185 protein-coding genes, 3 tRNA genes and 1 pseudogene (1 of these 189 cut by a window edge) are annotated in these 230,686 nt (G+C 59.5%); 90 read left to right on the forward strand and 99 right to left on the reverse strand.

Features of this window, described 5'->3' with window-relative positions; translation table 11 throughout:
- Positions 1-191 precede the first annotated feature (191 nt).
- The 3 genes from EA797_RS14255 to fabF all read left to right on the forward strand — a co-directional run bounded on the left by EA797_RS14255 (position 192) and on the right by fabF (position 3,161).
- Positions 192-758, forward strand: coding sequence for a TetR/AcrR family transcriptional regulator (locus EA797_RS14255; RefSeq protein ID WP_122166349.1), 567 nt, complete (start codon positions 192-194; stop codon positions 756-758).
- 442 nt (positions 759-1,200) lie between these two features.
- Positions 1,201-1,740, forward strand: coding sequence for a PaaI family thioesterase (locus tag EA797_RS14260; RefSeq protein WP_122166351.1), 540 nt, complete (start codon positions 1,201-1,203; stop codon positions 1,738-1,740).
- A 116-nt stretch (positions 1,741-1,856) separates the two neighbouring features.
- Positions 1,857-3,161, forward strand: a complete 1,305-nt coding sequence (gene fabF, locus EA797_RS14265) for a beta-ketoacyl-ACP synthase II (protein ID WP_122166353.1) — start codon at positions 1,857-1,859, stop codon at positions 3,159-3,161.
- A gap of 399 nt (positions 3,162-3,560) precedes the next feature.
- On the opposite strand, the gene EA797_RS14270 is transcribed toward fabF, so the two are convergent.
- A complete protein-coding gene (locus EA797_RS14270) occupies positions 3,561-4,475 on the reverse strand; it encodes a LysR family transcriptional regulator (RefSeq protein WP_122166355.1) in 915 nt (304 codons plus the stop codon).
- Positions 4,476-4,673: 198 nt separating this feature from the next.
- On the opposite strand from EA797_RS14270, the gene EA797_RS14275 reads away from it, so the two are divergent.
- The 3 genes from EA797_RS14275 to EA797_RS14285 all read left to right on the forward strand — a co-directional run bounded on the left by EA797_RS14275 (position 4,674) and on the right by EA797_RS14285 (position 7,497).
- The gene (locus EA797_RS14275) at positions 4,674-4,934 is read left to right on the forward strand and encodes a DUF2790 domain-containing protein (RefSeq protein ID WP_122166357.1); all 261 of its coding nucleotides are present in this window, start codon (positions 4,674-4,676) and stop codon (positions 4,932-4,934) included.
- A gap of 128 nt (positions 4,935-5,062) precedes the next feature.
- Entirely contained in the window at positions 5,063-6,115 is a 1,053-nt protein-coding gene (locus tag EA797_RS14280) for an SDR family oxidoreductase (RefSeq protein WP_122166359.1), read from the forward strand.
- A gap of 65 nt (positions 6,116-6,180) precedes the next feature.
- Positions 6,181-7,497, forward strand: coding sequence for an NTP/NDP exchange transporter (locus EA797_RS14285; protein ID WP_122166361.1), 1,317 nt, complete (start codon positions 6,181-6,183; stop codon positions 7,495-7,497).
- 877 nt (positions 7,498-8,374) lie between these two features.
- On the opposite strand, the gene EA797_RS14295 is transcribed toward EA797_RS14285, so the two are convergent.
- From EA797_RS14295 to EA797_RS14315, 5 genes are all read right to left on the reverse strand, one after another.
- The gene (locus EA797_RS14295; protein ID WP_122166363.1) at positions 8,375-8,803 is read right to left on the reverse strand and encodes an organic hydroperoxide resistance protein; all 429 of its coding nucleotides are present in this window, start codon (positions 8,801-8,803) and stop codon (positions 8,375-8,377) included.
- Between the two features lie 128 nt (positions 8,804-8,931).
- Positions 8,932-9,858 carry an alpha/beta fold hydrolase gene (locus tag EA797_RS14300; protein WP_122166365.1) on the reverse strand — a complete coding sequence of 309 codons (927 nt, stop codon included), beginning with the start codon at positions 9,856-9,858 and terminating at the stop codon, positions 8,932-8,934.
- Positions 9,859-9,983: 125 nt separating this feature from the next.
- The gene (locus EA797_RS14305; RefSeq protein WP_122166367.1) at positions 9,984-10,631 is read right to left on the reverse strand and encodes a ferric reductase-like transmembrane domain-containing protein; all 648 of its coding nucleotides are present in this window, start codon (positions 10,629-10,631) and stop codon (positions 9,984-9,986) included.
- Positions 10,632-10,837: 206 nt separating this feature from the next.
- Positions 10,838-12,151 (reverse strand): ATP-binding protein, encoded by a 1,314-nt coding sequence (locus EA797_RS14310; RefSeq protein WP_122166369.1) that lies wholly within the window; start codon positions 12,149-12,151, stop codon positions 10,838-10,840.
- Positions 12,148-12,888 carry a response regulator gene (locus EA797_RS14315; RefSeq protein ID WP_122166371.1) on the reverse strand — a complete coding sequence of 247 codons (741 nt, stop codon included), beginning with the start codon at positions 12,886-12,888 and terminating at the stop codon, positions 12,148-12,150. Before EA797_RS14315 ends, EA797_RS14310 begins: the two co-directional genes overlap by 4 nt.
- Before the next feature lie 282 nt (positions 12,889-13,170).
- Between EA797_RS14315 and EA797_RS14320 the strand changes: the two genes are divergently transcribed.
- The 5 genes from EA797_RS14320 (at position 13,171) to EA797_RS22035 (ending at position 16,258) form a co-directional block, all read left to right on the forward strand.
- Positions 13,171-13,431 carry a DUF2790 domain-containing protein gene (locus tag EA797_RS14320; RefSeq protein WP_122166844.1) on the forward strand — a complete coding sequence of 87 codons (261 nt, stop codon included), beginning with the start codon at positions 13,171-13,173 and terminating at the stop codon, positions 13,429-13,431.
- 70 nt (positions 13,432-13,501) lie between these two features.
- Positions 13,502-13,765, forward strand: a complete 264-nt coding sequence (locus EA797_RS14325; RefSeq protein ID WP_122166373.1) for a DUF2790 domain-containing protein — start codon at positions 13,502-13,504, stop codon at positions 13,763-13,765.
- A gap of 50 nt (positions 13,766-13,815) precedes the next feature.
- A complete protein-coding gene (locus EA797_RS14330) occupies positions 13,816-14,193 on the forward strand; it encodes a hypothetical protein (protein WP_208644453.1) in 378 nt (125 codons plus the stop codon).
- A 107-nt stretch (positions 14,194-14,300) separates the two neighbouring features.
- The gene (locus EA797_RS14335) at positions 14,301-15,575 is read left to right on the forward strand and encodes a cytochrome c biogenesis protein DipZ (RefSeq protein WP_122166375.1); all 1,275 of its coding nucleotides are present in this window, start codon (positions 14,301-14,303) and stop codon (positions 15,573-15,575) included.
- 362 nt (positions 15,576-15,937) lie between these two features.
- Positions 15,938-16,258, forward strand: a complete 321-nt coding sequence (locus tag EA797_RS22035; RefSeq protein ID WP_122166377.1) for a hypothetical protein — start codon at positions 15,938-15,940, stop codon at positions 16,256-16,258.
- Positions 16,259-16,498: 240 nt separating this feature from the next.
- Here EA797_RS22035 and EA797_RS14345 read toward each other — a convergent pair whose 3' ends face one another.
- From EA797_RS14345 to EA797_RS14365, 5 genes are all read right to left on the reverse strand, one after another.
- A complete protein-coding gene (locus EA797_RS14345) occupies positions 16,499-17,002 on the reverse strand; it encodes a hypothetical protein (RefSeq protein WP_122166379.1) in 504 nt (167 codons plus the stop codon).
- 177 nt (positions 17,003-17,179) lie between these two features.
- Entirely contained in the window at positions 17,180-18,220 is a 1,041-nt protein-coding gene (locus EA797_RS14350; RefSeq protein ID WP_147456819.1) for a hypothetical protein, read from the reverse strand.
- A gap of 607 nt (positions 18,221-18,827) precedes the next feature.
- Complete coding sequence (locus EA797_RS22040; RefSeq protein WP_244214123.1) at positions 18,828-19,106, reverse strand: hypothetical protein; 279 nt, start codon at positions 19,104-19,106, stop codon at positions 18,828-18,830.
- Between the two features lie 205 nt (positions 19,107-19,311).
- Positions 19,312-19,788 (reverse strand): DUF6152 family protein, encoded by a 477-nt coding sequence (locus EA797_RS14360; RefSeq protein WP_244214124.1) that lies wholly within the window; start codon positions 19,786-19,788, stop codon positions 19,312-19,314.
- A gap of 157 nt (positions 19,789-19,945) precedes the next feature.
- A complete protein-coding gene (locus EA797_RS14365) occupies positions 19,946-20,821 on the reverse strand; it encodes a LysR family transcriptional regulator (RefSeq protein ID WP_122166846.1) in 876 nt (291 codons plus the stop codon).
- A 104-nt stretch (positions 20,822-20,925) separates the two neighbouring features.
- Between EA797_RS14365 and EA797_RS14370 the strand changes: the two genes are divergently transcribed.
- Together EA797_RS14370 and EA797_RS14375 are read left to right on the forward strand one after the other, a co-directional pair.
- Entirely contained in the window at positions 20,926-21,861 is a 936-nt protein-coding gene (locus tag EA797_RS14370) for an NADP-dependent oxidoreductase (protein WP_122166387.1), read from the forward strand.
- 52 nt (positions 21,862-21,913) lie between these two features.
- On the forward strand, positions 21,914-22,783 hold the full coding sequence (locus tag EA797_RS14375) for an NmrA family NAD(P)-binding protein (RefSeq protein ID WP_122166389.1): 870 nt from the start codon (positions 21,914-21,916) through the stop codon (positions 22,781-22,783).
- A gap of 242 nt (positions 22,784-23,025) precedes the next feature.
- Here the strand turns inward: EA797_RS14375 and EA797_RS14380 are convergent, their stop codons facing one another.
- Positions 23,026-23,859, reverse strand: coding sequence for a bifunctional allantoicase/(S)-ureidoglycine aminohydrolase (locus EA797_RS14380; protein WP_122166391.1), 834 nt, complete (start codon positions 23,857-23,859; stop codon positions 23,026-23,028).
- 322 nt (positions 23,860-24,181) lie between these two features.
- Between EA797_RS14380 and EA797_RS14385 the strand changes: the two genes are divergently transcribed.
- Positions 24,182-26,122 carry a methyl-accepting chemotaxis protein gene (locus EA797_RS14385; RefSeq protein WP_122166393.1) on the forward strand — a complete coding sequence of 647 codons (1,941 nt, stop codon included), beginning with the start codon at positions 24,182-24,184 and terminating at the stop codon, positions 26,120-26,122.
- 248 nt (positions 26,123-26,370) lie between these two features.
- Here the strand turns inward: EA797_RS14385 and EA797_RS14390 are convergent, their stop codons facing one another.
- Positions 26,371-26,763 carry a winged helix-turn-helix transcriptional regulator gene (locus tag EA797_RS14390; RefSeq protein ID WP_122166395.1) on the reverse strand — a complete coding sequence of 131 codons (393 nt, stop codon included), beginning with the start codon at positions 26,761-26,763 and terminating at the stop codon, positions 26,371-26,373.
- A gap of 151 nt (positions 26,764-26,914) precedes the next feature.
- Between EA797_RS14390 and EA797_RS14395 the strand changes: the two genes are divergently transcribed.
- Positions 26,915-27,526, forward strand: a complete 612-nt coding sequence (locus EA797_RS14395; RefSeq protein WP_122166397.1) for an NAD(P)-dependent oxidoreductase — start codon at positions 26,915-26,917, stop codon at positions 27,524-27,526.
- 14 nt (positions 27,527-27,540) lie between these two features.
- Positions 27,541-28,002, forward strand: a complete 462-nt coding sequence (locus EA797_RS14400) for a nuclear transport factor 2 family protein (protein ID WP_122166399.1) — start codon at positions 27,541-27,543, stop codon at positions 28,000-28,002.
- A gap of 144 nt (positions 28,003-28,146) precedes the next feature.
- On the opposite strand, the gene EA797_RS14405 is transcribed toward EA797_RS14400, so the two are convergent.
- A complete protein-coding gene (locus tag EA797_RS14405; RefSeq protein ID WP_122166401.1) occupies positions 28,147-29,112 on the reverse strand; it encodes an XdhC family protein in 966 nt (321 codons plus the stop codon).
- A 261-nt stretch (positions 29,113-29,373) separates the two neighbouring features.
- Positions 29,374-30,840 (reverse strand): murein biosynthesis integral membrane protein MurJ, encoded by a 1,467-nt coding sequence (murJ, locus tag EA797_RS14410; RefSeq protein WP_122166403.1) that lies wholly within the window; start codon positions 30,838-30,840, stop codon positions 29,374-29,376.
- A gap of 279 nt (positions 30,841-31,119) precedes the next feature.
- Between murJ and EA797_RS14415 the strand changes: the two genes are divergently transcribed.
- Genes EA797_RS14415 through EA797_RS14430 form a run of 4 tightly spaced genes read left to right on the forward strand, consistent with a single transcriptional unit; the run spans position 31,120 to position 40,052 of the window.
- Entirely contained in the window at positions 31,120-32,355 is a 1,236-nt protein-coding gene (locus EA797_RS14415; RefSeq protein WP_122166404.1) for an MdtA/MuxA family multidrug efflux RND transporter periplasmic adaptor subunit, read from the forward strand.
- Positions 32,352-35,432: an MdtB/MuxB family multidrug efflux RND transporter permease subunit gene (locus EA797_RS14420; protein ID WP_122166406.1), complete on the forward strand. Its 3,081-nt coding sequence runs from the start codon at positions 32,352-32,354 to the stop codon at positions 35,430-35,432. The genes EA797_RS14415 and EA797_RS14420 overlap by 4 nt, the downstream gene beginning before the upstream one ends.
- Before the next feature lie 52 nt (positions 35,433-35,484).
- The gene (locus EA797_RS14425; RefSeq protein ID WP_122166408.1) at positions 35,485-38,589 is read left to right on the forward strand and encodes an efflux RND transporter permease subunit; all 3,105 of its coding nucleotides are present in this window, start codon (positions 35,485-35,487) and stop codon (positions 38,587-38,589) included.
- Complete coding sequence (locus EA797_RS14430) at positions 38,586-40,052, forward strand: efflux transporter outer membrane subunit (RefSeq protein WP_122166410.1); 1,467 nt, start codon at positions 38,586-38,588, stop codon at positions 40,050-40,052. The genes EA797_RS14425 and EA797_RS14430 overlap by 4 nt, the downstream gene beginning before the upstream one ends.
- Before the next feature lie 77 nt (positions 40,053-40,129).
- Here EA797_RS14430 and EA797_RS14435 read toward each other — a convergent pair whose 3' ends face one another.
- The 5 genes from EA797_RS14435 to EA797_RS14455 all read right to left on the reverse strand — a co-directional run bounded on the left by EA797_RS14435 (position 40,130) and on the right by EA797_RS14455 (position 48,467).
- Positions 40,130-41,122 carry a TRAP transporter substrate-binding protein gene (locus EA797_RS14435; protein WP_122166848.1) on the reverse strand — a complete coding sequence of 331 codons (993 nt, stop codon included), beginning with the start codon at positions 41,120-41,122 and terminating at the stop codon, positions 40,130-40,132.
- Positions 41,123-41,314: 192 nt separating this feature from the next.
- The gene (locus EA797_RS14440) at positions 41,315-42,718 is read right to left on the reverse strand and encodes an efflux transporter outer membrane subunit (protein ID WP_122166412.1); all 1,404 of its coding nucleotides are present in this window, start codon (positions 42,716-42,718) and stop codon (positions 41,315-41,317) included.
- Positions 42,715-45,885 (reverse strand): efflux RND transporter permease subunit, encoded by a 3,171-nt coding sequence (locus EA797_RS14445; RefSeq protein ID WP_122166414.1) that lies wholly within the window; start codon positions 45,883-45,885, stop codon positions 42,715-42,717. Before EA797_RS14445 ends, EA797_RS14440 begins: the two co-directional genes overlap by 4 nt.
- A gap of 97 nt (positions 45,886-45,982) precedes the next feature.
- Positions 45,983-47,212: an efflux RND transporter periplasmic adaptor subunit gene (locus EA797_RS14450; protein WP_122166416.1), complete on the reverse strand. Its 1,230-nt coding sequence runs from the start codon at positions 47,210-47,212 to the stop codon at positions 45,983-45,985.
- Between the two features lie 337 nt (positions 47,213-47,549).
- Entirely contained in the window at positions 47,550-48,467 is a 918-nt protein-coding gene (locus tag EA797_RS14455) for a LysR family transcriptional regulator (RefSeq protein WP_122166418.1), read from the reverse strand.
- 267 nt (positions 48,468-48,734) lie between these two features.
- Here EA797_RS14455 and EA797_RS14460 point away from each other — a divergent pair, with 267 nt between their 5' ends.
- The 11 genes from EA797_RS14460 to glgB all read left to right on the forward strand — a co-directional run bounded on the left by EA797_RS14460 (position 48,735) and on the right by glgB (position 66,616).
- The gene (locus tag EA797_RS14460; protein WP_122166420.1) at positions 48,735-49,751 is read left to right on the forward strand and encodes a zinc-dependent alcohol dehydrogenase family protein; all 1,017 of its coding nucleotides are present in this window, start codon (positions 48,735-48,737) and stop codon (positions 49,749-49,751) included.
- A 119-nt stretch (positions 49,752-49,870) separates the two neighbouring features.
- The gene (locus tag EA797_RS14465) at positions 49,871-50,728 is read left to right on the forward strand and encodes an SDR family oxidoreductase (protein WP_122166422.1); all 858 of its coding nucleotides are present in this window, start codon (positions 49,871-49,873) and stop codon (positions 50,726-50,728) included.
- Between the two features lie 25 nt (positions 50,729-50,753).
- Complete coding sequence (ku, locus tag EA797_RS14470; RefSeq protein WP_122166424.1) at positions 50,754-51,785, forward strand: non-homologous end joining protein Ku; 1,032 nt, start codon at positions 50,754-50,756, stop codon at positions 51,783-51,785.
- A gap of 14 nt (positions 51,786-51,799) precedes the next feature.
- A complete protein-coding gene (ligD, locus tag EA797_RS14475) occupies positions 51,800-52,720 on the forward strand; it encodes a non-homologous end-joining DNA ligase (protein WP_122166426.1) in 921 nt (306 codons plus the stop codon).
- 163 nt (positions 52,721-52,883) lie between these two features.
- Positions 52,884-55,958: a formate dehydrogenase-N subunit alpha gene (gene fdnG / locus EA797_RS14485; protein ID WP_167468825.1), complete on the forward strand. Its 3,075-nt coding sequence runs from the start codon at positions 52,884-52,886 to the stop codon at positions 55,956-55,958.
- Positions 55,958-56,893 carry a formate dehydrogenase subunit beta gene (gene fdxH / locus EA797_RS14490; protein WP_122166432.1) on the forward strand — a complete coding sequence of 312 codons (936 nt, stop codon included), beginning with the start codon at positions 55,958-55,960 and terminating at the stop codon, positions 56,891-56,893. The genes fdnG and fdxH overlap by 1 nt, the downstream gene beginning before the upstream one ends.
- Positions 56,890-57,582, forward strand: coding sequence for a formate dehydrogenase subunit gamma (locus tag EA797_RS14495; RefSeq protein WP_122166434.1), 693 nt, complete (start codon positions 56,890-56,892; stop codon positions 57,580-57,582). The genes fdxH and EA797_RS14495 overlap by 4 nt, the downstream gene beginning before the upstream one ends.
- A gap of 45 nt (positions 57,583-57,627) precedes the next feature.
- Positions 57,628-58,518: a formate dehydrogenase accessory protein FdhE gene (fdhE, locus tag EA797_RS14500; RefSeq protein WP_122166850.1), complete on the forward strand. Its 891-nt coding sequence runs from the start codon at positions 57,628-57,630 to the stop codon at positions 58,516-58,518.
- Between the two features lie 402 nt (positions 58,519-58,920).
- A complete protein-coding gene (locus EA797_RS14505; RefSeq protein WP_122166436.1) occupies positions 58,921-60,933 on the forward strand; it encodes an alpha-1,4-glucan--maltose-1-phosphate maltosyltransferase in 2,013 nt (670 codons plus the stop codon).
- 146 nt (positions 60,934-61,079) lie between these two features.
- Positions 61,080-64,403 (forward strand): maltose alpha-D-glucosyltransferase, encoded by a 3,324-nt coding sequence (gene treS, locus EA797_RS14510; RefSeq protein WP_122166438.1) that lies wholly within the window; start codon positions 61,080-61,082, stop codon positions 64,401-64,403.
- The gene (gene glgB, locus EA797_RS14515; RefSeq protein ID WP_122166440.1) at positions 64,400-66,616 is read left to right on the forward strand and encodes a 1,4-alpha-glucan branching protein GlgB; all 2,217 of its coding nucleotides are present in this window, start codon (positions 64,400-64,402) and stop codon (positions 66,614-66,616) included. Before treS ends, glgB begins: the two co-directional genes overlap by 4 nt.
- A gap of 164 nt (positions 66,617-66,780) precedes the next feature.
- Here the strand turns inward: glgB and EA797_RS14520 are convergent, their stop codons facing one another.
- The 6 genes from EA797_RS14520 to EA797_RS14540 all read right to left on the reverse strand — a co-directional run bounded on the left by EA797_RS14520 (position 66,781) and on the right by EA797_RS14540 (position 72,147).
- A complete protein-coding gene (locus EA797_RS14520) occupies positions 66,781-67,806 on the reverse strand; it encodes a lysylphosphatidylglycerol synthase domain-containing protein (RefSeq protein ID WP_122166442.1) in 1,026 nt (341 codons plus the stop codon).
- A complete protein-coding gene (clsB, locus tag EA797_RS14525; protein ID WP_122166444.1) occupies positions 67,803-69,038 on the reverse strand; it encodes a cardiolipin synthase ClsB in 1,236 nt (411 codons plus the stop codon). Before clsB ends, EA797_RS14520 begins: the two co-directional genes overlap by 4 nt.
- Positions 69,035-69,838, reverse strand: coding sequence for an endonuclease/exonuclease/phosphatase family protein (locus tag EA797_RS14530; protein WP_122166446.1), 804 nt, complete (start codon positions 69,836-69,838; stop codon positions 69,035-69,037). The genes clsB and EA797_RS14530 overlap by 4 nt, the downstream gene beginning before the upstream one ends.
- Positions 69,835-70,752: a DUF72 domain-containing protein gene (locus EA797_RS14535; protein WP_122166448.1), complete on the reverse strand. Its 918-nt coding sequence runs from the start codon at positions 70,750-70,752 to the stop codon at positions 69,835-69,837. The genes EA797_RS14530 and EA797_RS14535 overlap by 4 nt, the downstream gene beginning before the upstream one ends.
- A 9-nt stretch (positions 70,753-70,761) precedes the next feature.
- The gene (locus EA797_RS21850; protein ID WP_167468822.1) at positions 70,762-70,926 is read right to left on the reverse strand and encodes a hypothetical protein; all 165 of its coding nucleotides are present in this window, start codon (positions 70,924-70,926) and stop codon (positions 70,762-70,764) included.
- A 300-nt stretch (positions 70,927-71,226) separates the two neighbouring features.
- Positions 71,227-72,147, reverse strand: coding sequence for a LysR family transcriptional regulator (locus tag EA797_RS14540; RefSeq protein WP_122166450.1), 921 nt, complete (start codon positions 72,145-72,147; stop codon positions 71,227-71,229).
- A gap of 102 nt (positions 72,148-72,249) precedes the next feature.
- Between EA797_RS14540 and EA797_RS14545 the strand changes: the two genes are divergently transcribed.
- Together EA797_RS14545 and EA797_RS14550 are read left to right on the forward strand one after the other, a co-directional pair.
- Positions 72,250-73,077, forward strand: coding sequence for a DODA-type extradiol aromatic ring-opening family dioxygenase (locus EA797_RS14545; protein ID WP_244214125.1), 828 nt, complete (start codon positions 72,250-72,252; stop codon positions 73,075-73,077).
- Positions 73,078-73,116: 39 nt separating this feature from the next.
- Positions 73,117-73,395, forward strand: a complete 279-nt coding sequence (locus EA797_RS14550) for a DUF2218 domain-containing protein (protein WP_122166452.1) — start codon at positions 73,117-73,119, stop codon at positions 73,393-73,395.
- Positions 73,396-73,547: 152 nt separating this feature from the next.
- On the opposite strand, the gene EA797_RS14555 is transcribed toward EA797_RS14550, so the two are convergent.
- The 7 genes from EA797_RS14555 to glgA form a co-directional block, all read right to left on the reverse strand.
- A complete protein-coding gene (locus EA797_RS14555; protein WP_122166454.1) occupies positions 73,548-74,399 on the reverse strand; it encodes a M23 family metallopeptidase in 852 nt (283 codons plus the stop codon).
- Between the two features lie 241 nt (positions 74,400-74,640).
- Positions 74,641-76,794 carry a glycogen debranching protein GlgX gene (gene glgX / locus EA797_RS14560; RefSeq protein ID WP_122166456.1) on the reverse strand — a complete coding sequence of 718 codons (2,154 nt, stop codon included), beginning with the start codon at positions 76,792-76,794 and terminating at the stop codon, positions 74,641-74,643.
- 98 nt (positions 76,795-76,892) lie between these two features.
- A complete protein-coding gene (locus EA797_RS14565; protein ID WP_122166458.1) occupies positions 76,893-77,276 on the reverse strand; it encodes a DUF2934 domain-containing protein in 384 nt (127 codons plus the stop codon).
- A complete protein-coding gene (locus EA797_RS14570; protein ID WP_122166460.1) occupies positions 77,273-80,086 on the reverse strand; it encodes a malto-oligosyltrehalose synthase in 2,814 nt (937 codons plus the stop codon). The genes EA797_RS14565 and EA797_RS14570 overlap by 4 nt, the downstream gene beginning before the upstream one ends.
- Positions 80,083-82,161 carry a 4-alpha-glucanotransferase gene (malQ, locus tag EA797_RS14575; RefSeq protein WP_122166462.1) on the reverse strand — a complete coding sequence of 693 codons (2,079 nt, stop codon included), beginning with the start codon at positions 82,159-82,161 and terminating at the stop codon, positions 80,083-80,085. Before malQ ends, EA797_RS14570 begins: the two co-directional genes overlap by 4 nt.
- Complete coding sequence (gene treZ / locus EA797_RS14580) at positions 82,158-83,927, reverse strand: malto-oligosyltrehalose trehalohydrolase (protein ID WP_122166464.1); 1,770 nt, start codon at positions 83,925-83,927, stop codon at positions 82,158-82,160. The genes malQ and treZ overlap by 4 nt, the downstream gene beginning before the upstream one ends.
- A gap of 12 nt (positions 83,928-83,939) precedes the next feature.
- Entirely contained in the window at positions 83,940-85,490 is a 1,551-nt protein-coding gene (glgA, locus tag EA797_RS14585; RefSeq protein ID WP_122166466.1) for a glycogen synthase GlgA, read from the reverse strand.
- 296 nt (positions 85,491-85,786) lie between these two features.
- Between glgA and EA797_RS14590 the strand changes: the two genes are divergently transcribed.
- Complete coding sequence (locus EA797_RS14590; RefSeq protein WP_122166468.1) at positions 85,787-86,287, forward strand: CinA family protein; 501 nt, start codon at positions 85,787-85,789, stop codon at positions 86,285-86,287.
- A gap of 91 nt (positions 86,288-86,378) precedes the next feature.
- On the opposite strand, the gene EA797_RS14595 is transcribed toward EA797_RS14590, so the two are convergent.
- Positions 86,379-87,569: a mechanosensitive ion channel family protein gene (locus EA797_RS14595; RefSeq protein ID WP_122166470.1), complete on the reverse strand. Its 1,191-nt coding sequence runs from the start codon at positions 87,567-87,569 to the stop codon at positions 86,379-86,381.
- A gap of 120 nt (positions 87,570-87,689) precedes the next feature.
- Between EA797_RS14595 and EA797_RS14600 the strand changes: the two genes are divergently transcribed.
- Positions 87,690-88,220 (forward strand): ferritin-like domain-containing protein, encoded by a 531-nt coding sequence (locus tag EA797_RS14600; RefSeq protein ID WP_122166472.1) that lies wholly within the window; start codon positions 87,690-87,692, stop codon positions 88,218-88,220.
- A 31-nt stretch (positions 88,221-88,251) separates the two neighbouring features.
- Here EA797_RS14600 and EA797_RS14605 read toward each other — a convergent pair whose 3' ends face one another.
- A complete protein-coding gene (locus EA797_RS14605; RefSeq protein WP_122166474.1) occupies positions 88,252-88,533 on the reverse strand; it encodes a DUF1652 domain-containing protein in 282 nt (93 codons plus the stop codon).
- 246 nt (positions 88,534-88,779) lie between these two features.
- Between EA797_RS14605 and EA797_RS14610 the strand changes: the two genes are divergently transcribed.
- Both EA797_RS14610 and ligD (EA797_RS14615) read left to right on the forward strand, forming a co-directional pair.
- On the forward strand, positions 88,780-89,097 hold the full coding sequence (locus tag EA797_RS14610) for a hypothetical protein (protein ID WP_122166476.1): 318 nt from the start codon (positions 88,780-88,782) through the stop codon (positions 89,095-89,097).
- 31 nt (positions 89,098-89,128) lie between these two features.
- Complete coding sequence (gene ligD / locus EA797_RS14615; RefSeq protein WP_122166478.1) at positions 89,129-91,687, forward strand: DNA ligase D; 2,559 nt, start codon at positions 89,129-89,131, stop codon at positions 91,685-91,687.
- A 152-nt stretch (positions 91,688-91,839) separates the two neighbouring features.
- Here the strand turns inward: ligD (EA797_RS14615) and EA797_RS14620 are convergent, their stop codons facing one another.
- Complete coding sequence (locus EA797_RS14620; protein ID WP_122166480.1) at positions 91,840-92,853, reverse strand: SDR family oxidoreductase; 1,014 nt, start codon at positions 92,851-92,853, stop codon at positions 91,840-91,842.
- A 360-nt stretch (positions 92,854-93,213) separates the two neighbouring features.
- Between EA797_RS14620 and EA797_RS14625 the strand changes: the two genes are divergently transcribed.
- Positions 93,214-95,400, forward strand: coding sequence for an FAD-dependent oxidoreductase (locus tag EA797_RS14625; RefSeq protein ID WP_122166482.1), 2,187 nt, complete (start codon positions 93,214-93,216; stop codon positions 95,398-95,400).
- 303 nt (positions 95,401-95,703) lie between these two features.
- Here the strand turns inward: EA797_RS14625 and EA797_RS14630 are convergent, their stop codons facing one another.
- Genes EA797_RS14630 through EA797_RS14640 form a run of 3 tightly spaced genes read right to left on the reverse strand, consistent with a single transcriptional unit; the run spans position 95,704 to position 97,520 of the window.
- Positions 95,704-96,750 carry a threonine aldolase family protein gene (locus tag EA797_RS14630; protein ID WP_122166484.1) on the reverse strand — a complete coding sequence of 349 codons (1,047 nt, stop codon included), beginning with the start codon at positions 96,748-96,750 and terminating at the stop codon, positions 95,704-95,706.
- Between the two features lie 24 nt (positions 96,751-96,774).
- A complete protein-coding gene (locus tag EA797_RS14635; RefSeq protein ID WP_122166486.1) occupies positions 96,775-97,149 on the reverse strand; it encodes a DUF202 domain-containing protein in 375 nt (124 codons plus the stop codon).
- Between the two features lie 2 nt (positions 97,150-97,151).
- Positions 97,152-97,520, reverse strand: coding sequence for a YidH family protein (locus tag EA797_RS14640; RefSeq protein ID WP_122166488.1), 369 nt, complete (start codon positions 97,518-97,520; stop codon positions 97,152-97,154).
- 177 nt (positions 97,521-97,697) lie between these two features.
- On the opposite strand from EA797_RS14640, the gene EA797_RS14645 reads away from it, so the two are divergent.
- Positions 97,698-98,183: a copper chaperone PCu(A)C gene (locus EA797_RS14645; RefSeq protein WP_122166490.1), complete on the forward strand. Its 486-nt coding sequence runs from the start codon at positions 97,698-97,700 to the stop codon at positions 98,181-98,183.
- A gap of 108 nt (positions 98,184-98,291) precedes the next feature.
- On the opposite strand, the gene gorA is transcribed toward EA797_RS14645, so the two are convergent.
- A complete protein-coding gene (gene gorA, locus EA797_RS14650) occupies positions 98,292-99,650 on the reverse strand; it encodes a glutathione-disulfide reductase (RefSeq protein WP_122166492.1) in 1,359 nt (452 codons plus the stop codon).
- Positions 99,651-99,721: 71 nt separating this feature from the next.
- Between gorA and EA797_RS14655 the strand changes: the two genes are divergently transcribed.
- Complete coding sequence (locus EA797_RS14655; RefSeq protein ID WP_122166494.1) at positions 99,722-100,144, forward strand: VOC family protein; 423 nt, start codon at positions 99,722-99,724, stop codon at positions 100,142-100,144.
- A gap of 47 nt (positions 100,145-100,191) precedes the next feature.
- Here EA797_RS14655 and galU read toward each other — a convergent pair whose 3' ends face one another.
- A complete protein-coding gene (galU, locus tag EA797_RS14660; protein ID WP_122166496.1) occupies positions 100,192-101,031 on the reverse strand; it encodes a UTP--glucose-1-phosphate uridylyltransferase GalU in 840 nt (279 codons plus the stop codon).
- A gap of 680 nt (positions 101,032-101,711) precedes the next feature.
- Between galU and hemN the strand changes: the two genes are divergently transcribed.
- The 4 genes from hemN (at position 101,712) to EA797_RS14680 (ending at position 108,809) form a co-directional block, all read left to right on the forward strand.
- Positions 101,712-103,100, forward strand: coding sequence for an oxygen-independent coproporphyrinogen III oxidase (gene hemN, locus EA797_RS14665; RefSeq protein ID WP_122166498.1), 1,389 nt, complete (start codon positions 101,712-101,714; stop codon positions 103,098-103,100).
- A gap of 246 nt (positions 103,101-103,346) precedes the next feature.
- Positions 103,347-104,987 carry a VRR-NUC domain-containing protein gene (locus EA797_RS14670; protein WP_122166500.1) on the forward strand — a complete coding sequence of 547 codons (1,641 nt, stop codon included), beginning with the start codon at positions 103,347-103,349 and terminating at the stop codon, positions 104,985-104,987.
- Positions 104,984-107,242 carry an ATP-dependent DNA helicase gene (locus EA797_RS14675; protein ID WP_122166854.1) on the forward strand — a complete coding sequence of 753 codons (2,259 nt, stop codon included), beginning with the start codon at positions 104,984-104,986 and terminating at the stop codon, positions 107,240-107,242. Before EA797_RS14670 ends, EA797_RS14675 begins: the two co-directional genes overlap by 4 nt.
- Before the next feature lie 298 nt (positions 107,243-107,540).
- A complete protein-coding gene (locus EA797_RS14680) occupies positions 107,541-108,809 on the forward strand; it encodes an OprD family porin (protein ID WP_122166502.1) in 1,269 nt (422 codons plus the stop codon).
- A gap of 251 nt (positions 108,810-109,060) precedes the next feature.
- Here EA797_RS14680 and EA797_RS14685 read toward each other — a convergent pair whose 3' ends face one another.
- The 7 genes from EA797_RS14685 to kdgD all read right to left on the reverse strand — a co-directional run bounded on the left by EA797_RS14685 (position 109,061) and on the right by kdgD (position 118,242).
- Entirely contained in the window at positions 109,061-109,978 is a 918-nt protein-coding gene (locus EA797_RS14685) for an aldose 1-epimerase (RefSeq protein ID WP_341866924.1), read from the reverse strand.
- A 186-nt stretch (positions 109,979-110,164) separates the two neighbouring features.
- Complete coding sequence (locus EA797_RS14690) at positions 110,165-111,094, reverse strand: 2-hydroxyacid dehydrogenase (protein WP_122166504.1); 930 nt, start codon at positions 111,092-111,094, stop codon at positions 110,165-110,167.
- Positions 111,095-111,138: 44 nt separating this feature from the next.
- Positions 111,139-112,557 (reverse strand): FAD-binding oxidoreductase, encoded by a 1,419-nt coding sequence (locus EA797_RS14695; RefSeq protein ID WP_122166506.1) that lies wholly within the window; start codon positions 112,555-112,557, stop codon positions 111,139-111,141.
- A gap of 111 nt (positions 112,558-112,668) precedes the next feature.
- Positions 112,669-114,222 carry a galactarate dehydratase gene (garD, locus tag EA797_RS14700; protein ID WP_122166857.1) on the reverse strand — a complete coding sequence of 518 codons (1,554 nt, stop codon included), beginning with the start codon at positions 114,220-114,222 and terminating at the stop codon, positions 112,669-112,671.
- Positions 114,223-114,344: 122 nt separating this feature from the next.
- Entirely contained in the window at positions 114,345-115,688 is a 1,344-nt protein-coding gene (gene gudD, locus EA797_RS14705) for a glucarate dehydratase (RefSeq protein WP_122166508.1), read from the reverse strand.
- Positions 115,689-115,794: 106 nt separating this feature from the next.
- Positions 115,795-117,237 (reverse strand): aldehyde dehydrogenase family protein, encoded by a 1,443-nt coding sequence (locus tag EA797_RS14710; protein WP_122166510.1) that lies wholly within the window; start codon positions 117,235-117,237, stop codon positions 115,795-115,797.
- A 93-nt stretch (positions 117,238-117,330) separates the two neighbouring features.
- Positions 117,331-118,242: a 5-dehydro-4-deoxyglucarate dehydratase gene (kdgD, locus tag EA797_RS14715; RefSeq protein WP_122166512.1), complete on the reverse strand. Its 912-nt coding sequence runs from the start codon at positions 118,240-118,242 to the stop codon at positions 117,331-117,333.
- A 741-nt stretch (positions 118,243-118,983) separates the two neighbouring features.
- On the opposite strand from kdgD, the gene EA797_RS14720 reads away from it, so the two are divergent.
- From EA797_RS14720 to EA797_RS14735, 4 genes are all read left to right on the forward strand, one after another.
- A complete protein-coding gene (locus EA797_RS14720; RefSeq protein ID WP_122166514.1) occupies positions 118,984-120,372 on the forward strand; it encodes an enolase C-terminal domain-like protein in 1,389 nt (462 codons plus the stop codon).
- A gap of 60 nt (positions 120,373-120,432) precedes the next feature.
- Entirely contained in the window at positions 120,433-121,401 is a 969-nt protein-coding gene (locus tag EA797_RS14725) for a tripartite tricarboxylate transporter substrate binding protein (protein ID WP_122166516.1), read from the forward strand.
- Between the two features lie 69 nt (positions 121,402-121,470).
- Positions 121,471-121,950 carry a tripartite tricarboxylate transporter TctB family protein gene (locus EA797_RS14730; RefSeq protein WP_122166518.1) on the forward strand — a complete coding sequence of 160 codons (480 nt, stop codon included), beginning with the start codon at positions 121,471-121,473 and terminating at the stop codon, positions 121,948-121,950.
- A gap of 9 nt (positions 121,951-121,959) precedes the next feature.
- Complete coding sequence (locus tag EA797_RS14735) at positions 121,960-123,480, forward strand: tripartite tricarboxylate transporter permease (RefSeq protein WP_122166520.1); 1,521 nt, start codon at positions 121,960-121,962, stop codon at positions 123,478-123,480.
- A gap of 78 nt (positions 123,481-123,558) precedes the next feature.
- Here the strand turns inward: EA797_RS14735 and EA797_RS14740 are convergent, their stop codons facing one another.
- Positions 123,559-124,713 carry an L-talarate/galactarate dehydratase gene (locus EA797_RS14740; RefSeq protein WP_122166522.1) on the reverse strand — a complete coding sequence of 385 codons (1,155 nt, stop codon included), beginning with the start codon at positions 124,711-124,713 and terminating at the stop codon, positions 123,559-123,561.
- A gap of 361 nt (positions 124,714-125,074) precedes the next feature.
- On the opposite strand from EA797_RS14740, the gene EA797_RS14745 reads away from it, so the two are divergent.
- From EA797_RS14745 to EA797_RS14770, 6 genes are all read left to right on the forward strand, one after another.
- Complete coding sequence (locus EA797_RS14745) at positions 125,075-125,899, forward strand: NAD-dependent epimerase/dehydratase family protein (protein ID WP_122166524.1); 825 nt, start codon at positions 125,075-125,077, stop codon at positions 125,897-125,899.
- 39 nt (positions 125,900-125,938) lie between these two features.
- Complete coding sequence (locus EA797_RS14750) at positions 125,939-126,838, forward strand: SMP-30/gluconolactonase/LRE family protein (RefSeq protein ID WP_122166526.1); 900 nt, start codon at positions 125,939-125,941, stop codon at positions 126,836-126,838.
- An 83-nt stretch (positions 126,839-126,921) separates the two neighbouring features.
- On the forward strand, positions 126,922-127,896 hold the full coding sequence (locus tag EA797_RS14755) for a TRAP transporter substrate-binding protein (RefSeq protein ID WP_122166859.1): 975 nt from the start codon (positions 126,922-126,924) through the stop codon (positions 127,894-127,896).
- A gap of 65 nt (positions 127,897-127,961) precedes the next feature.
- Positions 127,962-128,489: a TRAP transporter small permease gene (locus EA797_RS14760; RefSeq protein ID WP_122166528.1), complete on the forward strand. Its 528-nt coding sequence runs from the start codon at positions 127,962-127,964 to the stop codon at positions 128,487-128,489.
- On the forward strand, positions 128,489-129,769 hold the full coding sequence (locus EA797_RS14765) for a TRAP transporter large permease (protein WP_122166530.1): 1,281 nt from the start codon (positions 128,489-128,491) through the stop codon (positions 129,767-129,769). Before EA797_RS14760 ends, EA797_RS14765 begins: the two co-directional genes overlap by 1 nt.
- 101 nt (positions 129,770-129,870) lie before the next feature.
- Positions 129,871-130,800, forward strand: coding sequence for an EamA family transporter (locus EA797_RS14770; protein WP_122166532.1), 930 nt, complete (start codon positions 129,871-129,873; stop codon positions 130,798-130,800).
- A gap of 59 nt (positions 130,801-130,859) precedes the next feature.
- On the opposite strand, the gene EA797_RS14775 is transcribed toward EA797_RS14770, so the two are convergent.
- The gene (locus EA797_RS14775) at positions 130,860-131,609 is read right to left on the reverse strand and encodes a FadR/GntR family transcriptional regulator (RefSeq protein ID WP_122166534.1); all 750 of its coding nucleotides are present in this window, start codon (positions 131,607-131,609) and stop codon (positions 130,860-130,862) included.
- A gap of 170 nt (positions 131,610-131,779) precedes the next feature.
- On the opposite strand from EA797_RS14775, the gene EA797_RS14780 reads away from it, so the two are divergent.
- Positions 131,780-132,019 carry a hypothetical protein gene (locus EA797_RS14780; RefSeq protein ID WP_122166536.1) on the forward strand — a complete coding sequence of 80 codons (240 nt, stop codon included), beginning with the start codon at positions 131,780-131,782 and terminating at the stop codon, positions 132,017-132,019.
- Between the two features lie 516 nt (positions 132,020-132,535).
- On the opposite strand, the gene EA797_RS14790 is transcribed toward EA797_RS14780, so the two are convergent.
- Positions 132,536-132,811, reverse strand: a complete 276-nt coding sequence (locus EA797_RS14790; protein ID WP_244214126.1) for a hypothetical protein — start codon at positions 132,809-132,811, stop codon at positions 132,536-132,538.
- A gap of 204 nt (positions 132,812-133,015) precedes the next feature.
- On the opposite strand from EA797_RS14790, the gene EA797_RS14795 reads away from it, so the two are divergent.
- Positions 133,016-133,102 (forward strand) — tRNA-Leu (locus EA797_RS14795).
- 180 nt (positions 133,103-133,282) lie between these two features.
- Here EA797_RS14795 and EA797_RS14800 read toward each other — a convergent pair.
- The 3 genes from EA797_RS14800 to EA797_RS14810 are packed head-to-tail and all read right to left on the reverse strand — an operon-like array spanning position 133,283 to position 136,814.
- Positions 133,283-134,521 carry a nucleoside permease gene (locus EA797_RS14800; RefSeq protein ID WP_122166540.1) on the reverse strand — a complete coding sequence of 413 codons (1,239 nt, stop codon included), beginning with the start codon at positions 134,519-134,521 and terminating at the stop codon, positions 133,283-133,285.
- 44 nt (positions 134,522-134,565) lie between these two features.
- A complete protein-coding gene (locus EA797_RS14805) occupies positions 134,566-135,639 on the reverse strand; it encodes a sugar phosphate isomerase/epimerase family protein (RefSeq protein WP_122166542.1) in 1,074 nt (357 codons plus the stop codon).
- A gap of 8 nt (positions 135,640-135,647) precedes the next feature.
- A complete protein-coding gene (locus EA797_RS14810; RefSeq protein WP_244214127.1) occupies positions 135,648-136,814 on the reverse strand; it encodes a Gfo/Idh/MocA family protein in 1,167 nt (388 codons plus the stop codon).
- 198 nt (positions 136,815-137,012) lie between these two features.
- Between EA797_RS14810 and EA797_RS14815 the strand changes: the two genes are divergently transcribed.
- On the forward strand, positions 137,013-138,017 hold the full coding sequence (locus EA797_RS14815) for a LacI family DNA-binding transcriptional regulator (RefSeq protein WP_122166544.1): 1,005 nt from the start codon (positions 137,013-137,015) through the stop codon (positions 138,015-138,017).
- 26 nt (positions 138,018-138,043) lie between these two features.
- Here EA797_RS14815 and EA797_RS14820 read toward each other — a convergent pair whose 3' ends face one another.
- From EA797_RS14820 to gacA, 6 genes are all read right to left on the reverse strand, one after another.
- Entirely contained in the window at positions 138,044-138,226 is a 183-nt protein-coding gene (locus tag EA797_RS14820; RefSeq protein WP_425275581.1) for a PLDc N-terminal domain-containing protein, read from the reverse strand.
- A gap of 172 nt (positions 138,227-138,398) precedes the next feature.
- A tRNA-Cys gene (locus EA797_RS14825) sits at positions 138,399-138,472 on the reverse strand.
- A gap of 44 nt (positions 138,473-138,516) precedes the next feature.
- Positions 138,517-138,592 (reverse strand) — tRNA-Gly (locus EA797_RS14830).
- Positions 138,593-138,662: 70 nt separating this feature from the next.
- Entirely contained in the window at positions 138,663-139,220 is a 558-nt protein-coding gene (gene pgsA, locus EA797_RS14835) for a CDP-diacylglycerol--glycerol-3-phosphate 3-phosphatidyltransferase (RefSeq protein ID WP_122166546.1), read from the reverse strand.
- 33 nt (positions 139,221-139,253) lie between these two features.
- Positions 139,254-141,074, reverse strand: a complete 1,821-nt coding sequence (gene uvrC / locus EA797_RS14840; protein ID WP_425275578.1) for an excinuclease ABC subunit UvrC — start codon at positions 141,072-141,074, stop codon at positions 139,254-139,256.
- A complete protein-coding gene (gacA, locus tag EA797_RS14845) occupies positions 141,074-141,718 on the reverse strand; it encodes a response regulator transcription factor GacA (protein ID WP_122166549.1) in 645 nt (214 codons plus the stop codon). Before gacA ends, uvrC begins: the two co-directional genes overlap by 1 nt.
- A gap of 208 nt (positions 141,719-141,926) precedes the next feature.
- Here gacA and EA797_RS14850 point away from each other — a divergent pair, with 208 nt between their 5' ends.
- Complete coding sequence (locus EA797_RS14850) at positions 141,927-142,667, forward strand: hypothetical protein (RefSeq protein WP_122166551.1); 741 nt, start codon at positions 141,927-141,929, stop codon at positions 142,665-142,667.
- On the opposite strand, the gene EA797_RS14855 is transcribed toward EA797_RS14850, so the two are convergent.
- The 11 genes from EA797_RS14855 to EA797_RS14905 form a co-directional block, all read right to left on the reverse strand.
- On the reverse strand, positions 142,631-144,352 hold the full coding sequence (locus tag EA797_RS14855) for a PAS domain-containing hybrid sensor histidine kinase/response regulator (protein WP_122166553.1): 1,722 nt from the start codon (positions 144,350-144,352) through the stop codon (positions 142,631-142,633). The genes EA797_RS14850 and EA797_RS14855 overlap by 37 nt on opposite strands.
- Positions 144,336-145,499, reverse strand: a complete 1,164-nt coding sequence (gene ercA / locus EA797_RS14860) for an alcohol dehydrogenase-like regulatory protein ErcA (RefSeq protein WP_122166555.1) — start codon at positions 145,497-145,499, stop codon at positions 144,336-144,338. The genes EA797_RS14855 and ercA overlap by 17 nt, the downstream gene beginning before the upstream one ends.
- Positions 145,500-145,635: 136 nt before the next feature.
- Complete coding sequence (locus EA797_RS14865) at positions 145,636-147,525, reverse strand: alpha/beta hydrolase family protein (RefSeq protein WP_122166557.1); 1,890 nt, start codon at positions 147,523-147,525, stop codon at positions 145,636-145,638.
- A gap of 43 nt (positions 147,526-147,568) precedes the next feature.
- Positions 147,569-148,723 (reverse strand): pyrroloquinoline quinone biosynthesis protein PqqE, encoded by a 1,155-nt coding sequence (gene pqqE / locus EA797_RS14870; RefSeq protein WP_122166558.1) that lies wholly within the window; start codon positions 148,721-148,723, stop codon positions 147,569-147,571.
- Positions 148,695-148,973, reverse strand: a complete 279-nt coding sequence (gene pqqD, locus EA797_RS14875; protein WP_122166560.1) for a pyrroloquinoline quinone biosynthesis peptide chaperone PqqD — start codon at positions 148,971-148,973, stop codon at positions 148,695-148,697. Before pqqD ends, pqqE begins: the two co-directional genes overlap by 29 nt.
- 112 nt (positions 148,974-149,085) lie before the next feature.
- On the reverse strand, positions 149,086-149,838 hold the full coding sequence (pqqC, locus tag EA797_RS14880) for a pyrroloquinoline-quinone synthase PqqC (protein ID WP_122166562.1): 753 nt from the start codon (positions 149,836-149,838) through the stop codon (positions 149,086-149,088).
- Between the two features lie 84 nt (positions 149,839-149,922).
- A complete protein-coding gene (gene pqqB, locus EA797_RS14885) occupies positions 149,923-150,834 on the reverse strand; it encodes a pyrroloquinoline quinone biosynthesis protein PqqB (RefSeq protein WP_122166564.1) in 912 nt (303 codons plus the stop codon).
- Positions 150,835-150,883: 49 nt separating this feature from the next.
- Positions 150,884-150,955 (reverse strand): pyrroloquinoline quinone precursor peptide PqqA, encoded by a 72-nt coding sequence (gene pqqA, locus EA797_RS14890; protein WP_003253598.1) that lies wholly within the window; start codon positions 150,953-150,955, stop codon positions 150,884-150,886.
- A gap of 169 nt (positions 150,956-151,124) precedes the next feature.
- Positions 151,125-152,246 carry an oxidoreductase gene (locus tag EA797_RS14895; protein WP_122166566.1) on the reverse strand — a complete coding sequence of 374 codons (1,122 nt, stop codon included), beginning with the start codon at positions 152,244-152,246 and terminating at the stop codon, positions 151,125-151,127.
- Positions 152,247-152,485: 239 nt separating this feature from the next.
- Entirely contained in the window at positions 152,486-154,006 is a 1,521-nt protein-coding gene (exaC, locus tag EA797_RS14900; protein WP_122166568.1) for an acetaldehyde dehydrogenase ExaC, read from the reverse strand.
- 261 nt (positions 154,007-154,267) lie between these two features.
- On the reverse strand, positions 154,268-156,046 hold the full coding sequence (locus EA797_RS14905; protein WP_122166570.1) for a PQQ-dependent methanol/ethanol family dehydrogenase: 1,779 nt from the start codon (positions 156,044-156,046) through the stop codon (positions 154,268-154,270).
- A gap of 357 nt (positions 156,047-156,403) precedes the next feature.
- On the opposite strand from EA797_RS14905, the gene EA797_RS14910 reads away from it, so the two are divergent.
- Positions 156,404-157,603, forward strand: a complete 1,200-nt coding sequence (locus tag EA797_RS14910) for an MFS transporter (RefSeq protein WP_122166572.1) — start codon at positions 156,404-156,406, stop codon at positions 157,601-157,603.
- Between the two features lie 57 nt (positions 157,604-157,660).
- On the opposite strand, the gene EA797_RS14915 is transcribed toward EA797_RS14910, so the two are convergent.
- The 9 genes from EA797_RS14915 to EA797_RS14955 form a co-directional block, all read right to left on the reverse strand.
- Complete coding sequence (locus EA797_RS14915) at positions 157,661-158,353, reverse strand: response regulator (RefSeq protein WP_122166574.1); 693 nt, start codon at positions 158,351-158,353, stop codon at positions 157,661-157,663.
- Positions 158,350-161,025: a sensor histidine kinase gene (locus EA797_RS14920; protein WP_122166576.1), complete on the reverse strand. Its 2,676-nt coding sequence runs from the start codon at positions 161,023-161,025 to the stop codon at positions 158,350-158,352. The genes EA797_RS14915 and EA797_RS14920 overlap by 4 nt, the downstream gene beginning before the upstream one ends.
- A gap of 5 nt (positions 161,026-161,030) precedes the next feature.
- A complete protein-coding gene (kdpC, locus tag EA797_RS14925; RefSeq protein ID WP_122166578.1) occupies positions 161,031-161,597 on the reverse strand; it encodes a potassium-transporting ATPase subunit KdpC in 567 nt (188 codons plus the stop codon).
- A 43-nt stretch (positions 161,598-161,640) separates the two neighbouring features.
- Complete coding sequence (kdpB, locus tag EA797_RS14930; RefSeq protein ID WP_122166579.1) at positions 161,641-163,692, reverse strand: potassium-transporting ATPase subunit KdpB; 2,052 nt, start codon at positions 163,690-163,692, stop codon at positions 161,641-161,643.
- A gap of 11 nt (positions 163,693-163,703) precedes the next feature.
- Positions 163,704-165,404, reverse strand: coding sequence for a potassium-transporting ATPase subunit KdpA (kdpA, locus tag EA797_RS14935; RefSeq protein WP_122166581.1), 1,701 nt, complete (start codon positions 165,402-165,404; stop codon positions 163,704-163,706).
- An 8-nt stretch (positions 165,405-165,412) separates the two neighbouring features.
- Positions 165,413-165,502: a K(+)-transporting ATPase subunit F gene (gene kdpF, locus EA797_RS14940; RefSeq protein WP_122166583.1), complete on the reverse strand. Its 90-nt coding sequence runs from the start codon at positions 165,500-165,502 to the stop codon at positions 165,413-165,415.
- 255 nt (positions 165,503-165,757) lie between these two features.
- The gene (locus EA797_RS14945; RefSeq protein ID WP_122166585.1) at positions 165,758-166,657 is read right to left on the reverse strand and encodes a substrate-binding periplasmic protein; all 900 of its coding nucleotides are present in this window, start codon (positions 166,655-166,657) and stop codon (positions 165,758-165,760) included.
- A 5-nt stretch (positions 166,658-166,662) separates the two neighbouring features.
- Complete coding sequence (gene pedF, locus EA797_RS14950; RefSeq protein WP_122166866.1) at positions 166,663-167,100, reverse strand: cytochrome c-550 PedF; 438 nt, start codon at positions 167,098-167,100, stop codon at positions 166,663-166,665.
- 296 nt (positions 167,101-167,396) lie between these two features.
- Complete coding sequence (locus tag EA797_RS14955; RefSeq protein WP_208644455.1) at positions 167,397-168,725, reverse strand: pectate lyase family protein; 1,329 nt, start codon at positions 168,723-168,725, stop codon at positions 167,397-167,399.
- A 281-nt stretch (positions 168,726-169,006) separates the two neighbouring features.
- On the opposite strand from EA797_RS14955, the gene EA797_RS14960 reads away from it, so the two are divergent.
- The 4 genes from EA797_RS14960 (at position 169,007) to EA797_RS22135 (ending at position 172,218) form a co-directional block, all read left to right on the forward strand.
- Entirely contained in the window at positions 169,007-169,651 is a 645-nt protein-coding gene (locus tag EA797_RS14960) for a 3'-5' exonuclease (protein WP_122166589.1), read from the forward strand.
- Between the two features lie 110 nt (positions 169,652-169,761).
- Positions 169,762-170,301, forward strand: coding sequence for a DUF421 domain-containing protein (locus EA797_RS14965; RefSeq protein WP_122166591.1), 540 nt, complete (start codon positions 169,762-169,764; stop codon positions 170,299-170,301).
- A 46-nt stretch (positions 170,302-170,347) separates the two neighbouring features.
- The gene (locus EA797_RS14970; RefSeq protein ID WP_122166593.1) at positions 170,348-170,779 is read left to right on the forward strand and encodes a VOC family protein; all 432 of its coding nucleotides are present in this window, start codon (positions 170,348-170,350) and stop codon (positions 170,777-170,779) included.
- Between the two features lie 122 nt (positions 170,780-170,901).
- Complete coding sequence (locus EA797_RS22135) at positions 170,902-172,218, forward strand: methyl-accepting chemotaxis protein (RefSeq protein WP_122166595.1); 1,317 nt, start codon at positions 170,902-170,904, stop codon at positions 172,216-172,218.
- A 70-nt stretch (positions 172,219-172,288) separates the two neighbouring features.
- Here the strand turns inward: EA797_RS22135 and EA797_RS14980 are convergent, their stop codons facing one another.
- The gene (locus EA797_RS14980) at positions 172,289-173,299 is read right to left on the reverse strand and encodes a potassium channel family protein (RefSeq protein ID WP_122166597.1); all 1,011 of its coding nucleotides are present in this window, start codon (positions 173,297-173,299) and stop codon (positions 172,289-172,291) included.
- A 177-nt stretch (positions 173,300-173,476) separates the two neighbouring features.
- On the opposite strand from EA797_RS14980, the gene EA797_RS14985 reads away from it, so the two are divergent.
- On the forward strand, positions 173,477-175,138 hold the full coding sequence (locus tag EA797_RS14985; RefSeq protein ID WP_122166599.1) for a histidine kinase N-terminal 7TM domain-containing diguanylate cyclase: 1,662 nt from the start codon (positions 173,477-173,479) through the stop codon (positions 175,136-175,138).
- Here the strand turns inward: EA797_RS14985 and EA797_RS14990 are convergent.
- Positions 175,132-175,449, reverse strand: coding sequence for an EthD family reductase (locus tag EA797_RS14990; protein ID WP_122166601.1), 318 nt, complete (start codon positions 175,447-175,449; stop codon positions 175,132-175,134). The two genes, EA797_RS14985 and EA797_RS14990, sit on opposite strands and share 7 nt — an antisense overlap.
- A 98-nt stretch (positions 175,450-175,547) precedes the next feature.
- A complete protein-coding gene (locus tag EA797_RS14995; protein WP_122166603.1) occupies positions 175,548-175,985 on the reverse strand; it encodes a cupredoxin domain-containing protein in 438 nt (145 codons plus the stop codon).
- 154 nt (positions 175,986-176,139) lie between these two features.
- Between EA797_RS14995 and EA797_RS15000 the strand changes: the two genes are divergently transcribed.
- The 6 genes from EA797_RS15000 to EA797_RS15025 all read left to right on the forward strand — a co-directional run bounded on the left by EA797_RS15000 (position 176,140) and on the right by EA797_RS15025 (position 181,370).
- Positions 176,140-177,327: an ABC transporter substrate-binding protein gene (locus EA797_RS15000; RefSeq protein WP_122166605.1), complete on the forward strand. Its 1,188-nt coding sequence runs from the start codon at positions 176,140-176,142 to the stop codon at positions 177,325-177,327.
- The gene (locus tag EA797_RS15005) at positions 177,327-177,845 is read left to right on the forward strand and encodes a tetratricopeptide repeat protein (protein ID WP_122166607.1); all 519 of its coding nucleotides are present in this window, start codon (positions 177,327-177,329) and stop codon (positions 177,843-177,845) included. The genes EA797_RS15000 and EA797_RS15005 overlap by 1 nt, the downstream gene beginning before the upstream one ends.
- Positions 177,845-178,816, forward strand: coding sequence for a YVTN family beta-propeller repeat protein (locus EA797_RS15010; RefSeq protein ID WP_122166609.1), 972 nt, complete (start codon positions 177,845-177,847; stop codon positions 178,814-178,816). The genes EA797_RS15005 and EA797_RS15010 overlap by 1 nt, the downstream gene beginning before the upstream one ends.
- On the forward strand, positions 178,813-179,541 hold the full coding sequence (locus EA797_RS15015; RefSeq protein WP_122166611.1) for an ABC transporter ATP-binding protein: 729 nt from the start codon (positions 178,813-178,815) through the stop codon (positions 179,539-179,541). Before EA797_RS15010 ends, EA797_RS15015 begins: the two co-directional genes overlap by 4 nt.
- Before the next feature lie 61 nt (positions 179,542-179,602).
- Positions 179,603-180,394: an ABC transporter permease gene (locus tag EA797_RS15020; RefSeq protein ID WP_122166613.1), complete on the forward strand. Its 792-nt coding sequence runs from the start codon at positions 179,603-179,605 to the stop codon at positions 180,392-180,394.
- A 310-nt stretch (positions 180,395-180,704) separates the two neighbouring features.
- Positions 180,705-181,370, forward strand: a complete 666-nt coding sequence (locus EA797_RS15025) for a response regulator transcription factor (protein WP_122166615.1) — start codon at positions 180,705-180,707, stop codon at positions 181,368-181,370.
- Positions 181,371-182,322: 952 nt separating this feature from the next.
- Here the strand turns inward: EA797_RS15025 and nahK are convergent.
- From nahK to EA797_RS15050, 5 genes are all read right to left on the reverse strand, one after another.
- On the reverse strand, positions 182,323-184,971 hold the full coding sequence (gene nahK / locus EA797_RS15030) for a hybrid sensor histidine kinase/response regulator NahK/ErcS' (protein ID WP_244214128.1): 2,649 nt from the start codon (positions 184,969-184,971) through the stop codon (positions 182,323-182,325).
- Positions 184,889-186,091 carry a nitric oxide-sensing protein NosP gene (gene nosP / locus EA797_RS15035; RefSeq protein ID WP_122166617.1) on the reverse strand — a complete coding sequence of 401 codons (1,203 nt, stop codon included), beginning with the start codon at positions 186,089-186,091 and terminating at the stop codon, positions 184,889-184,891. Before nosP ends, nahK begins: the two co-directional genes overlap by 83 nt.
- Before the next feature lie 145 nt (positions 186,092-186,236).
- Positions 186,237-187,424, reverse strand: coding sequence for a porin (locus EA797_RS15040; RefSeq protein ID WP_122166619.1), 1,188 nt, complete (start codon positions 187,422-187,424; stop codon positions 186,237-186,239).
- A 287-nt stretch (positions 187,425-187,711) separates the two neighbouring features.
- Entirely contained in the window at positions 187,712-190,237 is a 2,526-nt protein-coding gene (pqqF, locus tag EA797_RS15045; RefSeq protein WP_122166620.1) for a pyrroloquinoline quinone biosynthesis protein PqqF, read from the reverse strand.
- 101 nt (positions 190,238-190,338) lie between these two features.
- Positions 190,339-191,298 (reverse strand): MerR family transcriptional regulator, encoded by a 960-nt coding sequence (locus EA797_RS15050; protein WP_122166622.1) that lies wholly within the window; start codon positions 191,296-191,298, stop codon positions 190,339-190,341.
- A gap of 93 nt (positions 191,299-191,391) precedes the next feature.
- On the opposite strand from EA797_RS15050, the gene EA797_RS15055 reads away from it, so the two are divergent.
- The 4 genes from EA797_RS15055 (at position 191,392) to EA797_RS15070 (ending at position 193,646) form a co-directional block, all read left to right on the forward strand.
- Complete coding sequence (locus EA797_RS15055; RefSeq protein ID WP_122166624.1) at positions 191,392-191,793, forward strand: thiol-disulfide oxidoreductase DCC family protein; 402 nt, start codon at positions 191,392-191,394, stop codon at positions 191,791-191,793.
- Between the two features lie 239 nt (positions 191,794-192,032).
- Positions 192,033-192,590 carry a GTP cyclohydrolase I FolE gene (gene folE, locus EA797_RS15060; protein WP_122166626.1) on the forward strand — a complete coding sequence of 186 codons (558 nt, stop codon included), beginning with the start codon at positions 192,033-192,035 and terminating at the stop codon, positions 192,588-192,590.
- Positions 192,590-192,961, forward strand: coding sequence for a dihydroneopterin triphosphate 2'-epimerase (gene folX / locus EA797_RS15065; protein WP_122166627.1), 372 nt, complete (start codon positions 192,590-192,592; stop codon positions 192,959-192,961). Before folE ends, folX begins: the two co-directional genes overlap by 1 nt.
- 238 nt (positions 192,962-193,199) lie before the next feature.
- Positions 193,200-193,646 carry a PAS domain-containing protein gene (locus tag EA797_RS15070; RefSeq protein ID WP_122166629.1) on the forward strand — a complete coding sequence of 149 codons (447 nt, stop codon included), beginning with the start codon at positions 193,200-193,202 and terminating at the stop codon, positions 193,644-193,646.
- A 125-nt stretch (positions 193,647-193,771) separates the two neighbouring features.
- Here the strand turns inward: EA797_RS15070 and hemH are convergent, their stop codons facing one another.
- Together hemH and EA797_RS15080 are read right to left on the reverse strand one after the other, a co-directional pair.
- A complete protein-coding gene (gene hemH, locus EA797_RS15075) occupies positions 193,772-194,797 on the reverse strand; it encodes a ferrochelatase (protein ID WP_122166630.1) in 1,026 nt (341 codons plus the stop codon).
- A gap of 72 nt (positions 194,798-194,869) precedes the next feature.
- Positions 194,870-195,769 carry a TIGR01777 family oxidoreductase gene (locus EA797_RS15080; RefSeq protein WP_122166632.1) on the reverse strand — a complete coding sequence of 300 codons (900 nt, stop codon included), beginning with the start codon at positions 195,767-195,769 and terminating at the stop codon, positions 194,870-194,872.
- Positions 195,770-195,954: 185 nt separating this feature from the next.
- Here EA797_RS15080 and EA797_RS15085 point away from each other — a divergent pair, with 185 nt between their 5' ends.
- From EA797_RS15085 to EA797_RS15110, 6 genes are all read left to right on the forward strand, one after another.
- Complete coding sequence (locus EA797_RS15085; protein WP_122166634.1) at positions 195,955-196,170, forward strand: TIGR02450 family Trp-rich protein; 216 nt, start codon at positions 195,955-195,957, stop codon at positions 196,168-196,170.
- A gap of 134 nt (positions 196,171-196,304) precedes the next feature.
- Complete coding sequence (locus EA797_RS15090) at positions 196,305-197,267, forward strand: YbgA family protein (protein WP_122166636.1); 963 nt, start codon at positions 196,305-196,307, stop codon at positions 197,265-197,267.
- A 2-nt stretch (positions 197,268-197,269) separates the two neighbouring features.
- On the forward strand, positions 197,270-198,211 hold the full coding sequence (locus tag EA797_RS15095; protein ID WP_122166638.1) for a MerR family transcriptional regulator: 942 nt from the start codon (positions 197,270-197,272) through the stop codon (positions 198,209-198,211).
- Positions 198,208-199,635: a deoxyribodipyrimidine photo-lyase gene (gene phrB, locus EA797_RS15100; RefSeq protein WP_122166640.1), complete on the forward strand. Its 1,428-nt coding sequence runs from the start codon at positions 198,208-198,210 to the stop codon at positions 199,633-199,635. The genes EA797_RS15095 and phrB overlap by 4 nt, the downstream gene beginning before the upstream one ends.
- A 286-nt stretch (positions 199,636-199,921) precedes the next feature.
- Positions 199,922-201,433, forward strand: coding sequence for a methyl-accepting chemotaxis protein (locus EA797_RS15105; RefSeq protein ID WP_122166642.1), 1,512 nt, complete (start codon positions 199,922-199,924; stop codon positions 201,431-201,433).
- 196 nt (positions 201,434-201,629) lie between these two features.
- Positions 201,630-202,433, forward strand: coding sequence for an SIR2 family NAD-dependent protein deacylase (locus EA797_RS15110; RefSeq protein WP_122166644.1), 804 nt, complete (start codon positions 201,630-201,632; stop codon positions 202,431-202,433).
- On the opposite strand, the gene EA797_RS15115 is transcribed toward EA797_RS15110, so the two are convergent.
- Together EA797_RS15115 and EA797_RS15120 are read right to left on the reverse strand one after the other, a co-directional pair.
- Positions 202,426-203,046: a glutathione S-transferase family protein gene (locus EA797_RS15115; protein WP_122166645.1), complete on the reverse strand. Its 621-nt coding sequence runs from the start codon at positions 203,044-203,046 to the stop codon at positions 202,426-202,428. The two genes, EA797_RS15110 and EA797_RS15115, sit on opposite strands and share 8 nt — an antisense overlap.
- A gap of 75 nt (positions 203,047-203,121) precedes the next feature.
- Positions 203,122-205,143, reverse strand: a complete 2,022-nt coding sequence (locus tag EA797_RS15120) for a DEAD/DEAH box helicase (RefSeq protein ID WP_122166647.1) — start codon at positions 205,141-205,143, stop codon at positions 203,122-203,124.
- Positions 205,144-205,469: 326 nt separating this feature from the next.
- Between EA797_RS15120 and EA797_RS15125 the strand changes: the two genes are divergently transcribed.
- Positions 205,470-206,492, forward strand: coding sequence for an apurinic/apyrimidinic endonuclease family protein (locus EA797_RS15125; protein ID WP_122166649.1), 1,023 nt, complete (start codon positions 205,470-205,472; stop codon positions 206,490-206,492).
- Between the two features lie 46 nt (positions 206,493-206,538).
- On the opposite strand, the gene EA797_RS15130 is transcribed toward EA797_RS15125, so the two are convergent.
- Positions 206,539-207,063 (reverse strand): YqaA family protein, encoded by a 525-nt coding sequence (locus EA797_RS15130; protein ID WP_208644457.1) that lies wholly within the window; start codon positions 207,061-207,063, stop codon positions 206,539-206,541.
- A gap of 313 nt (positions 207,064-207,376) precedes the next feature.
- Between EA797_RS15130 and EA797_RS15135 the strand changes: the two genes are divergently transcribed.
- Positions 207,377-209,053: a putative bifunctional diguanylate cyclase/phosphodiesterase gene (locus EA797_RS15135; RefSeq protein WP_122166653.1), complete on the forward strand. Its 1,677-nt coding sequence runs from the start codon at positions 207,377-207,379 to the stop codon at positions 209,051-209,053.
- A gap of 98 nt (positions 209,054-209,151) precedes the next feature.
- On the opposite strand, the gene EA797_RS15140 is transcribed toward EA797_RS15135, so the two are convergent.
- A complete protein-coding gene (locus EA797_RS15140; RefSeq protein ID WP_208644458.1) occupies positions 209,152-209,370 on the reverse strand; it encodes a hypothetical protein in 219 nt (72 codons plus the stop codon).
- A gap of 257 nt (positions 209,371-209,627) precedes the next feature.
- Positions 209,628-210,761, reverse strand: a complete 1,134-nt coding sequence (locus tag EA797_RS15145) for an aminotransferase class V-fold PLP-dependent enzyme (protein WP_122166655.1) — start codon at positions 210,759-210,761, stop codon at positions 209,628-209,630.
- Between the two features lie 656 nt (positions 210,762-211,417).
- Between EA797_RS15145 and EA797_RS15150 the strand changes: the two are divergent.
- The 8 genes and pseudogenes from EA797_RS15150 to EA797_RS15185 all read left to right on the forward strand — a co-directional run.
- A pseudogene (locus EA797_RS15150) lies at positions 211,418-212,443 on the forward strand (glycoside hydrolase family 5 protein); the annotation flags it as partial.
- Between the two features lie 209 nt (positions 212,444-212,652).
- Positions 212,653-213,741, forward strand: coding sequence for an endonuclease/exonuclease/phosphatase family protein (locus EA797_RS15155; RefSeq protein WP_122166657.1), 1,089 nt, complete (start codon positions 212,653-212,655; stop codon positions 213,739-213,741).
- Between the two features lie 254 nt (positions 213,742-213,995).
- Entirely contained in the window at positions 213,996-215,210 is a 1,215-nt protein-coding gene (locus EA797_RS15160; protein WP_167468823.1) for an MFS transporter, read from the forward strand.
- A 57-nt stretch (positions 215,211-215,267) separates the two neighbouring features.
- Positions 215,268-217,271, forward strand: a complete 2,004-nt coding sequence (locus EA797_RS15165; RefSeq protein WP_122166659.1) for a TonB-dependent receptor plug domain-containing protein — start codon at positions 215,268-215,270, stop codon at positions 217,269-217,271.
- A 53-nt stretch (positions 217,272-217,324) separates the two neighbouring features.
- The gene (locus EA797_RS15170; RefSeq protein WP_122166661.1) at positions 217,325-218,362 is read left to right on the forward strand and encodes a FecCD family ABC transporter permease; all 1,038 of its coding nucleotides are present in this window, start codon (positions 217,325-217,327) and stop codon (positions 218,360-218,362) included.
- A 2-nt stretch (positions 218,363-218,364) separates the two neighbouring features.
- Positions 218,365-219,408: a FecCD family ABC transporter permease gene (locus EA797_RS15175; RefSeq protein ID WP_122166663.1), complete on the forward strand. Its 1,044-nt coding sequence runs from the start codon at positions 218,365-218,367 to the stop codon at positions 219,406-219,408.
- On the forward strand, positions 219,408-220,259 hold the full coding sequence (locus EA797_RS15180; protein WP_122166665.1) for an ABC transporter ATP-binding protein: 852 nt from the start codon (positions 219,408-219,410) through the stop codon (positions 220,257-220,259). The genes EA797_RS15175 and EA797_RS15180 overlap by 1 nt, the downstream gene beginning before the upstream one ends.
- Positions 220,256-221,200: an ABC transporter substrate-binding protein gene (locus EA797_RS15185; RefSeq protein ID WP_122166667.1), complete on the forward strand. Its 945-nt coding sequence runs from the start codon at positions 220,256-220,258 to the stop codon at positions 221,198-221,200. Before EA797_RS15180 ends, EA797_RS15185 begins: the two co-directional genes overlap by 4 nt.
- Positions 221,201-221,246: 46 nt before the next feature.
- Here EA797_RS15185 and EA797_RS15190 read toward each other — a convergent pair whose 3' ends face one another.
- The 4 genes in view from EA797_RS15190 to EA797_RS15205 are tightly spaced (at most 11 nt apart) and all read right to left on the reverse strand, a layout consistent with a single transcriptional unit that may run on beyond the window.
- Complete coding sequence (locus EA797_RS15190) at positions 221,247-222,695, reverse strand: amino acid adenylation domain-containing protein (protein ID WP_122166669.1); 1,449 nt, start codon at positions 222,693-222,695, stop codon at positions 221,247-221,249.
- Positions 222,692-227,254: a non-ribosomal peptide synthetase gene (locus EA797_RS15195; RefSeq protein ID WP_122166671.1), complete on the reverse strand. Its 4,563-nt coding sequence runs from the start codon at positions 227,252-227,254 to the stop codon at positions 222,692-222,694. Before EA797_RS15195 ends, EA797_RS15190 begins: the two co-directional genes overlap by 4 nt.
- A 10-nt stretch (positions 227,255-227,264) precedes the next feature.
- Positions 227,265-228,023, reverse strand: a complete 759-nt coding sequence (dhbA, locus tag EA797_RS15200) for a 2,3-dihydro-2,3-dihydroxybenzoate dehydrogenase (RefSeq protein WP_122166673.1) — start codon at positions 228,021-228,023, stop codon at positions 227,265-227,267.
- A gap of 11 nt (positions 228,024-228,034) precedes the next feature.
- Positions 228,035-230,686 carry the 3' portion of a non-ribosomal peptide synthetase gene (locus EA797_RS15205; protein ID WP_122166675.1) on the reverse strand. Its footprint extends 444 nt past the window's final position, so 2,652 of the gene's 3,096 nt are visible here — the last part of the coding sequence; the start codon falls outside the window, past its right edge; its stop codon occupies positions 228,035-228,037.

Genomic DNA, 230,686 nt, shown 5'->3' on the forward strand with positions numbered 1-230,686 from the left:
GCTTGCTGGGACTGGAGCCTGCTGAGCGAAAGCGTGCGCGATACCGGGTTGTAGCGGAGCTGAAAAAAGGTGGAGATCGGGTAAGCATCCCAGCAGACACGCCACTTGGCCAGCCACTAGAACGCTGCATTTTGCCGAATCGGGTCAGAGGCGTAGCATGACGCCCAGCATATAAATTTTTGAGGCCGACCATGCGGTATTCCGAAGACCACAAGGCTCAAACTCGCCAGCGCATCGTCGAAGAGGCCGCGCGCCGCTTTCGTCGCGATGGTGTGAGCGCGACCAGCGTGCCGACACTGATGAAGGCGTTGAACCTCACGCATGGTGGGTTTTATGCCCATTTCACATCCAAGGACGAGCTGGTTGACGAGGCGTTGCGTCATTGCGCGACCGAGCTCGATGCGGTCACGCCGACCCGCCTGGGCGGCGACCAGCCTTTGGAGACATTCATTCGCCGCTATCTGTCCAAGACCCATCGAGCCGATCCTGCGAAGGGGTGCGTATTCCCGACCATCTCGGCTGAGTTGGGCCGACGCGGGCAGGCCAGTCCAGTTACCGACGAGACGGTGAGCCAACGGCTCGATCAGATCAGTGATCACATCGATGGCGACCGGGATGCGGCCCTGGTACTCAGTGCCATGGTTGGCGCGCTGCTGCTGTCGCGCAGCGTAGTTGATCCGCAATTGTCCGATCGCCTGCTTGATGAAACCCGCGCCAGCCTGCTCAGGCTCATCGGCGCCGAGCGGCCCGAGACCTAGCACTCGCTTCAATAGCGGGCGACCGGTTGGGTATCCGACAGGTGCGGTCCGAGCACTGTGCGGGCTGGCAACATCCAGTTCCTCTCTTTGGCATCCAGCAATGATTGAGGGTAGCGGCCTTGCCTAGATTGCAACCGCGCAAGGCGGCGCTCTCCGCTTCGAGGTCCATCACCTGTAGCTAGACAAGTTCTCGAGTCGGGCCACGCTGCGCTTCCATATCTCGCAGCGCGCGATGCCGGGTAGCACGGCTCGCACCCACTCCCTACCGGGCGTGAGTTCTCCCTGCGCTGCTTCAAACAGGCTGAGCCCATAATTTTTTTGCCGTTGCGGCGGTAAAGCCAATCGAACTACACCGACCGACGCTTTACATGATGGTCGTCATATGCTTTATATGTTGGGCGTCATTCAATTTGCTCAAACCGCCGATAGTCGAGGACTCCCTATGAACTACGCAGATCGTGAAGCCCGGTTAGCCGCTTGGCTGGATGCGGAAGAGGTTATGCGTGCCCGGATGGGGCCGGTCGGTACCGTGCCACCGAGCAAGGCGCTGGGGATGGCCCCGCTGGACTTCTTCGAGGCGATCGGCCGAGGTGAGCTGCCGCGCCCGGCCATGGGCGACCTGATGGATTTCGTACCGGTGGAGTGGGCGCCAGGCTATTTCGTCTTTCAGGGCACACCTGATGAGCGCCACTACAACCCGTTGGGAAGCGTACACGGCGGGTATGCCGCGACGTTGCTCGACTCTTGCATGGGATGCGCCGTGCATACCCGATTGGAAGCGGGGCAGGGCTATACGACGACTGATCTGCGCACGACCTACATCCGCGCGCTGCGTGCCGGCGTTGGACCGGTGCGTGCAGAGGGGCGGGTGGTGCATATCGGACGCTCGACTGCGGTTGCCGAAGGGCGGCTGTACGACGTGAACGATCGCCTCTGTGCCACCGGCTCGACCAGCTGCTTGATTCTTGGGGCCGGCGCGTGAGGTTAGCCGCTCGCGACGCAGATTCAACGTCGGTGCGCACGAACACGTAAGCACCGCCAAGGCCGAGAAGGGGTCTCTGGTCCCATCGCGGTCATCAAAGTAAAACGAGGTTTGATATGAGTCGTGGAAATGCCGTCCGTGTAGTTGTCACGGGAACCGGGCTCGTGGGCCCGTTGGGCTGTGGGACGCAGGTAGTGTGGTCCCGTCTGCTGGCTGGGCAGTCGGGCATTCGTGCACTGCCTGTGGATCTGGCAGAGGGGACCGGGTGCAGCATCGCGGGGCGCGTGCCAAGCGTGGCGGAGGATAGCGAGGCGGGCTATGACCCGGATCGCTACATAGCAGCAAAGGACCGCAAGAAGATGGATCGTTTCATCGAGTTCGCACTGGTTGCGGCGCAGGAGGCGCTTGGGCAAGCAGGCTGGCATCCGGCCGATGAGACGGGGCAGCAGCGAACCGCGACCATCATCGCTTCAGGGGTCGGCGGGTTCGATGCCATCGCTGAGGCAGTGCGCACCACCGACAGTCGGGGCCCTCGCAGGCTCTCACCGTTCACGGCACCGTCGTTTCTCGCCAACATGGCGGCCGGGCACATCTCCATACAGCATGGTTTCAAGGGGCCGCTCGGCGCACCTGTCACGGCCTGTGCTGCCGGGGTGCAAGCGATTGGCGACGCGGCGCGGCTGATCCGCAGCGGTGAAGCGGACATTGCCATCTGTGGCGGAACCGAGGCGGCCATTCATCGCGTCACCCTTGGAAGCTTCGCGGCGGCACGTGCACTTTCAACCGGATTCAATGACCGGCCGCAGCAGGCGTCTCGACCGTTCGACCGCGACCGGGAGGGCTTCGTCATGGCCGAGGGCGCGGGCCTGCTGGTCATCGAATCGCTAGACCACGCGCTAGCGCGCGGCGCACAGCCTTTGGCCGAGCTGGTCGGTTACGGTACGAGTGCCGATGCCTATCACCTGACAGCCGGCCCTGCCGATGGAAACGGTGCGCGACGAGCAATGGAACAGGCCCTCAAGCAGGGAGGCGTATCCCCCCATGAGGTTCAGCACATCAACGCCCATGCGACCTCCACTCAGGTGGGCGACCGGGGCGAACTGGCAGCCATCCAGTCGGTTTTCGGGTCGGGATCGGGTGTCGCATTAACTTCGACCAAGTCCAGTACCGGGCACCTTCTGGGAGCGGCCGGTGGTATCGAAGCCATCTTTACCGTCCTGGCGTTACGCGACCAGGTCGTGCCGCCTACGCTCAACCTGGAGAACCCCGACGAGGCAGCCGAAGGACTCAATCTGGTTGGCCTGATCGCGCGAAAAATGCCGATCGAATACGCCCTGTCGAACGGCTTCGGATTCGGCGGCGTCAATGCCAGCGTGTTGTTCAAGCGTTGGGATCCCGCCGTCGATAGCGCTTGCTCATAAGCGGGAAGGCCGCTTATGCAAGAGGCAGCCAGGGCGGCGCTATTGAGCTGTGCCAAGGCGCAGCATCGCCGCCACTTCGAAAAAAGCACGGCTTCGCGTGCACCGCCCAGGTCGAGCTTCTTGAGGGCCACGACTCCGATCGACAACTCCATACCAGCGATACCTTTCAATGGCATCTGGACAGGACTGGCGACACCAAGCGCGCTTTCGGCAACTCTCCACGCGTGACAGAACAGCAGGGCGCTCTGGGCGACCAACAAGGATCGTCAGCCCGGCTGCTCCAACGGTGAAGGGGTGACGGGGCCCCAGCCGATATAGGGCCAGGGCGTCGAAAATGCCCCGAGATAACACGCACGCCTTTAAAGCGGATCATGGGCGCAGCTGGATGTTTCCGCATGACTATTGAATCCCAGGGCTCATGTCCGTTTCCGCCTTGAGAAAGTCGATGAATGCCCTGAGTGGCGATGGCATGTGACGGCGCCCGTGATAGTAGAGATACGGGCCGTCGAATGCTTGCCACCAGTCCTCGAGAATCGGCACGAGCCGCCCATCCGAAAGGGGCTCACGCACAAAGTCCTCAAAGGTATAAACGATGCCGAGCCCGTTGATAGCCGAGCGAATCTTCAAATCGTGCGACGACGTCAGCATTTGCCCCTGGGGCGGCACGCGCACAACGCGCCCATCCTTTTCGAATTCGAACACGCCCACTTTTCCGCTCTCGAACCGATGGCCCAGCAGCTCGTGGCCTAGCAATTCTGCCGGCTCATTGGGCGTTCCGCGTTCGGCCAGATAACGCGGGGCTGCTGCCGCGACGAAGCGCTGTCTGCGTGGGCCAATCGGCACCGCGATCATGTCCTTGGCCAGGCTCTCTTCGTAACGAACACCGGCGTCATACCCACCGGCGGTAACGTCGATAAAGGTGTTCTCCATGACCACTTCGACATTGACCCCGGGATAGAGACGGAGAAAACGCGCCAGCAGATCAGGCAACATAAAGCGTGCCACAGGCACAGGTACATTGAGCTTCAGCGTGCCGACCGGCCGCTGGGCTTCGTCGTCCAAATCATTGAAGGCGGCGTCGATCTCCAGCAAGGCTGGGCGCAGTCGTTCGAGTAATCGCTCGCCTGCGGCCGTGGGCGTGACGCTGCGTGTGGTGCGATTGAGCAGGCGCAAGCCAAGGTCGCTTTCCAGCCGACGTATGCAATCGCTCAGCGACGAGGCTGAAAGGCCGCGCTTTTGCGCGGCGGCGCGAAATCCCCCGGCTTCAACCACTGCAGCAAATATCGACACATCGGTAAGGTTTGGTTTGCGCATGAGTGCATCCTCCACGTAAGCGCACTGTACGCCTTGCCGTACGGGCCATCCACAATGCCTAGGCTTATCGCCGTGCGCTCGTACGCCGATACTCCCCTCTCGCCCCCTTCAGCCGGGATCACACAACGAGAAATGAATGCTCCGGAGCGCTCAAGGCTCTCCCGCCAAGGCGGCCGGCATCAATAGAGAGGAATTCAAATGTCTATTCGTAACCTGTCGATCATAAGCACGATGACAGTCATAGCTCTGAGCGCTTCCCCGCTGCTCGCAAACGAGCGGGCGGAAGTCTCCTCCTACCAATACGGTACTCGGCTGGATATCGCCAAGGTCATCCGTATCGACGAGCCGGCCCCACCGACTTGCGAGATCGTGCAAGCAACGATGACCTTTGTGAATACGCAAGGCGAAACCGAGCAGGTCAGCTTCCTGAAGCAGGCGCAGGCGTGCCTGCGCGAATGACTCCAACACCGATCTCCGTATGCCTAACCAAGTGCCGGAACCCAGCTGCGTATGCCTCCAGGCATTTTCACTGATTCGGGTTCCAATCCGGCCGTGCCGGTTCCCACCCAAAGAGAGAGAACATAACCATGTGGCATAGCAATGCAGCGTCCGCGATTGACGTCGCCAGTGGCACAACTCCAATTTTTAAGCTGGTTCGCACCCTGGTTGCTGGCGTCGCGTTGCTAGGCGCGGCGAGTGTCAACGCCGCCGACCGCGTCGCGCCCAAACCCGATTGGACCACCAATGACATGCCATCGCAGCACGGCCGCATCGCGCTGGTAACCGGCGGCACCAGTGGCATGGGCTACGAAGATGCACTGGCGCTTGCGCGCGCCGGCGCCGAGGTGATCATCGCGGCACGCAACCCAGAGCGTGGTGCAGAGGCCGTCGCACGTATCAAGACAGATGTGCCAGATGCCAAGGTACAGTTCGAGGCGGTCGATCTGGCCGATATCTCGTCCGTACGCGCCCTGGCTGAGCGGCTCCAGCGACTGTCGCGTCTGGACGTGCTGATCAACAATGCCGCGGTCATGTCGCCTCCTGAGCGAGGTAGCTCCGCTGAGGGCTTCGAGCTTCAATTGGCAACCAACTATCTGGGTCATTTCGCGTTGACTGGCTTGCTGGTGCCGTTGTTGCGGGAGAGCGAGGATGCTCGGGTGGTGAGCGTCTCGAGCATTGCTGCGGCGCGCGGGGCCATGAACTTCGACGACCTGCAGAGCGAGCAGGCATACAACCCCTTTGGCGCATACGCCCAATCAAAGCTTGCCATCCTGCATTGGGCATTTGCTTTGCAACGACGTAGCGATGCGGCAGGTTGGGGGATCCGCAGCATCGCCGCACATCCCGGCGTAGCCGTAACCGAGCTGATCGCACGCGGTCCCGGTCTTGATAGCGAGTTCGGAAAGCAATGGGCAGTGGATCGGGACAAATATCACTCGGCTGCGCAAGGGGCCTTATCCACGCTCTACGCGGCTACTGCTCCAGAGGCTGTCGGCGGTGCCTATTACGGCCCGACCGGTGAGGAGCATAAGCGCGGCCCGTTGGGCTTTGCCAATACGCCGCCTGCCGCGACCAACGAGGCAGATGCCGAACGGCTTTGGACCCTTTCCGAACAGCTCACCGGTGTGAGCTACCCCTGATGCCCCTGGGCGCGGGAGCCGTCTCGCGCCTGTCCTGTGGCATGTTGCTGTCTTCCGGAGCTTCCATGAGCACTCCTTCGTACCTGCGTCGGTTGAGTAAAGCGATCAACGCCCGAGATGATGAACTGCGCCCGGCGCTGTTCGGATTCCTGCTGTTCCTCTGTCTCTTTGCTGGCTACTTCATGCTGCGCCCTATACGCGAGTCAATGGGTATCGCGGCGGGCGTCGAGAATCTGCAATGGCTGTTCACCCTGACCTTCCTGGTCATGCTGGTGGCCGTCCCGCTGTTCGCCTGGCTTAGCTCGCGGGTGCCACGCTTGCGGTTCATCGATTGGGTGTACGGTTTCTTTGGCATCAATCTGCTGGTATTCGTTGAGCTGTTCCAGTTTGTCCCAGATAGCACGTGGCTTGCCCGCGCTTTCTACGTTTGGATATCGGTTTACAACCTGTTCGTGGTGTCCGTTGCGTGGAGCTTGATGGCGGATGTTTTCGACAGCGAGCAAGCTAAACGGCTATTTGCCTTTATTGCCGCTGGCGCCAGCGTGGGCGGCTTGCTCGGGCCGGCACTGAGTACGGTGTTGATCGGCTCGGTCGGCGCGTCGGGGCTGATGTTGCTAGCGGCCCTGTTGCTAGGTATCACGCTGGTATTGAAACAGGCGTTGATGCGTTGGCGTCAGGTAGGCGGGGCGGGGCGCCCAGGATCGGTTCCGACGGAAAATCCTCGGCAACCACTGCCAGGCAATCCCTTTAGTGGGATAACTGCGGTGCTCAGATCACCTTATTTGCTAGGAATTGCCGGGTTTGTAGTGCTATTGGCGACAGTCACCACCTTCCTCTACTTCGAACAGGCGCGTCTGGTGGCCGAGCAGTTTCCCGACCGTGATTCTCAGGTCCGGGTTTTCGGCATCATTGATTTCGTTGTGCAGGCGGGTGCTCTGGTCTCGCAGCTTTTCATCACCGGACGAATCGCACAAAAGCTCGGGGTGCGGGTATTGCTGGCGGTAGTTCCTGTGCTCATGTGCGCTGGTTTTGTCGGCCTTGCGCTTGCGCCTGGATTCGCTCTGCTTGCGACATTGATGGTAGTGCGGCGCATTGGAGAGTACGCCTTCGTCCGACCGGGAAGAGAAATGCTGTTTGCCCCGTTGGACGCTGAGAGTAAATACAAGGCCAAGAACTTCATCGACACGGTGGTCTATCGCGGCGGTGACGCCGTAAGCGCCTGGGCTAAAAGCCTGCTCGACATGCTAGGGCAGGGTGCTGGGCTGGTCGCACTTATCGGGGCGGGTTGTGCGCTGGTGTGGGCATATCTGGGATGGCACCTCGGGCTGCGAGTCGATCATCAGCAGAAGCAATTAAGCATCGCCGACTCCGCCGAAATATAAGCAAACTCCAGAAACGCCTAAATTGCCGCACCAGTGAGTGCAGTTTGCTTGATGGTTATGCGGACCGAAGTACAGTTACCGGTCGATAACCGTTTCTATCTTGGAGCCAGAGCCGGCAAATTGAGTGCGTGGCTCCATCGGCCACAGGTCAACATATGCGGATCCCATCTGAATCAATTCGTCGTGAGTATGAAGCTCTTTTACTCACGGACTATTCCGGCGGCCTAGTAAAAGATTGTCTCGCGTTAACTCGCTAATCACATGAGGTGCGATAAGTGAGCCGTTTCGAGTTGATGTGACATCGCTCAGTGGCCGCGCTTGGCTCGCGCCCCTGCAACCATGCGCAACCGACTGCCTCGCAAGTTCGACTTTGCCGCGCAACCGCAAGCTGGGCCAGGCTGGAGAGCAGTGGGTCATTGAGTTCGAGCAGCAGCGCCTGATCGACCTTGGTTGTGCTGAGCTTTTTCAGAGATTGGACTGAGTGTCTGACACTCACGGGGGCGGCGCTGGTTTCGACATCCTCTCGTTCGACCACCAACCGTGGCGAGGGCTCATCCTTCCTGGTAAGCCACAACGAACTGGCGTTTTCGAAGGAGGCGGGGCGACCAGTTCTACCTGTACCGGGTGTTTCAGTTCAGGGATTGGCCGCGGCTGTTCACGCTCAGTGGCGACCTGGCGCAGCACGTGCACTTAAACCCACCGACTACCGCGCGAGCTTTCGGGGTGTGGTGGGGTCAGTCGGGAATACATTCACTATTGAGCGGCACGCAGCGGGAAACTACGCAGTTGTCAGCACTTGCGTATCGGAGCATCAGATTGAAAACGAAAATGGGCCGGCCTCTCAGAGAGCCGACCCAGACGAAAACCAGCCGATTTATCAGTCGACGCGTGTCAGCGTGACGTCAATGTTGCCGCGCGTGGCGTTGGAGTAAGGGCAGACGATGTGCGCGCGCTCGATCAAGGTCTGCGCTTGCTCCTGGTCCATGCCTGGCAGGCTGATACGCAGTTCAACTTCGATACCAAAGCCGTTTGGAATGGCACCGATACCGACCACACCCTCGATCGATGAGTCTTGCGGCATTTTCAGCTTGTCGCGCCCGGCAACGAACTTCATGGCACCCAGGAAGCAGGCTGAGTAACCGGCAGCGAACAACTGCTCGGGATTGGTGCCCTGGCCACCGGCCCCACCGAGTTCCTTCGGAGTGGTCAGGGCCACGTCAAGCACCCCATCAGATGAGATGGCCCGGCCGTCGCGGCCGCCGGTGGCTTCTGCGTAAGCACGGTAAGCAATGGTTTGAATCGACATGGTGGTAATCCTCTAAAGGGTTTGAATTGAGTAGAGCATCTGGATGTTGCGGCAGGGTGTCAGGGTATTCGCCGATCGACGGTCCTGGGCCAGCACATGAGCCGGCCCAGTAGGTGATGCGATCGGCTTTACTTTTGAAGGAAGTCGAGCAGATCCTGATTGAGGCGATCCTTGTGGGTATCAGCCAACCCATGTGGTGCGCCCGGATAAACGATCAGCTTGGCGTCTTTCACGAGTTTGGCTGCGGCATGGGCGGAGGCATCAATCGGCACGATCTGGTCGTCGTCGCCATGCACGATCAGTGTCGGCACGTCGAACTTGGCCAAGTCGCTGCGGAAATCAGTGGCTGAGAACGCGGCGATCGAGTCATAGGTGTTCTTGTGACCTGCCTGCATGCCCTGAACCCAGAACGAGTCGATCAGCCCCTGAGACGGTTTCGCTCCTTCGCGGTTGAAGCCGAAGAACGGTCCGGATGCGATGTCGCGATACAGCTGCGAGCGGTTTTCCAGGGACGCTTTACGCAGGCCGTCGAACACCTCGATGGGCAGGCCATCTGGGTAGTCCTCGGTTTTGAGCATCATCGGCGGGACGGCGCTGATCAGTGCTGCTTTCTTCACGCGGTCGGTACCGTGGCGGCCGATGTAGCGGGTGATCTCGCCACCACCGGTCGAGAAGCCAACCAGGGTCACATCATTAAGGTCCAGCGTCTCGATCACCGTGGCCAGATCATCAGCATAGTGATCCATGTCGTTGCCTTCCCACGGCTGACTGGAGCGACCATGGCCGCGGCGGTCGTGGGCAATCACGCGATACCCCTTGTCGGCCAGGAACAGCATCTGTGACTCCCAGCTATCGGAGTTCAGGGGCCAGCCGTGGCTGAAGGTTACGACTTGTCCGTCTTTCGGACCCCAGTCCTTGTAGTACAGCTGTACGCCGTCTTGGGTGGTGATGTAACTAGTGGCCTGTGGCTGAATGGTTTCAGCGAGGCTGACGTCTGCTGCCAAGGTTGCGAACGCTGCGCTGGCTGCCAGAAGGGTCTTGGTGATCTTGCTCATTTTTGCTTCCTCGGTTATAGGCAATCGGAATGATCGCGTTTCAATTAGTGTTTGGTGATTGATGGCGTGCCTGAGGGCACCGTTTCGCTAACCCGACCGCAACATCTGGCCGTGTGTCGGGTGCATCAGGAGGCCATTGCCGCCCGGCGGATCGATGGCTGTCTGGCGTGGCTGCGCTTGTTGGCGATGGCCAGCTTGCCGACCAGGCGAACGGCTACGGCTGCACAGATGAGGCCGAAGGGCAGCACGTACCAGTCGCTCATCGCGATGCGTTTGAAGTTGGAGAAGGCGAATACCGCGACGATGATCCACATGCCGGTTACATGCAGCGCCTTCCAGGCTTTTGGCCCCAACAAGCGAGCCGGCCCTTTGAATGACGTCAGTGCCATAAGCAGGATGAAGGCATAGGCCGTGCCGCCCGGAATGTTGTTCGCAACGGTTCGTGCCGGCCAGAATTCCGTGTTGAGCTGACCGTAGGCGTAGATCAGTACGGCATGGACCAGATGAGAGAAGGCGAAGGCAAGCCCGATGAAGCGCCGTTCACGCACCAGCGCTTTGGAAATAGGCGAGGGCACCAGTACAGCGAAGGCCGATGCGGTAAACGCAATGAGGAACAATACGAAGGAGGAGCGGGCGGTGAAGCGTATGGCGCTGCGCAGCCCTTCGATGAGATCGGGTTGTACGGCGATCGCGGTCGCGCTCATCACAGCAACCAGTGCCGCGATCAGGCCGAAAAGTTGCCAGCTTCTGAAGCTGTTGGATTGAATATTCATCGCAAGGTCTCCTGTGGGAAGGGCTCTGCCATTCGGGTATCCGGTGGCGAGTCGACAGGGAGAATTCTTGCAAGGACGTGTATACCGGCTGTGTCATGAACCGGCGGTTTTGCATATTTGTGCGTATAGGGCTGCGCTGGATACAGTAGCTTACAAACCCGTACCCTGTCCTGGGTACGGGCTGCATGTGGTCCGCGGTGCCGCGTCTACCGATCGGGACCGAGCGAGAGGGTGACGCACAGCCCACCACCTTCGCGGTTTCGTAGGCTCAGCGATCCGCCAATCGCCGTGGCCAGCTGCTGAGCGATGGCCAGACCCAGGCCGGTGCCGCCGGTACTGCGGTTGCGTGAGTTCTCCACGCGATAGAACGGCTTGATGACCTCACCCAGAACGTCCTCGGAGATGCCGGGCCCCCGGTCGAGCACGTTGATCGCAACGCCCGTCTCGGCATTGCCGAGGATCTCCACTTCAGCTGTGCCGGCGTATTTAAGGGCGTTATCCACCAGGTTCACCATGATGCGGCGCAGGGCATGTGGTCGAGTCTCGATGATCGCCCCATTTTTACCGGAAAGGCTGACCTCATGACCTGTGTCCTGATAGTCCAACACCAGGCTGTCGAGAAAGGAGTCCAGGTTGATGCGGCAACTGGCTTCAGTCGCGCCATGAACGCTGCGGGCATAAGCGACGCCTTCACGGACCAGATGCTCGATCTCGTTGAGGTCATTGCCCAATTTGTCTTTCTCTACCGAGTCGTCCATGAATTCGGCGCGCAGTTTCATGCGCGTGATGGGCGTCTGCAGGTCATGAGAAATCGCAGCCAGCAGTTGCATGCGCTCCTTCAGGTACTCGGCGATACGCGCCTGCATGGTATTGAAGGCCCGGGCGGCATACGCCACCTCGCGGGGGCCGTTTTCATCCAGCTGCACCGGGTGCGCGTTCGGGTCCAGGTTCTCGACCGCTTCGGCCAAGCGGCTGAGTGGGCGTATTGCAATCCGTACAGCAAGCCAGGTGCAGCCGATCATCAGCACAAGCTGACCGAACAGGACAAAGGGTAGCCAGGGCGACAGTGGCTTGACCGAAGGACGCACATCGATGGTGACCGGACTGCCGTCTGCCAGCCGCACTTGGGCCTGGAAGTGCTGACGTGGACCGGGAATCTCGACAAAGGTCAGGTCATATTCACGGCCCAGTGACGCCTGGAGTGATTGCGCCGCTGTCGCGGCTAGATCGTTCGAGGCGAGCGGAATGCCTGGGTCGTGCTCGCGCAGCAGATAGTCGTAATTGCGACGCTGCAGGCGCTTGGTCCACTCAGGGCGCTCGGCAGGCGGCAGGCGATCGAGGATAGCGATGGAGGTGGCTGTGTCGTGTTCGAAGTTGCCCAGCATGGCGGTCTTGGTGCTTTGGTACCGCTCGTAATATTGCGCCGCAAAGGTCAGCGCCTGGGCGAGGATGAGCCCGATCAGAAAAACCAGCCACAGCCGTGAGGCCAACGTGCGCGGCCAGTGCAGCACCGACTTCATGTCTGCTCCTCGAGCATCTCGACCGGGAAGGTGAAGACGTAGCCTTCACTGCGCACCGTCTTTATATAGGCGGGCTCTCGGGCGTCATCCAGCAATCGCTGGCGTAGGCGGCTGACGAGCAGGTCGATGGAGCGATCGAACAGGTCGGCCTCGCGACCCTGAGTCAGGTTGAGCAACTGATCGCGGCTGAGCACGCGTTGCGGATGATCGACGAACACGCGAAGCAGCCGGTATTCGGCCCCGCTAAGGGCGACCAGGGTTTCGTCTTCATCCAACAGGTGGCGGGCAGTGGTATCCAGACGCCACCGGCCGAACTTGAGCAGGCGACCACTCTCGGTGACGACCATGTTGGGCGGCAGCATGCGAGTGCGCCGAAGCACGGCATTGATACGCGCGAGCAGCTCGCGGGCGGCAAAAGGTTTGGCCAGGTAGTCATCGGCGCCCATCTCCAGGCCAATGATTCGGTCGGTCTCGTCGGTGCGTGCGGTCAACATCAGTACGGGGGTGGCCTTGTGCTTGCCGGCACGCAGTTCGCGACACAAGAGCAGGCCGTCGTCACCGGGCATCATGATATCGAGCACGATCAGGTCAACCTGATTGGCCTCCAAAAAGGCCCGCATCTGGCGCCCGTCCGCGACCACCGTGGTGCGCAGCCCATTCTTCTGCAGGTAGTTGCCAACCAGCTCCCTGATTTCCCGATCATCATCAACGATCAATACATGATCGACATGTTCCATTCCCTGCTCTCCGAAGTGCGCGCATCGGTTGCGCTGTGTGGCGATGCCAGGCGCCTGCCTTGGCTTCAATTTCAGTCTTTCTGCCGTGCCGAGGATACAGCCGCATGTGAAAACAGCGGCGAATGTATCGCTCTGTATCTGAGCCCCTTCCAGACACGTAACGAATCCAACCGGGGGGCTTCTCGACACAGTCGAGATACCTCACGGGCATTAAATGAGCTCCATCGAGACAACGCGACCCGCCTCGATCACACCCAACTCATTGAATGCAAGGAAACGACCATGACTTTCAGAACCATCTCCGCCGCATGCCTGCTCACCGTTTTGAGCGCCGCTGCATTACCCGCAATGGCCCAGGGCAACGCGGCTAACCAAACCTATTCGTACGGCACCCAGCTGGATATCAGCCAGGTGATTTCGCTGACCGAAGACAGCGGCCAGAACTGCGGCCTGGTAGATGCCCAGATGACGTACCTCGATTCCCAGGGCGAGCCCCGCGTCCTGACGTACCGCAAGGTGTCAGCGAATTGCAGCGAAGGCTGATTCTGCCAGCTCATTGTTACTTCTACCGCCTCGAAACGATTTTTCTTCATTGAACCAAAGGGATACGACCATGACTTTCAAAACTTTCACTGCTGCTTGCCTGCTTACCGTTCTGAGCGTGGGCGCATTACCCGCAATGGCCCAGGGCAACGCAAAAAGCGAAACCTATTCCTACGGCACCCAGCTGGACATCAGTCAGGTGATCTCGCTGACCGAAGACGCTGGCCAGGTCTGCGGCTTGGTCAATGCCCATCTCAGCTATCTCGACTCGATGGGTGAGCAGCGCAGCCTGACGTACCTCAAGCAGGCTGCCAACTGCAACGACGGCGGCTGACATTCGCCGACCGTCACGCCCCCTTCAATCGTCGCGCAACAGGATCCGATATGAAAAACCTCAAGTTCTACCTGACCGCTTTAGCCATTTCGCTCGGGAGTGTGGCTGTCCACGCGAACGCCGGCAGCGAACCCCATAGCGTCGACAGTGGGCCCTGCTTTCAGCTCGCGCCTTTGGAAGGCAAAGGCGCTTTGCGGACTCAGTCGGAGAACGGATTTAGCCGTACAACGCTTGCGTCACAACTAGAGCGTCTGGCAGAGAACGGCTTTTCCAGAACGCCCCTTGGCCCTCATGTGGAACGCTTGGCCGAAGGTGGCTTCAGTCGTACCCGGCTAGGTATGCAGGCCGAAGCGCTGGCCCACACCACTGTGGCCGGGACGCCCATCGGCGACCGGCTCGGAGCGTTTGCACAAGTCATCTCGGCTTGAGGGGTGAACACGGACGTGGCAAGCCGCTACGTCGACTTGAACAACACCTGCCGGTCCTGCCTGCTCACGGAAGGTGGGCCTGATCCGCGAACCTCATAGGTAGCATCATGCTTCTCATTGCCTTTCTGGGTGGGATCCTCACGGTCCTCAGCCCATGCATACTTCCAGTCGTGCCTTTCATCTTCGCGGGTGTAAACAGGTCGCGACTCTCCATTTTTCTAGTGCTTAGTGGCATGGCTCTGACCTTTGCTCTGGTCTCGAGTCTGGCGGTGGTCGGCAGTGAATGGGTGGTGCGAGCCAACATTGCTGGCCGTCAGGTCGCGCTGGTGATTCTGGGGTTGTTTACCCTGTCGCTGATTTCAGCGAGATTCGGCACATTGATGGCCAGGCCTTTTGTCGCGTTGGCAAATCGAATCGATCCCTCCACCCGAGGCGCTAGCGGCCCGCTTGCATCAGTCACCATTGGGCTCGCCACGGGGCTGCTGTGGGCACCCTGTGCCGGGCCCATTCTAGGCGCGATTCTCTCCAGCGCGATGCTGCAAGGTGCCGGTACCTGGACCAGTTTGTTGTTGCTTGCCTATGGCCTGGGCAGTGCCAGTGCGTTGTGTGTGCTGATCGTCGCGGGGCAGGGCTTGGTTTCACGTTTGAAGGCCTGGCTGCCAGCAACCGCTTGGCTTCGGCGTGCCACTGGCTTCGCCGCATTGCTGGCAGCAGTTCTGATCGGCACCGGGGCGGACCGGCAACTGTTTGAACAGGCATCATCCGAGGGCAGCGCCGCTGCCGAGCACAGCCTCATCACAAACGTGCCGAAGATTGTCGACTACGTAATAAGCAAGGCTACGGCCGTCTCGCCCGTGGATACACAGGGAGGCAAGCGCATGCCGTCGCTGGAGGGGGCGGTCGACTGGCTGAACTCGAAACCGCTGAGTACCGAGTCCCTTCGCGGCAAAGTGGTGCTAGTGGATTTCTGGACTTATGACTGCATCAACTGCCAACGCAGCCTTCCCTACGTCAACCGATGGGCGAAAAAGTACGAGGAGGACGGTCTCGTGGTTATTGGCGTGCACACGCCCGAGTATGCGTACGAGAAACTGGTCAGCAACGTACGACGGGAGGTGAAGGATCTGGACATTGCCTACCCGGTGGCTATCGACAACAACTATGCGATATGGCGTGCATTCGATAACAGGTACTGGCCCGCGCATTACCTTATCGATGCCAAGGGACAGCTGCGTTTCAGCCACTTTGGTGAAGGGCGCTACGAGGAGCAAGAGCAGATCATTCGACAGCTGCTGGAGGAGGCGCGCGCCGACAAAGCCTCTGCTTCGCAACTCGCACCTTCTGCTGAGGCGACCCCAATGACACCATCGGTATCCAGTTGAGCGAAGGCTGGTCAGAGGTCGGATGAAGTGTCCGATACCCAGGGAGACGGCGCCGGCCTCAGCATTCTGCCATTCGAGGACGAGAATCAGCGCCGCTCCACCGAGGTAGACGCTACCAAGGCGGAGTGGGCACATCCCTCTGGTCAAACACAGATTCAGGTTTTCCAAGCAGGTCGGCTGTCAGTTCTGCCTGTACCGGGTGTTCCTATTCAGGCAGTTGCCGCGGTTAATCACGCTCATTGACGACCTAGCGCAGCCTACGCACAGGAAAAGCCAGTAGTTCAGTTCATTGCTACCGACGGACTTTCGGTCATGGCACAACCGTGTAGAATCCCGCGCCCGAAAATGCAGGAGACAATACGATGGCCATCCACTTTTCTGCGTCCGAGGCAAGCGTTGCATGCGGGCGTACTGGCACAAGCCTGAATAACACGCGGGAAATCGCCGAGGTCACATGCAAGCTCTGCCTTCGCTCTGTCGAAAAGATCGCGAGCGAACCGGTACGCAAGGCGCCAAGCCTTGCTGAGCTGCGGGCGGCTGCCAAGGCAGAAAAAGCCCTGACAGCTGCGGCTGCAAAAGCTAGCGTGGGCCCGTCACCCCGCGAGCAATGGCTACAACGTCTGGCGCAACTGCCGGGCCGAAACCGCCTGCCGCGCGGCAGATCTGGGCAGGTTTTCATATAGGCTTGTAGGGGCTTGCCGGCATAGGGAGTTTGGGTAGTGACCTGGATCCGGCACTTATGCCCCGGCGACGCGCTGATGGGGTCAGCCGCACAATCCGCATCAATGTCTATTTAGATAACGGCTTTTGATGTGTTCAAACACATCTGAAGTTGAGCGGATTACTCGGCTGGCCGGATCGGTTGCCATGAGCCCTGCCGTCTGTTCGCCAGGGCTGGCGATAGCGCTACCAGGGTTCGATTGCTAATCGCGAGTAGGGGAGGCGCTGCGATTGTATTTGCTCTGCAGCAGCATCGACGCTTCGTTATAGGCGCGTTGGAAAGTGTCGCTGCCTACCCATCCAACCGCAGCTTCTTCGTCTTCGCCGTGAAACATTCCACGATAAACAATCAGCAAGCCCATCATAAAATCGATGGCGGCGTCTTCGGACTCTTCCGCGACCACGAGTTCCAGCACCGGGTATTGGAGGAAGATCAGGCACATCGCCAGCAAGCTGATGCCTTCACCGACTCTCATCGCCTGGAACAGATCGTCGAAGTGCGCCGGGTCGAAACCATTCTCCTCGATGTCCTTGAAGTCGAACGTGCTGAGGTCGATCTCGACATCATCGAAAGGTTCGTTGACCAGCGGATTGGCCAGCAGGGGATGCAAAGCATTGACCCCACCCTTTTTTCGGCCCGAACGGTTCTGCTGCGCTTTGGCTTTAGCCCGCTGGGCACGCTTTTGCTGTTTGTCCGGCGACGCCATGACGCTGAGTTTCCTTGTTCTATGAAGCCAACTCTGTGGCCCAGGGGTGAGCTACGAAGTGTACCTGGCCTGGGCTATCTTCGTCGGTCAAGGGCGCACTGAGGCGCAGAAAAGGGGGATGCTTCACGACAACATCAGCTGCCCGGCCGAGAGTCCCCATAGGGCAGCTGGAGGTCTTTATTGCTGCAGTAGGGTGGCTACGTTGCCGGTGCCGCTTTGAACGATGCTCGCCGAATGGCCGGCCAGCGCTTCAGCTTGCAGCAAGACAGCCTGATTGCTGTTACCGGTTTGACTGATGAGCGCTTCATGGGCGTTAAAGCCTTGGGAGACTTCGATCCCGTTGTAGGAGCCCGCCTGAAAGATGGCCAGGCTGTTGTCATCTCCAATCTGCGAGCTAACCACGGTGTTGTAATCGCCTTCCGAATAGCCGGTTAGGATGCTGTTATGCCCGGCGATGTAGGCGTCAAGCGTGTTCCCTGTGCCCCGCTGGGCATAAGTCAGGGTGCTGTAGCCGTCTCGTCCTTCGATTTCCGCGATGTTGGCGGCGCCGGTCTGCCGCAGGTGTACATCGGCAGCTGGATAGCGTCCGGAACGTTGCTGGACGTCTGCCTGATTCGCCGTGCCGTCCTGTTCGATTACAGCCGAACCTCCGCCCAATCCGCTACTGAGCTGTTCCATCTGCAAAATGTTAGCGCTGCCGATCTGCCGAACCTCTGCGGTGCTGAAGCCGGTCTGGTTAGCTTCAACCACATTATCTTGGCCGACCGACACGACGTTGAGCGCGTTTGCCACCCATGTTTGCCGGGCGGCGATCCGATTGCCCGTACCTTCTTGGTAAAGGGCTGCAGACGACGCCAGTTCGCCAAGGTATTCATGCTGTTCAAGCATCGCGCTATTGGAGGTCCCGGCTTGGTAAATATCGGCGCTTGCCACCCCAGACCGGCTTCCGTTGACCTGATAGATTGCGGCCGTATTGAGGCTACCTATTTGTTCGATACTCAACTGGCCAGCTTCGCTACCTAAGCCCGATTGTTCAGTGATTGCATTGTTCTCGGTGCCGTCCTGCACGATGACGGATCGAAGCAAGACACCACGCTGCGTCAGCTGAGCGCTGTTATTAGTGCCGGTCTGTTCGATCTCAGCCTGATGATCGTTGGCCATGGCGCTACCGCTTGCCAGTAGTAAAAGCGCAGCGGCTAGAGGAGTAATTGTAGACATTGAAGTCTCCCTGTTCGCGTTGGATGGGCTCCGTACATCACAGGCGAAGCTGATTGGAGTCTTGTCGGTCGGATGGGGTTGGGCTATAGATCAAACGATTTAAAAGATGGCGTTAACGGCCTGTTAGTTCGCATGCATTGGCGACGCGACCGGCTGGACGGAACGGTCCCATGAGGATCAGCTCAAGCAATACCGTCAACGAAGGACGCAAACGGGACCGTGCCCGAGCTTCGATGAGCTAGATGCGCTTGTATCGGCTTCCATCGCATGGACCTTGTCGTCGCGCTTTCAACCTTGCTCACCATTGCGAGGACAATGCGGGCCGCAGCGTCGACAACAAGCCTGGATGAAACTGCAGTTTTGGTTAGATATGAGTGATGTGCGGTATCGCTGCGCTTTGAGCCACAGACTCTGCCGTGGAGCCCAAATGATCCGTACGAGATGCGCACAAGTCAGGGTAGGCATCAGATGATGCCCACATGGCTCTCACCGATACGACCGCTCGCTAAGTAAAGCCCCGTAAGAGGCATACGCAATTCGCCCAGTTTTATGGACTGACTCAGCAGCCTGAGTGAGCGGCCCCTTCCACTTCCAGGCTGACTTCCGTTCAGACAAAACCAATCCACCGGCCAGCGAGGAGTATCGAAAGCCAAAGAGAAGCTGATGCCGCGGCCAGGATGCGGATTTGCAGTTTTGGCTGACCGGTTGACAGGGCATCTTCAAACTGTCCACCGCGATGCTGAACAGCGATGTTGATGATTGCCAGCGACAGCAATGCCGCCTTGTAGCGAAAGGCCGGATTTTCCACATACTCTGCCGGTTTGACTGAAAACAACCAAAGCCCGGTCATGACCGCAAGCGTGACCCCCGTTGCTGCAGTGCGCACAAGAAAGGGTCCCAGGATCGGTAGATCCCGACCACGCGTTGAGCGCAAAAGAAGCCAATCGAGCGGCAGAATCGAGCCTAGCAGCAGGCATATGCCAAGGATATGAGCCGCATTGACGATGAGATAAGCAATCCAGTATTCCTGCAGGAAGACGGCTCCGGGCCAGCCGGCAATGGACTGCAGAAAAGCTGTCATCTACGTGTTGTCATTGCTTGATGCGCTCCGGATACATGTCGTACTGCTTGCCGCCAACCGTGATGCGCACCGCTTTCATATGCGCCTCGTTTGGCTCTTTGGTGCGGTTGCCGAGAACGGTGATGCCGTCTCCGACCTGGGCTGCATCGCCGGTGAAACCGGAACGTTGCGTCTGGTTCGGATTGCCCAGATCCACTCGCCATACGCGCCCGTCCTGAGCCTTTACGCGCAAGGCCGGATGAGGTGGAGCCATCGAAATTTCTGCAATCGTGCCCTCCAATTCTGAAAGTTCTTCTTCGGCCCATGCCCAACCGTGATGAGCGACGGCCTGCGTTGTAGGCAGCAGCATTGCCAAGACACAGAGCAAAATTGGTAAACGATGAAACCCCTCGCACGCGGTGCTGAAAAATGATCGTGAGACGGTTCGGCATTCGTTTGTTATCGACATGATCATTCTCCGTGGATAGGTAAATTCAGCGTTAGGCATCTCGAACTCAGTTTCCGGAACTCCGTTCCGGAATTAACACCACAGGGGCGGCGTGCGCCTTACCGTTCTAAAGTGATAGCAGCTTCTTCGAGTTTTCGCTTTTGGCGGCGTGCTGCGTTGTATCTCGGCAGAAGCAGAGTTCAACGGCTTCCGCTTCCTATCCCTGCAGTGCAAGAACTTGTTCGGGGTATCGCTTGCACATGAAGTCCACGAACGCACGTACCTTTGGCGCGGGCAAGCGCCTCGAAGTGTGCAAGACCCAAAGTGCAACCTCTACATTCGAGATCGTGCCCCACTGAACCAATTCACCGCGGGCAAGCTGTTCTCCGGCAATCGACTGCGGAATCAGGGCAGCGCCAGCGCCAGCAACCGCCGCATCACGGATCATCAGGAACGAGGAAAGCGTTATCCGGGGAATGGGTTCCAGGACTAAGCGACCTCCGTCAAGAGTCCAGTGCGTAGGTTTGAAGGTCGAGAACACGACGCTGGGTACCGCTTTAGCCACGCCGGGCGGCGGCACGGGGATGGCAGGCGCAGCCACCACCACGAGTCGATCCTTGGCGAAGCATCGCCCAACTAGCCCACTGACTGGACTCGGGTTGACCCGAATGGCGACGTCGATCTGCTCCTCGACTAGGTCGACCATGCGATCCTCTGCCATGACCTCAAGGGTAACCTCCGGGTGGGCTGCACAGAATTCGGCAGCGATGCGCCCCATTGCCAGTTGCGAGAAAAGTACGGGGGAGGCGACGCGAAGGCGCCCACGGGGCTTTGACAGCCCATCACGAGTGGCAGTCATTGCTTCTGCCACTTCGTTTATCGGGCCTTCGGTACGAGCCATCAATAATTCGCCAGCCTCGGTGAGCTTGAGCCCGCGGGCGCTGCGCTCGATCAACCGCACACCTAGCTGCTCTTCAAGATCGGAGATGCGGCGTGACAATGTCGCTTTGGACCGGCCGCTCGCTCGGCTGGCCTTACCGAGGCCGCCGTTCGTAGCGACAAGCGCAAAGTCCAGCAAAGCATTGATATCCAAGATGTGTTCCATATATGAAACGAGGAGTTCCTATATTGGTATCTGCGTTTTACTGATGCAACGGTTTAACGTCTCTTCATCGCTAGTCAACAAGAGGAACTGTGATGAAGATGACTCAACGCGCTGTACTTCTAAGAACCTATGGTGGAGCGAGCTCGGTCGAGCTTGCCGAGGTTGCTAAGCCAGACCCGGCGCAAGGCCAAGTGTTGATTCGGGTTCAGGCTGCTGGCATGAACGCCATCGATTGGAAGGTTAGGGAGGGCTATGTACGAGATGCTTTTCCACTTCAACTGCCGGCCATTCTTGGGATAGAGATGGCGGGTGTTGTCGAGGCCATCGGTCCTGGCGTCACGCGCTTCGTCGTAGGTGACCGTGTGATGGGGCCGGTAGGCGGACTTGGCGCATATGCCGAGTTTGTGGCCGCCGATGAAGCTAACCTGTGTCTCACGCCCGGAAGTCTCGACGACGTCCAGGCTGCGGCTATTCCGGTTGCGGCCGTGTCGGCTTGGCAAAGCTTGCACCTTGCGGGGCCGATCCATCCGGGTCAGCGAATCCTGATCCATGGGGCAGCTGGAGGGTTAGGCAGCTATGCCGTCCAGTTCGCCAAGCGTGCCGGAGCAGAGGTTTTCGCGACGATGGCCAGCGATCACCTTGAATACGTGCGCGGTCTCGGTGCCGACCAAGTCATCGACTCGAAAACACAACGCTTTGACCACATGGTCCAAGATATCGACCTCGTGCTCGACTACGTCGGCGGCGAAGTGCTTGAGCGCTCATGGCAGGTTTTGGCGGCGACAGGTGCGATCGTAGGCACAACGTCACCGGACATTCTGGCCCGCACACCGCCAGGCCGTCGCGGCCTTTGGTTCATGAATCAGCCGGATGCCGCACTTCTCGAAATGCTGGCCAGCGATATCGCACATGGCCGACTCACGTCCAAGGTCACCCAGGTGGTTGGCTTCGTCGACATCCCTGTGGCTATCGAACGCAATCGCACCGAGTCCCGATTCGGCAAGGTGGTGGCGGACTTCACACGCTGATCTGCCTCATCGCTACGCCCGATGGTCATTCCCCCTGATTGGAGATTCACACATGAGCATTCTCGTCACTGGTGCCACAGGCACTGTCGGTTCCCTTATCTCTCAGCGCCTCGCCGATGCAGGTGCTGAGGTCAAGGCGTTGGTGCGCCAACCCGGCAAGCGAGCCCTGCCGGAAGGCGTTGAGGAAGTGGTCGGAGACCAGACAGACGTGCCCTCGATGCGCGCCGCATTGTCATCAGTGCGAACGCTGTTCCTGCTGAACGCCGTTACACCAGACGAAGTAACGCAAGCACTGATCACGCTGAATCTTGCACTTGAAGCTGGAATCGAGCGGGTGGTCTATCTGTCCGTGATACATGCCGAACGCTTTACCAACGTTCCACATTTCACTGGCAAGCAAACGGTGGAACGAATGATCGAGAGTTTCGGTATTTCGGCGACAGTGCTGCGTCCGGCCTACTTCATGCAAAACGAACATAGTGTTCAGCAGGTCATAGAGGACTACGGCGTTTATCCGATGCCAATAGGTTCGTCGGGCGTATCGATGATTGATACACGAGACATCGCAGACATTGCCGTTGCAGAGCTACTGCGGCGAGATCGCGCCTCTGTCGCTCTTGAGTCTCTGACGCTTGACCTGGTCGGGCCGACGGCATGGACCGGTACATCCGCGGCAAAGGTCTGGAGTGCAGCGCTTGGGCGCGAGATTGCATACGGTGGTGACAGCGTCGCCGCGTTCGAGGAGCAGATGGCCTCTTTTGGGCCCAGCTGGCTTGCATACGATATGGGTCTGATGATGGCCGGCATCCAGCAATATGGTATGCAGGGCTGCGACGGAGCAGTTGAGCGCCTGGAGAACATCCTTCGGCGGCCACTCCGTACATACGAAGCGTTCGTCCAGGAGGCAACAGGCACTGTCTGACGCCTTACGTGGGATATGTAACGCCCAGGCACCGGAGCGCTCCGGTGCCGAGCGGCACGATTTCACACGCATTCATGCAACCACTGACACACCCAAGCACCAGGCAACATCCAGACAGCGCTAGACCCACCTTGGGTCCCGATGCCATCGAGGGCCACGCGAGCAACAAGCGTCTCGCCTAGGGTGCTTCGTGGTGCACAGCATCTTGCGCAGTGCTCAAAGGCGCGGAAGCAACATCAAGGTCACCGTTGAAAGCTTCCAAGATTCATATGTCGGTTTACGTCCTTGTAAAGCAGGTATCGAAACTTGCCCGGGCCGCCGGAATAACACGCTTGCGGGCAGAAGGCCCGTAGCCACATGTAGTCACCAGCTTCTACTTCCACCCAGTCCTGATTCAGGCGATAGACAGCCTTGCCTTCCAGTACATACAAGCCATGCTCCATGACGTGAGTCTCTGCAAAAGGTATGACGGCGCCCGGCTCGAAGGTAACGATGTTCACGTGCATGTCATGGCGCATGTCGCTAGTGTCCACGAAGCGGGTAGTCACCCACTTTCCGTCAGTTCCGGGCATCGGCGTCGGCTGTATGTCATTTTCGTTGGTGACGAAGGCTTGCGGGAGTTCCAAGCCCTCGACTGCCTGATAGCGTTTGCGAATCCAGTGAAAGCGAGCAAGCGTCCCGCTTTTGTTGCGCAGGCGCCACTCGGAACCTGGGGGTATGAATGCATAGCCACCGCGGTGCATGTCATAGGTAACTCCCGCAATGGAGAGAGAGAGTTCCCCGTCCACAACAAACAACACCGCTTCGGCGTCAGGATCCTGCTCGGGCCGATCACTACCGCCGCCTTCACCAAGCTCCACGATGTACTGGGAGAAGGTCTCAGCGAATCCCGACAACGGACGGGATAGCACCCACATACGCATGTTGTCCCAGAACGGGAGATGGCTGGTGACAATATCGCGAAGCACCCCCTTCGGAACGACAGCGTAAGCCTGGGTGAACATTGCGCGGTCGGTCAGGAGCTGAGTCTGATCGGGGTGGCCGCCAGTTGGAAAGTAGTAGGTCGTGCTTGCCATAAGTCTCCTCGTAGATGACGGCTTGTGAGAATCGGACGCAAGCCAGATGAGATGAAGTCATTAATGTATACAAACAGATGCTATACATCCACTTTATTGTATACACAAATACCGGTTTAGTTGGCCATGCTTGCTGTCGAATAATGCTTGGTTTCAAGGACGACAAGCGGAGCCGGGACCAGGGATGACCCATAAGTAAGTGGGGTGGCGCAGCTAAAGATGCCCAATTGCGCGTCGATAACCTAGGTATCCGCACTCTCCGATGCCGCCAGCATTCCCATGATTGGCGCTCGAAAGCCTCTCTCCATGAAGGTTCGCAGCCATGAATATCAAACAAAAACTTACATGGGCGTTTCTAACCATCGCGTCGGTGCCGGTCCTGGCTGTCGCCATTGTTGTCATCCTCAACGTACGAACTGACGCGCAAGAGCAATTCATCGACAGCAGCAGCCGGGAAATCAGGCAGGTCGAGAACGCGATGACGTTGTTCTTCGAAGGAATAGAACAGAACGTAGCCTATCTTGCGGGCCTGCCCGAAATCACTGAGGCGCGAGATCTGAAGGATTTCACTACCGCGAATGCAGGTTCGATTCCGTTACCTGAGAGCAATCGAAACCTCCTCAAGATCTTCGACCACTTCGCTAAGACCCATCCAACAACTGCATACCTTTCCCTCGGGCATGCTGACGGCACCTATGCCGGTTGGCCGGAAGATACGCGCATGAGCAATTACGATCCGCGCGTGCGCCCCTGGTACAAAGAAGCGATGGCGCAACCCGGGAAAATCGTCCAAAGCAGCGTCTATTACTGGGCGCAGGACGACGTCGTCCTGATAAACAGCGGCCGGACTGTAACCAATGCGCAGGGAAACATCGTTGGGGTATTCGGCCTGGATGTGTCACTAAACCAGCTGACCGACCTGATCAAGCAGATCAAACTGGGCGACAGCGGCTATCTTATGTTGGTCGAGAAGGGCGGTAACGTTCTGGCAGACCCCGCTAACCCCGCTCACAACTTCAAATCGCTGTCGGAACTTGGTGGTGCTTACGCTGAGCTGGCCAATGCAAAAGGTCTGGTTGAAGTCGAAATCGACGGCACCACTTACATGGCCAATGTGTGGTCATCGGACAAGCTTGGTTGGCAGTTCATCGGTCTGATCGAGCGCAACGAGGTCATGTCTCGCGCCAACAGCCTGACGTTGCAGATCGCTATGGTTGCCGTCGTTCTGGCCATTATATTTGCTGTGATCGGTGCCGGTTTCGCGGGGCTGATCGTGCGGCCCATTCGCAGCGTGGCAGGTGGGTTGGAGGGCATCGCGCAGGGTGAAGGGGACCTCACTCGCAGCCTTGAAGTACGAGGCAAGGATGAAACTGCGATGCTTGCGCGCTGGTTTAACCAGTTCCTTGGTGCGATTCGCGATCTGGTGCAACGCATCGGCAGTGCATCCACCGCGCTGAGTGATGCATCCGACAGCGCGACCCGTGTTGCCTCGGACATGAACGACGCAGCTGGCCGCCAACGCGAAGCGGTGGAACTCGTTTCGACAGCCTTTAACGAAATGGTCGCAACGGCCAACGAGGTAGCACGCTCCTGCAGTGAAGCGGCCACTTCTGCCGATGCAGGCCAGCGCCAGGTACATGATGGCCAACTTCAGATCGATGAAGCGACCGGCAGCGTATCCCAGCTAAGTCAAAATCTACTTCAGTCAACTCATGCTATGCAGGAGCTCGAACAGGACAGCCGCAACATCAACACCATCCTCGACACCATCCGCTCGATCGCCGAACAGACGAACCTGCTCGCGCTGAACGCCGCAATCGAGGCGGCAAGGGCAGGGGAGCAGGGGCGTGGCTTCGCCGTGGTGGCTGACGAGGTTCGGGCTCTGGCCAAGCGGACAGCCGAATCGACAGGAGAAATTGACGGCCTGCTAGGCGGGCTGGCCAGGCGTACAAAGGATGTCACCAATCAGATGCAAAGCAGCCTGGAGATGTCGAAGACCAGTGTCGAGCGCATTCAGCAGGCGAGGGCCAGTTTCGAGCATATCCGCGGCTCGGTTGACCATATCCGTGACCAGAATGCTCAGATCGCAACTGCCGCTGAAGAGCAGCATCATGTGGCCGAAGACATCAACCGACACATCACCCAGATTCATGAAGACGCGCTTCTGGTAGATGAGCTGGCAAGCTCGGCTCAGACCGATTCACAGCGTTTGTCTGCTCTTTCCGGCGAGCTGCGCGGCCTGGTTGGTCGCTTTCGTACCTGACGCGGATGGTCGGTGCGGCGTTGCAGCAGCGGCGTCCGCGCCGACATTGAGGTGAGCGCGCGGCCACATCAGGAAAGCTGAGCTGATCTGCTTTGCCACCCACCAAACGGTGGCGAAGCAGGCTCATTCTCGCCTTATGCCGCCCGCATCAGCCCCGGCTGCGCTGTGCGGGGTGAGCATAGCCATACATCACAGCTTGCTCTGCTACAAGAAGCCGGCTTTGCCAAAGGCTGGCCGCTTTCAGGTATCTAAACGGATTTCCGAGTGACGTCCTCGCTTGATCGAAAGGCGCGACGGGAACTGCATACCTGTCCATGGTAGGCGTCGGCCCATTTGATAAGCGCCTGCATGGGTACGAGGAAACTCCGCCCCATGTCCGTGAGGTTGTATTCGACGCGTGGTGGCACCTCGGGAAATACAGTCCGCTCCACAAAGCCATCCATTTCCAGGCGCTTCAAGGTGCGCGAGAGCATCTGCTTGGATATATCCCCAATTTCCCTGCTCAGCTCGTTGAAGCGCAGGGTGCGCTCGGCAAGCGCCTCCAGCACCAGAAAGCTCCATTGATCACCGATGCGATCAAGCACGTCGCGAATCGGGCAAGGTTGATCGAACGGTGCGTTCTGGCTGTGATCCTGTGTCATATCTGTCTCTTGGTAGAAGAGGGTGGTCAGTTGAAGGTGACCAGGTCCCGCGAAGGTGACTTCTTGTTTAGCTCCGGAGCAAACCGTAGCATGTTCATGGTGAAGGTCTACAAGTTAGACCTGGTCTAACATTATGATCAATGAGGCTCATATGTCACAAATCGCACTAGTAGGCGCGTCAGGAGCGGCTGGGTCACGCATTCTGAAAGAGCTGACTGATCGAGGTCATCGGGTTACCGCCATAGCTCGCAACCCGGAAAGGATTGCCGACTTGCCCGGCGTAACAAAGATTAAGGCTGACGTACTGGATGGTCAGGGCCTGAAGACCGTGTTGCGTGGCCATGACGTGGTCGTCAGTGCAGTGACATTTACATCGACCGAACCCAGAACGCTCATCGATGCAGTGCGGAAATCGGGCGTCAGGCGCTATCTGATCGTCGGAGGTGCCGGCAGTCTGGAAGTCGCACCCGGCCAACGAGTCCTCGACCTTCCGGATTTTCCTGAGGCCTATCGAGCCGAGGCATCTCAGGGCGCTGCATTTCTTGATCTGCTCAAGCAGGAGACCGAACTGGACTGGACGTTCCTGTCGCCTTCCGCTGAGTTCGTACCTGGGGAACGCACGGGGCAGTTCAGGCTTGGTCATGATGCTCTGCTGAGCAACGAGGACGGCAGTCGCATCTCCTTCGAGGATTTCGCCGTAGCGCTGGTGGATGAGATCGAGCGTCCTGCGCATTCCCGTCAGCGGTTCACAGTTGGATATTGAAAGGAAGGTCTCGAATGTTGCGCACCATCGTAATGAGCCTATTGCTATCGGCCGCTTCGCTGAACGCTCTTGCAGCCGATGCCGATCCACGTGACCTGCAGACCGAGGAAGCTAATCGGGCGCTTGTCATCGAGTTCTATGACCAGTTTTTCAACCAGCATCAGGTCGAGCAGGCGGGCCGCGTTGTCGCTGAGCACTACAAGCAGCACAACCCTGAAGTACCTGATGGCAAGGCTCCGTTCGTAGGCTTCTTTGCCGAATTTTTCGATCAGCATCCAGAATCCCAGGCGCGCATCGTACGAAGCGCCGCGGACGGAGATCTGGTTTATCTGCATGTGCATTCGACCTCCGGCCCAGCCGATCTCGGGCAAGCCGTCGTCGATATCTTCCGGGTACACAACGGCATGATCGTCGAGCATTGGGATGTCATTCAGGACGTACCCGCGAACGCGGCAAACGACAACAGCATGTTCTAAGTACTGGGTCTTCAGTCTTGCCTAGCCCGCTGCGCTGGCGCCCAGTGATATCAACAGTACCGGCCTGCGGGCGTTGCGGGTCCGGTTGCTGATGGCAAGTACAGCTTTCTGGCTACTGGCAGGTTTGATCGTTTGGGGAAACTCTCAAAGTGCATCACGCGACTTGCCGCGGTAGACACGCAGTACGTCGGCCATGACCGACAGGGCAATTTCAGCCGGCGTTTTACTGCCGAGGTCGAGCCCGATGGGCATGTGAATTCGCTCGATCTGCTCTGCGCTCAAGCCCCCCACGCGTTGCAGCCGTTCGGCACGTTTAGCCGATGTCTGGCGAGAGCCCATGGCGCCGATGTAGAACGCCGGCGTACGAACCGCCTCCATCAGCGCCAGATCATCAATGCGTGGATCGTGCGTGAGCGCAACCACGGCGGTAGACTCGTGACAACCTCCTGCCTCGATAAACACGGACGGAAGCACGGGCTGCACTTCAATTCCCTCGATCAACATCCCATGCATTTCTTCACGGGGATCGCATGCAATCACTTCGCAGCCAAGCGCGCGGGCGAAACTGGCGCAGGCTTGCGCCACCGGGGAAACGCCAGCGAGCAGCAGTCGCAACGCCGGGCCTATACGGATTTCCGCTTGCTCGCCACAGATGCGAGTCTGCTCGCCACCTTGGTCAGGCAGCAGTTCGGCTTCGCCAGTCGTTAGGTCAACCCGTCGTAGCAAACGGCGCTGGCCCTGAAGCGCAGCCTGCAGAGTGAGCAGATGGTCGTGCCAGGCCTCGCTGGGGCGGTGATGCTCGACGAGAACTTGCAGAACGCCACCGCAGGGTAGGCGTAGCCGCCGTCGGTCATCGTCGGTTTCACCGTAGCGGATGATCTGCGCAGGTGCTTGCAGATCCCCCTGCGCAAGGCTCGCGAGAAACTCCTCTTCAACACAGCCGCCAGACAAGGAGCCAACGTGCGCGCCGTCCGCACGTGCGACGAGCAGCGCCCCCGGCGCCCGAGGCGCCGATCCATACGTGGACAGAACGGTGCATAACCACACGTCATGCCCATCAGCGACCCATTGCAAGGCCTTGTCGATCACCTGCAGATCGAGTTGTTGCATGTTTGATCTTTCCCCTGGCTGCGGGCCGCATCGGGCTTCCGCGAAATCGGAACTGTCCGGATCAGAACGAAGTTTCTGACAACTGAGCCGTGCTGACCGGCACGGCTGGTGCGCCGCGTCATTGATCCGACCTGCTTTAAGGGCTTTCTGCTGCAAGGGGCGCGAAAGTTGGCGATCGGCTGACAAGCCAGCCGAATCCAAAGCCAGCTAGGCAGAAACGGAGCGAGTGTATTTCGGCTGAGTCATTCGCCTTCACATCGCTCAGGCGTTCTTCATGGACCAGTACGCCGGCTTGAACAGGTCTCGCTCGCCAAGCGCGGCTACGCCCACGGCGAAGGCAACGAGCACCATTAACATGTACAGGCACAACTGCAGCAGCCCGTGAGGTGCTGGAACCCAATGCAGCACTGCGGCAACCGCAACAGCCGTGCCCAGCCAGCGCAGCAAAACGCGAGGAGCAAGACCTGCTGGTGAGGTGCGGTAGACGTAGAGACCCATGAAGAGCGCCTGCACTGCCGCCCCGGCAGAGAATGCAAATGCCAGCCCCTCGGCGCCGTAGGTGCCATACAGCGCTGCGTCCAGGCTTACGGTCAATGCCGAGCTGATAAGCGTGATAGCGAGAAACAGCCGGGATTGATGTTGTGAGAGCAAGACCCGCCCCCATAGCAATGCCATCCCCATGGCTGGGAGCCCGAGCGCGTATAGGACTACCAGTGACGCTGTTGCCCCGGATTGCGCGGCGCCGAATTCACCGCGCTCCAGAAGCACGGAGACGACCGACTGCGGGAATGAGCAGAGCACGACGGCGGCCGGTACCAGAAACAGAAGGGTTGCCAGCAGCCCTTTGCGAATCACGACGGCGTGAGCGGTCAGGTCATTGTCGCCCCAACTGGAGACGAAGCGCGGAAAGAGCACCCCAAGGACCGACATCGCGTAGAGCGTCAGAGGAATGGTGACGATGCGGAACGCAAAGGACAGCATCGAGATGCTGCCTTCATCCAGGAAGGACGCAAACATCCGTTCGGCAAGGATGCAACTCTGTTGTGCGCCGGCTGCGAGCAACACTGGGGCCAAAGCCATGCCGAAATCGCCACCTCGTCCTTTGCCAGCTGCTTTGCTGGAACCGCCCAGATAACCGAGGCGGCGATGATGAACGACGATGAGAGCCAGTTGGGGCACGAGCATGCCAGCGAAGATCACCATTCCATTAGGACCGAAAATGAGAATGCCGATGATCGCGCCGGCGTTCAGCAGCACCGTACGCGACATCGGCAATATGAACACGTTGTCCATGTTCAGCAGCGCGCTTTGGCAGTAGAGCACGGCCTGGACCGCGATCAACAGGGCGCCAACGCAGAAGACCAATTGTCCCGCGTCGAGCTGCTCAACCGTCCAGCCTGGCGCCAGCGCGCCCAGAATCCAGTAGCTGCATAGGATGATCAGCAGGGCTACGGCTGCACCGGCCAGGCTGATGCGCCAATAAAGCCAGCCCGCGACCGCTCGGAACAATTCCTCCGACTCTCTGCGAAGTCGCTGAAGGTAAGGGATCATTGCGTCGCGCAGTGCCAGGCCGAGAAAGTTCTCGAAGAAAAGGGGAAGGATCAGCGAGACGAAAATAAGGTCTGCCTGCCAGCTCAGGCCGAACTCCCTGGCGATGAAAATATCCCGCAGAAAACCGAGAAGGAAGCTGGCAACAGTGATTGCCAGAATTACCAACGATGTATTCATTCCTTGATCCTTGAACGGCCATCCAGAGAGTGGCCCATTACGACTCGATGACTATGTTGAACGGGATATAGGCGAATGCCTGGTGATCAGCATTGGGCTTACGGCAGAAGGCCAGCAAGTCGAACGCGAAATAGACTGGGCGGGCATTCTATTGGTTCCGGGACAAATTGCCTCATCGAGACGATGAAACCGGCCGATACGTAAAAATGCCGTAAATCCCCTTTGCGAGCGGAGCGCGACTGCTTATGGTTCACGCTCATTTTCAGGCGAACTCAGTTCATGTCCGAGGCGAACACTTCTTCTGCCGGCTCCGTGCGACGCTGGTTGGTCATAGGCGGCTTGATTATCGCTGCCGTGGTGCTTATCTGGTGGCTATGGCCAACCGCAGCCGAGAAACCTCAGCAACCACAAGGCCGCCGGGGGGCATTTGGCGGACCGACGCCGGTGCGCGTCGCGACGGTCGAACAGGGCTCGTTCGAGGTTTACGCCAAGGCGCTCGGCACTGTCACGCCACTCAATACTGTCAATGTTCGCAGCCGTGTGGCAGGCGAGTTGATGGAGGTGCGCTTCGACGAAGGTCAGCGGGTCAAAGCTGGTGATCTGCTTGCGGTGATCGATCCGCGGCCGTACAAGGTGGCGCTGGAACAGGCTGAAGGAACACTCCAGCAGAACCGCGCCCTGTTGCAAAACGCACAGGTCGATCTCAAGCGCTATCAAGGGCTGTTCGCCGACGACAGCATCGCCAAGCAAACGCTCGATACTCAGCAAGCGCTGGTAAATCAGTACCAGGGCACGCTTGCTGCCAATCAGGCAGCCGTCAACGAGGCCAAGCTGAATCTGCAATTCACTGAAATCCGCGCTCCGATCGATGGCCGCGTGGGCCTGCGGCAGTTGGATCAAGGCAACCTTGTAGCAGCCAACGACACCACACCTCTTGTCGTCATCACTCAGACGCAGCCAATGGCAATCAGCTTCACTCTGCCTGAGAGCGAGCTGCCGCCAGTCATCGCACGCTTCCGTCAGGGCGATGAGCTGGCGGCGCAAGCCTGGGATCGCGGCGAGCGCACACTCTTCGGCGAAGGCGTGCTTGAAAGCTTCGACAATCTGATCGATGCCACTACCGGCACGCTGAAGATGAAGGCACGTTTCGATAACGAAGCGGAATTGCTCATCCCCAATCAGTTCGTCAACGTTCGCCTGCGTGTCGAAACACTTCAGGACGCCATGCTGATTCCATCTGCTGCCCTGCAATATGGCTCACGCGGCAACTATGCGTATGTGGTTGGTGACGACTCCAAAGTCCAGTTGCGGGTACTGGAAGTCGGACCAAGCAATGGAGAGCAGACGGTCGTCATCAACGGCCTGAACGTGGGCGAGCGCATCGTGATGGAAGGCACCGATCGTCTGCGTGACGGTAGCGAAGTGGAGGTGGTGGACCCGCAGAAGCTTGCCGAGGAGGCAGCTGAATCTCCCAAGGTCGAGACACAAGGCCGCGGCGGGCGACCCGCGCAATGAACATGTCGCGGCTGTTCATCCTTCGGCCGGTGGCAACCACCTTGACGATGATCGCGATCTTGCTTGCCGGCCTGATTGCCTATCGAATGCTGCCCGTCTCGGCGCTGCCGCAGGTGGATTACCCGACCATTCGTGTCATGACGCTTTACCCAGGCGCCAGCCCTGAGGTCATGACCAGCGCGGTCACCGCACCGCTCGAAAGGCAATTCGGCCAGATGCCCGGCCTGACCCAGATGTCGTCGACGAGCTCGGGTGGCGCCTCGGTGATTACCTTGCGCTTTTCGCTCGACGTCGAGCTGGACGTCGCCGAGCAGGAAGTGCAGGCCGCGATCAATGCGGGCAGCAACCTGCTACCCAACGACCTTCCGGCGCCGCCGGTGTACAACAAGGTCAACCCCGCCGATACGCCCGTAATGACGCTCGCCGTGACATCGGAAAGCCTGGCGCTGCCCGAATTGCATGATCTGGTCGACACGCGGATGGCGCAGAAGCTGGCGCAGATCAGCGGTGTCGGCATGGTCAGCATCGCCGGCGGACAACGGCCGGCCGTGCGCATTCGCGTGAACCCCGAAGCGCTCGCATCGTACGGCTTGTCACTTGCAGATGTGCGCACGCTGGTCACCAGCTCCAACGTCAATCAGCCCAAAGGCAACTTCGATGGGCCAACCCGGGTGTCGATGCTCGACGCCAACGATCAGCTGAAAACACCCGAGGAATACGCCGAACTCATCCTGGCTTACAACGAAGGCGCAACGCTGCGCTTGAAACACGTGGCTGATATTGTCGGCGGGGCAGAAAACGAACGACTCGCCGCATGGGCCAATGAAAGCCAGGCCGTGCTGCTGAATATCCAGCGCCAGCCGGGCGCCAACGTCATCGAAGTGGTCGAACGAATCCAGGCGCTGCTGCCGGAGGTGACCGCCAGCATGCCGAGCGGCCTCGATGTGGTGGTGCTGACAGATCGCACCCAGACCATTCGCGCGGCCATCACCGATGTGCAGCATGAGCTGTTGCTGGCGACCTTCCTCGTCGTAATGGTCACGTTCGTGTTCCTCAAGCGGTTGTCGGCAACGATTATCCCTTCGATCGCGGTTCCGCTGTCGCTGATCGGGACCTTCGCGGTGATGCATCTCGCCGGGTTCTCGCTGAACAACCTGACGCTGATGGCGCTGACCATAGCAACGGGGTTCGTGGTCGATGATGCCATCGTCATGCTCGAGAACATCGCGCGCCATGTAGAGGAGGGCGAAACGCCGCTACAGGCGGCGCTGAAAGGCGCCAAGCAGATCGGCTTCACGCTGATTTCCCTGACGCTATCGCTCATCGCCGTGCTGATTCCGCTGCTGTTCATGCAGGACGTAGTGGGCCGTTTGTTTCGCGAATTCGCCATCACGCTGGCCGTTGCGATTCTCCTCTCGCTGGTGGTGTCCCTGACCTTGACGCCGATGATGTGTGCCAAATTGCTCAAACCCGCCTCGGTGGAAAAATCCAAACCGGATTGGGTCGAGCGTCTGATAGGCGGATATGCGCGTTGGCTGACCTGGGTGCTTGGTCACCAGACGCTGACCCTGCTGGTTGCCGTGGCAACGTTGGGCCTGACAGTCGTTTTGTACCTGGCCGTGCCCAAGGGGTTCTTCCCGGTGCAGGACACGGGTGTGATACAGGGCATCAGCGAGGCGCCTCAGGCAATTTCATTCCGCGCGATGAGCGAGCGTCAGCAGTCCTTGTCTCGCGTCATCCTCGCCGATCCGGCGGTTGAAAGCCTGTCCTCCTATATAGGCGTGGACGGGGACAACGTGACGCTCAACAGCGGACGTCTACTGATCAATCTGAAATCTCATGCCGAGCGCGACGTCACTGCCAGCCAGGTCATCGACCGGTTGCGGCCGGAGCTGGCCAAACTGCCCGGTATCGAATTGTTCCTGCAGCCGGTGCAGGACCTCTCGATTGAAGATCGGGTCAGCCGCACGCAGTTCCAGTTCAGTCTCGAATCGCCAGATGGCGCGCTGCTTCAGGAGTGGTCGCCGCGCCTTGTGGCGGCTCTACGCGAACGCCCGGAGCTGACCGACGTGGCCAGCGACCTGCAGAGTGACGGACTTCAGATCTATCTGAACATCGATCGCGATGCAGCTGCGCGGCTAGGCATCCAGATATCTGCCATCACCGATGCGCTGTATGACGCCTTCGGCCAACGCCAGATTTCGACCATCTTTACTCAGGCCAGCCAGTATCGAGTGGTGATCGAGGCAGAGGCCGGCAACCGTCTCGGCCCGCAGGCGCTCGAACAATTGTTCGTCCAGAGCGAGGGGGGCACACCGGTCCGACTGTCCAGCCTGGCGACGCTCGAACAACGCAACGCACCTTTGCTCATCAATCACATCGGCCAGTTTCCGGCGGTTACACTGTCCTTCAACCTGGCCGAGGGCGTCTCGTTAGGCGAGGCGGTAGAGGTCATTGAAGGCGTTGAGGCCGAAATTGGCTTGCCTGCGGGCATCCAGAGCCGATTCCAGGGCGCAGCCGAAGCATTTCGTGCGTCGCTGTCGAGCACCCTGCTACTGATTCTGGCGGCGGTGGTGACGATGTACATCGTGCTCGGGGTGCTCTACGAGAGCTACATTCACCCGATCACGATCCTTTCAACGCTTCCGTCGGCCGCGGTTGGTGCTTTGCTGGCGCTGTTGCTGACAGGTAACGATCTGGGCCTGATCGCCATCATCGGCATCATTCTGCTGATCGGTATCGTCAAGAAGAACGCGATCATGATGATCGACTTCGCTCTGGAGGCGGAACGGCATCAAGGCATGAGCCCCCAGGACGCGATCTACCGGGCCGCGCTGTTGCGTTTTCGTCCGATCCTGATGACAACGCTCGCCGCGCTGTTCGGTGCGGTGCCGCTCATGCTGGCGTCAGGTTCCGGCGCCGAGCTGCGCCAGCCGCTGGGCTTGGTGCTGGTCGGCGGGCTGTTGCTGAGCCAGTTGCTGACCCTGTTCACCACACCGGTGATCTATCTGTTCTTCGATCGGTTGAGCAATCGATTCTCGAAAAGGCAGATGAAGACGCAGGAAGCGCCTACATGATCCGGGTCAGGCCGTACGCCGAAACGCTGGAACCCATGACTGGCGCGCGTCCATGAACCTTTCAGCACCCTTCATCGCACGCCCAGTGGCAACCATGCTGCTGAGCCTGGCGATCCTGATTCTGGGGGGCGTCAGCTTTGGAATGCTGCCGGTCTCGCCTTTGCCGAACATGGACTTCCCAGTCATCACGGTGCAGGCCAGCCTGCCCGGCGCAAGCCCGGAGATCATGGCGTCCAGCGTCGCGACTCCGCTGGAACGGTCGCTAGGTAGCATCGCAGGTGTCAGTCAGATGAGCAGCCGCAGCAGCCAGGGTTCGACGCGAATCATCATCCAGTTCGATCTCGAGCGAGATATCAACGGCGCTGCTCGAGATGTGCAGGCGGCGATCAATGCCTCGCGCAACCTGTTGCCCAGCGGTATGCGCAGCATGCCGACCTACCGCAAGATCAACCCCGCGCAGGCACCCATCATGGTGCTTTCGCTGACCTCCGAAGTGCTGAACAAAGGTCAGCTTTACGATATCGCTTCCACCGTCCTGGCCCAGAAGCTCTCCCAGGTGCCCGGTGTCGGCGAGGTGCAAGTCGGTGGTAGTTCATTGCCAGCGGTTCGGGTCGAACTGCAACCGCAGCAGTTGGAACAGTACGGCGTATCGCTGGATGAGGTCCGCCAGACGATCGCGGCGGCCAATGTTCGGCGGCCGAAAGGGATGGTTGAAGACGACAATCGCCATTGGCAGGTGCAAGCCAATGACCAACTGCACCAAGCTGCAGACTACTTGCCGTTGATCATTCGCTATCAGGATGGCGCTGCACTGCGGCTGAGCGACGTCGCCAAGGTCAGGGATGGCGTGGAGGATCGCTACAACGACGGTTTTTTCAACAACGAGCGAGCCGTGCTGCTGGTGATCAACCGCCAGGCGGGCGCCAACATCATCGAAACCATCGAAGGCATTCGCAACGAGCTTCCGGCGCTGCAGGCAATAGTGCCGGGCAGCGTCAACATGGCGGTGGCGATGGACCGCTCACCCGTGATCCGCGCCACCTTGCACGAGGCTGAGCGAACCTTGCTGATCGCCGTGGGGCTGGTGATCGTTCTGGTGTTTCTCTTCCTCGGCAAACTGCGAACCGCGCTGATACCTGCGCTGGCGGTACCGGTCTCGCTGGTCGGAACCTTCGCCGTCATGTATCTGTTCGGCTTTTCGCTCAACGTGTTGTCCCTGATGGCGTTGATCCTGGCCGCAGGGCTTGTGGTGGATGACGCCATCGTGGTGCTGGAGAACATCGCGCGGCATATCGACGACGGCGTGCCGCCGATGCGCGCTGCATACATCGGCACGCGGGAGGTTGGTTTCACACTCCTGTCGATGAACCTCTCGTTGGTGGTGGTATTCGTCTCGATCCTGTTCATGGGCGGCATCGTCGAACGGCTGTTCCGCGAGTTTTCCATAACGCTGGCAGCGGCCATTCTGGTCTCGCTTCTGGTTTCGCTGACGCTGACGCCCATGCTCTGCGCGCGCTGGCTCAAGCCCCATCAGCCCGAGCACGATGGCCGTTTGCACCGCTGGAGCCACGATGCACATCAATGGTTGCTGCGTCACTATGATCGTTCACTGGGATGGGCCCTGCGTCACCACCGCATCACGTTGTTCACGCTGCTCGCGACTATCGGCCTGAACGTATTTCTCTACATCGAAGTGCCCAAGACATTCCTGCCACAGCAGGACACCGGTCAGCTCACCGGCTTCATCCGCGGAGATGACGGCATGTCGTTCCAGGTCATGCAGCCGAAAATGGAAACCTTCCGCAAGGCGGTGCTGGCAGACCCAGCGGTGGAAAGCGTGGCGGGCTTCATCGGTGGGCAGGGCGGTATCAACAACGCCTTCATGATCGTTCGACTCAAGCCGCTGTCCGAGCGAAACATATCGGCTCAGAAGGTGATCGAGCGGATTCGCGCGAACCAGCCGAAGGTGCCTGGTGGTCGCATGTTCCTTATGGCCGATCAGGATCTGCAGTTCGGAGGGGGCCGGCAGAGCAGCTCGGCGTATTCCTACAATCTGCTGGCCAGTGATCTGGCCGACCTGCGTGCGTGGGTACCCCAAGTCACCCGCGCGCTGATGGCGCTGCCGGAGCTGACCAGTATCGATGCCAACGAAGGTGAGGGCGCTCAGCAGATCAGCCTCAAGGTTGATCGCGATGCTGCAAAGCGATTGGGCATCGACATGAGCACAGTCACCACACTGCTCAATAACGCCTTCAGCCAGCGCCAAATCTCGACCATTTACGAATCGCTCAATCAGTACCGCGTGGTCATGGAGGTCGATCCTAGCTACGCCCAGCATCCGGAAGTACTGGAGCAGATTCAGGTGATAACCAGTGACGGGCGGCGAGTTCCCCTGTCGGCTTTCGCGCGTTACGAGCGCAGTCTGGAAGAGGACCGGGTAAGCCATGACGGACAGTTCGCTGCCGAGAGCATCGACTTCGATCTGGCTCCCGATGTCAGTCTGGATGAGGCGACGCGGGCCATTGAACGTGCCGTTGCGGCCATCGGGCTGCCAAGCGCGGTACAGGGGCGGCTTGGCGGTACTGGCGACATCTTCAAGTCGACGCAGGAAGGCCAGCCATTGATGATCCTGGGCGCACTGCTGCTCGTGTACATCGTGCTGGGCATTCTTTATGAAAGTTACATCCATCCGCTGACCATCCTTTCGACTCTGCCGTCTGCCGGTGTCGGCGCGCTGTTGGCGATCATCCTGATGCGCGAGCAATTCAGTCTGATTTCGCTGCTGGGACTGTTCCTGCTCATTGGGGTGGTGAAAAAGAACGCGATCCTGATGATCGACCTGGCGTTGCAGTTCGAGCGGAACGAAGGGTTGTCGCCGGCGGAGTCGATTCGCCGGGCCTGCCTGCTGCGTTTCCGGCCGATTCTGATGACGACCATGGCCGCCATCCTCGGTGCATTGCCGTTGTTGATGGGTGGTGCGGAGGGCGCTGAAATGCGTCAGCCGCTTGGCCTGACGATCATAGGCGGCCTGGTTCTGAGTCAGATCCTCACGCTCTACACCACGCCCGTGGTCTACCTGTATCTGGACCGCGCGCGCCATCGTTTCAACCGCTGGCGCGGTGTACGCACCGACGCCGCACTGGAAAATCCGCTATGAGTTCGTTGACCTTCAATCAATCGCTGCGCCCGCTGGCACTTGTGGCCATGGCGCTCTCATTGAGCGCCTGTACTTTGGGCCCTGATTATCAGCGCCCGGATGTGCCAATGGCCGCTGAGTTCAAACAGGCCGAAGGCTGGAAAGTGGCCGCCCCAGCCGATGCTCTCCAGCGCGGCGAGTGGTGGACGCTTTACGGCGATGCCGAGCTGAACAGCCTGGTCGGGAGGCTGAACGTTTCCAACCAGAACCTGGCCGCAGCCGAAGCGCAGTACCGGCAGGCTCGTGCTCTTGTGAGGGGCGCGCGTTCGCAGCTATTTCCTACCATCGGCGGCAGCGGCGGCGTGACCCGCGGTGGACAGGGCAGTACAAGCAATTCGACTATTCAGAATCAGGCCCGCGGCATCAGCGAAAGCTACAGCCTAGGTCTTGATGCATCATGGGAACTCGATATATGGGGTCGTCTACGCCGTAATCTCGAAGCAAACCAGGCCAGCATGCAGGCCAGCGCTGCTGACCTCGCCGCCGTGCGGCTCAGCCTGCAATCCGAACTGGTACAAACTTACCTGCGACTGCGAGTGATGGACGAGCAGCAGCGTCTGCTGGACCAGACGGTCGAAGCGTTCGCCCGCTCGCTCCGGTTGACGGAGAACCAGTATCGCGCCGGCATCGTGCCCAAATCGGACGCAACCCAAGCGCTGACTCAGCTCAGGAGTACCGAGGCGCAGGCCATCGATCTGCGATGGCAGCGCGCGCAAATGGAGCACGCCATCGCAGTGCTGATAGGTGTTCCTCCATCGGAACTGAGTATCACCGAGCGTGACCAAATTCCTGCGCTCCCCGTAGTGCCCCTGGCTTTGCCATCGCAGTTGCTCGAACGGCGCCCTGACGTCGCATCAGCCGAGCGCCAGGTCATTGCTGCCAATGCACAGATCGGCGTGGCCGAAGCGGCTTGGTACCCAGACCTGACCCTGAGTGCCAGCGGTGGGTATCGCAATAGCAGTTTCAGCAACCTGGTCAGCGTCCCCAATCGCTTCTGGTCGCTCGGCCCACAGCTGGCGATGACCTTGTTCGATTTTGGAGGCAGGCGGGCAGGACTCGAACAAGCGGAAGCCAGCTACGATCAGACGGTCGCGAATTACCGCCAGACAGTGCTCAACAGCTTCCGTGAGGTCGAAGACAATCTGGTGCAGCTGCGGGTGCTTGGCGAGGAGGCAGTGGTCCAGCAGCAGGCGCTGGAAGCGGCACAGGAGTCGCTGCGGCTGATCGAAAACCAGTATCGCGCCGGAACGGTCGACTTCCTTAGCGTGGCTACGGTGCAGACGACAGCACTCAATAACGAGCGCACCAATCTCACATTGTTAGGCGACCGTCTGGCGGCCAGTGTTCAGCTGATCGCGGCATTGGGCGGCGGCTGGGATGAGGAAGTGCTGCAGCCCGAGCCTGTGATGTCCACCGAGCGCTGAGCTCTCGCTTTATCGAAATGAAAAAAACCGCGGTGCATGCTGAGCACGGACCGCGGCGTGTTGCTCGCTGGTAGCGATTATTGACGCTGTTTACGGTTGACCGTTTGTGCCGCCTTGATGATGTCGGCACCAATCACTGGTTCGAACTCCTGCCACACCGGACGCATGGCTTCACGCCAGGCTTCGCGCTGCTCTGCAGTGAGTTCGATGATCTCTGAGGTGCCTGCCTTGCGGATGCGGTCCCGGTCGGCCTGGTTTGCCGCTTCGGCTGCGCGGTTAACTTCGTACGTCACTTCTTCGATGATGCCTTCGAGCTGGGTGCGTATCTGGTGGGGGATGGCGAACCAGAACGTCGTGTTGCTCACCAGCATGTAGTCGAGCACGCCGTGGTTCGACTCGGTGATGTAAGGCTGAACACTGTGCATCTTCTTGCTGTAGATGTTCGACCAGGGATTTTCCGCGCCCTGTACCGTTCCGGTCTGCAGGGCATCGAAGGTCTCCGCGAATGCGATTTTCTTCGTGGAGGCTCCAAGCTGTGCGAACTGGGATTCAAGCACGCCGGAAGGCTGAATGCGGAAGCTGAGGCCGTTTGCGTCGCTCGGCATGCGCAATGGTTTTGTTGCCGAGAGTTGCTTCATGCCGTTGTGCCAATACGCCAGGCCGGTGATGCCTTGCTTTTCCATCGAAAGCAGCAGCTGTCGACCTTTCGCACGCTTCTGGAAGCGATCGACGGAGGCGAGGTCGTCGAACAGAAATGGCAGGTCAAATACCTGGAGCTGCTTGGTGTATTGCTCGAATTTTGCCAGTGACGGCGCCAGCATCTGCACTTCGTTCTTGGCCAGTGCCTCCAGCTCGTTGGCATCGCCGAACAGCGTGGAGTTGGGGTAGACCTCGACGGTCACTTGGCCGGGTAGGCGCTGCTCGACCAATTGCTTGAACAGCAGTGCGCCTTTGCCTTTGGGCGTGTCTTCAGCAACCACGTGGGAAAACTTGATGACAATCGGCTCCGCTTGGACAGCGGTTGCAGCCATTGCCAGCACGAGGCCGGCAAGGGTGATGATCGGCTTGATCATTGAAGGGCTCTTTATTCTTTGTTGGTTGGCTTGATATCCGGCGGCCGGATGCGAATGAGCTTCCGAAGCGTTATGCCAAATAAGCCGAACCACAAAAAGCGCTTTCTCGCAAAATTCACAATGGAAAGAGCGAGAGCGGGCATGCGTCACAAAACGCATGCCCTAGCTGTCCCAACGATTTGTAAAGGATCATCCCGTCGTGAGCTGCCAGCCTCCACCCAGCGCTTTGTAGAGTGCAACGATGCCTCGATACAACTCGACCTCGGCCTGGGCTTGCGCATCCTCAGCCGCAAGTCGCTCGCGCTCGGCATCCAGCAGCACGAGGAAATCCACGCTGCCCTCACGGTAGCGAATCTCCGCCTGCTCTGCTGCAGCGCGGCTGGCGTTCGACTGCCGCAACAGCGATAGCAATCGTTCCTGGGCGCGAGCGTAGTCGCTGAAGGCGTTTTCGGACTCTTCGAGCGCCAGCAGCACCTGTTGCTCATAACTCGCGAGTGCGCCTTCTGCGTCGGCTTCGGCGCCGCGCAAGCGCGCCCGAACACTGCCCATGTCGAAGGCGGCCCAGGTGATGCTCGGCGCCACGCCCCAGGCCCGGGCGGCACTGGAGCCGATCTGCGAACCGCGTCCGGCGATAAAGCCAAGGAAACCCGACAGGTTTACCCGCGGGAAAAGATCGGCCGTGGCGACCCCGACATTCGCAGTTGCCGCTGCCAGTTGCCGCTCCGCCGCCAGAATATCCGGGCGGCGACGCAGCAGTTCTGCCGGGTCCCCGATCGGCAGTGCCTTGGCGATCGCTGGCAGATCACGCGGCGAGAGATCGACACTGAGCTGGTCGGCGCGCTGGCCGAGCAGGGTAGCAATGCGGTTTCGTGCGCGGGTCTGCTGTGCCCGAAGCAGCGGCAGGCTAGCCTCGGTGGACGCTAGACGTGCGTCGGCGCGCAGCACATCCAGCTCGCTGCCGACTCCTGCATCGCGAAGCTGCTCGGTCAATTGCCGGGAATCGAGTTGATTCTCCAGATTTTCCCGGGCGATACGCTCTCGCAGCTGAGCGCCACGTAGCTGGCCGTATGCATCCACCAGCTCAGCGATGATGCTCACCTGCAGCTGATAGAGCTCGGCTTCAGCGGCTTCAGTTTGCGCTTCGCTGGCTTCTATTCGACGCTGGATACGGCCGAACAGATCAAGTTCCCAGGCCATGTCGAGGCCCAGGTCGTAGCGCTCGCTATTGACGCGTTCATCACCGAAGCCAGGTTGCTGCGACTTGCCGATATCTGCACTGGCTCCCGCGGTGACGGTGGGAAAGCGATCATTGGCATCATCATCGCGGATCGAGCGAGCGGCACGCAGTCGGGCGAACGCGATGCGCAACTCGCGGTTCTCTGCCAACGCTTCGCCAACCAGTGAGTCCAGCGTTGAGTCCTCGAACTGCCGCCACCATGCAGCCTCGAAACGCGAATGGTCGAAAGGTGCCGACGCGGCCCGTTCGATTTCGGCCGGGGCCGTCTCGGGCCTCTGGTAATCCGGCCCTACAGCACAGGCGCTCAGCGCGAGAAATGCAGCGAGCAACAGCGGAGTGGTGATCAAGTCCTTCATGCATGTGCCTCCTTGAGTACAGCCTTCTTCTGCTCGCGCTTCTCGACGTAGGCGCGAATGACCAGATAGAACACCGGTGTCAGCAGCAGCCCGAAGAAGGTCACGCCGAGCATCCCGCTAAACACCGCAACACCCATGGCATGACGCATCTCGGCACCGGCGCCGGATGAGATGACCAATGGCACTACGCCCATGATGAAGGCGAAGCTGGTCATCAGGATCGGGCGCAAGCGCAACCGGCAAGCCTCCAGAACGGCGGATAGCCTGTCCATGCCTTCCTCCTGTTTATCCTTGGCGAACTCGACGATGAGAATGGCGTTCTTGCACGCCAGGCCGACCAGCACGATGAGGCCGATCTGGGTGAAGACGTTGTTGTCGCCACCCGACAGGATCACGCCAATGATTGCCGAGAGCAGTGTCATCGGAACGATCAGGATGACCGCCAGCGGCAGGCTCCAGCTCTCGTATTGCGCCGCAAGCACCAGGAAGGCCAGCAGCACGCAGAGCGGGAATACGAACATCGCCGTGTTGCCCGCCAGGATCTGCTGATAGGTCAGCTCGGTCCACTCGTAGGTCATGCCGTTGGGCAACTCGGCCTTGAGCAGGCGCTCCATGGCATCTTCCGCTTCGCCCGAGCTGTAGCCCGGTGCCGCTGCGCCATTGATCTCGGCAGTCAGGAAGCCGTTGTAGTGCATCACCCGGTCCGGGCCGGCACTGTCACTGACCTTGACGAAGGTCGACAGCGGCACCATTTCGCCACGATCGTTGCGCACCTTCAGCTGACCGATCTGGTCCGGCGTCAGGCGAAACCTCTGTTCGGCCTGGACGTTGACCTGATAGGTGCGGCCGAAGCGGTTGAAGTCGTTGGCATACAGCGAGCCTAGGTAGACCTGCATGGTGTCGAAGATCTGATCAATGGCGACGCCGTGGGTCTTGGCTTTTTCCCGGTCGATATCGGCGTCGATCTGCGGCACGTTGACCTGATAGCTGGTGAACAGCCCGGCAAGCTCGGGATAGTCGGCGCTCTTGGCGATGACGTTCTGCACCTGCTTGTACAACTCCTCATAGCCCAGGCTGCCACGGTCCTGCACCTGCACACGGAAACCACCGATGGTGCCCAGACCCTGAACCGGCGGCGGCGGGAAGATGGCCAGGTAGGCTTCCTGAATACCCGCGAACTGCCCGTTGAGCTCTCCGGCGATGGCACCCGCGGATAGATTCGCGTCCTTGCGCTCGGCGAAGTCCTTCAGGGTGACGAAGACGATCCCGCTGTTCGGACTGTTGGTGAAACCGTTGATTGACAGCCCCGGAAAAGCGACGGTATTTGCGACGCCTGGGTGCTTGCCGGCTATCTCGGACATCTGCTTGATGACGCCTTCGGTACGGTCCAGCGTGGCGGCATCAGGCAATTGCGCGAACGCCACCAGATACTGCTTGTCCTGCGCCGGTACGAATCCGGTTGGGGTGCTGGCAAAGCCCATGTAACCGAGCCCGACCAAACCGACGTAGACCACCAGCGCGATGCCGCTGCCGCGCAGGATGCGTTTGACCGCACCGACGTAGCCGTGACTGGCGCGCTCGAAAACGCGGTTGAAAGGGGCGAACAGCCAGCCGCCGAACAGCTTGTCCAGCAGAAGGGAGAAGCCGTCTTTCGGCGCGTCGTGAGCACGTAGCAGCACGGCTGCCAGGGCTGGCGAAAGGGTCAGCGAGTTGAACGCCGAGATCACCGTGGAAATGGCGATGGTCAGGGCAAACTGTTGATAGAACTGCCCGGTGAGGCCGGAGATGAACGCGGTTGGGATAAATACAGCGCACAGCACCAGCGCCGTCGCAATGATCGGGCCGGTTACTTCCTTCATCGCCTGCTTGGTGGCCTCGACCGGGGATTTGCCGAGACCTATGTTGCGCTCGACGTTCTCCACCACGACGATGGCGTCGTCCACCACGATGCCGATCGCCAATACCAGCCCGAACAGCGATAGCGCGTTGAGCGAGAAGCCGAGCATATGCATCACGGCGAAGGTGCCGATCAGTGAAACCGGTACGGCAGCCAGCGGGATTATCGAAGCACGCCAGGTTTGCAGGAACAGGATCACCACCAGCACCACCAGTACGATGGCTTCGAGCAGTGTGTGCACCACGGCTTCGATAGAGCCGCGCACGAATATGGTTGGGTCGTAGACGATTTCGTAGTCCACACCTTCCGGGAAGTCGCGCTTGAGTTCGGCCATGCGGGCCCGCACCGAATCGGAAATCTCGATCGCGTTCGAGCCAGGGCGCTGGAACACTGGAATGGCCACTGCAGGTTGATTGTTCAGCAGCGAGCGCAGGGCGTACTGACTGGAACCCAGTTCGACTCGGGCGATGTCGCGCAATCGGGTGATCGAACCATCGTCGCCGGCGCGGACGATGATGTTCTCGAATTCCTCCTCGGTGACCAGCCGGCCCTGGGTGTTGATCGATAGTTGGAAATCGGTCGCGCCCGGTGCTGGCGGCGCACCCAGCGAACCGGCAGCGACCTGACGGTTCTGCTCGCGGATCGCGTTCACCACGTCGGACGCCGTCAGGTTGCGTGAAGCGACCTTGTTCGGATCGAGCCAAACGCGCAGCGAGTAATTGCCCATGCCGAACAGCTGGACGTCGCCGATACCATCCAGCCGCGCCAGCTCGTCCTTGACGTTGAGCGCTGCATAGTTGGACAGGTAGAGCATGTCATAGCGCTCGTCCGGCGAGGTCAGGTGGACCACCATGGTCAGGTCGGGCGATGCCTTGTCCACCGTCACACCAAGACGCTGCACTTCGGTGGGCAGCGTCGGTTGGGTGCGTGTCACGCGGTTCTGCACCTGGACCTGAGCGTTGTCCAGATCAGTGCCGAGGGCGAAGGTGATGGTCAGGGTCAGCTTGCCGTCGGCGGTCGCCTGTGACGACATGTAGAGCATGCCTTCGACGCCAGTGATGGCCTGCTCCAGAGGCGAAGCCACCGTTTCACCGATCACCTTGGGGTTGGCGCCTGGGAAGTTGGCGCGCACCACGACGGTCGGCGGCACCACTTCCGGATATTCACTGATGGGCAGCTGGAACAGCGAGATCGCGCCGCCTATGAGGATCACCAGAGAAAGTACCGCTGCAAAGATCGGTCGCTGGATGAAGAATTGAGAGAAATTCATGACGCACTCCGGGGGAGAGGGCGCGCATGACGCGCCCTGACGGAATCGGTTTTATGGTTATGCGCCAGGGGCGCAGGTCAGCTGGCTTTTGCGGCCATCAGCTGCTTGGGCGACGTGTCACGCTGCGGTCGACGACTTCGGTCTTGAACGCAGCGGTGACGGCGCGCTGCTTCTCTTTGAGAGCGGCGAGGGTGTCGGCGTCTGCCATCGGCACCTGTTGAGGCTCGACTGCGGTGCCAGGTCGAACCCGTTGCAGGCCGTTGACCACGATGGTTTCGCCTTGCTCAAGCCCCTTGCGGACGATGCGCATGCCCTCCAGCTTCGGCCCAAGTTCGATGGAGCGGTAGTTGACTTTGCCGTCGTCGCCCAGCACCAGAACGAACTTCTTACCGAGGTCTGTCCCGACCGCCACGTCCTTGATGAGCACCGCGTCGTAGGTCGCACTGCCGACCAGCTTCAGCCGAGCGTAGAGACCAGGGGTAAAGCTGCCGTCACGGTTGTCGAACACAGCGCGACCGCGGATGGTGCCGGTGCGGGGATCGACGTGATTGTCGATGAAGTTCATGTGACCCAGATGCGGATGGCCATCCTCGCTGGAAAGCCCCAGGTAGACGGGCGTCTCGGCACCACGAGTGCCATTGCGCGCCAGCTCGCGGTACTTGAGGTAGGTGCGTTCGTCCGCTTCGAAGTAGGCGTAGACCTTGTCGGTGGATACCAGCGTGGTCAGCAGTGCTTCACCGGCGTTGACCAGGTTGCCTGCCGTGATCAGGGCGCTTCCGACGCGACCGTCTATCGGGGCGGTAACGCGGGTAAAGGCCAGGTCCAGCTTGGCGGCGTCGAGCTGCGCCTGGATGGCGGCGACAGCCGATTTCGCCTCGCTGGCTGCGCTGACCCGCGCGTCGGCCAGCTCAGCGGAGATCGCATTGTTGGCACGTAGTCGCTCACCGCGCTCGGCTTCGCTGGCGGTGCGCCGCTCTGTCGCGCGGGCCTGCTGCAGTTCGGCCTGCAAGCGCTTGACCTGTGCTTCGAACGGGCGGGGGTCGATCTGGAATAACAGATCGCCTTTTTTCACCAGCGCGCCCTCATCGAACGCGACCTTGTCGATGAAGCCGGACACGCGTGGGCGAATCTCTACAGATTCAGGCGCTTCCAGCCGCCCGGTGAGTTCATCCCACTCCGTGACCCGCTGCTCGATGACTTCGGCAACACTGACGGTGGGGGCGGGCATGGCCGCTTCGGTGGCCTCCGGTGCCTGTCCGCACGCACCGATAAGGGCTGCGGTCACAGCAACCAGAGGGTAACGCAGGGCTTTGAGTGGTCTTTCCATGCTTGACTCCGAGAAATCATATTTTTATCGATGGCGGGAGTGTGGGGGCGATGGACATTCCGGTAGAAATCGAACGGGGCGAATGTAAATATCATTCGCGCTGATGTTGCAGGGTGTTTCATCGATGGAGCGCACGGGATTGCATGGGCATTGTTGCCCATTCGACTGACGTGGTTTCGGCCGGGCGGGTGGGCTATAGCCCACCCTGCGGTTGGTTGTGCAGCGCTAACCAGGGGGAGATTCAACCCACCAAAGGTAGGTTGAAAGCAGGACTCGGCAGGTAGGGCGGGCTTGAGCCCACCACCGAAAACGCTGTGCTTACGCTAAAAACGGCGGTTTAGAGACTATCCGGATCGCCGACGAACATCTGAATGCGCGAACGCAGCCAGCGCTCGGCGGGGTCGTTGTCCTGAGCGCCACGCCAGGCCATGGATAGCTCGAAATCCTGGCTGGTTTCGAACGGCAGCGGCTCGGCGCGCACGCCGCCATTGGCGGCAAGCGCGGAGGCGGCGTAGTCGGGCAAGGTCGCTACCAGATCCGTCCCCGCGAGCAGGCTGGCAAGGCCATTGAACTGCGGAACGGCCAGCACCACCTTGCGCTTGCACCCATGCAAGGCCAGCTCATCATCGATATAGCCGTTCAGGTCCCCGGCGAATGACACCATCGCGTGGGGCCGCGAACAGTAGTCCTCCATGGTCATGCGGCCGGGAATGCTGTCGGCGCGCAACAGCATGGGTTTGGGTCTGCGCAGTACCTTGCGTTTGGCGTTGGCTGGAAGTTCTTCGGTGTAGCACACACCTACCGAAATTTCCCCGGACGCCAACAGGCCTGGCATCAACAGATAATTGGCACGGCGCACCACCAGCACCACGCCTGGTGCTTCCGCCCTTATGCGCCTGAGCATCTGCGGCAGCAGGGCGAACTCCACTTCATCGGTCAGGCCGATCCGAAATACCAGTTCGCTGGTAGCAGGATCGAAAGTCGAGGCACGGCTCACGGCGGTGGAAATGGAATCCAGCGCAGGCGACAGCAGGCCGGCGATCTCCTGCGCGCGCGCGGTCGGCTCCATGCTGCGGCCGGTACGCACGAACAGCGGATCGTCGAACAGCGTCCGCAGCCGTGCGAGCGCAGCGCTGATCGCCGGTTGGCCGAGAAAGAGCTTTTCAGCCGCGCGGGTCACGCTGCGTTCGTGCATCAGCGTTTCGAAAACGATGAGCAGGTTGAGGTCTACGCGGCGAAGGTCGTTGCGATTCATGCCGTTCACTTCAAGCTGTGGTCAGACTATGGAAGCGGCTGACCTGATGAGGGTGCGTCTGCATTCTAGACAGATCGGGGTGACGTCGACATGTCCATTTCCGCTTTGCAATTACACAAACCTGCTTCATCGGGTGCGGCCTTACATACAGCACATCATCATTCCGGCGCATGGCAACTATCGAGCGGAATGCAGGGATCGCGGCTGGAGTTGTACTGATAGTGCAGATAGAGTCACCAACACAGTAGTAATCGAGGGGTCTTTAACATGTCCCGCATCATCCGTTTCCACCAGTTCGGCCCAGCCGATGTGTTGCGCTATGAGCAGCGTGACGTGCCACAGCCTGGCATAGGCGAGGTTCTGATTGGCGTCAAAGCGATCGGCATCAGCTGGAACGACGTGCTCTGGCGTCAGGACCTGGCGCCGCGTCACGCCCAACTTCCGGCCGGGCTAGGCAGCGAGATCGCTGGCGAAGTGCTTGCGGTTGGCGAAGCGGTGGATGGTTTTTCGGTCGGTGATCGTGTGGCCAGCTTTCCCGGTCATGACCTCAATCGATACCCGTTGTACGGCGAGCAGGTGCTGCTGCCGCATACGTCCCTTGTCCATCACCCGGAAATGCTCAGTGCTGTAGAGGCCTGTATTCACTACACGCCAGCGCTGGTGTCGTATTTTGCGCTGGTTGAGTTGGCCAAGCTGGAAACAGGGCAGTTCGTGCTGGTAACACAGGCCCGGCACTGCACCGGACCATCGGCCGTGCAGATGGCCAAGGCCTTGGGTGCTCGCGTGATCGCCACCTGCGACACAGCTGAAGACCGCGCCTTTTTGCGTGAGCTCGGCGCCGAGACAGTTATCGTCACCGAGGAAGAGGATCTGGTAGGCCGCCTGCAAAAGGTTACCGATGGGGCCGGCGTCGAGGTGGTGCTCGATAGTTGTGGCGGCTCGCAGATGAAGCTGTTGGGCGACGTCATCGCACCCCGTGGCAAGTTGATTCTCTATGGCCTCATCGGTGGCAACGAAACGGCGTTTCCCGCTTGTGCGGCGTTCAAGAAGAACTTCAAGTTCTTCCTTCATTGTCTGTGTGATTTCACCGGGCAGCCTGAGCTGGGCATCGAGCAGAATCGCGAGGCAGTGCAGCGCGCGCTGCTCCATATCAATCAGCTCACGGCCGATCGACTTCTCACGCCGCAGGTCGACAAGGTGTTCGGCTTCGATGAGGTGATTGCAGCACATGAGTATGTCGAGAGCGGTATCCCTCGCGGCCGCGTCGCGCTGAGCCTCGACTGAACAGAATCGATTGAAGAAAGAGGCCTTGATAGCGGGCCTCTCATCGCTTCACAGAAACTTTTCCATCCGGCGCCAAGTCCTCCGAATATAGGCTTTCAACCTTTGACGGAGAATTTGGCATGCCCGACGAAAACCAGACGCTACCCCCACAGCAGCAACCGGAGCCTGGCAAAGAGGGCGAAATGAACCCGCGTCCCGAGTATCGAGGGGAGGATTACAAGGCTGCCGGCAAGCTTCAAGGTAAGGTCGCCATCATCACCGGAGGCGACAGCGGGATCGGCCGCTCGGTTGCCGTACTGTTCGCGCGCGAAGGCGCCGATGTGGCGATCCTCTATCTTGACCAGCATCAGGACGCCGAGCAGACCCGCAAGGTTGTCGAAGAACACGGCCGCACCTGCCTTACCTTTGCCGGTGATGTGGCCGACCGTGAGGTATGTCGCAAGGTGATCGACGAGACGCTGGCGAAGCTCGGCAAACTCGACATTCTGGTTAACAACGCCGCTGAGCAGCATCCGCAGGAAAAGCTCGAGGACATAAGTGAAGAACAGTGGGAGAAGACCTTCCGCACCAATATCTTTGGGATGTTCCAGATGACCAAGGCCGCGCTGCCGCATCTGAAGAAAGGCGCCTCGATCATCAACACCACCTCGGTTACGGCTTACAAGGGCAGCCCGCAATTGCTGGATTATTCCGCAACCAAGGGGGCAATCACCGCGTTCACCCGTTCGCTGTCGATGAACCTGGCCGAGCGCGGCATACGCGTTAACGGCGTAGCCCCTGGCCCGATCTGGACGCCCCTGATCCCCTCGACCTTCGATGAAGAGAAGGTCGCAAAATTCGGTGCGAACGTGCCGATGGAACGCCCAGGGCAGCCCGATGAAGTCGCACCTGCTTACGTCTACCTGGCGAGCAGCGATGCGTCCTACGTCAGCGGGCAGGTCATGCATGTGAACGGCGGTACGGTAGTCAACGGCTGACCGTCGACCCATAAGGAGAAAGGCTATGCCTCGCACGATCTGGAAGGGTGCCGTGAGTTTCGGTCTGGTCCACATCCCCGTCGCGCTGGTCCCGGCGACGACACGGTCGGGTATCGATTTCGACTGGCTGGACAAGCGCAGCATGGACCGGGTGGGCTACAAGCGCATCAACAAGACCACAGGGGAGGACATCGACAGCGAGAACATCGTCAAAGGTGTTGAGTACGAGAAGGGCAACTACGTCGTCATCAGCGACGATGAAATCAAGTCTGCCCATCCTAAAGCCACGCAGACCGTGGACATCGTCGCCTTCGTCGACGCCAAGGACATTTCCTTTCTCTTCATCGATACGCCCTATTACCTGACACCGGACCGGCGCGGCGAAAAGGTCTATGCGCTCCTGCGTGAAACACTGATCCAGACCGGGAAAGTGGGCATCGCCAATGTGGTGCTGCGCAACAAGCAGCATCTCGCAGTGGTGATGCCGCTCGGCAAGGCGCTGGTGATGAACACGCTGCGATGGGCAGAAGAGGTGCGGGGCGTCGAGTACCTGGAGATGAAGGACGAGGCCCTGAACGCCGATCTCAACCCCCGTGAGCTGGACATGGCCAAGCGTCTGGTCGAGGACATGAGCGAGGAGTGGAACCCCGAGCAGTACAAGGACACCTTTCAGGACCAGATCATGGACCTGGTGGAAACCAAGGCTCGCGAAGGCAAGATCGAAACGGTGGGTGGGCCAGAGGAAACGGTGGATCGCCGCAGTGCCGATGTCATCGATCTGACCGAACTGCTAAAGCGCAGCCTGGCTGGCAAGTCCGGGGCCAAGAAGCCGGCCCCTGTCGAGGAAGTCGACGACGAAGACGACACCGAAGAAGAAGCAGCGCCGGCCAAACGAGCCGCGAGCAAGCCGGCAGCCAGTAAAGCCAAGGCACCGGCAAAATCTACGGCAACCAAGGCGGCGGCCAGTAAGCCGGCGGCGAGCAAAACATCAACTGCGCGCAAAACCAGCACCAGCAAGGCCACAGCCAGTAAATCCACCAGCAAGAAAGCCAGCTGACCCGAGGAACCCGCATGGCCGATAAGTCACCCAAAAGCCGCCCTGACGTGGGCGGCATCGGTATCAGCAATCCTCAACGGGTAATAGATGAGCACAGCGGTGCGACGAAGCTACAGCTCGCTCAGTATTACCTCGCAGTCGGGCAATGGCTGACGCCGCATCTGGCCAAGCGCCCGCTCTCGATCGTTCGAGCCCCGGATGGCGTGGGCGGCGACAGCTTCTTTCAGCGCCACTGCGGACGGCTGAAGATGCCCCATATGCGCGTGCTGGATAAGTCGCTCGACCCTGAACACGCACGCCTGATACAGGCAGATAACGTGACCGCAGTGGTCGAGGCTGCGCAGATGGGCACCATCGAATTCCACACCTGGAACGCCCGCAGCGACCGAATCGACAAACCGGATCGGGTGGTTTTCGATCTGGATCCGGACCCCGAGCTGCCCTGGTCCAGCATGGTCGAGGCCACCAACATGACGCTCGACCTTCTGGACGAGCTGGACCTTCGCGCGTTTCTCAAAACCAGCGGTGGCCGCGGCATGCACGTCGTCGTACCTATTGAACGTCGTCATAGCTGGGATAGCGTCAACGAGTTTGCCCGTGGCGTTACCGTGCGGTTGGCCAAGGAAGCGCCGGAGGAGATCGCGGCAAAGATGGGACCTAAGAATCGGGTTGGCAAAATCTTCGTCGATTATCTTCGCAACCAGCGCGGCGCCAGTACGGTCGCGGCTTATTCCGCACGCGCGCGACCCGGTCTCGCGGTTTCCGTGCCCATCATCCGCGACGAACTTGAGCAGATCGCTGGCGCGGATCAATGGAACATTCTCAACTTGCATGAACGTCTCGATGCCCAGCAGGGCGATCCCTGGGCGGACTACTCCTCGGTCCGGCAATCGCTATCGGCGCAACTGTTGCGAGATCTCGCCGCGCGCCAGTGACGCGACCGGTGACCTGTCCTTTGCCTGCCCTGACAGCTAGTCTCCCACTGGCGTGGTGAGGTGCGCCGCCCCATCCGTCCCGCTGAAGGAACCATTCCAGAGCGGTCGGAGTCGATTTCACCGATGGGGTAGACATAATAAGTAACAGGAGATACCGATGACCGTGCGAGTATCCCGGCGACAGTTCCTGAAGTTCGGTGCGGCTGGTGTAGGCGCATCGAGCATGGCAATGATGGGATTTGCGCCTGATGAAGCTGTAGCGTCGATTCGTCACTTCAAACTAACCGGCGCAAAAATGACCCGCAATATCTGCACCTACTGCTCAGTGGGCTGCGGCATGCTCCTGTACTCCCGAGGGGATGGTGCGATCAATGTGGTGGATGAGATCTATCACGTAGAAGGCGACCCGGATCACCCGGTAAGCCGCGGCTCGCTGTGCCCCCGTGGCGCAGGCGTGCTGGACTTCATCAAGAGTCCATCCAGGGTCAAGTACCCCGAGGTCCGCGAGCCCTTCACCAATGAGTGGAAGCGAATCAGCTGGGAAGAAGCCTTCTCACGCATCGCCCGCCGGATGAAGGACGATCGCGACAAGAATTTCGAAACTCATGACGAGCAGGGCAGGTTGGTCAACCGCTGGATGACGACATCGATGGTGGCGGCCTCGGCCTGCACCAACGAGACGGCTTATCTGACGCAGAAGATCACCCGAGCGCTCGGCATCCTCAAACTCGACAACCAGGCGCGCGTTTGACACGGACCAACGGTGGCAGGTCTTGCCCCAACATTTGGTCGCGGTGCCATGACGAACCACTGGACAGACATTGCCAATGCCAATGTCATCTTGTCGATGGGCGGCAATTCGGCTGAAGCACATCCCGTAGGCTTCCGCTGGGTCATGAAAGCCAAGCAGCGCAGCAAGGCGATCCTGATTTCGATCGACCCGCGCTTCAACCGCACCACTGCGGTTGCGGACTATCACGCTTCGATAAGAACCGGGACGGATATCGTGTTCCTGGGTGGTTTCATCAAATTCCTGATCGAAACCGACCGGTATGCGCATGAGTATGTGCGTGAGTACACGGACGCCGGCCTGATCGTAGCGGAGGGCTTTGGCTTCGAAGAAGGCCTGTTCACCGGCTACAACTCGGCTGACCGTACCTACGATCGTCAAACCTGGAACTTCGAACTGGACGAGAACGGCTTCGCTCGTCGCGATCCGACGTTGCAGCACCCGCGTTGCGTCCTGCAGCTGATGCGTCAGCATTACAGCCGCTACACCGTGGAGCAGGTCGAGAACATCTGCGGCATACCGACGGAAAAGGTGCTGGAATTATGGGACTTGATGGCGGCCACTTCAGCGCCCGACAAGACCATGACGATCCTCTATGCCCTTGGCTGGACTCAGCACACCATCGGCTCGCAGATCATCCGTTGTGGCGCCATGGTGCAGCTCTTGCTGGGCAACATGGGCATGCCGGGCGGCGGCGTCAACGCGTTGCGTGGGCACTCCAACATCCAGGGTTTGACGGATATCGGCCTGCTCTCGAACCTGTTGCCGGGCTATATGAACCTGCCTTCGGCGGATCTGCAGGATTACGACGAGTACATGAAGACCCGCATCAAGCAGCCGCTGCTCGAGGGCGAGGTGTCGTACTGGAAGTTCTATGAGCGGTTCTTCGTCAGCCTGATGAAGGATTGGTATGGCGACGTGGCAACCAAGGAGAACAACTGGTGCTACGACTGGCTGCCCAAGCTTTCCGAACCGATCTACGACGTGCTCTACGCCATCAATGACATGACGCTTGGGAAGATGACCGGGGCCTTCTGCCAGGGATTCAACATCCTGGCGGCCTTTCCGAACAAGGCGAAGGTCATGGACGGCCTGTCTAAGCTCAAGTTTCTGGTGATCATGGATCCGCTCACCGTGGAAACCGGCGAGTTCTGGAAGAACTTCGGCGAGTACCACGACGTCGATCCCTCCAAGATCGGCACCGAGGTCTTCCGCCTGCCAACCACTTGCTTCGCTGAGGATGATGGCTCCATCACCAACAGCTCGCGCTGGTTGCAATGGCACGACAAAGCGGCACCGGGGCCGGGCGAGTCGATGACCGATACCGAGATTCTCGGCGAGGTGATGTTACGCCTGAAGCACATGTATCAGGAGGAGGGCGGGGCCTTCCCCGATCCGGTCCTGAATATGAGCTGGAACTACAAGGTGCCAACCGCACCGAAGGCGTCCGAGCTGGCGATGGAATACAACGGAAGAGCCCTGGCCGACATCACCGACGACACCGGCAAGGTAATTCGGCGCAAAGGCGAGCAGTTGCAGGACTTCAGCGAACTGCGTGCCGACGGCTCGACCGCCTGCGGGTGCTGGATCTACTCCGGTGCCTGGCCAGAGGCCGGGAACATGATGGCCCGTCGGGACAACTCCGACCCCTACGACACAGGCAACACCCTGGGTTGGGCCTGGGCTTGGCCGATGAATCGGCGGCTGCTCTATAACCGTGCTTCGGCGCGTCCGGACGGAACGCCTTGGGCGCCGAACAAGGCCTTCGTCTGGTGGAATGGCGAGCGTTGGGCAGGTGCCGACGTACCTGACTTCCCGCTCACCTCGCCACCTGACGCAGGTGTTGGGCCCTTCATCGTCACGCAAACCGGGGCCGGTCACTTCTTCGCCTGCGAGTGGCTGAACGAGGGCCCATTCCCCGAACACTATGAGCCGATGGAAAGCCCGATCGACCGTAATCCGATGAGCCCGAACAATGCGCTGGCGATGCATAACCCCATCGCTCGCGTATTCGAGCAGGATCGTGATTCGTTCGGCAGCAACAAGGACTTCCCATACGCGGCGACAACCTATCGTCTCACGGAGCATTTCCACTACTGGACGACGCATGTGCGACTCAATGCGATCGCTCAGCCGGAGAAGTTCGTGGAGATCGGCGAGGTGCTGGCTGGCGAACTGGGCATCGCGGCGGGAGACCGGGTCAAGGTCAGCTCGAAGCGTGGCTTCATCACGGCGATTGCCGTGGTGACCAAGCGGCTGATCCCGCTGCAGATCGATGGTCGCACCGTGCACCAGATCGGCATTCCTATCCACTGGGGTTTCAAGGGCGTGGCGAAAAAGGCACACCTGACAAACACCCTGACGCCCTTCGTGGGTGACGGCAATACACAGACACCGGAATTCAAGTCGTTCCTGGTGAACGTGGAACGAGTGGGAGGGACCGTCTGATGCGTGGCGACCAGATCAATCTGCAGAACATCATTGCCCGTTCGGCGACCACCACGCCTTCGCCTCAGGTGCGCAGCGGCGGTATCGACAAGGTCACCAAGCTCATCGACGTGTCCGTCTGTATCGGCTGCAAAGCCTGTCAGGTGGCATGTTCCGAGTGGAATGACCTGCGCGACGACGTGGGTCATTGCGACGGGACCTATAACAACCCGCAGGACCTCTCGCCGGAGTCATTCGAAGTCATGCGCTTCTCGGAATACGAGAATGAGCAAGGCAACCTCGAGTGGCTGATCCGCAAGGACAACTGCATGCATTGTGCCGAGCCGGGCTGCCTCAAGGCTTGCCCGTCACCCGGGGCGATCGTGCAGTACGCCAATGGGATCGTCGACTTCAACTCCGAGCACTGCATCGGCTGTGGCTATTGCGTGGCAGGTTGCCCCTTCGACATTCCGAGAATCTCGAAGAAGGACAACAAGGCATACAAGTGCACGCTCTGTTCCGACCGCGTGTTCAATGGGCTGGAGCCGGCGTGCGTCAAGAGCTGCCCGACATCGGCGATCATGTTCGGCACCAAGGAAGACATGCTCGACTATGGCGCCACCCGGGTCGCTGATCTACAGGGGCGGGGCTATGAGAACGCCGGCATCTACGATCCACCAGGCGTAGGCGGGACTCACGTGGTCTACGTGCTGCAGCATAACGACAAGCCGGAGATTTACAGCGGTTTGCCGCGAGACCCGCACATCAGCCCCACCGTGGAGCTATGGAAGGGTGTGACCAAACCCATCATGTCGGTGGCGCTGGGCATGTCCGTGCTGGCTGGATTCTTCCATTACGTGATGAAAGGTCCGAAGGAAGAGCCGGAGGATGATCCTGATCCAGAATTGGCTGCGGCCGATCGTGAGCTGGATCGTCGCGAGGAGGACCGGCTATGAGCCATTCCAACGTCAAGCACGGCATCTTGCGGTACGGATGGTGGACTCGGGTGAACCACTGGCTCATCGCGATCAGCTTCACGCTGCTCGTGCTGAGCGGGCTCGCCTTGTTCTACCCGTTCTTTTTCGGCCTCACATCGCTGTTTGGCGGGCCGGAGCCGACGCGCATCGTGCACCCCTACATCGGCGTGTTCATGTCGCTGTTCTTCATCATTCAGGCGGTGCGCTTCTTTGGTGACAACCTGTTCCGTCGCCATGACGTGCAATGGATGAAGCAGATTCGCGACGTGCTCGGCAACCGCGATGAGCGGTTGCCGCCGGTGGGCAAGAACAACGCCGGGCAGAAGCTGGTGTACTGGATATTCCTGGCCACCGTACCGATCCTGCTCGTCACGGGTATCGTCCTGTGGCGGCCATGGATCGCCGACGACATGCCGGTTTGGGCGTTGCGCTGGGCGGTCACCATCCATGCCTACACGGCTTTCATCGCTATCATCACGCTGGTCATTCATATCTACTCGGCCATCTGGGTGAAGGGCTCGGTAAGGGCGATGACACAGGGTCGGGTGAGCCATGCCTGGGCACGCCACCATCACGGGCTCTGGTACGACGAGGTCCGCCGCAAGGAAGGGTACGACGATCCGGGCGGGCTTTCTCCTGACCGCGACGTGCCATCCAAACGAACTTAAGGAGCAAAGGTGAACCACTCTTACGGCAGTGCGCCTTCAGGGATCATGGAGGCGCCGAACGTGGTGTTGCCGGATGCCAAGGTGTTCAGCAAACGCGCGACTCGCCTGCGGGAACTGGTACAGCAAGTACCGCCGCTCGATGAGTTTCTGGCGTTCATGGCGCGCGTCGTCCAGGCCCAGCATCAGGTGCTCAATGAACGTGAGCCAGCTTGGAAGCCGGCAAGCGATGCCTTCGATCAAGCGTTGAAACATGGCATGCCTCCGCTCGGCTTCCAGGCGTTGCGTCGTGATGTGCAATGGAGCGAAGACCTGCGGGCGATGCTCGACGCCATCGAACTGCACGTCGGTGAGCGTCAGCGTCCGTTACTCAAGGCGTTGCGCCAGATGGATCAGGACGGGCTGGACGCCTTGGCCGAGGACGTGCTCGAGGCGAACCCCGGAACCGAAACGACACGACCCTTGTTGCCGCTGGTGGCGGCTGCGCTGCAGATCAGTTGGCTGCGCCTGGCCATGTCGTTGCCTCGGCCGCCCGAAAAGCCTACAGGCGAAGCGCGGGCGCTGTGCCCTTGCTGCGGTGCGCCGCCGGTCGCGAGCGTCATTCATAACGAACGCCATCGAGCTGGCGTGCGGTATCTGCATTGCTCGCTTTGCGCTACCGAGTGGCACCTCGAACGCATCAAATGCAGCGTCTGTGACAGCCCCGGTAAGCTGATCTATCTGTCTCTCGATGACGAGCAAGGGAAGCCGTTCTTACCGGTACAGGCCGAAGCCTGCGGCGAGTGCCATAGCTATCTGAAAATCATGCAGCGCGAGGTTCACGGTCGCGCAGATCCGGTAGCGGACGATCTGGCCACCTTGGCGCTCGATCTGCTTCTGGCCGAAGAGGGCGAATACGGTCGCAGCGGTTACAACCCTCTGCTGATTGCGGGCGACTGATCACTCGAACAGACATGCTCCCCATCTGCTACAGCCTGGTCGCCTGAGGCGTCCAGGCTTGTGGAATTTGAACACTTCGCAGCTTTTCACCTACGGTGAGCATGTTGTGGCGCCTCCTGCCGTGCGGGTGGTCCGCATAGCTATCCCGGCGCGTTGCTGATCCATGATCGCCGTTCCCCACCCTGCATATCCGACAAGGCGCGTAACGTCTGTCGTGTACCGGCGTGCAACTGCGCGCTAGACGTCCGTCTAGCTGAACTTTTACAGCCTCCCTTGGTTCGGAAGAACAGAGCCCGAAAAAGCCCGTCCGTGGGCTTTTACACGGCAAACCCGCCCGCCGTACCCGCCATGACGCGGGTTGGGTTTGTTGTATTGCTACCTAGTTACCCAGGAGCCCGTTCGATGAGCGACGCACAACCGCACGTAACGATTCATCCCCGTCTGGAACAAGCTTTGAAAATGCCGCGAATTGCCATCGAGTCGACCGAGCCGGTCCTCGACGGTGGTCGATTTGCAGCCAAAGCGATAATTGGCCATCCCGTTAATGTCGCCAGCAAGATCTTTGCCGATGGCCATGACCAGCTCGGTGCAGCCATCTGCTGGCGCACCAAGGATGAAAGCAGTTGGCGTCGTACGCGCCTGAAGCTCATCGGCAACGACAGCTGGGAGGGCGTGTTCACCCCGACGCAGGTCGCCAGTCATGAATTCATGATCGAAGCCTGGTGGGATATTTACGAGACCTACCGCTACGAACTCTCCAAGAAGCATGTGGCAGGCGTACCGGTTCAGCTTGAGCTTGAAGAAGGTCGACTGCTTCTGGAGCGTGCGAGTGCGCGGGCCCAGGGCGAGACCAAGGCCATCATCGACGATGTGCTGCACCGTCTCACGACCTCGCATCTGGATGACGAGCGCGTATCGCTCATGCTTGCTGCCGAGACCGCCGCTGCGATGGCTGATGCAGACCCCCGCGAGCATTGCAGCCAAAGCCCGGTGTACCCGATCGAAGTTGAGCGCCCGCTGGCACAGTTTGCCAGCTGGTACGAGCTGTTTCCGCGCTCGGAAACGGATGACCCGAATCGTCACGGCACCTTTCGCGATGTTCACAAGCGGCTGCCGTCGATTCGCGACATGGGCTTCGACGTGCTGTATTTCACGCCGATCCATCCCATTGGCCGCCAGCATCGCAAAGGGCCCAACAACACCCTGCAAGCCGGCCCCAACGATCCGGGCAGCCCATACGCCATCGGCAGTGAAGCCGGTGGTCACGATGCTGTGCATCCGGATCTCGGCACGCTCGATGATTTCCGCGAGCTGGTCGCCGCGTCACGCGAACACGGATTGGAGATCGCACTCGACTTCGCCATTCAATGTTCCCAGGACCATCCGTGGCTGAACGAACATCCCGGCTGGTTCTCCTGGCGCCCGGACGGGACCATTCGATACGCCGAAAACCCGCCGAAGAAGTACCAGGACATCGTCAACGTCGACTTCTACGCCGAGGACGCCATGCCCGGATTGTGGCTCGCCCTGCGTGACGTGATCTGGCATTGGGTCGAGCAGGGCGTGAAGATCTTCCGCGTGGACAACCCGCACACCAAGCCTCTGCCGTTCTGGGAGTGGATGATTGCCGACATCCGCGAGCGCGATCCGGATGTGATGTTCCTCTCCGAGGCGTTCACCAAGCCGGCGATGATGGCGCGCCTGGGCAAGGTCGGGTTCAACCAGAGCTACACCTATTTCACCTGGCGTAACACCAAGGCTGAGTTGAGTGAGTACCTCACCGAGCTGAACGAACCGCCATTGCGTGATTGCTATCGTCCGAACTTCTTCGTCAATACGCCGGACATCAACCCGTTCTTCCTGCATGACTGTGGTCGAGCCGGTTTCCTCATCCGGGCCGCATTGGCGACCATGGGTTCGGGGCTTTGGGGCATGTATTCCGGGTTTGAACTGTGCGAGTCGGCAGCGCTACCTGGCAAAGAGGAATATCTGGACTCGGAGAAGTACCAGATCCGCGTGCGTGACTATCACGCGCCGGGCAACATCATTGCCGAGATCGCTCAACTGAACCGCATCCGTCGTCAAAACCCGGCACTGCAAACCCATCTGGGCTTCATGGCTTACACCGCCTACAACGACAACATCCTGTTCTTCGGTAAGCGCACGCCGGACCGCTCCAACTTCATTCTGGTCGCGATCAGCCTCGATCCGCACAACGCCCAGGAAGCGCATTTCGAATTGCCGCTTTGGGAACTGGGCCTGCCGGACCACGCCGAAACCCGCGGTGAAGACCTCATGAATGGTCATCGCTGGACTTGGTACGGCAAGACTCAATGGATGCGAATCGAACCCTGGCATCAGCCGTTCGGCATCTGGAGATTCACTGCAAACGAAGTAGACCCTGACCTGAAGTGATTTCTAGGTTTAGCCATTTATGCGTTATATATCAACGGATTATGCTTAAAACCTTCTGTTGGTTCTAGCTGGCCCGTTGCATCACTTTGTAGGCCTGCGCCATTCACCTGGGTGAGCGGCGCCGAGGACACAAAAGGAACGAGAACATGGCCAAAGCGCGCAAACCTGCCGCCTTCATCAAGGACCCCCTCTGGTACAAAGATGCGGTGGTCTATCAGGTTCACCTCAAGTCCTTCTACGACTCGAACAATGATGGCGTCGGTGATTTCCAAGGACTGATCGAGAAGCTCGATTACATCGCCGATCTAGGCGTCAATACGATCTGGTTGCTGCCTTTCTATCCATCGCCACGCCGTGACGATGGCTACGATATTGCCGAATACCGCGGTGTACATCCGGACTACGGCACCATGGCAGACGCTCGACGCTTCATCGCCGAGGCGCACAAGCGTGGGCTGCGTGTCATCACCGAGTTGGTCATCAACCATACCTCCGATCAGCATCCGTGGTTCCAGCGTGCGCGCAAAGCCAAGAAGGGCTCGGCGGCTCGTGACTTCTACGTCTGGTCGGACACCGACGACAAATACGACGGCACCCGGATCATCTTCCTCGATACCGAGACGTCGAACTGGACGTGGGACCCGGTTGCTCAGCAATACTTCTGGCACCGCTTCTATTCCCACCAGCCGGACCTGAATTTCGACAACCCGCAGGTAATGAAGGCGGTCTTGAGCGTCATGCGCTACTGGCTCGATCTCGGGATCGATGGCCTGCGTCTGGACGCGATTCCATACCTGGTCGAACGCGACGGCACCAATAACGAAAACCTCCCTGAAACCCACGTGGTGCTAAAGCAGATTCGCGCCGAGATCGACGCGAATTACCCAGACCGCATGCTACTGGCCGAGGCCAATCAATGGCCTGAAGACACGCAGCTGTACTTTGGCGGGGAAGACGGTGGATTGGGCGATGAATGCCATATGGCGTTTCACTTTCCGCTGATGCCGCGCATGTACATGGCGTTGGCGCAGGAAGACCGTTTCCCGATCACTGACATCCTCAGGCAGACGCCGGACATTCCGGAGAACTGCCAGTGGGCGATCTTCCTGCGTAACCATGACGAGCTGACGCTGGAAATGGTGACCGACAAGGAGCGTGATTACCTTTGGAACTATTACGCCAGTGACAAGCGTGCCCGGATCAACCTGGGCATTCGTCGTCGACTCGCACCGCTGCTGGAGCGTGATCGTCGGCGCATCGAATTGTTGAACAGTCTGCTCTTGTCCATGCCCGGCACACCGGTGATCTATTACGGTGACGAGATCGGCATGGGCGACAACATCTTTCTCGGCGACCGCGACGGTGTACGTACACCGATGCAATGGTCGGTGGACCGCAACGGCGGTTTCTCGCGCGCTGATCCGCCAAGCCTGGTGCTGCCGCCGATCATGGACCCGCTGTATGGCTATCAGGCGATCAACGTCGAGGCGCAGCAGCGTGATCCGCATTCGTTGCTGAACTGGACGCGTCGTTTGCTCTCCATTCGCAAGCAATTCAAGGCGTTCGGTCGTGGCACCTTGAAAATGCTGGCGCCGAGCAACCGCAGAATTCTTGCGTACATCCGCGAGTTCACCACGCCGACCGGCGAGACGGAGGTGATTTTCTGCGTGGCCAACGTATCGCGCTCGGCGCAGGCCGCGGAGCTGGAGCTTTCCCATTACGCCGGCATGGTGCCGGTAGAAATGGTGGGCGGCAGTGCCTTCCCCCCGATTGGCCAGCTGCCATACCTGCTGACGCTACCGCCTTTCGGCTTCTACTGGTTCCAGTTGGCAACCAGTCATCAAATGCCAAGTTGGCACCAGGAACCGGTGGAAACCATGCCTGACTTTCAAACCCTGGTGCTCAAGCGTCTCGACACGCTCACCACGGCCAACAAGAAGATTCTCGAGACCGAGGCCCTTCCAGCTTACCTGCCGAAGCGGCGCTGGTTCGCCAGCAAGGACGCCAAGATCGATTCGATCAAGATCTGCTACAGCGTCCCCTTCGGTAATCCGCAACGGCCGGTGCTGCTCAGCGAGGTTGCGGTGGAAGCCGCAGGGCGTACCGACATGTACCAGCTGCCGCTGGGCTTTCTCGATGAAGGCGAGTTCGATATCGCCTTGCCGCAGCAGTTGGCGATGGCGCGGGTTCGTCGAGGTCCCCAGGTTGGGCTGTTGACCGACGCCTTCGCGCTTAACCAGTTCGTGCTGGGCGTGATCCAGGCGCTGCGCGAGGGGCAGGTGCTGGCGTGCGGTGACGGAGAAATTCGTTTCGAGGCTATCGGTGGCCTTGCCGACATGGAGCTGCCGGCTGACGCCGAGGTTCGCTATCTCACGGCAGAGCAATCCAATAGCTCAGCGATCATCGGCAGCAGCATGATGATCAAGGTCCTGCGCCGGGTTTCTGCGGGCGTGCACCCCGAGCTGGAAATGGGGCGCTTCCTTACCGAGCAGGGCTTCACCCATATCTCGGCAATGCTCGGCCAGGTGACCCGCGTGGATAAGCAGGGTATGCAGCATGCGTTGATGGTCGTCCAGCGTTTCCTGGATAACCAGGGCGATGCCTGGGAATGGTCGCTCAATACACTGGACCGGGCGGTGCGCGATCAGATCGCTGGCGGGGTGTCGCTGCACGAAAATCAGTTCAGCGCGTTGGAGGAACTTGAAGCCTTCAACCGGTTGCTGGGACAACGCCTGGGCGAAATGCACATGGCGTTGGCAGCGCAAACCGATGACGCAGCCTTTGCCAGCGAGCCGACTCGCTCAGCCGACACCAAGGATTGGACCAAAGCCATTTCCGGTCAGGTCGAGCGCGCGCTGGATCTGCTGGAGAGCCGTCGTGGCGACCTGGACCGCAAGGGCGCAGGGCTCGTCGATCAACTGCAGAAGCAGCGCAAACAGCTGATGGGTGAGGTCAAGCGTCTGGCTGATCGGACCGTCGGTGGGCTGCGTATCCGGGTCCATGGCGACCTGCACCTTGGCCAGGTGCTAGTGGCCCAGGGTGATGCCTATTTCATCGACTTCGAGGGCGAACCGGCGCGTTCGCTTGAGGAACGCAGGAGCAAACTGAGCCCGTTCAAGGATGTCTCAGGGGTGTTGCGCTCCTTCGAATATGCCGCTGCGATGGTCATGCGCAATGCGCAGATCAGCGACAGCTCGGACTCGGCCGATCAGGCGCGTCGATCGATTTCCGAAACCTATCAGCAAAGCGCGCGTGCGGTCTTCCTTGAAGCCTATCGCGAGGCGACCAAGGATATGGCGCATGCCTGGAAGGACGCCGCGGGTGCCGATGCGGCATTGGCGCTGTTCAGCCTGGAGAAGACTGCGTATGAAGTGGCCTATGAGGCAGAGAACCGCCCGGCCTGGCTGTCCGTCCCGCTTCAGGGGCTGGCTGAACTGGCACAACAGATTTCCGATGGAGGTTCCCAATGAATGATCGTCCGGTCGTAACCATGCCCGGTGAAACCCTACTGCCCAATGACGCTGACGTCGACGCGCTTGTGCGTGCCGAACATGGCGACCCGTTTTCCATCCTGGGGCCGCATCCAGATGGCGACGGCCTGGTAATCCGTTCGTACCTGCCCAATGCCCTCGGCGTGGAAGTACTGGAGCGCACCGGCGGCCGAGTGCTTGCTGCGATGGAGCAGGGGCAGGTGCCCGGGTTCTTCTTTACCCGGTTGACCAATCCGCAGCCCTACCTGCTGAGAATTCGCTGGGCGGGCGGCGAGCAGGTCACCGAAGATCCTTACAGCTTCGGACCGCAGCTCGGCGAAGTCGATATGCACCTTTTCTCGGAGGGCAATCATCGTGAGATTGGCCTCGTCTTCGGAGCGCAGGTCCTGGAGGTTGATGGCGTGCAGGGCGTGCGCTTTGCCGTCTGGGCGCCGAATGCCCGTCGCGTCTCAGTTGTTGGGAGTTTCAATGGTTGGGATGGACGCCGTCATCCCATGCGTTCGCGCTTTCCATCAGGTGTCTGGGAAATCTTCATTCCCCGGTTGCAGCCTGGCGAAAGCTACAAGTACGAGATCCTGGGGCAGCACGGCATTCTGCCGCTCAAGGCCGACCCGATTGCGCTGGCAACCGAGCATCCCCCGGGTACGGCCTCGGTGATCGCCCGCCCGCTGGACTACGAGTGGAAGGACGAGGCGTGGCTGCAACAGCGTGCTGCACGGCAATCGGTCCAGGCCCCGATGACGATCTACGAATTGCATGCAGGCTCCTGGCGCCGTGATGGCGGTGACGATGGAAGGTTGTACGACTGGCACGAGCTGGCGGAGCGGCTGATTCCCTACGTCGTCGATATGGGCTTCACGCATATCGAGCTGATGCCGATCATGGAGCATCCGTTCGGCGGCTCATGGGGCTACCAGCTGCTGTCGCAATTCGCGCCCAGCGCGCGCTACGGCAATGCCCATGACTTCGCCGCATTCGTCGATGCCTGCCACAACGCTGGCATTGGCGTGATCCTCGACTGGGTACCCGCGCATTTCCCAACCGATGCACACGGTCTGGGCGAGTTCGACGGTACGGCGCTGTACGAATATGCGCACCCATTCGAAGGGTTCCATCAGGATTGGGACACCTATATCTACAACCTGGGGCGCACTGAGGTACACGGCTTCATGCTGGCGTCAGCGCTGCACTGGTTGCGTGAGTTCCACGTCGATGCGCTGCGCGTCGACGCGGTCGCTTCGATGCTGTACCGCGACTATTCGCGCAAGGAAGGCGAGTGGATTCCCAACCGCCACGGCGGACGCGAGAACCTGGAAGCGATCGACTTTCTGCGCCACTTGAACGACGTTGTCGCCACTGAAACGCCGGGCGCACTGGTGATCGCCGAGGAATCCACCGCGTTCCCAGGCGTGAGCAAACCAACTTCCGAGGGTGGATTGGGCTTTGCCTACAAGTGGAACATGGGTTGGATGCACGACACCCTCAAGTACATTCAGGAAGACCCGATCAACCGCCAGTATCATCATGACAAGCTCACCTTCGGCATGGTCTATGCCTACTCCGAGCATTTCGTTCTGCCGATCTCGCATGACGAAGTGGTGCACGGAAAAGGCTCACTGGTCGACAAGATGCCGGGCGATCGCTGGCAGAAGTTCGCCAATCTGCGGTCGTATCTGTCGTTCATGTGGGCGCATCCAGGCAAGAAGCTGCTGTTCATGGGCTGCGAGTTCGGCCAGTGGCGTGAATGGAACCATGACCGTGAGCTCGACTGGCATCTGCTCGAAGAGGCCGATCACCGTGGCACGCAGAATCTGGTTCGCGATTTGAATCGCCTGTACAGCCAGGAGCCTGCACTGCATGAGCTGGATGCCGATCCGAGTGGCTTCCAATGGCTGATTGGTGATGATCGCGCCAACAGTGTATTCGCCTGGCTGCGCAAGAGTTCGACGGGCCATCCGCTGCTGGTGGTCGGTAATTTCACGCCAGTCGTGCGTGAGAATTATCGGATTGGCGTGCCAGTGGACAGTCGCTGGTTGGAAATCTTCAACAGCGATGCCGAGTGCTATGGCGGCTCCAATGTCGGTAATGGCGGCGGAATACTGGCCGAGGAGGTGCCTGCGCACGGGCAGGAGAGATCGCTCTCGTTAACCTTGCCGCCGCTGGGTGTGATCATCCTACGACCGCAAGTCTAGTAGAGCAGTGGGGGCCCGCTTGCGGGCCTCACGTATGAAAAAGCCGGGACCTGGGTCCCGGCTTTTTCATGTCCGTCTCGCGCTCAGTATTAGCCGCTGCTTTTCACTGAATCGCGCCTTGCTCAGCCAATGTCAGGCGCGTCGGGTGGAATGCAGCGAAAGCGTCAGGTCGCTGTACGAGGTTGCTCCTCTGCCTGGTCCTCAGTTTCTGGCTCTGTGGAATCCTGGCGCGAACGCAGCTTCTTCGCACCGGCTTCAAGCACCACGTACACGATAGTGGCGAAGAACAGCGGTACCAGAAAATACACCACCCGATAACCAATCAATCCGCCCACTATCGCGCCCTTGCTCATGTCGTCGGCCAGAGCTGCAACGAATACGGCCTCGATCACCCCCAGGCCCGCTGGTATGTGGGCCACGACGCCAGCGATGCTGCTGATCATCAGGATTCCCAGGACTTCGGGGTAGGGTGCCTTCTGCGAAAGCATGAAATAAACCACCAGCGCCATCAGCGACCAGTTCGTAGCGCCGAGTAGCATCTGCACCACGGCCAGGCGCAGGGACGGCAGATGTATTTCATGCTTGCGGATGGTCCAGTGACGTCGTTTGGAGAAGCCACAGGCCCAGAGGTACACCACCGCGAAGGCCAGCATGGCGCCGCCAAGCACGCGCAACGCCGTGTGGCCGATTTCCCATGAATCAGGCGGCGTAATCCAGCCCAGCACGAAAATCAGGCCAGCCAGCCAGATGTATCCCAGCCAGTTGGTCAGCACGCTCATGGTGAAGACACGGGTGATCTGCGCTGGCTTCAATCCGAAACGCGAATACAGCCGGAAGCGCAAGGCGATGCCACCTACCCAGGCACTCAGATTGAGATTGAATGCGTAGCAGACGAAGGTAACCGGCAGAATTTGACGGATGGGCAGGTTGTGCTTGGCGTACTGCCGCCCCAATACATCGAAGAAGCAGTAGACGACGTAACTGGCAAACGCCGCTGCGCCGGCCATCCACAAGGTCTTCGCGTTGTAGTTGCGTAGGGTGTTGTACACCTCGTTCCAATCGACATTGCGGGCCAGCCCGATCAGCAGGCCCGCAACGAGAATGAAGAACACATAGGTCAGGATCTTCTTGATCAATGGCCAGCGGCGTTTCCAGCCGCTCTCAGCCTTTGCAGGTGCAGACGCGGTCATGGCTGATCCCTTTGCAATGGAGCTGGCGTTGGCTCCACCGGTTCAGGATCGAGCAACTGCAACTTCGGTCGATGCGCCGGGAAGAAGCCGACCAGCTGCGGGAAATGCCGCAGGAAGTGAAAGATGAGGAACGCTAGCGGCGCACGCCACCAGTAGCCGCGAATCATGCGCTCCAACGGAATACGACGGCAGTGTTCCTGCAACAGTTGATCGAGCTTCTCGTGCAGCTGACGGTTGAACACGTGATCGCGGATGATCAGGTTCGCTTCGAGATTGAGTGACAGGCTGAGCGGATCGAGGTTGCTGGAGCCCACGGTTGACCATTCGTAGTCCACCAGCGCGACCTTGCCATGCAAGGGCCGACGGCAATACTCGTGGATCTCCACACCATCACTCATGAGGTAGTTGTAGAGCATCCGGGCGCCGAACTTCGCGATAGGCATATCCGGCTCGCCCTGCAGAATCAGCCGTACACGAACACCGCGGCGCGCTGCATTGCGGATCTCGCGCAGCACTCGATAGCCCGGAAAGAAATAGGCATTGGCGATGACAAGCCGCGAGCGAGCATCGCGGATGGCCTGCAAATAATGCTGCTCGATGTCGTTGCGGTGGTCGTTGTTGTCACGTGTGACAAACAACGCTCGCGCCTCACCCCGACTGGCACCCACGTAGCCGTTGCTTTGCGTACGCACACGGCGTTGCCACCAACGGCGGTTCGATTGGGCGGGTGCAATGGTGCTGAGGGCGAAGCGATGAATGTCATGCACCACGGGGCCTTCGACCTGCATGGCATAGTCCTGCTTGGCCGCAGGGCCGAAGTCGCCGAGGTGGTCCGCTGAGAAGTTGATGCCTCCGATAAAGGCCAGGGTGCCATCGATGACCACGATCTTGCGGTGCATGCGGCGGAACACATTGACGCGCTTGCCAAGCAGCCGTTTGCCGGGATCGAACATGTGGATGCGCACGCCGGCGCGAGTCATCGCTGCGGCGAACTCGCCATCGAGGTCCGCGGAGCCATAGCCGTCGACCGTTACGTCGACGCTCACGCCGCGCTGCGCCGCCGCGATCAGCACCTGTTGCAGTTCGGTTCCCACCTTATCCTTAAAGAAGATGAAGGTTTCCAGCAGGACTTCCTTTTCGGCGGCCGCAATGGCCTCGAACACGGTAGGGAAGAACTCCTCACCGTTTTCCAGCAACTGAAGACGATTCCCGTCTCTCCAGTGAAAATTCATAGGTGTATCTCCACCGCCAAGGGCAGATGATCGGACAAGTGTGTCCAGGGTTTGTTACCAAGTATTTGTGCCTTGTGGCTTGTGGCATTCCGTACGTAGATGCGATCCAGGCGCAGCATGGGCCAGCGCGCCGGGAAGGTTTTAGCCACCTTGCCGTGGGAGACTTCGAACACCTCGTGCATACCGGCGCAGCGATCGAGCACCCGGACGCCTTTCAAGCGCCAGTCGTTGAAGTCGCCGGCAACTACTACCGGGGCGTCTTTGGGCAGGGAGTCGAGCAACTCGCAGAGCAGCGCCAGTTGCTGCTGTCGATGACTCTCGCGCAGGCCCAGATGCACGCATATGGCGTGGAACTCGTCGTGCCCCGGGACTTGAAGGACGCTGTGCAGCAACCCGCGGCGTTCAGGGCCGGCGATGGATATGTCCAGGTTCTCGTAGCGCGTGATTGGAAATTTCGAAAGCAGCGCATTGCCGTGGTCACCATCGGGGTAGACCGCGTTACGTCCGTAAGCGAAATCGGTCCAGATGCTATCGGCGAGAAATTCGTACTGGGACATCTTTGGCCAGTCGTGGAACTTCATCGCGTGCTTCTCATGAGTGCCTAGCACTTCCTGCAGAAACACGATATCGGCAGAAACCGACCGCACTGCCTCACGTAGCTCCGGGAGGATGAACCGGCGGTTCAGTGCGGTGAAGCCTTTGTGGGTGTTAACGGTCAGCAGGCGGATCGAATTGACCGCCGTGGACATGTGGGCGTCCAGATCGCTGCTGTCGAGCGGGTGGTTTTTATCCAGATTCAATCCAATGCTCCTTCCAGGTGGCCCGGAGTGGTCTCCAGGTCTTCCTCCAGCCCAAGTCTGCGCAACAGCTGTCGCGCGTCGTAAGGCGCTCGTACTTTCACGTCGTTATCGAAATAGCAGTAGATGTCGCGGGCCTTGCGTGCCGGCGGCTTGGTTTCGGATATTAGGTGGGCGTCTTCAGGCTGCTTGCCCTGGCTCCAGAGCGTGATGCGCTTGGACCAGTTATCCAGCGCCTGATCGGTATAACCGCTGGTGTAAAGCTCCTCCGCGCCGTGCAGACGGATGTATACGAAGTCGCCGGTAAGGTCTTCGCGGTAAGGCCATTTGCCTGCGGTATCGGCGACTACCAGCGCAACCTTGTACTTGCGCAGCAGCGCAATGAACGCGGGGTCGACAAAGCTCTCATTGCGAATCTCCACGGCGTGTCGCAGCTTTCGCTTGCGGTCGATCTTCAGATAGCTACGGCCTTCCATCCGTTCTTCGCATCCCTTGGCCATCTCCAGTGCCGCCTCGGTGTCATGGGGCAGCAACGAAAGAAAGGTCTCGAAGCTTTCGGGATCGAACTTGAACGAAGGTGGGAACTGCCAGAGGATCGGCCCGAGCTTGTCCTTTAGGGCCAGTACACCGGAGGCCAGAAAGTTGGCGATGGGCTTCTCTACATCGCGTAACCGCAGAATGTGCGTGATATAGCGTGGAGCCTTTACGCTGAATACGAAGCCCTTGGGTGTCTCTTCGTACCAGCCGGCATATAGCTCAGGTCGCTGCAGCGAATAAAACGATCCATTGATTTCGATGCTGCTCACCGCTCGCGAAGCGAACTTCAATTCGTTCTTCTGGGTAAGCCCCTTCGGGTAGAAGTCCCCCCGCCAGGGTGCATAGCGCCAGCCCGACATTCCGATATGGATGGCTGCCATCGAGGTCTCCTACCCTGGGTTCTGCAAACTGGTCGGCTCGATGGCCGAGAAGCTGCCAGCGACGCTCTTATCGATGATGCAGCGAGCGGTGGCGTAGGTCGAAGCCGTGATGCACGGTTCGGCAACGTTGTCGAGGCTGAAATGGCCGACACCGTGATCAACGACAGCTTTCATGGCTACTCCGTTACGCTTCATCCAGACCCATGGGCCTCGAACAACTGAATGATGGGTGACGTCCTGCGGCCATTCGCGGTCAGCGCGGAACCTGTGCTGCTTTCGATGGACCAGGGCGGGTCACAGATAACTCAGCACCGGCAATGCCTAGCAGGTGCACTTTCATTCCGACTGATAGCGGCTTTGGCGGTTCATCTTTTTTCTGACATAAGGGCGCAACGTTGGCGCAGGTGGGCCGTTTCGGTGAGTCGAGCGGGGCGGCAACATGGCTGTCGCAGCGGTCAGCGTTAGCGCATGCGTTCAGGCGCGCTCCACATCCCAGGGCAGTTCACCGGAAAAGGATTCAACGAGAAAGTCGATCATCGCGCGCACCTTGGCGGTTGGGCGGCGGTCCGGCGGGTAGACAACGTGGATGCCCCCAACACTCAGCGGCGGCTGATCCAGTACCACGGTCACCAAATCACCCCGACCCAGCGCTGCGGAAACGATGAACAGCGGTTGGTAGATCAAGCCTTGATCACCAACGGCGGCCGCCACCAGAGCCGCGCCGTTGTTGGCCACGAGATTGCCTTCGATGGGTACGCGAATTTCAGCGGCAGCACCAAACGCCCATTCGCGGCCACCGTGTAGCGAGGAAAGACTGTAGCCAAGGCAGTTATGGGTCGCGAGATCACTTACTTTTCTGGGAGTGCCATGCCGCGCCAGGTAGCCAGGGGATGCGCAGACAAGCATTGGACTATCGGCCAGCCGCCTGGCTTGTAGAGGACTGTCGGCGAGGCGACCGATACGCACAGCCATGTCCCAGCTCCCGTCAATCAGGTCAACCTGGCTGTCCGTGAGGCCTAGTTCAACCTTGACTGCCGGGTGCCTCTGGCTGAACTCGGGCATCAATGGCGCGATGAAACGCGTGCCAAATGACAGGGGCACATTCATGCGTAGCAGCCCGGTGGCCTCGACCCGTTGCGAGGCAACGCTGGCTTCTGCCTCGTCGATCTCCGGCAAAATGCGCTGGCAAGCATCCAGATAGCTGATTCCGGCGGGAGTGAGGTTCAGGCGGCGCGTGCTGCGATGGAAGAGTTTGACTCCAAGGCGGGCCTCCAACGCATCGATGTGCTTGGTGGCCATGGCGGGGGACATGCCCATTCGCCGCGCCGCTGCGGAGAGTGAGCCAGCACTAGCAGCTCGGGTGAATACCCGCATCCCAGTGATTCGATCGAGCATTGAGCTCCTACTCCTGGTTGGAACTGTTGAGCCCTTTTACTTGGTTCATGCCAAACGCAGTGTAATCCATACTCACCACTCAGCTATGAATACGAGGGCGCTATGGGCAATTCGGATAACCCGACCGGCAAGAATCCGATGCCGACGCTATTCATTCCGCATGGAGCGGGCCCATGCTTTTTCATGGACTGGGACCCGGTCGATACCTGGGATCGAATGGCGGCCTTTCTGAAGAGCATTGCGCAGACGCTGCCGCAGCGACCAACCGCCATAGTGGTGATATCAGGGCACTGGCTGGAAGCCGAGGTCATGGTCACTGGGAGTGCGGCGCCGAAGCTCATCTACGACTACGGCGGCTTCCCGGCGCACACCTACGCGTTGCGCTACCCGGCGCCGGGCGAACCTGCATTGGCTACGCGGCTGGTCGAATTGCTGGCGAATGCCGGGATCGCTGCAGGCATCGACCTGCAGCGCGGCTTCGACCATGGCATGTTCATACCGATGAAACTGATGTTTCCTGATGCGCAGACGCCAGTGGTGCAGCTTTCGCTGCGCAAGGATCTTGATCCAAGGGCCCATATCGAGATCGGTCACGCCATCGCCTCATTGCGTGACGAGGGCGTGTTGATCATTGGTAGCGGGATGAGCTTCCATAACATGCGCGGGTACGGTGACCCTCGTTTCGGTCCGGTGTCTGATACGTTCGATGCGTGGCTTACCGCTGCGGTTGAATCCGGGCGCGAGCAACGTGAGGAAGAATTGGCACGGTGGGACAAGGCCCCCATGGCACGACTGTGCCATCCACCTCGACAAGAAGAGCACCTGCTGCCACTGCTGGTTGCCGCCGGCGCAGGAGGGCAGTCCGAGGGACGCAGCATATTCAGCGAGCGCGTGCTGGAAACTACGCTTTCAGCCTATCGTTTCGGCTGATCGCAACGAACAGCTTTGAATCAATGGAGAACGAACCAGATGTTTGAATCGCACACACACGTCGTCACAGCCAATGCCGAGCGTTTGACCAAAAGGCTGAGCAACCACTGGCGTCACAAGTTTCCGGTGGAGACCGATTCCAAGGGTGCCGAGATCAAATTGCCGATTGGGGTCTGCGGTCTGCAGAGCGTCGATGGGGGGCTTGGCGTAAGAGTGCAGGCCGCCGAAGAGGATCAGTTGGAGCGTCTGCAAACCGTCGTTGCCGATCACTTGCAGCGAATGGCTGGAGATGAGGCGCTGACATTCGCCTGGTCTTGAGCGACCGAGTTTGTTGCGTTGTGCCTGCTACTGGAATCGCTCGGGATCATCGAACGCCGATAGCGGGCACGCCAACGCTTCAATTCGCTCCAGCGCCGTCAAGCATCACGACCCAGCGCCGGATGTTCTAAGGTCGCCCTTTCAGCTGCGCGTCAGTTCGAAGCGAAATTGGGTAGCGAACTGACCGGGCGAGAGAAGCGGAAGGGAATTGAAACCAGCGAATCTCCATAGTGCTTCTGCACTACGAAGTGCAGGTGAGGCCCGGTGCTACGGCCGGTGTTTCCGGAGTGGCCAAGAAGAGCGCCGGCTCTGACCTGTTGTCCCTCTTTCACTTTCACCGAGCCTTGCTTGAGGTGCAGATAGGCGCTGTGGGTACCGTCGTCATGGACGATCCGCACATAATTTCCGGCAGGGTCAGGCATACGCCCAGCCTGGCCGTCGCGAGTCGTCAATACCGTTCCGGCGCGTGCAGCCACGATCGGCGTACCTACCGGCATAGCCACGTCCACGGCATAGCGGCCTTTGGGGGAGTTGTGACTGAAGTCTCCGCCTGCGCCCTGGGAGATATGGAATGGCCCTCCTTTCCAAGGCAATGCGTAGGCATATCCGCCCACCGAGCCCTTTTTGTTAGGGTCGGGTGAATAGATCAGCGAATAGTTGAAAGATTGCTGAAACATCAACGGGTAGGCGGGCTGGCGCTTACGCAGCGTTGCGATGCGCATGCGGGTCCGGGCAGGGACGGTCTTGCGAACCACGCCTGAGCCAACGCCCGTTACGTTGACCATACGCGTCAGGCGAAGCACTACCTCGACAGGTACGTCCGTGTCGTTCTGCACGTCCATGGCTTTCCCTGTCCCATGGCGATTGACTAACAGCCGAACATTACCGGGCTTAGCTGCTGGCAGCGTTGCGTTGGTGATGGCGCCAGCGGCGAAAGCGGGCAGGGAGGTAGCGGGAATAGAGAGCAATAAAGAAAGGGCAATGATCAGCCGGGTCGAAGCCATAGAGATGTGGTCCGTCACGGATGGGAAAACTGCCTGCGGCAGGCAGGACAAATCCGTTGGTTTCATGAGTGCCGCGCAGGGGTTCGGACTAAAGAGTACAGTTAGGGTTCACTACCGCACGTCGACTTCCACCCAACGATTGAGGGTTAATCCGGCCCTGTTCCAAAGACCCGAATATCAACCTGCAGAAACAACTAGGCCCCGATATTCGGGGCCCGGTTGTTAACTCAATGACGCTCTATCACTGCTCTTCTTCCTTTATCAGCTCAAGCAGGAGCATCGAGCGACCGGTCAGAGCGTACTGGTCGTTGAATTCGAAGCGCTCGGCTCGGGCATTCGGATTATTGGTATCGATCAAACGATTCCAATAGATGCCCTGCGGGACTTCGGGCAGGCTGAAGTTGACAACGTCGTGATGGGAATTGACGACCAGCAGCAGGGTGGCGTCAGAGCCTGTACGGCGGATGCCGGTCGGCTGTGCACGCCCATCGAGCAACATACCCATGCAGCGGTTGTTGCCGTCTTCCCAATGCTCGACGCTCATTTCCTCGCCATGCGGTGCCAGCCAGGTCACGTCCTTAACGCCAAGCTCCTCGTTGTACGCGCCGACGAGGAAGCGTCCGCGACGCAGCATCGGATAGCGCTGACGCAAACGAATCAGCTTACGGACGAAAGCTTGCAGCGACCGCCCTTCATCCGGAATCTCCCAGTTGACCCAGCCAATCTCGCTGTCCTGGCAGTAAGCGTTGTTATTGCCATGCTGAGTGCGCGCAAATTCGTCACCCGCCACGATCATCGGCGTGCCCTGGGAGAACAGGAGCGTGGCGAAGAAGTTGCGCATCTGGCGGAAGCGCAGTTCGTTAATTTCCGGGTCGTCCGTCGGGCCTTCGACGCCGTGGTTCCAGGATATGTTGTTGCTGGAGCCATCCCGGTTGCCTTCGTCGTTCGCTTCGTTGTGCTTGTCGTTGTAGGAGACAAGGTCATTGAGGGTAAAACCGTCGTGGGCAGTGATGAAGTTCACCGAGCTGAACGGACGCCGTCCACGCTGGTTGAACAGGTCGCCAGAGCCGGTCAGGCGCGCTGCAAAATCCGGCAGCTGGTCGCCATCGCCTTTCCAGAAGGCTCGCACGGTATCGCGGTACTGGTCGTTCCACTCGGCCCAGCCGGGCGGGAAACCCCCGACCTGATAGCCACCTGGGCCGCAGTCCCAGGGTTCTGCGATCAGTTTGGTCTTGGCCAGCACCGGGTCCTGACGACAGGCGACGAGGAAGCCGTGGCGCTCATCGTAGCCGTCGTGCTCGCGGCCCAGAATGGTTGCCAGGTCGAAACGGAAACCATCGACGTGCATCTCTTCAGCCCAGTAGCGCAGGGAGTCGGTGACCATCTGCACCACACAAGGGTGGCTCATGTCGAGGGTGTTGCCCGTGCCGGAATCGTTGATGTAGTAACGCTTGTCGTCCGGCATCAACCGGTAGTACGAGGCGTTGTCGATACCGCGCATGGACAGGGTAGGGCCGAGCTCATTGCCCTCGGCGGTGTGGTTATAGACCACGTCGAGGATTACCTCGAGATCCGCATTGTGCAGGTGCGCGACCATTTCCTTGAATTCGCTGATCTTGCCGCTGGCGAGATACTTGGGGTGCGGCGCGAAGAACGCGATGCTGTTGTAACCCCAGTAGTTGCTCATACCCTTTTCCAGCAGATGCTGGTCTTGGACATAGGCATGAATCGGCAGGAATTCGATGGACGAAACCCCGAGCTTGCGCACGTAATCGATCACTTCAGGTGTCTTGAAGCCACCAAAGGTGCCGCGCATGTCCTCGGCAACCGAGGGATGCTGCATGGTGAAACCACGTACGTGGGTTTCATAGATGATCGTACGATCCCAAGGCACTTGAACCGGGCGATCGTGGCCCCAGGTGAAGGCAGGATCGATGATCTTGCACTTGGGCACGAATGGCGCGCTGTCGCGTTCGTCGTAGCTCAGGTCACCATCAGGATGCCCAATGGTGTAACCGAACAGTGCTTCGGACCATTTCAGCTCACCGACCAACTGCTTGGCGTACGGGTCGATCAGCAGCTTGTTCGGGTTGAAACGATGGCCGTTTTTGGGATCGTACGGGCCGTGCACGCGGTAGCCGTAGATCTGTCCGGGGTGAGCGTCGGGCAGGTAGCCGTGCCAGATCTCGTCGGTGTATTCCGGAAGTTCGATTCGCTCGAGTTCCGTTTCGCCATCGGTATCGAACAGGCACAGCTCAACCTTGGTGGCGTTCGCGGAGAAGATCGCGAAATTGACTCCCAACCCATCCCACGTAGCGCCAAGCGGGAAAGGCTGTCCTTCACGTATGCGTGAAGGGTTAAGAATCTCTGGCGCCGCAGGTGTCTTTTTACTCATGTACTCTCCGATGACGGCTCGGGGTCGAGCCTCTGCAAGGCGATTGGACGCCACGGAGGTCCGGCTTTCTGAGAGGCCGGATCGCTCCGTGGCGACATTCAGACTTCTTTCTTGGTGCGTGGACTGCGAGTTTTCTTGACGCCTGCCGGCGTACCCTCCGCGGCTTCGGTGTCAGCCTTTGCCTTGGGTCGCGCGGCAGTTTTGGCTGCAGGAGCCGCTTTCGCGGGCTTCTCGTCCTTGGCCTCTTTCGCATCCTTGCCTGCTTTCGCCGTTTTTGCAGGCTTGGCAGCAGGTGTCGCATCAGTAGGCTTGGTCGCCGTCTTGCGCGCGCGTGTGGCGGGTTTGGCTGCAGACTTGCTGTTTTCCGCCTCAACCAACTTGCGCGCCATTTCCCAATGGCGCTCGGACTCTCCGTGCGGCTTTCCTTCCGAAATCCAGATGTCGTATGCAAAGTCGCGGATGCGCTGCTCGTCTTTAGTCATCGTTCTGATTCTCCTGTTGAACTGATTGAAACCTGTAAAAGCGCCACGGGCAGTTGTTGCAGAACCTCGGCCGCACGCAAACCCGCTTGTTTGGGTGTGACTGTCATTCCGTCAAAAAGTCGCTCCAATGCATGACCGCTCAGCGCATCGGGCAATAGCACCTGGGTATTCCCCCAGCGCTCGGGGGCGATCTGCGGTATCTCGGCATCGCCTACCAGGCCGCTGGCAAGCCGTGCGGCGATCACGATCAGCCATGTGCCGTTCAGCTCACGAGCGAACGCGATCAGACTGTCGGCGTGTTCGCCTTCGATCTTCAAGGGCAGGTATTGCCCATCGGTGAATAGCCGTGGCTCGTTGCGGCGTGCTCGTAGGGTGCGAGCGATCAACCATTGCTTGATTCGACCGTCCTTCCAATTCGCCAGCAGCTCAGCAGGTCTGGCGTCGAGGTTGAAACTCGAACGGCGGGCATCGAAGTCTACGGGCCGACGGTTGTCAGGATCGACCAGGCTGAAGTCCCAGTAGTCAGTGCCCTGATACAGGTCGGGCACACCCGGTGTAGTCATGCGCAGCAGGGTTTGGGTGAGGCTGTTCAACGCGCCGGATGGGGCAAGCGTTGCGGCTGCTTCGGCTATGTCAGTGCGCAGGGTTCTGCTCTCGTCACCCAAGAGCAGGGCGCGCAGATAGTCTTGGCAGGCACCCTCGTACTCGCTGTTGGGGTCGGTCCAGTTGCTGCGCAATTTGGCTTCGCGAACAGCCTTTTCCTGCCACTTGATCAGACGCTCGCAGAACGTCTCCATCCCCTCACGATCATCGACAGCCAGGTCCAGTGGCCAGCAGCTGACCAATATCTGGAACAGCAACATTTCGTCGCCTGCCGACGGCGCAGGGCCATCCGCCAGCTCCTTGCGCTGACCATAGGCCAACTGACGCCAATGGCGAACCTTGGCAGCGAACCATTCGGCCCTTTCGCTGATAACCGTCATCCGCGCACGAGTGTCCTCGCCACGCTTGTGGTCATGGGTGGCGGTGGTGAGCAAATTGCGCGGGAAGTACTCGGCGCGCTCCATGCATTCAGCATGGAAGGTCTCAACCGGGGCGCTGAAAGTTTGAGGATCGAAGCCCACATCGTTGCGCGACAGCAATGCGCCGGAGCGGTAGCAGGCAGTGTCTTCCACGGCCTTGGCCGCGGCCGGCGAGGTGAGTTGCTGAAACCGCGTGCAGGCGTAGCGGCGAATACGGCGCGCAGGTCCAGGCGGCAGGGAGCGCAGGCTTTCACCACCGAGCCAGCGATCGAGCAGATCCAGCAGGGGCCAATCCGCTTCGCCCAAGGTGGTTTTCGCACCGGCCAGTGCGCGCTGGAAGAACGGCTCATCCGTTTCGCGACGACCTCTCGCACCTATGTAGGTACGGTAGACGGGGAAGTGCACGATCAATTCGAGCAGGGCCCTGCGAATGGCGCCAAGGGTGATGTCGCGAGTCATCACGTCATAACGTGCAACCTGCAGCAGCGATTGGGCGACAGTTTCGAAATCGCCTGCCAATGGGCCGGTCAATACCAGCTGGCGGGCCTGACGCACTTCTTCCATGAAGTCGGCGGGGCGTTCGGCCGTTTCGCTCCAAAGCGCGCACAGGGTTGCCTTGCCGGCGGGGTCGTGCTGCAGCAGCGACACCTGATTCATGAATTCATAGCCAGTGGTGCCGTCAACGCCCCAGTCATCTGGCAGGTGCTCGCCTTCAGCGAGGATCTTCTCGACGTAGATAGGCACGTGATCTTGGGCGGCCTCAGGCGGGCGGGCGGCATTGAGCCGATCGACACGGCGTCTCAGGCGGCGGCAATACCCTCGCGGGTTGGCCAGGCCGTCGACGTGGTCTATACGAAGCCCGTCTACTAAACCTTCACTGATCAGCTCGAAAATCTTCTCGTGGGTCTCCTCAAAGACCACCGGACGCTCGACCCGAAGGCCACCCAGCTCATTGATGTCGAAGAAGCGCCGCCAGTTGATGTCGTCACCGGCAGTGCGCCAGCTGGCGAGGCGGTAGTGCTGACGTTCCAGCAGGCCATGCAGACGCCTGAAACCCTCTTCTGTCGTCGAGTCGTAATGCGTGAGGGCCTGCTCGAGCGCCTGGCGGGTCTCGCTGCTTTCAAGCGCTTTCGCCAGATCAGCGCGCAAGCGGCGTGCCGCCTGATAGGGCGCAGGTTCGGTCTTCAACGCGTCGAAATGACCGGCGAGGGCACGCAACTCGGGATTCTCCGTCAGGCGCAGAATCTCGCCGTAACTCGGCGGAGTGATAGGGAAGCGGTGTTCGTAATGCTCGGCGTACAACGTGCCGGTTTCGGCATCCAGCTTCACGGGGATCTTGCCGTCCTGCAGGGCCTCGCCGTAATCGCTGCCCAGGAAGGGAACCAGCAGTTGGCCTTCCAGTAGAGGGTCAGGCGAATTCCATTGGATATCGAAGAACTGCGCATAGGGGCTGCGGCGGCCCCATTCCAGCACGTCCAGCCACCAGGCATTGCCCGAGCCGCCAACCGCCATGTGGTTGGAGACGATATCGAGGATCAGCCCCATGCCCTTTGCACGCAGCGCATCGACCAGACGGCGCAGCGCCGGCTCGCCGCCCAGTTCCGGATTGATTCGGGTCGGGTCGATCACGTCATAGCCGTGCATCGAGCCAGGCCGCGCTGTGAGCAGGGGCGACGCGTAGATATGACTGATGCCGAGCTCGGCGAAGTAGTCGACCAATGCGGTGGCGTGGTCAAGGGTAAAATCACGATGAAACTGCAAGCGCAGCGTCGCGTTAAGGTCTCTCATCGAATGTTGTTTCCAGTGGTCTGCTTGCGAGCGTCGGCCAGAATTTTCAAGCGGCGCGTGCAGCGGGGGTCGTCAAGCAGCGTGGCACTGTCGCCGGGATACCGACGACGCCAATTGGGGTGAATATCTGTAGTGCCCGGCATATTGGGTTGTTCCAGCAGGCAGAGAGCGTCCTCGACGGGAAACAGCACCAGCGGCGCAGGGGTGCGGGCAATGAACGCGCCGCAGGCATCGGCCAAGACCTGCGGGTCATTCAGGTCACCCTGAATATCCGGCGCATATTCGCGTAGCAGGCGCACTAGGCCCGCACGTTCGCGTTCCCGCTCTTCGACCTGTGCCGGTTTTTCGTGTTCCTGATGCTGGCCGACGCGAATGCGCCAATCGATATCGTGACCCTGCCACCAGCCGTTGATGGTCGGCAGGTCATGGGTCGTGGACGTCGCCAGTGCGCTGCTTGGCCATTGCTCAGGCGTTTTGAACGTGCCGTGGTTGTCACGCTCGAAAAACAGCACACGCATGCCCAGCAGGTTCCGGTCGGCAAGCTTCTCGCGCAGCCCATCGGGTACGGTGCCCAGATCTTCACCGAGAATCACGGCGTTACGTCGCCAGGCTTCGAGCGACAGCAGACGCAGCAGGTCATCGAAGGGGTAGTTGAGATATGCGCCTTCATTCGGCCCAGCACCGGCCGGGATCACCCAAAGGCGCATCAGGCCCATGACGTGGTCGATGCGCATGCCACCAGCATGAGCCAGGTTGGCGCGCACCATCTCGATAAAAGCCCGGTATCCGTTGGCCTTGAGACCCCAGGGGGAAAACGCCGAGATGCCCCAGCTCTGGCCCTGACGATTGATGATGTCCGGTGGCGCGCCAACGCTCAGTGACGCCAGGACTTCGTGCTGCCGGCTCCACGCCTGGCTGCCGCCGCCGTCGGCACCCACCGCCAGATCGCTGATCAAGCCGATCTTCATGCCGGCGCTGCGTGCTGCCGTCTGGGCGCGCTCCAGACCACGCGCGATCAGCCACTGGCAAAATGCGTAATAGCTGATTTCTTCGGCGTGCTCCTTCGCAAATTCCTCCACGGCGGTGCTTTGCGGTGTGCGGTACTGCTCCGGCCAGTCGCGCCAGTGTTGTGGATAACCTTCGGGGCCAAGCAGGGCGGCATGCAGGGCTTCGAAGCGGCAATGATTCTCCAGCGCCTCGCCACCTGCTTCACGGAAGCTGTCGAAGTCGGCGCGTTGAGCGTTCCCGCCTGTGGCGAAGTCGTCATAAAGCGCGCGAAGCAGGCACTGCCGCGTGCGTGAGACGGCATCCCAGTCGACCAGCTCCAGTGACTCCAACCTTTTCAGTTCGTCCGCCAACTCGCAGGACTCGATGGCCCGACGCACCGGCGTGTCGCCAAGAATGGCTTGCGGCGCGCTATGCAGAATGTTGAAGAACAGCCGGCTGGACGGCGAATAGGGGCTGTACTGGCCACTGTTGCCAGTGAACATGGCGTGGATCGGGCTGATGCCAAGCGCATCGGCGCCATGCGCAGCCGCGTTGCGTGCCAGCGTTTCAAGGGCGAGCGTGTCGCCCAGACCACCATCACCTGGGCGACGCAAGCTGTAGAGCTGAGCGGTCAGGCCCCAGGCGTCTGAACCGGCAACGCTTTCGACACTTGGGCAAGCATGCGGAGCGACTGCAAGCGTCAGGGTTTTTCCATCGATTTCGAGACGGTGATAGCCCGGCTTCTCGATTGGATCAAGCCGCGCCTGTCCATCGAGCGTGCCTTCGTGACGGCTGCCGTCTTCCAGTTCGAGGACATAGCCTACTGAAGGTTTGAAATAGGTGCTCAGATCCAGGGCCGAACTCTGGTCCAGAGTCAGCAGAGGCGGGAGGCTCGAATCTCCGTTAGTGGCATTCAGCTTTTCCAGGCTGCTCCTGATATCGCTGTCGTTCTCAGCGGCGAGGCCCAGCCCTTTCAATACAGAACGCAGGACTTCAGGTGTAACCCGTTGGTCACGGCCGTCGGCGTCAACCCAGTCGATGGACAGGCCTGCCGCCTTGGCCAGGCGGTTGAGTTGTTCATCGCTCATTGTGCAGCCTCCAGGTACATCTTGGCGGAGCGGGCCGGTAGCGTGCTGGCTTCGGAATCAGTGGTGCGGCTGGCATGCAGCAAACGCGCATTGGTCGATGCGGGGGTGAGCTGCACGTCGACCTCGCTGAGGTTCAACTCCAGGCGAAGCTCGCTTCCATCCCCCAGGCGCCAGCGGGCAAGGGCGGCTGCTTCACCCAGAGCTTGCGCACCGAGAAACTTGGAGCCTTCAAGGCGCGGCACGATTTCGCTGTGGCGGATGTTGAGCAGTTGGCGATAGAGCTCCAGCCACTCGCGGTGCTCTGGGTTATCCATCTTGCTGAAGTCAGGCTTGGACGACTCGAACGTTTCGACGGCGTTCGGATCAGGGATGCGCTCGCGCGTCTGCTCATCGGCAAACTCGGAAAACTCCGCGAACTCACCGCGACGACCTTCACGCACCGCGTCAGCGAGCTCACCGTGATGGCTGGTGAAGAACAGGAAGGGCTCACGTGCACCCCATTCCTCACCCATGAACAGCAGCGGAATCATCGGTGAAAGCAGCAGTACGGTGGTTGCAGCCTTCAGCGCGTCAGGGTCGGCAAGGCCGATCAAGCGGTCGCCGAACGCGCGATTTCCGGTTTGGTCGTGGTTTTGCAGAAACAGCACGAACGAAGTTGGGCTGAGGTGGCCGCTCGGCTCGCCGCGGGACTCGCCGCGACGGTTTTCATGACCCTGATAGACGAAGCCTTCGCCGAGGAAGCGGATCAGCTTGTCCGTGGCGTCGCGATGGTAGTCGGCGTAGTAACCCTGGCTTTCATCAGTCAGCAAGGTGTGCAGAACGTTATGACCATCGTCGTTCCACTGGGCGGTGAAGTCTTTGCCGAGCAGGCTTGCGCGGTTGTCTTCATTTTCCAGAACCAGATGCACATGGCGACCAGGCTCGACTTCGGCACGAACGCGCTCAGCCAACTCAGGCAGGAAGGTACGGTCCGGAATCGCGTGGACAGCGTCCATGCGCAACCCGTCGAAACGGTACTCCATCAGCCACATCAGGGCGTTATCGATGAAAAAATCGCGCACCTCGCGGCGCCGGAAGTCAATGCCGTCACCCCAGGGGGTCTGCTGGTCGTGGCGGAAGAAATGCTTGGCGTAACGATGCAGGTAATTGCCGTCCGGCCCGAAGTGGTTGTAGACCACGTCGATGAACACCATCAGCCCGAGACCATGCGCGGTGTCGATCAGATGCTTGAGTTGCTCGGGCGTGCCGTAGGAGGCCTCGGGCGCATACAGCAGAACCCCGTCATAGCCCCAGTTGCGGTCGCCCGGAAATTCGGCAAGCGGCATCAGCTCGATGGCAGTCACCCCAAGGTCCGCCAGGGCCTGCAAGCGCCGTTCGATTTCGGCGTAGCCACCGTAGGTGCCTACATGCAATTCGTAGAGCACGGTTTCATGCCAGGGGCGGCCCTGCCAACGAGGGTTGCGCCATTGGTAGGCATCAGGGTCGACGAGAATGCTGGGGTCGTGAATATCGGCAGACTGCGCCCGCGAGGCGGGGTCAGGCACCTGTAATTCGTCATCGATTAGAAAAGCGTATTGAGTACCTGCGCTGGCCACAGCTTCAACGCTGTACCAGCCGTCTTCGTTTGCCTGCATGGGCAGCGTATCGCCGCCGACTATTACCAGGCTGACGCTTTGCGCGTCTGGAGCCCAGAGCCTGAACCGAGCACGCGAATCATCGAGTAGCACCGGTCCGTGTTGCCCGTTGCGGGCAGGCCTGTTTTGCATTGATTGACCTCGTTAGGAAACAGCAATGGCATGACGCCGACCGCCCAGCAATTGCTGGTACAACCGGTCATAGGGTTCGATCGCGTGGCTCCAGAAAAATCCCCCGCTCATGGCGCGGCAACGCATCGCATTGAGCAGCTTGGGGTTCTGATGAACGTACAGTGCGCGTTCCACGGCGCCGCGATAGCTTTCGACGGTCGCATCGTTGAACAGGAATCCGGTGACGCCGTCATCGATGCTGTCGGCCAAGCCCCCTGTGCGGTGAGCGATCGGCAGGGATGCAAAACGCTGCGCGTACATCTGGCTCAGCCCACAGGGCTCGTAGCGTGAAGGCATGAGCAGGAAGTCGCTGCCGGCGAAAAGACGGCGCGCATCGGTCTCGTTGAAACCGATATGCGCACCGACGCGGCCTGGGAAACGTTCCGCCAGGCGCCTGACTTCGTCTTCGATGTGAGGCTCACCTCGGCCAAGAATGGCCAGCTGCCCGCCACGCTCGACGATTGTTTCGGCGATGGCGATGGTCAGGTCGATGCCTTTCTGGTGCACCAGGCGCGATACCACTGAAAATAGCGGGCCGCTGCCTTGCTCCAGGCCGAACAGCTCGCGGACATGCGCGGCGTTTGCCTGCTTCCCGGACCAGTCATTCGGGCTGAACGGGCTGACCAGATACGAGCAACTTTCGGGCTCCCAGCTCTCGTCGATACCGTTCAGCAATCCGGTGAGCAGACCCTGGCGCGCTTTCAAGCTGAGGAAGCCTTCCATCCCGCAACCGAACTCGGACGTGGTGATTTCCTTGGCGTACGTGGCGCTAACGGTCGTCACGTGCTGAGCGTAGGCAATGCCTGCTTTCAGCAGCGACAGGGCACCGTAGAACTCCATGCGCTCGGGTCCACAGGCTTCCAGCGGAATACCAAGCGAGCGCCGCAGGCTCATATCGATGTTGCCCTGGTAAGCCAGGTTATGGATGGTAAACACGCATGGCGTGGCGAGCCCGCGCCAATGCATGTAGGCAGGCGTGAGGCCAGTCGGCCAGTCATGCGCATGTACGAGGTCGGGCACCCAGCGGATACCCGCAGTACCAGCGGCAATATCGGCAGCCGCCATGCACAGGCGAGCGAAACGCACGGGGTTATCCGGCCAGTCGCGACCTTGATCGTCGCCATAGGGCAGGCCATCACGGTCGTAGAGTTCGGGGCAGATCAATACATAGATGATCAAGCCGTCAGGCATGTCGAGACGCCCGATGCGGCAGGAGGGCAAGTCACCATGGGACAGTACGCTGCCAACGATACGAATCGACTCGGCATGTTTCATGACTTGGGCGTACCCGGGAATCAGAACGCGCACGTCATGCAGATCACCCAGCGCGCGGGGGAGAGCAGCCGACACATCAGCCAACCCGCCGGTCTTGACCAGATCGGTAAGTTCCGAGGTTACGAAAAGAATCTTCTTCTTGTCGTCCTGAGTGCTGCGCAACTGCAGCACAGGACGCTCACTGGTGCTACCCAGACGTTGCGTTGTGTTAAGGCGGACCGGCCGAGCGTTGATTGCGGCGATACTCATAAGCTTTTCCCCATGTGACCGGCGTTTTCGCGTCAAGCCAGTCACAAGCACGTTGTTTCCACACAGCACCTTCAAGGGCTGCGAACCATGAGCACGGCAAGAGTGTTTGTTCTTCTTGAAAGCCGCTTGTTCTGCGGCCCAGGACTGCAATGGCCCTGTCTTGAAAAAGACCGAGGCGCTATGAATTAGTTCTCAATTTGCGACGGACGCGCATCGGCGGAACTTTGCGATTCGGGGTCGGTTCCGAAACTTTGTCCAACCCGTATGAATTCCAGCTGTCAGTCGGAGCGAAGACCATGCAAGACCTCACTGAAATCGTGCGCTTCTTAAGCGACAAAGAGATGAAGTTGACTACTGCCGAATCCTGCACCTGTGGCTTGATGGCTTCGCTCCTGGGCGACATTCCGGGGTGTGGTCAGGTGCTGGACAGCGGTTTCGTCGTCTACTCGCCCAACGCGAAGAACCGGCTGCTGCATGTCAGTTTCGAGACCATCGAGACCTATGGCCTGACCAGTGAGGAAGTCGCCACGGAGATGGCCATCGGTGCGCTGAACGCCAGCTTCGCCAACATTGCCATTTCCAACACAGGCGTTGCCGACAACAGCGAAGAGGACGACGGCGGGACCCAGTGCTACGCCTATGCGCTCATGCAAGGCGAGCGCCAGGTGAGCATCAGCGAGACCGTGAAGTTCGACGGAGATCGTGTGGCCATTCGCAAGCAGGCTGCCCATTACGGGCTAGAGCAGTTGCCGAGCAGATACGAACAGTTGCTGGCCAAGTTGCACGAGCATGATTGACCGGCATCGCGTCCCGCACATCGCCCCAGGACGTCGCAGCTGAACATCAGATGCTCAGTAATGCAGCGCGACCGGCTTGGTAGCGCTGCATTTAAACCGGCGGTTGGCGTTCCGGCTCGATGTGGTCGGGCACGCTGTGATCGACACGGGGCTTGTGGCCGACACTCAGGTCGGCGCGCAGTTGCGGAAGTGATTGTGGGTACTGACGTTGAATGAAACCGATCAGCGATTCTCGCAAGTGGCAGCGCAGGTCCCAGTTACGTGACGAGTCTGGCGAGCTGACCAGGACACGAAGCTGAATGGATTTCTCGCTGGTGTCGGTAACTTGCAGAACGATGACGCGCCCGTCCCACAACTCGGGAACCTCGCCACATAGACGGCGAAGCTCTTCACGTACCGGCTCAAGCGGTAATGAGTAATCCACCCAAAGAAAGATGGAGCCGATGATGCTCGAATTGCGGCGCGTCCAGTTCTGGAAGGGTTTCTCGATGAAGTACTGCAACGGCACGACCAAACGCCGATCATCCCAGATCCGCACGACGACGTAGGTCCCGGTTATTTCCTCGATGCGGCCCCACTCGTTTTCAACGATGACCACGTCGTCCAGCCGAATCGGTTGGGTGATCGCTATCTGTATGCCTGCTATGAGGTTTCCTAGCACGGGGCGGGCGGCAAAACCGACCGCGAGACCTGCAAGACCGGCCGAGGCGAGCAGGCTCGCACCAAACTGCCGGGCTGCGGGAAAGGTCATCAGCATTCCGGCTGCACCGATAAGCAGCACGAAGAATCCCATGGTCCGCAACAACACCCGGGACTGGGTCTGAATCTGCCGCGCTCGCAGGTTGTCGGTGACATCCACCGGGTTTTTCAAGCGAACGGCTTGCTCGAGCCCGCGTAACAGGCGCATCGCCAGCCAGGTAAAACAGCCAATGATCAGCAGCGTGGTGATCCGCCGAGAGATGCCTATCAGCGCGAGATCACTGCTCGCCGTCGCCAGTACAGCCTGCAAGCCGAGCAGGGGAAGCAAGACTCTGATGGGCTTTTCAAGTTGCTCGGAAACGGCCTTGGTGAAAAGAAAGCCGCGCCCCAATCGCAGCATCACGGCGGTCAGCACACGGCTGAACACGCTCAGCAGCACCACGACAACCGTGGCCGCCAGCAGGACGCGCAGCGCCGGTTCGGTTATGTACTGTTCCCAATGAAAGGGGGTCTCGAGGATGTCGATAAGGCTGCTCCATTCCAAGGTTGCATGAATGACTGACCAGAGCTGTGCAAAGTTCATCTCAGCTATCGGAGCCAGATGCACTCAGTCGGATGTTTGGAACTCCCCAGCGCAGACCCTTTCACACTTATCAAGGTGGATTGAAAACGAATCGTTATCCGACCAAATGGGAGAGATGCCATGCAAAGCGCACAAACCGGTAATGACGTCCGCATTGAACGCCTGATCGAGTGGCTGCGAGACGCTCATGCGATGGAAGCCCAGGCAGAGACCATGCTGAACAAGCAGGCCAGCCGCATCGAACACTACCCGCAGCTCAAGGCGCGGATCGAACAGCACATCACCGAAACTCAGAACCAGTCCAAGTTGATCGAAGGTTGCCTTCAGCGTTATGACAAGTCCTATTCAGGCTTCAAGGATCTGGGCGGCAAGATGATGGCTATGGGGCAGGCCATGGGCGGGATGATGGTCAACGATGAAATCGTCAAAGGCGCGCAGATGGGTTACGTCTTCGAAAACCTTGAAATCGCCTCGTACGAAATTCTGATCGCTGCAGCCGAAGCGGTGGGTGATAGCCAGACGGCAGACGTCTGCAAAAGCATCCTGAAAGAAGAGGAGGCGATGGCTGAATGGATGCGCAGCCACTTGGCCGAACTGACACAAGCCTACCTGACACGTTCCGAAGCGCCTAACACTGAAGCCAAGCGCTAGTTCCTGAGTGGAAGACAGCCGGACGTATCGTCTAGCGTTCGGCAATTTTCGACGGCAGCTCCGCAGTCATCAAACCACTGCGGGTTGCGTAGAGTTCGAAACGCAGTTCCTGGGCGAGCCGAACCAGGTTGGCGGCGTCGCGGCATTGTTCGTCGGTGATGCCGAATACGGTCAATTCTTCGCCGTCCGATTGCGCCTCGTAGAGACGAACAGTGACACGACTGTCGTCCTGCACATGACAATCACAACGGAAGGGGTGGAGATAGTTGTGAAGGATGTTTTCTATCGTCAGCAGAGGTAGACGCGAAGCCATGATCCTTCCTCCCATCGTGAGTCCAGATTCCGCGAGTAGGCTCGCAGACGAATGCAGCAGCTTTACGGCCGCAGCATCTTCAAACGCTAGCAGCGCACGCCCTGTTGTAAACATCCATTTCGCGCCGCTCGGCGGAAGTTTGTCCAGAGCGAAAGAGACGCCGTTTCGCTTGCTTGAGCTAAGCCCTTGTGGCGAAACACATTTGGCCCACATCGGGCTGACAACCTTCTTCAATGAGGTGGCAGCATGAAGTCGATTACGACACTGATATTCGCAAGCCTTGTGGCAACGTCCGCATTCGCGCAATGGCCCGCAGGCACTCCTGAATCGGAAAAAGGCGCGCGACCTAGCCCAATGGGCAATCCGGCTCCGCAGGAGACCCTGGACACCCATAAGGACAGCCAGGGCCGCACGGTCACAGAGGACGGCGACCTGGTGGCCACGCCGCCCGAGACCGAAGGCGAATCAGATCCAGAGGTAGAGGATCGCTCGGTTCAGCCAGGCCGGCACTCCAGCCACGGTGGGCCGACCGACACGGCGTCCGATCCAGGTTCGATTGAGTAAAAGCCAGCCGACGTAATCAGGGAGCTGCGCCATGGCGCTCGATGAATACAATCGAAAGCGGGACTTCGCGGCTACACCTGAGCCCGGCGGTAAGCCCAAGGTGGGCCGCAAGCGCGGCGCCAGCCATGCGTTGCAGTACTGCATTCAAAAGCACGATGCGACGAGGCTGCATTACGACTTCCGGTTGGAGCTGGACGGCACCCTGAAAAGCTGGGCGGTACCAAAAGGGCCGTCACTGGACCCGAAGTCACGGCGCCTTGCTGTACATGTCGAAGATCACCCGCTCGAATACGCGACATTCGAGGGCACCATTCCCGCCGGACATTACGGTGCAGGCGAAGTGATCGTGTGGGATCGGGGCATATGGCAACCAGAAGGCGACCCGCAGGAAGGCTATCGCAAGGGCAAACTCAAATTCAGCCTTGAGGGCGAAAAGCTTAGCGGCACCTGGAACCTCGTTCGCACCAAGATGGATGGCGGCAAGGAGCAATGGTTTCTGATCAAGTCCAACGACACGTCCGCTCGTCCTGAGCAGGAATACGACGTGGTCAAGGAGCAGCCGGACAGCGTGCTAAGTGATCGCACCCTGATTCCAAGAAAGCGCGGCAAGGCAAAGCTGGAAGTCGACGCCAAACCGGTGAAGACGCCCCAGGCTCGAACACGCAAGAAAACCACGAAGACGACTCTATCAGGAGCCAAGGCCGCGCCACTGCCTGACAGCCTCAAGCCGCAGCTGGCGACGCTGATGGAGTCTGTTCCCGATGGTGATTGGCGGTACGAGGTCAAGTTCGACGGCTATCGAGTCATGGCTCGCATCGACTCTGGCAAGGTTCAGCTGTTCACTCGCAACGGACACGACTGGACGGCAAAGATGCCGCAGCAAGCTGAAGCGCTTGCTTCATTGGGTTTGGATTCGGCCTGGCTGGACGGCGAGGTGGTTGTACCGAACGAGGAGGGCACTCCCGACTTTCAAGCGCTGCAGAATGCCTTCGAAGTGGGGCGCAGCGGCTCTATCGTGTATTACCTGTTCGACATGCCTTACCTGAACGGAATGGACCTGCGCGACGTACCGTTGGAAGAGCGTCGTGCGGCGTTGGGCCAGCTGCTTGACCAGAACGACAGTGACCTGCTTCGTTTCTCCGCTGACTTTACCGAGCATCCGGAAAGCGTGCTGGAAAGTGCCTGTCAGATGAATCTTGAAGGTTTGATCGGCAAGCGCGCCGGTAGCACCTACGTGTCACGGCGCAGTAACAGCTGGGTCAAGATCAAGTGCAAGAATCGCCAGGAATTCATCATCGTCGGCTACACCGACCCCAAGGGCGCGCGAAGCGGTTTCGGCGCGTTGCTGCTGGGTCTGCACGACGATCAAGGCAACCTCATGTACGCCGGTAAGGTCGGCACCGGGTTCAATCAGGCGACGTTGACAAGCCTGCACACCAAGCTCAAAGGGTTGGAGGTGCCTAAAAGCCCGCTGGCAAAAGCGCCTCCCGCTGCGGATGTACGCGGCGCCCACTGGCTGAAGCCGGAGCTGATGTGTGAAGTGGCATACGCGGAAATGACCCGTCAGGGGGTTGTCCGTCATTCGGTATTTCACGGGCTTCGCTCGGACAAACCGGCGAAGGCAATCACCCACGAAAAGCCGGCAGCGGCCCCCAGCAAAGCGGGCGCCGGTAAAAAATCTGAACGCGGCGCGAGCAAGCCTGCCGGCCAGATCAAGATCTCCAACCCAGACCGCGTGATCGATAAGTCAATCGGCGCCACCAAGATGGAACTCGCCCGGTTTTATGCAGAGGTCGCGCCCTGGGCATTGCCCTATATAAAGCAGCGTCCCTTGGCGCTGGTGCGCGCACCGGAAGGGATTGAGGGTGAGCTTTTTTTCCAGAAGCACATCGAAAAACTCAGCATCCCGCACGTCACTCAGCTGGATACCGCGTTGTACCCCAAACACGCTGCGCTGATGACCATCGACACGGTAGAAGCGCTGGTCAGTGCCGCGCAGATGGGCACCATCGAATTGCATACCTGGAATGCCGTTGCACCGGTACTGGATCATCCAGATCGCTTCGTTCTGGACCTCGACCCCGACCCCGCGCTGCCCTGGAAGCGCATGATAGAAGCGACCCAGCTGACTCAGACGCTGCTGGACGAAATCGGCCTCAAGTCTTTTCTCAAAACCAGCGGTGGCAAGGGGCTGCACATCATGGTGCCGCTTGAGCCGGTGCACAGCTGGAGCGAAGTCAAAGCGTTCAGCCAGGCCATCGCGCAGTACATGGCCAAGCTTTTACCGCAGCATTTTTCCGCAGTGAGCGGGCCGAAGAATCGGGTGGGTCGGATCTTCATCGATTACCTGCGCAACAGCCAGGGTGCCAGTACCGTAGCAGCGTACTCAGTTCGCGCCAGGGAGGGACTGGGCGTGTCGGTACCGATTCATCGGGATGAGCTTGCTGACCTCAAAGGCGCGAACCTGTGGACCATCCGCAACCTGATCCCGCGGCTGGAAGAGCAGGGCGCTGATGACCCCTGGGCAGGGATCAACGAGACGGAGCAGACCATCACAGATGAGATGCGCGAGCAGCTAGGGATGAAGTGACGGATCAGTGTTGCAGCTGATCCGCCGCAGCGTCTTAGTCGTCCGCACCGTCTCTCAACCCCATCACTTCACTAAGGCGTCTTTCGGCAGCGACAGAAACAAATTGCAAGTGAAGGAGGCAAACTCACGCCTCCTGCGCTCCTCTGGCTTGCTCAAGGGTTGCCGTTGCCACCGGATGCGCCGTAAACCTGCCCGGTAACGTAGCTGGCTTCGGTGGAAGCGAGATATACATATATATGTGCAATCTCCGCCGGCTGGCCGGGCCGGCCCAACGGCGCGTCGCTGCCAAAGCTCTTGAGGTTTTCCATGGTCTGACCACCACTGACCTGCAGCGGCGTCCAGAACGGGCCCGGGGCCACGGCATTTACTCGAATACCTTTCTCGATCAACTGCTTCGCCAGGCCCTTGCTGAAATTGACGATCCCGGCTTTGGTCATGGAGTAGTCGAGCAGGTTCACGGGAGGGTCGTAGCTGACGACCGATGAGGTGTTGATGATCGACGATCCCGGCGGCATGAGCGGGACGGCGGCCTTTGTAATCCAGAACATGGCATAGAGATTGGTTTTTACGGTCCAGTCGAACTCTTCGCTGCTGATGTCCAGAATCGATTGATGACTCTGCTGCCGTGCGGCGTTATTGACCAGAATGTCGAGACCGCCCAGCGCCTCTGAGGCTTTTTCGACCAGGTTTCGGCAGAACCCTTCGTCACGAATGTCGCCAGGTAACGTGACGGCCTTGCGGCCTGCTTGGTGTATCAATTCGACGACCGCCTGCGCATCTGGCTCTTCATCAGGCAGGTAGTTGATCGCAACATCCGCGCCTTCACGGGCAAACGCAATCGCTGCAGCCCGGCCAATGCCGGAGTCGCCGCCGGTAATCAGAGCTTTGCGGCCGGCGAGGCGGTTGCTTCCCTGGTAGCTTTCTTCGCCGTGGTCGGGTTTGGGGTCCATATCGCGGGCAAGCCCCGGCCAGGGCTGTTTCTGCTCTTTGAAGGGTGGTTGCGCATAGCGCTTGGTAGGGTCGCTTAACGGCGCGGGCGTATTGGCCGGCTGTGCGGTGCCCGAGGATGACTGAGCAAAGGCGGGCATCGCCACGCCTGCCGCCAGTGTCGCCGCCGCGCCCTGGATCAGTCGGCGGCGGGAAGGAAGGTGATCGTCTGATTGCATCGGAATCTCCAGTCAAAGGATGGCAGTCCTATCGCCGGATTGATGGGTTCCCTCCATACAGAGGAGGGGCCTCTGCAGCCTCTTTCTAGACGATGCGAGATTTTTATCGTTCAGCCTCAGAGATGGGCGGAAGCGCCTCGGCTGCTCGTGCTGGCCAGGCCAGTCGTGACTGATCGTCGCCACGTCGGAACGCACGCCACTTGGCAAGTTCGAAACTAGGCATTCCCGTACGAGAGCCTTTCTTTTGATCATTTACAGCTCATCCGCTGGCCATATGTCCTGCCAATCGTTCGCGACGGATTGGCGAGCCACCCTTGTCCCGAGGGTGCTTGTCGGCCGCCTACAGAGGGTAGGACGCGAATGAAACTGACGCGGATACTTATCATCCTTGGGTTCGTCATCGCAGGGGTCTGCTTTTTCTGGTTCGACCTTGGCGAGTACCTGACGCTCGAAAATATTCAGTCAAGGAGCGGGGCGCTTCGTGATCAGGTGCAAGCGCATCCCTGGTGGGCAGGTGCGATATTCTTCACCGCATACGTCGCGCTGACCGTGCTGTCGTTCCCCGGGACGGTGATCCTTACCCTGCTTGCTGGCGCACTGTTCGGGTTGATGGGCGGCACGCTGCTGGTGTCTTTCGCGAGCAACGTGGGCGCGCTGATCGCCATGGTGATCAGCCGGTTTCTGTTGCGCGATTGGGTACAGAAGCGGTTCGCCAAACAGATCGCCGGCATCAACCGTGGGCTTGAGCGGGACGGTTCCTTTTACCTTTTTTCACTGCGGTTGATTCCGTTGGTCCCGTTCGTGCTGCTCAATCCTGCGTTGGGCCTCACCCGCGTGAGTGTCTGGACGTTCTGGTGGACGACCCAGGCGGGCATGTTGCCGGGCAACGCCATCTACGTGAATGCAGGCCGTCAGTTGGCGCGCCTGCAGTCGGTCTCGGACATCCTTTCGCCAAGCATGATCGGGACGCTGATATTGCTGGCGGTATTCCCACTGGCTGCGACGAGATTGTTGACTCACTACAAAGGGCGCAAGGCGTTCCGCGGCTGGCAAAAACCAAAGCATTTCGAACACAACCTGGTGGTCGTCGGGGCGGGGAGTGGGGGGCTTGCCGCTGCCCGTGTTGCTGCATCGATGAAAGCGCGGGTCGCCCTTGTCGAGCCAGGCCGGCTAGGCGGCGCGGCCTTGAACAGTGGCAGCGTACCGGCTCGGGCTCTCATGCAAGCCGCGAACAGCGCTTATTCGTTGCGTCAGCACGGCAATATGGCTGACGTTACTCGGGACGACGATTTCGCCCGTGTCATGCATCAGGTTCGCCTTACCCTCAGTGATGCGCAGGACCGCGTTACCGCTGATGGCTATCGAGCGATGGGTGTTGAGGTGATTACGGGCGAGGCGCAATTGATATCGCCCTGGTCGGTGCAGGTGGGTGATCGCAACATCAGCTCGAGGTCAATAATTCTTGCGACCGGCAGTAAACCCTACATACCTGATATTCCCGGCCTGGATCAGGTCGAGCCGCTGACCTCAGAAAATATCTGGGACTTGGAAGCGCGCCCGGACCGTTTGCTGGTACTAGGCGGCGACCGAAACGCCTGCGAGCTCGCTCAGGCCCTACAACGAGTGGGCTGCAAGGTCACGATGTTGAGCGAAGATCAACACCTGCTCCAGGATCTCGAGCCCGAAGCGCGCCAGGCGGTGTGCGATGCGTTGCGTGCCGACGGTGTCGAGCTTCTGTTGGACCACGTTGCGCAGCAGTTCGAGAGGACGGACGCGGCATATCAGTTGACGTGCATGACGGATGACCAACAAAGCCTGACGATTGCCTTCGACCGAGTACTGATTGCCATGGGCAGGTGCGTTCAGGCCAATAATCTGGGACTGGACAAGTTGCAGCTGAGTGTCCGCGACGACGGCACCATTGAGGTTGATGAGTACCTCGCGACCCGTTATCCCAATATCTATGCGGTGGGCGGCGTAACGGGACCCGATACGTCTATCCACGAAGCTGCGCATCACGCCCGATTTGCCGCGCTAAATGCGCTTTTCTCAGGCCTGCGGCGCGTCGTTGTCAGCGATCGAGTTGTGCCCGTAGCGGCGTTTACATCGCCGGAAGTTGCGATGGTCGGCGTCACGGAGGCACAGGCTAAGGCTGCCCAGACTGAATACGAGGTCACGCTGGTACATCTTGAGGATCTGGCTCTGGCTCAGCTGAACGCTGGTAACAGGGGTTTCGTAAAGGTTCTCACCGAGCGCGGGCGTGATCGAATCATCGGCGTCACCTTCGTGGGCGATGGCGCCAGCGAAGCGCTGGGAGTGTTCGTGGTCGCCATGAAGCACAAACTTGGCTTGAAAAAGCTGCACCGTGCCGTGCATTTGAATCCCAGCCTGGCTGAGGCCAGCGTTGCGGTTGCAGAAGCCTGGCAACGGGCGCACAGCGCAAAACGACCGTTAATTTGGGCAGAGCGCTTGCAACGTTGGCGTCGAGGCCGAGAACCGGATCAAGCGCAGACCGAAGACGGGTCAGAAGCAAAGTCATCCGCGTAAGCAGAAGCTAACGTTTTTATGCAGCTACGCAGCAGTCGTGTTGCAACGGATGTCGCCGACATTGTGGGAATGTCACCGATAGCCGCTGAAGGTCTTGATGGCCGACGGCGGCATCGGAAGCTAAATGGTGGTCGAAATGTTCAGCGCAATGATCCAAGGCTCATAACACTTAACTTCGCATAATCTATATTATGTTAAATAACGTATTGGGTTTTTACACGTGCTTAGGCTTTCGTCGACGTTTTCGGTAATTCCCTTCCAGCACCGCGGGTTCGATCAGAACACCGCGGCCCTTTCCGTTGATTACTGGTTCTGCAATACAACCGCACGAATATCTTTCGCCAATTGGCGTACGCGTTCTTCGCTGGTATCCCAAGAACACATAAAACGCGCGCCGCCTACGCCGATGAATGTGTAGAACATCCAGCCTCGACTTCTGAGCGCTTCTAATGCCAATGGCGGAATGCTGACGAACACGCCGTTCGCCTCGACGGGAAACATCAGCTCAACGTCAGGAACGTCGCTGACCAGTTCAGCCAGCAAACGGGCACATTGATTGGCGTGCTCGGCATACTTCATCCAGGCGCCGTTTTCCAGCAAACCCACCCAGGGCGCGGACAGGAATCGCATCTTGGATGCCAGTTGCCCGGCCTGCTTGCAGCGATATTCGAAGTCTTCCGCCAGCGCTCGATTGAAAAACAGGATCGCTTCACCCACGGCCATCCCATTTTTGGTGCCACCGAAACACAGGACATCCACACCTGCTTTCCAGCTCAGCTCTGCCGGTGAGAGGCTCAGATGTGCGCAAGCGTTGGCGAAACGGGCACCGTCCATGTGCAGATGCAGGCCCAATTCCTTGCAGGTATCGCTGATGGCGCGCAGTTCGTCTGGTCGGTAGACGGTGCCTATCTCGGTCGCTTGAGTGATGCTGACCACTTGCGGCTTTGGGTAATGGATATCCTTGCGCTTGAGTGCGATTTCACGAATTGCAGCAGGCGTCAGCTTGCCCTGTTCGGTCCGTGCGACCAGCAATTTCGAGCCGTTGGAAAAGAATTCTGGCGCGCCACATTCATCCGTCTCGATGTGCGCAATGTCACCGCATATGACGCTGTGGTAGCTCTGACACAAGGCCGACAACGCCAGTGAATTTGCCGCCGTGCCATTGAAAGCGAAGAACACTTCGCAATCAGTTTCGAACAGCTGTCGAAAATGATCTGCCGCGCGCGCCGTCCATTGATCGTCGCCATAAGCACGGTCATGCCCTTGGTTGGCACGCGCCATGGCGTCCCAGGCTTCAGGGCAGATACCTGAATAGTTGTCGCTGGCAAACTGCTGATTGGCGGTTGTCATCTAAGCCTCTTGTGGGTTGCTGCCTTAATCAGTGATCGGCAAGAAAATTACGGTGTAGAGCCCAAGCGCCCCCAATACCACGACCGAGGCACCGAGCCAGAATATGGAAGTGGCGTCAGCCTGTATGCGGCCACTCTTCACTCCGCTGGCGCTGCGCATATAGCGGCGCCGTTGGGTCGTCCAGATACCGAGCGCTGTGATCAGCGCGAGCGCCACGAGCGCGCCAACAATAGCCCCGTGATATGGCATCCACCGCAGAAAAAGCGCGCTGACCGTGAGCATTGTAAGCAGCGTTCGACCCCAGGCCAGCGAAGTGCGTTCCGGCTGCAAGCCAGGGTCTTCGTGCAACGGTGGTGGCGGCGGCTTGGGCTGCAGACGGCGGCGAAACGAAATGTGCATGATCAGCCGCCAAGTGCGATGTAACTGATCAATACCAAGGTAACCAGCGTCCCGCCAATCGACAGGATCGGGACCAGCATCGGAAATGGTAACGGGCCACTGTGGCGCATCGCGCGTTCGATGCTCAACCAGCGTATGCAAGCTGATGAACTGATGAAGATGGCCAGCAAAAGCAGCGATATCGATAGGATCTTACGGATTTCCAGCGTAAAAACTTCGCCAGCGAATGCTTCAACTGCGACGCCGCCGGCCAACAGTGCCAATGATGTACGGATCCAGGCAAGAAAGGTGCGTTCGTTGGCCAGGGTGAACCGCGGATCCGGTTCATTTCCCCCACTCAGCAACCGATGACTCCAGCGACTTCGTTCCATTGGGCGATGTGTCTCCGATCAGATGGGGCGTGTTTTATAGCTCATTCAAACAGAAACGCAGCGCTCGTGCAGGTTCCATTGCGACCGTCTCCTGGTCAGTCCAGCGCATTGCGCGCTAAGCCGTTACCGAGACCAGCATGTTAATGTTCGGCCTTTCAAGCCCCTAGGAAGAGAATCATGTTGCTTCGCCTGATAGCCGCTGTCGTGCTCGGCACGGCCACCCTGACCGCAACCGCCGAGGATCACGCTCACCATGCGGTGGATGACAAACCGGCGATCACGCAGGTCTGGTCACGTGCGATGCCGCCAACCGCTCCAACCGGCGCTGTCTACTTCCGGGTAAACAACCCAGGCGAAGCAACGGACAAACTCATAGGTGTGCAGACGCCCCGGGCCGAAAAGGCCGAATTGCATACTCATGTGCACAAGGGCGAAGTCATGAGCATGCAGCGGATCGAATCGGTCGAACTTGCCGCAGGTGGCGAGGTGGAGTTCAAGCCAGGCGGTAACCACGTAATGCTGTTCAAACTCAAGGAACCGCTCGTGGCTGGCGAACACTTTCCCCTGACATTGATTTTCGAGAAAGCCGGCGAAGTAACCGTGGATGTCAGCATTCACGATCAGGCGCCCCAGGCGACCGACAGCGGCCATCATCATCACTGATCGCTTTGCCCTGGCCGGGCGGAAGAGCGGCTGCGTCTTCCGTCCCGCTCCCCTGCCCTTGCCCCACCTACGCCTCCGTGCCCGGCTCGACCACCAGCTGCTGCGAGATCAAAGTCCCGTAGGTGTGCGCATTGTGACGAACTCTTCGGCAGCTGTTGGGTGAATCCCTAGCGTGTCGTCGAATATTCGCTTGGTTGCGCCTGCTTTCAAGGCGACCGCCAAACCTTGGATGATCTCTCCGGCATCCGGACCGGCCATGTGGCAGCCCAGCACCTTGTCCGTCTCGGCATCGACCACCAACTTCATCAGGCTGCGCTCCAGGCTGTTGGTCATGGTCAACTTCATCGGCCGGAAGCGGCTCTCGAACAGCACTACCTTGTGCCCCTGCGCTCGGGCTTCTTCCTCGGTCAACCCGACGGTGGCCATGTTGGGCAGGCTGAATACGGCAGTGGCAATCGTGTTGTAGTCGACTGGCCGATATTCGTCAGGCTTGAATAGCTGACGGGCTACGGCCATCCCTTCGGCAAGCGCCACGGGCGTCAGCTGGATTCGACCTATCACGTCACCTATGGCCAGAATCGACGGAGTTGTCGTGCGGAACTGTTCATCCACCGCAACAAAGCCACGCTCGTCCAGAGTCACGTCCAGATTCTCCAGGCCTAGGCCGTCAAGCATCGGCCGGCGGCCTGTTGCATACAGAATGCAGTCGGCTTCCAGCGTACGCCCATCTTTCAACGTCGCCAGCAGCGTACCGTCCGCGCGCTTATCGATGCTGGCGATATCAGCGTTGAACTGCAGGTCGACATCCTTCTTGATCAGCTCATCTTTCAAGTGATCGCGCAACGAACCATCGAAACCACGCAGGAACAGATCGCCTCGGTACAGCAACTTGGTTTCTGCGCCGCATCCGTGGAAGATCGAGGCAAACTCGACAGCGATGTAGCCACCACCGACCACCAGCACCCTGCGTGGGAGCTCTTCCAGATAGAAGGCTTCATTGGAGGTAATGGCATGCTCGCGGCCTGGGATGTCCGGCACGAACGGCCAGCCGCCGGTGGCAATCAGGATGTGTTCGGCGGTGTAATGCTGGCCTTCGACTTCAACCGTGTGCGCGTCGACTAGCCGAGCATGGGCTTGCAGCAAGGTGACGCCGCTGTCAGTCAGGAGGTTCTTGTAGATGCCATTGAGTCGCTGAATCTCGCGGTCTTTGCCGGCTATCAAGGCTTTCCAGTCGAAGGTCGCGCCATCGATTGTCCAGCCGTAGCCCTGCGCCTGATCGATGTCTTCGGAATAATGCGCCCCGTACACCAATAGCTTCTTAGGTACGCAGCCAACATTCACGCAGGTGCCACCCAGATAACGGCTTTCGGCCACTGCGACACGCGCGCCGAAACCAACTGCGAAACGAGCGGCACGGACGCCACCGGAACCTGCGCCGATGACGAATAAATCGAAGTCGTAAGCCATGAACTGTTGTCTCCCTTGTAGAGCGGACAGCATAACCCAGGCGTTTGACCTGATCACCGAAGGAGTGCCACATGCGCCCTACCCTTACTCATCTTGCCCTGCACGTGCCGGATCTGGACGCCTGCATCGCCTTCTATCAGCGATTTTGTGGCATGCATGTTTTCCATGAGCGGGCCGGCAAGGGCTCGCGAATCGTCTGGATGGCCGAACCCGGTAAGGAGCGGGAGTTCATCTTCGTGATCATGCCTGGTGGGCAGGACCGAGCGCTGGCTGACAATGATTACAGTCACTTCGGCTTTGCCATGGCCAGCCGAGGTGAGGTCGATACCGTCGCAGAGTTGGCGCGCGAAGCAGGCTGCCTGATCTGGGAGCCGCGTGATGAGCCCTACCCTGTCGGCTATTACTGCGGCGTGCGTGACCCGGCGGGGAACTACGTCGAATTCAGCTATGGGCAACCGCTTGGCCCCGGCGCCGATGAATTGCCAGCCCCCTGAACGGACGAAGCCACCCGGAGGTGGCTTCGTACATAACGCGCTGTCGCTTAGAACGCTTTACCGGTCAGGTAGAAGTTCTCGTAGCAGAAGTTTGTAGCACCGATGTAGCCTTCGGCAGAGCCGCAGTCGAAACGCTGGCCCTTGAACTTATATGCCAGTACGCAACCATCCTGAGCCTGACGCATCAGCGCGTCGGTGATCTGGATTTCGCCGCCTTTACCAGGCTCGGTTTGCTCGATCAGATCGAAAATGTCCGGTGTCAGGATATAGCGACCAATGATCGCAAGGTTGGATGGTGCATCTTCAGGCTTCGGCTTCTCGACCATGTGGCTGACGCGGAAGATGTCGTCGCGGATCATCTCGCCAGCAATAACGCCGTACTTGCTGGTTTCTTCTGGCGGCACTTCCTGAATCGCAACGATCGAGCAGCGGAACTGGTTGTATAGCTTGACCATCTGCGCCAGTACAGGGTCGCCGTCCAGGTTGATGCAAAGGTCGTCGGCCAGAACGACTGCGAACGGCTCGTCACCGATCAGCGGGCGGCCGCTGAGAATGGCGTGGCCCAGGCCCTTCATTTCGACCTGACGGGTGTAGGAGAAGCTGCACTGATCGATCAGTTTGCGGATACCGACCAGGTACTTTTCCTTGTCGGTATTACGGATCTGGTGCTCGAGCTCGTAGCTGATATCGAAGTGATCTTCCAGGGACCGCTTGCCTCGCCCGGTAACGATAGCGATCTGGCTGAGCCCTGCCGCTAGCGCCTCTTCAACCCCGTACTGAATCAGGGGCTTGTTCACTACCGGCAACATTTCCTTAGGCATTGCCTTGGTTGCAGGGAGGAATCGCGTGCCATATCCGGCCGCAGGAAAAAGGCATTTTTTGATCATGTGAGTCCTTGAAGAGGAAGGTTCCAGTTGATGCACTGCGTCCAGATCGGTCAGCAGTCATACCCTGCATGTCCCGCCGACAGCGGCTGACTAGAGGCTACGACCACCGAAACGATGCGGGGTTCTACGATTACTTGAGTGAATTCAATCAGTCCGGTGTTCCGATGAGAGGTGGTTGACTTGCGTCTAGCCTGATGCGAACTGAGCAGCTTGCCAAGTAGCCCGAAGAAAAAGAGCTCGAACAGGCGTGGCGTGCTCTAAAAGCAAAAAGGCGGTTGTTCTGGATTGAAGTTCTGTTGAGTCCATCAATGACGTCACTGCCCACGAGACGAACCGTAGCGCCGACTGTTTTCATTGACACAGATCAGTAAATCACCGAATCGATTACAGCTATTCGCACGGGGTGAGGCAGGCTGAGCGCAAAGGGCTGGATTTGCAGATAACTGCTATCGCCGCACAGACGCGCAGGCGTTCAATGCAGCGAAGATCGCCGGCTCGGTGACACTCAAGCACCACATCTGGGGTGTAGATCACCGCAGCAGCTGACCACAAGCTGAACGGATCTTGATCTGAGACAGCCGTTTGGTGATCTGGAATCAGGGATAATCGCGCCACGATGTCGCAGGCCGCATACGCACCCCCGCCAGGCCGTTCCCTATCAATCGCAAGGTAAGCCACTCATGGACCAAACGCCGAGCTTTAACCGCGCCCTGGTCGAGAAGTACGACCGTCCGGGTCCTCGTTACACCTCCTACCCCACTGCGCCACAGTTTCATCAGGCGTTCGCCGTTGATGACTACCGCAATGCCGCACAGGAAACCAACGAGGCCGGAACACCAAAGCCGCTATCGGTGTACATCCATATCCCCTTCTGCAAGAGCCTTTGTTACTACTGCGCCTGCAACAAGATCATCACCCACAAGACCGACCGCGCCGTCGAGTATCTGCAATACCTCAAGCGCGAAATCCAGATGCAAGCCGCGCTGTTTGACCGCTCGCGCAGGTTGACGCAATTGCATTTGGGTGGCGGCACTCCAACCTATTTCACCAGTGAACAACTGGCCGATCTCATGGGTTCACTGCATGACGCATTCAACATGGACGACAGTGACAGCCACGAATTTTCTCTGGAAGTGGACCCTCGCACCGTCACGCCTGAACAGATTCACCAACTGCGCGAGCTGGGCTTCAATCGCCTGAGTTTTGGCGTGCAGGACTTCGATGAGCAGGTTCAGATCGCCGTCAACCGCATCCAGACCGAAGAGCAGACCCGCGAACTGGTCCAGGCCGCACGGGACGCACAGTTCAAATCCATCAGCGTCGACCTCATCTATGGGCTGCCCCTGCAGACGGTGGACAGTTTCAGCGTCACCCTGGACAAGATCATCGACATCCGCCCAGACCGCATTGCCGCCTACAGTTACGCGCATCTGCCGGAGCTGGTGCGCGCCCAAAAACTGATCCGCCCGGAAGATATGCCGCCACCGGAGCGCAAGCTCGAATTGCTTGAGCTGACGATCAAGCGTCTGACCGATGCCGGTTACGTCTATATCGGGATGGATCACTTTTCACTGCCGGATGACGAGCTCACGCTGGCTCGTGCCAATGGCACCCTGCAGCGCAACTTCCAGGGCTACTCGACCCATGCCGATTGCGATCTGATCGGTCTCGGCATCTCCTCCATCGGTAAAGTCGGCAACAGCTACAGCCAGAACGTGAAGGAGCTGTCGCAGTACTACGCGCGGCTCAACGAAGGGATGTTGCCCGTTCACCGTGGATACAAGCTCAGCGAGGACGACCGGTTGCGTCGTGATGTGATCATTTCGCTGATGTGTCATGGCCACATCGATTTCGCCGAGATCGAAAACCGGTACGGCATCGATTTCCGCGAATACTTTGCCGACTCGCTGGCCAAGCTTGACGAGCATGTCGCCGATGGCCTGGTGGAGATAGATGAGGGCAGCGTGCAATTGCTACCGCAAGGCCACCTGATGATGCGCAACGTTGCCATGGCGTTCGATGCGTACCTCGGTGGTGAGCAGCGCGGCCGCTTCTCGCGCACGGTTTGATCCTGGCTAAAGCCAAAAGCTAGACACGTCCACTGCATGGGTATCGCTACGCTCAACCACATCCTACAAGCCAGGCCAGCTCCAGTAGGATGGGGAGCGAAGCGATACCCATCACCCCTGGCAGCCAAGGCGACCTCGGCACTACTCCACCATTGATCGTCCGACCGTTGCCAAAAATGCCGGCAACTGTATAAATACCCAGTCTCTTGGGCCGACACGCCCTCGTTTCACCGAACCGGACGTTCGATGCGCCAGGCCTTGGAAAACCCCTTCTATTACCTTGACAACTTTCGGCAGGTGCTCGCCTGGGTGGGTGAGCGCCATGGGGATCTGCTGAATGAATCCGAGCGTTCCTTTCTGGACCGTTTCCAACATGTCCCGCAGGCATCGCAGGCGCTTTTGGTACGCATGGTCATGCGTAAAGGTGCGCTGTTCCGCGCCAGTAAACTCAGCTACGCCGAAATCGGCTGTCCTATTCGAGCCTCTGAAACGCTTGTCGAACAGGGGTGGATCGAACCCGACCCAACGCTGGATCTCATCCAGCTGTTCGGGCTGCTGAAAAAGGAAGAACTCATCCGCGTGTTCGGTGCACGGCTCAGCAGCCAACGCAAAAGCGACCTGCTGCAAGCTCTTGTGACTGAGCATCCCCAACCTAAACCATTCGCCCACTGGTGCGAGGCGCTTGGCGATGTGGCGTTCGGTTTGACCATCAACGATCTGTGCGACCGGCTTAGGCTGATGTTCTTCGGGAATATTCATCAGGACTGGTCCGAATTCGTGCTGGCCGACCTGGGCATTTTTCGTTATGAACAGGTAGCCTTTTCCCCGGAGTCCCGTGCGTTTCATAAGCGAGCGGACGTAGACGCCTACCTACATCTGCACCGGTGCCGTGAGCGCTTCGAGGCGGGCGAGCCGGTCGATTCGGTGCTGATGGACGTGCCTACCGCGCCCTATGCCAACGACTGGCTGGAAAACCGTCGCGGCAAGCTGTTGCTCGCTATTGCACGGCAATGCGAGCGAGTCGGCGACTTATCCCAGGCGCTGCGTCTGCATTCAGCCAATCGCTATCCGGGGGCGCGAGAACGAGCCATACGGGTGCTGGAGCGCTGTGAGCAACCAGAGGTCGCCTTGCAGTTGGCACTGACTGCCGAGGCTGCGCCTGAAAGCGAGCATGAGGCCCAACAGTTGCAGCGCATCCTGCCACGTTTGCGCCGAGCCCTCGGCGGTCCTGCCTCGCGTCGAGCAGGCATGGCCCAGCCGGTGCGCATCGATCTGATACTGTCCAGGCTGGAGGGACGAAGCGTCGAACGCGCTGTTCAGGAACACCTGACCTGCAGCGATGCGCCGGTTTATTACGTGGAAAACGCGCTGATCAACTCCATGCTCGGCATGTTGTGTTGGGATGCGATCTTTGCGCCTTTGCCGGGCGCCTTCTTCCACCCCTTCCACGCGGCGCCTGCTGACCTCGCCAGGCCAGATTTCCACAAACGCCGCGCCGGGCTGTTCGATGAATGTCTGAGCAAGCTTGGCACGGGCGAATACCGTGACTGCATACGCCGTGTGTTTCGCGAGAAGTTCGGCCTGCAATCACAGTTCGTCAGCTGGGGGCTCTTTGACGAAACACTGTTGGAGCTTGCGCTCGATTGCATCCCAGCCGAGCACTTGGAGGCATTCTTCCAGCGCATTCTTCTGGACGTTCCCAATCATCGCAGCGGTTTGCCGGATCTCATTCAGTTCTGGCCAGCCGAGCGACGCTATCAACTGATAGAAGTCAAAGGCCCAGGTGACCGACTGCAGGACAACCAGAAACGCTGGATAGACTTTGCGCAGCGTCATCAGGTGCCGATTGCCGTCTGCTACGTGCAATGGGCCGAGGTCGTGTCGTGACTTATCGGGTCGCCGTTCGCGCCCTGTGCGAATTCACCGCAAAGCAGGGTGACCTGGATCTGCGCTTCACGCCCTCTCCGACAGCTCTGGAAGGTATGGCTGGCCATGCCACGGTCACAGCCCGACGCGCTAATGGCTACGAGCGTGAAGTAACCCTCGAAGGCAGCTACGGCACCCTCCAGGTGCGCGGCCGGGCAGACGGTTTCGACCCTGGAAAGAACCGGTTGGAGGAGATCAAGACATACCGCGGCGATCTGGACAGGCAACCGGCCAATCACCGTCATCTGCACTGGGCTCAGGCGAAGGTTTACGGCTGGCTGCTCTGCGAAGCGCGCTACCTGCAAACACTCGATATTGCGCTCGTGTACTTCGACGTTGTGACCCAGAAGGAAACGCTGCTGGTTGAAACCTTCAGCGCGGAAACGTTGCAGGATTTCTTCGTGGCTCAGTGCAGGGCCTTCATCGCTTGGGCCGAGCAGGAGCAGTCGCACCGTGCCGAGCGGGATCAGGCGCTTAGGGCGATGCGCTTCCCTTATGGAGAGTTCCGGCTCGGTCAACGCCAACTTGCAGAGGCGGTCTATAAATCCGTATGCACCGGGACCCACCTGATGGCGCAGGCCCCGACGGGTATCGGCAAGACACTCGCCACTCTGTTCCCCCAGTTGAAGGCTGTTCCCGGTCAGCAACTCGACAAGCTCTTCTTCCTTACCGCCAAGACGTCTGGGCGACAGCTCGCGCTCGATGCAGTGAAGAGTCTGTCGAGCGAATCGATGCCGCTACGGTCACTGGAACTCATCGCGCGAGACAAGGCATGCGAGCATCCGGACAAGGCGTGCCATGGAGAATCCTGCCCGCTCGCGCGTGGCTTCTACGACCGGCTTCCCGCGGCCCGCGCTGAAGCCGTCAACCAGCGATTTCTGGATCAGACGCAGGTGCGCAGGGTCGCGCTCGCCCATGGGATCTGCCCCTATTACCTCAGCCAGGAACTGACCCGGTGGGTTGACGTGGTGGTGGGAGACTACAACTACTACTTCGATCTCAGCGCTCTGCTCTACAGCCTTACACTGCTCAATCAGTGGCGCGTGGGCGTGCTGGTCGACGAGGCGCACAACCTCCTTGAGCGCGGGAGAGGCATGTACAGCGCTGAGCTTGATTCCAACCAGATCAGAGGGTTACGCAAGACTCTTCCAGCATTTTTGAAGCGACCCATCGAGCGTGTGCTACGTGCCTGGAGCGACCTACACCGGGAACAGGTCGCCGAATATCAGGTACTCCCGGATCTGCCATACAAGCTCATCAATGCACTGCAACACGCTGTGAACGCTATCACCGAATACATGGGGGAAGACCCGGCTGGTCTAGCCCCGGCGTTGCTGACGGCATACTTCAATGCCATGCATTTCTGCCGATTGGCCGAGGAGTTCGGCGAGCATTCACTGATAGACTGCACACTGGTTTCGGGGCCCGACCGCAATCGCACGAAAGCCTCGGTCCTCTGCATTCGCAATGTGCTTCCCGCCCCCTTTCTCACTGCTCGTATTCGGGAAGCCCGCTCATGCGTGCTGTTTTCCGCCACGTTGGCGCCGCAACGGTTTTATGCCGATACCCTGGGCGTGCCGCGCAATCACGTCTGGATTGATGTGGAGTCACCCTTTCGGCCAGAGCAATTGCACGTCCGATTGGCGCGCAATATCTCTACGCGCTACCGGGACCGTTACGCTTCCTTGCAGCCCATCGTGGACCTGATAGCCGAGCAGTATCGAGAGCGCCCAGGGAACTATCTCGCCTTCTTCAGCAGCTTCGATTATCTGCAACAGGTAACCACTCTGCTCAGTGCACAGCACCCTGACCTGCCCTACTGGGAGCAGACTCGCAGCATGCAGGAGACTGCACGCACCGCCTTTCTCGAGCGTTTTACCGAGCAGAGCAGCGGTATCGGATTCGCCGTATTGGGCGGCGCTTTTTCTGAAGGAATCGATCTGCCCGGCAAGCGTTTGATTGGCGCTTTCGTGGCAACCCTGGGCCTGCCGCAGATCAATCCGGTAAATGAGCAGATGAAGGCAAGGATGGATCAGCTGTTTGGCGCCGGTTACGACTACACCTACCTCTACCCCGGCCTGCAAAAGGTGGTGCAGGCGGCTGGCCGAGTGATCCGCACGACGGAAGACGCCGGAATCCTTCATCTCATCGACGACCGCTTCGCTCGTTCACAGGTCAGACGACTGCTGCCGGGCTGGTGGCCTAACCCAGCCTAATTCAGAGCAGAGTACGAAGCGCAAGGAATGGAGCTGCTCTCTCCTGCAGCCTAGTCTTGCGAGACCTGCACGCGACCTGCTTACCCTACTAGACCAAAGTCTGAGACCTAACAATTCTTTACAAATTGAATTGACAAGCCTTGCTCGGTAGCCATAATCCGATACGTCGTCAGACAACTGATAACGATTTCGTTGCCTGATGAGCGCCGTTCCAAAATCGCGGCTGCGCTACATCCCGCCTCGTCTTAGGCCTTGGCCGCACGAGGTGGACTACTTAAAAAAAGGGAGCACAACAACAATGACCCCACGTAATCCTCTGTCTGTCGCCGTATTCGCAGGCACTCTGTCTCTGGCACTTGGCATTCCTGCCACTGCCAGCGCTGCAGGCTTCGTCGAAGACACCAAGGTCACGGTCAACGCACGTAACTTTTATCACAACCGAAATTTCATCAACGACGCTCCTGTTACTGCAGGCAAGGAACGTAACAAAGCCGAAGAATGGACTCAGAGCTTCATTCTGAACGTTCAGTCCGGTTACACACCCGGCCCGGTCGGTTTCGGTGTAGACGTGCTTGCTGGCGTTGCAGTCAAGCTTGATGGGGGTCGCGGTACTTTCGGTACCGGCTTGCTACCGCGCCACAGAGACGGCCGCCCTGCCGATGATTTTGGCCGCCTGGGCGTGGCCGCCAAAGCCAAGTTCTCCAATACCGAGCTGAAAGTGGGTGAGTTCATGCCGGTGCTGCCGATCCTGCGTAGCGACGATGGTCGTTCGCTGCCACAGACCTTCGAAGGTGGCATGGTCACCTCCAAGGAAATCGCCGGCTTGAGCCTCTATGGTGGTCAGTTCCGCCAGAACAGCCCGCGCGACGACGCCAGCATGGAAGACATGGTCTACAACGGCGGCGCATCCGACCGTTTCAACTTCCTCGGTGGTGAATACGCCTTCAACGATAACCGCACCACTGTTGGTCTCTGGACCGCTGAGTTGAAGGACGTCTACGAACAGCAGTATGTTCAGTTTCTGCACAATCAGCCGCTGAGCGATGATCTGGCACTGACTGCGAATATCGGCTACTTCCAGGGCGAAGACGACGGCAGCGCGCGCGGCGGCAAGCTGGACAACAAGACCTACTCAGGCCTGTTCGGCTTGAAGACCGGCGGCAACACCTTCTATGTTGGCCTGCAGAAGGTCAGCGGCGACACTGGCTGGATGCGCGTCAATGGCACCAGTGGTGGAACGCTGGCTAACGACAGCTTCAACAACGCCTACGATGCGGCCGGCGAGCGCTCCTGGCAGCTGCGCCATGACTACAACTTCGCCGCAATGGGCGTGCCTGGCCTGACCCTGATGAACCGCTATATCAAAGGCGACAACATCGAACTGGCTGGCGATGCCGAAGGCAAAGAGTGGGGCCGCGAAAGCGAATTGGCCTATACCGTTCAGAGCGGTCCGGCCAAGAACCTCAACATCAAATGGCGTAACTCCAGCATCCGCCGTGATTTCGGCAGTGCCAATGACTGGGACGAGAACCGTCTGATCATCAACTATCCGTTGTCCATTCTGTAAGCGGCTCCACCACGCTGGACGCAACTCTCCTCGCTCCTGTTGCGGAAACTTTCGCCCGTCCTTGTGACGGGCTTTTTTTGCTAAGCAACAAGATGGAGCGCGGCACCGAGAGGCGGAAGCATCGCGCTATTGGTCGATAGGTTTTGAGCCGATGCGGGCCGTGCGCGTGCTCAGCGCCTGACCGCAAGCAAGCTGGCTCCTACAGGTGAGGGTGGGACATTAGGCGTATCGTGTTCTACCCGCCTGTGGCGCTACACGTTGGAAGCGGCGGTTCGCTGGATATGGAGCCGGCAGGTAGCCTGCATTGTTTCACCAGGCGCCAAGGTGCACGTTCCGTTGGCGGCCGGGTCTTGCATGCACAAGGCGTTGTTGGCATGGGAAACCGGCTCGACTGCAAAGAAACCCATCTCAGCCGGCGGCGTGAATACCACCAGGTGATCGAGGGCTTCGCTGGCATCCATGGTCACCTCGACGCCCTCCTCCGGCCAATGGACCCGGACAGGCTCGGTGCGACCTATGAAGCAGTTGTCCAGCCCCGGCTCATGCAAAGACCGAGCGATGGAAAAGTCCCATTCCGGAGGAATCTCTGATTGATGCGATGGCAAGTTACGCGAGTCGCTCCGCCAGACCGATTGCGCCGTGAATTGAAGCCGACATTCTCCATGGCGCAGGAAGTATGGATGCCAGCCGAGGCCGGCAGGCATCGACCGAGCGTCGGTATTTCGCAATCTGAGCTCAAGCGCTACGCCGCCATCGTTGAGCCGGATCTCATGCTCGACCTCGAATGCGAACGGCCAATCGAGGGCGCCTTCCCCCTCGGGTTGATGAGCAAGTGTCAGCTTCAGGCTAGCCGATCCCTGCTCCGCGACACTCCAGGCTCGTTTCCAGGCAACGCCATGGATTGGCAATGGATGCTCGGCTGAAAGACTTCGAAGCGGATAGCGTTGCCCTTCATGCTCGAAGGCACCATCTCCTACCCTGTTGGAAAACGGTGCAAGAACGAAGCAGCCGGTACGGCGTACGCTGTCGGAGCCATCCCACGGGCGCAGAACGTCGAATCCAGCGATGCTGAGTCGCGTGATCGCGCCGCCCAATTCCGGACAGACCGACAACGCCAGTAGGCCATCTTTCAGTTCGATTTCGGTCAGCACTGATTGGTGATAGATCACGGCTGCGGCTCCGATAGCGAGCGCATACCACTCGCGTATGTATTAGAAAAGGCGCCCTACATTTGCAAGCTTGTGACTCGCAGTATTGGACGCCATGAAGGGTGTAGCTGAAGGGTGGGATCACGCCTTGTAAGCGAGGGCCCTGATGGCGCAGCCATCTCGATCTGCTCGCACTGGTTAGCACGATCAGACAGCCGTCAGCATCTCCCCACGCTCCAGGAAAGCGTGCAGATTGGCCAACAGCAATTCTTCCATCGCCTGTCGAGTCTCCTCGGTAGCGCTGCCGATATGAGGCAGCAGGACGACGTTGGGGAGGTTGAACAATTGTTCCGGCACGTCCGGTTCCTTGGCATAGACATCAAGGCCAGCACCGCCGAGTCGACCTTCTACCAACGCCTCGACCAGCGCAGGTTCGTCCACCACTGAACCGCGTGAGACATTTATCAGTGAGCCTTTGGCCCCAAGCGCGTCGATGACGTTGCGATTGATCAGGTTGCGAGTGCTCTCCCCGCCCGGGCATGTAAGCACCAGGAAGTCGCTCCAGCGTGCCAGTTCGATCAGGTTGGGCTCGTACCCAAATTCACTGCCGGCCACCGGCCGGCGGTTGTGGTAACGCACCTGCATGTCGAAACCGCTGGAGCGCTTGGCCACAGCCTCGCCGATGCGTCCAAGGCCGACGATGCCAAGCTTCTTACCGCTTACCCGGGCGGCCAGTGGCAACCCGCCAGATGGCCACTCTCCGGCCCGAACGAAGCGGTCGGCACGTGACATCTGACGTGCACAGTCGATGATCAGGCCGAACGCAAGATCAGCGACGCAATCGTTCAACACCTCCGGCGTATTGCTGACCGGAATCCCTCGCGCCTTGGCTGCCGCGACATCAATCGAATCGTAGCCAACACCGAAACTCACGATGGCGCGCAGGTTGGGCAGCCGCTCGATAAGCGCCGCCGTGCAGCCGAAACGTGCAGACGTCACCACGATGTCGATTCGCGTGGCGTGCTGGTCCAGTAGCGCCTCGGCGTCCTGTTCCCAAATTCGTAGAACCTCATGCGCCGCAGCCAGGCCGCGGTTGAAACGTTCGGTCAGGGGGCCGAGCTGGAGAATGCAGGTCACAGGAACACCTCGATTGGGTTAGCGGTTCGGCTCGGTTCGTTGGATCAGAGCACCTTGCCAGGATTCATCAGACCCTTCGGGTCGAGTGTTGTCTTGATGGCACGCATCAGCTCAAGTTCCAGCGGGTCCTTGTAATGCCTGGCTGCGTCGCGCTTGGCCTGGCCGATTCCATGCTCGGCGCTGATGCTGCCGCTGAAACTGACAGTCGAGTCGTATATCACCTGCATGATCGCCTCGTGCTGCGCTTTGAAGCGGGCATCGTCGGCGCCGACCGGTTTGCTGATGTTGTAGTGCAAGTTGCCATCGCCCACATGGCCGTAAGTGACGATTCGCACACCGGGAAAGCGGTCGCGCAGGCGTTGGTCAGTGGTTTCGATGAAATCGGGGATGCAACTGACCGGTACGCTGATGTCGTGCTTGAGGCTCGGGCCTTCGTGATTCTGCGCTTCGGAGATTCCCTCGCGCATGGCCCAGAGTGCGGCGACCTGAGATTCGCTGGAAGCAACCACGGCATCGATCACCCAACCCTTCTCAAGGGCTTCGCCTATGCCGATCTCGAGCAATTGATTGAGTGGTGCCTCCGGCTGGGTGTCGCTCAGTTCGATCAGCACGTACCAGGGATGAGCATCGCCAAAAGGGTCTCTGCAACCGTGAACGTGGCGCAGCACGAAGTCGACGCTCTGCCGTGACATCAGCTCGAAGCCGGTCAGGCGGTCCCCACACAACGCACGTATGCTGCCGATAAGCTCGACCGCCGCAGATGCACTGGGCAACGCCACCCAAGCGGTCGTAACGCTGCGCACCGCCGGGTAGAGCTTGAGCACGGCCGCCGTAATGATGCCCAGGGTGCCTTCCGAGCCGATAAACAGGTGCTTGAGGTCGTAGCCCGTATTGTCCTTGCGCAGGCCGCGCAGACCGTTCCAGATCTGGCCGTCCGGCAGCACCACTTCCACGCCGAGAGTGAGGTCGCGCATGTTGCCGTAACGCAGCACTGCGGTTCCACCCGCGTTGGTGGCAAGGTTGCCGCCAACGGTGCAGCTGCCTTCCGCTCCGAGAGATAACGGAAAGAACCGACCCGCCTCTGCCGCGGCCTCCTGCAAACTCTGCAGAATGACGCCAGCTTCAACGGTAATGGTCTCGTTGGCTGGGTCGACCTGACGGAACTTGGTCATCCGCGTAAGTGACAAGACCACCTGGCAGCCGCTGCCATCGGGAATCGACCCGCCGCACAGCCCCGTATTGCCGCCCTGCGGAACCAGCGCGACCTGTTGTTCATTGCACAGGCGAACCACACCGGCGACCTCCTCCGTTGTGGCCGGACGTATTACCAGGGCAGCCAAGCCCCGGTAAGCGTTGCGCCAGTCGCTGAGATAACTGCGCATGCGCTCAGGGTCCCGCTCGATGCCTGCCGGACCGACGATGGCTTCTATCTCGCGAATGAAGGCCTCTGACAGGTGGCTCATCGCATCCCTCTGGCTTAATTGTGTGACGGCAGGTGACCAACCCTGGTGTGGGACACTTGCCGGTCCTGCGTTGATAGGGTCGCGCTTACCCAAGCGCCGCTCCTACTCCGATCAAGTGATCGGTGCGGGGTTGAACAGGGTGATGTCGTTGTGAATCTTGTGCTGCTCAGCCCAGGTTTTCTTGCGACCGCTAGCGACGTCCAGGTAGTAGTGAAAAAGCTCCCAACCCAGGTCCTCGATGCTCGAGCGGCCGGTGGCGATGCGCCCGGCATCCACATCGATCAGGTCCGGCCAGCGCTCGGCGAGCTCGGTGCGGGTTGACACTTTCACGACCGGCGCCATGGCCAGGCCATACGGCGTACCGCGCCCGGTGGTGAAGACGTGGAGGTTCATGCCCGCTGCCAGCTGCAACGTTCCGCAGACGAAATCACTGGCGGGTGTCGCGCAGTAGATGAGTCCCTTGCTGCTGAATCGCTCACCGGGGCCAAGCACGCCATTGATGGCGCTGCTGCCGGATTTGACGATTGAACCCAGAGATTTCTCGACAATATTGGACAACCCGCCTTTCTTGTTGCCAGGCGTGGTGTTGGCGCTGCGGTCGGCGGCGCCGCGTTCGAGGTACTGATCGTACCAATCCATTTCGCGCACCAGGGCCTCGGCCACTTCCGGCGTTTCGGCACGGGAGGTAAGCATGTAGATGGCATCGCGCACTTCTGTGACTTCCGAGAACATCACCGTAGCGCCGGCGCGGATCAGCAGGTCCGACGCGTAACCCAGCGCCGGGTTGGCGGTGATGCCGGAGAACGCATCGCTACCGCCGCACTGCATACCGAGAACCAACTCAGACGCGGGAACAGTTTCGCGTTGGCGGCGGTTGAGCTTTTCCAGACGCGTCTCGGCCAGCGCCATGATCTGTTCGATCATTTCACCGAAGCCGGTATTGGACTCCTGCAAGCGATACAGCCAGGGCTCGCTCAGGTCGACCGATGCGTCGCCCTCGTGCATGACCTGCTCGGCTTGCAGCTTCTCGCATCCAAGGCTTATCACCAGGGCTTCACCGCCCAGGTTCGGGTTACGCGCCAGATTGCGCACTGTGCGGATCGGGATGTAGGCATCCTTGGCGTTGATGGCTACGCCGCAGCCGTAGCTGTGCGTCAGGGCAACCACATCGTCGACATTGGGATACTTGGGCAGCAGCTCCTTGCGAATACGCGCCACCGCATGATCCAGCACGCCTGTAACGCATTGCACGGTGGTGGTGATGCCCAGGATGTTGCGGGTGCCGACCGTGCCATCGGCGTTGCGGTAACCCTCGAAGGTATGCCCTTCGAGCGGCTCGAGCCGCGCTGGTACGGCGTCTGACATGGGAAGGCTATCGAGTGGAGGCGCAGAAGGCATGCGCAACTGTGTTTCCTTTACCCATGAACCCCGTGCGATGGGCTCTAACGCGTAGCCGATGATCTGGCCGTAGCGGCGCACGGGTTGGTCCACTGCGATATCAACCAGCGCAACCTTGTGGCTCTGCGGCACCGACTCGACCGTGACCAATCCGTCCTGGAACCGGGCACCGATCGGAACACCGCCGTCGTTGACCACCACCGCCACGTTGTCCGCTTCGTTCAAGCGAATGTAACGAGGCGAATCTTGATGTTGAATCAGTTCCACGGTTTCGTTCATATCGGTCTCCGGTCAGGCCGTTTATTGTTGTAGAGCGGTCGGTGCAACATTCAAACGGACTCAGGCACGCTGGTGGGTTGAAGCCCACCCTACGACTGCTTCAGCCAAAATCAGCGCACCAAGCACGGCTTCTTGTTGTTAAAGGTCCATTCCGGAATCAGATACTGCATGGCAATCGCGTCGTCGCGAGCGCCCAGCCCTTTGGCCAGATACAGCTCGTGAGCTTTTTGCAGCGCGTCTTCGTCCAGTTCCACGCCCAGCCCTGCCCTGGCCGGTACGGCGACCTTGCCACCGACGATCTGTAGCGGCTCGCGGGTAAGGTACTGGCCGTCCTGCCAGATCCAGTGGGTGTCGATCGCTGTGATCTTGCCCGGCGCCGCGGCGGCAACATGGGTAAACATGGCCAGTGAGATGTCGAAATGGTTGTTCGAATGCGAGCCCCAGGTCAGGCCCCAGTCATGGCACATCTGCGCGACGCGGACTGAGCCACTCATGGTCCAGAAATGCGGATCGGCGAGCGGGATGTCTACCGATTGCAGCTGGATTGTGTGTCCCATCTGACGCCAGTCGGTCGCGATCATGTTGGTCGCGGTCGGCAGCCCGGTGGCGCGGCGGAACTCAGCCATCACCTCACGGCCGGAGTAACCGTTCTCAGCGCCACAAGGGTCCTCGGCATAGGCCAGCACGCCGTGCAGGTCCTTGCAGAGATCAATGGCCTCGGCCAGTGACCAGGCGCCGTTGGGGTCTAGCGTGATGCGCGCTTCGGGGAAACGCTCGGCCAGGGCTCGTATCGCCTTGACCTCCTCGCTGCCAGGCAGCACGCCGCCCTTGAGTTTGAAATCCTTGAAACCATAGCGCTCATAGGCCGCTTCGGCTTGACGTACCACGGTTTCCGGAGTCAGCGCTTCTTCGTTACGCACGCGGAACCAGGCATCGCTGGCGCCGGATTCATCGCGGTACCCGAGGTCGGTCTTGTTGCGATCGGCGATGTAGAACAGGTAACCGAGCATCTCGACTTCGTCGCGCTGCTGGCCGTCACCAAGCAGGGCGGCAACCGGCACATTGAGGTGCTGGCCTAGCAGGTCGAGCAGTGCTGACTCGATTGCTGTAATGGCATGAATGGCGATACGCAGATCGAATGTCTGAAGGCCACGGCCCCCGACGTCACGGTCAGCAAAAGCCTTGCGGGCTTGGTTCAGCAAGCCGTTGAAGTTACCCACCGATTGCCCGACCAGAATGGCGCGAGCATCTTCCAGGGTCTGGCGTATCGCCTCGCCACCGGGAACCTCGCCGACACCTGTGTTGCCAGCGCTGTCCTTGAGAATGAGGATGTTGCGGGTGAAATACGGACCATGGGCGCCGCTCAGGTTGAGCAACATGCTGTCCTGTCCGGCGACTGGGACCACCTTGAGTTCGGTAACGACCGGAGCACCTTGATTAACTGAATCGTTCATAGTCGTCTCGCTATTGTTTTTATGTGTCGACGTTTGCGGAAACGTCGGTAAGCCACCGTGCGACCGGGTATCAACCACGAATCGCACGGATAGAGCGCACCGGATATCAGCCGATGTAGGTCGTCTTCACCGTGGTGTAGAACTCCTGGGCGTAGCGGCCTTGTTCGCGCGGCCCGTAGGACGAGCCCTTACGGCCACCGAACGGCACGTGGTAATCCACGCCGGCAGTCGGCAGGTTGACCATTACCATCCCCGCCTGAGAGTGGCGCTTGAAGTGGTTGGCGTACTTGAGCGACGTGGTGCAGATGCCAGCCGACAGACCGAATTCGGTGTCGTTGGCCATGGCTAGGGCTTCGTCGTAATCCTTGACCTTAACGACGTTGGCCACTGGACCAAAGATTTCTTCACGGCTGATACGCATGTCCGCCGTGCTGTCGACGAACAGGGTCGGCGCCAGGAAGTAACCCTCGGTGCCGCAGCTTACGCGCTCACCGCCACACACCAGGCGCGCGCCCTCTTCCTTACCGATTTCGATGTAGCGCAGATCCTGATCCAGCTGGGACTGCGATACCACTGGACCAACATCGATGCCCTTCTCAAGCGCCGGGCCGACCTTGATCTTCTTGATGCGCTCGACCATGGCTTCGACGAAGCGATCGTAGATGCCTTCGGTGACAATGATGCGGCTCGAAGCCGTGCAACGCTGCCCGGTGGAGTAGAAGGCGCTCTGGGTGGCCAGTTCAACAGCGGTATTGAGGTCCGCGTCATCAAGGACGATCTGCGGATTCTTGCCGCCCATCTCAAGCTGAACCTTGGCACCGCGATTTACGCAGGTATTGGCAATGCCGCGGCCCACGCCGACCGAACCAGTGAAGCTGACACCATCGACACGCTTGTCGTTGACGATGGCTTCACCGACTTCGCGGCCCTTGCCCATCACAAGGTTGAAAACACCCGCTGGGAAACCGGCGCGCGAAATGATTTCGGCGATGGCCCAGGCGCAACCAGGCACCAGGTCAGCGGGTTTGATGACTACGCAATTGCCGTATGCAAGCGCGGGGGCGATCTTCCACGCGGGAATAGCAATCGGGAAATTCCACGGGGTGATCAGGCCGATCACGCCCAGCGGCTCACGAGTGACTTCAACGCTGACGCCAGGGCGGACGGACTGCAGAGTCTCCCCTGCCTGACGCAGGCATTCGCCGGCGAAATACTTGAAGATGTTTCCGGCGCGGGCGACTTCACCGATAGCTTCCGGCAGCGTCTTGCCCTCTTCCCGGGCCAGCAGCGAGCCCAGCTCTTCACGACGAGCGAGGATTTCCAGCCCGACTTTCTCCAGCGAATCGGCGCGAGCCTGAATACCGGAGGTGGACCAGGCCGGGAAAGCCTTACGCGCTGCAGCGATTGCTGTTTCTACCTGAGATGCGTCGGCCTGGGCATATTCGCCGATGGTGTCCGACAGATCAGAGGGGTTGATATTGGCCTGGTAGTTCTTGCCGGCTACCCATTGGCCATCGATGTAGTTGTCATAACGCTTTGCTTCTGCCACGGAACTCTCCTTCGTGAGGTCCGCCGACGTGCCCTGGCAACGATGCCGGGCACTTGCTGGCGGCGGTGGGGCGAGTGATGGATCTGGCTGGTGTTACTGAGCGCCCTGCTTCTTGATCAGCGCGGCGAGGGCTTCGTACTCGTCCGGCAGCAGGTCGGTCAGTGGCGCGCGAACAGGGCCGGCGTCGTATCCGGAGATCTTCGCGCCAGCCTTGACGATGCTGACCGCATAACCTTTGCAGCGATTACGAATATCGAGGTAAGGCAGGAAGAAATCGTCGATCAGCTTGCCGACTGTTTCGTGATCGTCACGGGCAATGGCGTTGTAGAAATCCATCGCCATCTTCGGCACGAAGTTGAACACGGCAGAGGAGTAAACCGGCACGCCGAGGGCTTTATAAGCCGCTGCGTAAACTTCGGCAGTGGGCAGGCCACCGAGGTAAGTCAAGCGATCACCGAGGCGGCGGCGGATCGAGACCATGAGCTCGATATCGCCGAGACCATCTTTATAACCAATCAGGTTAGGGCAGCGCTCGACCAGCTGCTCGAGCAGCGGTGCAGTCAGACGGCACACGTTGCGGTTGTAGACCACTACCCCGATGTCCACGGATTTGCAGACTTCTTCGACATGGCGGGCCACACCTTCCTGACTGGCTTCTGTCAGGTAATGCGGTAGCAGCAACAGGCCCTTCGCACCCAGGCGCTCGGCTTCTTGAGCGTAGGCAATGGCCTGGCGAGTCGGGCCGCCAACACCAGCAAGAATAGGTACCTGACCGGCACAGGTATCGACGGCTGTCTTGATGACGTCTGGATACTCTTGCGGCGTAAGGGAGAAGAACTCGCCTGTGCCACCGGCAGCGAAAAGAGCCGTCGCGCCGTAAGGAGCCAGCCACTCAAGCCGCTTGATATAGCCTTCGCGGTTGAAGTCGCCTTGCTGGTCAAAGTCGGTTACCGGAAAAGAAAGCAGACCGGAAGAAAGGATGGACTTCAGTTCTTGTGGGTTCATTGTTTGAGCATCCTGTGAAGCTATCTATGTATGAGGTAGGGGCCGAAGCCTTGAGATACGTTATCGTACAACTCAATGAGGCGCTACCGGTTTGTCGAAATTTCTTCCCTCTCAAGTTCCTTTGATCGAGAGGTGCTAACAGCGCAGCTTACCTTGATGTGCCTGTCCTCTCTCTCATCGATTCAAACGAAGTCAGCTGGATATGGCTGCCTGTTCATGATCCAGCGTCATCGCACGGCTCACTGTGCAGCTGAAGTCTCCAGCCTTCCCTGCCAGTCTTCCCTCGCCAATCTTAGGCGGAATCCCAAGGACCCATCGCTGGAGCGACAAAGGTATTTCCGCCAGATCAGCGGCACGCAACCCGCGTTCAGCTAACCTCCCCTTACGTAAGCCGCATCGATCGACATACAGCTCGACCGGGTGGTCATATGGCGCATTTTTTATATTTCGGTGATTTGACAACCAGCACGAGCACTGTTAAAAATCTGCGGTCATACGACAACGTATGACAGAAAATAACCAGAGCCCAAAGGCCATGACCTACTCCGCAAATCTCTGTCGCGCCGCTTTCCCTGCGCGGTACCACTGCCTGATATCGGTTCCAGAGACCGTCCAGAGCCGTGCCGGCCTCTGTTCAGCTTTCCACTTCTATCTTTCGACCTGCGCTGAGGCTAACCACACCGCAGCGTAATCGGCTGACCATTCCCTGGCTCATAAGAACAATCAGGAGCATGTAATTCGATGTCAGACGCAAACCACTCCACTCCCGTCGTAACCCAGATGCAGGTCATCCCGGTGGCTGGTTACGACAGCATGCTCTTGAACCTGTGCGGCGCGCATGCTCCATACTTCACACGCAATCTCGTCGTGCTACAGGACAGCAGCGGACGTAAGGGGATCGGTGAGGTGCCGGGCGGCGAAGGTATCCGTAAAGCCCTCGAGCGAACCAAGGGTCTGGTAGTAGGCCAACAGATTGGCCGCTATAACCGGGTACTCAACGCTCTGAAGCATGCAATTTCCGGCGGCGCCGCCGGCCCACAGACCACGCAGCACCAGGTTACCTCCGAAGCTGAAGCAGCCGTGCTCAAGCAGCCTCATGAGATCAACCTTCGACTGGACAATGTGATCACCGCCGTCGAAGCCGCACTTCTCGACTTGCTTGGCCAGCATCTAGATGTGCCCGTGGCCGACTTGTTGGGCAGCGGCCAACAGCGCGACAGCGTGCCCATGCTGGCTTACCTCTTCTATATAGGTGACCGCACGCGCACCGACCTTCCCTACCTTGCTGGTACCGGTTCGGCTGATGACTGGTATCACGTCCGCCATCAGGAAGCTGTTACGCCAGAGGCCATCGTGCGCCTGGCCGAAGCAGCGACTGCGCGCTACGGCTTCAAGGACTTCAAGCTCAAGGGCGGCGTAATGCGGGGCAGTGAGGAGATGCAGGCTATTGCAGGGATCAAGGCTCGCTTCCCCGACGCCCGCGTCACGCTGGACCCCAACGGCGCATGGTCGCTGGCCGAGGCCATCGAACTATGTCGCGGCCAGGGCCACGTCCTTTCCTACGCGGAAGATCCATGTGGGCCGGAGAATGGCTATTCGGGCCGCGAGATCATGGCCGAGTTCAAGCGTGCCACGGGCATTCCCACCGCAACTAACATGGTTGCCACAGACTGGCGGCAGATGGGTCATTCGCTGCGTCTCGAAGCGGTAGACATTCCGCTGGCCGATCCGCATTTCTGGACCATGCAGGGTTCGGTTCGACTGGCACAGATGTGCGAGCAGTTCGGCCTTACCTGGGGCTCGCATTCGAACAATCACTTCGACGTGTCGCTGGCAATGTTCACCCACGCCGCTGCTGCAGCGCCGGGCAAGATCACGGCAATCGACACGCACTGGATCTGGCAGGAAGGCCAGGAGCGGCTCACCCGCGAACCATTGCAGATCATTAACGGAGCGGTCCAGGTTCCGGACAAGCCGGGCCTGGGTATCGAGCCGGACATGGACCGGATCATGGCCGCCCACGAGCTCTATAACCAAGTTGCCACGGGTGCCCGTGACGACGCCATGGCCATGCAGTACCTGGTCCCTGGCTGGAAGTACGATCCCAAGCAACCAAGCCTGGGTCGCTAATAAAAAGCAGACATTTTTCAACGCAAAGCGCCGCAATCAAAACCACCGGAGAGACATACAATGAAAAAAGCAATCAGCGCCTCCCTTGTTTCAGCCGTGTTTGCAACCGCCGTCAGTGGTGCATTCGCAGCCGAAACGAAATGGCCAACCCGTCCGGTACAGGTCGTCGTCATCGCGAACGCAGGCGGCGATACCGACTTCAACGCCCGCACCATGGCCAAGTACTTCACCAAGATCACTGGCAAGCCAATGGTCATCACCAACATGGCAGGTGGCGGCGGCACCATTGCGGCCGACCAGGTCAAGAGCGCTGCGCCAGATGGCAATACAATCCTCTTCACCCACACCGGCCAGATGATCGTCAACGAGGTAGCTGGCCTGACCGAAGACAGTTTCGAAGCCTTCGATGTGTCCTGCATCGCTGGCGTGGACAAGGGCGCCATCTTCGTGTCGTCCAAAAGCTCGGGCCTGACCACCCTCGACCAACTGATCTCCAAGTCCAAAGCCGAGCCCAGCTCCGTCACCTACGGCACCGAGATGGGCAGCTACTCGCACCTGCAGGGGCTGATGTTCGAAAAGCTCACTGATACCAAGCTGAAGATGGTCGATGCGGGCACCGTTTCCGAGAAGGTCGTCGCGTTGCTTGGTGGCCGAATTGACCTGGGTGGCATCAGCTATGGCTCGGTGCAGGACTATGTAGGCAACGGTGAGATGTTCGCGCTTGGCCAGCCCAACGAGGAACGCAACCCGCTGCTCGGCGACGTCAAGACGTTCAAGGAGCAAGGCGTCGACTTTGTAATGGAGAAGCCATACATCGTCGCGTTCCCCAAGGGCACTGACACTGCAATCGTTCAGAAGATGGCCAGTGTGATGAAGCAGATCACCGAAGACCCGGCTTATGCCGAAGAGCTGAAAAAAACCTTCAAGCAGCCTGTGAGCTACTACAACACCGAAGAGTCCATCGCGCTTCTGCATAAAACTCGCGAAGAGTTCATGGAGTTCAAGGACGAATTGCGCCAGGGCAAGTAAGCCTTGAGCTGCCGCCGGGCACACCAGTTGCGCCCGGCACTTCCTGCCTTAACCCATGAGGAGCCGCCCATGGATACGTATAAAAAGAAAGAGCTGGTGGTCGGCGCAGTCATGCTCTGCGCAGGCCTTTTCTACTTGATCCTGACCATGAATTTGCCTCGTAAGGGCACCATCGATGCGTCCACCGTTCCTTACGTGCTTGCCGTAGCCCTATGCCTGCTGGGCTTTCTACAGCTGCTTGGCGCGCGTAAAGCAGTGCAACCTGAAGCCGACCCGGATGAAGGCGCACCCAAGACCGTCGCCGACTACCCTACCGTCCTCAAGACGCTGGCGCTGGTCGCCATCTACATTGCGCTACTCGAGACAGTGGGCTTCCTCATCATGACCGTGTTGTATCTGTATGCGCAGTTCACTGTGCTCACTCCACACGATCAGAAGGTCAAGCATCTGTCCTATGCGATTACCGCAGTGATTGCTTCGATAGCCATCTACTTCACTTTCCGCCACGGCTTCGATCTGTTGCTTCCGGCCGGCTTTTTGGACCTATAGGAGGCCGTCATGCTCGAATTACTGCAGACAGGCTTCGGCGCCGTCTTTTCTCTCTACATATTCGTACTGATCACGCTCGGCGTCGCCGTTGGAATCGTATTTGGCGCGGTGCCGGGCCTGTCAGCAACCATGGCCATCGCCCTGTGCCTGCCACTGACGTACACCATGGGCCCTGCGGCGGGCCTGTCTTTACTCGTTGCCCTTTTTGTCGGCGCGACGTCCGGGGGACTTATCTCGGCGATCCTGCTGAAGATTCCCGGGACCCCCGCCTCCATCGCCACGACCTTCGACGGTGCGCCGATGATGGAAAAAGGCGAAGGCGTGAAGGCCCTTGGTATCGGCATTGTGTTTTCCTTTATCGGCACCCTGTTCAGCATTGCCGCACTGATCTCAATCGCACCGTGGCTGGCCAAGACGGCCCTGCGCTTCGGTCCGCATGAATACTTCGCCATTGCGGTATTTTCCCTGACCCTCATCGCGACACTTTCGGCTGGCTCGCTGCTCAAGGGCATCTATGCCGGCACCCTGGGTTTCGCGTTTTCAACAGTGGGTATCGCACCCGTAGAGGCCGTTAGGCGTTTCACTTTTGATTCGCCCAATCTCAATGCCGGCTTCGCGATGCTGACGGTGATGATCGGGATGTTTGCTGTGGCGGAGGTCATCAAGATCGCCGAGACTGGCCGCTCGGCCAACCGTACTCGCGTGCCTGATGTAAGCATGAAGAACATCAAGGGCTTCGGGTTTTCCATCAAGGAATTTTTCGGTCAGATTCCTAACGCGATCCGGTCCTCGATCGTAGGCATCGGCATTGGCATTCTGCCGGGCATCGGCGCAGGCACCTCGAATATCGTTTCGTACATCATCGCCAAGAAACGCTCCAAACACCCGGAGCGATTCGGCAAGGGCGAGCCAGCAGGCGTTGTTGCCAGCGAAACCGCCAATAACGCCGGCATCGGCAGTGCGATGATTCCGCTGATGACACTTGGTATCCCCGGCGATGCTACGACTGCGATCCTCCTCGGCGGCTTCCTGATTCACGGCATTCAGCCAGGGCCGATGCTGTTCATCAGCCAGGGGCCGCTGGTGTACACGATATTTGCAGCGCTGCTCCTCGCGTCCCTGATGATGCTCGTGCTGGAGTTCTATGGGTTGCGCATCTTCGTCAAACTGCTGGCCGTGCCCAAGCACATCCTCCTGCCTATCATTCTTGTGCTTTGCGTAGTGGGGGCGTTCGGCCTCAGCAGCCGGGTGTTCGATGTCTGGACCATTCTGCTGTTTGGCCTGATCGGTTACGGCTTCGTTAAAGGCGGGATGCCCGCGGCACCGTTCATCATCGGGTTCATCCTGGGCCCCATGGCAGAGACCAATCTGCGGCGAGGCCTGATGCTTTCGGATGGCAACTTCGTGGGCTTTCTCACCAACCCGATCTCGGCGACCTTCCTGTTGTTGGCAGTCGCGTCCGTGCTGTGGCATCTGGTCAGTGCTTTACGCGGCCGAAAAGGGTCCGTAGCCAAGCTGCAGGGGACCTGACTCACCTCTTCTCGCCCGCGCCTGCAGGTGGGTAATGAATGACAAGACCGCGCCATCAGGCGCGGTTTGTTTTTCTGCTCAGGCGCGTTTACCGACTTCCGTCTGCGCCAGTGTCCAGCCGTCGACTCGTTCATGCAGGCTCAAACCGAGCCCGGGGCGATCCGGAACGATCATCATCCCATCGCGGATCTCCAGGCGCTCGTTGAAAACCGGCTCCAGCCATTCGAAATGTTCGACCCAGGTCTGATGCTCGTAGGTTGCAGCAAGGTGCAGATGGATCTCCATGATGAAATGCGGAGCCATGATCATCCCGCGCTGTTCGGCGGCGTTGGCCACCTTCAGGAATGGGGTTATGCCACCCAACCGAGGCGCGTCGTGCATGATCACATCGACCGCCCCCGTGTCCACATAAGCCAGGGCCTCACTGGCGCTTGTGAGCATCTCTCCGGTGCCGATCGGCGTGTCGAGTTGCGCCGCCAGCGCGGCGTGGCCAGTGATGTCATGGGCATCCAGCGGTTCTTCTATCCATTCCAGAGCAAAGTGTTCGAGCTCGCGGCCCATGCGCAGCGCGGTGATGCGATCCCACTGCTGATTGACGTCGACCATCAATGGAACCTGATCTCCCAACTGCTTTCGCAAGGCTGTAATGCGGCGCAGATCAGCTTGCCTGTCAGGCTGGCCGATCTTCATCTTGATCCCGCCTATTCCGCGCTCGCGTGATTGACTCGCTTTCTCGATGACTTCTTCGATGGGGGCCTGCAGATATCCCCCTGATGTGTTGTAACAAGGCACCGCGTTGCGGTGTGCGCCCAGCAGCTTGGAAAGCGGTAAACCCGCCCGCCGCGCCTTCAGGTCCCAAAGTGCGGTATCCAGCGCCGCAATGGCTTGCGCAGCTACACCACACCGCCCAACCGATGCGCCTGCCCAGGCCATCTTGCCCCACAGCCGCGCGATGTCGTTGGGATCCTCTCCGATCAACAGCGGCGCAATCTCCTGAGCGTGGGCATATTGCGCCGGGCCGCCGGCTCGCAGGCTATAGCTGAATCCAATGCCGGCATGCCCCTGGCTGGTCTCGATGTCGGCCAACAGCAGCTGTACCGAATCCAGAGGCTTTTGCCGACCGGTCAGTACCTTGGCGTCACTCACAGCGGCGCGCAATGGCAGGCTGACGGATCTCAGTCGTATCCAGCTGATCTGTTCCTTCGAACCATGCTCACTAGCCCTGATGGTCATCTTTGTTCTCGCTCTTCTATATTGGGTTTGGTCGCCATGTCGTCATACAACGATCAATATAGATCCTCCTCTCCCGCTCTGCCTGATTCCGAGGGATGGGGTTCGACTTTAGTGGTATGTGAATGCGATGCTCCGAGCGCTAGCTTGGCACTGAGAAGCTGCACAATACCTGGCTTTCATGCCGATGATCACTGGCCTGCCGAGATTTAGTGACTGCCGACGTGAGTCACGTTTATCGATGTTGGAGTGATAGTCGATATCACAGTGCCGGGTTGACAAAATGACCAGTCCGTAGAAATAATCGAGCCAAGTCATCCGACAACCGATGACATCAAAAACAATAAGCGACGGGCATATATCAATGACAAGCACGACGACCGCTCCCACACCCTTCAATCGCCTCCTGCTGACTGGCGCGGCAGGAGGACTTGGCAAGGTGCTACGCGAATCGCTTCGCCCTTATGCCAAGATCATTCGCCTCTCCGATATTGCCGGCATGGAACCTGCCGCCGGAGAGCATGAAGAAGTAGTGCAGTGCAATCTTGCTGACAAAGCAGCAGTACACGCCCTCTGCGAAGGCGTCGATGCCATCGTGCATTTTGGTGGCGTTTCGGTGGAGCGACCCTTCGAGGAAATCCTCGAAGCCAATATCAAGGGCGTGTTTCACATCTACGAAGCGGCTCGCAAGCACGGCATCAAGCGAGTGATATTCGCCAGCTCCAATCACGTCATCGGTTTCTACAACCAGACCGAAAAGATCGACGCCGGCGTCGCCCGCCGTCCTGACAGCTACTACGGCCTGTCCAAGTCATACGGCGAAGACATGGCAAGCTTCTACTTCGACCGTTACGGCATCGAGACCGTCAGCTTGCGCATCGGCTCCTCATTCCCAGAGCCTCTGAACCGCCGGATGATGGCGACTTACCTCAGCTATCGCGACTTGACTCAACTCATCGAGCGTTCCCTGTTCACATCGAATGTCGGTCACACAGTGGTGTACGGCGCATCGGCCAACCGCGACGTCTGGTGGGACAACCACATGGCCGCCCACCTGGGCTACGAGCCCCAGGACAGTTCCGAAGTCTTCCGCGAGAAGATCGAGCAACAGCCACCCTACGAGCCTAACGACCCTGCCTTGATCTACCAGGGCGGTGCCTTCTGCGAAGCCGGCCCGTTCGAAGACTGATCGCTCCGCCACGCCGCGAACAACAAAAAGAGAATCGCAATGGCACATACAGCAGAACTGATAGTCGACGCGCAGAACGCAACCGGAGAAAGCCCAGTATGGGTCAGCTCCGAGCAAGCGTTGTACTGGGTCGACATCCCCAACCGTCAACTACTGCGCTGGAATGCATCAGACGCCTCTGTGACCAGCTGGACAGGCGATCAGATGATCGCCTGCATTGCTCGCCGCCAGGGCGATGCCAACCGCTGGATTGCCGGTATGGAAGATGGGATCTTTGACATCGTCCCGCAGGCTGACGGCACGTTACTGGCGACCCGCCTTGCCAGCGTCGAGCATGGCAACTCCAACATGCGTTTCAACGATGGCCGCTGTGACCGCCAGGGACGTTTCTGGGCCGGCACCATGGTCATGGATATGGCCGCCGGCATTCCGGCCGGTGCGCTTTACCGTTTTGACGGGTCCTCGTCCAACGATTCGCTGAATGCCCAACTGCAAGACTTCGTTGTACCCAACGGCCTGGGCTTCAGCCCTGACGGCCGTACGATGTACCTTTCTGACTCCCACCCGACTGTGCAGGCTATCTGGGCCTTCGATTACGACATCGACAGCGGCACGCCGAGCAATCGTCGCCTGTTCGTCGACATGAACCAGCATCCGGGCCGCCCGGACGGCGCGGCGGTCGACGTCGACGGCTGCTATTGGATCTGCGGCAACGATGCCGGACTGATCCACCGCTTCACCCCGGACGGTCGCCTCGATCGCTCGCTTGAGGTGCCGGTTAAGAAGCCAGCCATGTGCGCTTTCGGCGGCCCCGGCCTCGACACCCTGTTCGTCACATCCATTCGACCCGGCGGAGACCTCTCCGACCAGCCACTGGCTGGCGGCGTCTTCGCGCTTCGACCGGGAGTAGCCGGCCTGGAGGAAACCGGCTTCAGATAAGGCTTCACCCAAGGAAAGGCCCGCAGTGCCTGGCCTTGCCGCTCGCAACGCTGCACACCAACAACAACAAGACGGAGATTCACATGAACTTCAAACGCAAGTTGCTTATCGCTGCACTCCCCTTCGCTTTCTGCCTGTCGAGCGCCGCTTATGCCGACATGACTCTGAAAATCGCCGAGATTCATCCGGCCGGTTATCCGACCGTAGTCGCTCAGGAAAACATGGGCAAAAACATCGAGAAAGCCACCAACGGCGAGCTCAAGTTCCGCATGTTCTCTGGCGGCGTATTGGGCTCCGAGAAAGAGGTAGTCGAGCAGGTGCAGCTCGGTGCCGTGCAAATGACCCGCGTGAGCCTCGGTACTCTCGGGCCGGTTGTTCCGGACGTGAACGTTTTCAACATGCCGTTCGTGTTCCGCGATCACGATCACATGCGCAAGGTCATCGATGGTGATATCGGCCAGGAGATCCTCGACAAGATCACCGATTCCGAATTCAACATGGTCGGTCTGGCTTGGATGGACGGTGGCGTACGCAACCTCTACACCAAAAAGCCCGTGCGCAGCCTGGAAGACCTCAAAGGCATGAAGATCCGTGTTATCGGCAATCCGATGTTCATCGAGACCTTTAACGCTTTGGGCGCCAACGGTATCGCAATGGATACCGGCGAGATCTTCAGTGCATTGCAGACCGGTGTAGTGGATGGTGCGGAGAACAATCCACCGACGATGCTCGAGCACAACCACTTCCGCAACGCCAAGTACTACACCCTGACTGGGCACCTGATCCTCCCTGAGCCGATCGTGATCTCGAAGGCGACCTGGAACAAGCTCACGCCAGAGCAGCAGGAAACGGTCAAGAAATACGCCAAGGAAGCGCAGTTCGAGGAGCGCAAGCTGTGGGACGAGAAGTCCGCTGCGAGCGAAGCCAAGCTCAAGGAAGAAGGCGTAGAGTTCATCGAAGTCGACAAGAAGCCCTTCTTCGATGCCACCGCCCCCATCCGCGAGAAGTACGGCGCCCCTTACGCTGATCTGATCAAGCGTATCGAAGCCGTCGAGTAAGCCCGTTCCCTCTGAAAGCCTCACGGTGACGGGCCTGCCCGTCGCCGTGCTTGTGGTGAAGTCTGATGAAAAACACGCTGCTGCGCGTCAATGACGCGATCTACATGACCTGCGTATGGGTCGCGGGGCTGGCCATCGTGGTCATGTCCATGATCATCCCCTGGGGGATCTTCGCGCGCTACGTGCTAGGCACCGGTGCCGGCTGGCCTGAGCCCGTGGCCATTCTACTGATGGTGATATTCACGTTTCTAGGCGCCGCGGCCAGCTACCGGGCCGGTGCGCACATGGCAGTGAATATGTTCACTGACCGTCTCCCCCAGTACATGCATCGCCACGTCGAGACCCTGGTGCAGATCCTGATGGGCATCATCTGTCTGTTCATGACGATCTGGGGCGTGAAGCTCTGCATTGCGACATGGAACCAGTTCATGAGCACCCTGCCAACCTTGCGCGTCGGTATTGCATACGCTCCGATCCCTGTCGGTGGCGCCATCACGCTGATCTTCGTTGTCGAGCGGATGATTTTCGGCGACCAGAGCAAGCGTCGCGCCGTCGATTACGAATTCGTTGAAAGCAGCAAGGAGGCAACGTAATGGACGCGCTGGTACTTCTCGGCAGTTTTGCCGTCCTCTTTCTTCTGCGTATGCCGGTGGCGTATGCGTTGGGTCTCTCGGCGCTGATCGGCGCCTGGTGGATCGACATTCCGTTCGACGCGGTGATGATCGCCGTAGCAGGTGGCGTAAACAAGTTCTCCCTGCTGGCCATCCCGTTCTTCGTCCTGGCTGGCGCGATCATGGCCGAGGGCGGTATGTCCCGGCGCCTCGTGGCCTTTGCCGGCGTGCTGGTGGGCTTCGTTCGCGGTGGCCTGTCGCTGGTCAACATCATGGCCTCGACCTTTTTCGGCGCGATCTCGGGCTCTTCGCTGGCCGACACGGCCTCGGTAGGTTCCGTGCTGATTCCAGAAATGGAAAAGAAAGGCTATCCACGCGAGTTCTCAACAGCAGTGACTGTCAGTGGATCGGTCCAGGCCTTGCTGACGCCTCCTAGCCATAACTCGGTGCTCTACTCGCTGGCCGCCGGCGGCACTGTCTCCATCTCCTCGCTGTTCATCGCGGGCATCGGCCCAGGGCTGTTGTTGAGCGCGGTGATGATGACCATGTGCTTGATCTTTGCCCGGGCACGCAACTATCCCAAGGGCGAGGTGATTCCCCTCAAGCAGGCGCTGAAGATCTGTGTCGAGGCGCTGTGGGGGCTGATGACCATGGTCATCATCTTGGGCGGCATCCTCTCCGGGATATTCACTGCGACTGAGTCCGCGTCGATCGCCGTGGTCTGGGCGTTCTTCGTGACCATGTTCATCTACCGCGACTACAAATGGCGCGAGCTGCCGAAGCTGCTACATCGCACCGTGCGTACGCTGTCGGTGGTGATGATCCTGATCGCCTTTGCCGCGAGCTTCGGCTATATCATGACCCTGATGCAGATCCCATCGAAGATCACCACGATGTTCCTGACCCTGTCGGACAATCGCTATGTGATCCTCATGTGCATCAACCTGATGCTTCTGGTACTGGGCACCTTGATGGATATGGCCCCGCTGATCCTGATCCTGACGCCGATTCTTATGCCGGTGATCATGGGTATTGGCGTCGATCCCGTGCACTTCGGCATGATCATGCTGGTCAACCTGGGCATCGGATTGATCACGCCTCCGGTAGGCGCAGTGCTGTTCGTCGGTGCGGCCATCGGCAAGGTAACCATCGAAAACACCGTTAAGGCGCTGCTGCCCTTCTACTGTGCACTGTTCCTGGTGCTGATCGCGGTGACATACATCCCTGCGATCTCGCTCTGGCTGCCAAGCATGGTGCTATAAACGGCATCCCGTTCGGCCCTGTCGGGCTGAACGGCGTCTTTCTGTAGAACTACGCCAGCCATCTCGGCTGGCGTTTGATTTTAAGGATCTGAAGTAACGCCATGTCCGCCCCATCCGCCTCAGAATCGCCTGCTCTATTCCCGCGCCATATCGCTGTCCTGGTTCTGGTTTGCCTCGGCTGTGCATTTGCCGGCAACCATGTCGCCGCTCGTGTCGCCTTCGATGACGGGGCTGGAGTGCTGCTCGCCATCCTGCTGCGTTCGGGTGGCACGCTGATCGTGCTGGCCGGTCTGGTGTTCTGGCAACGACAAAGCATTCGCCTGGCCCCAGGTGCCTGGCGCTGGCAACTGATGCTGGGCTTGCTGATTGCCACGCAGAGCATCTGTCTGTATTCCGCGGTTGCACGTATTCCGGTTGCGCTGGCGCTGCTGGTGGCTAACGTCTTCCCGATCCTGTTGGCCCTGCTGACATGGGCCCTGGGCGGCGCGCGCCCGACCGCGCGCACTGCAATACTGATGGCTGTGATACTGGTCGGGCTGATATTCGTACTTGAGGTCCCCGCCCGTCTCGCCTCCAGCGAAGCGGCAGGCCCGGAGTGGGTACTTGGCGTCTCCCTTGCCTTCTGTGCAGCCAGCGTGTTCGCTACAGCCTTGTGGATTACCGATCACAAGTTGTCTCAGGTACGCGGCTCGGTCCGCAGCATGCTGACTATGTTGATCGTGTTCACTAGCGCCAATCTTGCGGGAGCGAGCGGATTGCTACCCGGCGGACTGTCGCTGCCTGAAAGCGACACCGGGTGGATCGCCCTGGCCGTGCTGGTTGCCCTTTACGGTGCGGGATTCATTACTCTGTTCGTCTCGGTTCCACGGCTCAATATGGCGCGCAACGCACCGGTGATGAACATCGAACCGCTGGCCACATTGATCATGGGATGGCTGGTGCTGGATCAGATGCTCGCAGCCGGTCAGATACTGGGCGGCGTCATTGTTATCTTCGGCATCGTGATGCTGACGTACAAAAAGAACCCCTGACTCGATTCCCGCTCACAAAAAAGCCATGCATCTGCATGGCTTTGGTCTTTACGTAACTCTCAATTCTCCGGCGTCTCGGCTTCTTCATGTGCCTGACGCAAGCGCTCACGGCTGTTGGTCAGATGCAGACGCATGGCTGCGCGCGCGGAATCGGCATCCTGGCGGGCTATCGCGTCGTAAATCTGTTCGTGTTCACGACCGAGGCGCTGCTGGTAGTGGGGCTGATCATCATGAGCCAGACGCGCTGAGTTGAGGCGGCTACGTGGAATAATCGCCGTTCCCAGGTGGTTCATGATGTCGGTGAAGTACCGATTGCCCGTGGCTTCTGCGATCTGGAGATGGAACTGAAAGTCGGAGACCGCTGCTTCACTGGACAGCGCCGCGCTTTGCTGCAGCGAATCGAGAAACTCACGCATGGCCGCCAGCTGCTCGGGTGTGCGCCGCAGTGCGGCCAGTCCCGCCGATTCGACTTCAAGGCTGATGCGCAGCTCCAGTATCGACAGCACATCACGCAGCGTACCTATGGTGGCCGGATCGATACGCAGCCCAGTCGTGCTTGGCGTATCCAGTACGAACGTGCCGATCCCATGGCGGGTCTCGACCAGCCCGGAGGCCTGCAGTCTTGAAATTGCCTCACGGACCACCGTACGGCTCACACCCTGCGCCTGCATGATCGCCGACTCGGTAGGCAGCTTGTCGCCGCGCTTGATATGGCCATCACGTATCTGCTGGGACAGCTCCGTCACCAACTCCTGCGCGAGGCTGCGGTGTTTTCTGCGGACACGTGGTTGGGCAATCTGGTTTTCCATGAGCACATCGATCTCGTTGAAGCCAAGTTGTCAGTATCATAGCCGAGTAGTTGTACGATAACTATCCGACCGGCGCATATTGCCAGCTGACCTTATGTCCGAAAATACGGCGCGATTTTGCCGGCTTCTATACTGCATTGGACCAAGCCATTTATCAGGAGACTGACATCATGCGCCGCACAATGCTATTCCTCGCTGCAGCCTTTATAAGCACGCCGCTCTGGGCAATGCACTGCCCCATGGACATGGCGAAGATCGATGAGCAATTGCAGTCCGACCCGCCAGCCGACCCGGCAATTCTTACTAGGGTCAAGGCACTGCGTGAGGAAGGCGAAAAGCTGCACAACGCTGGCGATCATGAAGGCTCGATCAAAGCGCTGGGCGAAGCCCAGCAGCTTCTGGACAGCTGATATGCAACGCCTGCCGATGGTGGCTCGCTAATCAACGAGCACCATCGGCGACTTCAGAGCACCGAATACGCAGCTCCTTCCGCTCGAAATTCTCCTCGCTGCTCAAGGTTTCGAATCCATCAGGGCAGACGGCCACAGCCCGAGCGTCACACTCGGATTTCCCGCTCGGCTTCGTACATACGAAAACGTATTCATCGTCGCCGTCGGGCGGTGGGACAGACTCGACGCTCGAGCACCCCGCTGTAAAGCCGGTCAATATGACCAACACAACCGACCTGAAATCAATCTTCATGGAATACCCTTGGCATTTGTAAGCAATGGCTGACGCAGCCTGGTGGATTTCGCCCATTTCTTCCGCTCTGTGACCTGCATATGCTTATTCCCAGTAGCGCAGGACGCGCAACGAGACAGGATGCTCGAATGGACCAGTCGGTAGATGCCGGCATCAAGGACAAAGGAACGAAAGAGACAAACCCTATAGCCCCGCCTAGTGCGGGGCTTTTTAATGCGCGGCGTTCAACGCGGATTCGGTGCGTCATCAAGTTCCGCGTTGTCGACGTCGACATCGGGAAGCTCATCCTGAAGCACCAAGTCGTCGTCCGAGTTCAACGGAACCGCCCCATCGTTGCGAGGCAGCTCGTCGACTCCGGCTTCGTCACCGGGATTTACATCTGTGCGCCCTGTTCCGAGCGGTGGTGGCGAACCAGGGACGACTACACCGTCATCGTCGGCGCCCGCACTGTTATTGAGCCCCTGCCGGTCATCCGCCAGACTCGCGTGCTGAGTAAGCATAAGCGTCTCCTCCCGTTGCTCTTGTATATGAGAGGTTCAGTCCGCTTCGATGTTCAGACAAGAGGCCTGCCGCTGGTCAAGAATCGCTCGCCCGCTATTAATAAATTGCCACTGCGGATCGCTGTGAACGCCCCTCGGAGTTGCACCCGGTCCGGCTGCTCGTTATAGTCCTGCGCCGCGGCCGCATGTCGCGCGATCATCCAAGCCCGGATGGCGAAATTGGTAGACGCAAGGGACTTAAAATCCCTCATCCGAAAGGGTATGCGGGTTCGATTCCCGCTCCGGGCACCAACTCCCAGCAAGCGCTGTCACCGTTATGTGGACGGCACTTTGCTCCGCTCAAAGTGCTCATCACAGAGGACGTCTGCTGATCCCCAGCTGCATCACGCAGGTTTTGCTCTGCAGCCAGCAGAGAGTCCGCGTGGCCTGCCGACTTCAATCAAGATGCCGCAAGGCCACGCAGAAGCTTGTTTAGGCCACCTTGGCCGAAGTAGGCAACTTGACTGCCCGCTGTTCATGAAACGCGACAAGGAACGTCAGCAGCACGCCTAGCGCGAACACTGCCGGGAACAGCCAGATGCTTTGCCAGTCATGCCCCTGTGGCGTCGCGAAGTGGTCGGTAACCATGCCCGCCACCCAGAATCCGATGAGCATGCCCATGCCGTACGTTGCCAAGGTGATCAGTCCTTGAGCAGATCCCTTGAAGGTCTCACCGGCTTTAGCATCGGTATAGATCTGCCCCGAGACGAAAAAGAAGTCATAGCAGATACCATGCAGCGCGATGCCGGCCACCAGCATGAACAGCAAATCACCGTTATTGCCGTAGGCAAACATGGCGTATCTCAGCGACCATGCGAGCATGCCTATCAACAGCGTTTTCTTGATCCCGAATCGTTGAATGAATAATGGCAACAACAACATGAACAGCACTTCAGAAATCTGCCCGAGGGTCATTTTCCCGGTTGGATTATCGACACCGATCTCTGCAAGAAAGGGATTCGCGTTCTGGTAATAGAAAGCCAGTGGAATGCAAATCAGCACCGAGGCAAGGAAAAACATCGCGAAACTCCGATCCTTCAAAAGTCTCAATGCGTCGAGCCCTAGCATTTCCTTGAGCCCGCCCTGCCCGCGCGTGGCAAGCGGCGGTGTGCTTGGCAGGCTGAAGCTGTAGATCCCCAGCACTGCGGACGCAATGGCGCACATCAGAAAGGTATTTCGCAGTGCACCTGCTGCAATGGACTGCTGAGCGTCCCAGCCGAACAGGAAGCTGATTGTCAGCCCAGCGACGATCCAGCCCACTGTGCCCCATACGCGGATCTTGGCGAATTCCTGCCCTGGGTCTCGCATCTGCCGAAACGCTACAGCGTTAACCAGTGCCAGCGTAGGCATGTAGATGATCATGTAGCCAAGCACGTAAGGATAAAAAGCGGCGAAATCGCTGGAGCGGTATAGCTGAAAGAGCAGTACTGCACCTACAAGGTGGAGAATTGCCAACAAGCGCTCGGCATTGAAGTAGCGGTCGGCTATCAGGCCAATCACGAATGGCGCAAGAATCGCACCCCATGATTGAGTCGAAAACGCCATGCCGATCTGACTGCCATTCGCGCCTAGATTATTTGCCAGGAAGGTGCCGAGTGTGACGAACCAACCGCCCCAGATGAAGAACTGCAAAAACATCATCAGGCTCAGCCGTACATTGAGTGTGCTCATGATCTTGTCCTTGTTTTATGCACGTTTTTAGCCGGCGAAGGCGCTTACTCAAGGCCTAACAGTCGGCGGTTTCTAGCGGCACTGCTTTCAACGCCTGCGAAGTCATCAAAGGCACGCGTCGCGCGCGTGATGAGGTGCTGCTCGATGAAGCGGGCCCCCTCTTCTGCCCCCTGCGCACCATCCTTGAGGCAGCACTCCCACTCCAGTACTGCCCACCCGTCGTAGCCGTATTGCGTCAACTTGCTGAAGATCTGCTTGAAATCGACCTGACCGTCTCCCAGAGAACGGAATCGGCCCGGGCGCTCCACCCAGTCCTGATAACCCCCATATACGCCCGATCGCGCGTCGGGCCGAAACTCGGCATCCTTGACGTGAAACATTCCGATGCGGTCGTGATAGCGATCGATGAAACCCAGATAGTCGAGTTGTTGCAGCAACAGGTGGCTTGGGTCATAAAGGATCTTCGCTCTGGAATGCTGGTCGACGGCTTCGAGGAATCGCTCAAACGACGCACCATCATGAAGATCTTCGCCCGGATGAATCTCGAAGCAGAGGTCGACGCCCGCTTCATCGAACGCATCGAGAATGGGCCGCCACCGACGTGAAAGCTCCGCAAAGCCTTCGTCTACGAGGCCTTTGGGACGTTGGGGCCAGGGATAAAGGTATGGCCACACAAGCGCGCCGGAGAAAGTTGCGTGAGCCGCGAGCCCTAGGCGCTCGCTGGCCTTCGCAGCGAGGCGGAGCTGATCGATTGCCCATTCCGTGCGGGCCTTCGGGTTGCCTCGAACCTCAATGGGTGCGAAATCATCGAAAAGCTCATCGAATGCCGGGTGAACCGCTACCAACTGGCCTTGCAGGTGGGTAGAAAGCTCACTGATCTGCACGCCAGCTTCGGCGCAAATTCCGTTGAGATCGTCACAGTAGGTCTGGCTCTCAGCCGCTTGCTTCAGGTCCAGGCACTTCGCGCCAAGGGTCGGCAATTGCACTCCTACGTATCCGAGCGAAGCCGCCCATCGGGCAAGATTCGGTAGCGTGTCGAGGGGCGCCTCGTCCCCGACGAATTGGGCGAGGAAAATCCCAGGGCCGCGGATTGCGCCCGAACTTGAAGAGTGGTGCATGAGCTTTCCTACTGTTCTGCGGCGATGAATGAGGTCCACTTGCCCTCGCTGTGATGGCTAGCAAGTACGGTTTCTATGAATGCCATGCCGCGCAGTGCCGCCTCGATCCCGGGCACAGTGGGTCGTTTACCGTTGCGGATAGATGAAGTCAGATCCGTGTAGAGATTGGCCATTGCCTCGATGTAACCCTCGGGATGTCCTGCGGGGAGGCGGAGCCGTTGTCGGGCCGCTTCGCACAGCCAGGCCTGATCAATGCCTGCACGCAGCACCTGTATAGGCCCATCGGTCTTTCGGTAGATCAGGGAGCCCGGATCTTCCTGACGCCATTCAAGGCCACCTCGATCGCCATACAGACGCAACGTCAGTGCGTTCTCTTCTCCCCCGCAAACCTGGCTGGCAATCAGAACGCCGCTTGCGCCGCCATCCGTGCGAAGCAACACGGCGCCATCGTCATCGAGCTGACGCCCCTCGACGTGCACGCCGAGATCCGCGCATAGCTGGCCGATGCGTTGCCCACTGACGAACTCGGCCAGATTGAATGCATGCACGCCGATGTCACCCATGCAGCCACTCGGCCCTGAGAGAGAGGGCTCGCCTCGCCAGGCTGCCTGCTTGTTGCCCTGTCCGGCCTGGTCTTCGCTCAGCCAACCCTGGGGATACTCCACATAGATTTTGCGTAATCGGCCGAGGGCGCCTGTCGCCACCATGTGCTGTGCCTGCCACACCATCGGATAGCCTTGGTAGGTGTGGGCCAAGCCATACAGACGTTCACTCCTGGCTAGCGTGGCCGCCAAGACCTGAGTTTCAGCAAGCGACAGGGCTGCCGGCTTTTCCGAAAACACATGAAAACCCGATTCAAGCGCAGCTCGCGCAATAGGTGCATGCAGATGATTCGGCGTGACGATGACGAGCAGTTCCAGACGTTCCTCAGCCGGCAACGCCCGCTCCCCATCCAGTAGCTGTTCCCATGATTCATAGCAGCGGTCCGCATCGACATGCAGCAGCGAAGCGGTTCGTCGATTGTTCTCCACATCACGACTGAAGGCGCCGCATACCAGTTCTGCAGATCCATCAAGGCGCATTGCCTGGAGATGAACGCGACCGATGAATGCGCCCTCACCGCCTCCCACCATGCCGACCCGTACTTTCGATCGACGGCTTGCATGCATCTCCATATCAATTCCCATACTGATGTAACCGGTTACATCGATTCAACCTAGCACTGCTTTCTGACGTGTCAAGCCAGCAATTGGATGGTCGGCAGGCTGTCATGAGGTTGTGTTGAAAACCCAGCACAGGACGAATGCGCTGCAATCCGCTTCGCTGGGTTACGCTAGCCGCTAGTCTCTGTAGTCGCGATCAACCGAGGATCTATGTCGAACATACGCAAGGTCGCCGAACTGGCAGGTGTATCGGTGGCCACCGTATCGCGCACTTTAAAAATGCCGGAGCGCGTGTCTCCGCTGACCAGGGATCGAGTGCTTGCGGCGGTAGAACAGGCCGGTTATCGGCCAAACCTCATGGCGGTGCAGTTTCGTTCGCGCAAGACCCGAAACCTGGTCGTATTGGTGCCGGTAATCGCAAATGTCTTTTTTGCCCGAGTGATCAGCGGCATTCAGGAGGCCGCGCAGGCATTCGACTATCGAGTGCTGTTATGCGACACGCTTGGGCGTGAAGAAGTTGAAGTCGCCTATGCGGAGTTAGTGCGAGCCCACCAAGCCGACGGCGTGATTCAGCTTCGCGCATTCAATCCGTTCAGCGATGCCGGCTCTGACGGCGCCTGCATGCCGCCAATGGTCAACGCTTGTGAAGTGCTGGATATCCCACCCTGCCCTACGGTGCGCCTCGACAACCGGGCTGCGGCTCGTGAGATGACAGAGCACTTGCTGGGCTTGGGGCATCGTCGAATTGGGCTGATCAAAGGCCCTCAAGGTAGCCCGCTGACTCGCGAGCGCATTGCCGGTTACGAAGATGCACTCAAGGCGGCGGGAGTAGACACAGATCCGGCGCTCATCTGCCGCGGAAATTTCACGCTTCAGGCCGGCTACGATGCCGCTGGACAGCTGCTCGCTAGCCCAGAGCGGCCAACGGCGTTTTTCTGTGAAAATGATGAGATGGCAATCGGCGCAATCAAACGCATCCGCGAGGCCGGCCTGCGTGTCCCGGACGACATCTCTGTTGCCGGTTTCGACGATATCCCCTTCGCAGCCTTTTGTGATCCGCCATTGACGACGATCGCCCAGCCAGCTGAAGCCTTCGGACGTCACGCAGTCGAGATGCTTGTGGCACAGTTCGAGCAGCACTCCCTCGAGGCAACTCACTTGGTCCTCCCCCATCAGCTGATCGTTCGAGGCAGTACGGCAGCTGTTACGCAGTGACGTTGCCTCATCAGCCAGTTCAGTAATCAGTGCTTACGCCGCAAACCTACGATAAGCCAGAACACCAACCCAAGGATGGGAAACAAGGCGATCCCCAGTGCCCACAGCGCCTTTGATCCAACAGTTCTATCACTCTTGAACACGCTGATGATCGCCAGCAGATCCAGCGCGATAACTGCGAAAGCGAGTGCAATTGCGAGATAGCTCATTACGTCCGACATTCGATGCTCTTCAATGGAATAGACACTATTAAGGCTGCGCAAGGTGTCAGTCGGTTCATTACTGGTGGCGAACGGAACACCTAGAGAAGAGACAAAAGGGCTGAGTAAAATCGCGGACATAAAAAAACCGCAAACTTTCATTTGCGGTTTTTTCATTTACTGGAGGCCGATGTCGGAATCGAACCGGCGTACACGGATTTGCAATCCGCTGCATAACCACTCTGCCAACCGGCCTCAAAACGACAACGCCGCATGTCGCGGCGCTATCGTCAACAAACTGGAGCGGGAAACGAGACTCGAACTCGCGACCCCGACCTTGGCAAGGTCGTGCTCTACCAACTGAGCTATTCCCGCATCGTCTTGGTGACGGGCGCCATTTTATAGTTTCAGCACGCCCCGTCAAGCCTTTGATTAAAAAAGTTTTTTATTTCTTTTCGGTAGGGCTGAGGTGCGGCCATGCCGCTATCAGGTAATTGACCATGGACCACAATGTCAGGCCGGCAGCGATGATCAACAAGCTGTAGCCAAGCCCTACCCATACGGTTGCGAGCGGTGGATTGGCCAGAAGAATGATGAGCGCCACCATCTGTGCGGCTGTCTTCCATTTACCGAGACTCGAAACGGCCACCTGAGCACGCGCGCCCAATTCGGCCATCCACTCGCGCAGTGCCGATATAACGATTTCCCGACCAATGATTATCGTCGCCGGAAGCGTCAGCCAGAGGTTTGCATGGTCTTCGACCAGCAGCACGAGCGCCACGGCCACCATCAATTTGTCAGCCACAGGATCCAGAAATGCGCCAAACGGCGTGCTCTGCTGAAGCTTGCGGGCAAGGTAGCCGTCCAACCAGTCGGTGATGGCAGCGATCGTGAAAACTGCGCTTGCCGCCAGGTAGCTCCATTGGAAGGGAAGGTAAAACAACAGAATGATGATCGGTATCAGCAGTACGCGTAGCACGGTAAGAATGTTTGGAATGTTCATCGATACCACTGTCCGCGGATTTAAGAGGTGATTCTACTCACTGTGCAGAGTGGCATAAATCAACTCGGCAAGCTTTTTACTGATCCCCGGTGCTTTGGCAATCTCATCGAGACTGGCGCGGCAGAGTTCTTGAAGACCTCCAAAGTGCTTGAGCAGTTCGCGACGGCGCTTCGGACCGATGCCGGGAACACCTTCCAGCGTTGAGGTAGTCCTGGCTTTTCCACGCCGCGCCCGGTGCCCTGTGATGGCAAATCGGTGAGCCTCGTCGCGCACTTGTTGAATCAAATGCAGTGCCGGGGAGTCACCGGGCAAGGTGAATTCATTTGCAGCGTCATTCAGGTAAAGGGTCTCCAGCCCGGGCTTACGTGTCACGCCCTTGGCCACACCGAGCAGGATCAATTCAGGCACGGCGAGCTCCTGCATCACTTCGCGAGCCATGTTCAACTGTCCCTTCCCTCCGTCAACCAGGAGGATGTCCGGAAGCTTACCCTCGCCTTCAGCAGCCTTCTTGAAGCGGCGTGAAAGGGCCTGATGCATCGCAGCGTAATCATCCCCTGCGGTGACGCCTTCGATGTTGTAACGACGGTAATCGGACTTGAGCGGCCCCTCCGGGCCGAATACCACGCAGGAAGCAACCGTGGCCTCGCCGCTCGAGTGGCTGATATCGAAGCACTCCAGCCGAGTGGGTAGCTCGTCCAGATCCAGCGCTTCGGCCAGTGCCTGGAAACGCGCCGCAAGGTGCTGACGGTTTGCCAGCCGCGCGCCGAGCGCCTGCTCAGCGTTGGTTAGCGCGAGCTGTTGCCACTTTGAACGAGTGCCGCGTACGCGGTGGGTGATCGTCAGGTCCACATCTCGCAGCTCTGCAATAGCGCTGATCAACGTCCCGAAGTCCTCATGGACGGCGTTGACGATCAGCTCAGACGGCAGATCGCGCTCCATGGAACTGATGTAATACTGCTCGAGGAAGGCCTGCAGTACGTCGCTGACGCTTTCCTCGATGGCGACCTGCGGGAAGAAGTTCTTGCTCCCCAACACTCGGCCGCTGCGCACGCTGATCAGATGTACGCAGGCCCCGCCGGGACTCACCACCGCTGAGACGATATCAACGTTGCCGGTTCCACCTTCCATGCTCTGCTGATCCTGGACGCGTCGCAGGATGCCGATCTGATCGCGGATCTCTGCAGCCCGTTCGAAGTCCAGGGCCATGGCGGCCTTTTCCATGTTCTTCGAAAGCTCTTCGGCGAGCGCGTTGCTGCGCCCTTCCAGAAACATCACTGAATGGCGAACGTCTTCGGCATACTCCTCGGCGCTGACCAAGTTGACGCACGGCGCCTTGCATCGCTTGATCTGATACTGCAGGCAAGGCCTGGTGCGATTTCGGTAATAGCTGTCCTCGCACTGCCGAACGAAGAAAGCCTTCTGCAGGAGGCTCAGGCTCTCTCGAATCGCACCAGCACTTGGATACGGGCCGAAGTAACGACCCTGTCCCTTCTTTGAGCCGCGGTGAATGCTCAGCCGAGGAAAATCCCCGCTTGAAAGGAATACGTAGGGGTACGACTTATCGTCGCGTAGCAGGATGTTATACGGTGGGCGCCATTGCTTGATGAGCGTTTGCTCAAGCAGCAAGGCTTCGGTTTCATTTCCAGTAATGGTGGTTTCGATCTGGGCGATCCTGGCCACCAAGGCTGAGGTCTTCGGCGCCTGACCGACTTTGCGGAAGTAACTAGCCAGCCGCTTCTTTAGATTCTTGGCCTTGCCAACGTAGAGCAGCTTGGCTTCGCCATCGAACATCCGGTAGACGCCAGGACGCCCGCTACAGGAAGCAAGAAAGGCAGAGGAGTCGAATCCGCTCATCAATTGATGGTGTCGACCATGCCGTGACGGACCGCCAGTAACGCCAGCTCTACGTCGCTGCTCACCGAAAGCTTCTCGTAGATGCGGTAACGGTAAGTGTTGACCGTCTTTGGTGACAGGCAAAGCTTGTCGGAGATCGTCTGAACCTTCTGGCAGTTGGCAATCATCAGGGCGATCTGTATCTCACGTTCGGAGAGCAGATCGAATGGCGAGCCATTGACCTTCGGCTGAAACGACTTCAGTGCCAGCTGCTGGGCGATCTGCGGACTGATGTAGCGCTGTCCGGCAAAAACCATGCGGATGGCCTGAACCATCTCGTCGAGGGCGGCGCCCTTGGTCAGGTAGCCAGCGGCGCCCGCTTGCAACAGCCGGGTGGGAAAAGGATCTTCTTCGCAGATGGTGACCGCGATGACCTTGATATCAGGGTGGCTGCGCAGAAGCTTACGTGTGGCTTCAAGCCCCCCGATCCCGGGCATCTTCACATCCATAAGCACGACGTCCGGCTTGAGCTCGCGCGACTTCTTGATCGCGGCTTCGCCGGATTCCGCCTGACCGATAACCTGCAGGCCATCGATATCAGCGAGCATTCGGGATATGCCTGTGCGTACCAGATCGTGGTCATCGACCACCAGCACCCTAATCAAGCAGACACCTCTTTTGTGCAAATTCAAAGCTGGCTGGCTGCTCGCTTCAATAAGCGGCGAACTCTAACAAAAACTCAGCGCCTTACCCAAACCATACGTCTAAAGATGGCTATCCGCCATCAACTCTTATATTCCCTGTTTGCCATTTTGTATGAACGGGACCCACCTGATTCAAGTCTGACCCATTGATCAACATAGTCCCCAATCTATGGTACCGCTCTTGTTAGTCAGTTTTATCGCAGCCCTTGCATTTGCTGCCGTCCACGTTTTCGCGGGGCGGTTGCGCACCCTTGGCCGTATCCCGCGTAGCGGCTGGCTTTCCATGGCCGGTGGTGTCTCGGTGGCGTACGTTTTCGTGCACCTGCTTCCTGAGCTCGCAGAGGGTCAGGAAGTGATGGACGGTAGTGACATGTGGCTGCTTAGCTACTTGGAGCATCACGTTTACCTCCTGGCTTTACTCGGGCTGGCCGCGTTTTATGGCCTTGAGCGCCTGATAAAGAAACACCGGCGTGATCTGCCTGAGCATCAGGAATCGCATGCGGGAGTATTCTGGCTTCACATCGCCGCATTCGCCATCTACAACGGACTGATTGGCTATCTCCTTATGCATGGGGAAAACAACCGCCTGAGCACTCTGGTGTTGTACTGCATCGCCATGAGCCTGCACTTTCTGGTCAACGACTTCGCCCTACAGAACGACCACAAGGACCTTTTCAGACGTCGCGGCCGATGGCTGCTGGCAATGATGCCTCTGGCTGGCTGGGCTTCAGGCTTGGTCATCGAAGTGTCTGAGCTGGCCGTCTCTGCGTTAACTGCGTTCGTCGGCGGCTCGATAATCCTCAACGTCCTCAAGGAAGAATTGCCAGAAGAGCGGGACAGCCGATTCAGCGCCTTTCTGCTTGGTGCAGTTGGTTACTCGCTGCTGTTGCTGGGTTTCCAAAGCACCTGATCTTCCTTCTGCAATCCCCTGTCGCCGAGCAAGTGAGTGAGGACCGAACGCATCTTTCCGGCCTTGACCGGCTTGTTCAGCACCGGCACGCCAAGCCCTTGCAGTTGCTGGCGGCACTGGTCGCTGCGGTCGGCAGTCACCATGACAACCGGAATCGACTGGCCATAGTGCGACCTAAGCGCGGTTACCACGTCCCATCCAGTCACCCCTTGGTCAAGGTGATAATCGGCCAGGATCACCTCCGGCGGCACGCCTTCGAGCACTTTCATAGCCTCATCCTGATCCTTAGCTGTCAGCACCTTGCAGCCCCATTGGCCGAGCAACGCCGCCATGCTGTGCAGAATGCTTATCTCGTTATCCAGGACCAGTAATCGGCGCCCAGGCAACGGGTCTCCAAGCACCGATGCTGCCATGATTTGCTCGAGCGGCCGCTGCATCAGGTGTTCGGCCAACGGCACTTCAATGCTGAAGACAGAACCTCGTCCAGGCCGGGACCGCACCTGAACGGAGTAGTCGAGCATGGTGGCGATGCGGTCGACGATGGCAAGGCCCAATCCGACCCCTGCCCGCTCGGCAGCCTTTTGCACGCCCAATTGGTTGAATTCGAGAAAAATCGACTGCATCTGATCCGCCTCGATACCACGGCCCGTGTCCCATACCTCGATCCGCAAACGATCACCACGCTTTCGGGCTCCCAGCAGCACCCGCCCCTGGTCGGTGTATCGACACGCGTTGCTAAGGAAGTTGCGCAAGATGCGTGTCAGCAGCCGGAAATCGCTGCGCAAGGCGTAATTCGGGATGTAGTACTGCAAGCTGAGACCTGCTGCCTCGGCCACCGACTGGAACTCGGAAACCAGCGGCAGCAGCACTTCATCGAGCCGGTAATCATCGATGTCTGGCTTTACGGCCTGCTGATCCAGCTTGGAGATGTCCAACAGGTCGGTAAGCAGGTCTTCGGCTCCCTCAAGAGCCTGGTGTGCCCGCTCAACGAGATTCTGCTCACTTATCGGCAGCCCCCGTTCGCGTAGCGTCGAGATCAGCAAGCGAGCCGCATTGAGCGGCTGCAATAGATCATGGCTGGCAGCGGCAAGGTATTTGTCCTTGCTGTGGTTGGCGGCCTCGGCGGCATCACGGGCTTTGCGAAGCTCCAGCGTACGTTCGGCGACCCGCTGTTCGAGCTGTTCGTTGAGTTGCAAGAGTCGCCGTTGCGCAAGCTTGCGTTCGGTGATGTCGGCAACGAAGCCTTCCACCAGGCCTTCTTCGTCCGGCTTTAGCAGCAGGTTCATCATGACGTCGATGGCGCTGCCGTCCTTGCGACGCAGGCGGGTCTCGTAACCGAACAGGCCTTGCTGGATGCTCAATGTTTCGCGGATCTGCCGCAGCTCGTCCTCGCCCCCGATGAATAAATGGTGCGACAGGTCGGTCAGTTGCCAGAGTGCCTCGGCGGGATCCTCATATCCAAGCATCCTTGCCAGCGCTGGATTGGCGGCACGGATACCTTCCTGCAAGCTGGCCTGGAATATGCCGTGCACCGCATGCTCGAACAGCCATTTGTAGCGGTTGCGCTCGGCTTCGAGCTCTTCCAGGCGTGCGACCAGTTCCGGATAGTGGCTCTTGCGTGCCGAGTAGGTCCCGAGACCGAGTAGCCCGGCGAGCGCATCATTCTGTTCAGAGTGCTTCGGCATAAACCACTTCGACATCTCGCTGGGTCGATGAGCGGGGATTGGTAAGGATGCACGGGTCCTGCATGGCATGCTGGGACAGGAAGGGAATGTCGGAAATGTTCACGCCGTGCAGCCCCAGCGTCTCCTTGAATCCGATGGCCTGTTTAAGATTGATCAGATGCTGCATGAGTCGGTCGCGGATCTGCCGATGATTCAGGCCGCGGCTGTCGATGCCCAGGGTCTCGGCAACGATCTTGAAGCGATCCGGCGCTGAATCGTAATTGAACGCCACGACATGCTCGAATAACACCGCATTGCACAATCCATGAGGGAGGTCCAGATAGCCGCCGAGGCTATGGGACATCGCATGTACTGCACCGAGAATAGCGTTGGAAAAGGCCAGGCCGGCCTGCATGCTGCCAAGCATGATCTTCTCGCGCAGTTGTATATCCGACGGGTTAGCGATCATCTCTACCAGATGCCCATTGATCAGGCGCATGGCCTCAAGGGCATGAGGGTCGGTCAGAGGGCCGTTGCCGGTAGACACGAAGGCTTCGATCGCATGAACCAGCGCGTCGATGCCAGTACAGGCCGACAGGAACGGGTCCATGCTCAGCGTGGTTTCCGGGTCGATCAGCGAGACATCTGGTACGGCGCCTTTGCTGACGATGGAAAACTTCATCCGCTCCTGCTGATTGGAGATGATCACGAACTGCGACACGTCAGCTGAGGTCCCGGCAGTCGTCGGGATCAGGATCAGCGGGGGGCTAGGAACCCGTAACGTGTCGACGCCTTCGAACTCGATGATGTTTCGCCCGTGAGCGACCGCGATGCCGATGCCCTTCGCACAGTCCATCGGGCTACCGCCACCAACCGCGACGATGACGTTGCAGCCCTCGTCCCGATAGACCTCAGCCCCGACCATGATCTCTTCGGCACGCGGGTTGGCCGAAACCTGAGTGAACAGGTGATATTCAATGTCCTGACTGGTCAAGCTGGTTTGAACGTCCCCGACCCAGCCAGCGGCCACGACGCCGGGATCGGACACCAGCAGCACTTTACGGGCGCCGAAGTTTTTCGCGTAATTGCCGGCGCTGTGACGGCAGCCCGCGCCGAAAACGATCTCGGGCGAAACGAACTTGCGCTGCAGGCTAATGTTTGGGCTCATACAACGGCCTATCGTTATTATTTGTTACCGATGAGCCTACTGCTTTCCGCGATCAAAGCAATCAGCAAAACGGCGCATCGCGTAGGCGCCAGATACCTGCTGCGTCTTTTTTTCGGAGCTCAATGGACTGATATCACTAGGCCAGAAGTCGCTGATAGAACGCGCACTCCTTCTCGAGGGCATCTGCCAGGTTGGCGGCATTGCGAAAACCGTGGCGCTCTTCGGGGTAGAGCCGATACTCCACCTCGACCCCCTGCTCTACCAAGGCATCCACCATCGACTCGGTCTGCTCGGGAAGGACGACCGCATCCCGCCCACCCTGGAAAAAGATCACTGGTACCTTGATGGAGGCTGCGTTGTGCAATGGCGCGCGCTCCCGGAAACAGTCGGCGTCAGCCTCCGGATCGCCGATCAGCCAATCGAGATAGTCCGCTTCGAACTTGTGGGTGACGCGGCGCAGGGCCAAGGGATCGCTGACCCCATATAGGCTGGCGCCACCGGTAAAGCCAGACCCTGCAGCCAATGCACAGAGTGCACTGTAGCCACCGGCGCTGGAGCCGCGGATGAAGGTTCGGGTGTCATCGATCAGGCCGCGCGCGGCCAGCGACTGCACTGCCGCGACGGCGTCCTCTACGTCGACAACTCCCCATTGGAAGCGCAGGCGATGTCGGTAGGCACGACCAAAGCCGCTACTGCCGCGGTAGTTGATATCGGCGACGGCGAAACCGCGCTGCGTCCAATACTGGATACGCGGATCGAATACAGGATAACTGGCCGAGGTGGGACCGCCGTGCATGAACACCACCAGTGGCGGTTTCGTATTCGGTGGACCGAGATGACGCGGATTGACTGGCGGATAGAAAAAAGCGTGTGCGACCTCTCCTTGGCCGCCAGGAAAAGCGAAGGGCTGGGGCCGCGATACCTGATCGACTGAAAGCAGCTGCTCGCCACCGGCGAGCACGTCCATCGTCCCGCTGCTGCGTTCTATGGCCAACACGGCGGGCGCCTGAGTCGGTGACGACCCAATGCAGTAATAGCGATGCGCGTCTGCCGCGAGCTGACGGCAGCGGCTGTATTCCTTAGCCAGCTGCCGTTCCTTGCCATCCGCGTCCTGCTCGACCAACAACGCATAGCCATCGACCATGCGGGTGAGCAGCAAGCCGCCTTCATCGATTGGCAGATAGCTGATGGTTCCCAGCTGCCAGGGTGCCGGAGCGTGGTCGAAGCGCCTGTCGGCAAACCTGCCCGCCATTGGAACGAGCGCATCGCCCTTGGCGCGCCAGGGTTGCCACCAACCGTCAAAGTCGCTCAGGCAGTACAGCGATCCGTCTTCGGCAAAGCGGGGTTGCTGCAGCGATTCGCCTCCGCTTTCGCCAGCCAGGCATCTCACGCCGCCCAGCTGACCGTCGCTCTGGTACTCCGCCAGCCACAGAGTGGTTTCCGTCCAGGGCTGCTCAGGGCGCTGCCATTGGATCCACGCCAGATGCTCACCAGCAGTATCCAATGCTGGGGACGCATAAAAATCCGCCCCCTCGGCCAATACGCTGCGCTGGCCGTCATGGACCTGAATGCTCACCAATCGATGTTCGACACGGCCTTGGCCTTGGGTTTCTTCGACGGCTATCACTGCGTTACGGCGTCGGTCGAACTGCAGATCGCCAAAGCGTGACTCGTTGCGCGACGTGATTACCACCGGTGGGCTAGCCCAAACATCCGAAAGGCTTTGCCGATAGATCTGCTGGTCACGCTCGTTGACGAAGACCACGCCGTCTTGCGTCAGGCAGAACGCGCCGCCGCCATATTCATACACCCGGCTGCGAAGTGAAAACTCACCGGGAGTGATGCAGCTCGCCGTCCCGCCAAGCCAATACCAGAGCGTGCATCGTCCGTCCGTTGGATCGAACTGAATCCAGAACAGGCCGCCGTGGCCCGCGCGCAACTCGGCAAAATCGCGGCTGGAGGACGCAGCTTGTTCCGCTGTCCAGTCGCTTGGCCAGAAACCATAGGGGGTTTCGGTCATGGTCATTCGATCGCTCCGCATCAACCAGTCACTGAGGCTAGCTGCGCCATCAGACCTTGAGGATCAATTTCGATGCCTTCTCGTTGCGAAAGGTCAACTCATCCAAACCACGCGGCATGTGTTCAGCCTCGGTGCGTGCGGCGAGAATCTTGCCGTGATGCGCGGATTTGCTGCACACGGGGTCGGCATTCGTCGCATCGCCGGTGAGCATGAACGCCTGGCAGCGGCAGCCGCCAAAGTCCTTCTCTTTTTCATCGCAGGATTGACAGGGCTCGGGCATCCAGTCGAAACCGCGGAATTTGTTGAAGCCCATCGAGTGCTTCCAGATCTGCTCGATGCTCTGTTCCCGCACATTGGGAAAGGTGATCGGCAACTGCCTCGCGCTGTGGCAAGGCAACGCCGTGCCGTCAGGGGTGATGTCGAGAAACAGATTGCCCCATCCGTTCATGCAGCCCTTGGGCCGCTCTTCATAATAGTCAGGCGTGACGAAGATCAGCTTGCAGGGATGGTTTTGAGCAGCAAGCCTGTCGCGCCATTCATTAGTGATGCGCTCGGCCCTTACCAACTGTGCCTTGCTTGGCAGCAACCCGGCGCGATTGAGCTCGGCCCAGCCGTAGAACTGGCAGGTCGCGAGCTCCACGAAATCGGCTTCCAGGTCCAGGCAGAGCTGAATGATGCGTTCGATATTGTCGATGTTGTGCCGATGGGTAACGAAGTTGAGCACCATCGGGTAGCCGTGCGCTTTGACAGCCCGCGCCATGGCGAGCTTCTGTGCAAATGCTTTCTTAGACCCGGCCAGCAGGTTGTTCACCTCCTCATCAGCGGCTTGGAAGCTGATCTGGATATGGTCGAGCCCGGCGTCCGCGAACGAGGCGATCTTCTCTTCGGTGAGGCCGATGCCTGAGGTGATCAGGTTGGTGTAATAGCCAAGATCACGGGCGCCCTTGATCAGCTCAGCCAAGTCCTGGCGAACCAGCGGCTCGCCACCGGAAAAGCCCAACTGTGCCGCACCCATCTCGCGTGCCTGGCGGAAGACTTCGATCCACTCGGCAGTGGTCAGCTCTTCATGACTGCGAGCGAAATCCAGCGGATTCGAGCAATACGGGCATTGCAGCGGGCACCGGTAGGTCAGTTCGGCCAGAAGCCAAAGCGGAGGGCCCGGCTCGAAGCCCGGTTTAGAGAAGCTCGATCCAGAACCGTTCAACGGCGACCTCCAGGAATGCGACGATGTCTTCCTCGATGCCCTCGGCATCAGGGAAGCGGGCCTGCAAGTCGGCGACGATCGCGCCGACCGTCCGCGCGCCATCGACCTCGCCCAGCACGGCCGATGCACTCTCGTTGAGCTTGATCATGCCTTCGGGATACAGCAGTACGTGACAGTTCTGCGCGGGCTCCCATTGAAAACGGAAACCGCGGCGAAACACTGGGATCTGGGTCAGTTGGATATTGCTCATGGTCCTCTGTCTCGCCAGTTAAACATCATCAGTTGGAGTAGGCTGAAGCCCACACTACAGCTCGATATGCGAGCACTGCTGCCATTGGATCCAAGGTCACTCGGTCAACCAGTCAGAAGGTAATGCCCTTGTGCCAGACGCGCTCGCTGGTCACGGTGTGATAAGGCGGACGATCCAGTTCGTAGGCCATGCTCATGGCGTCGAGCATGCTCCACAGAACGTCGAGCTTGAATTGAAGAATGTTCAGCATGCGCTCCTGGGCATCGCGGGTCGTATAGTGCTCCAGCGTGATTCGCAAGCCATGCTCGACGTCGCGGCGCGCTTCTTTCAGGCGCTTGCGGAAATAGTCATAACCAGACGCATCGATCCAGCTGTAGTGCTGTGGCCAGGCGTCCAGGCGGGACTGGTGAATGGTTGGCGCGAAAAGCTCGGTGAGCGAACTGCTGGCCGCTTCTTGCCAGACCGCACGGCGAGCGAAGTTGACATAGGCATCCACGGCAAAGCGTACACCTGGCAGCACCAGTTCCTGAGACAGGACCTGCTCGCGGTCCAGCCCTACCGACTCCGCCAGTCTCAGCCAGGCCTCGATACCGCCCTCTTCGCCTGGACCGCCGTCATGATCGATGATGCGCTGGACCCATTCGCGGCGGGCGTCCCGGTCCGGACAGTTGGCCATGATTGCGGCATCTTTGACTGGAATACAGACCTGGTAATAAAAGCGGTTCGCTACCCAACCCTGTATCTGCTCGCGGGTCGAACGCCCTTCGTACATGGCGCGATGAAACGGATGATGAATGTGGTAGTAATCGCCCTTGGCGCGTAACGCCGCTTCGAACTCGGAGGGCGTCATGGCTGGCAGAGTCATAAGAGCTTCCTTAGGGTGTTGATGCTGGCTGAGCCATCGCAGCTGAGTCAGGCCGGCCCCATAGGGCGTGCAGGCTTTGGAGAACTACAGCTCGATGCTCATGCCATCGAACGCCACTTCAATCCCATGTTCGCCAAGCTCTGCGCGCTCGGGCGAATCCTCGTCGAGGATCGGATTGGTGTTGTTGATGTGAATGAGGATCTTGCGGGACGTGGACATGCCATCGAGGACCTCGATCATGCCGCCAGGGCCGCTCTGGTGAAGATGGCCCATCTCGCTGCCGAGCTTGGTGCCCACCTCTCGCACACGCATCTCATCGTCACGCCATAGCGTGCCATCGACCAGCAGGCAATCAGCCCGGCGCATGGTGGCCAGAAGCTCAGGGCTCACCTGCCCCAGCCCAGGCGCGTAGAACAGCGTTCCGCCGCTTTGCTGGTCTTCGATCAACAGGCCGATATTGTCGCCAGGATGCGGGTCATTGCGGTGCGGCGAATAGGGCGGCGCCGAGCTACGTAAAGGAATGGGCGTGATCCGCAGATTGGGGCAAGCCGGAATGCTGAACGTGCCTTCCAGCGGAATCGGATTCCAGTGCAAACCTCCATTCCAATGCTCGAGCATCTTGAAAAGCGGAAACCCGGTTGAAAGGTCCTGATGGACCATTTCCGTACACCAGACCTCATGCGGGCAGCCTTCACGCAGCGTCAGCAGGCCGGTGGTGTGGTCGATCTGGCTATCCAGCAGGATGATCGCCTTGATAGCGGTATCCCGCGGGCCGCGGCCCGGTTGTAGCTTGGGAAATGATTCCAGCTGAGCACGGATGTCTGGCGATGCGTTGCACAGAATCCAATCCTCGCCATTTTCACTGATGGCAATGGATGATTGCGTACGTGCGTGGGCACGCAGCGTTCCGTTGCGTAGCCCCGCGCAATTGACGCAGTTGCAGTTCCACTGTGGGAAGCCGCCGCCAGCAGCCGAACCGAGAATCTGGATGAACATGGGCAGCTCCCTTAAAACGGAGCCCCGGCCGGGGCCGGGGCGGGATCAATCAGCGATTGGCGAAGTACATGGTGACTTCGAAACCAATACGCAGGTCGGTGAAAGCAGGTTTGGTCCACATAGTTCGGTCCTCTCGTTTGGTGTCGGTTGATCCGACGCCTTCATTAAGCACCCTGGTCCGCCAAAAGCAGAATGGTACTTTGGAAGGAGACAGCGCCGTGCCTTGGTAGTGCCTCAAGACCAGCGCTGCTACTACGCGGCTTCCAGAGCACCGGCGCCGCTCGTCAGGTTCAAACGGGCTGGCGGGTCGCCTGCCGGTCATTCGTACCGCGCCAGGCCAGCTCATTGGTGACGGTCGCCATGGGCGAAAGCATGGCGAAATCGAACTCGGTCATCTGATCCCCGTCACGGGCGCGAATCGGCCAGTCGTGATTGGCCAGTGCCGCCTTGCCGATCGCGACCATGTCCATCTCACCTTTGTCGAGCAGCTGCTGCGCCTGCGTACCGGTTTTCACACCGCCATTGCCGATCACCGGTATCGAAACGCTCGCCTTGGCAATCGCAGACAGCGAAGGCCCCTCTGCGAACGCCGGCGCAGCTGCATCGCCTTCGGTGGTATGCAGATAGTCCAAGCCCGCAGCCGTCAGCATGGCGATACGGGTTTTCGCTTCTTCGACGCCACCTTCCCATTTAAGGTGGCTGTTGGTGACCATGATTTGCGAAAGGCGCATGCCGACAATGAACTCTTCCCCAACTGCGTCGCGCACGGCTTTGATCACGGCCAGAGGCAGCGTGAGGCGCGCCTGATAATCACCGCCCCACCGGTCAGTGCGTTGATTGAACTCCGCACTCATGAACTCGTGCAGCAGGTAACCATTGGCACCGTGCAGTTCAACTCCATCGAACCCAGCATCGCGCGCATGTCGTGCCGCTTGAGCGAAGCCGGCTATGACTTCCTGAATTTCCTCTTCGCTTATCTCGGCAGGCGTCGCATAGGGACCTTCGCCGCCGTAGAACTTCAACTGCGACCCTTCAGGTTGGACTGCCGAGGGTGCGACGTGACGGGCATGGTGTATGTTGCCCTGGGTCTGGGCCCCGCCATGCATGAGCTGCGCGATGAAAGCGGCGCCGGACTGATGCACAGCCTCGACAAGGGGGACCCAGCTGTCGCGCTGAACATCGGTCGCCAGGCCTGGCTGGTTCAAATAGCCCTGGCTGAAAGCGGTGTCGGTGTAGATGCCCTCGGAGATCAGCAAACCGAATCCGCCCTCGGCGAATGCCTGGTAGTAGTCGCGCATCAGCTCGTTCGCGGTGCCTTCTGGCTCGGCGCTGACACGGGTCATTGGTGCCAGCACCACACGGTTGCGCAGGCGCAGCTGCTTGAGCTGGAAGGGTTCGAGCAATTGGGGCATTCGGGAAATCCTCGTCAACGCAGGTAGTTCTGAATCTGAGGCATTGGCAGGCTCTGGAGTTCGGCGCGTGCGATAGCTGGTCGCATGCGCGCAAAAAAAAACGCGGCCCGGAGGCCGCGTTGCGTTGATGAATCACCGGCCGCACCCAAAGGGCCTGCAATCCCCGCACTCTGTGTGAGAGCACGCTATTCCGGCGCGAGGGCCCCGAACGCGCCGGGTCCACCGAGGTTGTACAAGGCTCAGAAGAAGCCCAGCGGGTTGATGTCGTAACTGATCAGCAGGTTCTTGGTCTGCTGATAGTGGTCGAGCATCATCTTGTGGGTTTCGCGGCCGACGCCCGATTTCTTGTAGCCACCGAATGCAGCGTGGGCCGGGTACAGGTGATAGCAGTTGGTCCAGACGCGCCCGGCCTTGATGCCACGCCCCATGCGATAGGCACGGTTGATGTCGCGGGTCCAGACACCGGCACCCAGGCCGAACTCGGTGTCGTTGGCGATGGCCAGCGCCTCGGCCTCATCCTTGAACGTAGCGACACCAACCACGGGCCCGAAAATTTCTTCCTGGAACACGCGCATCTTGTTGTGGCCCTTGATCAGGGTCGGTTGCACGTAATAGCCCGTCGAAAGGCCGCCTTCGAGTTTCTCCGCTGCACCGCCGGTGAGAATCTGGGCGCCTTCCTGCTGGGCGATTGCCATGTACGAAAGAATCTTGTCGAACTGCTGCTCTGACGCCTGGGCGCCGACCATGGTTTCGGTGTCCAGCGGGTCGCCACGCTTGATGGCCTTGATCTTCTTCATGACCACTTCCATGAAGGGCTCGAAGATCGACTCCTGAATCAGCGCACGCGACGGGCAGGTGCAGACCTCGCCCTGGTTGAAGAAGGCCAGTACCAGACCTTCAGCGGCTTTTTCGATGAACGCAGGCTCCGCATTCATGATGTCTTCGAAGAAGATGTTCGGGCTCTTGCCACCCAGTTCCACGGTGCTGGGGATGATGTTCTCGGCCGCGCAACGCATGATGTGCGAGCCGACCGGTGTGGAACCGGTAAACGCGATCTTCGCGATGCGGGTGTTGGTCGCCAGCGCCTGGCCCGCCTCCTTGCCGAAACCTTGCACGATATTCAGCACGCCAGCAGGAAGCAGATCCCCGATCAACTCAGCGAAAACCATGATCGACAGCGGAGTCTGCTCGGCCGGCTTGAGGACCACGCAGTTGCCGGCGGCCAGTGCCGGCGCCAGTTTCCAGGCAGCCATCAGCAGCGGGAAGTTCCACGGAATGATCTGACCGACCACGCCCAGCGGCTCGTGGAAGTGGTAGGCGGCGGTGTGTTCGTTGATCTCGGCGGCGCTGCCTTCCTGCGCGCGAATGCAGCCAGCGAAGTAGCGAAAGTGATCGGCTGCCAGCGGCACGTCTGCGTTGAGCGTCTCGCGTACGGCCTTGCCGTTGTCCCAGGTTTCAGCGATGGCCAACTGTTCGAGATTGGCTTCAATGCGATCGGCGATCTTCAGCAGGATCAGTGCGCGAGCCTGAACGGAAGTCTTGCCCCATGCGTCGGCCGCGGCATGAGCTGCATCCAGAGCGTGCTCGATGTCTTCTGCACTGGAGCGAGGAAACTCGGCAATGACCTCACCATTGACCGGCGACGTGTTGACGAAGTATTCGCCCTTGACCGGTGGCACAAATTCTCCACCGATGAAATTGCCGTAGCGTGGCTTGAAGGAAATGACAGCGCCTGCAGTACCGGGTTGGGCGTAGATCATGAGCGGCCTCTCTAGTTGTTCTGCTTGTCGGAGCCTGACCCGGATGTGGGCAGGACATGGAGGGATCTTAGGCAGCCCGGCTATTGCGTCGACATTCACCCAAGGGACAGATGCCCTCCTCATTTGGTAGTAGATGCGAGGGGTCGCCTGGTCCTGCGGCGGGCTGGAATCAAATGTGGAAAGATTGCAGTTCAACGCAAAACCCCGCCGTGGGCGGGGTCTGTAATGCAAGCCGGCAGAGGGCTTCAAGTGCTGGCGTGATCAGCGCTGTGCGACGACTTGATCCTTGGGCAACTTGAAGGTCCACACCATTCCGCCCTGGTTGAAGTCCTTGACTCGCTTGGCCACCTCACCGCCCCAAAGCGGCACTGCGCCCCCCCAGCCGGAAAGCACCGAGACGTACTGCTCGCCATCCATTTCCCAGGTGATGGGTGAGGCGACGATCCCCGAGCCTGTGTTGAACTCATACACCTTCTTACCTGTTTTGGCGTCGAACGCCATGAGGAAACCTTCCGGATTTCCGGTGAACACGAGGTTGCCTTTGGTGGCCAGAACACCACCCCAAAGGGGCGCATAGTTCTCATAGCGCCACACCTCCTTACCGGTTTTCGGATCGATTGCGCGCAGTACGCCGATATACGCCTCGTTCAATGGGCGAATCGTGAAACCCGCACCCAGGTAAGCGGCACCTTTCTTGTAGGCGACGTCTTCGTTCCATATATCCATTCCCCATTCGTTAGAGGGAACATAGAACAGGCCGGTGTCCTGGCTGTAAGCCATCGGCATCCAGTTTTTGCCGCCCAGAAACGACGGCGCAACGAACACCGAGCTGCCCTTGTCCGCCTCGCCTGGCGCGCCAGGCCGGTTGGCCTCGTCGTAGATCGGACGCCCATCCTTATCCAGGCCAGTGGCCCAGGTGATCTTGTCGACGAAGGGGAAGCCGCGGATGAATTTGCCGTTGGTGCGATCGAGCACATAGAAAAAGCCATTGCGGTCGGCCGTACCTGCAGCACGAATTGTTTTGCCTCCATCCTGATAGTCGAATGAAATCAGCTCGTTCACACCATCGAAGTCCCAGCCATCATGCGGGGTTGACTGGAAATGCCACTTGATCGAGCCATCATCCGGGTCCAGCGCCAGGCGCGAAGATGAGTACAGGTTGTCGCCCGGCCGTAGATGAGAGTTCCAGGGCGACGGGTTGCCGGTGCCGAACAGCAGCGAGTCGGTATCCGGGTCGTAGTATCCGCCAAGCCAGGGAGCCGCACCGCCGGTCTTCCACAGGTCGCCGGGCCAGGTCTTGCCGGCTTCACCGCCTGAAATGCCATTCTCGACCTTCTTGCCGTCCTTCATCACATAGCCCATGTGGCCCTCGACGGTTGGCCGCGTCCAGAGAACTTCACCATTCTTGGGATCATAGGCTTCGATCTTGCCGACGACTCCGAACTCACCACCGGCCACGCCAGTGATCAGCTTGCCTTTGACCACCAGCGGCGCTGCGGAGATGGAGTAACCGGCCTTGTAGTCAGCGACAGTCTTTTTCCAGACGACCTTGCCGGTGTCCTTGTTGAGCGCTACCAGCTTGGCATCAAGGGTGCCGAAGATGACCAGATCGTCGTACAGCGCAACGCCCCGGTTGATCACGTCGCAGCACGGCATGATGCCGTCAGGCAGGCGCGCGTCGTACTGCCAGAGTTCCTTACCGGTGCGTGCGTCAACCGCGAACACGCGTGAATAGGAACCGGTGAGGTACATCACGCCGTCCTTGATCAACGGCTGGGCTTCCTGGCCACGCTGTTTTTCGCCACCGAGCGAGTAGCCCCACACCGGCCGCAGTTCGGTCACGTTCCCGACATTGAGCGTGTCCAGAGTGCTGTAGCGCTGGCCCTGCAGCCCCAGCCCGTTGGTCACGATCTGGTTGGTGGACTCGGCGTCATCGAGGATTTCCTGATCGGTGACAGCCCATGCCGACACGCTGGATACAGCCATGGCGGCGCAAAGCGCGGTCAGGGCAAAGGGCTTGCGAAGGCCGGTGTGCTTCATTGCGGCTACCTCTACGGGTTCATTGTTATGTCGCCGGGAAGTTTCCCGGCGCTAGCGCAAATTCTTGGGTCCAACCGCGAGCGCAACAATTACACGCAGTACCGATTTCCCTCCTCCCTTGGTAGCAATACTCGGCAGACGCACCGCGCGTGCAATGCAAGACCTGGTGCCAGGTGATTTCGGGCCAGTGACATAGGATCAACAGTGCCGTGGTATGGATTGCCAATCACGGGACGAATCGACGCCCGATGGCTGTGTCAAGTCGATACAGTAGGCGCCTATCGATCAAAGGCTTCGACCCTGACCTCCTGCGTGAGGGGTGCGAGGCCGCTCCACCTTCGAGTTCAGGCGTTCGACATGAAACAGAGCTGGTCCGCGTTTCCCTGGGTGTGCTTCGCGATGTGCGTGGGCGTAATGGGCACCGCGCTCATTTCGCCGCTATACCCGCTGTATCAACAGGCGTGGCACCTGCGGACCAGCGACATCTCGCTGATCTATGTGGTGTACATGGTCGGTGCGCTGTTCGGGCTGTTGTTCATGGGGCGGCTGTCGGACACCCTTGGCTTTCGCAAGGTGATGCTGACCGGCCTGATACTCGGCTGGGGCGGGACGCTGGTGACGATGCTCGCCTGGGATCTGCCAAGTCTGAACATCGGCCGTTTTGCGGTGGGGCTGTCTTCCAGCCTGATCGTAACCAGCGCCTCGGTGGGCCTGGTGCAGATATCACGTGATGGCGCGTCCCAGCGGATATCGATGATCACCAGCTTCCTGCTTGCGTTCGGCTTCGGTCTCGGCCCACTGACCGGCGGCGTCATTGGCCAGTGGCTGCCGCACCCGTTGATCGTTACCTATCTGCCATCCCTGGCACTGGGCGTGTTGGCGGTTTTCGCCCTGATGCGCGCGCAGCTAAAGCCCCACCCTGAGCTCCTTGCAGCCTCACCGCTTGGCTGGCGCACCTTCATCCCCCGACTGACTTGGGCCAAACGGAGCGACGCGCTTGCCTTCATGCTGACTTGCGCCTGCCCGTTTTTCGCCTTTGGTGTGTTTGGCATCTATGCATCGATGGCACCGTTGTTCCTTGAAAAGATGTTGCCTTGGCACGGCCCGGTGGTGAGCGGAACCTCAATCGGCGTCATCCTCCTGGCTTCGGCGATGGTGCAGCTTGCCTGCGCCCAGATGAGCCTGCGCTGGTGCGGCCTGCTTGGGTTGCTGGCGGTGGTGCTGAGCAATGCGATGCTCGTACTCAACTTCTCCGTTGGCTCCTCGCTGGTATTCATCGTCGGTGTCTGCGCGGCCGCAGCGGGCCATGGCATGTGCCTGTTGGCCGGCATCAGCATGGTGAACCGCATTGCCAGCCCAGCAGAACGCTCAGGGCTGATATCGACCTATCTGGTGTGCGGTTACGTCGGCGCCATCGTCCCGCTGCTCGGCGCTGGGTGGGTCGCGGACCATTACGGGCTGCCCATGGCGATCAGCCTACTGGGCTGGGTGGTCATCGCCCTCGCCACGCCGCTGGCGTTCTGGTTCTTCGTGCATCCGCGGACGCGAACGGCGTGACGTCCGCTCCCGCTGAAGCGAATCGGATGAGAGGCGCAACCGGCCGACAGGATGACCCTAGCGATCAGCGACCAGGCGGTAGCCAACCCCAGCCTCGGTGACGATGAAACGGGGTGCCGCTGGGTCATCGCCCAGTTTACGCCTGAGATGCCCGACAACGACCCGCAAGTAGTGGGTATCCCCGCTGTGGCTCGGCCCCCATATGTCCTTGAGCAGCTGTTGCTGGGTCACGACCCGGCCAACGTGGCGTGCGAGCGCGGCCAGCACCGCATACTCCTTGCGGGTCAGGCTGATTTCCTGGTCATTGAGGCTGACGCGCCTGTAGGCGAAATCGATGCACAACGGGCCTGACACGGTTTGAGCTACGTCGGTGGCCGCGTGCTGCTTGTCGCGCAACAGCGCTCTGACCCGCGCGAGAAACTCCTGAATTCCGAAGGGTTTGGTCACGTAATCGTTAGCACCGCCATCGAGAGCCATCACCTTTTCCGCTTCGCTGGAGCGTACGGAAAGGACGATCACCGGGATTTGCGTCCACTCCCGCAATTCGCGAAGCACCACCTGACCGTCCAGGTCCGGCAACCCCAGATCCAACACGATCAGGTCCGGCTTCTCCAGTGCTGCACAGGCCAATCCCTCCCGACCGTTGCCGCCTTCGATCACTCGATAACCCTGGGACCCGAGGCTGATACGCAGAAACTTCCGGATCTGCGGCTCGTCATCGATGATCAGGATGGTTGCTTGCTGACTCAAGAAAGATCGTTCTCCAAATGAGGCTGGGGCTGTAGTGGCAGTTCCAGCGTGACGCTCGTACCGCGCCCGTCGAGGCCCTCCCCAACCGATACGCGCCCCCCATGCGCGCCAATCATGCCTTGGCAGATGGCAAGCCCCAGCCCGGTGCCTGGCCCGCCCCGGTCGCCGCGCGCAGCGGTGTAGAACATATCGAAGATTTTCGCACGCTCTGGCTCGGGCACGCCCGGCCCCTCGTCACTGACAATGAAGCGCAAGCTGCTGCTATCGACATGCACGGCTACCTGTAATCGTCCGTTAGGTGGCGAAAAACGCGCCGCATTCTCCAACACATTGACCAGTGCCTGTTCGATCAGCGCCGGGTGCACGAACAACAGTGGCAGCGAGTCGGGTAGCAGCACCTCGACCCGTAGCTCGGCGAGAACGCGCTGCAGCCGCTGCAGTGCGCTGGCGATGATATCGCCAGGCGTGGTCCAGTCCCGAATCAGCTTCAAACCGCCATGGCCGAGCCGCGTCATGTCCAGCAGATTCTGGATGTATCGATCCAGACGTTCGGCTTCATCACGCGTAGCCTCCAGAAGCTCCTGTCGATCAGCCGCGCTCATGCTATGGCCCAGGCTCGCCAGGCTGTCGATGGAGCCCCGCATGGCCGTGAGCGGTGTGCGCAGATCATGGGAAACAGATGCCAGTAGCGCACTTCGCAGTTCCTCTGTTTGACCATGCAAGCGCGCCGCCTCCAACTCCTCGGCCAGGGTGGCGCGCCCGAGAGCCTGCGCGATGGGCTGCGCCAGCGCGGCGATGAGGCGTCGCTTTTGCGGCCCCGACGGAGCTGTACCAACAGAACGAATACCTAGCAATCCCAGCGGTTGCCCATCGGCGTTTAGCGGCAGCCACCACCATCGACTGTTCGGTAGCGTATCGGTGCCCTGCCCCGCAGGCTGCCCGTGCTTCAACGACCAATCGGCCGCTGCCTGCTCTTCATCGTTCAGAACCGGTATGGCGTCAGAAACGTACGACCAGTGCCCTTGCGTGCCAGGCGCTGCGTCACTGCGTGTTGCGACCACAGCTTCTGTCTTGGCCAGCTGTTGCAATTGACGGACTGCCGCCGAGGCGACCGCCCGCACATCCGTCGCGGCACCGAGCTGACGGGACAGATCGAGCAACGTCGTGGTTTCGGTCTGCGTCTGGCGCAGGGCTTGAACCTGGCGACGTTGCCGGCTAGCGAGATTGCCGGCCAGCACGGCCATCAGGAGGAAAAACAGGAGGGTCAGTACGTCCTCCTGCCGTGCGACGATGAAAGTGAACGTTGGAGGAATGAAGAGAAAGTCGTACAGGAGAAACGAAAGGCCCGCGCAGGCCAATGCAGGGCCAAGGCTGCTCCGCACTGCCACCACCAGCACGGCGGCCAGGAAGACCAGCGATATGTTGGGTAGCGCCAGGTAGCGTGCCAACAGCAGCGCAACGGCCGTGGCTGCTACGGTCGCCAAGCCGGCAAGCAGGTAATCGTGCCAATCCGCTGGGGGTCGTACGCGCCTTTTTGGCGCGGTCTTAGCTGGTTCCTGAGCAAGCACGCTGATCTCAAGCCCGCGGCCCGCTTTGATCAATTGCTCCGCGACCGAGCCCTTGAGCCATACCTTCCACCCAAAGCGTGAACGATCACGTCGACCGACCAGCACGAGGGTGGCGCGGCGCTCGATGGCATGGTCCAGCAGTGATCGCGCTACGCGCTCGGCGCGCAGCTCCACGACTTCACCGCCAAGACGTTCGGCAAGCTGCTGGGCCGATTGCAGGTAGCCAAGCTGAAGCTCGTCCTTGCTCGTTCCTGTATCTATGTGGACCACCGACCAGGGTAGATGCCGCCGCTCGGCGACCCTGGCAGCGTGGCGCACCAAGCCCTCGGCGTGGACATCCCCGTCGATGCCCACCAGCAGACGGCCCCTGACGGCCGGCGCGGTTTGCCCCAACAGACGATGGCGCCGATGCAGGTCGGCATCGACCCGCGCAGCCGCTGTCTGCATGGCCAGCTCGCGTAGAGCGGTCAGGTTGGTCTGAGTAAAGAAGGCATCGATTGCCGCACGTGCCTGCTCCGGCACATAAACCTTGCCTTCGCGCAGGCGCTCGAGCAACTCACGCGGCGGCAGGTCGATCAGCAGAATGTCGTCGGCCTGCTGAAGGATCCAGTCGGGCACGGTCTCCCTGACCTGCACCCCGGTGATGGCGCGCACCTGATCGTTAAGGCTTTCCAGATGCTGCACGTTGACGGTTGTGTAGACATCGAGACCGGCGTCGAGCAGCTCCAGTACATCCTGCCAGCGTTTGCTGTGCCGGCTACCAGGCGCGTTGCTGTGGGCAAGCTCGTCGACCAGAATCAGCCCGGGACGCGATTCGAGCAATCCGTCGAGGTCCATTTCGACCAGGCTTACGCCCCGATAGTCGCTGCGGGTCATGGGCTGTTCCGCCAAGCCGACGCACATCGCCTCGGTTTCGGAACGCCCGTGGGTCTCGACGACGCCGATCCGCACGTCGCGACCCGACTGCCGCTGACGTTGGGCGGCCTGGAGCATGGCGTAGGTCTTGCCGACGCCGGGCGCGGCGCCGAGAAAGACCTTGAGCCGCCCGCGTCCTTCTCGGGGCGTGTCGTCTAGAAACGCATCCGCACGCTGGGCATCGCTCATTCATATCACTCGTCTGGATCGGGCCGTGGATTGTCCGCCAACGCCAGGTTCAGAGCCAGTACGTTGACCACGGCAGGCCCCACCAGCGGCGTTACTTTCAGGGCGTCGATCAGGTCATTCAGGCGCTCTTGCGGCACACCACGCGCGGCTGCAACACGTGCTGCCTGGAATCTGGCTGCATCCACCGAAAGGTGTGGGTCAAGGCCGCTGCCGGAGGTTGTCACCAACTCGATCGGTACTGGCCGCTCAGCCGTGCCGCCCCATTGGCTCGCGAATTCACGGACCTTTTCAGCAAGCTCAGGGTTGCTTGGGGCCAGATTGCTGGCACCGCTTGCCACGGTTGCGTAATCGCCTGCAGACGGGCGCGGTTGAAACCATTCCGAGCCCGCGAACGGCTGCGCCAGCAGGTTGCTGCCCCTGACCTGCCCCGCTGCATCTCGGACCAGGCTGCCATTGGCCTGGTCAGCAAATGCCAGCTGCGCAACAGCGGTAACTGAGAGTGGGTATGCGACACCGGTGATCAGCGTCATCAAGATCAGCGCTGCGAGCGCCGGGCGAAAGTGCATGAACATATGCGTTTCTCCAAATGGCCGCGCCACATGGGCGCGGCGAGGCTCAGACCAGTCCCAGCCCGGTCAGAAGCAGATCGATGAGTTTGATGCCGACAAAGGGCGCAACCAGGCCGCCCAGGCCGTAGATCAGCAGGTTGCGGCGCAAGAGGCTGGCCGAGTCGACGGCCTTTACGTTGACGCCGCGCAACGCCAGGGGAATCAGGGCGACAATGATCAGCGCGTTGAACACGATTGCGGACAGGATCGCGCTGGCAGAACTATGCAGCTGCATCACGTTCAGCGCCGAGAGCTGCGGATAGATGCCGATGAACAGTGCCGGCAGGATCGCGAAGTATTTCGCTACGTCGTTGGCGATGGAAAAGGTCGTCAGCGCACCCCGGGTGACCAGCAGTTGCTTGCCGACCTGCACCACATCCAGCAGCTTGGTCGGGTCCGAATCCAGGTCCACCAGGTTGGCGGCCTCTCGCGCTGCCTGGGTGCCGTCATTCATCGCCATACCGACATCGGCCTGTGCCAAGGCCGGAGCGTCATTCGCCCCGTCACCGCACATCGCGACCATCTTGCCCTCGGCTTGCTCCTGGCGAATCCGCTGCAGCTTCTTTTCCGGCGTCGCTTCGGCGATGACGTCATCGACGCCAGCTTCGGCAGCGATTGCGGCTGCGGTCAGAGGGTTGTCACCCGTGACCATCACGGTACGGATGCCCAGCTGGCGCAGCTCGGCAAAGCGCTCGCGGATGCCAGGCTTGACCACGTCCTTGAGGTGAATCGCGCCCAGCAAGCGATCGTCGGCGCATACCAGCAGAGGGGTGCCGCCGCTCTTCGCGATGGCCTGGACCTCTCGGGCCAGCACTGCCGGCATCTGTTCGCGATCCATGCCCAGGTGCCCAAGCACGGCGTCCATCGCACCCTTGCGGTAACACCGGCCTTCATGATCGGCACCAGAAAGGCGTGTTTCGGCGGTAAAGGGAATGGCCGTGACCTCTTGGCCAGCAGGCTCTTTTACCGGGGCCAGAGCACGCAGGTATTCGACGATGGATTTACCTTCGGCGGTATCGTCGGCCAGAGAGGACAACAGTGCCGCCCAGGACAGCTCCGTTGCCGAGACGCCCGGCGCCTTGACCATCGCTGTGCAGCGGCGATTACCAAAGGTGATGGTCCCGGTCTTGTCCAGCAGCAACACCTGCACGTCACCAGCGGCCTCCACCGCCCGGCCTGACTTGGCGATGACGTTGAGGCGTACCAGCCTGTCCATACCCGCGATGCCGATCGCCGAGAGCAGCCCGCCGATGGTCGTTGGGATGAGCGTCACCAGCAGAGCCACCAGGTACACCAGTGGAAGGTCACCGCCGGCGAATCTGGCGAAAGGTTGTAGCGTCGCCACCACCAGCAGGAAGATCAGGGTCAGTCCGATCAGCAACACGTCGAGTGCGACCTCGTTTGGCGTCTTCTGGCGCTTGGCGCCTTCTACCAGCGCGATCATCCGGTCCAGCGTCGATTCGCCCGGGTCACTGCTGATCCGCACCAGCAGCCAGTCCGACACCACGCGGGTATTGCCGGTCACCGCCGAACGATCCCCGCCCGACTCGCGAATGACCGGAGCGGATTCGCCCGTGATGGCGGCCTCGTTCACCGCCGCAATGCCTTCAATAACCTCGCCGTCGCCCGGGATCAGCTCACCCGCGACTACTCGCACCACATCACCACGCCGCAAGCTGCTGGCGGCAACACTGCGAAACTCGCCGGTGTCGGTTTGCAATCGGGCTTCGAGTCCCTTCGATCCCGCTTTCAAACTGTCGGCACGTGCTTTGCCGCGCCCCTCTGCCAGCGCTTCGGCAAAGTTGGCAAAGAGCACGGTGAACCAGAGCCAGAATGCGATCTGGACGGCTACACCGGTGCTGACTGCGGCGTTGGGAATCACGCACAGCGCAGTCGTGAGCACAGCGGTGAGTTCGACCACCAGCATGACCGGCGAGCGCGACAGCGTGCGCGGATCGAGCTTGACGAAAGCCTGGCGCAGCGCCGGCTTACACAGTGAAGCGAAAGAGGTGGAAGTGGGTTGCTCGGCACCTTCGAGTGCCGTTTGATGGACGTTCATCATGACGCTCCTCAGAAGCCCTGCAGCAGGAAGAAATGTTCAGCGACCGGCCCCAGTGCCAGTACCGGCAGGAATGTGAGCCCACCGACCAGCAGGATCACCAGGGTCAGCAGCACCACGAACAGCGGGCCGTGGGTGGGAAAGCTGTTGGCATCGACCGGTGCGCGGTTCTTGGCTGCCAGGCCACCGGCGATTGCCAGCACAGGCAGGATGAAACCGAAGCGGCCCAGCAACATGGCGAATGCGATCATCAGGTTGTGGTAAGGCGTACCGGCACCGAACCCTGCAAAGGCCGACCCGTTGTTGCCCGTGCCAGAGGTATAGGCGTAGAGGATCTGGCTGAGGCCGTGAGGCCCCGGATTGGCGATCGACTCGGCAGGCCCTGACAGGCTGACGCCGAGCGCCGTGAGCACAAGCACACCCACGGGCATCACCAGCAGCGTCGCGACCAGCAGGCGAACCTCGCGCGCTTCAAGTTTCTTGCCCAGATATTCGGGCGTGCGGCCAATCATCAGGCCAGCCAGGAACACCGTGATCAGGACGAACAGCAGCATGCCGTACAGCCCGGCGCCCACGCCGCCGAAGATGATTTCGCCAAGCATCATGTTCACCAGCGGCACCATGCCACCCAGCGCGCTGAAACTGTCATGCATGGCATTGACCGAGCCATTGGACGCCGCACTCGTGGTGGTTGCCCACAGCGCGGATGCCGCGACGCCGAACCGGCTCTCCTTACCCTCGAGCGAGCCACTCTGCTCCACCGCCAGCCCCGCCAACGCCGGGTTCGCCTGATGTTCCGCAACCAGCGTGACGCCAAGCCCGAGGGTGAATACAAGCAGCATGCAGGCCAGGATCGCTCGGCTCTGCCGCAGATCGCGCACGTAGTGTCCGAACATGAAGACCAACGCTGCGGGGATCAGAATGATCGATACGACTTCGAACAGATTGCTCCACGCGGTCGGGTTCTCGAAGGGATGCGCCGAGTTGACGCCGAAGAAGCCGCCGCCATTGGTGCCAAGCTGTTTGATGGCGATCTGGCTGGCCGCTGGGCCCAGGGGAATGCTCTGCTCGCCACCTTGCATCGTGACTGCCTGAACATAGCTGGCCAGGCTTTGCGGAACGCCCTGCCAGACGAGCAGCAACGCAAGTACCAGGCAGAACGGCAACAGACCATAGAGGACCGCTCGGGTCAGATCGACCCAGAAGTTGCCAATTTCCTTGGCGGAGCGACGCGACAGTGCTCGACAAAACACCACCAGCACCGCAAGGCCAACCGCAGGGCTGACGAAGTTCTGCACGCCAAGGCCCAGCATCTGGCTGAAATAGCTGAGTTGGGATTCCCCGCTATAAGCCTGCCAGTTGGTGTTGGTCACGAAGCTCACGGCTGTGTTGAGTGCCAGGTGCCATTCCATGCCGGGAATGCCTTGCGGATTCAGCGGAAGGCTCGCCTGCAACATCAGGATCGCGAACAGCACGATCAGGCTCACAGCGGTCAGGGCCAGCAGCGCCAGGCTGTAGCCCTTCCAATCCTGCTCACGGTTTTCGTCGACGCCCGCAATCCGATAACACAGGCGTTCGACTGGCAGGAGCAACGGTGTCAGCCAGGTGCGTTCACCCTCCATGACTCGGAACAGGTATCGCCCCAGCCAGGGTGCCGGCAACAGCACCAATATGAAAAAGGCCGCAATCAGCCAGTAATCGTTGGCGTGCATGCGACCCCCTAGCTGCGTTCGGTGCGCAGCAGCGCGACCAGAAGGTAGATGAACAAAATGATTGCCAGGCCCAGCGAGAGCCCGTCGAGGAATGTCATGGGTGCTGTACTCCGAATTCGCATCAGTGCGGTGCGGAGATTTTCAGAGCGGGGGGCGTAAAGATTCGATTGCGCGACCAGCGCAGCGGCGTAAAGAAAACGTATTTTTTCGGGATCAGCGATCGAACTCTGGTCGCCGCGGCGTAACGGCTAGCCGGCCATTCGCAGGTCATGGACAGAAAGGCCGTTGCGACTTTTGGAGGATCGAGCCCGTGTCAACTTCTGACGCCGGGCCATTTCATCAGCATGAATGGATCACCTGTCGTCAGGTTGCACCTGATACAGCTCCGGTAACTCGTAGCGCAAGCCGTAGCCGGCGTAGATGCCCTCTACCACGCCCTCCCTGATAAGCCCTTCCAGCTCGCCTTCCAGCGCATAGGCCAGCTGCCGGTTGGACTCGTGAACCGCCATGCCGAGGTCCCAGACCTGCTTGCCCATGTTCGGATAGGCGTTGTCTGCAAGTTTGATATGGCCGTCCGCCGCCTGGCCGAGCATCCACTCGATCTCCCCCCGCATCGCCATGGTCGCGTCCACTTCCCCGCCTTGCATGGCCGCGAATGCCGCCTGGGCGGTTGGATAGTGATGCAGCATTTTCGCGATGCTGCCGTTGAACACAGACGCCAGATAGAACGACGGAACGCTTTCAACTTCTACCCCGACCGGGTGGTAACGCAGCACGCCGACGCTCGACAGCTCGTCTATGCGTCGGTCGTCATAGGCGGTCTGCCAGCGCTCACGCTGGTAGGGGCCGAACATGACCACCAGCTCGTTTATCAGCTCGCCCAGCTCGTTCTGCTTGTAGGAAAAGTCGCGGTCGTAGGGCACGCGCATCATCACGTCGGCGAGCACGTTCGGACGCAGGTAATGCCCCTTCCAGATGAAATTGCGCAAGTCGCCGTCCAGCGTCTCGTCGGGCGTTACCCAGAGCAGTTCCAGTTTCAAATCGAGCCCGTCGGCCAGCTTGCGCGCTAGATCGACATCCACCCCGCGCGCCTCGCCATCAGCCATGAAGCTGTATGGCGGGAAGTTTTCGTACATCGCGACCTTGAGAAAGCCAGACTCCATGATGTCGTCGAATGCCCGAACCTTGACCACGTCGGCCTGGGCCGTTGCGCAACAGATCAGCACCCAGAAACCGACGAGTAACCAGCGCATGGCGATCACTGCTTGGCAGCTTCGCTTTCGATGTAGGTTCGGATCGCCCAGAGCGCTTCCTGGCTCAGGTAGTCGGCCATGCGCGGCATGTATACGGCACCGTCGCGAACCGCTCCGTTGATCACGCGCTCCCTGTACCACTCGTCACCGTCGTAACTGGCCTCCAGCTCACGCAGATCGGGCGCGATACCGCCGGAGATCGCTTCCAGCCCGTGGCAGCGGGCGCAGTTCTGGTTGTACGCAGAGGCGCCGATCTCGACGGCCTTGTCATGGTCTTCACTGGGTGCGCGGTACGGATTCTCTTCCACCCACTCTTCGCCCAGCGGTGAAAGGCCTTTGGTTTCTACTTTCTGGGGCGTGACGTCGCCATGAGCCAGGGCCAGGCCGGCAAACCCGAGCAGACCAGCAGCAAAGAAAGCGCGCAGTGCAATTTTATTATTCATGACCACCACCGTTGATTTCGATTACCTGAGCAAGGCCGCTCCTCGTGGAGCGCATGCTGGTCATCTTGGCGGCGGCGTGGCGACGGCAGAATCCTGCTTTGGTTGTCGGCGTCTCCTCCCTTGGTAGTAGGGTCTCATGCCCCTGGAGTGGAGCAATCGGTCAGTGCCCAGGCTCACAGCACAGCAGTTACACCTACCGGGACGACCATGGCTGCTGGCTGGCAGGAACCTGCGGATCCAGTGGTCGAACCCACAGCCGGGCCGAGGCCATTGCAGCCTCGGCCCAGCCCCACTGGTCAATGTGGGCGATTGCCCGGTTTACCAAGTGTCATGACCGGACCGACGTTGCGCTTGAGCAACGCAGGAATCGCCTGTGCCGGGTGCACTCGCGTACGAAGCGTCGGCTGCCAGGAGGTATCGGTGACCAGTTGCAGGTTGGCCGGGGCCTGTGCGTTATACGCCTCCAGCAGGTCCACCTTGCGGCGGTTGATGACGTTGTCTTTGGCCGTGATCGCCTGCCCTTTCCAGTGCTTGATGATCCGCTCCTGCTTCACCGAAGGGCTGAAGGTAAAGGCGTTCGCCTCTGCCCAGATATGCGAGTCGTAACCCACGCCAAAGACGTAGCCGAAGGAGACGCGGGCATCGTCGTTACGGATGAAATGGTTGTTGTAGACGTCTGCCTGCCCCCAGCGCAGGCGTGGCGCGCGCTGCCCGACGTTGACGAACTCATTGTGATGGATGGTCACTCTCAGCTTGCCAGGATCACCCGCCGCCGGCGAATCGGTGGAACCGATCAGCATGAGCTTGTCCCGATTTTCGAAGCGGTTATAGGAAATCGTGACCAGATCAGATCCGTAGGTGATGTCCACCGAACCGTCGTGCTGCTGGAACGGCCTGCCGAAATACGACGGCAACAGGTCATCGAAATCAGGCTCGTCACTGTAGTAGTTGTGATCGATCCAGATATTCGACGAACCATTGATGATCTGGACCATGTCGTATTCGCTGTTCCAGTTGCCAGCCGAGCCATCGGTCGGGTCCCACTGCGGGAAGCAGTCGCTCACGGCCAAGTGGTTCAGGTTGCGCACGATCACGTTGCGTTGGCCGTCGATTCTCAGCGATAGGCCGATAAGGCTCGCTTCAGGCGTCGCCCCAATGATGGTGGTGTTGCTGGGTACAAAGAGCAGCATGGTTTGACGCTGATTTTCAGCGGCCTGCACCCGTGCATTTTCCGGCCCGCCTGAGGGCTCCGTGTCCCAACCCCACACTGCAGGATCGTATGTCGCCAGGTAGCTCTCGAGGGTGTAACCGGTGCCCCGTGCGTAATCCGCACAGCTCAGGGGGTTGCCCGAGTCGTCTGAATCCCCCAGCAGAGTGCCGTGAACGCGGATGATCTTTGGTTCATCACCCGCCTCATCGAAGGCGGCCTTCATCTGCGCCCGAGTGGTTACATCATAGACCCGTGAAGGCGCAGCAAGCGCACCGCCGGTGGTGCCGGCGCCCATGGAGGCGAAGCCGTCGCGAGCCGGCAGCGTTTGCCGCTCCAGCGGAACCTTGCCTGGGTGCATGACTGGCGAAGCAGCAAAAGCGACTGGAGTCAGCGCCACGCCTATAGACATAGCCATGAGTGTCACAACATTCCGCATGTTCTTATCCTTATTTTGATTGTTGTCATACTTCAGGGTTAATAACCGGCCGAAGCGGCCCGCTACTCGGCCGATCGTTAGTCTAGGCGGCATTTTCAGCACGTCTACTTGAGATATGACGTCATACCTTATGAGGAATGATTTTCCGACGAAATGCGTTTGCTGTGAATGTACGCTAGGCTCTCCGGCCATCGCCGCACGGTAGACGAGCCTGTCGGCACGGTTGCCTCGCTCCATCTCATCAATGCTCCGGATTTCTCATGCCCCTTATCCGTATCCCGCAGGTAACCGAGCTGGAGGCCCTGCCCCGCTTCGATGGGCTGCAGCTCGAAGAGATCGTTGCGCCTGAAACGCCAGCGGCCTTCGCTGAAGCCGTGAAGGATATCTTCGCGAGGCAGCACGTCGGCTTCGATACCGAATCCAAGCCCACCTTCAAGGTGGGCGAAGTATCCACGGGGCCGCACCTCATCCAGTTTGCAACCTGCGAACGGGCCTATTTGTTCAAAGTGGGCCTGGACGGCTGCATCGAGGCCGCTCGCTCGATACTTGAGTCGGATCGGGTGCTGAAAGTTGGCTTCGGGTTGAGCTCTGATCGAAGCCGTCTGCGCAGCCGGCTGGGTATCGAACTGCGCCACTTCATCGATCTCGGTACGACGTTGCGCTATCAGGGCAAGAAGGGACAGGTCGGGCTGAGAGGCGCGGTTGCCGCCGTGCTGGGCGCGCGCGTAAGCAAGTCCCGAAGCGTCTCGACGTCCAATTGGGCCAGTCGCACGCTTACCGACGCGCAGCGGGTCTACGCCGCCAATGACGCCTACGCAGCGCTCCGGGTGTTCATGGCGCTGGGCGATGATGCAGAAAGATCACTGGCAGACCGCATCATGCCGGCAGAGAGCGAAAGCACCTAGAGCACCCAGAACACGCCGAGCGCTCATCAGCGAGCGCTCCATTTACAGAAGCGTGCAACGCATGCCCTCCAGCGGCGTCTACCCCAGAGACGTTCCCAGAGGAGGTAGATGTGGAAGGCATGTTTTTCAGCGGCTGGTCAACACTGGTTCGTACGCTGGTCATCGGCGTACTGGCCTATATCAACCTGATCGTACTGCTGCGTATCTCTGGCAGGCGGACGCTCTCGAAGATGAATGCGTTCGACCTCATCGTCACGGTTGCCCTCGGTTCGACCTTTGCCACCATCTTGCTGAATCGGGACGTATCGCTGGCCGAAGGCACACTGGCGCTCGCCTTGCTGATCGGGCTGCAGTATCTGGTGACCTGGACGAGTGTGCGGGCCGGCTGGATTCGCAAACTGGTGACCGGCGAGCCAGCCCTGTTGTTCTATCAAGGGCAAATGCTGAAAAGCGCAATGCGCGCGGCCCGGGTAACCGAAGATGAAGTGCGCTCGGCGATTCGCTCCAGCGGGCTGTCTGCGATGGACGAAGTGGACGCCGTGATCCTGGAGACGGACGGAAGCTTCAGTGTCGTGAAGAAAGGCTCAGGTCATAGCCGTTCGAGTCTGTCCGGCGTCATGACGCCCGGGCCACGAGACATTCAGGTGTAGCCTCATACTGGTATAGCCGCACCGTCCGTTTATGGAGGTTGGCAGCATGCAGGTTTTGCTGAACATCGATGTCGGTGACGTAACGCGCGCCATCACCTTCTACCGAGACGCGCTCGGATTGACCCACGCGCGCACCTTGCTCGAAGGGGCCGTCGCTGAAATGCTTGGCGCCGGATGTCGGATTTATCTGATCGAACGAGCGACGTACGAGCCAGCTACAGAATCGGGCGATGCGCTGCGCACCTATGAACGGCACTGGACGCCAGTCCACCCTGACTTTGTCGTTGACGACGTAGACCAGGCGCTGGCGCAGGCCATAGCGGCAGGCGCGATAGCGGAGACGCCCGTGCGTACGTTCGACTGGGGCAGGCTGGTCACCCTGAGCGACCCCTTCGGTAACGGCTTCTGTCTGATCGAATTTCCCGGTGAACCCTATGCCCTGGAAAGCGGGCCAAGCGGGACGGCAGAAGCTCCATAGTGATTTCTGCCTATTGCCCCATGTCGGCCGAACATTTTTGTAAATGGCCTTTAAGAAAGTCCGGACATCGCCGAGAAGATGAATGAGCAAACATTGCTCTCCAATTCATCGGGTACGGACCAATGTTCAACAAGAAGCTGAAGCAGGAGCTGGCGGAACTGCGCGAGGAAGTCGCGACGAATCGACAGATCAGGGAGTCGTTGTATAGGGAAATGATGGTACTGGAAGTCGACCCACAAGGTCGCGTTCAGCATGCCAACCCGCTGTTTCTCAGCGAAATGGGTTTTCGCCTCGACGAACTCGTCGGTCGCCCGATCGATAGCTTCTTCACCGATGAATTCAAGAGTGAGCCCAACTACGCCAAACTGAAGGTCGCACTGCAGAAGGGCGAGCATGTCAGCGGTGCCTTTCGCCTGCTAAGCGCCAACGGCAAAGAGGCATGGCTTCGTTCGATCTGGCAACCGATCAAGGCATCCAATGGCTCGTTGCTCAACATCACGCTCTGTGCCAGCAATCTGACCCGCACCATTGCCACATCCCAGGAGCATGACAGCCTCATCAGTGCGCTCAAGCGTTCGACGGCCGTTATCGAGTTCGATCTGTCTGGCCAAGTCATCACTGCGAACCAGCAGTTTCTCGATGGCATGGGTTACCGCCTCGAGCAGATAAAAGGCAAGCACCACAGAATTTTTTGCGAGCGTGAAGAGGCTGAATCTCCAGCGTACCGGGAGTTCTGGGCGCGGCTGAATCGAGGAGAGTTCGTCGTCGATCGCTTCAAGCGCATCGACGCCCATGGCCGGGACGTCTGGCTGGAGGCTTCGTATAACCCGGTTCATGACGTGTACGGCAAGTTGTACAAGGTCATCAAGTTCGCCACAGTCATCACTGATCAGGTCAATCGCGAGCTGGCGGTATCTGAAGCGGCCACCATTGCTTTCAGCACGTCCCGGCAGACTGATTTGAGTGCGCAACAAGGCGCCGCCGTCGTTCAGCAGACCGTGGATGTGATGCGCAAGATCGCGCTGCAGATGCAGGACGCCTCAGAGGGCATCGAGGCGCTGGATAAACAATCGCAACTGATCAGCGCCATCTTGAAAACCATCAGCGATATTGCCGATCAGACGAACCTGCTGGCCCTTAACGCCGCCATCGAAGCCGCACGAGCGGGCGACCAGGGACGAGGCTTTGCTGTGGTTGCAGATGAAGTTCGCCAGCTTGCCGCCCGTACCAGCAAGGCCGCCGGAGAGATCGTCGGTGTGGTCGGCAGGAACCAGGACCTCGCCCAAGCAGCGGTCGAGAGCATGACGACCAGCCGCAGCCAGGCCGAACTCGGTCTGGAGTTCGCCAACCAGGCGGGGGCGGTGATTGTCGAGATCCAGGACGGAGCACAGCGAGTCGTCAGCGCCGTAGGCCAGTTCGCCAGCCAGCTGAAGCAATAGCTATCAGCGCAAGCTGGCACTGTGGTGTGGCGCTCTGCGCAGATTGGTAATCGGGGTCGGGTACGAGCGATCAGGCTGATCGCTCGGACTGATGACCATAAACATGCTGCCACTGCCAGCCATCTGCGCCGAGCAGGGCATGCAGCAAGGCGTGTCGTTCGTCCGCCCTGCCCTGACGTTCGGCTATTCGATCAAGCGGTATGTCGGCATCCGTGACTGACGTCATGTCTGGCTCTACCGGCTCGGGTTGCGACGTGATGCCCCCTAGATAGTTGGAGCGCTGCATCTCGAGGTGCTGCTCCAGCGCTTCTCCGAGCATGCGGCGCTTGAGGCGGTCCTGCGGCACCTGGGAGCCCACGCAGTCGAGCAGACGCAAGACTTCGGCGAGATTAGCGATGGCCGGGACGATATTCTTCTCCGCCCGGCTGTTGTGAAAGCAGCGGATCACCGGATAGGCGTGATGATTGAGGGTGTGTTCCACGAGCATCTGCCTGATGTCGGTGGCGCTGTCATAAAAGGATGAAAAGTCCGAACCGTTCCAGCTGTTGACTAGAATCTCCTGCGGCGTGCGCCCCATGCTGCTGATCAACAGGCTGAGCTGATTTTGCAAGCTGACCGCCGACAGTACCGGAACGATGTAAGTGATGGCCGCGGTGATCAGCGTAAGCCCGCAAAAAGCCGCGGCGCTGGTCAGTACCCGCCAGCCATCCCCAGCGGCCGAGTAATCGCCAACACCCAATGTAGAGAGCGTGAATCCCGCGTAATAGAATGTCTCCCAGAGATCGGCGGCGACTTTCGTCGTCCCATCCTGCACCGAGCCTGGATGGGAGGCAAACATCAGAAACAGGCTCAGCCACAGGCAGCCAATCCAGAGCAGCAGGACAGAAACCAACACGCACTGCCCTGCATACTCGAGCAGCCTCGACTCCCCTCGCCGGCCAGCCGCCTGAAAAAAGCAGCGCCATACCAGTCGTGACACCCCATTGGTCAGCGTGCCCCCGCCGCGAGTCGACAGCGTTGTCTTGGTTACATCGAGCACCGTCGCAAGAAAAAGCACGATCCCCAGAATCAGAAATGCCATACGGCCTGCTTCGCCTCTATCTGAACGTTAATCAGTTATGAAGCGCACCGAACCCATGAAGTTCAGATAAGCGTTTGAGTCAGCCGTTACGCTGATGCGGACCCCATCACATTCGGGTATCGTCGCCGCTCAAATTATGCGCACCCCAAGCTTATCGTTTCGCCAAAGGATGGCCCGATGTTCGCCTGTGCAAGTTCAGGTTGGAGTTTCTCAGCGCCGGTGCTTTTGACGCTGTTGGTTGGTTTGGGGGTAACGGTGCTGGCGCGCTGGATCGGCCTGCGCCAGCGCTTCGCTGGCAGCGGTGCATTCCGGCTGATGCATGTAGCCATACTCTGGTGGCTTGCGGCGGCAGCGCTTGAAATGAGCTTTCATCAGCAAAGCTGCAAGATGTTCTGGGCGGGAATGGCCTGGCCCGCAATCCTGGCGGTGCCGACCTTCTGGGCGATCTTCCTCTGGCAATACATCAACAGCATTCACTCACCGATCAAGCCCATGACAATAGTCGGCCTGATGGGTATCCCATGCCTGTTCTGGCTGCTGGCGATCACCAATCCGTGGCACTGGCAGTTCTATGGTCAGGGCAGCGCGCCGATCAGCGCCGAAGTCGGCGCGCCCATCGTTTATCAGCATCAATGGCTGTTCTTTGTCGCTGCCGCCTACGGCTATCCATTCATGCTGTTCTGTATCGGCATCACGGTGCGCGCAGCGTTGGCCAGCAAGGGCGTCCACCGTCGACAGTTCCTGATCTTTCTGGTCCTTACGACAGTCCCCTGGGTAGCCAACATCAGCTATGTCGCCTTCGGCTGGATGCTGTTTGGCTTCGACCCGACGCCGTTCAGCTTTGCGATCACGTTGACGGGTTTTGGCTGGCTGATCACCGGCATGCGCCTGTTCGATCTGTTACCCGTGGCGCGCCATCTACTGCTCGACGCCTTGATCGATCCGGTGCTGGTGGTCGATCCGCAGCGCCGTGTTATCGAAGCGAACCCCGCAGCCCTGCGGCTGGCAGGCCTGGACCGCAACTGGCAAGGCCGGGCGCTGGCGGACTGGCCGTTGATCGGGGAGGCGCTGGACGACCTGTTGGTGAAGGAAACGCTAGCGGAGGAATCGCAGGTGCTGAATCTCGAAGCTCGCGGGCAGCATTTCGAAGTTCGGGCGCGTGAAATTAACAAGGCAGAACGAGACGGCACCTTGTTGCTGGGCCGAATGCTCTACCTTCGAGACGTGACCGAATACCAGCACAGCCAGCAGCGGCTTGCCGAGTCGCTGGCACTGAGCAAACAGCAGCTGGAAACCATCTCTGCCCTGCTCGATACCCTGCAGAGCCAGGCACTGCGTGACCCTCTCACTGGTCTGTTCAACCGGCGTTATCTGGACGAATTCTTTACGCTGGAGCTGGCGCGAGCCCAGCGTGACGCAACGCCGATCGCCCTGGCGATGCTCGACCTCGATCACTTCAAGCAACTGAACGACACCCATGGCCACGGTGCCGGCGACGATGCACTCAAAGGCGTGGCCACATTCCTGTTGGAAGGTTTACGAACAACGGATGCGGTATTTCGGGTAGGCGGTGAGGAATTTCTTGTGGTGCTGCCTCGCACACGAGGGCGCGAAGCATTGGAAAAGCTCAAGCGTCTGTGCAGCCAGTTCGCCGAACTGGAGATACAGACGCGCGCCGGCCCGTTGAGGTTGACCATGTCGGTCGGGCTGGCGCTTTATCCGCCGCACGCCACTGACCTGAGCGGGCTGATGCAGCAGGCAGATGCCCAGCTCTACCGAGCCAAGCGCGATGGCCGAAACTGCGTTGCCGCCAGCCTTGAGACCCAGGGTGCTCAGTGACCTACCACGACCTCGCTGATCTGTCGTACTGGGCTTAGATCGGTGTAGTTGGCGATATCGGCAACGATTTCTTCAGCATGTGGTGCGATTCCAGCCTGAAAGGCTTCCAGCGACTCACTGAAGATGTGGCACATGGCGATATAAGGTGCGGGAGTCTCAGGCACCCCGCCCGAGATCGCCTTGTCGATTGTGTAATACAGGCATGCATCGCCCATACGCTCCTTGAGCAACGGCATATGCGTGTCACGGTAGTAGTCGTGATCGAACCGAGCGCCGGGTGTATTGGGGTACATCACACTGACTTTGATCATGCGACTCATATCCTCATGAATTCGTGGGGTAGCCTGCCGGTGCTGCAAGCCCGAGCAACGAACGGTATCACGCTGCCTGGCCCAGCGGTGGCCGGTGCCTACTTGACCACGAACCTTCCTTCCATGCCTTTGTTCTGCAACCCACTGCAGTAGAACGGGTAACGGCCTGGCTTGATTGGTAGGAAGAAGATCTCCGCCTCGCCCGCCTCTTCGAACTCCAACTCTACGAGGGTAATCGCCTTGATCTCGACGCCGCCGGCCTCAACCTTGCGCAGGAAGATCGAGCGCGAAAACTCCGGTGCCTGGAAAGCACATTCCTTCTGCCCATCGCTGATGACCTTGAGCTGATAAGCAACGCCGGTTTCCAGTTCGTACTCTTTCTGCGACACCGCGTAATCCGTTTCTTCGGATCCGAATTTGAGGTCGGGTAGCGCCTGAGTGCGCAGGGTCAGGTCGCCAGCGGCGAACACCTGATCGAAGCCAATGAGGCTGCCGAGCAGCAGAAGATTGAGGGTCAGGGCTTTGAAGAGCGGCATGGGCGTTCACTCATTCTTGTTATGGACGCCTGCATGCTATGGGCCATCAATCAAGGCCGAATTACTACCTTGGTACACAGTGCCTGGTACTTTCTGCATATTTCACCGCAACGACAGGGTTCCTATGCTGGCCGCAACGCCATAGGAGTCACCCATGTTCACTTCCTGCCTGAGAGCGGTTTGTCTAGTCGCCATCGCCGCCTGCATGGCTCAGGCGAGCGCAGCACCAAGCGCTCCAGTACTGGAGGTGAAGATTGCTTACCTCGGTTTTCGACCGGACCCAGGCCCGCTACTCTCAAACGTCATACCAGAGCCCGAGGACGCCGGGCTGCGGGGCGCTGAGCTGGCAATCGCAGACAGCAACTCCACAGGGCGCTTCCTGAACCATCGATATAGCTTGCAGAGCCACACAGCTGACACGGAAGAACAAATGCTCAAGGCCGCTCGAGAGCTGCATGCCGACGGGCTGCGACTATTCGTCGTCAACGCGCCCGACGCAACCCTGCAGCAGCTCTCCGAGGCGATGCCCGACAGTCTGCTGATCAATGCCGGCAGTGCCAACGACGAGTTGAGGACAGCGAGTTGCCTGGCTAACGTGCTGCATACACTCCCTAGCCGCAGCATGCTGGCAGACGCTCTAGGCCAATTCCTCGCGGCTCGCCGATGGAACCGCTGGCTGCTGATCAGCGGACCGACTGAGGGCGATCAGGCCTATGCCGTCGCGATCAAGCGAGCCGCCAAGCGGTTCGGGCACCGGATCATCGAAGAGAAGCCATGGTCCTTCGATAACGATCAGCGGCGCAGCGCTCAGGCAGAGATGCCCGTATTCACCCAGGCGGCTGATTACGATGTTGTCGTTGTCGCCGATGAGCGCGGCGACTTCGGTGAATACGTGCCCTACCACACGTGGCTGCCGCGCCCGGTAGTTGGTACTCAGGGGCTCACGCCAACCGGCTGGCATAAGACGGTGGAAACATACGGCGCCGCACAGCTTCAGAAGCGCTTCGAGACTCATGCCAATCGCTGGATGAACGACCGCGACTTTGCTGCCTGGATCGGTGTGCGCAGCCTCGCGACGGCAATCACCAAACTTGGCATCACGGACGCTCGAGCAATCCGCCGGCTTTCACTCAGCGAGACATTGCCGGTGGACGGGTTCAAGGGTCGCAAGCTCACGTTCAGGCCCTGGAATGGCCAACTTCGACAGCCCATCCCGTTGGTGCATCCACGGGGGTTGGTGAGCAATTCACCACAGGACGGATTTCTGCACCCCACCAGTGAACTGGACACACTGGGCTTCGACCGCCCCGAAAGCAGTTGTCGGCTGAGCGATTCAACCTGATGACCTTCATCCTCCGCTCCGCCTACGGGTTCGCCCTGGCCTTGGCTGCGCCAGTCACGAGTGCCAGCGAGCTTGGCTATGACGCCTATATCGACAGCGCGAAGCGCATCAAATGCATGTACGGCTACGTAACCGCCAAGACCGGAAATTTCGACGCAGCCAGGCAGATATTCGAGGACTGCATCGCACGTTGGAATGACGTGTATTTGATGATCTGGCTGGCCCAGATGCACGAATCCGGCTCTGGCGTGCCGGTGGACCTTAACAAAGCCGCGGCGCTCATGGAGCGCGGCGCCAACCAGCCCGACGACACCAGCTACGTGAGCCTGGCCCGCTATCACTGGGGCACGGCTTTAGCCGAGGGGCGAGGCGTGAAAAAGGACTGGCAGACCGCTCGACGTTGGCTGCTCCGAGCGTCCGAAGGCGGCCAATCCGAGGCGGACGAATACCTGATGCGCATGGATCTTTCAGCTGAAACCAAACCGCCAACTGACTACAACAACAAGAGAGCCCCGTGATGACCCGAACCCTTCTCGCTGTTTCTATCGGTTTCACGCTCACCTGCGCCAGCGCTTCGGCATTGGCAGCAACCGCCTATGTCTCCAACGAGAAGGACGACACCATCAGCGTGATCGACCTGACCACACTGGAAACCGTCGAGACCCTGGAGGTCGGCCAGCGTCCGCGCGGGCTCACCCTTTCCCACGACAACAAGCTGCTCTACATATGCGCCAGTGACTCGGACACGGTTCAGGTTATGGACCTGGCGACACGCAGGATCATCAAGCAGCTGCCATCCGGCGCGGACCCCGAGCAGTTCGCCCTCCACCCGAACAACAAATGGCTCTACATCTCCAACGAGGACGATGCGCTGGTCACTGTTGTGGATGTCGACGAAGAAAAGGTGATTGCGCAGATCGATGTCGGCGTCGAGCCGGAAGGCATGGGCGTTAGCCCTGACGGCAAATGGGCCGTGAACACCAGCGAAACCACCAACATGCTGCATTGGATCGATACCAGCACCAACGAGCTGGTGGACAACACACTGGTCGACCAACGTCCTCGGCATGTGGAATTCACGAACGACAGCAAGTTGCTCTGGGCTTCCTCGGAAATCGGCGGAACCGTGAGCGTCGTCGATGTTGGCCAGCGCCAGATCATCAAGACACTGAACTTCAAGATCAAGGGCGTGCATCCGGACAAGGTCCAGCCGGTGGGCATCAAGCTCAGCTCCGATGGCAAATACGCATTCGTCGCCCTCGGTCCGGCCAATCATATCGCCGTGGTCGATGCCCAGTCCTATGAGGTTCTGGACTACCTGCTGGTAGGCCGCCGTGTCTGGCACATGGCATTCAATCTCGACGAGAGTCTGCTGCTGACCACCAACGGTGTCAGCGGGGATGTTTCGGTAATCGATGTGAAATCGCTCAAGGTGGTGAAGTCGATCAAGGTCGGCCGCTATCCTTGGGGCGTAGTGGTCGCGCCATGACCGCGTTACAGGTCGAGCACGTGAGCTTCGCATATGGCGCTCGCGAGGCGCTTCAGGACGTCACGTTCAACACCGGGACAGGCTCCTTCACAGCCCTGCTCGGCCCTAACGGCGCCGGTAAATCGACCCTGATAGCGTTGCTTACGCGGCATTATGACCTGCGCCAGGGTGACATCCGGATTGCCGGTTTCAGCCTGCGCAGCCAGCCACGCGAGGCGCTGCGTCGGCTGGGCGTCGTGTTTCAGCAGAGCACGCTGGACCTTGATCTCAGCGTCGAGCAGAACCTGCGCTACCACGCGGCTTTGCACGGCATGCCGCGCAGGGTGGCCAATGACCGCATCGAACTGGAATTGCAGCGCCAACAGTTGCAGGACCGTCGCAAGAGCAAGGTCCGCGAACTCAACGGCGGTCATCGTCGGCGCGTGGAAATTGCCCGTGCGCTGCTCCACAAACCAAGCTTGCTGCTGCTCGACGAAGCCAGTGCCGGGCTTGATCCTGCCAGCCGCCAGGGGTTGAACGAGCACGTGCGAGCGCTTTGCCAGGACCAGGGTACAAGCGTGCTCTGGACGACGCATCTGCTCGATGAGGTCCACGCCGCCGACAACCTGATTATCCTCAACCGCGGCGCGCTGGTGGCGCAGGGTCGCGCTGACACACTATCGGGGGTCAATGGCAACCTTCAGCAGACGTTCGCGCGACTCACGCGCAATCCGGTGCCGGTCTGATGGGCGTACATGCCCAGCTTGCGGCCAGCCCTACTGCGCGCTCAGTTCAGGAGCCGATGCCATGAATGCCTACTGGGAATGTCTGCGAGCGATCGTCTCCCGTGAATGGCTGCGGTTCGTGCAGCAGCGTTCGCGCTTCTTAAGCGCTTTGGTGCGGCCGTTGCTGTGGCTGGTGGTGTTCGCGGCGGGCTTTCGTGCAGCGCTCGGCATCGCGATCATCGAGCCATACGAAACATACATTACCTACGAAACCTACATCGTCCCCGGGCTGGCATGCATGATCCTGCTGTTCAACGGCATGCAGGGTTCGCTGTCGATGGTCTACGACCGGGAGATGGGCAGCATGCGGGTCCTGCTCACCAGCCCACTGCCACGCAGCTTTCTGCTGGCAAGCAAGCTGCTGGCAACGGCACTGATCTCGCTGCTTCAGGTTTATGCTTTCCTGCTGATTGCCTGGCTCTACGGCGTGCAGCCGCCTGCTGCGGGGCTGCTCAGCGCCCTGCCCGCGCTGCTGCTGGTTGCCCTGTTGCTCAGCGCGCTGGGGTTATTGCTCTCGAACGGTATCCGTCAGCTGGAAAACTTCGCTGGCGTCATGAATTTCGTCATCTTCCCGATGTTCTTTCTTTCGTCAGCGCTGTACCCGCTTTGGAAAATGCGCGAAGCCAACGAATGGCTGTTCTGGATCTGTTCGCTCAACCCTTTTACTTACGCGGTAGAGCTGGTGCGATATGCGCTGTACGAGCGCCTCGACCCACTGGCGCTGATCGTATGCATTGGCCTGACACTCGCGTTCAGCTTGCTGGCTGTATGGAGCTTCAACCCGCAACACGCGGCCCTGCGCAGAGCGACCTGAAGATCTACTACTTTGGTACTGGTTTTCCTGTCCATCGTAGGATTTCAAACTTCGGCGCTTTGCCCTGTAATGAGGCCGACGGATGTACTCTGAAGCCGGACATGACGGACCTGCCGAGTCGATGCGCCAATGTCGTATATGGAGAACGACGGGGCTGCTCGACCGACATTCACCCGCTTACGATTGCCGGGCCTGATCGAGCGTCCTGGCCGTTGGCGGTAACCGCGCCTCACCGCCTTCAGGCGCAGTAAATGCAAAGGCTTCCGCTCCGATCTACCCCACCATAATCACAACAACGAGGTGACCGGCCGTGTACAAGATACTGATCGCTGATGACCACCCGCTTTTTCGTGAAGCCATCCATAACGTCATTCAGGACGGCTTCCCGGGTAGCGAGATACTGGAGACCGCCGACCTCGACAGCGCACTGGCAATGACGCTTGAAAACGATGACCTGGATCTGGTCCTGCTCGATCTAAACATGCCTGGCATGCATGGGCTCAACGGCCTGATCAACCTGCGCAACGAAGCGCCGACCATTCCCGTGGTGATAGTGTCAGCCGAGCAGGATAAGCAAGTGGTGCTGCAAGCCATCACCTACGGCGCCTGCGGCTTCATCACCAAATCGTCGCCCCGCGCCCAGATGACAGAAGCGATCGAGCAGATCCTCAATGGCAACGTCTATCTGCCATCGGACATCATCCGTAGCCAGAAACCAACCACCCGACGCTCGCAGAACAATGAGCAGAGCATTCCGCCAGAACTGTTGCAGGCATTGACGCGCAAGCAGCTGTTGGTCCTGGAGCGCATGACCAAGGGCGAATCCAACAAGCAGATCGCGTACAACCTCGACATCGCTGAGACCACTGTGAAAGCCCACGTTTCAGCGATCCTTCGCAAGCTCAACGTGCACAACCGCGTGCAGGCGATCCTTTCGGCTGGCGACATCGACTTCACCGCGTATTTGCGCAGGTAATAACCCTTCACCCACGCAGCCGTGGTATGAGCCAAACGTGCCATGAACCCCTTGTAGCAGCCGGTTTGCTGGCGATCACGACGGCTTCCGCGTGGCACCTGATCGCGAGCAAGCTCGCTCCTACGAAAAGCACGCCTACTGAATCAGTCTCTTAAGCCATACGGCAGGTCTGGACCAGGTTCGACGCCTCGAAATCCCCCCTCGTCCTGTAAGAGCCAGCTTGCTGCCGATCACGACGGCTTCCGCGTGGCACCTGATCGCGAGCAAGCTCGCTCCTACGAAAAGCACGCCGACTGAATCAGTCTCTTAAGCCATACGGCAGGTCTGGACCAGGTTCGACGCCTCGAAATCCCCCTCGTCCTGTAGGAGCCAGCTTGCTGCCGATCACGACGGCTTCCGCGTGGCACCTGATCGCGAGCAAGCTTGCTCCTACGAAAAGCACGCCGACTGAATCAGTCTCTTAAGCCATACGGCAGGTCTGGACCAGGTTCGACGCCTCGAAATCCCCCTTCTTCCTGTAAGAGCCAGCTTGCTGCCGATCACGACGGCTTCCGCGTGGCACCTGATCGCGAGCAAGCTCGCTCCTACGAAAAGCACGCCGACTGAATCAGTCTCTTAAGCCATACGGCAGGTCTGGACCAGGTTCGACGCCTCGAAATCCCCCTCGTCCTGTAGGAGCCAGCTTGCTGCCGATCACGACGGCTTCCGCGTGGCACCTGATCGCGAGCAAGCTTGCTCCTACGAAAAGCGCGCCGACTGAATCAGTCTCTTAAGCAGTACGGCAGGTCTGGATCAGGTTCGACGCCTCGAAATCCCCCCTCATGCTGTAGGAGCCAGCTTGCTGGCGATCACCGGTGCACGCAGTTTGCAGCGGATCGCGAGAGAGCTCGCGCCGAACGGTTGAGAAAAATCGCTGACGGCAAAAGCTCGCCCGATAAAGCCTGACGCAGCTCTAGGAATGCCCATGCTGCATCATGTGGCACATCGCGGTTTTCAATTTCATTGGGCGAACGGGCTTGTGCATCAGCATATGGCCCAGCTCCCGGACCTGTTGCTTCAGCTCATTGCTGTAATTGGCGGTGATCATCAATGCGGGCAGCGGGCTCGCGCGACGGGCGTTGACCGTCTCGACCACGTCGACACCATTGCATCCGTTATCCAGATGGTAATCGGCGATGATGAGATCTGCGTCGGCATGGAAGTTGTCCACCTGCCCGGCCAGGTCCTGCTCGGATAGCGCGGTGACGACCTGGCAGCCCCACCCTTCGAGCAGCGTGCGCATCCCCGCGCAGATCGCGGTGTCGTTATCGAGCACCCATACCCTCGCCCCTTTGAGACGCTCGAGCAGCAGATCCGTCGTAGCGGGCTCAACCGCCGTCTTGGGCGCACGCTTGGCCAACGGCACTTCGACGGCAAACATGGACCCTCGGCCAGGCACGGATCGGACCTGAATTCGGTGGCCAAGGATGCGCGCAATCTTTTCAACGATCGCCAGGCCCAAGCCGAGGCCACGATCCTGCTGCGGCCGCACGACCTCGCCTCGTTTGAACTCATGGAAGATTTCCTCGAGCTTGTCTTCAGGAATGCCGACGCCGGTATCCCAGACCTCGATGGATAAGCTCTGCCGACGGCGGCGGCATCCCAGCATCACACGGCCATGCGGTGTATAGCGGATGGCATTGGTCAGCAGGTTGCGCAGGATCCGCGCCAGTAACTGAATGTCGCTACGGACCAATGCCGAACAAGGCACGAAGTCCAACTGCAGCTGCTCGCTGCCAGCTAGCTGGCGAAACTCCACCGCCAGGTTTTCCAGTAGTTCGCTGACAGCGAAGGGGGCGATATCAGGCTTGATCACCCCGGCATCGAGCTTGGAAATGTCGACCAAGGTACCGAGCAGGTTCTCGACGTCTTCCAGGGAGTTGCTGATGTTGCGGATCAACCCGCCGCTGGACGCCGTGGGCTGCTCAAGCAGCGCACTGGTGAAAAGCCGCGCGGCGTTGAGTGGCTGCAACAAATCGTGGCTCACGGCCGCCAGGAACTTGGTCTTGGAGAGGTTCGCCAGTTCGGCCTCACGTTTGGCCTCCCGTAGACGCGCTTCGGCATGGGCACGCTCATCGATCTCGCACAGTAGCTGATCATTGAGGCTGGTCAGCTCCGCGGTACGCTCGCGTACCCGCTGCTCAAGGTTCTGGTAAGCCTGGTGCAGCGCTTCTGCGGTACGGCGGCGGTCAGTGATGTCCTGGATAAGGACGAAGATACCCACAACTTCACCGCTTGCCAGCCGATTCGGCACGTAGGAGCGCAGCATGTAACGCTGCTGCCCGGAATGGTTGTGCTCGGCCATTTCGAAGCTGACGCTCTCACCGGACAGCGCTCGGTCGATGTAAGGCTCAAGCTGGTGCCAATGATCGCCGCTATGAAGGTCGCGCAGCGATTGGCCGAGCATTCCGTCACTGGGCCAGCGATACCATTCCTCGTAGACCTTGTTGGTGAATTCGTACGTTAGGTCCGCAGAAACGTAGGCGATCAGTGCCGGCACGTGGTCGGTGATAAGGCGGATCCATCGCTCGCTTTCGCGCAACGCTTCGGCATGACGGTAACGCTCTGTGATATCGGTGAACGTGTTGACGAACCCGCCGGTAGGTAATGGATGCGTGCGAATTTCCAAAGTGCGGCCATCGAACAGGTGCTGCTCCATCTCATTCAACAGTTGTCCGTTGGGGGCATGGGTTTGTGGGGTCAAAAGCATCAGTTCGCTATCTGCCATTACCTCCTCGAAGGGTCGGTGTGCCTCGATGGGCGCGAGCCCGCAGAGTTCGAGAAAGCGGCCATTCCACAACTCCAGGCTACCGTCTGCACTGACCATGGCCACCCCTTGAGACAGGTTGTCCACGGCGCGTTGCAAGAGTCGCGACTTCTGCGCCAGAGCCTGTTCGCGGCGCATGGTCTCGCTGATCTTCACCTCCGTGATATCGGTGTAAAGCATCACCAGCCCACCCTCCCGGGTCGGCCGTTCGCTTACCTGTACCCAACGCCCATTGTGCAGACGGTACAAAGTGGGCTCATTGGCCTTGCCTCGGTGCTCTTCGGCGATCAGCCCGCTGCTTTCGGCCAATCGCTTGAGCTCCGACAGCCGTGTGCCGCTGTTGATGCGCGCACGAGTTCGGCTCCAAAGCGACTTGAAACGCTTGTTGAACAGAACGATGCGCTGGTCCTTGTCGAACAGCACGAAGGCGTCGGAGATGCTTTCGATGGCATCCACCAGATGTTGATGCGCGGTTTCCGCCCGCAGCCGCGCGTCGCTGAGCAGCCGGTTACTGGCCTTTAGCTCGGCCATCGCCTGGTTCAAGGCATCGGTGCGTTCTCGGACCTGCTCGGCCAATTCGACGGAGTGCTGGAACGCGGCGTAAGACGCATCGCGTCCAGTGCCGCTGGACTCGATACGTTCGATCAGCGCGGCATTGATGCGCCGCAGCTTGTGGTTCTCGCGTTCGAGCTCAGCCTCTCGGTCCAGCGGTTCAGCGAGCACTCTTTTCTCCAGGCCGCCCTCCCGGTCGGCCGATGGCGACACCGGTGAAGGTCTGGTTGATATGCATGCCATTGAACTGCTCTCCATAGGTGTTGAAACCGATCACCTGCTGGCGTTTAAGGAAGCCCGAAACGTCGTCGGCTGAGCCATGGCCGTCTATTTCGAGGCGTCGCAGGAAGCAATCGCAGCCAATGGTCAGCAACGGCGAACCGAGGCGCTGTTCAAGGCGCTCGAATAGCGCTTCGAGATTGGGCATCAGTGGCCCGGGCCGCATCGCGGTCAGCACGATGCCGTTTTCCACCGCACAGTAGAACGTCAAGCTGAGATCTTCATTGACCTTCTGGATGGAGCGCACGTAGTAGTGCTCATTGATCCGCACCGCAAGCGGATGCGCGGCAAACAGTCGGTGATCGAGATCGCCGACCTCGACCCCGACCAGCCGGGCGTACTCCTCCGCTGCCGGTTCGGCGTTGAGTTCATAGACACGGCGGGCATGGCTGTCCGCCCGCGTCACTACCAGCTTTTCGCTCCGCGGCAGGATGTGGTGCGTGGTGAACACCTCGAAATCCAGCCATGTGTTTACCAACACGACCACGGCAGCGCCGCTGTGGAATTTGCCATCGAAGTAGACGTGGGTGTCGGTCAGATGATTGTCATCACCAGCCGAACCGCCGAAATGCGGAATGCTGCCAAACGCGGCGCTGAGCGCCGACAGCACGATTTCCTCGCGACTGGACAAGCCATCGAGCAAGGTCAGCGCAAAGCTGTGATCTTTGATAGGCGCCAGGGAATTGCTGCGGCAGGCGCTTCCCAGCCTCTCGACCAACTGCTGCGCATCGATGAGGCTGAAGCGGTCCATTTCGTCGATGAGTTCGCACGCGATGGAGAAGCTGCGATGATCGAAGCCCACCGCGGTCACGCAGCTGCGCCCGTAGCCTTGGGATGTGATCTCCCCGGCCGAGGTGCAACCGACCATGGGCACGCCTCCGAAATACTGTTGCAGTGCATCACCAAGAGCAGGCAGGTCGTACTCGGCAGAGCAGAAGAACAGCACGAAACCCAAATGCGGATGAATAAGCTGGCGAGCCAGATCCTGGGCGACCGTTTCGACGTTCCGGGCTTCGGACATTGCTGTGCGTACTACCGATTCTTGCTCCACGCCCAACCCCACACCGTAATCGTATGACCCCATTCTTGGTCAGGGCATTGGGTACTGAAATGCTACTTCAGTACCGGCAGCGGCCTGCCAAGGTCGCAAAGCGACGAAACACCGCATGCATCCCGGAAATGAAAAACGGACGCATCAGGGCGTCCGTTTCAGTGTTTCATGATCTGTACTAGAAGCTCAGCGCCGCGCCTATGGCATAGGTGCGGGTGTCTTCATCGATGGCGTCGGTATCACGACCAGTCAGCTCGAACCGGTTCACCTCCGCTACCAGTTTCAGGTTGTCGTTGATGGTGCGGAAGTAAGCAATACCGCGGGTTTCGTAGTCAGCAGCTGTACCCAGGCCGTTGCCGTCGTCCTTGGTCTTGCCTGCGGACAGTGCGATGCGATTCTTGCCAAAGGTGTACGAGCCCTGCAGCAGGTAGCCATCGCTATCGACGTCCCGCAGCTGCGCCTTACCTGCGTTGTTTGTGTAGAACGGATTTATGCCTTCGGCCTTGAAGCCCGACGCGGTCACGGAAAATGCGCCCACCTTGGCCTGAACGCCGTAACCGATGCCCTTGGAGTCGATCTCTTCAACCGTGCTATCGGTGTTCTTGGAGGTCTGCTGCATCCCATTGACCCATGAGTAGATCTGCGCCCCCGAGAGATCGAACTGGTAGGTGACCTCGGTTTCGAAGCGTGGGCTGTCCTGATAGGCCTCATCCAGCGCACTGCTGGCGTCGTCCGTGGTGTCGACCGGGTCCATGATGCCTGCGGCTACGCGCAGGCCATTCATGACAGGCGAGCGATAGGTGATCTGCGAGGTCGGGAAAGGGTATGGATAGCCGGTCCCGATGTTGCCGAAGGATACGCCGCCAAAGTCGACAAGCCCCAGGGTATCGCTGACCTGACCGTAGCCTGCGAGCATCTCGTCGAGGAAGATGTTGGACCGGCCGAACAAGCCGAAATCCTTGCCGAACAGGACCTCACCCCAGCGGTCACTGGACGCCGTGCCGTAGAACTGGCGTACATCGATGCCTGTCTCGGTGCCATTGGTGTCGCTATCGTTGATCGTGACCCAGAAGGAGGAGCGACCGCCGACCTTCACCTGCTCTAGCTGTTTGCCAAAGTTGAAGCCGATGTAGTTCGGCAAGAAGCCCATCTTCACCCGTGATTGATCGCGGTCGAATTGTTCTCCGGCTCGGTCGACGTCGCTGCTGACATAGAAGGTATTGAAGTACCCGTCGACCGAGAACGTGGTGTCGTCCCTGTCGTAGAGCATGATCTCGGCAACCGCCGACTGGCTCACGCTCATGGCAATTGCGCTCGCCAAGGCCAAAGGCAATGACGTGATGAGTGTTTTCTTGTTGTTCTGCATGGCGCTCTCCGCTGATAAGACGACGGGCAGTCGTGTCGAGGCGGATTATCGGAAGCGCAATAAATGGCCTATACGCTGCGATAGCGGCGACCGGCTACTACTTTGGCCGTGGCGCCTGGACCACTCAGCAAGGCTGCTGCCACCGTTCCGAGCGGCGTAGCGCTTAGGTCTTACACCGTTGCGCTTAGGGGGCAGACACAGCAACCGGGAAGCCTGAGCGCCGGATGCACGAAGGCTGGCAGCTGTTTACCTGATTACCTTTTCGAGTAGCGAAGTGTTCGGATGGATCAGGTCCAGCTCATGTTCGGTGCGGCCGCGTTACTCAGCACGACCCAGCCACCCGTGCCACGGCGCAGTGCCTCCGACGCGGCCGTTAGATCATGCGGCTTCAAAGCGCGCATGGCAGCGGCGACCTGTTGTGGATGATCGATTTCGTGGCCCGACATGAGGCTTTGCCAGGCTTGACTGGCTCGGGCGCGCAGGTCCATCTCGTCAGCAACGTGCGTGTTTGCCGCCTCGCGCGCGAGTTGTTCGGAGAATGCTGCCGTGTCTTCCGCCAGTTTCTCGCGAAATGAAGACAGGAATGCCTCGATATGTTCGAGGATCTGTGCAGCCGATGCCGTAGGCGATTGCACCCCAAATACGATGCCCGTACGGCTGCCGAACTGACTGAAACGACTGAAAACCGCATAGCCCAACTGCAACTCACTGCGCAGCCGGCGATAGAAGGCACCTTCGAGTTGCTTAGCCAGCACCCGCCAGGCAGCTTCGCATTCGGGCGTGATTGCTGGCAGCGGGCAAAAAAGCAGCAGGGCTGTGTCATCCCGAGGCGCCTGATTGCCAACTGAAAGCCAGCGCTTGTGTGGCGTATTGGTAACGGCGCTGTTCGCCAATACGGATCTGCCTGGCAAGGCCTCCAGCGCATGGGCGATTGGCCCGCTCATGTCCTCCGCGAAGCCCACCGCCAAACCCTGCCATATTGCGCATTGCCAAGTTTTCGTCAGCTCGGCGCTGTCCGCCTGCACTGGAGAGTTCAGGGTAGTGACGGCAGGCCCGAGCATTCTTGGCAGGCGATCGAGCAATTGTCGAAGCAACATCGTGTCGCCCCGCAGCGTATCGTTATCCGCATGCCGACTGTCCTCGATAAAGGCCGTTGCCGGCGGTGCAGCAAAAAGCGCAATGATGTCCCCGAGAATAGTTGGTATGGCTTCGGCAAAACCTTCCAGGCGAAGCAGCCATGCGTCACCGACATCGTCGAATTGCAGCGCTACTCCCGCTTGGTGCGCCGCCCAGATGCTTGGCCGAATAACGTGCGCGAGCGCGTGCCAAAGACTGGATGAAGGCAGGCCACCAGTGAACTGCCATCGCAGGAACAGTGCGCCCTGCCCGCCTTTGTCCTGCGGCCCGCTCCAGCTCAGCGCGGTCGGGAGCCCACGGGCTTCATGCCGCGCTACCTCGCCAGATAGCCAAGGGTTTCGCGCCGGTTGCTGCCATTCCCAATCGATTCGATTCGGCTGGAGCGCTGCCTCGAACGCCATGCGTAGTGGAAAACCCTCGGTATCGATGATTGGGCAAACCGTGGCATCGGCGGTCAGTACCAGTGGCGCGTAATCAGTGACTTGCCTGGTGATTGCTGCCAGCGCCTGACGTATCCCAGCCTCATCGCTGTCAGCGCCCCATGCCCAGGGCTCCACCCAATACCGAAGCTGAGCCAACGGCTCGGCAACCTGCAGATTGCGGCGGCGGATCAGCCGGTAGTCCTCCCAGCACGACGGCCAGTGCGCACCTTCGGAGAAGAAGCGCAGCCAGTCGAGAACCGCATCGACCAGGGTCGCGCGCTCGTCATTCCCTTTTTCCATCGGCAGCATTTCGATTACCGCGACGCCCTGGTCTTCATACCAGTAAGGGACGCGTAGCTTGACCGACCGACACAAGCCAGCCTCACGCAATTGCTGTGCGAGCCCGCCTGGCGCTTGCGATTCAACCCATACACCCAGATAGTCCAAAGCAGCTGGTGATTGTTCGCGCACGCCATCGAACACGAACGCAATCAACAAACGTGGCTGGACACTATCGAGCTGCAATCGAAGCCATCCATCCTTTGTCTTGCACAATGCCGGCGCCTGCGGTGAAGCAACCCTGCCGGCTGGCAGCTTTGCGGCTGCCAGCTCGGCAAGCTGCAATAAAATTTCCGGGGTTTGAGGTCCAGCCAGCAATAGCTCGATCTGCCCGGCCTGATAGAAGCGGCGATGGTAGCCAAACAGGGCCTGCTGAAATGCGTGATCCTCGACCGGCAAGGTCTCGCGGTTGCCAGCATGAAAACCGCTGAAAGGATGCGCCGGCGCCATAGCTCGGCCCAACGCTGCATCACATAGCGTTTCCGCATCCTGCGCACGTGCGTGGAACTCCGCGTGCAACACTTCGCGCTCGCGAAGTTGGGCGTCAGGGTCGAGTAGCGGATGGGCGAGCATGTCCAGCAGACGAAGCAGAGCATGCTCGAAATGGCGGGCCGGTATCTGAAAGAAGAAATCGGTATGCCGCTCCCGCGTTGAGGCGTTCAGCTGGCCCCCATGGCCTTGCACGAAGGGCATCAGGCCATCGGCTGCGGGATAGTCGCGACTGCCTAGAAACAGCAGGTGTTCAAGAAAGTGGGCAAGGCCTGGATAGTCTGTGGGCGCATCATGCGAACCTGCATGGACGCGAAGCAACGCCGCTGCCTGAGAACTGGCCCGTTGCGGCAACAGTCGCACCCGCAGCCCATTGGCGAGGGCTAGCTGAGCTGGGCGCTGAGCGGGATCGGCTGACGTGGGCATTGTATGTGCGTTCCGTCTATGGGCCTGGAGCATCGCGCCGGGCGGGTTATCGCTCTCGTTCTTCAGATTCTGCACCGACTCCGCGCGGCAACGGCCATTCGTTAGGTATCCAGATGACCGTCCAGGAACTGCAGGAGGCGACGCTGCATCAGCTTGCCAGCGTTGCCCAGACAGGCGATGGGTGAGCCGCGCAATCCTTCCTGCGAAAACTCAGCGGCTTCACCCGCCATGGCCAAGGGGCAGTCGAGGCTCATGGCCAGCTTGCCGAGTTGTTTGAGCAGCGATGCATTGGGCGGGACGTTCGAATACAGCACCAGCGCCCGCGGCCGGACCTTCTCGCAGACCAGCGTCAGCTCATCCAGGGGCTGACCGATCGATAGCACGTTCACAGGCACCTGCTCGCTGGAGAGCAGCAACCCTGCGATCATCAGCTCAAGCTCCCTACACTGCCCAGGCACCGCTGCCAACAGCACGCGACCCTCCGCCTGAGAGCGCCCAAGTTGCAGACGCTGCAGCACACGAGCGCGCAGGAAGCTGTCGAGGAACAACCATTCACTGGTCTGACCAAAGTCGTCCTGGCTCAGCAGCAGCTGCTGCCAGAGGGGTAGCAGCACGTCCTGGAAGACTACTGGAAGCGGATAGGTCGAGAAAATCTGGCCGTAAACCTGGTCGAGGCGATTTTCGTCGAAATTGCTGACCGCACGCTGGACCTGCGCTTGCCACTCCCCCCACTCGCCCGCGACCGCTTCCTGCTGCTCGATTGGTGCCGAAGCCTTGGTCGCCGCGCTGCGCGATAGAATGCTGCCGACCTTGCTCACAGCAACACCGCGCTCGGTCCACGCCAGAATGCTGCGCACTGACTCCACATCGGCCATGGAGTACAGCCGATGACCGCTTTCAGTCCGCGTCGGCTGAATCAACCCGTACCGCCGCTCCCACGCACGCAAGGTGACCGGGTTGACGCCGGTCAGGCGCGACACCTCTCTAATGGGGAACAGCTCCTCACGCTTGAGGTGTTCGGAGGAAAGCAGCGTGGCAGCAGCACGGGCGGATTCGGTCATGACGCAGGCAGCTCATGCAAAGGAAGGCGGCATTGTAACTCAGGGTCTTCAAGCATAGGCTATACAAGAGCTATACAAATCGAGGGCTGTGAGATGCATCCGAAGCTGCCGCTTACGCTCTACGTCGACGGAGCCTGCCCGCTGTGCGCGCGGGAAATCATCTGGCTGCGGCGGCATGCCACTGCAGACCGATTGGTGCTCACGGATGTAAGTACGCCCGGCTTCGTCTGCGATGGCCGATCAGCCGATCAACTCAGACAGAAATTGCACGCCCGCAGCGCAGATGGCCAGTGGCTGACCGGCATCGACGCAACCTACTGGAGCTGGCGAGCAGCAGGACGGGGTCGATGGGCAGCGCCCCTAGGCTGGCGTTCACTGCGCCCGTTTCTTCTGGCGGCCTATTGGGTATTCAGCCTGGCCCGACCACACCTCGACTGGCTGCCGCATCCTGAAGGTTCCAAGCGCTGCGGCGAACATTGCGATCTGGACCCTTGAGCCAAAGTGCAAAAACTGTACAGCTACTGTGACGCAAGCTTTTCGCCGGCTTGACGCGCTCGTGCTTGACCTGAAATGGCTCAATCAGCCCCAAGGCGAACACAATATTCTCTAATTTTCTTGTACAACAATTCCGGTTGGTATAGCTTTGCCATCACTGGTGGATAGCGCGTTGGCAGGGCTGCCGCGACTATTCATTTCTACCGCCTGGCTAGTGACCGCTGTCAAAGGACCGCCCGATGAATGATCTACCCAACCATTTCCGCGAGATTCTGCTGGGCGTCGGCGAAGACCCGCAGCGAGAAGGCCTGCTCGACACTCCGAAACGCGCTGCCAAGGCCATGCAGTATCTGTGCAACGGCTATGACAAGAGCATTGAGGAAGTTGTGAACGGTGCGCTGTTCGCGTCCGACAACGACGAAATGGTCATCGTCCGTGACATCGAGCTGTATTCGCTTTGCGAGCATCACATGCTTCCTTTCATCGGCAAGGCCCACGTTGCCTACATACCGACCGGCAAGGTGCTTGGCCTGTCGAAGGTTGCGCGCATTGTCGACATGTATGCGCGCCGCCTGCAGATCCAGGAAAACCTGACCCGCCAGATTGCCGAAGCCATTCAGGAAGTCACACAGGCAGCGGGCGTTGCAGTCGTCATCGAGGCGAAGCACATGTGCATGATGATGCGCGGGGTGGAGAAACAGAACTCACTGATGAACACTTCAGTAATGCTGGGTGCGTTCCGCGAGTCCTGCACCACACGCATGGAATTTCTGCAGCTGATAGGGGGAAATCGTTGATGCCCAGATTGGAGCCCGGCATGGCGCGCATACGCGTCAAGGACCTGCGACTGCGCACTTACATCGGAATCAACGAGGACGAGATCCTCAACAAGCAGGACGTTCTGATAAACCTCACGGTCCTCTACAAGGCGGTCGATGCGGTTCGGGACAACGATATAGATACCGCGTTGAACTACAGGACCATCACCAAAGCGGTGATTGCACACGTCGAGAACAATAGATTCAGCCTGCTGGAGCGTCTGACGCAGGAAATCCTCGATCTGGTGCTGGGTCGGCCAAGTGTCGAATATGCCGAGGTTGAAGTGGATAAGCCTCATGCATTGAGGTTTGCCGAATCGGTTTCCATCACCCTCGCAGGCAGCCGTTGAGAACACGGCAGTTCAATCCAGCACTGTTGTTGCGCCGTCAGCGACTGGGCTGAATGAGTCTTTTCGGCATGACCTGCAGCTGTAATCGCACCGCTGTCACATCAGCGGTGTGGTTGCTTCGCCCGACGTCTTTCGCTGAAGCTGAGGCTGCAGGGCAGAAGATCCTCGCTACAAAAGCCTTGTGCTGCCCCTGATGAACTTGTTCTAGAATGCCGCAAAACGAACAAGAGACACCTAGATGATCAATGCCAAGCTGCTGCAACTGGTAATCGAAGCCTCCAACGACGGAATCGTGGTAGCCGAGCAGGAAGGCGACGACAACATCCTCATCTACGCCAACCCCGCTTTTCAGCGCCTGACCGGCTATGAAGTCGACGACATCCTTTATCAGGATTGCCGCTTCCTCCAGGCTGACGACCGTGACCAGCCTGGTCTGGATGCGATTCGTGAAGCGGTCCGATCCAACACCCCTTGCCGCCAGATCATCCGCAATTATCGTAAGGATGGCAGTGCGTTCTGGAATGAACTGTCCATCACGCCGGTATTCAATGAGGGCGACCAACTCACCTATTACATCGGCATTCAGAAAGACGTCACGCCTGAAGTCGAAGCCAAACAGCGTGTTCGTGAGCTGGAAGCAGAAGTACAGCAGCTGCGAGAACAGCTAACTGCGTTGAAGGGCTAAACCTACCGCCGACACCGTCGGCATGCCTGCACATTCAGGCGTTCTGCTGCCGATATCTCGTTGATAACAGTGCCTTGCCCAGCCATGCGCAGCAGGATCGTGCCTGCTGCATGCGGTCTTTTTTCTTACAGCGCCAAAGGAGCTCTACGGCACAGATCGACCAGCGCCTGCACCCATTGTTCATGGGTGTTCAGGCAGGGAATCAATTGCAGGTCTTCGCCGCCAGCTTCAACGAATTGCTCGCGGCCACGGTCACCGATTTCCTCCAGTGTCTCGATGCAGTCCGCGACAAATGCAGGGCACATCACCAACAGTTTCTTCACGCCCTTGGCGGCCAGCTCTTCGAGATGCGCTTCGGTATAGGGCTCGATCCACTTGGCTCGCCCAAGCCGTGACTGGAATGACACGGACCACTGATCCGCTCGCAGACCGGCACGCTCGGCGAAGGCAGCCGCACTCTGAATACATTGGGCACGGTAGCAGCTGGCGAGCACGGGACCTTCTGCGCGCTGGCAGCAGTCGGTAGTCTTCAGGCAGTGCGCGCCGGTCGGATCTGTCTTGTGCAAATGCCGCTCTGGCAATCCATGAAAGCTCAACAGCAGATGATCATGGGGTTGCGCCAGGTAGGGCTTGGCGCTGGCGACGAGTGCGTCCAGATACTCCGGCTGGTCATAAAACGGTTGCAGGATAGAGAGCTGGATATTGAGGCCATGCTCGCGTATCACGCGCCGCGCCTCTTCGACGGCGGTGGTCGTCGTGCTGTCGGCGAACTGCGGGTACAACGGGGCGAAGGTCACCTTTCCGATACCCTGCCCTGCCAGCTTCAGTAACGAACGCTCGATGGACTGCTCGCCATAGCGCATCGCCAGCTCAACAGGACCATCCTTCCAATACGGGCGTACGGCATCGATCAGGCGCTGGCTCAGCACCACGAGGGGAGATCCCTCCGGCCACCAGATGGAAGCATAGGCGTGAGCAGATTGTTCAGGGCGCTTGATCAGAATCAGTGAGACCAGTAGCCGGCGTACAGGCCACGGCAGGTCGATCACATAGGGATCCATCAGAAACTGATTGAGGTAGCGGCGCACATCAGCCACTTCCGTAGAGGCCGGTGAGCCCAGATTGACCAACAACAACGCCTGTTCTGACATGCACATTCCTGACTACTGATTAAAGAATCGCGCCACTACCTGCTGGCTAGCGGTGCCATTTTCACATAGCGGTTACGCGTTGCGCAGGTCCGCCAATGCCGCATCCAAGGTATCGAACCGAAAGGTAAAACCCGCAGCGAGCAACCTCGACGGCTGTGCCTTCTGCCCGCCAAGAATCAACCCCGAAAGCTCACCTAACCCAACTTTCAGAGCCAAGGCAGGTACCGGCAGAAAGGCCGGACGCCCCAGGCTTCGCGCATAAGCCTTGGCAAAATCAGCGTTGCGCTCCGGGTGAGGTGCGCAGGCATTGTAGGGCCCCGCTACATCGGTCTGCCGCAACAGAAAATCTATCAAGGCGATCTGATCATCGATGTGGATCCAAGGCATCCACTGGCGGCCATTGCCTTGGCGGCCGCCCAAGCCCAGCGCAAATAGTGGTTTGAGCCGTTGGAGAAAGCCCCCGTGAGGGGCCAGCACCAGGCCGGTTCTGACTAGCGCCACACGGATGCCCAACTGCTCGGCGACCACAGCGCTCTCTTCCCAGGCGATGCATAGCTGACTTGCAAAATCGTTGGTGATCGGGGCGTCGCCTTCATTCAGCTCCCGCTCCCCTCCGTTGCCGTACCAGCCCACTGCCGAGCCTGAGATCAGCACATTGGGTTTGTGCTCTTTTGTCGAAAGCCATGTGACCAGTTGCTCGGTCAGTTTCACCCGGCTATTCCACAACAACAGACGTCGGGATTTGGTCCACGGTCTGTCAGCTATCGGGGCACCGGCCAGGTTCACGACTGCATCGAGCGGAATCTGGTCCAGCGCACTCAGCTCGCCCACTCCCGTGACCGCCGATCCGCACCGCTTTGGCACCTCGTGCGGGGACCGGCTCCAGACCCAGAGGCGATGCCCCTGCTCAAGCCAACGCTTGCAGAGCGCTTGTCCGATCAGCCCTGTGCCTCCGGTGAGCAGAATGTTCATGGCGCATCCCCTAGTCAGATGGAACTCATGCCGTTGATCAGCAGGAACACTTGAAGCTGATAGTACATCTATACACAAGCATCATGTTGTATAAGTTTGTACCGGAAGCGTAGCCTATGTACAACATTGTACTGCCGAGCTGAAGGTGTGCCCCGTACTCAGGCTAGCAAACGCGTGGAGCTCTCATGAATCGTTTCAACCCGGACAAATTACTGTTATCCAAATGGACCGCGGTCCAACCTAGAAACAAGGAAAAGCACTTTCTTGTGACCGAGCTTCAGCGTGACGAGGAAGGCGTAGTGCTGCAGGTCGAACTGCAAGCGGTCTATAGCCGGCGTAGCGAATGGCTGGACTGGCAGCTACTCAGAGACGACCAACAATGGTTCCTAGGCTGGAAATGACCCACTGAGCTGAAAATATGTGGCGGCGACCGAATTTCCTATACGCGTCCTGTTGACTTGTACAACTAACCGCCTAATATTGACCCATGCTGTACAGGAAATACTCCCTGTACAAGAACCCATGAGGTCGCCCCATGCTCAACGCCACTCGCCCCCACATAAAGGTTGGTATCAGTGCCTGCCTGCTAGGCAGCCCGGTGCGGTTCAATGGCGGCCACAAGGAATCACGCCTGTGCAGCGAAACGCTTGCCAGCCACTTCGAGTTCATCCCGGTATGTCCCGAGGTCGCTATTGGTCTCGGCACACCACGCGAGCCAATTCGATTGGTCGGTGACCCTGAAAGTCCCCGCGCAGTCGGTACTGTGCACCCTGAGATGGATGTCAGCGAAGCGCTCACCGCCTATGGCGAGAAGATCGCTGCCGAGCTGCATGACATCAGTGGCTACATCCTCATGCAGAAGTCGCCGTCCTGCGGCATGGAGCGGGTGAAGGTCTATCAGGCAAACGGACACCCCATCGATGGAGGCGGCTCCGGCCTTTTCGCTCGAGCCCTCATGCAGGCGCGCCCAGATCTCCCCATCGAGGAAGACGGACGCCTGAACGACCCGGTTCTGCGAGAGAACTTCCTGACCCGGATCTTCGCCTATGCCGAATGGCAGCGTTTGCTCAGCGCCGGCTTGACCCGCAAGGCAGTAGTCGAGTTTCACTCACGCTACAAGTATCAGCTGATGGCCACCGACCCGATCCAGTACAAGTCGCTTGGCCAGTTGGTCGCAACGGTTGGCACCAAACCTCTGGACGAGTTCGCACCGGCCTATTTCAGTCAGTTGATGGCGGCGTTGAAAAAAACCGCATCGCGCGGAACACACACCAACGTCCTCCAGCACCTGAGCGGCTATCTGAAAAAGGATATCTGTAGTGAGGACAAGCAAGAGCTTCAACACCTGATCAGCCAGTACCGCCAGGGCATCGTCCCGCTGGTGGTGCCAATGACGCTGCTCAAACATCATTTCCGCCGGCATCCGGATCGCTATGTGGCCACACAGGTCTATCTCCAGCCGCATCCTGAAGACCTCAGCCTGCGCAACGGCATTTGAACATGACCTACACTAACGATGACGATATCGATGCAAGCGTTGCAGACGGCTGGTTTCCAATACGAGAGGTGGCGCGGCTGACGGGAGTCAATCCGGTCACCTTGCGCGCCTGGGAACGTCGTTATGGCCTGATCGTGCCTCGTCGCACACCCAAGGGGCATCGGCTCTACGACGAAACTCACGTAAAACGTATCCAAAGCATTCTCAACTGGCTCAACCGCGGTATAGCGGTCGGCCAGGTCAAGCAACTTCTGGACGCCCGTCAATCGCAGAATCTGGCTGAGCACAATCAGTGGGGCGGCCTGCATGAGCAGATGCTGCAGGCCATTGCTGAGCTTTCAGAGCGGCGGCTCGATGAAGGTTTCAACCGGGCTCTATCGCTCTACCCGCCGCGCACCCTCTGCAAGCATCTGCTTCTGCCATTGCTGGTCAGCCTTGAGCAGCGCTGGGCAAGCCAGTTCGGTGCTGAACTCGAACGTGGGATGTTCAACTCCTGGCTGAGGACGAAGCTCGGCACGCGCGTCTATCACAGCAACCGGCAGCACAGCGGCCCACCGCTGCTCCTGGTTACGCTGTGTGACCAGCGCTTCGAGCCTGGCTTGTGGCTGTGTGCGTGGCTGGCCAGCAGTGCGGGCTGCCCGGTGGAAGTAATCGAGTGGTCAGTCCCGCTTGGTGAACTGCCGCTGGCGCTTGATCGGATCAACCCTAGTGGCCTGCTCCTGTATGCCAGCCAATCCCTGGACAGTGGCTATCTGCGCCGACAGCTGCCGCGCCATACCGCTCCGCACGGAATGCCCCTGCTGTTGGTGGGGCCCGCTGCGAGTATTCATCAGGCGGAACTGCGAGACATGCCCGGCCTGACGCTTGCCATAGATCCACTTGCAGCACTCGAATCGCTCGAGGCGAGCCCGCTTTTAGAGAATCCCAAAGGCTATCTCGAATGAACCAGCTCATATGGCTACGCACGGACCTGCGCGTCAGCGACAACACTGCACTGGCCGCTGCCATGGATGCCGGACCAACCATCGCGCTCTACCTGATCACTCCAGCGCAGTGGCTGGCCCATGATGACGCGCCATGCAAAGTCGACTTCTGGCTGCGCAATCTCACCGAGCTGTCAGCTCGCCTGGCAGATTTGAACGTACCGTTGCTGATCCGTACAGTCACCGACTGGCAGGCAGTACCCGCTGCTATCGAGGACCTTTGCCGCGTCCACAAGATCGACACGCTTCATGTAAACGACGAATACGGTGTGAACGAGCAGCGGCGTGACGAGGCCGTTGCCGAGGCGCTGGAAAAGACGCCGACCATCATGCGCCATTACCTAGATCAGTTGCTGTTCGCGCCTGGAACTATCACCACCCTTTCGGGCGGCTACTTCAAGGTATTCAGCCAGTTTCGAAAAGTCTGCCATCAGCGCTTGAGCCATTCGCTGCCTCCTTGTCTCCCCACTCCTCCACGTCAGGCGCCGTTATTGATCCGAGGCGACCTCGTGCCGGAGTGTGTCGATGGATTTGCCCAGCCGACCGAGCACCTGCGTTCTCTGTGGCCCGCTGGAGAAGAGGTTGCAGGCAAACGGCTGGGGGTCTTCGCCGACGATGCTCTGGCCGACTATCAAGTGCGTCGCGATTTTCCCGCGGAGCCCGGCACCAGTCAGATTTCGGCCTACCTTGCCGCTGGCGTGATTTCCCCTCGGCAGTGCCTCCATGCAGCCTTGAGGGCCAATCATGGAGAGCTCGACAGCGGTAATCCCGGCGCCGTCACCTGGATCAACGAACTGCTTTGGCGGGAGTTCTACAAGCACATCCTGGTGGGCTATCCACGGGTGTCGATGGGGCGTGCTTTTCGCCGCGAGACCGACGCGCTCCCCTGGCGCCATGCGCCCGACGAGCTGGAGGCATGGCAACAAGGCCGCACCGGATTTCCGATCATCGACGCTGCAATGCGTCAGTTGCTTACCACAGGGTGGATGCACAACCGACTGCGCATGCTGGTTGCGATGTTTCTCAGCAAGAATTTGCTGATCGACTGGCGTGAAGGCGAACGCTGGTTCATGCAGCACCTTATCGACGGCGATCTTTCAGCCAACAACGGCGGATGGCAATGGAGCGCTTCGACCGGGACCGACTCAGTGCCCTATTTCCGATTGTTCAATCCGGTTAGTCAGTCCGCCAAGTTCGATCCGGACGGCCGGTTCTTGCAACACTGGCTGCCCGAGTTGGCAACCCTCGACAAGCGCGCCATCCACAATCCAGCAAAGCTGAACGGGCTGTTCACTACCGTTGACTATCCGCCACCCATCATCGATCTGGCACAGAGCCGCGAACGGGCGCTGTCTGCCTTCCGTCAACTTGGTGAAGCACCATGAATGAAAGCACTGCCCTGGCAGCGCTCTTGGTGATTCGCCTGGTTTGACCTCCAAAATCTCGGCCCCCGCCGTAGCTATGGACCGTACCCAGCGCTATCGGCACACCTCAGGCCGAATGCCTTGATCCGCGACGTACATGAATCTGCGACGTGCGCATCACGGCCTTCAGAGCTACCGGCCGCCGCGGTTTCGATCATGACGCCACATGCCGACAGACGGTGTGCGCCGCATACATCCAACAGCCGATACAGAGATGCGCATCCGAGCGCCCTTAGAGAGCAGTGCTATGAACGAACAGACCTTTACGTTGCAGGACCATTACCGCAAAGCCGATCGGATCATGCTCGGCGTCTTGTGGTTCCTGGTGGTCTGCTCGTTCGGCCTTGCCGCCGACAGCGGCACCTGGGGGCAGGCCTTTGTCATCGGTGGAGGCACTGCACTGGCGATGACTGTGCTCCATGCATTGATAGCTGGCGAACGCCTTATGCGCTGCCTCATCGGCGCCGCGTTCATGGTGATGTCTGCGCTACACATCAACCAGGAACACGGGATGCTCGAAATGCACTTCGGCATCTTCGCGCTGCTTGCCTTTCTCGTGTACTACCGTGACTGGCTGCCCATCGTGGTAGCTGCTGCCACGATTGCTGTCCACCACGTGACCTTCTTCATACTGCAGCAACAAGGCGCCGGGGTGTTTCTGATGCCCGATGGCAACTGGAACGAAGTCTTTCTGCACGCCTTCTACGTTGTTCTGGAAAGCGCCATCCTGATCTATCTGGCTATCAAAGCGAACCTCGAAGCGCGCGAAGGTGAGGCCTTGCTGACCACGGCTGCGGCGATCACTGTCGATCCGACGCAGATCGACCTGCTCCAACGCTGCTCTGCCAACGGTCCGGTTGGAAACCGCTTCAATCAGTTCCTCGATCAGCTATCTGAGCTTGTCAGCGCCGTAGTCAGCGACACACGTGGGCTCGACAGAACCGCTGGAAGTCTGAACAAGGCTACCCGCCATCTACGCGACGGGGCGGATAGACAGTTGGCAGAGACCGCACAGATGGTCGACGCGATGCAACAGATGTCTTCGGCTATCGAGGAAGTCGCCAGTAATGCGGACCGCGCAGCTCAGGCGGCCCACGCGGCAAATACCAAGGCTGAGCAAGGGCGTGCAGCAGTCGCGAATAGCCAGAGCGAGATTGGCTTGCTTGCAAAGCGCATCGATGGCACCGATGAGGTGGTTCAGGACCTCGCCGTTCAGTCCGAACACATTGGCCGTGTGCTGGAGGTGATTCGTAGCATTGCAGAACAAACCAACCTCCTGGCTTTGAACGCAGCGATCGAAGCAGCTCGAGCTGGCGACCAGGGGCGTGGCTTCGCGGTTGTAGCGGACGAGGTGCGCAACCTCGCCCAGAAGACAGCATCCTCTACCCGTGAAATTCAGGAAATCATCAGCCGGCTGCAGAACAGTAGCCGCAAAGCTGCAGAATCCATGCAAGACAGCCGCCAGAGTGTGGCGCGCTGCGTCAATGACAGTCAGCAAACCACTGTTTTGCTCGAATCAATGGCGCAGGAAATCGAAGCCATCAGCCATATGAACGAGCTGATTGCCGCGGCTACTCACGAGCAGACCGCTGTCTCTGCCGATATCTCCAGTCACCTGCACAGCGTGCAGGAAATCGCCGAGCAGAACGCTGTGGATGCCAATGAACTGGATCAGGACAGCAATAATCTGAGCACTCTGGCCACCCGCCTTGGCTCGCTCAGCGGGCGATTTGCCGTAGGCCAGGCGGCCGATCGATAGACGAGCGGTTGCGGCTGCCGATTTCTGCGCACTGCGACCACCGATCGCGAATGCGCGCTGCCGGAATCGCACGGCAGCGCCCCTCAACTTCCATATTCCAGCGGAGCCTGGTGGTGTCGCATTGGCATTCGCGCGGATCGATGCTATTGGTTGGAGCCCCTAGGGCCGTGCAAACGGTCAGACAGGAGCCCCGACCATGTTCTCCACGACCCTCATCGAAGCATTGCGTAAAGCGCAACATGTAGTGGTGTTCACCGGTGCCGGCGTATCGGCCGAAAGCGGCATTCCAACTTTCCGCGATTCTTTGACAGGCCTGTGGGAGCGCTTCGACGCTACTTCATTAGCCACGCCAGAAGCCTTTGCCGCCGACCCAGAGCTGGTTTGGGGCTGGTACGAATGGCGCAGAATGAAGGTACTGCAGGCACATCCGAATCCCGGCCATCGCGCCATTGCCGCGCTGGAGCGGAATATTCCTCGCCTGACGCTGGTGACCCAGAATGTTGACGACCTGCATGAGCGCGCTGGCAACCAGGCAGTTATCCACCTGCACGGCAGCCTGCATGCACCCCGTTGCTTCGATTGCGGTAGATCCCCCGACATTCCCTTGAGCGCGCCAGAAGAACCGGAAGGTGGACGTCGCCTGCCACCACCACGCTGCACGGTTTGCGGCGGCCCGCTACGGCCTGGCGTCGTGTGGTTCGGCGAAAGCCTGCCCACCGCCGATCTAAGTGCGGCCTTCGAAGCGGCGGAGAACTGCGATCTGTTGATTTCGGTGGGCACCTCGGGAATGGTCTATCCCGCTGCCGAGGTTCCAGCACTGGCCTGGCGCGCCGGTGCAATCGTCGTACATGTAAACCCGCAATCACATCCCTGCCAGCAGGAACGTGAATATGCACTTCCAGGCCTCGCCGGGGAGCTACTGCCGAGGCTGATCGAGCAAGCGTTCGGGACAGCTGACGGAGTGTCGTACCCTCCATCAGTCCCCTTTCTACTCAGGTGAGCGGCGTAAGCACAGCTGCCTGGTACGCAGGACGCTGCCGCAACCTGTCATACCAATCACGCAGGTGAGGGAGGTCCGGCCGCTCAATGGGCATTTCGAACCAGGCATAGGCAAAACAGCCCAGCGGGATGTCACCCATGCCAAGCGAATCGCCTGATAGATAAGGCTGCGTTGCCAGCGTCTGGTCCACGATGGTCAGCAGCTTGCTGCATTCCGCCAGCCCCGTTTGCACCGCAGCCATGTCACGCTGCTCCGGTGCTGTACGCACCATGTTCCAGAACACCGGTCGGAACGGTGCAGCCAGGGTGGATGTGGCCCAGTCCATCCATTTATCAGCTTCCGCGCGCTGGGCGGGGTCGGTGTTCCAAAGCGAACCCTCGCCATAGCGAGCAGCGAGATATCGCACGATAGCGTTGGATTCCCAGAGAACAAGCTCGCCATCCTCCAGACATGGGACGAGCTTGTTGGGGTTTTTCGCGACGAATTCCGGCTCACCTACGATGCCGAACGCACCTCCAGCATCGATCCGTGTGTAAGGCACTTTCAGCTCTTCAAGGCACCAGAGCGGCTTCTTCACGTTGGTCGAGTTGTTGCGTCCCCAGAGTTTCAACATGCGATTGCTCCAGCTGTCGGGTTAGGAAGTTCCAACGCTAGCGGTAAAGCATTGCCATTTGCCAGTCACGAAGATCTAGCCCGCTTTGCCCCTGTCGGCCAATAAGCGTGTCGCCCCTTGGGGCTTCTGCGTGTACCAGACCACCCGGCTGACGCCGCGGGTGATAGCCACATAGGCCAGACGCAGGTTCTCATCAGCCATGGCCTGGTCATAGCTGTTACGAAAGAAGCCGCTGTAGGCGTAAAGCGCGTTGCGAAGCGGGTGGCGCTCGGCTGGCAGACAATCGTCGACGATGATTGCGACTTCGGCCTGCAGGCCTTTGGCGCGATGAATCGTGTAGGTTTTTACCGGGAGCTTTTTATCGAGCTGCGCCTCGATCGCCCGCAACGGCTCATTACGCCGGCTAAGTACCAGTACGGCATTGCGATCAGCGTCAGGGCGGCAGGCAACGTATTCGCACTGAGCCTGAATGGCCTTGATCAGATCCGGCAGCCGCGCCTTTACATCGAAGCGCGTTACGAGCTTAACCCCGTGATCGCCCTGCTGCGTGGGCCGCGCCGCCTTGCTGACCTTGGCTTGTTTGAACGCGACACCGCTCAATACCGCTTCACCGTCGCGGATGATCGGCTCGATCGAGCGGTAGTTGGTTTCCAGCATCAGCACCTGGCTCTTCTTCGATGCGCCGCGGCCTGGGAAGTATTTATCGAAATCCATGAACAGCTCCGGCGAACTGCCGCGCCATCCATAGATGGATTGCCAGTCGTCACCAATGGCCATCAGGCTTACCCCTTCGCCCTGACGCGCCAGCGCTCTGTGCGACGCCTGCAGCCATTGAACGATCTGGGGGGAAACGTCCTGGAACTCGTCGATCAGCAAATGGCTGAATGGCGCCAACACATCACTTCTCACGCTGAGGTCTGCTGTTGCCAATCGTTGCGTCAGCGTCTGGAATGCGCTGTTGAATGTAGTCAGTCCGCGGCTGGCGAGCAGCGCCTGGAAGTGCTTCCAGAACAGGATCAATGCCTCCACGAACGCTCGCTCACGAGGCGCGCAGTCCATCCGCGCCGGCTGCATCTGATCGATGCGAATGCCGATGCTCTCGATGAATCCGGCCTGAGCGTAAAAGGCTTCGAACAGCGGCATCGGGGTGAACTCGCCGGCCACTTTGAAGGCGTCCAGAGGCGCTTTGAGAACCTGTTTACCGCTGACCTGTTCTGGTTGTGGCAATTGCAGCAACTCATGCACCAAGCCTCGGAACGCCTCCACTTGGGCGTAGCATTCTTCATAAGCCTGTTTCAGCAGGCGCTGCTGTGCAGGCCGCAACCGCGACCCCATCAACGGATTGTCCAGCTCGGTAGCCAAGGCGCCCTTTTCGTCCAGTTGCTCGAACCAGACCGGCTTACCCAACACCTCCTTGGCAAGCACGGCCATCGCCGAGTGGAAGGTGCGTACACAGTGCTTCGCACTCGCGGGGTCGAAATCGAAGTTCCAGAAGGAAAGCACACGCACCAGCTGATCACGTAACTGCGCGCACGATGCGTTGGTGAAGGAAATGACCGTCAACCGCTCTGGCGCAATGTCCATGTGACAGAGCATGAACACCACACGCAGCACCAGTGTCGTGGACTTGCCTGAGCCAGCACCGGCAAAGATACGTGTAACCGGGCTGTCGTTGAGGATCATCTTCCATTGTTCCTCCGATGGTGCAGCGATCACGCCAGCCTCCACCGCGCGACCAACGCGCAGGCGCATCGCCTGGACTTGTGAGTCCTCGACCGGCATTTTTGCCGGGCCGTAAATTCCGTCGCTGGCCTGCCTACTTCTGGACTTTGGCTTCGCAGTCTTCTCTGATTCACTGGTCTGCTGCTTCGGTGCCCGGCCGGTTTTCTTGGCCGATACGCGACCCGGCTGTTTGCCCGGCCGCTTCACGACTTGCTTGGCGTTTTTCTTGGCCGTGGCACCTTTGCCGTCGGCAGCGCTGGGCCAGCGGCGCAGTACCAGATCCTCCTCCGACTGCACATAAGCAGACGTACGGGGGAAGCAACGCGCCAGCGCTCCGGACAACAGGAGTTTGTAGCGTTTGACAGCAGACAACATCGAAAGACCAACCAGAGCATCAACAGGTGATCGATATGTTAAGGGTTTTCTGCAACCCGCAGGCGCTCTAGCTCGGTGCCCCGACAGAATGAGCCGGTTTGACGTCAGCGCTGCATCGAACCGCAACGAGGGTCAGGTTGCCCAGTTGCGCTGCAGCCACCAGGCGCCACGATCAACGCTGCCACTGCTTCTTGTCGATCCCCACGCGTGGTTTGCGCGATTTTCTGGTGGCATTCGTCAGATGCATTGCACCGCGCGTAGCGCGCGCACACTAATCAGAACAGTCATTTTCGCGCCGAGCCTTGGCGCTATCAGCACAGGTAGTTATGTACAGAATCGGTTTTGCCTGCATGTACCGCCATCCGGGCCACAGCGGGTCATTGAAGGAACTTGAAACCATCGAGCGTGCTTTCAACCCCCGCTCGACCACGCTGCGCTGGCTCAACAGCGTGTCCCAGGAAGTGGCTCGGGAAAAACTCAACGGCATCATCGAGCACAACCTCGCTGCGCAACTGAGGCTACTCTACTATGTCGCAACCCTGCCAGAGCCGCTGCGTATGCTACGCCTGAGCAGTGATCTGATGCCGTTCTACAGCCATCCGGAGGCCGCCGACTTCTATCGCCAGCCAGAAGTGCGCGACGTCATGGACCGCGGTTTCGGACGAATCGGTGAGCGCGCCAGGGCGTCGAACATTCGACTCTCGCTGCACCCCGGCCAGTACTGCGTGCTAGCGTCGGATAAGCCTCAAGTCGTCGAGAACAGCCTGGCCGAATTCGAGTACCACGCGGACATGATTCGCATGATGGGTTATGGACGCCAGTTTCAGGACTTCAAATGCAACGTGCATATCGCCGGCCGGCTAGGCGTAGATGGCATCCGTACAATCTGGCCCCGGTTGTCCAAAGAGGCACGCAACTGCATAACGTTCGAGAACGAGGAAAAGACCTACGGCGTCGATGACTGCCTGCAGCTCGCCGACCTTGCTCCCGTGGTGTTGGATATCCACCATTGCTGGATAAACGAGGACGATTACATTGACCCGTATGACTCGCGGGTGGCACGGATCATCGACAGCTGGCACGGTGTGCGGCCAGCCATGCACTACTCGCAGCCACCGGAAAGCTTGATGGAGCTTGGGTTTCAGGCCAAAGACAAACTGGAAATGCCGGCGCTGCTCGAAAAAGTCAGCAAGCGCGACCTCTATAGTCACAGCAAACGCATGTGGAATCGCTGGACCAATCTCTACGCCCGCGAGTTTCTTGACCGGTTCGACATCATGTTCGAAGCCAAGGACAAGAATCTGGCCACCTTGGACTACTACCGCGACTATCTAGCTGTGCACGAGTAGACGGCTTCCTCTGGGAGAAGTCGCCTTAGATAGCCGCTGCCCAGGCCTAACTGAACCACTTCAACCATACCCAGCCAGCAAACAACACAATGCCGGCGATACCGATAGGCTTGGCGTGCCGGTTCCACAGATCCATTGCCGCCTTTCCCGCAAGCTGTATCAGCAGCGCAAGTCCAAAGTAGCGAATGCCACGCGCAATGCAGGCGGCAACTAGAAACAATGCAATCGGATATCCGCTGGCCCCCGCTACGAGCATGGCGATTTGAAACGGAATGGGAATGATCCCGATCGCCAGGATTGCCGTGAACCCCTCTTCGCTGAACTGTTGATCAAAGGCTTCGTACGCTTCTTGCCCACCGAAGAAACCGACCAATGTATCGCCCCATTGGTCCATCGCGAAAACGCCGAGGTAATAACCAAACGTCGCTGCGGTAAGGTTGCCCGCCAGGGCAACGGCCGCGATGCGCCACTTACGATGGGGATGACACAGCATCCACGGTATGAGGATCACCTCGATCGGTATCGGGACGAGCAAGGTTTCCATCATGGAAGCGAAAAACAGCAAGGTCATTGCGTGGCGGGATTTGTCCAGGCGATCTAACCAGGCGCGTGCAGACGTGAGACGGACTTGTGACATGAATGACCGGATCCAAACTGGGCAGGTTATGGCGCGCTGTCACGCCTGTTCATGGGAGTAGCCGGCCCCAAACCCGTTCCCAAACGTTTCAGCAAAATTACCGCATAGCGAATTTATTACATGGTGTGTGTATATACCCGACCACAACGCTGCACTTTTCCCCCTTTGCTGAGTCAGTATTAATCCGAAGGTGCAGCGATCGATTCAAGCACCCATAAACCAGTAGTCGCTACGCGTGGTTTAGCCAATGACCGACGACAAATACCGGACTGCTGTAGACGCCGCGGCGATCTACTCTGAAACGGATCTCCGCGGGACCATCACCCACATCAACGATCAGTTTTGCGCCATTTCCGGTTATACAAAGGAAGAGCTGATCGGCGCCAATCACCGCCTGCTTAACTCCGGTCAGCATCCCCCGGAGTTCTTCCGCGAACTCTGGGGGACCATATCCAATGGCGAGATATGGAAAGGTGAGATATGCAACCGGCGCAAGGATGGATCGCTGTACTGGGTAAACAGCACAATCGTGCCGATCAAGGATGACAAGGGGCAGCACGTCGAGAAATTCATCTCCATCCGGTTCGACGTCACCGAAAAACAGGAGCTGCTGGAGGCTATGCAGTGGCGGGCGTCCCATGATGTGCTCACCACCCTGCCCAACCGCGTCTATCTGCACGATCGTCTCCACCAGGCCATTTCCGCGGCACAGCGTCACGAGCACTCCCTTGCCGTATGCATCCTCGATCTCGATGGCTTCAAAGCGGTGAACGACCGCTATGGCCATGCGATTGGCGATCTGCTGCTCGTTGAAGTCGCCAATCGACTCACTCGCGAGCTGCGAGCCGAAGACATGTTGGCCAGGCTCGGGGGAGACGAGTTCGTACTGCTGCTCGACCAGGTCGATGAAGAATTGCTTCCCGCTGCGCTGAAGCGCGTGCTGGACGTCATTGCAGTGCCATTCCATATCGACGGGCATCTGCTCAAAGTAGCGGGCTCGCTAGGGGTGACCATCTACCCAAAGGACAACGAAGGCCCGGACACACTGCTGCGCCACGCCGATCAGGCGATGTATGAGGCCAAGCAGAGCGGCCGCAATCGATTTCGCTACTTCGATGTTTCGATCAGCAAAAAAACACGAGCGACCTTCAAGACCATCGAGCGATTAAAACAAGCGCTGGGTCAGGATGAGCTGCGTCTGCATTACCAACCGAAGGTTAACCTGCGCAACGGTACCGTGATCGGCTTCGAAGCATTGCTGCGGTGGGAACATCCGGAATGGGGATTGCTACCACCCGATGCATTTCTGCCCGCCGTGGAACGAACCGACCTCATTATCGATATCGGTGATTGGGTCATTGAGCAGACGTTGGAGCAAATACGATTATGGACAGCCGAGGGTCGTATCTGGCCCGTCAGCGTGAACATCGCAGCCCGACATTTTCAGCTTCCGGACTTCGTTGATCGTTTGCAGGCCCTGCTGGCCAAGCATCCCGATGTTGAACCGCGCATGCTCGACATCGAGATCGTCGAGTCCACGGCGATCGACAACCTCGAGCATGTCAGTCAATGTCTAATCGATTGCCAGAAGATGGGCGTAACCTTTTCTCTCGATGATTTCGGCACAGGCTTCTCTTCACTCAGCTATTTGAAACGCCTGCCGGCGCAAACCATCAAGATCGACAAATCCTTCGTGCGGGACATTCTTCACGATAAGGACGATCTGGCGCTGTCCGAAGCGATTATCAATCTTTCGCGAACATTCGAACGAGAGGTGATAGCCGAGGGCGTCGAGACGGATCTGCAAGAAAGCATGTTGCTGGGGATGGGCTGTTATCTGGCGCAGGGCTACGGTATTGCTGCGCCTATGCCAGCTGAGCAGGTGACCGATTGGGCAGCGCGATACGAATTGATGAATCGCTGATTTATGAATAGTTAACTGCGGCTTCGGAAACAGCCAATGGTGAAGTGTGGTGGATATCCTGCGCTAACCTCCACCCGTCAGCGCAGGACGGCAGTGGGTCAGGAATTCCTTAGTTCGATGTGCTGCTCCCGACGTCTGGCCAATATGTCAGCTGCGATCAGCGCGAGCAAAGGCAGCACGCCAACCTTGAGGCCCAGCTCCCATGATCCAAGGAACCCAATCAGTACCGCTCCTACAACGACGATGGCAGCAACGCAGTGAGCGCAAAAGCGCCACAACTCGAGTGCAACGACCTGAGTGTTCTGGTTGTTGATCATAGTTAGCCCCTCTTTCTTGTTGTAATAAGCTTTGTACAATTTGAGAGTAGCCCTCCTGGCAAATGGTGCAAACACATTTTTGTTTCAGCAATGTGTCTATCTCGCAGGTTTCGGACGCTTCGTCGGCGTGTAAAACAGCATTGGCAAGGGGTGCGCTTGTTGATTGCCCTTGAATGCAAGCCTGGGAGCGCCCAAATTCACCACTGAATATTGCGATGAACGGTCATCGGTCGTATGGCATTTACCGTCTTTGTGCTCTACGAACCTCTGATTTCATCGAGTGCACGGCGCAGTATCTCGACCGTCCTATCTGCGTTTTTCAGTTTTTCGAGACCGAACAGCCCGATGCGAAACGTCTGGAAATCTGCTGGCTCGTCGCATTGAAGAGGCACACCAGCCGCTATCTGTAAGCCATGCGCGGCGAACTTGCTGCCGTTCTTTATACCCGGGTCATCTGTGTAGCAGACCACGACCCCGGGGGCCTGGAAGCCTTCCGCGGCAACGCTTCGAAAGCCACGCTCAGCAAGAAGCGCTCGTACCTCACGCCCCAGCTCCAGTTGCTGAGCCCTGAGCTTTTCGAATCCGTACCCCTGAGTCTCAAACATGATGTCACGGAAGCGGGCCAGCGAATCGCTTGGCATGGTCGCGTGATAGGCATGCCCGCCCTGCTCATACGCTCGCATAATTTGCAGCCACTTCTTGAGATCACAGGCAAAGCTGCTGCTTTGCGTGGCCTCCACCTGGCGCTCGGCGGCCTCGCTTAGCATGACCAGCGCACAGCAAGGTGACGCACTCCAACCTTTTTGCGGAGCACTGATCAGTACATCTACGCCGCAAGCCTGCATATCGACCCAGAGCGCGCCAGAAGCGATACAGTCCAGGACGAAGAGGCCACCCACCGCATGTACGGCGTCCCCTACCGCTTTCAGGTAATCGTCCGGCAGGACCATTCCAGAAGAGGTTTCTACATGGGGGGCAAACACGAGATCCGGCTTTTGTGCGGCAATGGTCGCGACCACCTCATCTACAGAAGGCGGCACGAACGCAGATTGTGCACCCGGCCCTGTTGATTGCGCTTTGAGCACTGTGGACTCGGCTGGTATCTGCCCCATCTCGAAAATCTGCGTCCAGCGATAGCTGAACCAGCCGTTGCGAATCACCAGGCACTTTTGGTCATGGCCGAGTTGGCGTGCTACGGCCTCCATTCCGAATGTGCCGCTACCCGGCACCACGACAACAGAGTGAGCGTTGTAGACCGATTTGAGCAGGACGGAAATGTCGTTCATCACGCCCTGGAAAGAATGGGACATGTGGTTTAGCGAGCGGTCGGTGTACACGACCGAATATTCGATCAACCCATCAGGATCGACGTCTGGGTATAGCTCTGACATGGGAATCACTCCGCAATGAGAGGTCTGGATCGACCCTGCACGAAGCCTGTGCGCTTTACAAGCGCAAGCTATTTGTAGCCAAGATCGAACGTTTGGTGCACAGAAGTGAGCATCAATCACGAGGAAGCCATGCCAGCTGAGCGCAGTGATGCCTCGACGGCGCCGCCATGAGAGCTCTCTGTCAATCCTCCGTCCGTCAGGACTGGCATCTATGCGTTTTTTGCCGGACGTACAGCCTATCCAAAAATCTGACACCGCCCGCAATTCGCACTCCCCTATTCATAAGACTTCCAACGTTGTCGATGGCTGCTTTTGAAGTACATGGCACGTACGGAAATGACCGATTTATTAAACGACGTATATTTGGCGGCGTTATTTCGTCGGATAAGATTTGATTACTTCACAGAACTAATTATAAATCCGCAACCGAAACGCGCTGGCCTCTCAAGCTGGGGTTTCGAACCAGTGGTCCGTTCTGTTCGTGGATGTACATGCTCAAGCAGCACCGCTTATTGACCGACCTCCCCTTGTCGCTACATCGACCTAACGGGCCGATGTGCAAGATCACGGTGAGCTCAATGCCAACCAATTCATCTGTCCGCGGCCCCAAAGGCCTCTTGCCTGCCGTCGTGCTCTCCACCCTTCTGGGTTTTCTCCCAAGCGTTGCCAATGCGCAGGTCACCAGTACAGCTGTCTCGGATCCGCAGCCGGCTACAGCACCCGTGCATTTGGTAGGTGTGAACTTGTCAGGGGCAGCGTTCGGCTCTTCCGTACTGCCAGGCAAGCACGGCACCAACTACATTTATCCCGCAGAGTCGTATTACAAGAAATACGCCGAGCAAGGCTTGAAGCTTGTTCGCCTGCCGTTTCTTTGGGAGCGTCTGCAGCCGAAGCTGGACGCTGATCTGGATGCCGCGCAGCTCGCCCTGCTCATCCAATCACTGGATTTCGCTCATAAGCATGGCGTCAAGGTCGTGCTGGACATGCACAACTACTACCGCTATTACCGAGAGCCGATAGGGTCGCTGAGCGTACCGGTCGAATCATTTGCCGACACCTGGAAGCGCATCGCATTGAAAGTTGGCAACCACCCCGCCCTGAGCGGTTACGGCTTGATGAACGAACCGAGCACCAAAGGTCTTTGGGCCGATACCGCGCTGGTGGCTGCCAAGGAGATACGCAAGGTTGACAAGACAAACTGGATCTACGTGGCGGGGGATCGATACTCCAGCGCATGGCATTGGCCGCAGTCCAATGCCCAGCTCATAGCCGACCCGTGGATGCGCGACCCTGCTAACAACCTGATCTTCGAAGCCCATATGTACCTCGATCGCGACACGTCGGGCATGTATGCAGACAAGACCGAAACATTTGCACCCGATCTGGGCATCAAGCGAGCCAAGCCATTCGTAGACTGGCTGCGGGCTAACAATCTGCGTGGCTATATCGGCGAGATGGGCGTTCCGAATTACGCTCCCGATGCGATCCTCGCGATGGACAACCTGCTGGGTTACCTGCGCGAGAACTGCGTGCCTCTCACCTATTGGGCTGCGGGTCCGTGGTGGGGAAAGTACATCCTTTCCCTTGACGTGACAGGCGGTGCCGAGCAACCGCAGTTGCCGGTACTTCGCAAGCACGCCGCCACACCTAACAGCTGCGCGACGATCGGCGCACCTATGTAAGCCACACAAGCAAAGCCCAAGGCCTGACGTCGTCGGGCCTTTTTTTTGCCTGCATACCAGCTTGAGTGTCGTCGCGGCGCCCATCTTCTCGAAGGGCCAATGCAGGCTGGATGGAACCAACCATCGATGCGGCAGGACGAACTCCTAGTGCCTGACTACAGGCTCCTGAACGGCGACACGACGTCAGCCGATAAGCTCCGAGGATTGGAATGAAGGAAGGAATACTTCTCGCCGCGACCGGGCTGCTGGTCGTGCTGACCTTTCTGCCGCTATGGAAGAACCCGGTCTGGTGGGTTCGAGGGTTGGACTTTCCCCGCTTGCAGCTTTGTGTACTGGCTTCTGCACTCTTGCTAGGCCAAGGGCTGCTTCTCTCTTACTCCAATGCCCTGCAGATACTGGTGACCGTCGTGTCGATGATCTGCCTGAGCTATCACGCCTGGTGGATCATTCCGTATACCCGACTCTGGCGCCGCGAAGTCAAGTCGGCCGACCTGAACGCTGACAAGCCACGGATTCGCGTGATGGCGGCCAACGTACTGACGCCTAATCGTCAGGCCGACAAACTCAAAGCGCTGGTGCGTCAACACAAGCCGGACGTACTGGTTACGCTTGAAACCGATCAGTGGTGGGAAGATCAGCTCTCGGAGCTGACCAGTGACTATCCGCACACCATCCGCCGTCCGCTGGACAATCTTTATGGGATGCATGTCTGGTCGCGTCTGGAACTGGAGAACGCCGAGACCAGTTTTCTCGTCGAAGATGACGTCCCGTCCATGCACGCTAATGTCCGTTTGAACGACCAGCTGGCGATACGCATGCATTTTCTACATCCCGCCCCACCGAGCCCTACGGAGAATGACGAGTCAACCGAGAGGGATGTTGAGCTTCTGGTGGTGGCCAAGAGTGTCCAGGATGACCACGAGAACACACCGGTGATCGTCACGGGCGATCTCAACGATGTCGCGTGGTCCGCCAATACCCGACTGTTCCGCAAGATAAGTGGGCTACTCGACCCCCGCGTCGGTCGATGCATGGTCAACAGCTTTCATGCGCAGCACTGGTTCCTGCGCTGGCCACTGGACCATTTGTTTCACAGTCATCACTTTCAGTTGGTGAGTATCCAGCGATTGCCTGAATTCGGCTCGGACCACTTTCCGGTTCTGGTCGAGTTGCAATACGACCCCGCACCCGAACAAGAAAGCTTGTCCGGTGATGAGGATGACGAACGCGAAGCAGCTGAAAAAATCGGCAAGGAAGGCGTTCGGGTGTCCGACGTTCCGGAGCCGGAAAAGCACTGAGAAACAGGCCAGCTGGTCTAAGGTGCCCTGGTGTATGCGGGCGACTTCCGCCGGCTCGGCATCTAGCCGGCAGATGATTGCCTGAATCCTCAGGGCATCCATTACGCGATTAGGTCTCGCTGAGCGGCCGGTCCTGACAGACCGAGATTTCGCCTCAGACGGAGCGCAACACTTAATACGAACGATTTGTATTTGCTGTCTCATCACGATTGGCTTAGCATGCTGCCGCCTGTCAATTGAGCGCACTGCAACTCATGAAAGCCGCCCTACCAACCAGGATCGCCGTACATCTTGCGATGCTGATCAACATGCTGTCGCTGGGCAGTCTGATGATGGTGATGCCATTGGGCCCGGATCTGGTGCGTGACCTTGGCATGGTGGCGAGTCACGTCGGCTACATCAGTGGCGGTGCAACCCTTGCTGCCGCATTGAGTGCTGTCGCCAGCGCGCCCTGGCTGGATCGCTTCGATCGCAAGCGCGTACTGGTCACCCTCCTCACCATCCGTTTCGCTTTGTTGCTCGGCTGCGCACTGGCCACGGAGTCGAATCAGCTGATTGCACTCTTCATCCTCTCCGGGCTGGTCGCCGGGCCGATGGGCGCAATTCTGATGGCTACCATGCTCGACCTTATTCCTCCGGCCGAGCGCGGTCGGCAACTCGCCTATGTGGGCATGGGATTCTCTCTGGCGGCCATCCTGGTCATTCCGCTGGCACTTGAATGCTCCATGCGCTGGAACTGGACCAGCCCCTTTCTCCTGATTGGCGGCGCCGGCTTGCTACTCGCCTTGCTATGTCAGCTATTTCTTCCAGCGCCGGTAGCAGTGCAGCGGCCCAAAGCATCACTCATGTCGTTACTCGCATCGCGCCTTTGCATTGCTGCGCTGGGCATCACGTCATTGCAAATGTTCGGGCACTTTCTATTGGTGCCTCACTTCGCCACCTATTTTCAATTCAACCTTGATTTTCCACGTGAGCAACTCGGGTTTCTCTATCTGGCCGGCGGCGTCGCGAGTCTTGTTGCGATGCGCATCGGCGGAGCCTTGATCGATCGCGGCAGCCCCATGACGGTTGTGCTTGCCAGCAGCGGCGGCCTTGCGCTGGTCACGCTGCTGGGTTTCGCCACACCCATTGGCATTTCGCTCTACGTCATCTTCACGCTGTTCATGGCACTGAGCGCGGTGCGCAGCAACAGCACCATGACCCTTGCAGCTGGCGTGCCCCCTGCCCACCAACGAGCAGCATTCATGGCTTTTCAGGGGACGGTATCGAATGTCGCCGCAGGTCTCGGCAGCTTGTTTTCTGCACGCTACCTGACCGATGGCCCGGGTCATGAGTTGCTCGGGTTCGAAGATCTAGCAGCCTTCTATGCGGCGGCCGGCGTGGTGGCCGGACTGGGCGTGCTCTATCTGATCCACGGCATCAGGCAACGCGATGCGAGCCAGACAAAGGCAGAACAACAGGCGGGATGAACCCGCCGGAGAAACGTGATGAGTCCACTTCGAATTGAGCCAGCAACGGAGCATGCAATGAAAACTGCAACTGATCGCGGCATCAGCCGCCCTCGTCACCTCTCTCTGACCGTCTTGGCCAGCCTCTTGCCATTCGCCGCACTTGCGAACGACCCCGTTGCACTTGAGCAGCAGGTCATCACCGCGACCCAGACCGCACACAGCGAGCTCAGCGCGCCGGCGAGCGTATCCGTGGTTACACGCGAAGAGCTTGAAAAGCGCCCGGTCTATAACCTGGCCGATGCGGTGAAGTACCTGCCCGGCGTGCATTTGAATCCGTCGTCTGCTTATGGGCGGCAGGAAATCAAGATCCGCGGGCTGGATTCGGACTACACACTACTGCTCGTCAACGGGCGACGCATCAACTCCCGCGATGCGCTGACGTCCAACTACGCAAACGACTTTGATCTATCGGCCATTCCCATGGCGGCTGTAGAACGTATCGAAGTAATCCGCGGGCCCATGACTTCGCTGTATGGCGCCGATGCCATGGGCGGCGTGATCAACGTGATCCTGAGGCAGCCAACCAACCAGACCGAAGCCGGCGTCGCTTACAGCTATGAGCACCCGACCGAGGGCGACTCAGGCGACAGCCACAAGACAAGCGCCTACCTGAGCGGTGCACTGGTCGAAGATAAGCTGCTGGGCAACCTGATTCTGGACACCACCGACCAGGCGGCATGGCAGTCGGATCAATTAAGGCTCGCGGGTACCGACGCGGCCGAAAAGCGCCAAAACGTAAGCGCGATGGGTACGCTCAGCTGGATTCTGGACGAACGCCAGAGCGTAGATCTAGACATGAGCTACCGGGAGGATGACCGCAAGGCACGCTGGAACAATGCAGGTGCGCCGCAGCCGCTGACAACGAACGTCCAGGAAATGGATCGCTGGACCTTGGGCCTGACTCACAATGGCCGTTGGGAAGGATTCAACACCCGCCTGCGCTACTACTACGAGGACGTCGAACTCATGGACGACTCGCAGCTGATGACGAACATGCGTGGTGCCAAAGGTGACGTTAACCAGACCAATCACACCGTCGATGGCCAAGTCAGCGCTTCACTTGGCAATCAACTCGTCACCCTCGGCAGCGAATTCCGCCGTACTGAACTGACGCATAACCAGAATCTTGGTGCCGATACAGAGGTCGATCAAAAAGCGATCTATCTACAGGATGAGTTTTCGCTTGGCGATCTCGACGTTACGCTCGGCGGACGCTGGGACCATCACGAAACGTTCGGTAGCGAATTCAGCCCGAGGGCTTATGGCGTCTATAACCTGACTGATAACTGGGTGCTCAAAGGGGGGGCAGGCAAAGCGTTCAAGGCACCGAGTATCTCCCAGGCCGATGCGAGCTATGGCGTACTGGCCTGCCGTGGGTTGTGCACCGTATATGGCAATCCAAACCTCAAGCCAGAGACCTCGACCAGCTACGAGTTTGGCACTCAGTATCAGGACGAACGACTGGAAGCCGGCGTCATGTTCTTCCACAACGACATCGATGATCTGATCGTCACTGAAACCACCCGCCTGGTGTTCAACCCTGTCCTGGGAAGGCCCGTTCCGCTGCGCTCCGAGCTCAGCTACTACAACCTTTCCAAGGCACGTATCAAAGGTTACGAGCTGCAAGGCCGCTACCACCTGAACGAAGGACTATCGGTTCGAGCCAATTACACCTACTCCGACAGTGAAGATCGCGAGACCGGCGATGAGCTGGACTACACGCCCAAACATGTCGGCAATATCGGCTTTGACTGGCGTGCCCTGCCCCAGCTCGATCTGAATCTGGACTACCAATACACGGGCAGTCAGATGGTCTACGTGCCTGCGTTGGCGAACAGCGAGCGCTCCGATGCGTTTCATACGGTGGGCATTGGCGCGAGGTTCCATGCCACCAATGAGCTGACATTCAATGCAGGCATGAACAACCTCACCAACGAGAAACGCGACGAGGTTGCGCAGTCGGTGGATCACATCCTCATGGGCCGCACCCTGTTCGTCGGCTTCAGCTACGACATTTGATACGCCCACGCCCGGCAGCCAGGCTGCCGGGTTTCAGGAGCTATTTGCACTCGATGATCCGGACCGATTCCACTTTCCAAGGCGTGCAGCAGGTAATACTGCTTGGCGGCGGCGGGCTGTTGCTGGCCTTGCTGGTGCTTTCGATGAGCACTGGTGCTGGGGTATACGGGGCATCAGCGGTGTTTCATTACCTCGCCGGCGAGCCCGCTGCGATGGCCGACGACAAGCTCGCCATGGTGGTCGAGACGTTGCGTCTGCCACGTACGTTGGCTGCGCTGGTCGTTGGAGCGAGCCTGGCGGTCGCCGCATCTCTGCTTCAGAGTGCAACCCGCAACCCACTGGCCGAGCCCGGGCTGTTAGGGGTCAACGCGGGTGCGGTGTTGGGCTTGGTGATCGGGCTGATCTTCTACAACGTTGAATCGACCCGCGGCTACCTGCTCTGGTCCGGTGCAGGCGCCTTGTTAGGCAACCTGGTTGTGCTCGGAGTAGGTCTGATGCTCGGCCAGGCCAGGCCGCTCAAACTGATTCTCGCCGGCGTTGCGCTTGCGGCGATCTTCGGCGGGCTCGCGAATTTCCTGTTGCTGCGCACGCGCGTCGCGCTTGACCAGTTCCGTTACTGGAACCTTGGGTCCCTGTCCGCATCCAGCCTTGATGCATTGGGAACCATACTTCCGGTCGCATTACTGGGCATCGTACTGGCCGCCCTGCTCTGCCGGCAGCTGACACTGATGCAGATGGGCGACAGCCAGGCCAGAGCCCTCGGCATACACACCACTTGGGTACGCGTCGGCGTGCTGGTTGCCTCGACGCTGCTCACGGCCTGCGCCATTTCAATCGCTGGCCCGATAGGTTTCGTCGGCTTTCTGGCCGCTTACTGCGCGCGGTTGGTAGAGCCTGTCGGGCTTCTTCGGCAACTGGTGTTCTCCACGTTGTTCGGAATGCTGTTTCTGCTTGCTGCCGACGTCCTTGCGCGGTGGCTGCTGCAGCCGTACGAGTTGCCGGTCGGCACGCTGCTCGCAGCGATTGGCGCGCCCGCCCTGATCACCATCGTATTGCGCGGTGGTTTTCGTTCACTGTTGACGGTGAGGTAGACATGACCGCTATCACCCCAAGCGGGATCTGGACGATCCGGCTAGGCGCCTTCAGCGTATTGCTGCATAGACGTAACTGGCTGATGTTCGGACTGCTGACGGCACTGCTGGCGGGGTTCGCGGTCGTCGCCATAAGCCTCGGCTCAGGCAACATGGGTGTGCGCGATGTCATGGCTACTCTGGCTGGCAACGGCAGCAAGCTGCACGAAATCATGGTGTTCAAGATTCGCATGCCACGTATCGCTGCCGCGGTAGTCGCAGGGCTGGCCATGGGCATGGCGGGCTGTCTGATCCAGACCCTGGTGCGAAACCGACTGGCGACTCCCGACATGATCGGCGTAAACGAAGGAGCTTCGCTCGCCGTGGTCGGCTTCGCCATGTACCTGACATTGGGCAGCTGGCCCTGGTGGGCGTCGCCGCTAGGTGCATTGTTCGCTGCTGCAGCGCTATTCACGCTCTGCCGCCGCCCTGGCGAGCAGGGCTATCTGTTCATTGTCATCGGTATCGCATTGTCTGAATTGCTCGGCGCGGTCGGTGACTTCGCCATGTCAACCCAGCCGCTGGTTCATCTGGGCAGCATATACCTGTGGTCGATGGGCCACTTCGCCGGAGTCAGCTACCAAACCGTTCAACCCATTGCTTTGGTGCTGCTGGTGCTTTGCCCGCTGATGACGCTGGTCAACCGCCCGTTGGCGCTTCTTCGCTTTGGCGATTCCACCGCGCAGAACCTGGGTATCCGGGTGCCCCTGATACAGCTTTCCGTGCTGGCCCTGGCCATTCTGGTGGCATCGCTGGGCACTGCCATCGCCGGCCCGGTGATCTTCATCGCCATGGCTGCGCCGATTCTGGCCAGCTGGCTCGCACGGGACAACCTTGCGCCGATCTGGTTGGCCGCTATGTGCGGCGCGGTGCTGATGCTGGGAAGCGACACGCTGGTGCGCGTGCTGGCGCAACCGGAAGAAATTCCAACCGGAATCATGACTCGCCTGCTCGGTGGCATTCTGCTGCTGGGCCTGCTCATCAAGGACAGACGAGGAGCTGACTGATGACCGTTCTCCAGGTGCGGAATCTGCACTTCGCCTATCAGGACAAGGTCGTTCTTGAAGACCTGTCATTTTCGCTGCCCAAGGGCCGTCTGATCGGTATCGTCGGTCCGAACGGCAGTGGCAAGTCCACGCTGTTGAAGCTCCTGGCGCGACAACTGCCCCTGCAGCGTGGCGATGTCGAGATAAAGGGCGAGCCACTGACAAGATTCACCTTGAAACGCCTCGCCAGGCAGCTGGCTTTTCTGCCTCAAAGACCGGTCATGGCTGAAGGCATTCGCGTTGAACAGCTCGTGCAATACGGCCGCCATCCGCACCAGGGCTGGTTCAACCAATGGAGCGATGAAGACGCCGTGCAGGTTGCACGTGCCAGAACGGCAATGCAGCTCGATGCGATTTGGCAGCAGCAGGCCTCGTCGCTCTCGGGCGGGCAGGCGCAACGAGCCTGGCTGGGCATGATCCTGGCGCAGAACACCGATCTGATCCTGCTTGACGAGCCCACCAGTGCGCTGGATATCGGTCATCAGGCCGAAGTCATGGAGGCGGTACACCGGATCGCCGCTGAAGGCCGCACGGTGCTGATCGTCATCCACGATCTGGGTATAGCCGCTCGCTATTGCGACGAGCTGATCGCGCTCGCCGATGGCCGTATTCAGGCGATGGGGCCGGCGCGTCAGGTGATCACCAAAGAGCTGGTGGACCGCCTCTACCAGACGGAAGTGGACATCCTGCCGGCACCGGGTGACGGTGCACCGGTCATCGTCCCGCGGCGACGTCCGCTAAAGCCACCCGCATGTACGGCGCCCAAGGCAAATGCCCACCACGAACTCGTACCACAGGATGAAAGCCTATGAAATTGAGACTTCCCAAAACCCTGACCGCCGTACTGCTCGGGGGACTGTTGACACTCAATGTTCAGGCGCAGACCCGTGAGGTCGAAGACGCGTTCGGCAACAGCGTGACCATTCCAGCTTCGCCAGAACGCGTGATCACCCTCAGCGAAATCGACCTCGACACTGCCTTGACCCTCGGCGTCACACCAATCGGCACCATCAACGGTCGCGGACAGGCTGCACCGCCGCGTTATCTCGAAGGCAAGTTGCCTGCAGGCATCAAGGTCGTTGGCGATCTCGATAATCCCAACCTGGAAGTTCTGCTGGAGCTCGAACCGGACCTGATTCTCACCGGTCCGGTAAAGCCCGAACAGCTCGCCATCCTCAACGAAATCGCGCCCACCGTTACGACCTTCAATTGGGCGAGACCCTGGCAGGAGAGCATGCTGAGAACGGCCCATGTGCTGAACAGGGACACCGAAGCCCGCGCCTTCCTGGACCGCTACAAAGTTCGGGCAGCGCAGGCACGCGAACGGCTGAAGGATCACCAGGGCGAGACGTTCAGCATCGTCCGCTGGAACCCCAAAGGGCCTTCGTACATGTTCAAGGATGCTTTTTCGAGCACAGTCGTCGAAGACGTCGGCCTGGTTCGCCCAGCGCATCAGCAGGACCCGGGACATACCCATTCGATGGCGCTCAGCCTCGAATCGCTGGAGCTGCTCGATGGCGACTGGCTGGTGATCGGCACGCTGGCCACCAGCGGGGAAGCGGTCGAGGCGCTGCAGCAGGCCGAAGAAACCGCCGCTTTCCGCCAGCTGTCCGCCATCCAGGCCAAACGCTTTGCCGCTGTCGATGGATCGCTGTGGACGTCACTCGGTGGCCCTATGGCTGCACTGCAGATCATCGAAGACATCGAGTCCATCGTTGGCAAGGCTGAAGCCGAGCCTGTCGCCAAAGACTGACCACAAGAGCGATCCCGACTGCCTTAGCGCGGGATCGCACGCCCACTCAAACCGGTTCGGGCAGCCGCTTGCGATCGATCTTGCCGCTTGGTGTTTTCGGCAATGCGTCGATCATGAGGATCCGGTGCGGAATCATGTAGTGCGGCAAGCTCAGCTGCAGCGCTCGGCGGATCTGAAGCCGGCCCGGCGCCACTTTGCCGCAAGTTTCCACGTAGCCGACAAGGCAGGCGTCATCCCCTTCGCCGACCAACCGTACCGCCGCATCCTGGACGCCTTGGATGTGTCTCAGGGTCGCCTCGATCTCTCCAAGCTCGATCCTGAAGCCCCTCAGTTTGACCTGATCGTCACGCCGCCCGAGATAGCGAAACTCGTCATCAGCGATACGCAGCACCCGGTCACCGGTGCGGTAAAGACGCCGCCCCTGCCAACTGATGAAGGCTCGCGCGGTCAGACCGTCCCGCTGCCAGTACCCCTGGGCGAGCGAAGCGCCTTCAATGCATAACTCGCCCTCGCTTCCCGGCCCGACGTTCTGACTGTTCTCATCCAGCACCCAGTGACAATAGCCGTCGAGTGACTGACTCAGTAGCACGCCCTGATCGGTCAGCGGCACTTCGACTCGCGCCATCATCGACCAGACGGTTGCCTCGGTCGGCCCGTAGCAATTCCATAGCTGCCCCACCGACGCAGCCAGCCGGGTAGCCAGCGTGGGGTCAAGTGCCTCGCCGCCGCACAGCGCAACCATCCCGTCGCGGCCTTGCCATCCGGCCTTGAGCAGCATTCGCCAGAACGCTGGCGTTGCCTGCAGTGTGTTCAGGTCTGGTCGGCTGTCGAGCAATTCAAGCAACGCCACCGGGTCCTTGTTTGCTGGCGCGCAGACCACCTCGACATAGCCGCCCACCCAGAGCGGTCCGAGCATTTCCAGCAGCGAAATATCGAAAGCCGGCGTAGTGGTGAACAGCCACCGGGTGTCCGGCCCAGACCCGATACGTCGGGTCGCCGCGCTGAGAAAATTGCTCAACGCGGCGCGATCGATGACCACACCCTTGGGTTTGCCGGTGGAGCCGGAGGTGAACATCATGTAAGCCGGCAGCTGATCATCCAGATTTTGGTGCTCCGGCATGACCGCGAGACCGGGCTTCAGCCTCAAGGAAGGTGAAAGCCACCGCTGTGCCTGTTCGTCTTGAAGCACCCAGTGCAGCTGCGCGTCATCGGCTATGCCTTGCAGCCGCTCCAGTGGAAAGTCCGGCTCGAGCGGGACGAAACACAAACCCTCGTGCAAACAGGCCAGCAGCGCTGCGATGTAATCCGGCCCTCGGCTGAGATGCAGCCCGACCCGATCACCCGCGGCCAGGCCCTTTGCACGCAACTGCAACACGATGGCCGCAACCCGTGCCTGCAGCTCAACATAGCTAAAGCTGGCGCCCAGGCAGCCCAGCGCCGGTCGCGTGGCATGGCGGGCAAACACATTGGTGAAATGCTGGTTGAGCAAGCTCATTGCAGATCCTCACCCAGCGCAGCCAGGTCCTCCAGATTCGCTTGCAAGAAGGCCAGCAGACGCGCGCCCAGGTCAGCACGCAGGCTTCCGATCTGGCGCAGGGTCAGTAAGCCGTCGAAGACGCCGCCGTGTAGGCTGATCAGCTCCGCGGACAGATTGCCCTCGCCACTCGGGTTGCCTGGGGCCAGCGGGAGTGGCTGCCAATCTCCCGCCCCGCCTGCATATACGCCCAGGTAGTTCAAGGCCACGCCAGGCAGTGGCAAGGCTGCGCGATTGGCGGGCTTACTGCGTAGCGGGAGGTAACCTACACCCTTGTCCGGGACCTGCCGCAACTGCTCGGCTGCGTGCCTTACCAGCGCTGGCCAATCGACCTGATTGCAGACCTTCAATGGAAACATGCTGGTGAACCAGCCAACGGTACGGCTCACATCCAGCGCCGTATCGATGGGCTCGCGACCGTGTCCCTCGAGCATGATCCAATGCTGCTCGCCGAGGCCCAGCTCAGCAAGCGACCGGGTAAGCGCTGCCAGCAATATCTCGCGCACCTCGCACTGAAATTGCTGTGTAAGGCCGTGCGTCAGCCGCTGCGTGGTCGCCTCGTCCAGCTGCAACAGCTGGTTCTGGACTCTTTCAAGAGAGCGCCAATCCTGAGGGAATACCGTATCCATCGTGCCGATTTGCTCCTGCCAGTACGGCAACTGCGCTTCAGCGCGCTGCACGTAGGCGTCAAGCCCCTCGCCCCACTGTCGATAGCTGCTGCTCTTAGCGGGCAGGGCTTCGCCGCGGGTCAGACGCTGCAGATCTTCGATCAGAATGCGCCAGGACACGGCATCGATGACCAGATGATGAAACGCGATGAACAGCCCACGCCCGCCGCTCGGAAGATCTTCGATTACAGCCCAGGCCAGGGTCCGCGAGCTTCCGGGGTCCATGTGCGACTGCAGCTCCGTCAGCGCCTGCTGCAAGCCCAGCGGCCCGAGAACAGCGGCATCCAGCTGCGCCGGTTCGGAGAGCGGCAGATGCGGTTGATAGCACTGGCCGGAAGGATTCACGGTCAGCCGCAACGCGTCGTGCTGCGCCAGGAGCTGGCGCAAGTAATCCATCAACTGCAGTGTGTTCACCTCTCGCGGCAGCCGCAGCACCACACCCTGGTTCCAGTGCTGAGGGTCGGCGAACGGCTGCTCGTAGAACCATTGCTGGATCGGCTGCAAGGGAAAGTCGCCGGTCAACAATCCCTGCTCGGCGCGGATCGGCTCAGCCTCTCGTGGCGTTTCGAGCAGGCGGCATAACCGGCGTACCGTTTTGGCCTCGAACACTTCCTTCACACTGCAGGCATAACCGGCGTCGCGAAGTCGGGTTGCCAGCTGGATGCTCAGGATCGAATCCCCACCCAACCGGAAAAAGTCGCTTTCCACGCCCAATGGCTGGTCTAGAACCTTCTGCCATATAGCCAGGACCTCTCGTTCCAGCTCACTCACCGCCTCGACGAGCGCATCGGCTGGGGCTAACTCGACCGCAGGGAGTCGCCCGTGATCGAGCTTGCCGTTGGCTGTCAGCGGCATCCTGTCGAGCAGAATCAGCCGATGCGGCACCATGTACTCGGGCAAGCGACTCGATACGGCCTGCAGCACCTCTTCTGGATCGGGCGCCGGTTCGTCTGCACTTGCAGTCGCATAGGCGACCAGTGCCTGACGGGCGCCCTGGCTGGCAACGATGACTTTGATTTCTCGCAGGCTCGGGCTGCTGGCATGTAATTGGGCTTCAATCTCGCCGGGTTCAATGCGGTAGCCGCGCAGTTTGATCTGGGCATCCAGCCGTCCCAAGTACTGATAGTCACCATTGGCAAGCAGCCGTGCGCGATCGCCAGTGTGATACAGGCGAACCGTCACGCCAGCGATGCAATGCTCACGAAAGACCTCGGCGGTGCGCTCCGGCTGGTTCAGATAACCTCGCGCCAGGCCCAGCCCGGCCAGGCACAATTCCCCAGGCACTCCCACCGGACAAAGTGCGCCATGCCCGTCCAGCACCACGGCCTGCATGCCATCAATCGGCTCGCCGATAGTGGGCCGAACGCCCGGTGTGAGCGTCTTGGTAAGTGCCGTAACGGTGGCTTCCGTAGGGCCGTACATATCGATCAGGCGGAACTGCGCCGCCCAACGCTGCGGGATCGCTGGTGGACAGGCTTCACCGCCAAAACCCACCGCTTTCATGGCGGGCAAACGCCTCTCCGGCAGTGTCGCGAGCAGCGCCGTGGCGAAGATCATGTGGGTGGTTTCAGTCCGCTCGATCTCGTCCAGCAGGCCTTCGCCCGGGTCGGCCCATAACAGGCTTGCGCCATGGACCAACGGCACCAGAGCGCACATGTTGCCGGCATCGAAGGACAATGACATGCAGTCGAGCATCCGGTCGCCAGGCTCCACCCTCAGTCGGCGGCCGTGATCTCGCAGGAGATTGACCAATGCCCCGTGTTCGACCATGACGCCCTTCGGGGTGCCCGTCGAGCCGGAGGTGTAGATGACCTGAGCGAGGCGTTGCGGATCATGCCGCATCACAGGCGCACTGGGTGACAGGGCATCCAGCTGCGCCTGTATCTCGCTGCAATCCAGAGCCACCCATCGCTGATCTGCTTCCAGGGCAAAAGGTGCAGGGCCTTGCCCGATGATCAACTGCAGATCGGCGTCGCGCATGATGTGCGCCAAGCGCTGCTGCGGGTAATCCGGATCCAGCGGCACGTAGGCGGCGCCGACCTTCCAACACGCCAGCAACGCAACGACGAATGCGTTTTCCCGCCGGGCAAGCACACCGATTAGGTCGCCAGTCGTACAGCCCTGTGCCAACAGCCAGTTCGCCAGGCGGTTGGCGCGGGCGTCAAGCTCGGCATAGCTGATCCAGCCGCCCCCCTGGCGCAACGCGGGTCGGTTCGCATATCCCAGGGCGATCTCGTCGAACAGGGAAAGCGCCGTCACGCCCAGCGGGTATACGGCGGGCAACTTGGCGAGCTTCTCGGCAGTATGGGCAAGCAGCGACGGATCATGCATCGGCAGCTGCCAGATATCCTGTTCCGGCTCATCCAGAACCGCTTGCAGCAGATGAAGCAGACGATTTGAGTAACCCTCGACGCTGCTGCGCTCGAACAAGGCGGTGGCGCACAGCCAATCGACCCGCACCGAGTCCATCAGCTCGGTGACCTTGACCGAGATATCTGTCTTGGCAGGCAATACTGGCGAGGTTTCTTCAACCGCATCGCACCCCGGGATAAGGTCGTTGAAGTCCACCCGCGCCTGATACACCAGCATGATCTGGAAGATCGGGTTGATGGCCGTGTGGCGATCCATCCCCAGCGCCTCGCTCAGCGCCTCGAAGCGGTACAGCTGATGGTCGAAAGCCTGCAGGTCGTCAGCGCGACACTGGCGAAGGTAGTCGACGAAGCGTTGCTGTTCGGGCAGCTGCGTGCGCAACACCAGCGTATTGACGAAAAAGCCCACCAGCGGCTCGATCTCTGCGCGCTCACGATAGGCCAGCGGCGTGCCGATCACGATGTCGCGCTCACTGGAATGGCGTGCCAGCAACAGCGCGAACAGCGCATGCAGACCTATGAATGGCGAAGTGTTGTGCTGCTGGCAAAGCCCCTTGAAACGCTCCCACAGAACGTTGTCGATGGTTGAGAAAACCACTTCACCATCACTCGCCGTTTGAGCTGGACGAGGCTTGTCCAGCGGCAGGCTGTGCACCTCGGGAATGCCGGAAAGGCGCTCTATCCAGAAGGGTTTGAACTGCTCGTGATAGTCCCGGAACAGGGACGAATTGAACCAGATCGCATAGTCGATGTAGTTCAGGCGCGGCTCGTCCCAGCTCAGCGGTTGGCGGTTCTGATAGGCAAGATAGGCGGTCTGCACATCAGCGAACATGTTTTTCACCGACCAGCCATCGGAGATGATGTGGTGCTGGTTGATCATCAATATGTACTCGCGCTCACCTAGCTCAAGCAGGTTGACTCGCGTGAGCCGCCCACCGGTGATATCGAACGGCCGCAGAATTTCTTCGTGTACGCGCTGCGCGACCCTTGCCTCTCGGGCCTGCGGCTCGAGGCAGCTAAGGTCCTCCCGCACAAGATGGAAGCCTCGGTGCGGCAGGATCTCTTGCTCGCCTCGCCCCTCTGCGCTTCGCTGGAAACGGGTGCGCAAGCTGGCATGTCGAGCCACCAGCGCATCGAAGGCAAATTCCAGCGCTTCAATGTCGAGCTCGCCTGTGAGGCGGAAGAACACCGGCATGTTGTACAGGTGCGAGCCCCGCTCGTACTGCTCGATGAACCAGAGCCCACTTTGCGATGAGGACAATGGGCCTGCGTTGCGATGTTGCGGTGCGATGGGCGCCTCGAACGCGCGCTGTGCGCGAAGGCATCCGATGATCGCTTCGCGGTTGTCGCGGATCTGCTGGCCAAGGGCGGGAGTGACGGCATCCTTGCTGGACTGGGAGACCAACTGGTGTTGATCGTTGAGCGCAAGCCGCACCCCCTGCTGAGCCAGATGCTTCAGCAGGCCGATAATGTTGTTGTGCATCTGCTACCTCTCAGGCCGCTAGCGTGGCGCCGCCGTCGACGACGATGTCCTGCAGGGTGATGTGGCTCGCCAGGTCCGATGCGAGAAACAGCACCGTGCGGGCGACCTCGTCAGGCGTGGCGATCTTGCGCAAGGGGATGCCGAGTTTGTACTGCTCCGCAAAGCCGGCAATCGTCCGCTCAAGGGCATCTTCGCTGTGCCACATGCCCCGCTGCATGGCGGTATCGGTGGAGCCCGGCGAGACCAGGTTGCAGCGCACGCCATGCTCGGCCAGCTCCAGGCCCGCGGTACGGATCAGGCTTGTGAGCGCGGCCTTGGATGCGCTGTAAGCAGCCATCTGCATCCGCGGGACGTGGGTCGCGTTGCTGCTTACAGCCACTACGTTTCCGCTTCCTCTTGTCTTGAAATGCGGAATCAATTCACGCAGCAGATAGAAGGGACCGGACACGTTGACGCGCATCGAGTCATCCCAGTCGGCCAAGCTCAGCTCATCAACCGCACCCAGCCGCAGAATTCCCGCCACACTGACGAACGCATCAACAGGCTTTCCCGCCCCTAGCAGCGCGTTGCATGTCCGCTTCACGGCTGCGGCATCACCTACGTCGAGTACATAAGGCGTGAAGCCATATTCCTTTTCGCCAAAAGCACGATCAAAACCGATGACCTGCGCGCCCAGTCGCGCAAAACCTTCAGCCACGGCGCGGCCGATTCCTTGCCCAGCGCCCGTGACCCAAACGCCCTGCCCGTTGAAATTCATCTGATCGCTCATAACCGCGCCCCTTACCAAACCATTTCCACCTGCTCTTCTCGCTGCCGCACGCGGCTATCGAGAAAGCTGCAGAAATCCGCGAGTTGCGGGTGATCAAACACATCGGAAACCTTCACTGCAGTGCCGAACTCAGCACCCAGGCGGTTAACGATCTGGATGGTCTGCAATGACTGGCCACCCAGCTCGAAGAAGTTGTCCGCAGGCTGAATGGCGCCGACCCCAAGGATCTGTTGCCAGATCGCGCTGACACGGCGCTGCGTCTCATCATTGAGCACAGTCTCGGTTGAGCCCAGCAGGTAGCCCTGTCGCAGCTTCTTGCGGTCGAGCTTGTTGCTGCCGGTACGTGGCAATGCAGAGAAGTGTCGGTAATCGGTGGGCACCATCGCCGTCGGCAATAATTCGCCCAGCTCACGCCTGATGGCGCGCGCATCGTTCCGCGGCCCAGAGAAGAAAGCCACCAGGCGACGGACGCCTGGCTGCAGTTCAAGACCCAGCACGCAGGCTTCCTCGATGCCCGACAGCGAAAGCAGCCTGGACTCCACCTCCCCTGGCTGGATGCGATAGCCGCTGATCTTGAACTCGTTGTCCAGCCGGCCCAGATAAACCAGCTGGCCCTCCACCAGCCGCACGCGGTCACCGCTCCGGTAAACCCGCTCAATCTCATCGCCAATACGCAGCTGGGCGAATGCTTTTGAATCACTGTTCAGGTAACCGTTGGCCAGCTGTGCACCGAACAGGACCAGCTCGCCTTCCTGAGCGGGACGATCGCCGCGTTCGAGGACCAGTGCCTCCACACCCGCCAGCGGCCGACCGATCGGTAGCTGTTCACGTGATGAATCCAGGCCATGCAGGTCGCAAGTGGTGGCGACCACGGTGGCCTCCGTCGGGCCATAGGTATTGATCAGGCGAACGCGATCGAGCGCCACGCGCTGCCAGGCCTTCAGTTGCTCGGGATATGCCGCCTCACCACCGATGATCACTGTTTTCAACGATGCTGGAACCTGTACCTGGCCGCTGCGCAACGCAACGACCCACTCGTTCCAGAACGCCGTGGGCAAATCGACAACAGTGATCGCCAACTGCTCCAACCCTTCGACAAACGAGGCCATCGACTGCAGCATGGCATCGGTACGCAACACCAGCGTCGCGCCGGCTGAAAGGCTGACGAAGACTTCTTCAAGGCTGGCATCGAAGTTGAACGGCGCAAACTGCAGCACACGATCGGTCGAACCGATGCCATAACGCACCCTGGCCGCCCGCGTGAAATGCGCCAAAGCCCGATGGCTCACCTCGACGCCCTTGGGAGTGCCTGTAGAGCCGGACGTGAACATCAGATAGCAGCCAGCATCGCCCTGACGTGGGCTGAAAGTCCGATTGGCCGAGGTCAGCAGACCGATCAGCTGGATCGGGCCTGCATGCACCTCGGCTAATCGGTGCCTGTAAGCCGCCTCGGTGATGACCAGAGACAGCTCTGCCGCCTCGCAGATCAGCCGCTGCCGATCCGCCGGCTGCTCGGCGTCGAGCGGGACATAAACGGCCCCGGCCAGTAGTACACCGAGCTGGGCAAGGATCGCTTGCGGCGAACGGCTCAGCATCACACCGATCCGCTGGCCGGGCTGAACGCCCTGTTCGACCAGCGCCGCAGCCACCATTTCAGCACGCGCTTGCAGGTCGCCATAGGTCATTACCTGCTCGTGCTGGACCAGCGCGACACGCCCCGGCTGGGCATGGGCCTGCTGGCGTATCCCATCCAGCACGTTTTCCCACTGCCGAGGAATGTTGCTGTCCGGGGCCTTTATGACTTGCCAGGCGCGCCGGACTGCGAAGAGTTCGGCGAGCAGCACATCGCGCGGCTGGTCGGGCTCGGCCAGCCAGCATTCGAGCAGATCGAAGAGCTCCTCCTGCAGGCTGCGCACCTGTTCGGGGCTGTAGCAGGACGGATTGGCGTCATAGTCCAGTATTGGCAGGCCGTCGGGGCCGATCTGCACTTCAAGGGTCAGATCCTCCACCGGGCCGGCACTGAGGTTCATCATCCGCGCCGGGCAATCGCCATACATCATCGGGCGGTCGAACGGCATGATGTTGATCAGCGGGCCGAACAGTCGCTGCTCGCCGCCGACACGACCGAGGTCACGGCGCAGCGACTCATAGCGGTAATGCTGATGTTTGCGGCTGCTGCGACGCAGCTTGCCGATGGTCCTGGCACAGGCAATCAGGTCCGCGTCATCCGGCAGGTCCAGGCATAAGGGCGCGATGTTCATCTGCATACAGGGCACGTTGAACGAGGCGGAGCCGATGCGGTTCATCATCATCAGACCTAGCACCTGCGCGCGGGACCCGCTGACCTGGCGCAACTGTGCCGAGATCCCGGCCAGCAGCAAATCGGGCCAGCCGATCCCGTGGGCCTCGGCGGTGTGCTGCACGGCATGCCAGAGGGGTGTCGGGAACGCTGCGCCGTGGCGAATGAAGGTGGCCGAAATCGGCGCGCTGCGGTCACTGAAACTGACCGGCTCCGGCATGCTGGACAGGGCTTCGAGCCAATAACCTCGGGCAGCAGCAGTCTGTCCCTGAGCTTGCCGCTCGGCGTCTTCCTGCAATACATCCTCATAACGACCGAAGTCTGCGGGCGGCGCCTCTTCACCAAGCAGCGCCGCCCCGTATAA

Origin of the sequence: Stutzerimonas zhaodongensis (assembly GCF_003696365.1) — a bacterium.
Lineage (GTDB): Bacteria > Pseudomonadota > Gammaproteobacteria > Pseudomonadales > Pseudomonadaceae > Stutzerimonas > Stutzerimonas zhaodongensis.

Coding starts and splice junctions, on each gene's coding strand:
- EA797_RS14405 (WP_122166401.1), bottom strand. CDS start 29,112: ATGCAACAACTCGATCTGCAGGTGATCGACAAGGCCTTGCAATGGGTC.
- EA797_RS14800 (WP_122166540.1), bottom strand. CDS start 134,521: ATGAGCACACTCAATGTACGGCTGAGCCTGATGATGTTTTTGCAGTTC.
- EA797_RS14420 (WP_122166406.1), top strand. CDS start 32,352: ATGAACATGTCGCGGCTGTTCATCCTTCGGCCGGTGGCAACCACCTTG.
- EA797_RS15120 (WP_122166647.1), bottom strand. CDS start 205,143: ATGTTGTCTGCTGTCAAACGCTACAAACTCCTGTTGTCCGGAGCGCTG.
- EA797_RS14640 (WP_122166488.1), bottom strand. CDS start 97,520: ATGGAACGAAGTCGCTGGAGTCATCGGTTGCTGAGTGGGGGAAATGAA.
- EA797_RS14745 (WP_122166524.1), top strand. CDS start 125,075: ATGACAAGCACGACGACCGCTCCCACACCCTTCAATCGCCTCCTGCTG.
- nahK (WP_244214128.1), bottom strand. CDS start 184,971: ATGGCATGCATATCAACCAGACCTTCACCGGTGTCGCCATCGGCCGAC.
- malQ (WP_122166462.1), bottom strand. CDS start 82,161: ATGAGCGATGAACAACTCAACCGCCTGGCCAAGGCGGCAGGCCTGTCC.
- EA797_RS14765 (WP_122166530.1), top strand. CDS start 128,489: ATGGACGCGCTGGTACTTCTCGGCAGTTTTGCCGTCCTCTTTCTTCTG.
- murJ (WP_122166403.1), bottom strand. CDS start 30,840: ATGAATACATCGTTGGTAATTCTGGCAATCACTGTTGCCAGCTTCCTT.
- EA797_RS15005 (WP_122166607.1), top strand. CDS start 177,327: ATGACCTTCATCCTCCGCTCCGCCTACGGGTTCGCCCTGGCCTTGGCT.
- EA797_RS14540 (WP_122166450.1), bottom strand. CDS start 72,147: ATGCTCGATCGAATCACTGGGATGCGGGTATTCACCCGAGCTGCTAGT.
- phrB (WP_122166640.1), top strand. CDS start 198,208: ATGAACCAGCTCATATGGCTACGCACGGACCTGCGCGTCAGCGACAAC.
- EA797_RS14550 (WP_122166452.1), top strand. CDS start 73,117: ATGTTTGAATCGCACACACACGTCGTCACAGCCAATGCCGAGCGTTTG.
- folE (WP_122166626.1), top strand. CDS start 192,033: ATGAATGATCTACCCAACCATTTCCGCGAGATTCTGCTGGGCGTCGGC.
- EA797_RS14390 (WP_122166395.1), bottom strand. CDS start 26,763: ATGACACAGGATCACAGCCAGAACGCACCGTTCGATCAACCTTGCCCG.
- ligD (WP_122166426.1), top strand. CDS start 51,800: ATGGCCGATAAGTCACCCAAAAGCCGCCCTGACGTGGGCGGCATCGGT.
- EA797_RS14395 (WP_122166397.1), top strand. CDS start 26,915: ATGTCACAAATCGCACTAGTAGGCGCGTCAGGAGCGGCTGGGTCACGC.
- hemH (WP_122166630.1), bottom strand. CDS start 194,797: ATGTCAGAACAGGCGTTGTTGTTGGTCAATCTGGGCTCACCGGCCTCT.
- EA797_RS14430 (WP_122166410.1), top strand. CDS start 38,586: ATGAGTTCGTTGACCTTCAATCAATCGCTGCGCCCGCTGGCACTTGTG.
- pgsA (WP_122166546.1), bottom strand. CDS start 139,220: ATGAACATTCCAAACATTCTTACCGTGCTACGCGTACTGCTGATACCG.
- fabF (WP_122166353.1), top strand. CDS start 1,857: ATGAGTCGTGGAAATGCCGTCCGTGTAGTTGTCACGGGAACCGGGCTC.
- EA797_RS14305 (WP_122166367.1), bottom strand. CDS start 10,631: ATGAATATTCAATCCAACAGCTTCAGAAGCTGGCAACTTTTCGGCCTG.
- EA797_RS14315 (WP_122166371.1), bottom strand. CDS start 12,888: ATGGAACATGTCGATCATGTATTGATCGTTGATGATGATCGGGAAATC.
- EA797_RS15195 (WP_122166671.1), bottom strand. CDS start 227,254: ATGCACAACAACATTATCGGCCTGCTGAAGCATCTGGCTCAGCAGGGG.
- gudD (WP_122166508.1), bottom strand. CDS start 115,688: ATGAACGATTCAGTTAATCAAGGTGCTCCGGTCGTTACCGAACTCAAG.
- EA797_RS14985 (WP_122166599.1), top strand. CDS start 173,477: ATGTTCGCCTGTGCAAGTTCAGGTTGGAGTTTCTCAGCGCCGGTGCTT.
- EA797_RS15145 (WP_122166655.1), bottom strand. CDS start 210,761: ATGTCAGAGCTATACCCAGACGTCGATCCTGATGGGTTGATCGAATAT.
- EA797_RS14815 (WP_122166544.1), top strand. CDS start 137,013: ATGTCGAACATACGCAAGGTCGCCGAACTGGCAGGTGTATCGGTGGCC.
- glgX (WP_122166456.1), bottom strand. CDS start 76,794: ATGAGTAAAAAGACACCTGCGGCGCCAGAGATTCTTAACCCTTCACGC.
- EA797_RS14960 (WP_122166589.1), top strand. CDS start 169,007: ATGCCCCTTATCCGTATCCCGCAGGTAACCGAGCTGGAGGCCCTGCCC.
- kdgD (WP_122166512.1), bottom strand. CDS start 118,242: ATGAACCCACAAGAACTGAAGTCCATCCTTTCTTCCGGTCTGCTTTCT.
- EA797_RS14465 (WP_122166422.1), top strand. CDS start 49,871: ATGCCCGACGAAAACCAGACGCTACCCCCACAGCAGCAACCGGAGCCT.
- EA797_RS15095 (WP_122166638.1), top strand. CDS start 197,270: ATGACCTACACTAACGATGACGATATCGATGCAAGCGTTGCAGACGGC.
- EA797_RS14895 (WP_122166566.1), bottom strand. CDS start 152,246: ATGCCCCAATTGCTCGAACCCTTCCAGCTCAAGCAGCTGCGCCTGCGC.
- EA797_RS14385 (WP_122166393.1), top strand. CDS start 24,182: ATGAATATCAAACAAAAACTTACATGGGCGTTTCTAACCATCGCGTCG.
- EA797_RS14610 (WP_122166476.1), top strand. CDS start 88,780: ATGAAGTCGATTACGACACTGATATTCGCAAGCCTTGTGGCAACGTCC.
- pqqC (WP_122166562.1), bottom strand. CDS start 149,838: ATGACTCTGCCAGCCATGACGCCCTCCGAGTTCGAAGCGGCGTTACGC.
- EA797_RS15000 (WP_122166605.1), top strand. CDS start 176,140: ATGTTCACTTCCTGCCTGAGAGCGGTTTGTCTAGTCGCCATCGCCGCC.
- EA797_RS14425 (WP_122166408.1), top strand. CDS start 35,485: ATGAACCTTTCAGCACCCTTCATCGCACGCCCAGTGGCAACCATGCTG.
- EA797_RS15180 (WP_122166665.1), top strand. CDS start 219,408: ATGACCGTTCTCCAGGTGCGGAATCTGCACTTCGCCTATCAGGACAAG.
- EA797_RS15050 (WP_122166622.1), bottom strand. CDS start 191,298: ATGACCGAATCCGCCCGTGCTGCTGCCACGCTGCTTTCCTCCGAACAC.
- EA797_RS14720 (WP_122166514.1), top strand. CDS start 118,984: ATGTCAGACGCAAACCACTCCACTCCCGTCGTAACCCAGATGCAGGTC.
- exaC (WP_122166568.1), bottom strand. CDS start 154,006: ATGATCTACGCCCAACCCGGTACTGCAGGCGCTGTCATTTCCTTCAAG.
- EA797_RS14400 (WP_122166399.1), top strand. CDS start 27,541: ATGTTGCGCACCATCGTAATGAGCCTATTGCTATCGGCCGCTTCGCTG.
- EA797_RS14645 (WP_122166490.1), top strand. CDS start 97,698: ATGTTGCTTCGCCTGATAGCCGCTGTCGTGCTCGGCACGGCCACCCTG.
- EA797_RS14735 (WP_122166520.1), top strand. CDS start 121,960: ATGCTCGAATTACTGCAGACAGGCTTCGGCGCCGTCTTTTCTCTCTAC.
- EA797_RS15160 (WP_167468823.1), top strand. CDS start 213,996: ATGAAAGCCGCCCTACCAACCAGGATCGCCGTACATCTTGCGATGCTG.
- EA797_RS14445 (WP_122166414.1), bottom strand. CDS start 45,885: ATGAATTTCTCTCAATTCTTCATCCAGCGACCGATCTTTGCAGCGGTA.
- EA797_RS14595 (WP_122166470.1), bottom strand. CDS start 87,569: ATGAACTTTGCACAGCTCTGGTCAGTCATTCATGCAACCTTGGAATGG.
- EA797_RS14300 (WP_122166365.1), bottom strand. CDS start 9,858: ATGAGCAAGATCACCAAGACCCTTCTGGCAGCCAGCGCAGCGTTCGCA.
- EA797_RS14750 (WP_122166526.1), top strand. CDS start 125,939: ATGGCACATACAGCAGAACTGATAGTCGACGCGCAGAACGCAACCGGA.
- EA797_RS15055 (WP_122166624.1), top strand. CDS start 191,392: ATGCATCCGAAGCTGCCGCTTACGCTCTACGTCGACGGAGCCTGCCCG.
- EA797_RS14635 (WP_122166486.1), bottom strand. CDS start 97,149: ATGCACATTTCGTTTCGCCGCCGTCTGCAGCCCAAGCCGCCGCCACCA.
- EA797_RS22035 (WP_122166377.1), top strand. CDS start 15,938: ATGGCCATCCACTTTTCTGCGTCCGAGGCAAGCGTTGCATGCGGGCGT.
- EA797_RS14955 (WP_208644455.1), bottom strand. CDS start 168,725: ATGGCTATGTCTATAGGCGTGGCGCTGACTCCAGTCGCTTTTGCTGCT.
- treZ (WP_122166464.1), bottom strand. CDS start 83,927: ATGCAAAACAGGCCTGCCCGCAACGGGCAACACGGACCGGTGCTACTC.
- ligD (WP_122166478.1), top strand. CDS start 89,129: ATGGCGCTCGATGAATACAATCGAAAGCGGGACTTCGCGGCTACACCT.
- kdpA (WP_122166581.1), bottom strand. CDS start 165,404: ATGCACGCCAACGATTACTGGCTGATTGCGGCCTTTTTCATATTGGTG.
- EA797_RS14775 (WP_122166534.1), bottom strand. CDS start 131,609: ATGGAAAACCAGATTGCCCAACCACGTGTCCGCAGAAAACACCGCAGC.
- EA797_RS15185 (WP_122166667.1), top strand. CDS start 220,256: ATGAAATTGAGACTTCCCAAAACCCTGACCGCCGTACTGCTCGGGGGA.
- EA797_RS14375 (WP_122166389.1), top strand. CDS start 21,914: ATGAGCATTCTCGTCACTGGTGCCACAGGCACTGTCGGTTCCCTTATC.
- EA797_RS14920 (WP_122166576.1), bottom strand. CDS start 161,025: ATGAGCGATGCCCAGCGTGCGGATGCGTTTCTAGACGACACGCCCCGA.
- EA797_RS14760 (WP_122166528.1), top strand. CDS start 127,962: ATGAAAAACACGCTGCTGCGCGTCAATGACGCGATCTACATGACCTGC.
- EA797_RS14565 (WP_122166458.1), bottom strand. CDS start 77,276: ATGACTAAAGACGAGCAGCGCATCCGCGACTTTGCATACGACATCTGG.
- EA797_RS14995 (WP_122166603.1), bottom strand. CDS start 175,985: ATGCCGCTCTTCAAAGCCCTGACCCTCAATCTTCTGCTGCTCGGCAGC.
- EA797_RS14330 (WP_208644453.1), top strand. CDS start 13,816: ATGAAAAACCTCAAGTTCTACCTGACCGCTTTAGCCATTTCGCTCGGG.
- EA797_RS14275 (WP_122166357.1), top strand. CDS start 4,674: ATGTCTATTCGTAACCTGTCGATCATAAGCACGATGACAGTCATAGCT.
- EA797_RS15090 (WP_122166636.1), top strand. CDS start 196,305: ATGCTCAACGCCACTCGCCCCCACATAAAGGTTGGTATCAGTGCCTGC.
- EA797_RS14325 (WP_122166373.1), top strand. CDS start 13,502: ATGACTTTCAAAACTTTCACTGCTGCTTGCCTGCTTACCGTTCTGAGC.
- folX (WP_122166627.1), top strand. CDS start 192,590: ATGCCCAGATTGGAGCCCGGCATGGCGCGCATACGCGTCAAGGACCTG.
- fdhE (WP_122166850.1), top strand. CDS start 57,628: ATGGAGGCGCCGAACGTGGTGTTGCCGGATGCCAAGGTGTTCAGCAAA.
- EA797_RS14630 (WP_122166484.1), bottom strand. CDS start 96,750: ATGACAACCGCCAATCAGCAGTTTGCCAGCGACAACTATTCAGGTATC.
- EA797_RS14680 (WP_122166502.1), top strand. CDS start 107,541: ATGACCCCACGTAATCCTCTGTCTGTCGCCGTATTCGCAGGCACTCTG.
- EA797_RS14655 (WP_122166494.1), top strand. CDS start 99,722: ATGCGCCCTACCCTTACTCATCTTGCCCTGCACGTGCCGGATCTGGAC.
- EA797_RS14970 (WP_122166593.1), top strand. CDS start 170,348: ATGCAGGTTTTGCTGAACATCGATGTCGGTGACGTAACGCGCGCCATC.
- EA797_RS22135 (WP_122166595.1), top strand. CDS start 170,902: ATGTTCAACAAGAAGCTGAAGCAGGAGCTGGCGGAACTGCGCGAGGAA.
- EA797_RS15040 (WP_122166619.1), bottom strand. CDS start 187,424: ATGCAGAACAACAAGAAAACACTCATCACGTCATTGCCTTTGGCCTTG.
- EA797_RS14415 (WP_122166404.1), top strand. CDS start 31,120: ATGTCCGAGGCGAACACTTCTTCTGCCGGCTCCGTGCGACGCTGGTTG.
- EA797_RS14285 (WP_122166361.1), top strand. CDS start 6,181: ATGAGCACTCCTTCGTACCTGCGTCGGTTGAGTAAAGCGATCAACGCC.
- pqqF (WP_122166620.1), bottom strand. CDS start 190,237: ATGCCCACGTCAGCCGATCCCGCTCAGCGCCCAGCTCAGCTAGCCCTC.
- galU (WP_122166496.1), bottom strand. CDS start 101,031: ATGATCAAAAAATGCCTTTTTCCTGCGGCCGGATATGGCACGCGATTC.
- hemN (WP_122166498.1), top strand. CDS start 101,712: ATGGACCAAACGCCGAGCTTTAACCGCGCCCTGGTCGAGAAGTACGAC.
- EA797_RS15155 (WP_122166657.1), top strand. CDS start 212,653: ATGAAGGAAGGAATACTTCTCGCCGCGACCGGGCTGCTGGTCGTGCTG.
- EA797_RS15125 (WP_122166649.1), top strand. CDS start 205,470: ATGTACAGAATCGGTTTTGCCTGCATGTACCGCCATCCGGGCCACAGC.
- EA797_RS14990 (WP_122166601.1), bottom strand. CDS start 175,449: ATGATCAAAGTCAGTGTGATGTACCCCAATACACCCGGCGCTCGGTTC.
- EA797_RS14780 (WP_122166536.1), top strand. CDS start 131,780: ATGCGCCGCACAATGCTATTCCTCGCTGCAGCCTTTATAAGCACGCCG.
- uvrC (WP_425275578.1), bottom strand. CDS start 141,074: ATGAGCGGATTCGACTCCTCTGCCTTTCTTGCTTCCTGTAGCGGGCGT.
- EA797_RS14695 (WP_122166506.1), bottom strand. CDS start 112,557: ATGAGCCACCTGTCAGAGGCCTTCATTCGCGAGATAGAAGCCATCGTC.
- EA797_RS14450 (WP_122166416.1), bottom strand. CDS start 47,212: ATGGAAAGACCACTCAAAGCCCTGCGTTACCCTCTGGTTGCTGTGACC.
- EA797_RS21850 (WP_167468822.1), bottom strand. CDS start 70,926: ATGAAAGCTGTCGTTGATCACGGTGTCGGCCATTTCAGCCTCGACAAC.
- EA797_RS14730 (WP_122166518.1), top strand. CDS start 121,471: ATGGATACGTATAAAAAGAAAGAGCTGGTGGTCGGCGCAGTCATGCTC.
- EA797_RS15105 (WP_122166642.1), top strand. CDS start 199,922: ATGAACGAACAGACCTTTACGTTGCAGGACCATTACCGCAAAGCCGAT.
- EA797_RS15130 (WP_208644457.1), bottom strand. CDS start 207,063: ATGACCTTGCTGTTTTTCGCTTCCATGATGGAAACCTTGCTCGTCCCG.
- EA797_RS14505 (WP_122166436.1), top strand. CDS start 58,921: ATGAGCGACGCACAACCGCACGTAACGATTCATCCCCGTCTGGAACAA.
- EA797_RS14980 (WP_122166597.1), bottom strand. CDS start 173,299: ATGGCATTTCTGATTCTGGGGATCGTGCTTTTTCTTGCGACGGTGCTC.
- EA797_RS15070 (WP_122166629.1), top strand. CDS start 193,200: ATGATCAATGCCAAGCTGCTGCAACTGGTAATCGAAGCCTCCAACGAC.
- fdxH (WP_122166432.1), top strand. CDS start 55,958: ATGCGTGGCGACCAGATCAATCTGCAGAACATCATTGCCCGTTCGGCG.
- EA797_RS14335 (WP_122166375.1), top strand. CDS start 14,301: ATGCTTCTCATTGCCTTTCTGGGTGGGATCCTCACGGTCCTCAGCCCA.
- EA797_RS14255 (WP_122166349.1), top strand. CDS start 192: ATGCGGTATTCCGAAGACCACAAGGCTCAAACTCGCCAGCGCATCGTC.
- nosP (WP_122166617.1), bottom strand. CDS start 186,091: ATGGGGTCATACGATTACGGTGTGGGGTTGGGCGTGGAGCAAGAATCG.
- EA797_RS14740 (WP_122166522.1), bottom strand. CDS start 124,713: ATGACCATCAGGGCTAGTGAGCATGGTTCGAAGGAACAGATCAGCTGG.
- EA797_RS14625 (WP_122166482.1), top strand. CDS start 93,214: ATGAAACTGACGCGGATACTTATCATCCTTGGGTTCGTCATCGCAGGG.
- EA797_RS14570 (WP_122166460.1), bottom strand. CDS start 80,086: ATGAGAGACCTTAACGCGACGCTGCGCTTGCAGTTTCATCGTGATTTT.
- pqqB (WP_122166564.1), bottom strand. CDS start 150,834: ATGTTCATCCAGATTCTCGGTTCGGCTGCTGGCGGCGGCTTCCCACAG.
- EA797_RS14345 (WP_122166379.1), bottom strand. CDS start 17,002: ATGGCGTCGCCGGACAAACAGCAAAAGCGTGCCCAGCGGGCTAAAGCC.
- EA797_RS14910 (WP_122166572.1), top strand. CDS start 156,404: ATGAAACAGAGCTGGTCCGCGTTTCCCTGGGTGTGCTTCGCGATGTGC.
- ku (WP_122166424.1), top strand. CDS start 50,754: ATGCCTCGCACGATCTGGAAGGGTGCCGTGAGTTTCGGTCTGGTCCAC.
- EA797_RS15175 (WP_122166663.1), top strand. CDS start 218,365: ATGACCGCTATCACCCCAAGCGGGATCTGGACGATCCGGCTAGGCGCC.
- EA797_RS14605 (WP_122166474.1), bottom strand. CDS start 88,533: ATGGCTTCGCGTCTACCTCTGCTGACGATAGAAAACATCCTTCACAAC.
- EA797_RS15170 (WP_122166661.1), top strand. CDS start 217,325: ATGATCCGGACCGATTCCACTTTCCAAGGCGTGCAGCAGGTAATACTG.
- EA797_RS15135 (WP_122166653.1), top strand. CDS start 207,377: ATGACCGACGACAAATACCGGACTGCTGTAGACGCCGCGGCGATCTAC.
- EA797_RS15140 (WP_208644458.1), bottom strand. CDS start 209,370: ATGATCAACAACCAGAACACTCAGGTCGTTGCACTCGAGTTGTGGCGC.
- dhbA (WP_122166673.1), bottom strand. CDS start 228,023: ATGAGCGATCAGATGAATTTCAACGGGCAGGGCGTTTGGGTCACGGGC.
- EA797_RS14455 (WP_122166418.1), bottom strand. CDS start 48,467: ATGAATCGCAACGACCTTCGCCGCGTAGACCTCAACCTGCTCATCGTT.
- EA797_RS14545 (WP_244214125.1), top strand. CDS start 72,250: ATGGGCAATTCGGATAACCCGACCGGCAAGAATCCGATGCCGACGCTA.
- EA797_RS14810 (WP_244214127.1), bottom strand. CDS start 136,814: ATGGAGATGCATGCAAGCCGTCGATCGAAAGTACGGGTCGGCATGGTG.
- EA797_RS14590 (WP_122166468.1), top strand. CDS start 85,787: ATGCAAGACCTCACTGAAATCGTGCGCTTCTTAAGCGACAAAGAGATG.
- EA797_RS14350 (WP_147456819.1), bottom strand. CDS start 18,220: ATGTCTACAATTACTCCTCTAGCCGCTGCGCTTTTACTACTGGCAAGC.
- EA797_RS14440 (WP_122166412.1), bottom strand. CDS start 42,718: ATGAAGGACTTGATCACCACTCCGCTGTTGCTCGCTGCATTTCTCGCG.
- kdpC (WP_122166578.1), bottom strand. CDS start 161,597: ATGTTCATGCACTTTCGCCCGGCGCTCGCAGCGCTGATCTTGATGACG.
- treS (WP_122166438.1), top strand. CDS start 61,080: ATGGCCAAAGCGCGCAAACCTGCCGCCTTCATCAAGGACCCCCTCTGG.
- EA797_RS14360 (WP_244214124.1), bottom strand. CDS start 19,788: ATGCCTAACGCTGAATTTACCTATCCACGGAGAATGATCATGTCGATA.
- EA797_RS14820 (WP_425275581.1), bottom strand. CDS start 138,226: ATGAGCTATCTCGCAATTGCACTCGCTTTCGCAGTTATCGCGCTGGAT.
- EA797_RS14260 (WP_122166351.1), top strand. CDS start 1,201: ATGAACTACGCAGATCGTGAAGCCCGGTTAGCCGCTTGGCTGGATGCG.
- EA797_RS15115 (WP_122166645.1), bottom strand. CDS start 203,046: ATGTTGAAACTCTGGGGACGCAACAACTCGACCAACGTGAAGAAGCCG.
- EA797_RS14280 (WP_122166359.1), top strand. CDS start 5,063: ATGTGGCATAGCAATGCAGCGTCCGCGATTGACGTCGCCAGTGGCACA.
- EA797_RS14755 (WP_122166859.1), top strand. CDS start 126,922: ATGAACTTCAAACGCAAGTTGCTTATCGCTGCACTCCCCTTCGCTTTC.
- pqqD (WP_122166560.1), bottom strand. CDS start 148,973: ATGAGCAATATCCAACTGACCCAGATCCCAGTGTTTCGCCGCGGTTTC.
- EA797_RS15085 (WP_122166634.1), top strand. CDS start 195,955: ATGAATCGTTTCAACCCGGACAAATTACTGTTATCCAAATGGACCGCG.
- ercA (WP_122166555.1), bottom strand. CDS start 145,499: ATGAGCCCAAACATTAGCCTGCAGCGCAAGTTCGTTTCGCCCGAGATC.
- EA797_RS14945 (WP_122166585.1), bottom strand. CDS start 166,657: ATGCGCTGGTTACTCGTCGGTTTCTGGGTGCTGATCTGTTGCGCAACG.
- EA797_RS14535 (WP_122166448.1), bottom strand. CDS start 70,752: ATGGCAGCCATCCATATCGGAATGTCGGGCTGGCGCTATGCACCCTGG.
- EA797_RS14320 (WP_122166844.1), top strand. CDS start 13,171: ATGACTTTCAGAACCATCTCCGCCGCATGCCTGCTCACCGTTTTGAGC.
- EA797_RS15190 (WP_122166669.1), bottom strand. CDS start 222,695: ATGAGCTTGCTCAACCAGCATTTCACCAATGTGTTTGCCCGCCATGCC.
- EA797_RS14270 (WP_122166355.1), bottom strand. CDS start 4,475: ATGCGCAAACCAAACCTTACCGATGTGTCGATATTTGCTGCAGTGGTT.
- kdpF (WP_122166583.1), bottom strand. CDS start 165,502: ATGACATTCCTCGACGGGCTCTCGCTGGGCCTGGCAATCATTTTGTTC.
- EA797_RS14670 (WP_122166500.1), top strand. CDS start 103,347: ATGCGCCAGGCCTTGGAAAACCCCTTCTATTACCTTGACAACTTTCGG.
- EA797_RS14805 (WP_122166542.1), bottom strand. CDS start 135,639: ATGCACCACTCTTCAAGTTCGGGCGCAATCCGCGGCCCTGGGATTTTC.
- EA797_RS15080 (WP_122166632.1), bottom strand. CDS start 195,769: ATGAACATTCTGCTCACCGGAGGCACAGGGCTGATCGGACAAGCGCTC.
- EA797_RS14620 (WP_122166480.1), bottom strand. CDS start 92,853: ATGCAATCAGACGATCACCTTCCTTCCCGCCGCCGACTGATCCAGGGC.
- EA797_RS14370 (WP_122166387.1), top strand. CDS start 20,926: ATGAAGATGACTCAACGCGCTGTACTTCTAAGAACCTATGGTGGAGCG.
- glgA (WP_122166466.1), bottom strand. CDS start 85,490: ATGAGTATCGCCGCAATCAACGCTCGGCCGGTCCGCCTTAACACAACG.
- kdpB (WP_122166579.1), bottom strand. CDS start 163,692: ATGAACGTCCATCAAACGGCACTCGAAGGTGCCGAGCAACCCACTTCC.
- EA797_RS14555 (WP_122166454.1), bottom strand. CDS start 74,399: ATGGCTTCGACCCGGCTGATCATTGCCCTTTCTTTATTGCTCTCTATT.
- EA797_RS15015 (WP_122166611.1), top strand. CDS start 178,813: ATGACCGCGTTACAGGTCGAGCACGTGAGCTTCGCATATGGCGCTCGC.
- EA797_RS14855 (WP_122166553.1), bottom strand. CDS start 144,352: ATGCCGAAGCACTCTGAACAGAATGATGCGCTCGCCGGGCTACTCGGT.
- EA797_RS14905 (WP_122166570.1), bottom strand. CDS start 156,046: ATGAAGCACACCGGCCTTCGCAAGCCCTTTGCCCTGACCGCGCTTTGC.
- EA797_RS14380 (WP_122166391.1), bottom strand. CDS start 23,859: ATGGCAAGCACGACCTACTACTTTCCAACTGGCGGCCACCCCGATCAG.
- EA797_RS14865 (WP_122166557.1), bottom strand. CDS start 147,525: ATGACCATGACCGAAACCCCCTATGGTTTCTGGCCAAGCGACTGGACA.
- EA797_RS14770 (WP_122166532.1), top strand. CDS start 129,871: ATGTCCGCCCCATCCGCCTCAGAATCGCCTGCTCTATTCCCGCGCCAT.
- glgB (WP_122166440.1), top strand. CDS start 64,400: ATGAATGATCGTCCGGTCGTAACCATGCCCGGTGAAACCCTACTGCCC.
- EA797_RS14520 (WP_122166442.1), bottom strand. CDS start 67,806: ATGACCGCGTCTGCACCTGCAAAGGCTGAGAGCGGCTGGAAACGCCGC.
- EA797_RS15010 (WP_122166609.1), top strand. CDS start 177,845: ATGACCCGAACCCTTCTCGCTGTTTCTATCGGTTTCACGCTCACCTGC.
- EA797_RS14460 (WP_122166420.1), top strand. CDS start 48,735: ATGTCCCGCATCATCCGTTTCCACCAGTTCGGCCCAGCCGATGTGTTG.
- pedF (WP_122166866.1), bottom strand. CDS start 167,100: ATGAATAATAAAATTGCACTGCGCGCTTTCTTTGCTGCTGGTCTGCTC.
- EA797_RS15165 (WP_122166659.1), top strand. CDS start 215,268: ATGAAAACTGCAACTGATCGCGGCATCAGCCGCCCTCGTCACCTCTCT.
- gorA (WP_122166492.1), bottom strand. CDS start 99,650: ATGGCTTACGACTTCGATTTATTCGTCATCGGCGCAGGTTCCGGTGGC.
- EA797_RS14295 (WP_122166363.1), bottom strand. CDS start 8,803: ATGTCGATTCAAACCATTGCTTACCGTGCTTACGCAGAAGCCACCGGC.
- EA797_RS15110 (WP_122166644.1), top strand. CDS start 201,630: ATGTTCTCCACGACCCTCATCGAAGCATTGCGTAAAGCGCAACATGTA.
- EA797_RS14725 (WP_122166516.1), top strand. CDS start 120,433: ATGAAAAAAGCAATCAGCGCCTCCCTTGTTTCAGCCGTGTTTGCAACC.
- EA797_RS14790 (WP_244214126.1), bottom strand. CDS start 132,811: ATGCTTACTCAGCACGCGAGTCTGGCGGATGACCGGCAGGGGCTCAAT.
- EA797_RS15020 (WP_122166613.1), top strand. CDS start 179,603: ATGAATGCCTACTGGGAATGTCTGCGAGCGATCGTCTCCCGTGAATGG.
- EA797_RS14495 (WP_122166434.1), top strand. CDS start 56,890: ATGAGCCATTCCAACGTCAAGCACGGCATCTTGCGGTACGGATGGTGG.
- clsB (WP_122166444.1), bottom strand. CDS start 69,038: ATGAATTTTCACTGGAGAGACGGGAATCGTCTTCAGTTGCTGGAAAAC.
- EA797_RS14600 (WP_122166472.1), top strand. CDS start 87,690: ATGCAAAGCGCACAAACCGGTAATGACGTCCGCATTGAACGCCTGATC.
- EA797_RS14850 (WP_122166551.1), top strand. CDS start 141,927: ATGGTACCGCTCTTGTTAGTCAGTTTTATCGCAGCCCTTGCATTTGCT.
- EA797_RS14310 (WP_122166369.1), bottom strand. CDS start 12,151: ATGAAGTCGGTGCTGCACTGGCCGCGCACGTTGGCCTCACGGCTGTGG.